This window comes from Bradyrhizobium sp. SZCCHNRI3043 (assembly GCF_032377735.1).
GTDB lineage: Bacteria > Pseudomonadota > Alphaproteobacteria > Rhizobiales > Xanthobacteraceae > Bradyrhizobium.
The window spans coordinates 922790-1145653 of record NZ_JAUHID010000001.1 but is presented as its reverse complement, the minus strand read 5'-3'; the positions used below and the strand labels follow the sequence as shown (position 1 = coordinate 1145653).

Annotated in this window: 248 protein-coding genes and 1 pseudogene (2 of these 249 only partly in view); 93 read left to right on the top strand and 156 right to left on the bottom strand. The window is 63.9% G+C overall.

What is annotated here, in order from left to right:
• The 3 genes from QX124_RS05515 to QX124_RS05505 form a co-directional block, all read right to left on the bottom strand.
• Positions 1-518: the 5' portion of an enoyl-CoA hydratase/isomerase family protein gene (locus QX124_RS05515; RefSeq protein ID WP_315739012.1), read on the bottom strand. Its footprint begins 280 nt before the window's first position; the window shows 518 of its 798 coding nt (coding positions 1-518); it begins with the start codon at positions 516-518; its stop codon lies off the left edge, out of view.
• Positions 518-1711, bottom strand: a complete 1194-nt coding sequence (locus tag QX124_RS05510; protein WP_315739013.1) for a pyridoxal-phosphate-dependent aminotransferase family protein — start codon at positions 1709-1711, stop codon at positions 518-520. The genes QX124_RS05515 and QX124_RS05510 overlap by 1 nt, the downstream gene beginning before the upstream one ends.
• Before the next feature lie 208 nt (positions 1712-1919).
• Positions 1920-3125 carry an alanine--glyoxylate aminotransferase family protein gene (locus QX124_RS05505; RefSeq protein ID WP_315796571.1) on the bottom strand — a complete coding sequence of 402 codons (1206 nt, stop codon included), beginning with the start codon at positions 3123-3125 and terminating at the stop codon, positions 1920-1922.
• A gap of 128 nt (positions 3126-3253) precedes the next feature.
• Between QX124_RS05505 and QX124_RS05500 the strand changes: the two genes are divergently transcribed.
• The 5 genes from QX124_RS05500 (at position 3254) to QX124_RS05480 (ending at position 9335) form a co-directional block, all read left to right on the top strand.
• On the top strand, positions 3254-4012 hold the full coding sequence (locus QX124_RS05500; RefSeq protein WP_315756112.1) for a GntR family transcriptional regulator: 759 nt from the start codon (positions 3254-3256) through the stop codon (positions 4010-4012).
• A 113-nt stretch (positions 4013-4125) separates the two neighbouring features.
• A complete protein-coding gene (locus QX124_RS05495; RefSeq protein WP_315796570.1) occupies positions 4126-7080 on the top strand; it encodes an FAD-binding and (Fe-S)-binding domain-containing protein in 2955 nt (984 codons plus the stop codon).
• Positions 7081-7245: 165 nt separating this feature from the next.
• Positions 7246-7674: a GlcG/HbpS family heme-binding protein gene (locus QX124_RS05490; RefSeq protein ID WP_315777060.1), complete on the top strand. Its 429-nt coding sequence runs from the start codon at positions 7246-7248 to the stop codon at positions 7672-7674.
• Positions 7675-7881: 207 nt separating this feature from the next.
• A complete protein-coding gene (locus QX124_RS05485) occupies positions 7882-8886 on the top strand; it encodes an SDR family oxidoreductase (protein ID WP_315739019.1) in 1005 nt (334 codons plus the stop codon).
• Positions 8887-8972: 86 nt separating this feature from the next.
• Entirely contained in the window at positions 8973-9335 is a 363-nt protein-coding gene (locus QX124_RS05480; protein WP_315756116.1) for a VOC family protein, read from the top strand.
• Between the two features lies 1 nt (position 9336).
• Here QX124_RS05480 and QX124_RS05475 read toward each other — a convergent pair whose 3' ends face one another.
• Both QX124_RS05475 and QX124_RS05470 read right to left on the bottom strand, forming a co-directional pair.
• Entirely contained in the window at positions 9337-10212 is an 876-nt protein-coding gene (locus QX124_RS05475) for a GNAT family N-acetyltransferase (RefSeq protein ID WP_315796569.1), read from the bottom strand.
• Between the two features lie 258 nt (positions 10213-10470).
• Positions 10471-13797 (bottom strand): autotransporter domain-containing protein, encoded by a 3327-nt coding sequence (locus tag QX124_RS05470; RefSeq protein WP_315796568.1) that lies wholly within the window; start codon positions 13795-13797, stop codon positions 10471-10473.
• A gap of 185 nt (positions 13798-13982) precedes the next feature.
• On the opposite strand from QX124_RS05470, the gene QX124_RS05465 reads away from it, so the two are divergent.
• Entirely contained in the window at positions 13983-15191 is a 1209-nt protein-coding gene (locus QX124_RS05465; RefSeq protein WP_315777057.1) for a TIGR03032 family protein, read from the top strand.
• A gap of 97 nt (positions 15192-15288) precedes the next feature.
• Here QX124_RS05465 and QX124_RS05460 read toward each other — a convergent pair whose 3' ends face one another.
• From QX124_RS05460 to QX124_RS05445, 4 genes are all read right to left on the bottom strand, one after another.
• Entirely contained in the window at positions 15289-16068 is a 780-nt protein-coding gene (locus tag QX124_RS05460) for an enoyl-CoA hydratase/isomerase family protein (RefSeq protein WP_315796567.1), read from the bottom strand.
• 72 nt (positions 16069-16140) lie between these two features.
• Positions 16141-16878, bottom strand: a complete 738-nt coding sequence (locus QX124_RS05455; protein WP_315796629.1) for an esterase/lipase family protein — start codon at positions 16876-16878, stop codon at positions 16141-16143.
• Positions 16878-20303 carry an acyl-[ACP]--phospholipid O-acyltransferase gene (locus QX124_RS05450; RefSeq protein ID WP_315796566.1) on the bottom strand — a complete coding sequence of 1142 codons (3426 nt, stop codon included), beginning with the start codon at positions 20301-20303 and terminating at the stop codon, positions 16878-16880. Before QX124_RS05450 ends, QX124_RS05455 begins: the two co-directional genes overlap by 1 nt.
• A gap of 728 nt (positions 20304-21031) precedes the next feature.
• Positions 21032-23119, bottom strand: a complete 2088-nt coding sequence (locus QX124_RS05445; protein WP_315739027.1) for a molybdopterin oxidoreductase family protein — start codon at positions 23117-23119, stop codon at positions 21032-21034.
• Between the two features lie 377 nt (positions 23120-23496).
• Between QX124_RS05445 and QX124_RS05440 the strand changes: the two genes are divergently transcribed.
• The 3 genes from QX124_RS05440 to QX124_RS05430 are packed head-to-tail and all read left to right on the top strand — an operon-like array spanning position 23497 to position 25414.
• Positions 23497-24183 (top strand): GntR family transcriptional regulator, encoded by a 687-nt coding sequence (locus tag QX124_RS05440; protein ID WP_315756124.1) that lies wholly within the window; start codon positions 23497-23499, stop codon positions 24181-24183.
• A gap of 55 nt (positions 24184-24238) precedes the next feature.
• Positions 24239-25237, top strand: a complete 999-nt coding sequence (locus QX124_RS05435) for a TRAP transporter substrate-binding protein (protein WP_315796565.1) — start codon at positions 24239-24241, stop codon at positions 25235-25237.
• A 36-nt stretch (positions 25238-25273) separates the two neighbouring features.
• On the top strand, positions 25274-25414 hold the full coding sequence (locus QX124_RS05430; RefSeq protein ID WP_315782842.1) for a hypothetical protein: 141 nt from the start codon (positions 25274-25276) through the stop codon (positions 25412-25414).
• A gap of 191 nt (positions 25415-25605) precedes the next feature.
• Here the strand turns inward: QX124_RS05430 and QX124_RS05425 are convergent, their stop codons facing one another.
• Together QX124_RS05425 and QX124_RS05420 are read right to left on the bottom strand one after the other, a co-directional pair.
• Positions 25606-26337, bottom strand: coding sequence for a Crp/Fnr family transcriptional regulator (locus QX124_RS05425; protein ID WP_315739031.1), 732 nt, complete (start codon positions 26335-26337; stop codon positions 25606-25608).
• Positions 26338-26908: 571 nt separating this feature from the next.
• The gene (locus tag QX124_RS05420) at positions 26909-27622 is read right to left on the bottom strand and encodes a helix-turn-helix domain-containing protein (RefSeq protein ID WP_315782844.1); all 714 of its coding nucleotides are present in this window, start codon (positions 27620-27622) and stop codon (positions 26909-26911) included.
• Between the two features lie 141 nt (positions 27623-27763).
• Here QX124_RS05420 and QX124_RS05415 point away from each other — a divergent pair, with 141 nt between their 5' ends.
• Positions 27764-28081 (top strand): cytochrome c, encoded by a 318-nt coding sequence (locus QX124_RS05415; RefSeq protein WP_315756127.1) that lies wholly within the window; start codon positions 27764-27766, stop codon positions 28079-28081.
• 10 nt (positions 28082-28091) lie between these two features.
• Here the strand turns inward: QX124_RS05415 and QX124_RS05410 are convergent, their stop codons facing one another.
• From QX124_RS05410 to QX124_RS05400, 3 genes are read right to left on the bottom strand one after another with little or no spacing between them, the layout of a single operon-like run.
• Positions 28092-29192: an ABC-type transport auxiliary lipoprotein family protein gene (locus QX124_RS05410; protein WP_315782846.1), complete on the bottom strand. Its 1101-nt coding sequence runs from the start codon at positions 29190-29192 to the stop codon at positions 28092-28094.
• Positions 29193-29195: 3 nt separating this feature from the next.
• On the bottom strand, positions 29196-29975 hold the full coding sequence (locus QX124_RS05405) for an ABC transporter ATP-binding protein (protein WP_315739035.1): 780 nt from the start codon (positions 29973-29975) through the stop codon (positions 29196-29198).
• A 2-nt stretch (positions 29976-29977) separates the two neighbouring features.
• Positions 29978-31114 carry an ABC transporter permease gene (locus QX124_RS05400; RefSeq protein WP_315782848.1) on the bottom strand — a complete coding sequence of 379 codons (1137 nt, stop codon included), beginning with the start codon at positions 31112-31114 and terminating at the stop codon, positions 29978-29980.
• Between the two features lie 98 nt (positions 31115-31212).
• Between QX124_RS05400 and QX124_RS05395 the strand changes: the two genes are divergently transcribed.
• Both QX124_RS05395 and QX124_RS05390 read left to right on the top strand, forming a co-directional pair.
• Positions 31213-31545 carry a hypothetical protein gene (locus QX124_RS05395; protein WP_315782850.1) on the top strand — a complete coding sequence of 111 codons (333 nt, stop codon included), beginning with the start codon at positions 31213-31215 and terminating at the stop codon, positions 31543-31545.
• Entirely contained in the window at positions 31546-32049 is a 504-nt protein-coding gene (locus QX124_RS05390; RefSeq protein WP_315796564.1) for a phage holin family protein, read from the top strand.
• Between the two features lie 43 nt (positions 32050-32092).
• Here QX124_RS05390 and QX124_RS05385 read toward each other — a convergent pair whose 3' ends face one another.
• Complete coding sequence (locus QX124_RS05385; RefSeq protein WP_315796563.1) at positions 32093-34786, bottom strand: bifunctional acetate--CoA ligase family protein/GNAT family N-acetyltransferase; 2694 nt, start codon at positions 34784-34786, stop codon at positions 32093-32095.
• A 250-nt stretch (positions 34787-35036) separates the two neighbouring features.
• On the opposite strand from QX124_RS05385, the gene QX124_RS05380 reads away from it, so the two are divergent.
• Positions 35037-36026 (top strand): zinc-dependent alcohol dehydrogenase family protein, encoded by a 990-nt coding sequence (locus QX124_RS05380; RefSeq protein WP_315796562.1) that lies wholly within the window; start codon positions 35037-35039, stop codon positions 36024-36026.
• A gap of 22 nt (positions 36027-36048) precedes the next feature.
• Positions 36049-37593, top strand: coding sequence for an AAA family ATPase (locus QX124_RS05375; protein WP_315796561.1), 1545 nt, complete (start codon positions 36049-36051; stop codon positions 37591-37593).
• A gap of 38 nt (positions 37594-37631) precedes the next feature.
• Here QX124_RS05375 and QX124_RS05370 read toward each other — a convergent pair whose 3' ends face one another.
• Together QX124_RS05370 and QX124_RS05365 are read right to left on the bottom strand one after the other, a co-directional pair.
• Complete coding sequence (locus tag QX124_RS05370) at positions 37632-39305, bottom strand: PHA/PHB synthase family protein (protein ID WP_409997665.1); 1674 nt, start codon at positions 39303-39305, stop codon at positions 37632-37634.
• Positions 39306-39514: 209 nt separating this feature from the next.
• A complete protein-coding gene (locus QX124_RS05365) occupies positions 39515-39877 on the bottom strand; it encodes a hypothetical protein (protein ID WP_315739043.1) in 363 nt (120 codons plus the stop codon).
• A 162-nt stretch (positions 39878-40039) separates the two neighbouring features.
• On the opposite strand from QX124_RS05365, the gene QX124_RS05360 reads away from it, so the two are divergent.
• Complete coding sequence (locus QX124_RS05360) at positions 40040-40768, top strand: CBS domain-containing protein (RefSeq protein ID WP_315777046.1); 729 nt, start codon at positions 40040-40042, stop codon at positions 40766-40768.
• A 58-nt stretch (positions 40769-40826) separates the two neighbouring features.
• Here QX124_RS05360 and QX124_RS05355 read toward each other — a convergent pair whose 3' ends face one another.
• The 6 genes from QX124_RS05355 to QX124_RS05330 all read right to left on the bottom strand — a co-directional run bounded on the left by QX124_RS05355 (position 40827) and on the right by QX124_RS05330 (position 44385).
• On the bottom strand, positions 40827-42089 hold the full coding sequence (locus QX124_RS05355; protein ID WP_315796560.1) for a CoA transferase: 1263 nt from the start codon (positions 42087-42089) through the stop codon (positions 40827-40829).
• 193 nt (positions 42090-42282) lie between these two features.
• Entirely contained in the window at positions 42283-42744 is a 462-nt protein-coding gene (locus QX124_RS05350; RefSeq protein WP_315756135.1) for a GNAT family N-acetyltransferase, read from the bottom strand.
• 4 nt (positions 42745-42748) lie between these two features.
• Positions 42749-43048: a hypothetical protein gene (locus QX124_RS05345; RefSeq protein WP_315739047.1), complete on the bottom strand. Its 300-nt coding sequence runs from the start codon at positions 43046-43048 to the stop codon at positions 42749-42751.
• On the bottom strand, positions 43045-43428 hold the full coding sequence (locus QX124_RS05340) for a hypothetical protein (RefSeq protein WP_315739049.1): 384 nt from the start codon (positions 43426-43428) through the stop codon (positions 43045-43047). Before QX124_RS05340 ends, QX124_RS05345 begins: the two co-directional genes overlap by 4 nt.
• 1 nt (position 43429) lies before the next feature.
• A complete protein-coding gene (locus QX124_RS05335; protein ID WP_315796559.1) occupies positions 43430-43672 on the bottom strand; it encodes a hypothetical protein in 243 nt (80 codons plus the stop codon).
• A 137-nt stretch (positions 43673-43809) separates the two neighbouring features.
• The gene (locus QX124_RS05330; RefSeq protein WP_315796558.1) at positions 43810-44385 is read right to left on the bottom strand and encodes a hypothetical protein; all 576 of its coding nucleotides are present in this window, start codon (positions 44383-44385) and stop codon (positions 43810-43812) included.
• 252 nt (positions 44386-44637) lie between these two features.
• On the opposite strand from QX124_RS05330, the gene QX124_RS05325 reads away from it, so the two are divergent.
• The gene (locus QX124_RS05325; protein WP_315796557.1) at positions 44638-45723 is read left to right on the top strand and encodes an acyltransferase; all 1086 of its coding nucleotides are present in this window, start codon (positions 44638-44640) and stop codon (positions 45721-45723) included.
• A gap of 34 nt (positions 45724-45757) precedes the next feature.
• Here the strand turns inward: QX124_RS05325 and QX124_RS05320 are convergent, their stop codons facing one another.
• From QX124_RS05320 to QX124_RS05210, 24 genes are all read right to left on the bottom strand, one after another.
• Positions 45758-46792 carry a phage tail protein gene (locus QX124_RS05320; RefSeq protein WP_315796556.1) on the bottom strand — a complete coding sequence of 345 codons (1035 nt, stop codon included), beginning with the start codon at positions 46790-46792 and terminating at the stop codon, positions 45758-45760.
• 255 nt (positions 46793-47047) lie between these two features.
• Positions 47048-47569, bottom strand: coding sequence for a hypothetical protein (locus QX124_RS05315; protein ID WP_315796555.1), 522 nt, complete (start codon positions 47567-47569; stop codon positions 47048-47050).
• Between the two features lie 9 nt (positions 47570-47578).
• Positions 47579-48664, bottom strand: a complete 1086-nt coding sequence (locus QX124_RS05310; RefSeq protein ID WP_315796554.1) for a hypothetical protein — start codon at positions 48662-48664, stop codon at positions 47579-47581.
• Positions 48665-48765: 101 nt separating this feature from the next.
• Positions 48766-49632, bottom strand: coding sequence for a tail fiber domain-containing protein (locus QX124_RS05305; protein ID WP_315796553.1), 867 nt, complete (start codon positions 49630-49632; stop codon positions 48766-48768).
• A 150-nt stretch (positions 49633-49782) separates the two neighbouring features.
• A complete protein-coding gene (locus QX124_RS05300; RefSeq protein WP_315796552.1) occupies positions 49783-50469 on the bottom strand; it encodes a hypothetical protein in 687 nt (228 codons plus the stop codon).
• The gene (locus tag QX124_RS05295) at positions 50444-51298 is read right to left on the bottom strand and encodes a hypothetical protein (RefSeq protein ID WP_315739058.1); all 855 of its coding nucleotides are present in this window, start codon (positions 51296-51298) and stop codon (positions 50444-50446) included. The genes QX124_RS05300 and QX124_RS05295 overlap by 26 nt, the downstream gene beginning before the upstream one ends.
• 195 nt (positions 51299-51493) lie before the next feature.
• Entirely contained in the window at positions 51494-51919 is a 426-nt protein-coding gene (locus QX124_RS05290; RefSeq protein WP_315796551.1) for a hypothetical protein, read from the bottom strand.
• Positions 51903-52214, bottom strand: a complete 312-nt coding sequence (locus tag QX124_RS05285) for a hypothetical protein (RefSeq protein WP_315796550.1) — start codon at positions 52212-52214, stop codon at positions 51903-51905. The genes QX124_RS05290 and QX124_RS05285 overlap by 17 nt, the downstream gene beginning before the upstream one ends.
• Positions 52211-53683: a hypothetical protein gene (locus tag QX124_RS05280; RefSeq protein WP_315796549.1), complete on the bottom strand. Its 1473-nt coding sequence runs from the start codon at positions 53681-53683 to the stop codon at positions 52211-52213. Before QX124_RS05280 ends, QX124_RS05285 begins: the two co-directional genes overlap by 4 nt.
• Before the next feature lie 143 nt (positions 53684-53826).
• A complete protein-coding gene (locus tag QX124_RS05275; protein ID WP_315796548.1) occupies positions 53827-54438 on the bottom strand; it encodes a hypothetical protein in 612 nt (203 codons plus the stop codon).
• Positions 54438-55454, bottom strand: coding sequence for a hypothetical protein (locus tag QX124_RS05270; RefSeq protein ID WP_315796547.1), 1017 nt, complete (start codon positions 55452-55454; stop codon positions 54438-54440). Before QX124_RS05270 ends, QX124_RS05275 begins: the two co-directional genes overlap by 1 nt.
• A 1-nt stretch (position 55455) precedes the next feature.
• Positions 55456-55887 carry a hypothetical protein gene (locus QX124_RS05265; RefSeq protein WP_315796546.1) on the bottom strand — a complete coding sequence of 144 codons (432 nt, stop codon included), beginning with the start codon at positions 55885-55887 and terminating at the stop codon, positions 55456-55458.
• A 25-nt stretch (positions 55888-55912) separates the two neighbouring features.
• Positions 55913-56566 carry a hypothetical protein gene (locus QX124_RS05260; RefSeq protein ID WP_315796545.1) on the bottom strand — a complete coding sequence of 218 codons (654 nt, stop codon included), beginning with the start codon at positions 56564-56566 and terminating at the stop codon, positions 55913-55915.
• Entirely contained in the window at positions 56563-56895 is a 333-nt protein-coding gene (locus QX124_RS05255) for a hypothetical protein (RefSeq protein WP_315796544.1), read from the bottom strand. The genes QX124_RS05260 and QX124_RS05255 overlap by 4 nt, the downstream gene beginning before the upstream one ends.
• Positions 56895-57206, bottom strand: coding sequence for a hypothetical protein (locus tag QX124_RS05250; protein WP_315796543.1), 312 nt, complete (start codon positions 57204-57206; stop codon positions 56895-56897). Before QX124_RS05250 ends, QX124_RS05255 begins: the two co-directional genes overlap by 1 nt.
• 1 nt (position 57207) lies before the next feature.
• Positions 57208-57570: a hypothetical protein gene (locus QX124_RS05245; RefSeq protein ID WP_315796542.1), complete on the bottom strand. Its 363-nt coding sequence runs from the start codon at positions 57568-57570 to the stop codon at positions 57208-57210.
• A 67-nt stretch (positions 57571-57637) separates the two neighbouring features.
• The gene (locus QX124_RS05240) at positions 57638-58600 is read right to left on the bottom strand and encodes a DUF5309 domain-containing protein (RefSeq protein ID WP_315796541.1); all 963 of its coding nucleotides are present in this window, start codon (positions 58598-58600) and stop codon (positions 57638-57640) included.
• Positions 58601-59266: 666 nt separating this feature from the next.
• Positions 59267-59689, bottom strand: a complete 423-nt coding sequence (locus QX124_RS05235; RefSeq protein WP_315796540.1) for a hypothetical protein — start codon at positions 59687-59689, stop codon at positions 59267-59269.
• Between the two features lie 98 nt (positions 59690-59787).
• Entirely contained in the window at positions 59788-60177 is a 390-nt protein-coding gene (locus QX124_RS05230) for a hypothetical protein (protein WP_315796539.1), read from the bottom strand.
• 195 nt (positions 60178-60372) lie between these two features.
• On the bottom strand, positions 60373-61395 hold the full coding sequence (locus QX124_RS31830; RefSeq protein ID WP_409997658.1) for a M23 family metallopeptidase: 1023 nt from the start codon (positions 61393-61395) through the stop codon (positions 60373-60375).
• 9 nt (positions 61396-61404) lie between these two features.
• Positions 61405-62511: a hypothetical protein gene (locus tag QX124_RS05225; protein WP_315796538.1), complete on the bottom strand. Its 1107-nt coding sequence runs from the start codon at positions 62509-62511 to the stop codon at positions 61405-61407.
• A gap of 242 nt (positions 62512-62753) precedes the next feature.
• Positions 62754-63053 carry a hypothetical protein gene (locus tag QX124_RS05220; RefSeq protein ID WP_315756141.1) on the bottom strand — a complete coding sequence of 100 codons (300 nt, stop codon included), beginning with the start codon at positions 63051-63053 and terminating at the stop codon, positions 62754-62756.
• Positions 63046-64710, bottom strand: coding sequence for a hypothetical protein (locus QX124_RS05215; RefSeq protein WP_315796537.1), 1665 nt, complete (start codon positions 64708-64710; stop codon positions 63046-63048). The genes QX124_RS05220 and QX124_RS05215 overlap by 8 nt, the downstream gene beginning before the upstream one ends.
• A 42-nt stretch (positions 64711-64752) precedes the next feature.
• Positions 64753-65628, bottom strand: coding sequence for a hypothetical protein (locus QX124_RS05210; protein ID WP_315796536.1), 876 nt, complete (start codon positions 65626-65628; stop codon positions 64753-64755).
• Between QX124_RS05210 and QX124_RS05205 the strand changes: the two genes are divergently transcribed.
• A complete protein-coding gene (locus QX124_RS05205) occupies positions 65627-65938 on the top strand; it encodes a hypothetical protein (protein ID WP_315796535.1) in 312 nt (103 codons plus the stop codon). The two genes, QX124_RS05210 and QX124_RS05205, sit on opposite strands and share 2 nt — an antisense overlap.
• A 209-nt stretch (positions 65939-66147) precedes the next feature.
• On the opposite strand, the gene QX124_RS05200 is transcribed toward QX124_RS05205, so the two are convergent.
• Both QX124_RS05200 and QX124_RS05195 read right to left on the bottom strand, forming a co-directional pair.
• Positions 66148-66711 carry a hypothetical protein gene (locus QX124_RS05200; RefSeq protein ID WP_315796534.1) on the bottom strand — a complete coding sequence of 188 codons (564 nt, stop codon included), beginning with the start codon at positions 66709-66711 and terminating at the stop codon, positions 66148-66150.
• A 64-nt stretch (positions 66712-66775) separates the two neighbouring features.
• The gene (locus tag QX124_RS05195) at positions 66776-67438 is read right to left on the bottom strand and encodes a hypothetical protein (protein ID WP_315796533.1); all 663 of its coding nucleotides are present in this window, start codon (positions 67436-67438) and stop codon (positions 66776-66778) included.
• 48 nt (positions 67439-67486) lie between these two features.
• Between QX124_RS05195 and QX124_RS05190 the strand changes: the two genes are divergently transcribed.
• Positions 67487-67741 carry a hypothetical protein gene (locus QX124_RS05190; RefSeq protein ID WP_315796532.1) on the top strand — a complete coding sequence of 85 codons (255 nt, stop codon included), beginning with the start codon at positions 67487-67489 and terminating at the stop codon, positions 67739-67741.
• Between the two features lie 182 nt (positions 67742-67923).
• On the opposite strand, the gene QX124_RS05185 is transcribed toward QX124_RS05190, so the two are convergent.
• From QX124_RS05185 to QX124_RS05155, 7 genes are all read right to left on the bottom strand, one after another.
• Entirely contained in the window at positions 67924-68367 is a 444-nt protein-coding gene (locus QX124_RS05185; RefSeq protein ID WP_315796531.1) for a hypothetical protein, read from the bottom strand.
• A 338-nt stretch (positions 68368-68705) separates the two neighbouring features.
• Complete coding sequence (locus tag QX124_RS05180) at positions 68706-69062, bottom strand: hypothetical protein (protein ID WP_315739083.1); 357 nt, start codon at positions 69060-69062, stop codon at positions 68706-68708.
• A gap of 212 nt (positions 69063-69274) precedes the next feature.
• Complete coding sequence (locus QX124_RS05175) at positions 69275-70561, bottom strand: PBSX family phage terminase large subunit (RefSeq protein WP_315739084.1); 1287 nt, start codon at positions 70559-70561, stop codon at positions 69275-69277.
• 59 nt (positions 70562-70620) lie between these two features.
• Positions 70621-71424 (bottom strand): hypothetical protein, encoded by an 804-nt coding sequence (locus QX124_RS05170; RefSeq protein WP_315796530.1) that lies wholly within the window; start codon positions 71422-71424, stop codon positions 70621-70623.
• 268 nt (positions 71425-71692) lie between these two features.
• Positions 71693-72034 carry a hypothetical protein gene (locus QX124_RS05165; RefSeq protein WP_315739087.1) on the bottom strand — a complete coding sequence of 114 codons (342 nt, stop codon included), beginning with the start codon at positions 72032-72034 and terminating at the stop codon, positions 71693-71695.
• Positions 72035-72777: 743 nt separating this feature from the next.
• On the bottom strand, positions 72778-73212 hold the full coding sequence (locus QX124_RS05160) for a hypothetical protein (RefSeq protein ID WP_315771500.1): 435 nt from the start codon (positions 73210-73212) through the stop codon (positions 72778-72780).
• A 316-nt stretch (positions 73213-73528) separates the two neighbouring features.
• Positions 73529-73792 carry a hypothetical protein gene (locus QX124_RS05155; protein WP_315796627.1) on the bottom strand — a complete coding sequence of 88 codons (264 nt, stop codon included), beginning with the start codon at positions 73790-73792 and terminating at the stop codon, positions 73529-73531.
• Positions 73793-74476: 684 nt separating this feature from the next.
• On the opposite strand from QX124_RS05155, the gene QX124_RS05150 reads away from it, so the two are divergent.
• Complete coding sequence (locus tag QX124_RS05150) at positions 74477-74662, top strand: hypothetical protein (protein ID WP_315756157.1); 186 nt, start codon at positions 74477-74479, stop codon at positions 74660-74662.
• A 31-nt stretch (positions 74663-74693) separates the two neighbouring features.
• Here the strand turns inward: QX124_RS05150 and QX124_RS05145 are convergent, their stop codons facing one another.
• Positions 74694-75632, bottom strand: coding sequence for a hypothetical protein (locus QX124_RS05145; RefSeq protein ID WP_315739093.1), 939 nt, complete (start codon positions 75630-75632; stop codon positions 74694-74696).
• A gap of 103 nt (positions 75633-75735) precedes the next feature.
• Positions 75736-79590 carry an ATP-binding protein gene (locus tag QX124_RS05140; RefSeq protein WP_315796529.1) on the bottom strand — a complete coding sequence of 1285 codons (3855 nt, stop codon included), beginning with the start codon at positions 79588-79590 and terminating at the stop codon, positions 75736-75738.
• Positions 79591-79755: 165 nt separating this feature from the next.
• Between QX124_RS05140 and QX124_RS05135 the strand changes: the two genes are divergently transcribed.
• Positions 79756-81060, top strand: a complete 1305-nt coding sequence (locus QX124_RS05135; RefSeq protein ID WP_315782860.1) for a divalent metal cation transporter — start codon at positions 79756-79758, stop codon at positions 81058-81060.
• Positions 81061-81255: 195 nt separating this feature from the next.
• Positions 81256-82887: an NAD-dependent malic enzyme gene (locus tag QX124_RS05130; RefSeq protein ID WP_315782899.1), complete on the top strand. Its 1632-nt coding sequence runs from the start codon at positions 81256-81258 to the stop codon at positions 82885-82887.
• 55 nt (positions 82888-82942) lie between these two features.
• Here the strand turns inward: QX124_RS05130 and rocF are convergent, their stop codons facing one another.
• Positions 82943-83917: an arginase gene (rocF, locus tag QX124_RS05125; RefSeq protein ID WP_315796528.1), complete on the bottom strand. Its 975-nt coding sequence runs from the start codon at positions 83915-83917 to the stop codon at positions 82943-82945.
• A 198-nt stretch (positions 83918-84115) separates the two neighbouring features.
• Between rocF and QX124_RS05120 the strand changes: the two genes are divergently transcribed.
• The gene (locus QX124_RS05120; RefSeq protein ID WP_315739141.1) at positions 84116-84376 is read left to right on the top strand and encodes a hypothetical protein; all 261 of its coding nucleotides are present in this window, start codon (positions 84116-84118) and stop codon (positions 84374-84376) included.
• Positions 84377-84386: 10 nt separating this feature from the next.
• Here QX124_RS05120 and QX124_RS05115 read toward each other — a convergent pair whose 3' ends face one another.
• A complete protein-coding gene (locus QX124_RS05115; protein WP_315796527.1) occupies positions 84387-85505 on the bottom strand; it encodes an OpgC domain-containing protein in 1119 nt (372 codons plus the stop codon).
• 427 nt (positions 85506-85932) lie between these two features.
• Between QX124_RS05115 and QX124_RS05110 the strand changes: the two genes are divergently transcribed.
• From QX124_RS05110 to QX124_RS05100, 3 genes are all read left to right on the top strand, one after another.
• Positions 85933-86181 (top strand): hypothetical protein, encoded by a 249-nt coding sequence (locus QX124_RS05110; protein ID WP_315739099.1) that lies wholly within the window; start codon positions 85933-85935, stop codon positions 86179-86181.
• A gap of 275 nt (positions 86182-86456) precedes the next feature.
• Positions 86457-86609 carry a hypothetical protein gene (locus tag QX124_RS05105; protein ID WP_315796526.1) on the top strand — a complete coding sequence of 51 codons (153 nt, stop codon included), beginning with the start codon at positions 86457-86459 and terminating at the stop codon, positions 86607-86609.
• A 151-nt stretch (positions 86610-86760) separates the two neighbouring features.
• Entirely contained in the window at positions 86761-87075 is a 315-nt protein-coding gene (locus QX124_RS05100) for a c-type cytochrome (protein WP_315739101.1), read from the top strand.
• A 108-nt stretch (positions 87076-87183) separates the two neighbouring features.
• Here the strand turns inward: QX124_RS05100 and QX124_RS05095 are convergent, their stop codons facing one another.
• The 3 genes from QX124_RS05095 to QX124_RS05085 form a co-directional block, all read right to left on the bottom strand.
• Positions 87184-87537, bottom strand: coding sequence for a phasin (locus QX124_RS05095; RefSeq protein WP_315739142.1), 354 nt, complete (start codon positions 87535-87537; stop codon positions 87184-87186).
• A gap of 146 nt (positions 87538-87683) precedes the next feature.
• Positions 87684-87923, bottom strand: coding sequence for a hypothetical protein (locus QX124_RS05090; protein WP_315796525.1), 240 nt, complete (start codon positions 87921-87923; stop codon positions 87684-87686).
• Between the two features lie 197 nt (positions 87924-88120).
• A complete protein-coding gene (locus QX124_RS05085) occupies positions 88121-89140 on the bottom strand; it encodes a GlxA family transcriptional regulator (protein ID WP_315771510.1) in 1020 nt (339 codons plus the stop codon).
• 65 nt (positions 89141-89205) lie between these two features.
• On the opposite strand from QX124_RS05085, the gene QX124_RS05080 reads away from it, so the two are divergent.
• The 4 genes from QX124_RS05080 (at position 89206) to QX124_RS05065 (ending at position 92310) form a co-directional block, all read left to right on the top strand.
• A complete protein-coding gene (locus tag QX124_RS05080; protein ID WP_315739103.1) occupies positions 89206-89916 on the top strand; it encodes a hypothetical protein in 711 nt (236 codons plus the stop codon).
• Complete coding sequence (locus QX124_RS05075) at positions 89916-91208, top strand: MFS transporter (RefSeq protein WP_315796524.1); 1293 nt, start codon at positions 89916-89918, stop codon at positions 91206-91208. The genes QX124_RS05080 and QX124_RS05075 overlap by 1 nt, the downstream gene beginning before the upstream one ends.
• Before the next feature lie 116 nt (positions 91209-91324).
• Complete coding sequence (locus QX124_RS05070) at positions 91325-91987, top strand: YqcI/YcgG family protein (RefSeq protein WP_315782868.1); 663 nt, start codon at positions 91325-91327, stop codon at positions 91985-91987.
• On the top strand, positions 91984-92310 hold the full coding sequence (locus QX124_RS05065; RefSeq protein WP_315796523.1) for a cupin domain-containing protein: 327 nt from the start codon (positions 91984-91986) through the stop codon (positions 92308-92310). The genes QX124_RS05070 and QX124_RS05065 overlap by 4 nt, the downstream gene beginning before the upstream one ends.
• Positions 92311-92312: 2 nt before the next feature.
• Here QX124_RS05065 and QX124_RS05060 read toward each other — a convergent pair whose 3' ends face one another.
• The gene (locus QX124_RS05060) at positions 92313-92501 is read right to left on the bottom strand and encodes a hypothetical protein (protein ID WP_315782872.1); all 189 of its coding nucleotides are present in this window, start codon (positions 92499-92501) and stop codon (positions 92313-92315) included.
• Between QX124_RS05060 and QX124_RS05055 the strand changes: the two genes are divergently transcribed.
• On the top strand, positions 92482-92712 hold the full coding sequence (locus tag QX124_RS05055) for a hypothetical protein (protein ID WP_315739109.1): 231 nt from the start codon (positions 92482-92484) through the stop codon (positions 92710-92712). The genes QX124_RS05060 and QX124_RS05055 overlap by 20 nt on opposite strands.
• 224 nt (positions 92713-92936) lie before the next feature.
• On the top strand, positions 92937-93170 hold the full coding sequence (locus QX124_RS05050) for a DUF6894 family protein (protein WP_315712992.1): 234 nt from the start codon (positions 92937-92939) through the stop codon (positions 93168-93170).
• 221 nt (positions 93171-93391) lie between these two features.
• On the opposite strand, the gene QX124_RS05045 is transcribed toward QX124_RS05050, so the two are convergent.
• Positions 93392-94447 carry a hypothetical protein gene (locus QX124_RS05045; protein WP_315796522.1) on the bottom strand — a complete coding sequence of 352 codons (1056 nt, stop codon included), beginning with the start codon at positions 94445-94447 and terminating at the stop codon, positions 93392-93394.
• 231 nt (positions 94448-94678) lie between these two features.
• Here QX124_RS05045 and bamA point away from each other — a divergent pair, with 231 nt between their 5' ends.
• Positions 94679-97003 (top strand): outer membrane protein assembly factor BamA, encoded by a 2325-nt coding sequence (bamA, locus tag QX124_RS05040; RefSeq protein WP_315796521.1) that lies wholly within the window; start codon positions 94679-94681, stop codon positions 97001-97003.
• A gap of 36 nt (positions 97004-97039) precedes the next feature.
• Here bamA and QX124_RS05035 read toward each other — a convergent pair whose 3' ends face one another.
• Positions 97040-97456 carry a hypothetical protein gene (locus tag QX124_RS05035; protein ID WP_315796520.1) on the bottom strand — a complete coding sequence of 139 codons (417 nt, stop codon included), beginning with the start codon at positions 97454-97456 and terminating at the stop codon, positions 97040-97042.
• A 249-nt stretch (positions 97457-97705) separates the two neighbouring features.
• Between QX124_RS05035 and QX124_RS05030 the strand changes: the two genes are divergently transcribed.
• Positions 97706-98062 carry a hypothetical protein gene (locus tag QX124_RS05030; protein ID WP_315796519.1) on the top strand — a complete coding sequence of 119 codons (357 nt, stop codon included), beginning with the start codon at positions 97706-97708 and terminating at the stop codon, positions 98060-98062.
• A 68-nt stretch (positions 98063-98130) separates the two neighbouring features.
• On the opposite strand, the gene QX124_RS05025 is transcribed toward QX124_RS05030, so the two are convergent.
• Both QX124_RS05025 and QX124_RS05020 read right to left on the bottom strand, forming a co-directional pair.
• The gene (locus QX124_RS05025; RefSeq protein ID WP_315796518.1) at positions 98131-98730 is read right to left on the bottom strand and encodes a DUF6456 domain-containing protein; all 600 of its coding nucleotides are present in this window, start codon (positions 98728-98730) and stop codon (positions 98131-98133) included.
• A gap of 52 nt (positions 98731-98782) precedes the next feature.
• Positions 98783-99313 (bottom strand): GcrA family cell cycle regulator, encoded by a 531-nt coding sequence (locus tag QX124_RS05020; RefSeq protein ID WP_315771519.1) that lies wholly within the window; start codon positions 99311-99313, stop codon positions 98783-98785.
• Between the two features lie 150 nt (positions 99314-99463).
• Here QX124_RS05020 and QX124_RS05015 point away from each other — a divergent pair, with 150 nt between their 5' ends.
• The 3 genes from QX124_RS05015 to QX124_RS05005 all read left to right on the top strand — a co-directional run bounded on the left by QX124_RS05015 (position 99464) and on the right by QX124_RS05005 (position 102505).
• Positions 99464-100081 carry a helix-turn-helix transcriptional regulator gene (locus tag QX124_RS05015; protein WP_315739119.1) on the top strand — a complete coding sequence of 206 codons (618 nt, stop codon included), beginning with the start codon at positions 99464-99466 and terminating at the stop codon, positions 100079-100081.
• A gap of 804 nt (positions 100082-100885) precedes the next feature.
• Positions 100886-102013: a hypothetical protein gene (locus QX124_RS05010; RefSeq protein ID WP_315796517.1), complete on the top strand. Its 1128-nt coding sequence runs from the start codon at positions 100886-100888 to the stop codon at positions 102011-102013.
• A 216-nt stretch (positions 102014-102229) separates the two neighbouring features.
• Positions 102230-102505 carry a hypothetical protein gene (locus QX124_RS05005; protein ID WP_315796626.1) on the top strand — a complete coding sequence of 92 codons (276 nt, stop codon included), beginning with the start codon at positions 102230-102232 and terminating at the stop codon, positions 102503-102505.
• A 95-nt stretch (positions 102506-102600) separates the two neighbouring features.
• Here the strand turns inward: QX124_RS05005 and QX124_RS05000 are convergent, their stop codons facing one another.
• Positions 102601-103575, bottom strand: coding sequence for a quinone oxidoreductase (locus QX124_RS05000; protein ID WP_315796516.1), 975 nt, complete (start codon positions 103573-103575; stop codon positions 102601-102603).
• A gap of 200 nt (positions 103576-103775) precedes the next feature.
• On the opposite strand from QX124_RS05000, the gene QX124_RS04995 reads away from it, so the two are divergent.
• From QX124_RS04995 to QX124_RS04985, 3 genes are all read left to right on the top strand, one after another.
• The gene (locus QX124_RS04995) at positions 103776-104036 is read left to right on the top strand and encodes a hypothetical protein (protein ID WP_315756174.1); all 261 of its coding nucleotides are present in this window, start codon (positions 103776-103778) and stop codon (positions 104034-104036) included.
• Positions 104037-104231: 195 nt separating this feature from the next.
• Positions 104232-104555: a multidrug efflux SMR transporter gene (locus QX124_RS04990; RefSeq protein ID WP_315796515.1), complete on the top strand. Its 324-nt coding sequence runs from the start codon at positions 104232-104234 to the stop codon at positions 104553-104555.
• A 1288-nt stretch (positions 104556-105843) separates the two neighbouring features.
• Positions 105844-106065 (top strand): hypothetical protein, encoded by a 222-nt coding sequence (locus tag QX124_RS04985; protein ID WP_315741029.1) that lies wholly within the window; start codon positions 105844-105846, stop codon positions 106063-106065.
• A 46-nt stretch (positions 106066-106111) separates the two neighbouring features.
• Here QX124_RS04985 and QX124_RS04980 read toward each other — a convergent pair whose 3' ends face one another.
• Genes QX124_RS04980 through phnG form a run of 9 tightly spaced genes read right to left on the bottom strand, consistent with a single transcriptional unit; the run spans position 106112 to position 113071 of the window.
• Positions 106112-106723: a pyridoxamine 5'-phosphate oxidase family protein gene (locus tag QX124_RS04980; protein WP_315796625.1), complete on the bottom strand. Its 612-nt coding sequence runs from the start codon at positions 106721-106723 to the stop codon at positions 106112-106114.
• Entirely contained in the window at positions 106701-107342 is a 642-nt protein-coding gene (gene phnN / locus QX124_RS04975; RefSeq protein ID WP_315796514.1) for a phosphonate metabolism protein/1,5-bisphosphokinase (PRPP-forming) PhnN, read from the bottom strand. The genes QX124_RS04980 and phnN overlap by 23 nt, the downstream gene beginning before the upstream one ends.
• Positions 107339-108496, bottom strand: a complete 1158-nt coding sequence (locus QX124_RS04970) for an alpha-D-ribose 1-methylphosphonate 5-triphosphate diphosphatase (protein WP_315756178.1) — start codon at positions 108494-108496, stop codon at positions 107339-107341. The genes phnN and QX124_RS04970 overlap by 4 nt, the downstream gene beginning before the upstream one ends.
• Before the next feature lie 15 nt (positions 108497-108511).
• On the bottom strand, positions 108512-109210 hold the full coding sequence (phnL, locus tag QX124_RS04965) for a phosphonate C-P lyase system protein PhnL (RefSeq protein WP_315796513.1): 699 nt from the start codon (positions 109208-109210) through the stop codon (positions 108512-108514).
• Positions 109211-109229: 19 nt separating this feature from the next.
• The gene (gene phnK / locus QX124_RS04960) at positions 109230-110024 is read right to left on the bottom strand and encodes a phosphonate C-P lyase system protein PhnK (RefSeq protein WP_315771529.1); all 795 of its coding nucleotides are present in this window, start codon (positions 110022-110024) and stop codon (positions 109230-109232) included.
• Positions 110017-110901, bottom strand: coding sequence for an alpha-D-ribose 1-methylphosphonate 5-phosphate C-P-lyase PhnJ (locus tag QX124_RS04955; protein WP_315796512.1), 885 nt, complete (start codon positions 110899-110901; stop codon positions 110017-110019). The genes phnK and QX124_RS04955 overlap by 8 nt, the downstream gene beginning before the upstream one ends.
• Positions 110898-112001: a carbon-phosphorus lyase complex subunit PhnI gene (locus tag QX124_RS04950; RefSeq protein WP_315796511.1), complete on the bottom strand. Its 1104-nt coding sequence runs from the start codon at positions 111999-112001 to the stop codon at positions 110898-110900. Before QX124_RS04950 ends, QX124_RS04955 begins: the two co-directional genes overlap by 4 nt.
• A gap of 3 nt (positions 112002-112004) precedes the next feature.
• Entirely contained in the window at positions 112005-112616 is a 612-nt protein-coding gene (gene phnH / locus QX124_RS04945; RefSeq protein WP_315796510.1) for a phosphonate C-P lyase system protein PhnH, read from the bottom strand.
• Positions 112616-113071: a phosphonate C-P lyase system protein PhnG gene (phnG, locus tag QX124_RS04940; RefSeq protein WP_315796624.1), complete on the bottom strand. Its 456-nt coding sequence runs from the start codon at positions 113069-113071 to the stop codon at positions 112616-112618. The genes phnH and phnG overlap by 1 nt, the downstream gene beginning before the upstream one ends.
• Positions 113072-113189: 118 nt before the next feature.
• Here phnG and phnF point away from each other — a divergent pair, with 118 nt between their 5' ends.
• Positions 113190-113915 carry a phosphonate metabolism transcriptional regulator PhnF gene (phnF, locus tag QX124_RS04935; protein WP_315796509.1) on the top strand — a complete coding sequence of 242 codons (726 nt, stop codon included), beginning with the start codon at positions 113190-113192 and terminating at the stop codon, positions 113913-113915.
• Between the two features lie 37 nt (positions 113916-113952).
• Here phnF and QX124_RS04930 read toward each other — a convergent pair whose 3' ends face one another.
• The 9 genes from QX124_RS04930 to phnC all read right to left on the bottom strand — a co-directional run bounded on the left by QX124_RS04930 (position 113953) and on the right by phnC (position 122330).
• Positions 113953-114795, bottom strand: coding sequence for a phosphodiesterase (locus QX124_RS04930; protein ID WP_315796508.1), 843 nt, complete (start codon positions 114793-114795; stop codon positions 113953-113955).
• Positions 114792-115853, bottom strand: a complete 1062-nt coding sequence (locus QX124_RS04925; protein WP_315796623.1) for an ABC transporter ATP-binding protein — start codon at positions 115851-115853, stop codon at positions 114792-114794. The genes QX124_RS04930 and QX124_RS04925 overlap by 4 nt, the downstream gene beginning before the upstream one ends.
• A 5-nt stretch (positions 115854-115858) precedes the next feature.
• On the bottom strand, positions 115859-116644 hold the full coding sequence (locus QX124_RS04920) for an ABC transporter permease (protein WP_315741007.1): 786 nt from the start codon (positions 116642-116644) through the stop codon (positions 115859-115861).
• 4 nt (positions 116645-116648) lie between these two features.
• Positions 116649-117464 carry an ABC transporter permease gene (locus QX124_RS04915; RefSeq protein WP_315796507.1) on the bottom strand — a complete coding sequence of 272 codons (816 nt, stop codon included), beginning with the start codon at positions 117462-117464 and terminating at the stop codon, positions 116649-116651.
• A 52-nt stretch (positions 117465-117516) separates the two neighbouring features.
• On the bottom strand, positions 117517-118524 hold the full coding sequence (locus QX124_RS04910; protein ID WP_315796505.1) for an ABC transporter substrate-binding protein: 1008 nt from the start codon (positions 118522-118524) through the stop codon (positions 117517-117519).
• A 159-nt stretch (positions 118525-118683) separates the two neighbouring features.
• A complete protein-coding gene (phnE, locus tag QX124_RS04905) occupies positions 118684-119532 on the bottom strand; it encodes a phosphonate ABC transporter, permease protein PhnE (RefSeq protein WP_315756190.1) in 849 nt (282 codons plus the stop codon).
• Positions 119529-120413: a phosphonate ABC transporter, permease protein PhnE gene (phnE, locus tag QX124_RS04900; RefSeq protein ID WP_315741003.1), complete on the bottom strand. Its 885-nt coding sequence runs from the start codon at positions 120411-120413 to the stop codon at positions 119529-119531. Before phnE (QX124_RS04900) ends, phnE (QX124_RS04905) begins: the two co-directional genes overlap by 4 nt.
• Positions 120414-120508: 95 nt before the next feature.
• Positions 120509-121441: a phosphonate ABC transporter substrate-binding protein gene (phnD, locus tag QX124_RS04895; RefSeq protein ID WP_315741002.1), complete on the bottom strand. Its 933-nt coding sequence runs from the start codon at positions 121439-121441 to the stop codon at positions 120509-120511.
• 79 nt (positions 121442-121520) lie between these two features.
• Positions 121521-122330, bottom strand: coding sequence for a phosphonate ABC transporter ATP-binding protein (phnC, locus tag QX124_RS04890; RefSeq protein WP_315741001.1), 810 nt, complete (start codon positions 122328-122330; stop codon positions 121521-121523).
• Positions 122331-122511: 181 nt separating this feature from the next.
• Between phnC and QX124_RS04885 the strand changes: the two genes are divergently transcribed.
• From QX124_RS04885 to QX124_RS04855, 7 genes are all read left to right on the top strand, one after another.
• The gene (locus tag QX124_RS04885) at positions 122512-123174 is read left to right on the top strand and encodes a chloramphenicol acetyltransferase (protein ID WP_315741000.1); all 663 of its coding nucleotides are present in this window, start codon (positions 122512-122514) and stop codon (positions 123172-123174) included.
• Positions 123171-124355, top strand: coding sequence for an alpha-D-ribose 1-methylphosphonate 5-triphosphate diphosphatase (locus QX124_RS04880; RefSeq protein WP_315796502.1), 1185 nt, complete (start codon positions 123171-123173; stop codon positions 124353-124355). The genes QX124_RS04885 and QX124_RS04880 overlap by 4 nt, the downstream gene beginning before the upstream one ends.
• A 6-nt stretch (positions 124356-124361) precedes the next feature.
• Positions 124362-125072 (top strand): DUF1045 domain-containing protein, encoded by a 711-nt coding sequence (locus tag QX124_RS04875; RefSeq protein ID WP_315796501.1) that lies wholly within the window; start codon positions 124362-124364, stop codon positions 125070-125072.
• 645 nt (positions 125073-125717) lie between these two features.
• Positions 125718-126272, top strand: a complete 555-nt coding sequence (locus QX124_RS04870; RefSeq protein ID WP_315713058.1) for a peroxiredoxin — start codon at positions 125718-125720, stop codon at positions 126270-126272.
• A 2-nt stretch (positions 126273-126274) separates the two neighbouring features.
• On the top strand, positions 126275-126820 hold the full coding sequence (locus QX124_RS04865; protein ID WP_315796499.1) for a carboxymuconolactone decarboxylase family protein: 546 nt from the start codon (positions 126275-126277) through the stop codon (positions 126818-126820).
• A gap of 503 nt (positions 126821-127323) precedes the next feature.
• Positions 127324-128241, top strand: a complete 918-nt coding sequence (locus QX124_RS04860; RefSeq protein WP_315740996.1) for a sel1 repeat family protein — start codon at positions 127324-127326, stop codon at positions 128239-128241.
• Positions 128242-128344: 103 nt separating this feature from the next.
• Positions 128345-130690: an ABC transporter substrate-binding protein gene (locus tag QX124_RS04855; protein WP_315796497.1), complete on the top strand. Its 2346-nt coding sequence runs from the start codon at positions 128345-128347 to the stop codon at positions 130688-130690.
• 13 nt (positions 130691-130703) lie between these two features.
• Here the strand turns inward: QX124_RS04855 and modD are convergent, their stop codons facing one another.
• Complete coding sequence (modD, locus tag QX124_RS04850) at positions 130704-131579, bottom strand: ModD protein (protein ID WP_315796495.1); 876 nt, start codon at positions 131577-131579, stop codon at positions 130704-130706.
• A 73-nt stretch (positions 131580-131652) separates the two neighbouring features.
• Here modD and QX124_RS04845 point away from each other — a divergent pair, with 73 nt between their 5' ends.
• Complete coding sequence (locus QX124_RS04845) at positions 131653-132216, top strand: DUF2478 domain-containing protein (protein ID WP_315756197.1); 564 nt, start codon at positions 131653-131655, stop codon at positions 132214-132216.
• A 27-nt stretch (positions 132217-132243) separates the two neighbouring features.
• Here QX124_RS04845 and QX124_RS04840 read toward each other — a convergent pair whose 3' ends face one another.
• From QX124_RS04840 to nifH (QX124_RS04790), 11 genes are all read right to left on the bottom strand, one after another.
• On the bottom strand, positions 132244-132450 hold the full coding sequence (locus QX124_RS04840; protein ID WP_315741026.1) for a molybdopterin-binding protein: 207 nt from the start codon (positions 132448-132450) through the stop codon (positions 132244-132246).
• Between the two features lie 170 nt (positions 132451-132620).
• Positions 132621-132917: a ferredoxin family protein gene (locus tag QX124_RS04835; protein ID WP_172112536.1), complete on the bottom strand. Its 297-nt coding sequence runs from the start codon at positions 132915-132917 to the stop codon at positions 132621-132623.
• A gap of 41 nt (positions 132918-132958) precedes the next feature.
• Positions 132959-134266, bottom strand: coding sequence for an FAD-dependent monooxygenase (locus tag QX124_RS04830; protein ID WP_315740993.1), 1308 nt, complete (start codon positions 134264-134266; stop codon positions 132959-132961).
• Positions 134267-134288: 22 nt separating this feature from the next.
• Positions 134289-135395 carry an electron transfer flavoprotein subunit alpha/FixB family protein gene (locus QX124_RS04825; RefSeq protein ID WP_315756198.1) on the bottom strand — a complete coding sequence of 369 codons (1107 nt, stop codon included), beginning with the start codon at positions 135393-135395 and terminating at the stop codon, positions 134289-134291.
• Positions 135396-135431: 36 nt separating this feature from the next.
• On the bottom strand, positions 135432-136277 hold the full coding sequence (locus tag QX124_RS04820) for an electron transfer flavoprotein subunit beta/FixA family protein (RefSeq protein ID WP_315740991.1): 846 nt from the start codon (positions 136275-136277) through the stop codon (positions 135432-135434).
• Positions 136278-136539: 262 nt separating this feature from the next.
• On the bottom strand, positions 136540-136878 hold the full coding sequence (gene nifW / locus QX124_RS04815; protein ID WP_315796493.1) for a nitrogenase stabilizing/protective protein NifW: 339 nt from the start codon (positions 136876-136878) through the stop codon (positions 136540-136542).
• Positions 136875-137666 carry a serine O-acetyltransferase gene (cysE, locus tag QX124_RS04810; RefSeq protein ID WP_315796492.1) on the bottom strand — a complete coding sequence of 264 codons (792 nt, stop codon included), beginning with the start codon at positions 137664-137666 and terminating at the stop codon, positions 136875-136877. Before cysE ends, nifW begins: the two co-directional genes overlap by 4 nt.
• A gap of 2 nt (positions 137667-137668) precedes the next feature.
• Complete coding sequence (gene nifV / locus QX124_RS04805) at positions 137669-138808, bottom strand: homocitrate synthase (RefSeq protein WP_315796490.1); 1140 nt, start codon at positions 138806-138808, stop codon at positions 137669-137671.
• 316 nt (positions 138809-139124) lie between these two features.
• Positions 139125-139619 carry a Fur family transcriptional regulator Irr gene (gene irr, locus QX124_RS04800; protein WP_315756201.1) on the bottom strand — a complete coding sequence of 165 codons (495 nt, stop codon included), beginning with the start codon at positions 139617-139619 and terminating at the stop codon, positions 139125-139127.
• Between the two features lie 17 nt (positions 139620-139636).
• On the bottom strand, positions 139637-140371 hold the full coding sequence (locus tag QX124_RS04795; RefSeq protein ID WP_315796488.1) for a nitrogen fixation protein NifQ: 735 nt from the start codon (positions 140369-140371) through the stop codon (positions 139637-139639).
• 83 nt (positions 140372-140454) lie between these two features.
• Positions 140455-141342: a nitrogenase iron protein gene (gene nifH / locus QX124_RS04790; protein WP_315756203.1), complete on the bottom strand. Its 888-nt coding sequence runs from the start codon at positions 141340-141342 to the stop codon at positions 140455-140457.
• Positions 141343-141760: 418 nt separating this feature from the next.
• Between nifH (QX124_RS04790) and QX124_RS04785 the strand changes: the two genes are divergently transcribed.
• Positions 141761-142192, top strand: a complete 432-nt coding sequence (locus QX124_RS04785) for a response regulator transcription factor (RefSeq protein ID WP_315741025.1) — start codon at positions 141761-141763, stop codon at positions 142190-142192.
• A complete protein-coding gene (locus QX124_RS04780) occupies positions 142086-142613 on the top strand; it encodes an ArsC/Spx/MgsR family protein (RefSeq protein WP_409997657.1) in 528 nt (175 codons plus the stop codon). The genes QX124_RS04785 and QX124_RS04780 overlap by 107 nt, the downstream gene beginning before the upstream one ends.
• 19 nt (positions 142614-142632) lie before the next feature.
• On the opposite strand, the gene QX124_RS04775 is transcribed toward QX124_RS04780, so the two are convergent.
• Genes QX124_RS04775 through QX124_RS04765 form a run of 3 tightly spaced genes read right to left on the bottom strand, consistent with a single transcriptional unit; the run spans position 142633 to position 143603 of the window.
• Positions 142633-142995, bottom strand: a complete 363-nt coding sequence (locus tag QX124_RS04775; protein WP_315785926.1) for a (2Fe-2S) ferredoxin domain-containing protein — start codon at positions 142993-142995, stop codon at positions 142633-142635.
• Entirely contained in the window at positions 142992-143321 is a 330-nt protein-coding gene (gene grxD, locus QX124_RS04770) for a Grx4 family monothiol glutaredoxin (RefSeq protein ID WP_315756206.1), read from the bottom strand. The genes QX124_RS04775 and grxD overlap by 4 nt, the downstream gene beginning before the upstream one ends.
• Before the next feature lie 48 nt (positions 143322-143369).
• On the bottom strand, positions 143370-143603 hold the full coding sequence (locus QX124_RS04765; RefSeq protein ID WP_315740981.1) for a BolA family transcriptional regulator: 234 nt from the start codon (positions 143601-143603) through the stop codon (positions 143370-143372).
• A 271-nt stretch (positions 143604-143874) separates the two neighbouring features.
• Between QX124_RS04765 and QX124_RS04760 the strand changes: the two genes are divergently transcribed.
• From QX124_RS04760 to QX124_RS04745, 4 genes are all read left to right on the top strand, one after another.
• Positions 143875-144366 (top strand): hypothetical protein, encoded by a 492-nt coding sequence (locus tag QX124_RS04760; RefSeq protein ID WP_315796486.1) that lies wholly within the window; start codon positions 143875-143877, stop codon positions 144364-144366.
• A 92-nt stretch (positions 144367-144458) separates the two neighbouring features.
• Positions 144459-144821 carry an iron-sulfur cluster assembly protein gene (locus tag QX124_RS04755; protein WP_315796622.1) on the top strand — a complete coding sequence of 121 codons (363 nt, stop codon included), beginning with the start codon at positions 144459-144461 and terminating at the stop codon, positions 144819-144821.
• Positions 144822-144858: 37 nt separating this feature from the next.
• Positions 144859-145617, top strand: a complete 759-nt coding sequence (locus QX124_RS04750) for a dienelactone hydrolase family protein (protein ID WP_315796485.1) — start codon at positions 144859-144861, stop codon at positions 145615-145617.
• Between the two features lie 26 nt (positions 145618-145643).
• Positions 145644-145886, top strand: coding sequence for a hypothetical protein (locus QX124_RS04745; protein ID WP_315752858.1), 243 nt, complete (start codon positions 145644-145646; stop codon positions 145884-145886).
• A gap of 253 nt (positions 145887-146139) precedes the next feature.
• Here the strand turns inward: QX124_RS04745 and QX124_RS04740 are convergent, their stop codons facing one another.
• The 20 genes from QX124_RS04740 to QX124_RS04645 all read right to left on the bottom strand — a co-directional run bounded on the left by QX124_RS04740 (position 146140) and on the right by QX124_RS04645 (position 156859).
• A complete protein-coding gene (locus tag QX124_RS04740) occupies positions 146140-146598 on the bottom strand; it encodes a group II truncated hemoglobin (RefSeq protein WP_315796484.1) in 459 nt (152 codons plus the stop codon).
• A gap of 16 nt (positions 146599-146614) precedes the next feature.
• Positions 146615-146782: a hypothetical protein gene (locus QX124_RS04735; RefSeq protein WP_315796482.1), complete on the bottom strand. Its 168-nt coding sequence runs from the start codon at positions 146780-146782 to the stop codon at positions 146615-146617.
• 12 nt (positions 146783-146794) lie between these two features.
• Complete coding sequence (locus tag QX124_RS04730) at positions 146795-147109, bottom strand: DUF6156 family protein (protein ID WP_315796480.1); 315 nt, start codon at positions 147107-147109, stop codon at positions 146795-146797.
• 38 nt (positions 147110-147147) lie between these two features.
• The gene (locus QX124_RS04725; protein WP_284423618.1) at positions 147148-147360 is read right to left on the bottom strand and encodes a hypothetical protein; all 213 of its coding nucleotides are present in this window, start codon (positions 147358-147360) and stop codon (positions 147148-147150) included.
• Between the two features lie 12 nt (positions 147361-147372).
• Positions 147373-147681, bottom strand: a complete 309-nt coding sequence (locus QX124_RS04720) for a 2Fe-2S iron-sulfur cluster-binding protein (protein ID WP_315740974.1) — start codon at positions 147679-147681, stop codon at positions 147373-147375.
• A gap of 36 nt (positions 147682-147717) precedes the next feature.
• A complete protein-coding gene (locus QX124_RS04715) occupies positions 147718-148932 on the bottom strand; it encodes a DegT/DnrJ/EryC1/StrS family aminotransferase (RefSeq protein WP_315785938.1) in 1215 nt (404 codons plus the stop codon).
• Positions 148933-148934: 2 nt separating this feature from the next.
• On the bottom strand, positions 148935-149195 hold the full coding sequence (locus QX124_RS04710) for a hypothetical protein (RefSeq protein ID WP_315740972.1): 261 nt from the start codon (positions 149193-149195) through the stop codon (positions 148935-148937).
• 19 nt (positions 149196-149214) lie between these two features.
• On the bottom strand, positions 149215-149571 hold the full coding sequence (locus QX124_RS04705; RefSeq protein ID WP_315740971.1) for a DUF3024 domain-containing protein: 357 nt from the start codon (positions 149569-149571) through the stop codon (positions 149215-149217).
• A gap of 15 nt (positions 149572-149586) precedes the next feature.
• Positions 149587-149826: a nitrogen fixation protein NifZ gene (locus tag QX124_RS04700; protein WP_315740970.1), complete on the bottom strand. Its 240-nt coding sequence runs from the start codon at positions 149824-149826 to the stop codon at positions 149587-149589.
• Positions 149823-150146, bottom strand: coding sequence for a nitrogen fixation protein NifZ (locus QX124_RS04695; protein ID WP_315740969.1), 324 nt, complete (start codon positions 150144-150146; stop codon positions 149823-149825). The genes QX124_RS04700 and QX124_RS04695 overlap by 4 nt, the downstream gene beginning before the upstream one ends.
• Positions 150143-150916, bottom strand: a complete 774-nt coding sequence (locus tag QX124_RS04690; RefSeq protein ID WP_315796476.1) for a 4Fe4S-binding leucine-rich repeat protein — start codon at positions 150914-150916, stop codon at positions 150143-150145. The genes QX124_RS04695 and QX124_RS04690 overlap by 4 nt, the downstream gene beginning before the upstream one ends.
• Positions 150909-151442 carry a hypothetical protein gene (locus tag QX124_RS04685; protein ID WP_315740967.1) on the bottom strand — a complete coding sequence of 178 codons (534 nt, stop codon included), beginning with the start codon at positions 151440-151442 and terminating at the stop codon, positions 150909-150911. Before QX124_RS04685 ends, QX124_RS04690 begins: the two co-directional genes overlap by 8 nt.
• A gap of 11 nt (positions 151443-151453) precedes the next feature.
• Positions 151454-151783 carry an iron-sulfur cluster assembly accessory protein gene (locus QX124_RS04680; RefSeq protein ID WP_315740966.1) on the bottom strand — a complete coding sequence of 110 codons (330 nt, stop codon included), beginning with the start codon at positions 151781-151783 and terminating at the stop codon, positions 151454-151456.
• Between the two features lie 11 nt (positions 151784-151794).
• On the bottom strand, positions 151795-152019 hold the full coding sequence (locus QX124_RS04675) for a YfhL family 4Fe-4S dicluster ferredoxin (RefSeq protein WP_006609676.1): 225 nt from the start codon (positions 152017-152019) through the stop codon (positions 151795-151797).
• A gap of 55 nt (positions 152020-152074) precedes the next feature.
• A complete protein-coding gene (gene nifB / locus QX124_RS04670) occupies positions 152075-153637 on the bottom strand; it encodes a nitrogenase cofactor biosynthesis protein NifB (protein ID WP_315756221.1) in 1563 nt (520 codons plus the stop codon).
• A 264-nt stretch (positions 153638-153901) separates the two neighbouring features.
• Entirely contained in the window at positions 153902-154768 is an 867-nt protein-coding gene (locus QX124_RS04665; RefSeq protein ID WP_315740964.1) for an SIR2 family protein, read from the bottom strand.
• Entirely contained in the window at positions 154768-154989 is a 222-nt protein-coding gene (gene nifT, locus QX124_RS04660) for a putative nitrogen fixation protein NifT (RefSeq protein ID WP_315713133.1), read from the bottom strand. Before nifT ends, QX124_RS04665 begins: the two co-directional genes overlap by 1 nt.
• Entirely contained in the window at positions 154989-156200 is a 1212-nt protein-coding gene (gene nifS, locus QX124_RS04655; protein ID WP_315796474.1) for a cysteine desulfurase NifS, read from the bottom strand. The genes nifT and nifS overlap by 1 nt, the downstream gene beginning before the upstream one ends.
• Before the next feature lie 9 nt (positions 156201-156209).
• Entirely contained in the window at positions 156210-156500 is a 291-nt protein-coding gene (locus tag QX124_RS04650; RefSeq protein ID WP_315713137.1) for a NifU family protein, read from the bottom strand.
• Positions 156501-156538: 38 nt separating this feature from the next.
• Entirely contained in the window at positions 156539-156859 is a 321-nt protein-coding gene (locus tag QX124_RS04645) for a HesB/IscA family protein (RefSeq protein ID WP_257170758.1), read from the bottom strand.
• A 324-nt stretch (positions 156860-157183) separates the two neighbouring features.
• On the opposite strand from QX124_RS04645, the gene QX124_RS04640 reads away from it, so the two are divergent.
• Positions 157184-157792 carry a hypothetical protein gene (locus QX124_RS04640; RefSeq protein WP_315740961.1) on the top strand — a complete coding sequence of 203 codons (609 nt, stop codon included), beginning with the start codon at positions 157184-157186 and terminating at the stop codon, positions 157790-157792.
• A gap of 71 nt (positions 157793-157863) precedes the next feature.
• Here QX124_RS04640 and QX124_RS04635 read toward each other — a convergent pair whose 3' ends face one another.
• Positions 157864-158283 (bottom strand): Rieske (2Fe-2S) protein, encoded by a 420-nt coding sequence (locus QX124_RS04635; RefSeq protein WP_315740960.1) that lies wholly within the window; start codon positions 158281-158283, stop codon positions 157864-157866.
• A gap of 197 nt (positions 158284-158480) precedes the next feature.
• On the opposite strand from QX124_RS04635, the gene QX124_RS04630 reads away from it, so the two are divergent.
• From QX124_RS04630 to QX124_RS04620, 3 genes are all read left to right on the top strand, one after another.
• Positions 158481-158939 (top strand): hypothetical protein, encoded by a 459-nt coding sequence (locus QX124_RS04630; RefSeq protein ID WP_315740959.1) that lies wholly within the window; start codon positions 158481-158483, stop codon positions 158937-158939.
• Between the two features lie 66 nt (positions 158940-159005).
• Complete coding sequence (locus QX124_RS04625; protein WP_315740958.1) at positions 159006-159848, top strand: sulfurtransferase; 843 nt, start codon at positions 159006-159008, stop codon at positions 159846-159848.
• A gap of 30 nt (positions 159849-159878) precedes the next feature.
• Positions 159879-160196, top strand: coding sequence for a hypothetical protein (locus QX124_RS04620; RefSeq protein WP_315740957.1), 318 nt, complete (start codon positions 159879-159881; stop codon positions 160194-160196).
• A gap of 273 nt (positions 160197-160469) precedes the next feature.
• On the opposite strand, the gene hspQ is transcribed toward QX124_RS04620, so the two are convergent.
• From hspQ to nifH (QX124_RS04570), 10 genes are all read right to left on the bottom strand, one after another.
• Positions 160470-160796: a heat shock protein HspQ gene (gene hspQ, locus QX124_RS04615; RefSeq protein ID WP_315740956.1), complete on the bottom strand. Its 327-nt coding sequence runs from the start codon at positions 160794-160796 to the stop codon at positions 160470-160472.
• Between the two features lie 19 nt (positions 160797-160815).
• Positions 160816-161103, bottom strand: a complete 288-nt coding sequence (gene fdxB, locus QX124_RS04610) for a ferredoxin III, nif-specific (protein WP_015665404.1) — start codon at positions 161101-161103, stop codon at positions 160816-160818.
• Between the two features lie 23 nt (positions 161104-161126).
• Complete coding sequence (locus QX124_RS04605; RefSeq protein WP_012045814.1) at positions 161127-161327, bottom strand: CCE_0567 family metalloprotein; 201 nt, start codon at positions 161325-161327, stop codon at positions 161127-161129.
• A gap of 17 nt (positions 161328-161344) precedes the next feature.
• The gene (locus tag QX124_RS04600) at positions 161345-161815 is read right to left on the bottom strand and encodes a NifX-associated nitrogen fixation protein (RefSeq protein WP_315740955.1); all 471 of its coding nucleotides are present in this window, start codon (positions 161813-161815) and stop codon (positions 161345-161347) included.
• A gap of 10 nt (positions 161816-161825) precedes the next feature.
• Positions 161826-162221, bottom strand: coding sequence for a nitrogen fixation protein NifX (gene nifX / locus QX124_RS04595; protein ID WP_315740954.1), 396 nt, complete (start codon positions 162219-162221; stop codon positions 161826-161828).
• A 25-nt stretch (positions 162222-162246) separates the two neighbouring features.
• Entirely contained in the window at positions 162247-163644 is a 1398-nt protein-coding gene (gene nifN, locus QX124_RS04590; protein ID WP_315796471.1) for a nitrogenase iron-molybdenum cofactor biosynthesis protein NifN, read from the bottom strand.
• A 9-nt stretch (positions 163645-163653) separates the two neighbouring features.
• On the bottom strand, positions 163654-165327 hold the full coding sequence (nifE, locus tag QX124_RS04585) for a nitrogenase iron-molybdenum cofactor biosynthesis protein NifE (RefSeq protein ID WP_315796469.1): 1674 nt from the start codon (positions 165325-165327) through the stop codon (positions 163654-163656).
• Positions 165328-165454: 127 nt separating this feature from the next.
• A complete protein-coding gene (gene nifK, locus QX124_RS04580) occupies positions 165455-167014 on the bottom strand; it encodes a nitrogenase molybdenum-iron protein subunit beta (RefSeq protein ID WP_315796467.1) in 1560 nt (519 codons plus the stop codon).
• 83 nt (positions 167015-167097) lie between these two features.
• Positions 167098-168600, bottom strand: coding sequence for a nitrogenase molybdenum-iron protein alpha chain (gene nifD, locus QX124_RS04575; RefSeq protein ID WP_315740950.1), 1503 nt, complete (start codon positions 168598-168600; stop codon positions 167098-167100).
• A gap of 74 nt (positions 168601-168674) precedes the next feature.
• Entirely contained in the window at positions 168675-169562 is an 888-nt protein-coding gene (gene nifH, locus QX124_RS04570; protein WP_315740949.1) for a nitrogenase iron protein, read from the bottom strand.
• A 450-nt stretch (positions 169563-170012) separates the two neighbouring features.
• Between nifH (QX124_RS04570) and QX124_RS04565 the strand changes: the two genes are divergently transcribed.
• A complete protein-coding gene (locus QX124_RS04565) occupies positions 170013-170405 on the top strand; it encodes a response regulator (RefSeq protein ID WP_315785978.1) in 393 nt (130 codons plus the stop codon).
• Between the two features lie 46 nt (positions 170406-170451).
• Positions 170452-170913, top strand: a complete 462-nt coding sequence (locus QX124_RS04560; RefSeq protein WP_315796465.1) for a SufE family protein — start codon at positions 170452-170454, stop codon at positions 170911-170913.
• Between the two features lie 264 nt (positions 170914-171177).
• Here QX124_RS04560 and QX124_RS04555 read toward each other — a convergent pair whose 3' ends face one another.
• From QX124_RS04555 to QX124_RS04525, 7 genes are all read right to left on the bottom strand, one after another.
• Positions 171178-172419, bottom strand: a complete 1242-nt coding sequence (locus QX124_RS04555; protein ID WP_315796464.1) for a cysteine desulfurase — start codon at positions 172417-172419, stop codon at positions 171178-171180.
• A gap of 3 nt (positions 172420-172422) precedes the next feature.
• Positions 172423-173748: a Fe-S cluster assembly protein SufD gene (sufD, locus tag QX124_RS04550; RefSeq protein ID WP_315796463.1), complete on the bottom strand. Its 1326-nt coding sequence runs from the start codon at positions 173746-173748 to the stop codon at positions 172423-172425.
• Positions 173749-173767: 19 nt separating this feature from the next.
• The gene (gene sufC, locus QX124_RS04545) at positions 173768-174529 is read right to left on the bottom strand and encodes a Fe-S cluster assembly ATPase SufC (RefSeq protein ID WP_315740944.1); all 762 of its coding nucleotides are present in this window, start codon (positions 174527-174529) and stop codon (positions 173768-173770) included.
• 37 nt (positions 174530-174566) lie between these two features.
• Positions 174567-176084 carry a Fe-S cluster assembly protein SufB gene (gene sufB, locus QX124_RS04540; protein WP_315740943.1) on the bottom strand — a complete coding sequence of 506 codons (1518 nt, stop codon included), beginning with the start codon at positions 176082-176084 and terminating at the stop codon, positions 174567-174569.
• Between the two features lie 38 nt (positions 176085-176122).
• Positions 176123-176317 carry a 4Fe-4S dicluster domain-containing protein gene (locus QX124_RS04535; RefSeq protein WP_006609648.1) on the bottom strand — a complete coding sequence of 65 codons (195 nt, stop codon included), beginning with the start codon at positions 176315-176317 and terminating at the stop codon, positions 176123-176125.
• Between the two features lie 360 nt (positions 176318-176677).
• Positions 176678-178417, bottom strand: a complete 1740-nt coding sequence (nifA, locus tag QX124_RS04530) for a nif-specific transcriptional activator NifA (RefSeq protein WP_315796461.1) — start codon at positions 178415-178417, stop codon at positions 176678-176680.
• A 425-nt stretch (positions 178418-178842) separates the two neighbouring features.
• Complete coding sequence (locus tag QX124_RS04525) at positions 178843-179691, bottom strand: SDR family oxidoreductase (RefSeq protein WP_315796460.1); 849 nt, start codon at positions 179689-179691, stop codon at positions 178843-178845.
• 373 nt (positions 179692-180064) lie between these two features.
• Between QX124_RS04525 and QX124_RS04520 the strand changes: the two genes are divergently transcribed.
• A complete protein-coding gene (locus QX124_RS04520) occupies positions 180065-180931 on the top strand; it encodes a xanthine dehydrogenase (RefSeq protein WP_315796459.1) in 867 nt (288 codons plus the stop codon).
• A 65-nt stretch (positions 180932-180996) separates the two neighbouring features.
• Positions 180997-181239, top strand: coding sequence for a bacterioferritin-associated ferredoxin (locus QX124_RS04515; protein WP_315796458.1), 243 nt, complete (start codon positions 180997-180999; stop codon positions 181237-181239).
• Positions 181240-181321: 82 nt separating this feature from the next.
• Here QX124_RS04515 and QX124_RS04510 read toward each other — a convergent pair whose 3' ends face one another.
• From QX124_RS04510 to QX124_RS04495, 4 genes are all read right to left on the bottom strand, one after another.
• Positions 181322-182182, bottom strand: coding sequence for an SDR family oxidoreductase (locus tag QX124_RS04510; RefSeq protein ID WP_315740938.1), 861 nt, complete (start codon positions 182180-182182; stop codon positions 181322-181324).
• 268 nt (positions 182183-182450) lie between these two features.
• Positions 182451-182606 (bottom strand): hypothetical protein, encoded by a 156-nt coding sequence (locus tag QX124_RS04505; protein WP_315740937.1) that lies wholly within the window; start codon positions 182604-182606, stop codon positions 182451-182453.
• A 59-nt stretch (positions 182607-182665) separates the two neighbouring features.
• A complete protein-coding gene (locus QX124_RS04500; protein WP_315741023.1) occupies positions 182666-182854 on the bottom strand; it encodes a DUF2934 domain-containing protein in 189 nt (62 codons plus the stop codon).
• A 205-nt stretch (positions 182855-183059) separates the two neighbouring features.
• Positions 183060-184406 carry an ATP-binding protein gene (locus QX124_RS04495; RefSeq protein WP_315796456.1) on the bottom strand — a complete coding sequence of 449 codons (1347 nt, stop codon included), beginning with the start codon at positions 184404-184406 and terminating at the stop codon, positions 183060-183062.
• A 154-nt stretch (positions 184407-184560) separates the two neighbouring features.
• Between QX124_RS04495 and QX124_RS04490 the strand changes: the two genes are divergently transcribed.
• Both QX124_RS04490 and fghA read left to right on the top strand, forming a co-directional pair.
• Complete coding sequence (locus QX124_RS04490) at positions 184561-185181, top strand: response regulator transcription factor (protein ID WP_315713180.1); 621 nt, start codon at positions 184561-184563, stop codon at positions 185179-185181.
• 85 nt (positions 185182-185266) lie between these two features.
• Positions 185267-186112 (top strand): S-formylglutathione hydrolase, encoded by an 846-nt coding sequence (gene fghA, locus QX124_RS04485; RefSeq protein WP_315796455.1) that lies wholly within the window; start codon positions 185267-185269, stop codon positions 186110-186112.
• A gap of 648 nt (positions 186113-186760) precedes the next feature.
• Here the strand turns inward: fghA and QX124_RS04480 are convergent.
• Positions 186761-187240 (bottom strand): DUF3280 domain-containing protein, encoded by a 480-nt coding sequence (locus QX124_RS04480; protein WP_315796621.1) that lies wholly within the window; start codon positions 187238-187240, stop codon positions 186761-186763.
• A gap of 142 nt (positions 187241-187382) precedes the next feature.
• Here QX124_RS04480 and QX124_RS04475 point away from each other — a divergent pair, with 142 nt between their 5' ends.
• From QX124_RS04475 to QX124_RS04455, 5 genes are all read left to right on the top strand, one after another.
• Positions 187383-188591: an ABC transporter substrate-binding protein gene (locus tag QX124_RS04475; RefSeq protein ID WP_315796454.1), complete on the top strand. Its 1209-nt coding sequence runs from the start codon at positions 187383-187385 to the stop codon at positions 188589-188591.
• A 221-nt stretch (positions 188592-188812) separates the two neighbouring features.
• The gene (locus tag QX124_RS04470) at positions 188813-189781 is read left to right on the top strand and encodes a YVTN family beta-propeller repeat protein (RefSeq protein ID WP_315796453.1); all 969 of its coding nucleotides are present in this window, start codon (positions 188813-188815) and stop codon (positions 189779-189781) included.
• Positions 189778-190593, top strand: coding sequence for an ABC transporter ATP-binding protein (locus tag QX124_RS04465; RefSeq protein ID WP_315756252.1), 816 nt, complete (start codon positions 189778-189780; stop codon positions 190591-190593). The genes QX124_RS04470 and QX124_RS04465 overlap by 4 nt, the downstream gene beginning before the upstream one ends.
• A complete protein-coding gene (locus QX124_RS04460) occupies positions 190590-191444 on the top strand; it encodes an ABC transporter permease (RefSeq protein ID WP_315741281.1) in 855 nt (284 codons plus the stop codon). Before QX124_RS04465 ends, QX124_RS04460 begins: the two co-directional genes overlap by 4 nt.
• Complete coding sequence (locus tag QX124_RS04455) at positions 191441-192052, top strand: hypothetical protein (RefSeq protein ID WP_315796451.1); 612 nt, start codon at positions 191441-191443, stop codon at positions 192050-192052. Before QX124_RS04460 ends, QX124_RS04455 begins: the two co-directional genes overlap by 4 nt.
• A 32-nt stretch (positions 192053-192084) precedes the next feature.
• On the opposite strand, the gene QX124_RS04450 is transcribed toward QX124_RS04455, so the two are convergent.
• Both QX124_RS04450 and QX124_RS04445 read right to left on the bottom strand, forming a co-directional pair.
• Positions 192085-192645, bottom strand: a complete 561-nt coding sequence (locus QX124_RS04450; protein ID WP_315771589.1) for a PQQ-dependent catabolism-associated CXXCW motif protein — start codon at positions 192643-192645, stop codon at positions 192085-192087.
• A complete protein-coding gene (locus tag QX124_RS04445; protein ID WP_315796450.1) occupies positions 192642-193523 on the bottom strand; it encodes a substrate-binding domain-containing protein in 882 nt (293 codons plus the stop codon). The genes QX124_RS04450 and QX124_RS04445 overlap by 4 nt, the downstream gene beginning before the upstream one ends.
• Before the next feature lie 161 nt (positions 193524-193684).
• Between QX124_RS04445 and QX124_RS04440 the strand changes: the two genes are divergently transcribed.
• On the top strand, positions 193685-194611 hold the full coding sequence (locus QX124_RS04440) for a quinoprotein relay system zinc metallohydrolase 2 (protein WP_315796449.1): 927 nt from the start codon (positions 193685-193687) through the stop codon (positions 194609-194611).
• A 56-nt stretch (positions 194612-194667) separates the two neighbouring features.
• Positions 194668-195489, top strand: coding sequence for a quinoprotein dehydrogenase-associated SoxYZ-like carrier (locus QX124_RS04435; RefSeq protein ID WP_315796447.1), 822 nt, complete (start codon positions 194668-194670; stop codon positions 195487-195489).
• A 20-nt stretch (positions 195490-195509) separates the two neighbouring features.
• Here QX124_RS04435 and QX124_RS04430 read toward each other — a convergent pair whose 3' ends face one another.
• Positions 195510-195869, bottom strand: coding sequence for a hypothetical protein (locus QX124_RS04430; protein WP_315741275.1), 360 nt, complete (start codon positions 195867-195869; stop codon positions 195510-195512).
• Between the two features lie 86 nt (positions 195870-195955).
• Between QX124_RS04430 and QX124_RS04425 the strand changes: the two genes are divergently transcribed.
• Genes QX124_RS04425 through QX124_RS04410 form a run of 4 tightly spaced genes read left to right on the top strand, consistent with a single transcriptional unit; the run spans position 195956 to position 198761 of the window.
• Positions 195956-196936 carry an ABC transporter substrate-binding protein gene (locus tag QX124_RS04425; RefSeq protein ID WP_315796446.1) on the top strand — a complete coding sequence of 327 codons (981 nt, stop codon included), beginning with the start codon at positions 195956-195958 and terminating at the stop codon, positions 196934-196936.
• The gene (locus tag QX124_RS04420; protein ID WP_315741273.1) at positions 196936-197673 is read left to right on the top strand and encodes an ABC transporter permease; all 738 of its coding nucleotides are present in this window, start codon (positions 196936-196938) and stop codon (positions 197671-197673) included. The genes QX124_RS04425 and QX124_RS04420 overlap by 1 nt, the downstream gene beginning before the upstream one ends.
• Positions 197663-198373, top strand: coding sequence for an ABC transporter ATP-binding protein (locus tag QX124_RS04415; RefSeq protein WP_315741272.1), 711 nt, complete (start codon positions 197663-197665; stop codon positions 198371-198373). The genes QX124_RS04420 and QX124_RS04415 overlap by 11 nt, the downstream gene beginning before the upstream one ends.
• 40 nt (positions 198374-198413) lie before the next feature.
• On the top strand, positions 198414-198761 hold the full coding sequence (locus QX124_RS04410; protein ID WP_315741271.1) for a hypothetical protein: 348 nt from the start codon (positions 198414-198416) through the stop codon (positions 198759-198761).
• A gap of 30 nt (positions 198762-198791) precedes the next feature.
• Here the strand turns inward: QX124_RS04410 and QX124_RS04405 are convergent, their stop codons facing one another.
• Positions 198792-199004, bottom strand: coding sequence for a hypothetical protein (locus QX124_RS04405; RefSeq protein WP_315741270.1), 213 nt, complete (start codon positions 199002-199004; stop codon positions 198792-198794).
• Positions 199005-199219: 215 nt separating this feature from the next.
• Here QX124_RS04405 and QX124_RS04400 point away from each other — a divergent pair, with 215 nt between their 5' ends.
• Positions 199220-199528 carry an EthD family reductase gene (locus QX124_RS04400; protein WP_315796444.1) on the top strand — a complete coding sequence of 103 codons (309 nt, stop codon included), beginning with the start codon at positions 199220-199222 and terminating at the stop codon, positions 199526-199528.
• A 168-nt stretch (positions 199529-199696) separates the two neighbouring features.
• Here the strand turns inward: QX124_RS04400 and pqqA are convergent, their stop codons facing one another.
• Entirely contained in the window at positions 199697-199777 is an 81-nt protein-coding gene (pqqA, locus tag QX124_RS04395) for a pyrroloquinoline quinone precursor peptide PqqA (protein WP_009031067.1), read from the bottom strand.
• Between the two features lie 217 nt (positions 199778-199994).
• Positions 199995-200387 carry a hypothetical protein gene (locus QX124_RS04390; RefSeq protein WP_315796442.1) on the bottom strand — a complete coding sequence of 131 codons (393 nt, stop codon included), beginning with the start codon at positions 200385-200387 and terminating at the stop codon, positions 199995-199997.
• 262 nt (positions 200388-200649) lie between these two features.
• On the opposite strand from QX124_RS04390, the gene QX124_RS04385 reads away from it, so the two are divergent.
• From QX124_RS04385 to QX124_RS04375, 3 genes are read left to right on the top strand one after another with little or no spacing between them, the layout of a single operon-like run.
• Complete coding sequence (locus QX124_RS04385; RefSeq protein WP_315796440.1) at positions 200650-202314, top strand: methanol/ethanol family PQQ-dependent dehydrogenase; 1665 nt, start codon at positions 200650-200652, stop codon at positions 202312-202314.
• 25 nt (positions 202315-202339) lie between these two features.
• Positions 202340-202681, top strand: coding sequence for a cytochrome c (locus QX124_RS04380; protein ID WP_315771598.1), 342 nt, complete (start codon positions 202340-202342; stop codon positions 202679-202681).
• 32 nt (positions 202682-202713) lie between these two features.
• Entirely contained in the window at positions 202714-203616 is a 903-nt protein-coding gene (locus tag QX124_RS04375; protein ID WP_315796620.1) for a transporter substrate-binding domain-containing protein, read from the top strand.
• Positions 203617-203636: 20 nt separating this feature from the next.
• Here QX124_RS04375 and QX124_RS04370 read toward each other — a convergent pair whose 3' ends face one another.
• Entirely contained in the window at positions 203637-204584 is a 948-nt protein-coding gene (locus QX124_RS04370; protein ID WP_315741265.1) for a helix-turn-helix domain-containing protein, read from the bottom strand.
• Between the two features lie 407 nt (positions 204585-204991).
• Here QX124_RS04370 and xoxF5 point away from each other — a divergent pair, with 407 nt between their 5' ends.
• The 7 genes and pseudogenes from xoxF5 to QX124_RS04335 all read left to right on the top strand — a co-directional run.
• Complete coding sequence (gene xoxF5 / locus QX124_RS04365; RefSeq protein ID WP_315796437.1) at positions 204992-206797, top strand: lanthanide-dependent methanol dehydrogenase XoxF5; 1806 nt, start codon at positions 204992-204994, stop codon at positions 206795-206797.
• Positions 206798-206929: 132 nt separating this feature from the next.
• Complete coding sequence (locus QX124_RS04360) at positions 206930-207409, top strand: c-type cytochrome, methanol metabolism-related (RefSeq protein WP_315713645.1); 480 nt, start codon at positions 206930-206932, stop codon at positions 207407-207409.
• Positions 207410-207486: 77 nt separating this feature from the next.
• Positions 207487-208596, top strand: coding sequence for an S-(hydroxymethyl)glutathione dehydrogenase/class III alcohol dehydrogenase (locus tag QX124_RS04355; protein ID WP_315756267.1), 1110 nt, complete (start codon positions 207487-207489; stop codon positions 208594-208596).
• 33 nt (positions 208597-208629) lie between these two features.
• Positions 208630-209193 (top strand): S-(hydroxymethyl)glutathione synthase, encoded by a 564-nt coding sequence (gene gfa, locus QX124_RS04350; RefSeq protein WP_315713222.1) that lies wholly within the window; start codon positions 208630-208632, stop codon positions 209191-209193.
• Positions 209194-209553: 360 nt separating this feature from the next.
• A complete protein-coding gene (locus QX124_RS04345; RefSeq protein WP_315741262.1) occupies positions 209554-210006 on the top strand; it encodes a (2Fe-2S)-binding protein in 453 nt (150 codons plus the stop codon).
• Between the two features lie 2 nt (positions 210007-210008).
• Positions 210009-212342: a xanthine dehydrogenase family protein molybdopterin-binding subunit gene (locus QX124_RS04340; RefSeq protein WP_315741261.1), complete on the top strand. Its 2334-nt coding sequence runs from the start codon at positions 210009-210011 to the stop codon at positions 212340-212342.
• Between the two features lie 114 nt (positions 212343-212456).
• Positions 212457-212766, top strand: a pseudogene (locus tag QX124_RS04335) (amidase); the annotation flags it as partial.
• An 8-nt stretch (positions 212767-212774) separates the two neighbouring features.
• Here QX124_RS04335 and ccoG read toward each other — a convergent pair.
• Together ccoG and QX124_RS04325 are read right to left on the bottom strand one after the other, a co-directional pair.
• Entirely contained in the window at positions 212775-214256 is a 1482-nt protein-coding gene (ccoG, locus tag QX124_RS04330; protein WP_315741260.1) for a cytochrome c oxidase accessory protein CcoG, read from the bottom strand.
• A gap of 354 nt (positions 214257-214610) precedes the next feature.
• A complete protein-coding gene (locus tag QX124_RS04325) occupies positions 214611-215405 on the bottom strand; it encodes a fumarylacetoacetate hydrolase family protein (RefSeq protein WP_315741259.1) in 795 nt (264 codons plus the stop codon).
• Positions 215406-216101: 696 nt separating this feature from the next.
• Here QX124_RS04325 and QX124_RS04320 point away from each other — a divergent pair.
• Both QX124_RS04320 and QX124_RS04315 read left to right on the top strand, forming a co-directional pair.
• Positions 216102-216602, top strand: coding sequence for an STM3941 family protein (locus QX124_RS04320; RefSeq protein WP_315796435.1), 501 nt, complete (start codon positions 216102-216104; stop codon positions 216600-216602).
• 121 nt (positions 216603-216723) lie between these two features.
• Positions 216724-217338, top strand: coding sequence for a heme-binding protein (locus QX124_RS04315; RefSeq protein ID WP_315796434.1), 615 nt, complete (start codon positions 216724-216726; stop codon positions 217336-217338).
• 270 nt (positions 217339-217608) lie between these two features.
• Here the strand turns inward: QX124_RS04315 and QX124_RS04310 are convergent, their stop codons facing one another.
• Together QX124_RS04310 and QX124_RS04305 are read right to left on the bottom strand one after the other, a co-directional pair.
• Positions 217609-218385 carry a cyclase family protein gene (locus QX124_RS04310; protein ID WP_315796433.1) on the bottom strand — a complete coding sequence of 259 codons (777 nt, stop codon included), beginning with the start codon at positions 218383-218385 and terminating at the stop codon, positions 217609-217611.
• Positions 218386-218435: 50 nt separating this feature from the next.
• Positions 218436-219425, bottom strand: coding sequence for a fumarylacetoacetate hydrolase family protein (locus QX124_RS04305; protein ID WP_315736995.1), 990 nt, complete (start codon positions 219423-219425; stop codon positions 218436-218438).
• Positions 219426-219525: 100 nt separating this feature from the next.
• Here QX124_RS04305 and QX124_RS04300 point away from each other — a divergent pair, with 100 nt between their 5' ends.
• The 5 genes in view from QX124_RS04300 to QX124_RS04280 are tightly spaced (at most 1 nt apart) and all read left to right on the top strand, a layout consistent with a single transcriptional unit that may run on beyond the window.
• Complete coding sequence (locus QX124_RS04300; RefSeq protein ID WP_315796432.1) at positions 219526-220461, top strand: ABC transporter substrate-binding protein; 936 nt, start codon at positions 219526-219528, stop codon at positions 220459-220461.
• On the top strand, positions 220461-221159 hold the full coding sequence (locus QX124_RS04295) for a GntR family transcriptional regulator (RefSeq protein ID WP_315796431.1): 699 nt from the start codon (positions 220461-220463) through the stop codon (positions 221157-221159). The genes QX124_RS04300 and QX124_RS04295 overlap by 1 nt, the downstream gene beginning before the upstream one ends.
• 1 nt (position 221160) lies before the next feature.
• Complete coding sequence (locus tag QX124_RS04290) at positions 221161-221964, top strand: ABC transporter ATP-binding protein (RefSeq protein ID WP_315796430.1); 804 nt, start codon at positions 221161-221163, stop codon at positions 221962-221964.
• Positions 221961-222728 (top strand): ABC transporter permease, encoded by a 768-nt coding sequence (locus QX124_RS04285; RefSeq protein ID WP_315768914.1) that lies wholly within the window; start codon positions 221961-221963, stop codon positions 222726-222728. The genes QX124_RS04290 and QX124_RS04285 overlap by 4 nt, the downstream gene beginning before the upstream one ends.
• Positions 222725-222864, top strand: partial view of an ABC transporter permease gene (locus tag QX124_RS04280; protein WP_315713245.1) — the 5' portion only. The gene runs 628 nt beyond the window's last position; 140 of the gene's 768 nt are visible here — the first part of the coding sequence; the start codon lies at positions 222725-222727; its stop codon lies beyond the right edge, outside the window. Before QX124_RS04285 ends, QX124_RS04280 begins: the two co-directional genes overlap by 4 nt.

Here is a 222864-nt window from a genome sequence, read left to right as displayed (position 1 = left end):
CGGGCCTTGAAGATCAGGTCCTTGGTGCGCGCCGGTCCGATCAGGGAGACCACGCGCGAGATGTTCGACATCGACAGGCAGTTGCCGAGCGTGCGCGCGATCGGAAAACCGATACGTGTCGTCTCGGTGCCGATGCGAATGTCGCAGCAGGCGGCAATGCCGGCACCGCCGCCGGTGCAGGCGCCCGCGATCGCCGCAATCACCGGCACACGGCACAGTTCGAGCGTGCCGAGCACGCGGTCGATCCGCGCCTCGTAGTCGAGCGCATCCTGCGCGGTCTTGAAGGCACGAAACTGGGAGATGTCGGTGCCGGAGGCGAAGGCCTTGTCGCCCGCGCCAGTCAGGATCAGCGCCTTGATCGACCGATCGGCGTTGATGGCCTCGCAGATCGAGGCCATCCGGTCGTACATTGCGAACGTCATCGCGTTGCGCGCCTGCGGCCGGTTGAAGGTGATCTTGGCGATGCCGTCGTCGACGGCATAGATCAGATCGTCGGAGCCGGTCACAGGTGCGTTCATCAGGCCACCTTCGGAATCGGCGCTGCCTCGCGCGCCTTCAGGACATCCATCGCCGCGAGCACGCCACCTGCACGATGCGGCACGCCAGCGAGCGCAAGGCCCATCTCGACGCCTGCAAGCGTGCCCATCAGCATCAAGTCGTTGAAGTGACCGATATGACCGATGCGGAAGACCTTGCCCTTGATCTTGTTGAGGCCGGTGCCGAGCGACATGTCGAAGTTTTCCAGCACCGTCTTGCGGAACTGATCGGCGTCATGGCCCTCGGGCATGACCACGCCGGTCAGCGCCGGCGAATGCGCCTGCGGATCCTGACACTGCGTATCCAGGCCCCAGGCCTTGACAGCAGCCCGCGTCGCAAGGCTGTGGCGGCGATGACGCGCAAACACGTTGTCGTGGCCTTCCTCCTCCAGCATCTTCAGCGCCTCGTTGAGGCCCATCAGCAGATTGCACGCCGGCGTATAGGGGAAGGTACCAAGCTTGTTGAAGGTGATGATCTCCTGCCAGTCCCAATAGGAGCGCATGCCGGGATTGGCCTTGGCGGCGGCGAGCGCCTTCTCCGAGACGGCGTTGAAGCCGAGGCCCGGCGGCAGCATCAGGCCCTTCTGCGAGCCAGCGACGGAGACGTCGACGCCCCACGCGTCGTGCTCATACTCCATCGAGCCGAGGCCAGAGATGGTGTCGACCATCAGGAGCGCCGGGTGGCCGGCCCGGTCGAGCGCCTTGCGCACCTCGAGCGGCGGCGTCAGGCAGCCGGTCGAGGTCTCGTTGTGCACGACGCAGACGGCCTTGATCTTGTGCGCCTTGTCATCGACCAGACGCTGCTCGATCGCCGCAATGTCGGCGCCATGGCGCCAGTCGCCGGGGATGAAGTCGACGTCGAGCTTGAACTTGTCGGCGATGCCACGCCACAGCACCGCGAACTGGCCGGTCTCGGCCATCAGCACCTTGTCGCCAGGCGCGAGCGTGTTGACGATCGCGGCTTCCCACGCGCCGGTGCCCGACGACGGATAGATGATCACCGGCTGCTTGGTGCGGAAGATTCGCTGCGATGCAGTCAGCACGGCGAAGCCGAGCTCGGCGAACTCGGGACCGCGATGGTCCAGCGTCGGCATATCCATCGCGCGCAGCACGCGGTCGGGCACGTTGGTCGGCCCCGGAATCTGAAGAAAATGCCGTCCTGTGTGCACAGTCATTGGCGTCCGTCCCCGGTCATTTGGTTGGTGCGCGGGCGTGGCATCCCACGCGCTGGCCGCGCTTTTCTCCCGCCAGACCGCTGGCGTCAACAAAGAAGACGCAAGCACCGATCGCTTCGGGCTGACATCCCTCAGATGCACACGAATCCCCTTCTCCTGTGCAGTGCGGCATAGCGGGACGTCCCAGCTTGCTGCACGCGATTTGGCCTCATTTCACCGCAGCCAGATGGCGCGGCGCATTGCCCTCCAATGGCTCTCCAAGCAGCGCCATCGCGGCATCGACGCCGCCGGCACGATGCGGCACGCCGGCCGCACGCAGCCCCATCTCGACACCGCTCAGCGCAGCCACCAGGGTCAGCGCGTTGCACTCGCCGAGATGGCCGATGCGGAACACCTTGCCCGCGACCTTGGACAGGCCCGAACCGAGCGACATGTTGTAGTTGTCGAGCACGACCTGACGGAACTGATCCGCGTCATGGCCCGGCGGCATCAGCACGGCGGTCAGCACCGGAGAGAAATCCTTCGGCTCCTGGCACAGCACCTCCAGGCCCCAATGCTCGACGGCGGCGCGGGTCGCGGCCGCAAGCCTGAGGTGGCGCGCGAACACCTGATCGAGACCCTCCTCGAGCAGCATCGCAATCGCTTCACGCAGACCGTAGAGCAGGTTCGTCGCCGGCGTGTAGGGGAAGAAGCCGTTCGCGTTCAGCTTCAGCATGTCTTCCCAGTCCCAGAACGAGCGCGGCATCTTGTTGGCCTTGGCAACAAGGCGCGCCTTGTCCGAGATGGCGTTGAAGCCGAGCCCCGGCGGCAGCATGAAGCCCTTCTGGGAGCACGACACGGCGACGTCGACCTTCCACTCGTCGAATCGGAAGTCGGCCGAGGCGAGACCAGAAATCGTGTCGACCATCAGCAGCGCCGGATGCTTGGCGCGGTCGATCGCGGCGCGCACCTCGCCGATCCGGCTGGTCGCGCCGGTCGAGGTTTCGTTGTGCACGACCATCACCGCCTTGAGCCGATGACCGGCGTCGGCAACCAGCTTCTCCTCGATGACGGCAGGATCGACGCCACGGCGCCAGTCGCCGGGAATGAAATCGACCTCGATTCCCCACCGCGCCGCCATCTGCCGCCACAGCGTGGCGAAGTGGCCGGTCTCGACCATCAGCACCTTGTCGCCCGGCGACAGCGTGTTGACGATGGCGGCCTCCCAGGCGCCGGTGCCCGAGGACGGATAGATGACTACCGGGCTCGTGGCCTTGAAGATCGCCTGCGAGCCACCGAGCACGGCCTTGCCGAGTTCGGCGAACTCGGCGCTGCGGTGATCGATCACCGGCATGTCCATCGCCCGCAGCACCCGCTCGGGCACCGGACTTGGGCCCGGAATATGCAAGAAATGACGGCCTTGGGGACGGGTCACGACAGAGCTCCGGGCGACGACGGCATTCTGGCACCAATGATTGCATTCAATTATTCAGCATGCAAGAGATTAAACGTATTCACACACAAGGTCGACCACATCTGTAACTATCGCTACAATGGGGTGAAATGAATTCCACGATTCCCGATATCGAGACGCCACCATTGGCAGATCCAAGTGGTCGACCTGCGCCTGCGCGGGACGAGACCTCGCTGCATGACGAGATCCTGGCACGGCTGCGCGACTACATCGTCGAGGGCCACGTCGCCGACGGCGGCCGCCTGTCCGAGCGCCAGCTTTGCGAAATGCTGGGGGTGTCCCGCACTCCCTTGCGCGAAGCGCTCAAGGTGCTCGCGGCCGAAGGCCTGGTCGAGCTGCTGCCCAATCGCGGCGCTCGGGTGCGCCCGCTCAGCGCCGCCGACATCCACGAATTATTCGACCTGATGGGAGGCCTGGAAGGGCTCGCCGGCCGCCTCGCCTGCGAGAAGATTTCGGATGAAGCGATCGAAAAAATCGAGCAGTTTCATCATGATATGTACGGGTTTTACATGCGGCAGGACATGCAGGGCTATTTCCGCATGAACCAGCTCATCCACCGCGCGATCGTGGATGCCGCCGCCAACGCCACCCTTCATGCGACCTATGAGAGCCTGGCGGGCCGCATCCGGCGGGTGCGCTTCTCGGCCAATTTCGCCCGCAAGCGCGAACGCTGGAGCGAGGCCATGCGCGAGCATGAGCTGATCCTCGACGCCCTGCGCCGGCGCGCCGGAAGCGAGCTGTCCGACATTCTGTTTCAACATCTGCGCAACAAGGGCGCGGCCGCGATCGCCTACTTCGGCGAGAGTCAGCCGCCAACGGCGGGAAGTAAGCCGGACAAGGTCGAATGACGCCCAGGATTGCGCAAATTTGCATGCAATCAGATTGACGCATTTGCAGAAATGAATGACACGGGGCTCAAGAGGGCCCGCCAGACGACAGCCGGGCCCGACCAGGGATCACCATGCCGAACGCCAAAGCCGGTCCGTCCAGGCTCGAACAGAAGCTCCGCGCCGAGATTGCAGGCGGCGTCTTCTTCGACCGCTTCAGCCGTGGCCGCTACGCCACCGACGCCTCGTTCTACCAGATCATCCCGGCCGGCGTGGTCGTGCCGCGCACGATGGACGAGGCACTGCGTACGCTCGCCCTCGCCCGCGACGACGGCCGCATCGTCACCCCGCGCGGCGGCGGCACCTCGCAATGCGGCCAGACCGTCAACGAGGGGATCGTCGTCGACTTCTCCAAGCACCTGAACCGCATCGTCTCTCTCGACGTCGAGGCTCGGACCTGCGTGGTCGAGCCGGGCATCGTGCTCGACGACCTCAATCGCCAACTCAAGCAGCACGGCCTGTGGTTTCCCGTCGACGTCTCGACGGCGTCGCGTGCCACGATCGGCGGCATGGCCGGCAACAATTCCTGCGGCGGCCGCTCGCTGCGCTACGGCACGATGCGCGACAACACCATCGCGATCGACGCGGCGCTCGCCGACGGCACGCTGGCGCATTTTGGCGAGGTGCCGCGAGACCTTCGTGACGTCAGCGCGCCGGACAGCGCTCACGTGCTGTTTCGCGACATGCTTGCGCTGGGCGAGCGCGAGGCCGCGGAGATCGCCGACAAGTTTCCCAAGGTGCAGCGCCGCGTCGGCGGCTACAATCTGGATGCGCTGACGCCGCGCAACGCCGCCAACAACCTGGCCCATCTGCTCGTCGGCTCCGAAGGCACCCTCGCCTTCTCCACCCGCATCGAGCTCAAGCTGTGGCCCCTGATCCGCACCAAGGTGCTCGGCGTCTGCCATTTCGGCAGCTTCTACGCGGCCATGGACGCGGCTCAGCACCTTGTGAAGCTGAAGCCGATCGCGGTCGAACTGGTGGACCGCACCATGATCGGGCTTGGACGCGACATCGCGATGTTCCAGCCAGTGATCGCCGCCGCCGTGCGCGGCGACCCCGACGCCATCCTGGTGGTAGAGTTCGCCGAAGAGACAACGGACGAGAACCTCGCCAAGCTGAAGCAGCTCTCCGAGTTGATGGGCGACCTCGGCTTCGCCTGGAGCAACGAGCCGCGCAAATGGGGCGGCGTGGTCGAGATATCAGACCCTGCCCTGCAGACCGCGGTCGCCGACTTCCGCGCCGCCGGCCTCAACGTGATGATGTCGATGAAGGAGGCCGGCAAGCCGGTGTCGTTCGTCGAGGACTGCGCCGTGCCGCTGCCGCATCTCGCCGACTACACCGCACGGCTCAACGATGTGTTCGCGAAGCACGGCACGCGCGGCACCATGTATGCGCACGCCTCCGAAGGCTGTCTGCACGTTCGCCCGGTGCTGAACCTGAAGCTGGAGAAGGACGTCAAGGCGATGCGGGCCATCGCCGAGGAAGCCTTCGCCATGGTGCGCGAGTACAAGGGATCGCATTCCGGCGAGCACGGCGACGGCATCGTGCGCTCGGAATTCCACGAACAGATGTTCGGCAGCCGCATCGTCGCCGACTTCAAGGAGGTCAAGCAGCGCTTCGACCCCGGCAATGTGCTCAATCCCGGCCGCATCGTCGATCCGCCCAAGATGGACGACCGCTCGCTGTTCCGCTATCCGCCGGACTATCGCATCGATGATCTCAAGACCGTGCTCGACTGGTCGGCCTATCCCGGCGCCGCCGGCGGTTTCCAGGGCGCGGTCGAGATGTGCAACAACAACGGCGCCTGCCGCAAGCTCGACGGCGGCGTGATGTGCCCGTCCTATCGCGCCACCCGCGACGAGAAGGATGTCACGCGCGGCCGCGCCAATACGCTGCGGCTCGCGATCTCCGGCCAGCTCGGTCCCGGCGCGCTGTCGTCTGACGAGATGATGGAAACGCTGAAGCTGTGCGTGTCCTGCAAGGCCTGTCGCCGCGAGTGTCCGACCGGCGTCGACATGGCCAAGATGAAGATCGAGGTGCTGGCAGCGCGGGCAACGACGCATGGTCTTACGCTGCGTGACCGGCTCGTCGCCTACCTGCCGCGCTACGCCGATCTCGTCGCCCGCGTCGCGCCGCTCGTGAACCTGCGCAATCATGTTGCGCCCCTGCGCGTGCTGATGGAGCGCGTCGCCGGCATCAGCGCCAAGCGCAAGCTGCCGGCCTTCCGCACCGACACCTTCCGCGTCGAGGCCGACGCGTTCGGTCCGGCTGATGGCCGTGAGGTCGTGCTGTTCGGCGACACCTTCAACCGCGTCTATGAGCGCGAAAATCTCGACGCCGCGCTGCGCGTGCTGATCGCGGGCGGCTACCGCGTCTACGTTCCCAAGCCCGCCGATGGCGGCCGGGCGCTGTGCTGCGGCCGGACGTTCCTGTCCGCCGGTCTGGTCGACGAAGCCAAGTCCGAGCTGCAGCGCCTGGTCGAGACCTACGCGCCGTTCGCAGCGCGCGGCGTGCCGATCATTGGCCTGGAGCCAAGCTGCCTGCTGACGCTGCGCGACGAGCTGCTGTCGCTACGCGACGATACCGCCGCGAAGACGATCAGCGCGCACGCGCTGCTGCTGGAAGAGTTTCTGGCGCGCGAGGCAGAGGCCGGACGGCTCGCGCTGCCGCTCGCCCCCCTGCCCGGCAAGGCGCTGCTGCACGGCCATTGCCATCAGAAATCCTTCGCCGCCTTCAAGCCTGTCGAGCAGGTGCTGCGACTCATTCCGGAGCTCACGGTCGAGACCATCGAATCCTCCTGCTGCGGTATGGCCGGCGCGTTCGGCTATGGCGCGGAGACCTACGAGGTCTCGCTGCAGATGGCGGAGGCGTCGCTGCTGCCTGCGGTACGCAAGGCAGAAGCTTCGACCTTCATCGTCGCCAACGGCACCTCCTGCCGCCACCAGATCCAAGACGGCGCCGGTCGCGGCGCCGTGCACGCTGCGCAGCTCCTGGCGATGAGCCTGGAGCGGACGCAGATGCGTTCTTGATTCACGAGGTCGGAACGCCGCGGAGCATGATCTCAATGTTCGTCATTGCGAGGAGCGAAGCGACGAAGCAATCCAGACCTTTTCTTTCACCCTGGATTGCTTCGCTTCGCTCGCAATGACGGATGACCTAGCCAACTTGGCATCACAAAGCACAAGGACACCGACATGGCCGATCTCTCGCTCGACACCGCCCGCAAGATCCTCGACGCCACGCTCGCGAAGGGCATCGAGAAGAAGTTCAAGCCGCTCGCTGTGATGGTGCTCGACGCGCGCGGCTGCCTGAAGGCCGCCGCCGCGCAGGACGGCACCAGCCTGATGCGGGCCGAGGTCGCGCACGGCAAGGCCTACGGCGCACTCGCGCTCGGCCTCGGCTCCCGCGCCCTGTTCCAGCGCGCCCAGGAGCAGGCCTATTTCATCGACGCCGTGAACACGCTGGCCCAGGGCCGCATGGTCCCGGTGCCCGGCGGCGTGCTGATCATGGACGGCACGACGCTCGTCGGCGCCGTCGGCGTCTCCGGCGACACTTCGGACAATGACGAGATCTGCGCCGTCGCCGGCATCGAAGCCGCCGGCCTCAAGGCCAATCCGGGCTGAGCTCCGGTCGCACCGGCAAGGCTCAGCGAGCTTTTCTGTCCCACAATCTCCGGGGGGCTGGCCTGCCCTCTCGGAGCCTGATGGATCGCGCGTCGAAGTCCACGGCTCCGATAACGGCTGACGGAGAATTCATTCGGCCGGCTTGACCGGCCCGAAACATTGCCGGCCGCAGCACGTTTGTACGACGGGGCGCGTGGAGAACCGGACATGCCTCGCAGACCAGCTCGCACCATCATCATCACGGGCGCCTCCGCCGGCGTCGGCCGCGCCATCGCAAAACGCTTCGGCGAGGCCGGCGACCGCGTCGGCCTGATCGCGCGTGACGAGGATGCGCTGCGCGACGTCCAGCGCGAGCTGCAGGCGCGGTTTGCCCATGCCGAATACGAGGCGGTCGATGTCGCCGACGCGCAGGCGCTGTTCGAGGCCGCCGAACGGCTCGAGCAGCGCCTGGGTCCGGTCGACATCTGGATCAATGACGCCATGGAGACGGTGTTCTCGACCGTGGCCGACATCACGCCGGAGGAGTTCCGCCGCGTCACCGAGGTCACCTATCTCGGCTTCGTGCACGGCACGATGGCGGCGCTGCGCTCGATGCGCCGGCACGGCGAAGGCCGCATCATTCAGATCGGCTCGGCGCTCGCCTATCGTGGCATTCCGCTGCAGGCGGCCTATTGCGGCGCCAAACATGCGATCCGGGGCTTCACCGACTCGCTGCGGGCCGAGCTGATGCACGAGCGCTCAGGCATCACGCTCAGCATCGTCGACCTGCCCGCGGTGAACACACCGCAATTCGACTGGGCTCGCGCGCACCTTGCGCATACGCCACGACCAATGGGCCGGCCGGTGGAGCCCGAGGTGATCGCGGACGCCGTCTATCGCGTCGCCGACGGCGGCTTCCGCGAATATTGGATCGGCTGGCCGACACTGCTCACGATCCTCGGTAACGCCGTCGCGCCCGCTTTGCTCGACCGCTACCTCGCTGCCAAGGCGATCGCCGGGCAACAGACCGACGTACCGCTGGTGCCCGATCGCACCGACAATCTCGACCGTCCCGTGACGCGCCTACACCGCACCCGCGGCTCCTTCAGCCAGGGCGCGGCGCAGCGGGCGATGCTCGTGCCGGGGGATGTCGCGCGCGCGGCGACCATTGCGCTCGGCGCGGCGGTGTTCTTCGCGCTGGGCGCTGTGATGAGCCGGCGGCGCTGGCGCTGAATTCGTCACGACCCGGCCGCCCTTGCGTGCCAACTGTGATCTGAGCTTCTCTATGGCGCGGCTTCCACACGGCGAGGAGCGCCTCCATGACCATCGAGAGCATCAGCGCGATTACGATTGCCACCCACGACATGACGCGCGCGGTCGCGTTCTATCGCGCGCTCGGCTTCGACGACATCGCCCATGGCGGCGCCCACACGTCGTTCACGAGCTTCCGTGTGGGCTCCGGCTTCCTCAACCTGATCGCCATGTCCAGGGAGAAGCAGTGGAGCTGGTGGGGCCGCATCATCTTCCACGTCGCCGATGTCGACGCCGTCTACGCCAAGGCGCTGGCCGCTGGCTTTGCCCCCTCGACCACGCCCTGCAATGCCGAATGGGGCGAGCGCTATTTCCACCTCACCGATCCCGACGGCCACGAACTGAGCTTCGCGCGGCCGCTCGGACGGTGAGTTAGCCGAGTTCGAAGGTGGTGACACCGAACACCCGGTCGATCCGGAGCGGCGGGATCGGCCCGGTGTACATGCGCGCGGTCTCGAACACCGGCTTCAGGCCGAGGCTCTCGGCGAGCGCCACCGCCTCCGGATTGATCGCGGGCACGTCGAGGAACACCTCGGAGTCGCCGGCTGCGCTCAGCAGCGCCGACACCACGGCCTCGGCATCGGCACGCTTTTCCGCAATCAGCGGACCGATTTTGTAGCCCGCACGGCACGGACGGATCACACCCCAGGCGGCTAGCGTACCGTCGCGGATCAGCGCCCGGCCGACATGACCGGGCGTGTCGATCCAGGCCCGCAGGAATGCCCGGCGCGGGGCGGGAAATACGGTCGCATCTGACGCTTCGATGTCGGAAAGCGGCACATCGGCAAGAGCGACGATACCTGATCGATCCGCCGATTGCAGCAAGGCGGCGGATCGTCCCCCGTAGCGGATATTGGCATACGCGTAGCTGAAGCCGGATTTCCGATAGTTGTCCTGCTGCGCGACCACGCCATCGAGTCCGACAATGCGCGATCCCGCATGCGCCATCGCCGCCTGCCAGAGCCGCAAGCCGTAGCCGCGCCCGCGCAGCTCGGGACGCACCATGTAGAATCCGAGAAAGGCGAACCGGTCGTCATAGTTCACGCAGGACACGGTCGCGACCGGCACGCCGTCGCGCTCGGCGACGAGGAAGCCGTCGGGGTCGACCTCTGCGAAGCACGTCGCATCGGACAACCCGGGATTCCACCCCTCGGCTGCCGCCCAGTCGATCGCGAGCCCGATCTCGTCCGGCCGCATCGGCCGGATGTGCAGGCCATCAGCGTCGGGATGTCCGGCGGGTCGTGTCATGTTCCCCTCGATCCGAATGCCGCACCATCCGTCAATCATGACGCCGCGCGAACCTCAGGGCAACCTACGCGGCCAATGCTGCTGTGAGGTTTCAGTCTCGAATGATGATCGTCCAAGCGCGCTGTTCATCTGCTGCAAGGACAAGCCAGGCGGCACTCAAATGTGCGCTGCGCATTCGCAGCCAAATGATAGGCAGGTCTCGATGAGACGCTGATCGCCTCGCGCATCCGCTGTCCGGATATCTTTCCCCAGATAGAGCTAGAATTGAACTTTGATGTGCCCCTCGATCGAGTGATCCTGGCTGCTCCTCGAAAGATTGCCGCGATAGGACACTCCCATGACAGTATTGGCGCTTGTGCGCAGATCCAGGGCGGTCTGCACCAGGGCGGCATCCCGAGCGAGCGGCAGCCCTGCAATGTCAAATGCAACGCCGGTGCTTCTGAAAAGCAGGTGGTCTTCCGGCTTGAGCTGGCCGAAACCGTGTTGCCAAGCGAGCGATGCTGACGGCTTGAGCGCCATTCCGTCCGATAATGCAATCAGCGCCGACGCGCGCGCTCCGATCGTCGTATAACCTACGTCCTCCTCGCGCGATGAGCCGGAAAGTGCGGCGACGTCACCGGCCTCATCGAAGCCATTGGTATGGAGATGGATCCAGGACCAACCTGCAAATGGCTCCACAAGAGCATCCGCGAGGTTCAGATCATAACCAATCTCACCAAATAGTTGTGAGCTGAACGCGCCATAACGCCCGGTCGCCCGTTCGAAAAAACCCGGATAGCTGATCGAGCGAGCGCTCCCAATCGTGCTGAAGCTCAGAAGTGCCCCCGAGCGGACGTTCCAGGCACCCACGTCAAAGCCAGTATAGACGGCTAGATATGCGCTATCGATATCGGCCGAGCTCGCACGGGCATCGATGCTCGTCCTCGAATTGGTGTAGCCGACCGCGACGCCTGCCCGCCAGTTGTCGCCCAGCCGCCCATCTACTCCGCTGAAGAAACCGCTCAGGCGTCGGCTCATACCAGCAGCATTGCCGTCACCATGAGCCATGCCCCAAGCCCCCACTCCCTGAGCCCACCAGCCAATATCCCGCGATGTGGACGCGTTGGCCGACGACGGAATGCTGCCGGTGTGGAGAATGCGCCTGTCCGTATCGGCGGCGTAGGCCAGATGCTTCGGCGAGGATAGATCGACATCGCCGTAGATCACGGCTGGACCACCGGAGCCGAAACTCGCAAACGGCCCAAAACGGTCCTCAAAGGAAGTTTGACGCAAGCGTCCGAGGACGGCGTCCCGGGCGAAATAACCGTCTTCGACGAGGGACGTCCGTGCGCTGGCATGAAGTTCGCCCGACAGCGCGTCGAACGCCTGTTGCGCGCCGGGCGCTGTCTGGAAGATCACGCTGCCGAAGAGCCGGCTATCCGGCGAGCTCTCCTGGAGAGCGGTGGCTACGGCCAGCTGGTTTGCCGTCCGCGCGACGCTCGGAAAGAACGTCGACTGAGTCAACGAGAGGAACACGTTGTTGGCATCATAACTCAGGCTGGGAAACAGGAACGCAGAGTTGCTGCTCACCCCAGAGAAGGCACCACTGATGCCATCGGCGGCATTGAGGATACTGTAGGTGGTACGGAAGGCATAGGCACCGTTCTGCGGCAGGACGACGACATTGCCATTGAGTCTTGCCGTGCCGGTCGCCACGATCCGGTCTGCCGCCCCGGACGCGTTGGTCTCGACTTCGTAGGTGGAGCCAGAGGCAAAGGATACGTCGCCAGAGACATTAAGCGTCCCGATCGCATTGCCTGGAGAAACGACTCCCCTGCTCGCGACAGCGAGGCCGCCGATCGTGCCATTGCCCATGAGCCGGGCCCCGGAGTTGACGAACACGGTCGATGCGAGCTCCCCTGTGACGTCCAGTATCCCGCTGTTGATGAACGTCGGGCCTGTGTAGCTACTATGCCCGCTCAGGACGAGCGTGCCACTGCCGCTTTGCTCGAGGGCACCAGAGCCTGAGATCGTTCCACCGAAGGTGTAACCGTCGGAATGATTGAAGGCCAAGATTCCGTTGTCGATCACGTCGCCGACGATCGAGCCGCTGGTACCGCCATTGCCGAGTTGCAGTGTGCCCGCGCTGACGATGGTGCCGCCGGTATAAGTGTTCGCACCGGAGAAGATGGTGGTGCCGGAGCCAAGCTGTTGGAATGTTCCGGTGCCCGAAATGATGCCACCGAACGTGTAGCTGTCGGAACGATTGATCGCGAAGATGCCGTTGTCAGTGACGTTGCCGCCGATCGAGCCGGCGCTGCCGCCATTCCCGAGTTGCAGTGCGCCGCTATTCACTGTGACTGAGGTGTTTGGCATGTTTCCGTCGACCTCGAGCAGGCCGCCATTCACGGTAAAGCTGGAGATGAGCGGAGTGGTGCCGGTAAGCGTCCAGTGGCTGCTGCCCTCCTTGAGAAACGTCCCGAAGCCCTGGTATTGCAGGCCGGCACCGATCGTTGCGACGTTGAAGCTCGCTGTACCAGTGCCGCCCAGTGCAAGGGTGTCGCTGCCGCCGCCGAAAACGTTGCCGTTGATCGCAGCGGTTGGATAGAGCTCAAGCCGGTTCGCCGAACCATGAAACCGAACGGCGCCGCCCGCACCGCCATCTAGCGTACCGGCCACAGTGAGAGTGGTAGGGCTGACGACGAAGCTCGATGTATCAATGGCGAAACCATCCGCTCCCGTACCATTCGAGGTCACGTGGCTTCCGGCGCCGATCGTAATCGCAATTGATCCGCTCGTTCCGCTTCTCGCATATATGCCCGTCGTATTGGTTCCTGTGACGTCGCCAGCGACGGCGATCTTTACCGCGCCATTGCCATCGCTCCGCGCGAAGATGCCGCTCTCCTGGCCGCTCACGGTAGTTCCGGCGGCTGTGGTCACCGTGACATCTGCGTTCCCTCTCGCGAGAAGAGCGAAATCGCTGCCGGTCGTGCCGGCGGCCGTGACGTCACCGTTGACCGTCACGGTCGTCGATCCAGTGCCGTAGTTGCGGCTCAGAATTCCGTAGCGCGCGCCGCGGACGTTGGAGCCTGCGCCGGTTGTCACGGTCAGATCAGTGCCGAAATTGATCGCCACGATTCCCCGCGATACCGAGGTTGTGCCCGTGCTTACGACATCGCCGTTGGTCGTGATGCTGAGCGCGCCGGTGCCCTGGTTGCGGCCCCGAATGCCGTAGTTGAGGGCGGTGATATCACCGTTGGTATTCACTGTGATGCTGCCCGGAACGCCGGCTGTCGTCGTCATATTGAGTCCGTTGCCGGCGGTCGCAGTAAACGGAGAGAAGTTCGTATCGGTGTATGAAAGGTTGCCGGCGCCGGTGATCGTCAGAGCATTCGAGGAGACGGTCGTAATGCGGAATCCCGATAGCGCAGTCACGTGAGCGTTGGCGCCCGAAATCGTCTGGGCGGTGCTGGCCGCCGAGCATTCCCAATTGGAACCGCCCACATTGGCGCAAGCAGCGTAGACCCGGCGGCTATAGCCGAAAACTGCGCCCACCAGCATCGAAGACGACAGCACCAACTGCCGGCATGGAAACCTGTCGGACAAGCGCCGCCCTCCTCCTTTGGGCTGGGAAACTCAACCTTTATATGTCAAGAATTACTGGACAACCAGAAGATGATGGCACATCGACCAAAAAGTCTTAAGCCGTTCCCGTCTTTCGAGGCACTCTCCTAGGCCGCGCTGAAGAGGCCTGCCTCTTGTCGGGTTCACCGCCGTTTGGAGAAGCATCCATGGGCCGTCGTGACGACGTACCGACATTCGAATCAAACGAGATTCTGCCAGCCGATCGAACTTGCGTACGCCTTCCCGCGGAACAGGTTGGCCAGGCCGGCAGTGAAGCGGTTCGGTATTCCATGTCACCCGGACTGCCCGGCTTTCTTGGTTCTCAGCGCATCGCCATCGCGGGTTCGTCCTATCAATCCGGCAAATTCTATTTCCTGGGTCAGAATGCCGACGGCGGGCTCTTGGTCCACGAGCGCCTCTTTCACAAGGCCATGGGAATCTGCGTCGTGGACAGCGATACGATCCTGCTCGCCACGATGTTCCAGATCTTGAGATTCAGGAACGTACTTGCGCCCGGGCAGCAGATCAACGATCTGCACGATGCCTGTTATGTCCCGCGCCAGATCTTCACCACTGGCGAGCTCGATGTTCATGACGTGGGGATGCTGAGCGACGGCCGCATCGTCTTCGTCAACACGCTTTACAATTGTCTTGCCTCTACATCGGAACGGCACAGCTTCACGCCGCTGTGGAAGCCTTCCTTCATTTCGAAGATCGTCAAGGAGGACCGATGTCATCTGAACGGACTTGCCATCGAAGACGGCGCCCCGCGCTACGTTACGGCGATCAGCAGATCGGACACCGTCGACGGCTGGCGCGACCGTCGTTCCGATGGCGGCATCGTCATCGACGTGCACTCCAATGAGATAGTGATCGATGGTCTCTCGATGCCTCATTCCCCTCGGCTCTATCGCGGGAGATTGTGGGTGCTCAACTCGGGCACGGGGGAGATCGGATGGATCGAGCGTTCAGCAGCCGGCGCGACGTTCCACGTTCTGGCATTCTGTCCCGGCTTCGTGCGCGGGCTCGCGTTTTTCGGCAACTATGCCTTCGTTGGCTTGTCGAAACCTCGCTATGAGCGTTTCGAGGGTCTCGCACTGGATCGCAGGTTGGCCGAAACCGATTCTGAACCGTGGTGCGGAATCCAATTGATCAATCTCGACACCGGTGCCTGCGAAAACTGGTTTCGGATTGATGGGGCGGTAGCCGAATTCTACGATCTGGGCGTTGTGCCAGACGTGATACGACCAATGGCGATCGGCTTCGCCAACAACGAGATCCTTGATCTCGTCACCCACGATCCGATGGATCCCGCTCAGAGCGCTTGGCCTGTGCATGAACGAGCGCCGGGAATTGGGTCCCCGAGGCGCGCGTAAAGCTGCGCGCTAGCCGAGGAACGAGCGATGCTCCGCCTTCGCGGAGCATGACAGCTGGAACAACAGAGCCGCCGTCAAGCGATCCACCTGCCGCGCGCTACTTCCCCGGCCACACCGGCTTGCGCTTCTCGGCGAACGCCTTCAGGCCTTCCTTGGCGTCCTCGGTCATCGCCAAGAGCGCGATCTGGCTTTCGAGATAGGCGATCGCCTCGTCGAACGACATCGACGCGATGGCGCGCATGGCGTATTTGCCGCGGCGGATGGCGGTCGGCGACTTGTCGACGATGCGGCCGATCAGCCACTCGATCTTGGCATCGAGCTCGGCGGCGGGAACAACATGGTTGAGCAACCCCGCAGCCTGTGCAGCCTTGGCATCGAACGGCTCGCCCGTCAGCGCCCATTCGTTGACGAGTCGCGGTGGCGCGATGCTCTGCAACAGGCTCAGCACCTGCATCGGGAACACGCCGACCTTGACCTCCGGCAGGCCGAAGATGACGTGATCGGCCGCGACCGCCATGTCGGTCATGCACAACAGCCCCATGCCACCGGCCATGCAGACGCCGCCGACGCGCGCGATCGCGGGCTTGGTGGCATTCTGCGACAGCCTGAGCAAATCGGCGTAGTCGACATTGGGGCGGGAGAAATCCATCGCAAAGGCCGCGCCCGAGTTCTGCAGGTCGGCGCCCGCACAGAATGCCTTGTCTCCCGCGCCGGTCAGCACGATCACGCGAACCTGCGGATCGTCATGCGCCTGGCGATAGCCGCGCGAGATCCGGGCGATGACGTCACCATTCAGCGCGTTGCGCTTCTCTGGACGATTGATGGTGATCCAGAGGGCCTGCCCGCGCTTGTCGAGAATCACGCTGTCGTCGGTCATCGCCTTGCCCGTTGCTTGATGTTGGATGCGAGATTGGCGCGGGATAGCCGCCGCGGGCAAGGAAAACTTGCGTCAGCTGGCCGCGCGGCGGCCGATCTCGGCGATGACACCGTGCAGCCGCGGACGCGCTGGATCGAACTGTCCGGTGTGCAGGAAAGCGATGGTCTGCCGGAACGACGTCGGATGCACCAGCAGGCCCATATGCGAGGCCTTGATCACGGTGTAGTCCGTCATCTCGGCGAGCTTGCAGCTCTCGACCGAGACACGGCCGTCGTTCGGCCATGGCAGCAGGAACAGGCCGGCGATCGGATCGAGGAAACGGTTGCCGGCGATCACGCCAATCTCGTAATCGGCGGGCGGCAGAGAGGCGAGCGTGACGTCTTTCGCCGTCACCAGCTGCAGGCCGGCCGGACCGAAATAGGTGCGATAGAGCCCGACATTCTGCAGCCGGTCGGCGAGCTCGCTGCCGCCATTGGGCGTTCCCAGCATGACGACACGGCCGAGCCGTGCCGGACGATGCTTCGCGATCGCGACCCGTGCCAGCAGCCCGCCCATCGAATGGGTGACGAAGTGGATCGGCCCGCCGATCCCCGCGGCAAAATCGGCGATGGCCGGGCGGATGTCTTCGGCAAGAAACTCGAGCGGCTTCTTGCGGCTTTCATAGTCGAGGTTCAACGTCGCAAAACCAGCTCGCTGCAGCCGCTTTTCCAGCGGACGCAGCATCAATGATCGGCCGGCGATACCATGCAGCAGAACGACCCCCGCGTCGCGGGGGCCAATGTGCTGAGAACGCCGGCGCAGCGATGCAATCACGCGACTTCCCGCTCTTCCGGCTCACGCTCGACCGTGGCTGTTGCCGCAATCGCCTCGGCGAGCGCCTTGGCGCCGACATAGTCGGTCTTGCCGGAACCGAGCAGCGGGATCTTGTCGACCACCATCACGACGGCCGGCACCGCCAGCTCCGGCGCGCCTTGCGCCTTGGCCTGGCGCTGCATCGCGGAGCGCTCGGCATCCTTCTGCGTCGTGATCAGCACGATGCGCTCGCCCTTGCGCTGGTCGGGAATCGAGACCGCGACCGATGCCGCTTGCGGCCATAGCGTCGCGGCAATCTGCTCAACCACCGTCAGCGACACCATCTCGCCGGCGATCTTGGCAAAGCGCTTGGCGCGGCCCTTGATCGTGATGAAGCCCTGCGCGTCGATGGTGACGATGTCGCCGGTGTCGTGCCAACCCTCCGGCAGTGCCTCCAGCACACCCGGATTTTCGGCTCTGACATAGCCGAGCATGACGTTGGGGCCGCGGACCGAGAGGCGTCCGCCCTCCTCGAGGCCCGGCACCTTGTCGAGCCGGTACTCCATCAGCGGCGACAGGCGGCCAACGGTGCCGACACGGTTGGCCATCGGCGTGTTCATCGCCAGCACCGGCGCGGTCTCCGTGACGCCATAGCCTTCGAGAACGCGGATGCCATAACGCTCCATGTAGATCTGCCGTGTCCGGTCCTTGACCGGCTCGGCGCCGGCGATGACCAGCCGCAGGGTGCGGAAATCATAGGCATGGGCGGAGCGCGCGTAACCAGTCAGGAAGGTGTCGGTGCCGAACAGGATGGTGGCACCGGTCTGGTAGATCAGTTCGGGCACGATCCGGTAGTGCAGCGGCGACGGGTACATATAGATGGGGATGCCCGCCAACATGGGCATCATCATGCCGCCGGTGAGGCCGAAGGAGTGGAACACCGGCAAAACATTGAACACAAGATCGTTAGCGTTGGCGTCAACCCTCGCCAATGCCTGCGCAGCATTCGCCAGAATGTTGCGATGGGACAGGACAACGCCCTTCGGCGTGCCTTCCGAGCCGGACGTGAACAGAATCACGGCCGGGTGGTCGGCATTGCGGGCGACGCGCGGCTTGGTGCCGTCGATCATCCCCTTGATCTTGTCGGCCAGGCTGACCGAGGCCTTGACGTCCTCGAGATAGACCAGACGGGCCTGCCCCTCGATCGCTGCGATCAGCTTGTCGAGCTTGCCCTTCTCGATGAAGGCCCGCGACGTCAGAACGGTCGTGACCTGCGCCGCCTTCATCGCCGCCAGCACGTTCACCGGGCCGGCGGAGAAGTTCAGCATTGCCGGCACGCGGCCGATCGACTGCAGCGCCATGAAGACGACGGCGACGCCGGCGGAGTTCGGCAGCAACAGGCCGATGTTCTCGCCCACCATCGTGCCCTGCTCGAGCTTGCGGCTGAGCACCTGCGAGCCAAGCAGCAGCTTGCGATAGGTCAGCTTGGTGCCGAGCGGATCCTCGATCATCACCTTGCCGGTATCGTGGTCGCGATGGGCATGGGCGAGCGCCTCGAACAGCGTCCGATCCAGCATGGCGTTCTTGACCATGGCTTCGATCATCACGTCCTGCAGCGCAGCGCCAGCTGCATTGCGGCGGGTCTTGCCCTTGAGAGCCGCATCGATGGTGAGCTTCACCGGCGGCAGGATCGTCACCGTCACCTTGGGAAACCACGAGCGCTTGATCTGGCCATCCTTGAGATAGCTGAGATGCGAGCGCTGCGCGCCCTCGATGCGGACCGGCACCACGACGGCGTCGGCCTTGTCGGCGATCATCGCGGTGCCGTCATAGACCTTCATCAGCGAGCCCGACACCGTGATGCGGCCCTCCGGGAAGATCACCACCGGCTCCTGGCTGGCGACCAGCTTGATCAGATCGCGAGCACCGAGCGGCTTGGTCGGGTCGATCGTGATGTGGCTCACAAGTTTCAGGAAGACCTTCGCCCACCAGGCCTTGGAGATCCCGGTGTCGACGGCGAAGGTCGCATCGATCGGCAGCACCGCGTGGAGCAGCGGGCCGTCGATCAGGCTGACATGGTTCGGCGCGATCAGCATGCGGGTGCCGGCCGGCGGCAGGTTCTCCAGCCCGCGCACCTCGGTGCGGAACAAGGCCCGAAACAGCATCGCGCCGAAGTCGCGCACGCCCTCTCTGCCCCATTTGGTGAGCACGAACCAGACGGCGCCGAAGCTCGCCAAGGCCAGACCGAAGAAGATCCAGGCGATCGAGACGCCTGCAGCCTGCAGGCCAGCCACGCCCAGCGAGCCGACCACCATGAAAGCGGCCTGCAGCACGTTGCCGGCGGCGATGACCCGGGCGCGCTCGGTGGGCTCCGACCACGCCTGCACAGCGGCGAACGCAGGAACCACGAAGAGGCCGCCGCCGAAGGCGAACAAGGCGAAATCGAACAGCATGCGCGAGCCTGACCAGGAGCCGATGAATCCCAGCGGCGTGATTCCCGTTGCGATCTCCGTCGTGCCGATCGCCCAGGACAAGTCGAGGCCGAGCACGCCCATGATGATGGCGCCAATCGGCACCAGCGCAAGATTCGGCCTGACGTGGCTAAGATGCGCGGCGAACAGCGAGCCGATCGCGATGCCGACCGCAAAGATGGCGAGACACAGGGTGACGACGCCCTCGGTACCGCCGACGACGTCCTTGACCAGGGCCGGCAGCAGCGACAGCACGACGGCACCCACCAGCCAGAACCAGGACACGATCACCATGCCGTCCCACAGCCGGGGCGCGGCATGTAACGACTTCAGAAGGTGCAAGGTCGAGGTCCAGGGGTTGGCTGTGATCCGCAGATCCGGCGCGGACGGCACCGTGTGCGGGATGCGCGAGGCGGAGGCCCAGGAGATGACGGCAAGGCCGATCACCGCGAGAGCGACCCAGCCCATGTGCGAGGAGCCGGAGACAAGCTGGCCGCCGGCGATGGTGCCAATCAGGATGGCCATGAAGGTCGCACCTTCCACTAGCGCATTGCCGGTGGCGAGCTCACCGACCGTCAGCTGGTCCGGCAGCATGGCGTATTTCACCGGGCCGAACAGCGCGGCGATGACACCGAACATGCCGAGGGCGACGAACAGCAGCGGGATCGAATGCATGAAGAAACCCAGCGCCGCGAAGCCGGCAGCGAATATCTCGGCGAACTTCAGCCTGCGCGCGACGATGCCCTTGACGTACCTGTCGGCCAACTCGCCGCCGAGTCCCGAAAGAATGAAGAATGGGAAGATGAACACCGCACCGGCCACGGTCACCAGCGCATCGCCATGCACGGCCATGGCGCCATAGAGCAGCATGATGACGAGCGCATTCTTCAGGACGTTGTCGTTCAGCGCCGAGGAGAATTGCGCCCAGAACAGCGGGGCAAAACGGCGCGACGACATCAACTGCTTGATCATGGTCGTTTCCTGGTGTGCTGCGGCGGCTCGGCCGCAAGGATGGCAAGAGTCTTGAAGGTTGGTGATGAAATGAGGTGGTGCCGGTGATGCACCCTGTTAGACGCGGTCATGCGGTCTGCCGTTCTGTTGTTGGCCGCCGACCAGCACGAAGAGTAGCCCGAAGGTCGTGTGCAAAAGGCTTATCCAGACCGAGGGCAGCTGGACGGAGGTTATGGGACGCGAGGACATGGTGACCGCTTCCTTGCGTATGAGCCGGGGATTTGAGCCGTGATCAACTCAGCTCACTCAGGTAGTGGAAGCAGCCGAACAGGCCACAGCGGCGAGGCCGGCGTCCCCCGCGAGCAGCTGCGCGAAAAAGCCGGTCTCCGGGCACCCGCCTTGCGCGCCGCGCGGCCAGCAGGCCGGCAACGTCACAGGCGTTGGCGATGCGCTCAACGCGTGCCGCCACAAGGTGAGACGCAGCCCGAGCCAAACCGTTCAGCAACGGCTGGAGATCGACGACGGGAAAAAGCTGCGGACCGCGAAAGCTGAGAGCCGGCATGGGATCACTCCTTCAATTTTGAGCAACGCTCAAAATAGATATCGCAAAAATGAGCGCCGCTCAAGAAGATTCGATAATGCGGAGCGATTGGGTAAACGAAGTCTTCCCGGCCGCGGCCAGTACACTAAGACATGACATCAAGCCATTGATTCTAAAAAATATTTTCGATGACCCGTCCAGGTCGGCGTCACCCGGCCGATTTGCGCAGCCAGACCTTGTTGTCGTGAAAGGCCGCGCCCCCGATCGGCGCGACGGTGTCGGCAGCGGTGAGCACGTTGATGCCCCGCCCCCCGACATGGGCGCGATTGGGATGGATGGATTCGGCGATCAGCACCCCGCGCCGGACTCCGTCGAACAGCCGGGCCGCAAGCGAGGTCTGGCCACGCTCATTGCCGAGCGTGACGATATCGCCGTCGACAATGCCAAGCGGGGCTGCATCGAGCGGATGGATCATGACGGAGGGTCCCCCTTCCCGCGCCTGCGACGATGGCGTCTCGTTGAAGGAGGTGTTGAGGAACGAGCGCGCGGGGCTGGTCGCAAGCCGAAACGGATGCTGCTGATCGACCTCTTCGGTCACCGCCCAATGGTCGGGCAACGACGGCATGCGTTCAGGATTGCCCATGACGCGGCCGAATAGTGGATGCGCCCAGTCGGCCTTGAAGTGAAATTTCCCGTCGCTGTGCGCGAAGCCGTCGAGATAGTGCGAGGTGCGGAAGTCCGGCTGAAGGTCGCGCCAGACATCGGCCTCGAGCCCGGCGATATCGCCATGGCCGCTCTTCTTCAACGTCGCATCGATCAGCTCGCGCGGCGACATCTCGAAGCCCGGATGCACCGCCCGCAGCCGGCGCGCCAGGCCCTGCAGCACCTCATGATTGGACCGGCACTCGCCGGGCGGGTCGATCAGCTTCGGTCCGATCGAAATGTGCTGATGGCCGCCGCCGTAATAGAGATCGTCATGCTCCATGAACATCGTGGCGGGCAGCACGATATCCGCCATCTGCGCCGTCTCGGTCATGAACTGCTCGTGGACCGCGACGAAAAGATCCTCGCGCGCAAATCCGTTGCGAACCAGCTCCTGCTCGGGCGCCACCGTCATCGGATTGGTGTTCTGGATCAGCATCGCCTTGACCGGCGGACCGCCGCACAACGCTGCTCGATCCCCGGTGAGGATACGCCCAATCTGCGACTGATCGAGAAAGCGGGTGGAATGATCGACGGCATCATGGCCCTCGATGATCGATTCATCGAAATGCCACAGCGCCGCGTTGTTGAAGAAGGCTCCGCCTCCCTCATACTGCCAGGCGCCGGTCACCGCGGGAATGCACGATGCCGCATGCATCTGCGTCGCGCCGTTCCTGCTGCGAGTGAAACCATAACCCAGTCGGAAGAAAGTCCGCTTCGTCTCTCCGACCAGACGGGCGAACGCCTCGATTTCGGCCACGGGAACGCCAGAGATTTGCGATGCCCATTGCGGCGTCCGGGTCTCCAGATGCGCTTCGAGTTCGGCAGGACAATCCGTGTACTTCTCCATATAGGCGCGGTCGGCATAGCCATCGCGAAACAGCACGTGCATCACGCCGCAGGCAAATGCGCCGTCGGTCCCAGGTCGCAGGATGACCTTGATGTCGGCCTGCTTCATGGTCTCATTGTCGTAGACATCGATCGCCGCGATCTTGGCGCCTCGTTCCTTCCGGGCGCGCGCCGCATGAGTCATGACATTGACCTGCGTGTTCACCGGGTTCGTGCCCCAGATCACGACCAGATCCGAGAGCGCCATCTCCCGCGGATCGACGCCGGCAATCTTCCCGGTGCCGATGGCAAAGCCGATGCGCGCGACATTGGCGCAGATCGTCGAGTAGAACCGCGAGTACTTCTTCACATGGGTGAGACGGTTGAGGCCATCGCGCATCACGAGACCCATCGTGCCCGCGTAATAATATGGCCAGACCGACTGAGCGCCAAAGTCGCGCTCCACCTGGAGAAACCGCTCGGCGATCACGTCCAACGCCTCGTCCCAGGAGATGCGTGCAAATTGCCCTGAGCCTTTCGGGCCGACGCGACGCATCGGATGCATCAGCCTCTCAGGATGATGAATCCGCTCGGCATATCTCGCGACCTTGGCGCAAACCACGCCAGCCGTATAGGTCTGCCGTTTCGAGCCGCGAACGCGGCCGATCGTCTTTCGATCGAGCACCTCGACGTCGAGCGCGCAGGCCGACGGACAATCGTGCGGGCAGGTGGAATGGCGGATGTCGACCCGAGTCTGCTGGTTCATGCCCGATTCGTAGCACCAAAGAATGCGTCCGCCGAGAGCATTCGCGAGGCATTCGCATGAACAAGATTCGTGCGTGTCTGCTCCACCGCAAACGTTGGGCCTGTTTCTGGACGCGGCAAGTCACCATCGACAACAACCGATCCGCCGCCAGGGGCAAGGTGAAGACTGCATCAAAAGACGATAGGCTTCTGTTGCGCGCTCGGGGGCGCTCTCCTGCGAACGATCTACGTCGCAGCGCACCATGCCCAGCCCTCAGCTGACCGGCAATTTCGATTGCAAAGCCAGCTTCATATATTAATATATCAGTTGAGGAAACGCACATGTCCAGTCGAGCCCCGAGGAAAATGGCCCCAGCGCCACGGCCTGTGGTTGCCCGCATGCGCCGCAATGGTCGGCCCCGCGGCGCGACAGCAGCGTCACGCATCTACACCGATCTCAGGTCCGAACTCGTGTCGCTCGTGCGCCTGCCGGGGGAGCCGATCTCGGAAGCGCAGATTGCGACGACCTATGGTGTCAGCAGGACACCGGTCCGCGAGGCCATTCTGAAACTCTCGGATGAAGGGTTGGTCGAGATCTTTCCGCAGTCCGGCATCTTCGTCTCGCGCATTCCGGTCGCAGCACTCCCCGAGACCATCATCATCCGAAAGTCTCTCGAAGAGACCACCGCTCGGATGGCCGCCGAGCATGCGACATCGAGCCAGTTGCTCAACCTTCATGCGACCCTCGAACGTCAGCGCGAGGCCTGTGCCGCAAAGGATCGCGAAGCCTTCCACCAGGCGGACGAGATGTTTCACGCTGGCATCGCCGAGGTCGCGGGCTATCCCGGGATCTGGAAACTGATCGTTCAGGTCAAGGTTCACGTCGACCGCTATCGTCGACTGACCCTGCCGCAGATCGGACGGATGGCCGAAGTGATCGCAGAGCACGAACCAATCCTTCAGGCCATCGAGCGGCGCGATCCGGATCGTGCCCGGGCTGCCATGGCGAGTCATCTGGAACGCCTGCTCGACGACATCTCTGAAATTCAGACCAAGAATCCAGAGTATTTCGATCAACCAAGCTAACGAGATGATCGCATCGAACCTTGCGGCGACACGATCATTCCGTCGGAGAGACGCCATGAAAAGACGCGATTTCATCAGATTGAGCGTGGGCTTTGCGGGCGTTGCAACGCTGCCGCCGATCTCGGCCGCCCTTGGGCAATCGAAGGCGGTGTTCAAGGCATCCGACGTTCAGCCGCCGGGTTATCCGACGGTTGCAGCAACAGAAAACCTCGGCAAAAAGCTTACAGCGGCAACCAACGGCAGGCTGTCGATCCAGATGTATCCCTCCGCTCAGCTCGGCGGCGAGAAAGAGACCATCGAGCAGACCCAGATCGGGGCGATCCAGATGCTGCGGGTCAGCGCCGGCGCGCTCGGCCCGATCGTCGACGACGTCAACGTCGTCAACATGCCCTTCCTGTTCAAGAGCATCGAACATTCTGAAAAGATGATGGACGGTCCGATCGGTCAGGACCTTCTGGACCGCGTCAGCGCCAATGCCAGCGCAAATCTCGTCGCACTCTGCTGGATGAATTCGGGCGCGCGCAGCATCTACAACACCAGGAAGCCCATCAGGACGGTCGAGGACGTCAAGGGGCTGAAGATCCGTGTGATCGGCAATCCCATCTTCATCGACATGATGAACGCGCTTGGCGGCAACGGCGTCGCGATGGGCTACGATCAGGTCTTCAGCGCGCTGCAGACCGGCGTGATCGACGGGGCCGAAAACAATCCGCCGAGCTACGTCTTCAGCAATCATTACACGGCAGCGAAGTACTATTCGCTCACCCAGCATCTCGTCATTCCGGAAATCCTCGTGTTCTCGAAGCGGTCCTGGGCAAACCTGTCGACCGACGACCAGACCTTGATCAAGAAGTTCGCGCGCGAAGCGCAGATGGAGGAGCGCGAACTCTGGAAGGCCTACGAGCGGGAAGCGATTGAGAAGGCCAAGGCCGGTGGCTCCGAGATCGTCGAAATCGCCAACAAGGCGCCGTTCCAGAAGGCCGTGAAGCCGGTCTGGGACAAATACGGTCCGAAGTACCAAGAAATGATCAAGCGCATTCAGGACATCGCATAGACCGCACGCTCGGTTCGGACGATCAAGAGGCTTACGATGGCCGGACTCTATCGCCGGGCGATGGATGCGCTGTATCCCGCTTGCGTCATCGTGGGCGTAACGGCGCTCGTGCTGATCTCAGCCGTCATCACTTGGGCGGTCTTCACCCGCTACGTCCTGAACAGCGCGGCTTCCTGACCCGAAGCGATGGCCGTCCTGTTGTGCTGGTGCCACCAAACCATAAACGCCGTCCTTCACGCGCTCGCGGCCGGCGAGACGATCTCGATCAGCGCGCTGTTCATGTCCGCCCCCAGGGGAAATCCAGCTCGCCGTCGGCGGGATACGGCCATCACCGGCTAGGTAGGACGTCGGAAAATGCCTCGCCGCCTCTACTCGTCTTCGTCTTGACCGGCCTCCGCCAATCCGCGTAACGGCTCGGGATTCAGAAGCACGATCGCCCCGTGCTCGAGGCGGACCCAGTCCCGCGCGGCCCATGCACGCAACTGCTTGTTGATGCTCTCCCGCGTCATGCCGACCATTTCGCTGATCTCCTGCTGAGTGATGGCGATGGTGCGGCTTGCGGTATCCAGCTTGCGCTTGTCGGTCAGGCCGAGCAGCGCACTGGCAAGGCGGCGGGGGAGATCCTGAAGGATGACCTGCTCGACCTGGTCGCTGGTCCAGCGCAGCCGATCGCAAAGCAGCTCGATGAATTTCATTGCCAGCACCGGCTGGCTCTTCACGAACGGCAGGAATTCGCGCCGATCGATGACCAGAATCTCGCAGTTCGTATTGGCCGTTGCGTCGGCTGTGCGTTCTCGGCCGTCGAGCACGGCGACTTCGCCGAATATCTCACCCGCGCTGATCAGGTTCAGGATGGCATTGCGGCCGTCGGGCGACGAGACACTGATTTTGACGGTGCCACTGATCACGGCATACAAGCTTGAGCCAGGATCGCCTTTTGAGAAGATGGTTGAACCGCGCTTGAGCGATGTCGGCTTGGCGTAGCGGCAGAGCTGATCGACCGCATCGGCCTCGAGTTCACGAAAAATCGGATGCTGACGCAGCACCGACAGTTTGCCGTTGTTGGTAGGTCGGACGCTCGCCCGCTTTTCCTCAGTCACACCGCATCTCCCAGGCGTCCGAATACCGCCGCCCAAGGGAGCTGTCCAAAGCCGGTGGCCAAGGCCCCCGCGGATGTCAGGGGACTATGGACACGCCTACAGCCACCAGCAAAGACGATCCCTCGGACTTGCGACCACCGATCCTCGATTTCATTGCACTTCGGAATACGGCAGATCGGCGGATTGTCCAGGAAAATGCGGCGAACGCTCAAGGCGAAGCCATCTGCCAATCGACGCCGGAGGCGTTTCCGCCCCCGAGAGGCGGCCCGGCATACATTGTGCAGCGCGTGAGAGTCGTCCAGCCGCCCGTCGGACCAGCAGCGCTACTCTTCTGAGCGCAAGATGCCGCAGCCCAAGGGCAGCCTGTACCTCACACCCGATGTCTTGTCTGTGAATCAGCCCAAAGCAGGACCGCAGCGAACCCGACAAAAACCCCCACAACTGCAAAGCTGACCATCATAGCGTCGAGCGGCATGTCTCTCTCCCCTGTTCGAGTTTGAGACACAGTTCCCTATCGGCTGCGCGGCAGTCCTTGATCCAGATCAATGCAATGCGGGTTTCGCCAGCGACGTCAGGCAGCAGCCATAGCTTCAGCTCGCGCCGAATCTCGAAGCGAGACGCCCCCGGGCAGGATCGCGATGATGCCCTCCCGTTCGAGCTTCGTGAACGTTCGACTGACGGTCTCGATGGTGAGCCCGAGATAGTCGGCGATATCCTGCCGACTCATCGGCAACGGTACCATGTTAGAGGGTCCCCGAAGCTCCACCAGCCGGTCCCTCCAGCCAACGAGGAATGTCGCGACCTTCTCCTCGGCTGATCGGCGTCCGAGAAGTACCATGTGATCACGCGCCTGATTCAGCTCCTGCACGGCCAGTTCGTTCATCCGCCGCAGCAGGTTCGGCTTGTCCTCGGCAAAGCGTCCGAACGGTCCCTTTGCGAACTGGCAGACGGTGACGGGACCGATTGCGTCGGCCGAAAATCCATGCCGTTCCTCCGTCGTCATGCCGACGAAGTCGCCAGGCAGCGCAAATCCGACGATCTGCCTGCGTCCGTCGGGGAGAAGCTTGTAGAGCCTCATGACCCCATCCAATAAATTGTAGAAGCAGGACGACGTATCTTCTTGCGCGAAAACCGTCTCGCAGGTCGTAAAATGGGCCCGGCGGCTGAGCTGCTCGAATTCACGCATTTCGAACTGGTCGAGCGACGCACAGACACTGAATCCCCGCACGGCACAATCGGCACAGGCCTGCCCATGGAAATCGACTGCAACAAGAGACGTCTTCATACGGGGCTCCGCTGGGCCAAGCGCAAGGATATAATGATTGCATTCTAACGGACGCTCGAAGTTCCGATTGATTCAAATCAAACGAACCAACAATCCGGGCCCTATCGTGGCCGCCATTGCCAGCGCCAACGGACATTGTGAATGCAGCGGCTTGTTCTGTGCCACCTTCTCGCCGCGATAGCGTTGGTGACACCCTCCTACGCGGCGTCGACGTCGCAGCAACGTGGGCAGGCCTTCGCGAAGGCCCACTGCGCACGATGTCATGCCATCGGTCGAACGGGAGAGAGTCCCTTCGAACCGGCACCCCCGTTCCGAAACCTGCATCTCCGCTACCCGATCGAATCATTGGGCGAAGCGCTCGCGGAGGGGATCGTGACTGGTCACCCGGCCATGCCCCAATTCCAGCTTGCGCCGCCGCAGATCCACGATCTGCTCTCGTATTTGAAGAGCTTGGAATAGCCCCGTCGATTCAAAGCGCCTGTATCGTCCAGGTCAGAATCGACTTGGCAACCCGGCCGAAGGCCTCGTTGAAGGCGGACACGGCACCAGCAGGATCAAGCCGCGCAACGGGCTGGTTTTCGTCAAACAGCCGTGACGCGATGACCTTGCCGTTCTTGTCGACGAGGCGAGCCGACAGACCAATCTCCGCCGCGGCGGTGTCGCCATTGATACGGAAACGGCGGACATCGATCAGCAGCTGAAAATCCGGCTGGCCGAGATCGGATGTCCGCAGCGGAGCGTGGGCCACATCGTAATTCTCGAAGGCATCGATCAGACGTGACTGCAATAACTTGGGGATGCTGTCAGCCCAGAGGAAATCACCGAACCCCGGGTAGTCCTTTGTCGGCGTGAACAACATGCGCTGAGTCTGCAGCATCGCCACGGCCGTGGGCTCAGGAATCGCGAGCTGACCCTTGATGGTCTTGTTGACCGGCCCCAGTTCTCGCGGCGCGCTCAGATCATAGGTGACCTTCTGTGCTGGAGCGCCGCCTCCCGTCATTTTTTCCAGACCCGAGACGATTCCATCGAGCTTGCCGGTATTCCGCGCAAGGCCGTCCGAGAATGTCTTGAGGTTGGCGATCGTGTCTTTGAGCGGCCCGGCATTCTCCGCAAGCACTGCGTCGACGCGCCGCAGGGCGTCCCGGGCGGCCTGCGTCATGCTTTGTCCGGCGCCCGGTTCTGCAATCAGTGTCGATATGGCACTCGCCGCTCCTGCCGACGAGCCGCCCTCCAGCGCGATCACCGGCACTCCTGTCAGCCCCTGGAATTCCAGACCCACCTTGGTGTCGGCGCGCACGGGAGTCGTCGACGCCACGGAAATCGTTGCGTTGACCCGACGCGGATCGTTCGGCGCCAGGCCCAGCTCAGTCACCTCGCCGACCCGAATTCCGTTGAACAGAACGGCAGCCCCGACCAGCAGGCCGGGCACTGAGCCCTCGAACTGCACGTGATAGGTCGTGCGAGGCCCGAGTCCTCCAGTGTTGTTGAGCCAGTAAACGAAGCCAAAGATCGCGACGATGGCCGCCAGCACGAAGCCGCCGATGACAGCGAAAGGCGCACGGGTTTCCATCTTTCAACTCGCTTTTGGTTGCAGCATCTGGGATCGCTTGCCGTGAAAATAGGCTCTGACCCAAGGGTGTTCTGATCGAAGGAGATCGCTCATAGGGCCAATTGCCACGATCTTGCCGTCGGCCAAAGCAGCGACCCGGTCGCAGACCGTGTTCAGACTGGCGAGATCGTGCGTCACCATGAACACCGTCAATCCCAACGTCAGTTGGAGCGTCTTGATCAGGGCGTCGAAATCGCCGGCGGAAATCGGATCGAGGCCGGAGGTCGGCTCGTCAAGAAATACGATCGCCGGATCGAGAGCGAGGGCGCGCGCCAGCGCGGCGCGCTTCGTCATGCCGCCGGATAGTTCGGCTGGGAATTTATCACCGTCCTCTGCGCGAAGGCCGACCATTTCGAGCTTGGCTATCGCGATCTCATCCATCAAGCCCTGCGACATCTGCAGGCTCTCGCGCAGCGGAAATTGAACGTTCTGTTTGACCGTCAGAGACGAGAACAGAGCTCCCTGCTGGAACAGAATTCCCCAACGCCTCGCCGCAGCCTGTGTCGTCCGCTCTTCGGCGCCACCAAGGGGTGTCCCCATGACCTCGATGGTCCCGCTGCGCCGAGGAATGAGGCCGATGATCGTCCGCATCAGGACGGATTTCCCGCCGCCTGACGCGCCAACCAAACCGAGAATCTCACCGCGACGAACGTCGAGCGAAAGATCGTTCAGAACGAGCTGCCGGCCGAACCCGACGACGAGATCGGTCACGCGGATCGCGCTGGACACTCCAAGATCATCCATTGCTACATTCCAATGGACGCAAAAAACACGGCGAATAGACCATCGAGCACGATAACCAGGAAAATGGATTTCACCACGGATGTCGTGGTTTGTTGCCCCAGCGATTCGGCACTACCTTTCACACGAAGTCCTTCACTGCAGGCGACAATGCCGATCACCAAGGCCATGAACGGGGCCTTCAATATTCCCACTTCGAAATGGGTGACCGAGATGGCATCGTGTAGCCGGGCGATGAAGATTGCCGGTCCCATGCCACCATAGAGCTGGGCCACCAGCCCTCCCCCATACAGGCCAGCCATCGAGCCGATGAAGGCGAGAATTGGCAAGGTCAAGATCAACGCAACGATGCGGGGCAGGATCAGCACCTCGACGGGATCCAGCCCCATCGTCACCAGCGCATCGATCTCCTCGCGCATCTTCATCGATCCAAGTTCCGCCGTGTAGGCGCTTCCCGATCGCCCTGCCACCATGATCGCGACGATCAGAACGCCAAGCTCGCGCAGGACCAGAATTCCCACCATATCGACCACGTAGGATTCGGCACCAAAACGTCGAAAATGGAAGATCCCCTGCTGGGCGATGATGGCGCCGATCAGGAAAGTGATCAACGCCACGATTGGAATAGCCTGCCATCCGATGCGGTACATCTGATAGACGAGAGAGGTCACGCGCAAAGATCGCGGCCGACGTAGCGTCCGCAGCAGAGCAAAGGACAGCGCGGCCAACATGTCCAGGAACACTTTGACGTCCTGGGCTGCCCCCAGACTCGAACGACCGAGGTCCGTGAGTTTGGCGAGGACCGGATTCAGTCTCGGTGCCGGCTCGACCGCTCGTCGATTGACCTGCCGGACCTCCTCGACCAGGCCGATGTAGTTTTCTGCCACCCCGGTCATCTCGACCCGACGACCGCCAGCGGCGGCACGGCGGCTGAGCTTCTCGAGCAACCAGGCACCGACGGTATCGATCTCGCTCACGGCACCGAGATCAAGCTTCACGGCTTTCGCGCTGTTGACCCTGGTGCCGGCAGAGCTGGTCAAACTCTCGAGCTCCGCCACGTTGAGGGACACCCATGATCCGCTCGGACGAAGCTCAAGCACATCCTCCGTCGCAGCGGCCGTCAGTCCCGGATGAGCACGCAATTGGATGTCTCCCTCAGTCGGCGTGCCGAGGCACACCCGTTCCTAGATCCGGCCGATCTGCCTCGCTTGATCTGCGTCAATGCCGTCAGCGCAACGGGTTGAGCGAAATCAAGCATCGCGCCGGACTGCGTTCTACAGTGATTTTGGCGCGAGGACAAAACATGGCTATCGACCCGACGACGCTCAGGACCGAGTTGGACAGCCTGACGCGTGAGCTAAGCCAGCTGCTGCGGGGCGCGGGGGCGACGCGTGACAACCCGGACGCGCAACCAGCCGCCGGAATGCTCGCTGCAGCGATCGAGGCGCTGGACATGCGTCTAAGTGAGACAGACGTTCAGGTGGAGCGGATGATCAGGGACCGTCCGATCGTGGCGACAGCTTCGGCCTTCGCCCTCGGTCTTGCCGTTGGCCTCCTACTGCGGAGAACTTAAGTGGATACTGAGAATGTCGTTAAACATTTGCGCCTTCTCTGGCGGACGGACCGGGTCATTGCCGACATCAGGCTCCGGCACCTGCTCGTCGGGCTCGGCCTCCGGGCCTTTGCGGCGCTGATTGCCGTCTTTGGCCTCCTGATGTTCGAGCTGGCGGCCTATCTTGCATTGGTCCAGATCACCTCCGCGGTCGTGGCAGCCGCAGCACTCGGAGCCTGCAATGTCGCGATTGCGGCGATCCTGCTGATCATCGCATCCCGTGCACCGTCCGGCAGGGAACTCGAACTAGCCAACGAGATTCACTCCTCGTCCATGGACTCGCTGCAATTGGAAGCACGAGCTCTGCAGGCCCATATCTCGAGCGTGGTCAACCATCCGCTCAACAGCCTCATTCCGCTGCTCATCGTTCCCATTGCGACGATGATCATCAGAACTCTCCGCTCGCATGGCGGCTCCGAAGGCGAGGCGGCGAGCCCGCCGCCCAACGACCGCCGTGCGACTTGAACCCATCCTGCTGAAGCAGGTGAGAGGCAATCGAAGCCTGAGCTCAAAGCCTGAGCTTGACGTTGCAGAGGTCGCGTTCGGTCGGATCGGTTTTGACCTCGAAACCGAGGTTCCTGCACATCTCCAGCATGACGACATTCTCCTGCAGCACGTCGCCGGAAATCATCTTCAGGCCTTCGGCCTTGGCGTATTCGATGATCAGCTGCATCAACGCCCAGCCGAGTCCGCGTCCCTTGAGATCCGACCGCAACAGGATCGCGTACTCTCCGCTCTCGTAAACCGAGTCGGAGTGAATCCTCACGACGCCGACCAGTTCGTTGGTCGCTTCATCGAGAGCCACAAAAGCCATCGCGCGCGCATAGTCGAGCTGCGTCAGGCGCGCGATGAACTCGTGCGTGAACTCCTTCATGGGGGCAAAGAATCGAAGACGCAGGTCTTCCGCGGTGACATGCTTGAGGAACTCATGAATGGTTGGCTCATCCTCGGGTCGGATCGGTCGCGCAAGGATTCGCCAGCCGTCCTTGACCTGGAGATGCCGTTCCCATTGGCTCGGATACGGCCGAACGGCGAAATTCGACGGACCAGAGCCTTTGAATTTCGGCGGAACCCTGCCGACGGCGACGCGCGCATCGACGGCCATGACGCCGCTCTCGTCCGCGAGCAGCGGATTGATATCGAGCTCGCGAATGTCGGGAACATCTGCTGCAAGCTGCGCAAGCTTGACCAGCACCAGTGCGACTGCATCGGGCTTGACCGCCGGGACATCACGATAGGCGTGCAGCAATCGTGAGACGCGCGTCCGCTCGATGAGGTTGCGCGCCAGATGGAGATCGAGCGGAGGCAGACCGAGCGCTTTGTCGTTGATGATCTCGACGGCGGTACCGCCCCTGCCGAACACAATCACGGTTCCGAAGGTTGGATCGTCGGCAATGCCCATGATCAGCTCCCGCGCCTTGGCGCGGACGATCATGGCTTGCACGATCACGCCGGAAATCCGTGCGTCGGGCCGAACGGCCCTCGCGCGGGCCATGATCTCGTTCGCCGCGTTACGCACGGCCTCGGCCGTGGTCAGATTGAGCACGACACCGCCGACGTCGGACTTGTGAATGATGTCTCTCGACAAAATCTTGAGCACGACAGTTGTGCCCTGAGCGAACAACTGCACCGCATACCCGACCGCCTCGTCGACCGAAGACGCCGCGAACGTCGGCACCATCGCAATATCGTAGGCCTCCAGCAGGCGACTGATCTCGACCGGATCGAGCCAAGTCCTCCCGTCGGCGAGGGCCGTCGCTACAATTTTGCGGGCTGCCTCGACGTCGGGCGCAAAAGAGCTCGGCATCGCCGGCGGGACAGCGGCAAGCGATTCGACCACCTCCCGATGACGAACGAGATGCATGAAGCCACGAACGGCATCATCCTCGGTTGGGTAGTTCGGAATTCCTGCCCCGCTCAAGGTTTCGATGACCGGCTGCTCCGCACCGACCCATGCCGCCAGAACCGGCTTTGCCCAGCGCTGGTGCTGCTTTCGATAGGTACTGACGAACTCGGTGACAGCCGTGGCAATGGCGCTCGCGGATGCAATCGCGGTCTGAACGTTCATGACGAGAATTGCATCGTTGGCTTGATCGGCGAGCAGCGCCTCGAGCGCGAGCGTGTAGCGTGCGGCATCGGCATCGCCGACGATGTCGACCGGGTTGGATCCGGACCAGGTCGGCGGCAGGATGGCATCGAGTTTGTCGTGGACGACCGGCGAAAGTGCGGCAGGTACGCCTCCGAGCTCGACCAGTCGATCCACGGCGAGCACGCCGATCCCGCCGCCATTCGTGAGAATGGCGAGCCTCTTGCCCATGGGCGACTCCACCCGCCCCAGCGTTTCGGCGCAGTCGAACAGCTCGCGCAGATCGGAGACCCGCAGAACGCCGGCCCGGCGAAAAGCCGCATCGTAGACGGCATCCGCTCCCGCCAGCGCGCCCGTATGTGTCGCCGCAGCTCGCGCACCGACGGCACCGCGGCCCGATTTCACGACCACAACCGGCTTGACCCTTGCCGCCGCTCGCGCCGCGGACATGAACTTTCGAGCGTCCTTGACAGCTTCGATGTAGAGCAGGATCGCGCGGGTCCCACCGTCCAACGCGAAATGGTCCAGAAGATCTGCGAGATCGACGTCCAACTGGTCGCCGATCGAGACGATTCCGGAAAACCCAACACCGCGCTGAGCAGCCCAATCTACCATCCCCGCCGCGATAGCGCCGGACTGTGAAATGAGCGCCAGGCTGCCTACAACCGGCATGTGCGCCGAAAAGCTCGCATTGAGCTTGATGGTCGGCATCATGATGCCGAGACAGTTCGGTCCAATGAGGCGCATGCCGTATTTCTGCGCTGCCTTCTCGGTCTGGTCGGCAAGCGACCCCTCTCCGTGTCCCAGACCCGAGGTAATGATCAGAGCTCCTGCCGTCCCCAACGCGCCTGCGCGATCGATGAGATCCGGGATCGAAGGGGGTGGCGTCGTGATCACCACCAGTTCCGGCACGAACGCCAGTTCGGCGAGACTGCCAACGGCTGCGATATTGGATATCTCCCGATAGCGAGAATTGACCAGGCCAAGCTTGCCCTCGAACCGCGCCTTGACGATATTGTCGAGAATGGCCTTCCCTACCGAGTTCGGTCGCGGACTCCCTCCGATCAGAGCGATGGAGCGTGGCAAAAGCAGGTTCCGCAATCGGTAGGTCGACATTTGCACGTCCAACATCCGTTGGTGAAAGGCGGGTGAATCCCGAGGATTGATCTTAGTTTCAATCCGCAGCGGGTCTAGCGCGACTTATCATCCCAGCATAGTCACGGAGGCGATACCGCTCCGTTCCCTGACTGCACCTGCCGGCTCTGCTCGGTAGGCCGCAGTATTCGTACCAAGTCCTTGATGAGCATCAAACGATTGCCGGGCTGATTATCTTATTACCCTGCAACTTCGTCCGGGAGGCTCTCCGATGCGAGCGATGGTTCTGCGAAAGCCTGGAGCGCCTCTGCAGCCCGAGACGCTCGCGGACCCCGATCCTGGTCCCGGTGAGATCCGCGTCAAGGTCAGGGCATGCGGCGTGTGTCGCACTGACCTGCATGTGTACGACGGTGAGCTTCCCGACATTCGGTATCCGATCGTCCCCGGACACGAGATCGTCGGTCATGTCGACCAGATTGGTCCTGGCGTGACGACGCACAAGCTCGGCGCGCGCGTCGGAATTCCATGGCTGGGGCATACGTGCGGCCATTGCATGTTCTGCGCACGAGGTATGGAAAATCTCTGCGACCAGCCCACGTTTACCGGCTACACACGCAACGGCGGCTATGCAACCCACGCCGTCGTGGACGCAAATTTCGCATTCCCGCTCGACGGTTTGGAGGATGACATTGCCATCGCGCCGTTGCTGTGCGCCGGCCTGATCGGCTGGCGGTCTCTGGTCATGGCAGGGAAAGCCGAGAGGCTTGGCATCTACGGATTCGGCGCGGCCGGTCACATCGTTGCCCAGGTGGCCCGCTGGCAGGGGCGCCATATCTATGCGTTCACCCGCGAGCACGACCAAGCTGCGCAGGATTTCGCGCGCCAACTTGGCGCCACATGGGCCGGAGCGGCGGGCCAGCGTCCCGATGTTGCTCTGGACGCGGCCATCATCTACGCGCCGGCTGGCGAGCTTGTTCCGGCCGCTCTGCGGGCTGTTCGGAAGGGTGGCCGGGTGGTCTGCGCAGGTATTCATATGAGCGACATTCCGACGTTCCCGTATTCCCTCCTCTGGGGAGAACGCCAGGTCGTGTCTGTCGCCAACCTGACGCGACAAGACGGTCTCGATTTCCTGCGGGTCGCGCAGCAGGCTCAAATACGGACCCATACGACGCCCTATCCGCTGTCCGACGCAAATGACGTTCTGGCCCGCCTGAGGCGGGGTGACGTCGTCGGCGCGGCGGTGCTTATCCCGGACTTTTGAAGTGAACGTGGCAACACCGCCCATGGCATCACCATCCGATCAGGAACTGGTCTTCTCCTTCTTGGGCAATACCACCCGACATCCAGGTGTCCGCCGGATCGACACGCACGCGGCTTCCGTGTTTCTGATCGGTGACCGCGCCCTGAAGATTAAGCGCGCCGTTCGGCTGCCATTTTTGGACTATTCGACGCTCGATCAGCGCAAGGCCGCGTGCGCAAAGGAAATCGAGATCAATCACCCGTTTGCTCCGGACATCTATCTGCGTGTGGTCGCCATCACCAAGGCGCCTGACGGATCATTCGATGTCGATGGATCGGGCACTCCGGTCGAATATGCCGTCGAGATGCGTCGCTTCGATGACAGCCAGACGCTTGATCATCTTTCTCGCCGCCAGCAGCTGGACGCCGGATTGGGCGAGCGTCTGGCAGAGACGATCGCAGCGTCGCATGCAGTCGCCGTTCGGAGCTCCTCCAATGGGTGGACGGAGTCCATTCCGATTTGGATCGACGCATTCGTCGCCAGCTTTCGGACAGTCTCGCGATTTGGCGAAACGGAGGTCGAAGAACTCCGCGTCCTTTGCCACTCGGCCTTCGCACGTCTCCGACCCCTGCTCGAGCAACGTGCAAATGAGGGGCACGTGAAACGCTGCCATGGCGACCTCCATCTGGCCAACATCGTCCTCATTGACGACAAGCCGGTGCTGTTCGACGCCATCGAGTTCGACGACCGGATCGCCACGATCGACGTCCTCTACGATCTCGCCTTTCCACTGATGGACCTCTTGCACTTCGAGCAGCCGGTCGCCGCCAACCGTCTCTTGAACCGCTACCTCTCGACCGCAGCGCCTGACCAGACCGGAGGATTGGCTGCACTGCCTCTGTTCACGACGATCCGGGCCGCCATCCGTGCGCAAGTCTTTGTCGCAAGGCGCGACCGCGGTGATGCCGAACACTCGGACGCTGATCGCTCCGCAACGATCGAGACCGCAGAGAGCTACTTTCAACTTGCACGCAGCCTGATCCGGCCGGCAGAGCCGAGGATGATCGCGGTCGGAGGCCTGTCGGGAACGGGAAAATCTGCGCTCGCCCGGGCTCTCGCTCCTCTCTTGGTGCCTCCACCGGGAGCAATCGTGTTGCGCAGCGACGTGCTACGCAAGCAACTGTCTGGCGTGAAGGAAACCGAACGCCTCCCGGCTGCGGCCTATACGCCGGAATCGAGTGCTCGGGTCTATCGAGAGTTGACGACGCTGGCCGGCCGCGTGCTCTCACAAGGCTTCACGGTGATCGTCGACGCCGTGTTTGCACGTCCGGATGAACGACAGGAGATCCATGATCTCGCGAAGCGGCTGAAGGCGCCCTTTGCCGGCCTCTTCCTCGTCGCAGATTTACGCAGCCGGCAGGAGCGGATTCACCATCGAGTCGCCGATGCGTCCGATGCAACGATCGGAGTTACCGAGGATCAGGAACATTACGACATCGGCGCTCTCGATTGGCTCCAGGTCGATGCGTCAGGCACGGCTGAGACGACATTGGAGCGAAGCCTTTCATTGCTCCGGATCAGCGCCTGAGTCCGGTGGGATGGCCCCCTGGCCGCAACGCGCGGCGATCACGTGTGCACGTAGTCGCCCGGCGCGTCTCCGAGATCATTCGAACGATCTGTCCCGAGTTGCGGCGGTGCGCCCGGCGCTCCCGATTGCTGTCCGAGCCACGCTGTCCAGGCCGGCCACCACGATCCCTCCAGCTTTGGCGATGTGCCCTGCCACTCGTCGGGTCCGAGATATGGAGCGTCGGCAGCCTTGGTTCGCAACTGATGGGAGTGCCCCTGCTCGCCCGGCGGCGCCACGATGCCGGCATTATGGCCGCCGCTGGCGAGCACGAAAGTGACGTCAGCATCAACCTCGTAGTGGACCTTGTACGTCGACTTCCAAGGCGCAACGTGATCACGCAGCGTCCCGACGACGAACATCGGCGTGTGGATATCCGAGAGCGAAACAGGCTTCCCTTCGACCCGATACCGCCCCTCGGCGAGATCGTTGTTCAGGAACAGCTTGCGCAGATATTCGGAGTGCATCCGATACGGTAGCCGCGTCGCATCTGCGTTCCATGCCATCAAGTCGCTCGGGTTTGCGCGCTCGCCGAGAAGATAGTCGCGCGAGACACGAGACCAGATCAGATCGTTGGAGCGCAGCAATTGAAATGCGCCCGCCATCTGGGTGGTGTCGAGATATCCACGCTCCCACATCATGTCTTCGAGAAAGGCGACCTGGCTTTCGTTGATGAAGAGCGTCAGCTCTCCCGCTTCCGTGAAATCGGTCTGGGCCGCAAACAGCGTGATTGTCTTCAGGCGCTGGTCGCCATCGCGTGCCATGGCTGCCGCCGTGATCGAAAGAAGCGTTCCCCCGAGACAATAGCCTGCGGCATGGACCAGCGTATTCGGAATGATCCTTCCGATCATATCCAGGGCAGCCATGACGCCCAGCGAGCGGTAGTCGTCAAACGCAAGATCCCGGTCTTCCGCTCCGGGGTTTCGCCAGGAGATCATGAAAACCGTAAAGCCCTGGTCGGTCAGGTATCGGACCAGCGAATTGTGCGGCGACAGATCCAGGATGTAATATTTCATGATCCAAGCCGGTACGATCAGGACCGGCTCTGGTCGCACCTTCTCGGTCGTCGGCGCGTATTGAATCAGCTCAATCAACTGATTGCGAAGCACAACCTTGCCCGGTGCGGTCGCGACAGTCTTGCCGACGACGAACTCACCATTGCTCGATATCTTCCCCGGCTGCATCACCTGCATGAGATCGGCGAGCCAGTTCTGCCAGCCGAAGATCAGGTTCTCGCCACCGCTTTGAAACGTCTTCTCCAACACTTCCGGGTTGGTCGCTGCAAAGTTCGATGGCGCGAAGATGTCGAGCAGTTGACGAATTGAAAAGTCGACGACGGCTTCGTTGGCAGGGTCGACACCACGAATGCCGGTCGTCGCCTTGTGCCACCAATCTTCCCCGAGCAGGAACGCCTGGGCGAACAAGTTGAACGGGTGCGTCGCCCATTGCGGCTTGGAAAAGCGATGATCGTTGGCCTGCGGCTTGATCAGGTCCCAAGGACTGCGATTCGGGTCTGCAAACCGCAATGACCGTTCAGCGACCTGCTTAGCGCCGTGCCAGGCATCTCGGACGATTTCGATCTGACGCTGAGGTGCAGCGGCCAGATGACAAGCCCAATCCAGATACGCCATTGATAGAGCGGCCGGGGAAATTCCACCGGTGAGCCGAGCCAGCATCGCGCTGAAGGCCCTGTCCAGCTCGTGATCCTCGCGTCGAAGCTCCCCGGAGGCCGCGTCGGCTTCTCGGGAGAGCAACTTTGCGTCGGGTGCGGCGAGCGCACCCTCCGGCTTCAAAGAGGTCTCTGCAAAGACAACGGCACTGCTCCGGTCGTTAACGGTCGTTCCCTCGCGTTCCAGTCGATCGGGACGCGACGCCCCCGCACTCTTCAGTTTCGCCACCGTTGCCCCATGAGATTCACGCTAGCATCAATCAGGCGCTGCCCGTGCTTGAAGAGTCGATCGCAATCCCGCCTGACGAAATCAATCTGATGCCGTCCACATTCCTGGACCATCGCCTGGATTCCCTTCACGGAATGCACGCCAGCCAGCTTCGACACAAACTCGGCCAGCAGATGCGTCTCCGTACGCGCGCGATCCAGCACTTCGTTGCTGGCAAACAGAACCTCCTCCATGACGATCTGCTGGGAACCAACGAGCAGCTCGAGTGCGTGCTTGTTGGAGAGAGCGACACGTTCGGACAGTTCGGCCGTTTCGTCGGCCAGGACCTTGGTCCCGGAGAACTCGGACATGGGCACCTTCTCCTCTCGCCAGATCAAAATGCCTTATAGCTGCAATTCAATGCCAGGACCTTGAGCTGCGTCAATGACGCGGCCGCACCTCCTTTGACCTGCGTCAATTCAAGACCGTGGCGGCGGATTACGTTTTCTTAGCCTTTGACATTGGAGTTCGCCATGCGCGCCCACCAGATCATGACCCGTCCCGTCATCACCGTCACCCCTGACACTTCCATCGTGGATGCGGCAAATATCATGCTTCAACGGCACGTCAGCGGCCTTCCCGTGGTCGATTCCGGCGGAAAACTCGTGGGCGTCGTCTCGGAAGGCGATTTCATCCGCCGATCCGAGATCGGCACAGGGCGTAAGCGCGGCCGTTGGCTGCGCTTCATTCTCGGGCCCGGGAAGTCGGCCGCCGACTTCGTCCACGAGCATGGTCGCAAAGTGTCAGAGGTAATGACCAAGTCTCCCCTGACGATCACCGAAGACGCCGCGCTGGCGGAGATCGTGGAACTGATGGAAAAGAACCACGTGAAGCGGTTGCCCGTGGTCAAGGGAGACCGGGTCATCGGCATCGTGTCACGGGCGAACCTGCTGCAAGCGGTCGCCGCGCTCGGGCGGCAGGTCCCGGATCCGACGGCGGATGACGATCACATCCGCAACCGTGTGATCGACGCTCTCGAGAAGAACGACTGGTGCCCGTTCGGATTGTCCGTCATCGTCAAGGACGGCATCGTTCATCTGAGCGGCGTCATTACCGAAGAGCGCTCGCGGCAGGCGGCAATCGTTGCCACCGAGAACATCTCTGGTGTCAAGAAGGTGCATGATCATCTGTGCTGGGTTGACACCATGTCGGGCATGTACCTGAACTCACCGGAAGACGACGAGATGGCCAAAGCCGGCTGATGGCTGCTGAGGACGCTGCCGCTCTTCCTGCCTCGTGTCCGGCGCCAGTGACGATGCCTTAAGCTCCCGGATTGTTGCGTCCGAACGCCCCCGCCCGACGCAGGGCTTCGATCTCCTGCTCAGTGTGCCCAAGCCTGTGGCGCAGGATCGCGGCCGTGTGCTCACCGAGCCGCGGCGCCGCCGTCGGCTCGACGGTCGGCGTGAGCTTCATGGCGATTGCCGGCTCGATGTTGGGTATCGAGCCTGCGGTGGGGTGCGGAATACGACAGGTGCGGCCGCGCATCCGGACCTCGGCCGCGTTGAACGCCTGCTCGACCGTACGAACGTGTCCAACCGGAACTCCAGCCTGGTTCATCCGAGAGGTCCAGACATCCATCCGTTCCGTGGCGAGGATGTCGGCGATGAGGCCGCGCAGTTGCGTACGGTTGACCCATCTCGCCCTTCGCGTGGCGAAGCGGGGATCGCTCAGGAGATCCGGACGACCAAGCACCTCCGTAGCCAGCCGGCGGTAGAGCCGATCGTTGGCACATGCGATGTAGAGCGGACCATCTGACGCTTCAAAGACGCCGACCGTCGGAGAGTCGTTCGGCGAATTGCCCGTCCGCGTGGGGTTCACGCCGTTCATCAAATACGCCATTCCGGAGAAGCCGGTCATCGCCAAGGCGATGTCAAACAGCGCCACCTCGACGTGCTGCCCGCGACCGAGCCGCTGCCGGGCGGCGAGTGCCAATAGGATGGCATTGCAGGCGGACATGCCGGTGGCCAGATCAACGATCGGAGGACCGGTCCGCACCGGCGGACCATCAGCGAAACCGTTGAGGGACATGAACCCGCTTTCCGCCTGGGTGATTGGATCGAACCCTGATCGCCACGCGAATGGACCGGAGCGTCCGTAGGCCGAGATCGAGCAATAGATCAGCCCGGGATTGGTGCTGGACAGTGTCTGATAGTCCAGCCCGAACCTCTCCATGACGGACGACGAGAAATTCTCCACGACGATGTCGGCCTTGGCGATCAGCGCACGCGCGACGTCTCTGGCCTGCGGTATCGTGAGATCCAACACCATGCCGCGCTTGTTCCGATTGAGACTGAGGAACGCTGCGCTCTCTCCGCCGAGCTCGGCGTGCTCGTATGCGCGGGTATCGTCTCCCGTGAGCGGCTGCTCGATCTTGATCACCTCGGCGCCGAAATCGGCCAGCGTCTGTGTGCACGCCGGCCCTGCGACGACCCGCGTGAAATCGATCACCAGCAGACCAGCCAGCGCGGTTGGCGCGTCAGGCGGCCGTGGCGCACGCTCTGGCAGGGTGACCTCGGCCGGCATCCCAGAGTCCTTCCCGCTGCTCTGATCGTCTGAAGCGATCTTCCATTGACTGCCCGGCGTGGCATTGTCTCCAACGTCCGACAATGCATGGTTAACTCAACGGCAGCCGCAAAAAAAGCCCGGGTCGGAGCTGTCGAGCCGGCCCAATTCTGCTGCAGCGCAATGCAATCTGCATGAGGCATCGATCGACAGCTCACCGCCCGATCATCTTGCGCCAATAGAGCGAGTTCACCCAGGCCCAGGGCCGGACCGGTTGGAACAACACATATCCACACCGAATGAAATTGTTCGCGGATACGATGTTGCAAGTCGTATCCGAAACGATGCAATCCAGGCCCGAGCGACGCGCGCGCTGCTCGATCACACGCATCAGCCGTCGCTGCAGGCCGTAACCACACCGCTCTTGGAGAACGCCAACCCTCGAAAGATAGGCTATGCCCTTGCCGAGGGATGACGGCATCATTCCGGCAAAGGCGACGGGCCGTCCGAGCTCGGTCGATATCCACCATTGTCCGCTCTCGAAATCGGGCAGAGGTGCGCAATCGAGGAATGTGCGCGCATGGAGCTCCTTCAAGGTGTCGAGGACGTCAGGCTCGCAAGCGTCGACCTCTCTGATGCGGAAGCGGCGGCCTCGCCGCGAGATCCAGGCTGGCACGGCATCACCTTCCGAGCACGACTTTGATGCCGAGCCAGATCGCACCGATCAGACCGGTCGCGATGACCGTGATGACGGCCTTGAACGTATAGCTCTGGGCCTGCTCCACGCTCTTGCGCCAGCGCCGCAGGTGCTGGAAATCGGCTCTCAGCTCCTTCCGATCCTCCTCCTCGATGCCGAACGAGGTGAGAATGGTCGCGATCGCTCTCATCACGACGGCATCGATCTCGTCGCGCTGAAGCTGGCTCTGCTTGGCCAGGGTCTCGGCGACGACGGCCGTGATTTCGTCATGGCTGATGTTCATCGCCTGATGATCCTCGCTACATTTTCGAAGCCGCGTTTGGCAAAATAGAAGGAGATGACGAGATTCGCGGTCGTCGACGCGAAGCCCGCGAGCGGATCCGTCGAGCCGAGCCCGAGCACTTTGTCCCACACCAGCAGCTTGGCAAAGTAGATCGAGACGCAGTAGCCGATGAGCTTGTCCGGCTCGTACCAGCAGCCGATTTCCGCCGCACGCAGCCGAAGCTGCGCGTCGCTTTCCGAGACCTGCGCGGCGATCTCCGTCGCCGCGAGGTCTGCCGCGATCTTTGCATCCGCGTTGCCCGCCCTCAGCTTCGCCTGGTAGGCGTCGATCAGCCCCTTGATCACGGGCCCGCCCAGAAAGCCCAGAATGCTCATCCACATGTCACGATGCCCTCTTGAGCGAGCGCAGCCGTGCGAGAATCGTGATCAGCGAGATCGCGAGAAAGATCCGGCCGACGGCACGGGTATCGCCGACGGCGGCGCTGATCTGATCCTTCAGGCTCGGGTCCCCGAGAGCGTCGCTGACGTTGTCGACGATCGACAGCAGAAGCCCGACGACCGCCAGCACGTAACTCCAGGCGATCGTCAGCGAATGACGACACGCAGCCTTGACTTTCGTCCACATGATGAATCCTTTCCAAAAAATTGCGCAGACGCGCCGCCGGCTCTCGCGAGCCGCGCTCGGTGCCCCGCAGATCGTTGTGTCTTGGCCGAGATCGACCGTCCGTCGGTACGCCGGCCAGGAGCACGAGGCTGCGCCGGTCAGCGATTGCCCAGAAGGCGTTTCACCAGGGCAGCAAAAAGGGCCCCAATGGAGCCCTTTGCCGGATGCCTGATCGATGCGGGAGTCGGCGCCGGAGGCCAGGTGTCGGGCGGCCGCTCCGTCTCCACAAGGCCGGTCGGGAAGCTGATGGTCGCATCGATCTGCATCATGGTCTTGAGCAGCCCGGCGCAACCCGGCTGCCGGTCGACCGCCTGGGGATCGTAGACTCCGTCACGGACATACTTGCCGGCACGATATTGATCGGTCCCGGCCCAGACATAGGGAGACGGCACGCCCCGGCGCGCGTAGCCCAGCCCATTATACTGCTCGAGAAGCGTCAACGCGCCGCCAATCGACCAGTCCCGCCACCGCGCCGCATGCGGCGCGCAATTGACGAGCGCGTCGACTGCGGTGTCCTCCCACGAGGCGAACGGTCCTCGTCCCGCAGGCACGTGGACCGACACTCGGTCCCAGGGATCCCCCTGCGCCAGCGACCGGGCCCAGCTCTGCGACGATTCGCGCTCGTGGATGACGGCGATGATCGGCCAGGGGACGCCGGTCGCGGCCTCGACCACTTGGTAGCGTCTCCGGGCGGCAACAAGGCGGCGGGCTGTGGCGTCCAATGAGCGGGTTAGGTTGGCTCTCTCCCACCGGCGGGCGTTGGCATCGACTATAGAATTCAGGTCCATCGGGGGGCGTTCCTTCATAAAAAAGCCGCTAAGGCTAGCGGCTTCCGTCTTGCTACACACCGGGTTGCGTGATTGTGTCGTCGCTCGCATGCCTCGGCGGCGGGCCAGTCGCCACCTTAGAAACGCGTGAGAGCCACCTTGGTCATTCCAGATCGCAAACCGTACCTGGACGGTCTACGCGGGGTCGCGGCCGTGGTCGTCTTCATTGGCCACCTGCTTCTCTCTCTTTTCGGCGCCTTCTGGATCTTCAACGGTCGCGCGGCCGTATGCGTTTTTTTCGTCCTGAGTGGATACGTGTTGGCCGATATGATTGCTCGCTCAAGAATGAGCCTGCCAGCGCAGGTTTTGCGACGCTATCTTCGCTTGGCTGGCCCCATGCTCCTCACATCAGCGTTCGCCTGGGGACTTCTCGCAGTTGGCGCCTATCGAAATGCTGAAGCCGCTGCGGTCACGGGATCGCAATGGCTCGCACTCTGGTACCAATTCGAGCCGTCGTTCACGACGATGGTATGGGAGGCTGTTTACGGTGCCTTCATTACCGGCACGTCCGCTTACAACTCGAACCTTTGGACGATGCGTCCGGAGTTGATTGGCAGCGTCTTCGTATTCGTTATCGGCTCCTTCTCGATGACGAGAATATGGAGGGCCATCTTTTACATCGCCCTGGCCATCTGGTTCTGGTCTGATTACTTGATGCTGTTCTCGGTGGGCGCGCTGTTTTTCGATTTCAACCCCGAGCTTTGCCGACTGATGAGATCGACTGTACTACGCGTGGTATCACTTGTAGCTGGGCTGTTCTTCTTCATTGCAACCGAACGAATACTGAATCGTCTGAATTTTCCTCACGTAGATATGATGAAGTGGCAGATGCTTTCAGCAGTCTTGATCGTAGCCGTGGTCCTGACTTGGCCGCTTGTGCAGCGCTTGATCGGCGGCGCGCTAGGTCGGACGTTGGGCCGCATCTCATTCACGCTCTACCTAATCCATCTTCCGATCATCTGCAGCATGACGAGCTGGCTCGTCATCACGCTCCCGCCCTCCGTTGCTACCCCGGCTTCCGTTGCCCTTACCATCGTCTGCGTTTTCGGCGCATCCCTCCTGCTGAGCCGACTGGTTGATCAATGGCCAACCATGATTTCCCGAGCTGCGGGAACCACTATCGACGCCATTGTCAAGTCGACACGAGCTAGATTTAGACAGCGCTACACCGCCATCATAGACTAGCATAGTCACCGCGCGTGGCCGCGCCCACCATATATCAGATGACCCGCATGATGCGATTGCAGAGAATAGTAGGTTGAACGAGATTGTGAGACAATCCGCCTGTATTGTTCGAGGTTACGTTGATTTGGTTGGCGCCTGAGAGCGAGTTGACGCCTGCCCAGCTTGCGCTGCTAGAATTTGCAGAATAGGGCCCGCCAGAGCCGAACGCCGCGACGCCGCCCTGGACATTTACCGCGGCTGTCGTAACGGGAATTCCGGTAAGCCCGTTTTGTGATTGAACCGTGATGTTATTCGATGCGCCGGACGCAATGCCCGTCGGCAACTCCGAAAGCGTCAGAGTATGCGCATCTTCTCCTCCAGCTCCACCTAGGCTATGGCGAACACCGGCTAGTGCTCCTGATGCCAACCGGTTAGCCGAAGATCCGCCCATGTTGTCTGGGCAGGCCGTCGCACGGCCGCGGAGGTCTGGCAGGTTGAAGGTGGTTGACCCATCACCCGAACCATAGTTGATGCCAATCAGTGTAAACAGGGTGGCGTAGGTCGTGCGGCTGATCGCCTGGCCGTAGGGGAACGCAAACGAGCTGTTCGGGCTGCTCCCCGCCCAGTATTCGAGTGTTGCCCCGAGCGGAATGTTATGCGGATTACCGTAAAATCCATGCAGGTAGAAGCTGCTATCCGTGTGATTGTACACGGCGACGTAGGGCGTCCCCTGGATGATCGTTCCGGCCAGAAGATCGGCATTGGGCGCGCTGCGCAGCGGCTTGGCACCAAGCGAATCGACGTTGAGCGTCACCGGTGCGCCATTGGTGACGTGCGGCGTGAACGCGATGATCTGGCCGTTGAGATGCGGCAACGAATCGAATTGCTGATTGCTCGTTACGGCATAGGCTGTGCTCGTACCGCTCGTCGCGATCGCCCCCGCAATGTCGTCGCGATATTTTGCGGTCGCAGCCATCATGGCCCGAGCGGAATCGTTGATGCTCGACGGGACCTGTCCTTCGGACCAGTTGATCGTCGGATCGGCCGTGGCATCAGCCGATGCGGTCTGCGACCATCGATAAAGTGTCATTCTGCTCCTCACATGAAAAAGGCAGCCACGCGGGCTGCCGGGGACTTGTTTCTCGCTCCTCGATGCGGGCACATCGCGGCTCCTGCCGATGATCGATCACGCGTGCATGGCTAAGTTTCTCGCCGAAGCGTCAAATATTGCTCGCAGGCACAGGACGGCGTCCTGGCGATCAGCAGATTGCGGATCACCCCCTTGGGCACTCCGGGGCTCTCTCTTGCGATCGCGTCGACACGAGTCTGCACGACGCGCTCGATCTCACCCCGAAGCTCCTGAATCCTGTCTTCGATGGTCGGATTGCTGCGATTCTGCTTCATCGGTCTGATCCTCCTTCATCGTACGCTCCGCGGATCGGAGCCGTGCGAGTATCTTGTTTGCATGCGCGAGGGCGTGCTGCGTGCGTCTCAAGCTCTTCTCGCGCCTCGTCTCGTGGTCCGCGATGAAGCGCTTCAGATCGTGCGGCAAAAGCCTGAAGCGCTCCTTCCAGGGACCCGGCCAGGATTGCGGGGGCGATAGGTTCGCGATGTCGTCGAGGACGATCGCGACCGGCTCTGCCGCTGTGGGATCAGCCAGCCCCAACGAGGCGTGAGTTCTGGAGATGTCGAGAATCGCCTCCCAAACCTGCTCGGCACCTATGCCGGCGTGCTCGCGGGCGAAGCGGGCGACCGCCGCCGGCGAGGCCGGGCAGAACGTCTCGTGCTCCCGCTCACACCAGCGTGCGAACAGCGGAGCGCGCTGCCTGCGCGCCTCGGCAAGCGCAGCCAGAACGGGGTTTGTCATCGACCGGCCTCACGGCCGCCTGGACATGCGGGCCTGATAGAGGGCGACCGCGTCCTTCAGATCACCCGACGATGTCAGGCGGGCGTTGAGCGCCCGCAGATCCGTCCGTCCCCGCTCCCCCGACGAGACTGAGACCCCCGGCCGCACCACGGGCGGGACAGCCTTCGTCACCGCAGCGTCCTTTGCCCGCATCATCAGGCGATATCGCGCGGCGTCGTACATCATCCGCTGGAACGTGGCATGGCGCATCAGCGGCTCGGTCTGGAACAGCCGGTTGAGCTCGGACGCCGGGATCCCGCTCTCCTTTGCCGACGCCACGATCTCTGCGGCAACGGCCTGGCGCACGGCGCGCGGCTCGCTCTTCAGCATGCCCTCGAGCCGGTCGTCCTGCTCCTGCGCGAAGGACTGGAAGCTCCGCTGAGCCACTTCGGCGTGCTGGCGCTGCGCCTCCGCCTGCTGTGCCAGCAACTGATCCGACATCGCGACGGCCGCCTGAATGCGCCCGAACCTTCCGGAATCCTCGCGCGACATCCGTTCGAGCGCGGCGGGGACCTGCTCCGCGGGCATGCCGGCAAATTCAGGAAACTGGCTGAGGAAGCTCGCCTGGGCAATCTGGACGGCCGATGCCAGGCCTTCTCGGTAGGATTGGCGGGCCTGCTCTGCTTCGCCGATCTTCTCCTCGATCGCCTGCAGCACCTGCGGATGCTGCAGGGCTTTCGCCAACTCCGGCGCAAGCCGCGACGAAGCATCGTGCTGCGTCGAGCCGGTCTCGGCAGTGGACTCGGCTTCGCCCGAAGCCGGCCCGAAACCGTCGGGCTCACCATTTGCCGGCGAACCCAAGTGGTCGCTCGAATCGGAATCCGGCGTCCCGCGAGATGCCTCACCCACCTCAGCGGCCCGGACGCGCGCGTGATCACGCGCCGCGCGTTCGAGCGTGACCGACTCGCCGCGATCGACCAGGTTGCCGGCTTCGTCGACATACTCCCGGACTATCACCGGCGGACGGGGATCGGTGCGCTGCTCGGCAGCGTCGCGCAGCGACGCAACGTCGCCGCCGAGCGCCTCGCGCTCCGGCCGCTCCTCCGGATCCGGCATCGGCCGATAGCCGGCATTCTCCAGCTCGAATGCTGCACCCGTTACGAGATGCTCTGATTCATCTGACATTCACGACCGCTCCCTCGAGACGCTGCACCGAACTACTTCTTGCCGAACGCGCCGCTGAACGGCTGGAGAAGACTGCCGATGCCGCCGGCGATCTTCGCAAACTGGTCGGCACCGGACATCTCCTGTGTTCCCGTCATGGTGCCGTTGGTCTGCTGACCGAGCTGTGCGATCGGCGTCCCGATCTGCGCCAGCAGTCCAAGCGCCTGCACCGGAATGCCGCGGCGCTGCGCCTCTTCCGCCAATGTGGCGTTGGCTCCATAATTCTGCGCATCGAGCGCGGCCTGTGACGCCGTCAGCCCCTGCCCCTGGTTGGTGAGGTACTGCTGCTGCATGCCGCCCAGCATGTTGGCTGTCGTGTTGCCGGCGCCGTACAGCGCATTGGCCGCGCTCAGCTGGTTCTGGACGTCCTGGTTGTACTGGGCCGCGATCACAGGCGCTTCCGCCGCAGCGACGCCGCGGCCATACGCCATCTGGTTGGCGCCGCTGAAGTCGCGACCCGCGGCTGCGAACTGACCGTTGATGGACGTCCCGACGTCGTTCTGGATCTGCGCCAGTTGCGCCGCCAGCGCAGGATTGTTGCCGATCATGCTGCCGTTGGCATAGGGCGACAGCTGCCCCTGCAGCGTCTGCAGGTTGGACTGCACGTTGGGCGCCTGCGCCAGCGCATTGCCGCCGTTGAGCAGCGACTGCGCGTAGGAGCCGATGCCGCCGGCGTAGGGATTGCCCTGCGCCGCATTCTGCCTGAGCGTATCGAGCGCGCCGCCCTCGGCGCTGGTCAGCCCGGTATTGTTCAGCCCATTGCCGACCTGAGACAGAATACCCTGCAGCATCGGCTGTGCCGGCTGCCACGGCTGCGTCTGGGATTGTTGAGTCTGGGTGCTGGATGATTGTCCGCCCATTGGGCACGTTCCTTGATCTGACAATGTTAAGAGTTGGCGCAACTGCAAGATCGCAGTCCTCGAACAAGGCGTCGCCGTGAGCAAGTCTGCGATCCGTCCGGAGGAGGCAGCGGCACACGGAGAGTTCAGTCGTCCTCGTGCAGATCAACGTTACTCAACGCGCGATCTCAAGAAGCGCTTCTGCGGCTTCGATGGTTCTTCGCTTGAACCCGTTTGCGATGCCCGGGTCGGATGACCCTGATCGGCCTGCTGTGCGGCAGCAAGTCTCATGTCCGGATCAAGTCCGGTGCGACTGGCATCTTTTCTCAATGCCGACTGTGAGGTCTGCTGAAATGGCCGTTGGTCCAGAAGATTGTTTCCGAGCAGATAATCAAACAGCCAGTCGCGGATCGGCCTTCCAGGGATGGGTGACGGTGCGGGAACTGGTGCCGGAATAGGAGGAAAACCCGGGCTAGGATTGCCGGGTGCCGGATATTTCAACGATGGCGGCAGGCCCGGCTGTGATGGATCTTCGAACCAGGAGGGCAATCTTGGTGGCGAGCTTGGCGTCCTCGACCCTGGCAGCGGAATACCCTGGAAAGGACGGGTATAATCTCTGCCATCAAGATAACGTCTCCAATCAGGCACACGCAATACTTCTGGCTCGATCCCCTCACGCACTATATTTGGCCAATCACTTGATTTCTCTCTTGGATTTCCCACCATATCTTCATTCCCCGAGGAAAAAAAAGCGCGCCACGTCAGCGCGCCGTCAACTATCAAGGCTTTTTCGGGTGTCAGAACAGCTCGGCTGACATTTCGGAAAGAGCCCTCATGGATCGTAAACAACTCGAGCACGGAGCCGCAATCGCTCGGCAAGAGCCGCAACTTCCTCCTGGCTATCGGGATAGCGTTCGTAAACGATCTTGGTCTTGACTGAACTTTGTTGATAGCGAGGATGCCATGTCCACATCAGACCAGTTGTCTCGGTCGCCCTTTTCCAATCGATATTCCTTAGAGCTCTCCTGATAAATGTACTCTCCGGCGGTTCCTCGAAATTATCATTGACGCGCCGTACGCTCATGAATCCCAGCCTCAGTTCATAGATTGGACCTGGCGTCCGCAGAAGCGGTTTCCCACAGGGGCCGATGTCAAGGCGTGGCAAACCTTCGTCGAGTGCATTCCGAAGACCTAAGCAGAATCCGTCCACCACTAAAGGTCCCCATGCAACCAACGCATCTTTCAGTATAATCGTCATCCCGGAGGCAACCACGATATAACTGGCGCACCCAAGCAAGCAGTAGCTACGAACTACGACGGTCGCATTCCGACCACGTAGGCGCTCCGCAAGCTCCATCATTGCAACGTCGTCACCACCAAAACTGCGGATAACGACTAGTCCGCCGACTTGCAATTCGTCGACGAGCGACAGATCCTGATGGGCATAGAGATGGCCGTCAAAGCAAAGAATCCGCTGATCCGGCGAAAGTGCCAGCGGACCCGCGACTTCGCGAGCGCAGTATTCTGCAGCAGCGCGATAAGGGCTGAAGTCAATCTGCTCGGCACGAGTCGAGTCCATTCTCATCGTGAGTGCCAGCGCCACGAGAGCGGCTTTTGCTCCCGACTGCACAAAGCCTGCTAAGACTCTTGCTGTTTTGGTGCGATCTGCACTTGTCTGATAAAACATGCGTTTTGTCCGGCAACTGCGCAATTTGGGGACGCAACATGCCCTCTGAATTAAAAAGGAACATATCAAGAACATCCTGTCAAGTGCAAAGGTCGCCTTTGCGCGTGCCGGGGGCAGAGCTGATTTTATCCGTGATAGGATCATCTTGTCTGATCAGCGTATGAAAAGCGCTATCGAGACCATCAACGCTGATTGTCACCTCAACTCCTTCTGGATAATCATATGCGTGTGCCGATAGTCGGCGAGCGCGCGCAGCCAGCCTTTACGGCCGTAGATGCGCATGCCGCGACAGCTTTCTGTCTTCGCGTAAGTTTCGATGCCGCCGATCAGCGGGAGCCAACGGTATCGCCCCCTGCCCTCACAGGCGACGATGACGCACACTTTGCCGGCGTCCGTCAGTTCGAGCCGTGTCGTGGCCACCGCATCGATCGCGATTATGTCGCCCTCCTGGCTCAGCGCCAGCCACAACAGCGCGCGGCCGTCGAGAACGTCGCGCTCCACATCGGCGAAGGCAGACAGACCGGTCCGCAGGATCGCCCGCCGCAGCCGCGGCGCGACCTTGGGCCAGATAAGTCCAACCTGACCGGGATCGACGCAGGCGAGTTCAGCCGAGCAATGCATAGAGAAACGTCCGCGCCGCCGCGCTGTTGGCGTGCGTGAGCGTGAACGATCCGTTGGTCACGGCGCTGACATGGATGGTGCCGTTGCCGAGCTCCACCGCGGCGCCGGGGCTCGCCGCCGTCAGAATCGGGGTCGACGCGGCAGAGCAGTTCATGTCGGCAACCACGGTGGTCGCGACCCCCGGCAATAGGGTGACGCTGCCGACAGCGTTGGATCGCCCGGCGGCGAGCTGCTGCAGCGCCAGGATGACCTTCTTGAGATCGGTTTCGGTGATGCCGGGGACATAGGCCGTCATAGCGTGCCGCTCACGGTGAGGTCAGGCACGACGCCTGCACAGAAGCTCCATGACGCGTCGGCCGGAATCCGGACCTTGAAGCGGGCATAGCGCGTGTCCTTGCGCAGGTCGCAGCGGCCCGTGCGCGTGTTGACCGACACCTCTGTCCCCGCGACAGCGGCAGCCGATGGCTTGTCACGCGAGGAGACCGATCCGAACAGCGTCGTCGCATCGGTCACCGGCCGAAAGCCGCGGATCATGATGCGGTTCTCGTCAGTACCCTGCTCGGCGCTCTCCATCGTCGCCTCGAGATTGTTGCCACGGAAGAAGCCCAGCACATGATTTGCGGAGAACTGCGCGATCTCCGGCTGGACGGCCGTCGCGTAGGCGTCGAGGCTCAAGGTCATCGCGTCGATCGACGACGAGATGCTGTCGAGATTCTCGAGCGTGAGGCCCGTCTGCGACATGCCGAGCAGGTATTCGCCGGTTGCCGCGATCGAAAAGAAGCGGTCGAGCAGGAAATCATAGCCCAGCAACTTGTCGTAGGTGCCGATCGCGCCGGAGATCGACCTGTAGGACCAGTACACCCGCGTCGAGCGGGGATCGGCCGCCCCGATCAGCAATTGCAGATTGCCCTTGTCGAGATCGGCAAGGAAAGTGCGGTCGACCTTCTCGCGGCCGATCGGCTGCGGCAGGCCGCCCGGCTCGATCTTGTGAAAGCCCTGGCCGGCATAGAAGAAGATCCGTTCGCCGGCACGGATGATCGAGTATGGCGCGTAGAGACCCTTGTCCTGGGTGATGCGATCGATCTGGAAGATGATCGGCGATCCCGGGACGTAGGACATGCGCCGGATCGCCTGGTCCTGGAAGATGATCCCGGCTTCCCCGCCGGCAACGCCGCGGACGATGCCGCCGTCCGGAAAGTCCTGATGATCGGACCCCGCCGTCAGGCCGTCCCAGGACGTCGCCGAATTGAAGTTGTTGAGACCCGACCATTGGATGCGATAGGGCGTCGACAACAGGCCCGAGAGCACCAGGAAGCGTCCGACCACGCTGATATAGGCTGCCTGCGGCGGCGAGCCCAAGGCATTGTCGAACGCGGTCGACGACGTCAGATCGAACACCTGCAGCAGCGCATTCGCCTGCGTGGCGAACACGAGATTGCCGGTCTGCGCGAACTGCCACTGCGCCGCCGCGGAGAGCTGCGAATAGCTGGCGCCGCCCTTCGAGACATCCAGCCAAGTGAAGTCCGTGTTGTTGAGGCGGTAGAGCTTGGTCGCGGTCGCGGCGAAGGTCACGACGGTGCCGTCCGATTTCAGGGCGTAGAACGCACCGCGACACGGCTCCGGCAGAGCCGATGTGTAGGCCGAGAAGGCTGGAAAGGGGCCATAGCCGTCGCCACGCGGAACGACGTTCTGGATGTTCCTGGTGGCCTGGCCTTCGTAGTCGCTCACGTCGGGCCGATATTCGCCAAAGGCAAGAAGAGGCATGTCACCTCCAATCATCGATTGCCGCCGGCGGACCTCCGCCGCGGTCAAGAGGAAACAGAAAAGATCGACAACGTCGATGGGGCCCGAGCCTTCAAACGGCCGCGCGCATCAGGCTCGAACAGATGATGGCCACGACGAGGACATCAATCGCTCGTCCAGCGCGGCGTCGGAGGAGACAACGCATTCCACGAAAATGACAATGCCGGGACACCCAGCCAATGGTCGGCCATACTTGGCTTCGGCGACCAGGACTGCTCAGGAGCGTTGCTGCCGCTCCAACCGATTGTCCCCGTGCCGAGAGGATACCAGGCCTCGAAGCCGCGCCCGTAGCCGACGTCGTATCCGACGAGCTGATATGAGGTCTTCTTGCCGGTCATTGCGCCAACGAAGGCCGATGATTGGCCGCTGACGATATGAGTCCGCCCCGCGGCCTGCATCTTGCCGACCGTCGTGATGGAGTTCCCCGCCGCGACGAAATCGCCGGGGGCGGCGAAAGCACCGAGCGAATACAGGACCGTGGTGCCCGCCGTCAGCCAGCCGTTCTGCGCACTGAGAAGACCGATGCGCGCAGCCGCCGAGCCACCGGCATAGACGAGCGACGCGGTGATCTGAGTGAGCGCAGACTGGAAGCTGGTTGCTCGACCTGCAAGCGTGACGGCGGCCGGACTCGCAAGGAATATCGTATTCGTTGCGGAGCTTTGCGGGAGCTGCGCGATCGCCAGCCTACCGACGGCGTCGAATCCGAGCAGTGACATCAGTAGTACTCGTCGATGATGATGATCCCGGAGCCACCAGAGCCGCCAGCAGTGCCGTTCGAACCCGCGGAACCGCCGCTGCCCGCTGCGCCGACCGAATACGCGTATGTCGCGGCCGGAGCAGAAATGTACTTCTCCACGTATCCTCCGGCGCCGCCGCCGGCAGCACCGCGCCCGCCCGAACCGCCGTCAGTGCCTCCGCCTCCTCCGCCGCCGCTGCCGCTATTTGGCGCCGCGGCACTTCCTGCAGAGCCAATCCATCCGCCTGCTCCACAGCCGCCGAATGCAGAGTTAGCGCCATTCCTTCCTTGAAGCACCGCGCCTGTCGAACCGCCCGCACCATCGGTTGGCGTGCTGTGACCACCTCTAATATTGAGGTCACCGCCCGTCGCACCTCCACCACTCGCGTAAGCGTTGCCGTACGGGCCGCCGTTTGCTCCTCCCGAGGCGGTCAGGAACGACGAGCCGAACGTCGTGTCACCGCCGACACCACCAAATGTCGCTCCCGTCGTGCCGCCGCCACCCCCACCGCCTCCGCCGCCGACCATGCGGACCAGCAGCGCCTTGCATCCGGCTTTGAGGGTGTAGGTGCCAGATCCTGAAGTCAGGACGGAGCGCGTCCAATTGCCGGGGCCTGCAGCCGCGGCGATGTTGCTCCGCGCCTGCGCCTGCTGCGTGCTGGTGAAGGCGTTGGCCTCCTCGATCGAAATGAGATCCTCCTTCAACGCGACGATCGCGACTTGTGGCGCAGCGGAAAAGTTGACCTTCGCTGTCGTTCCGACCGAGGTGAACAGGATCGTCGTCCGAGCCAATGTGCCGGTCGACGAGGCGTAGGCGCCCTCGCCGACCTCCCATTGCGTCAGGTCGGCACTCTCGGCCCTGTATTTGTAGAGCCGGCCATTGACCGCGCCGGCCGCGGCCGGGCCCTGATATCCCTGGACGGCCGCGGCATAGGTCCAGTCCGTCGTACCGCCGGCGGTGGGCAGGAACCTGCAGATGTCGAGAAAAGCTGCCATGTCAGGCGATCGTCAGGATGCCGTTCACCTGGTCGAGGTCGACCGTGAACGTGTTGCCGTTGGTAAGCGTGACAGAGGTGCCGTAATCCCACCAGCCGATCAGTGGCTTGGTCGCCGATGTCGCGTTGTAGAGCACGGCGTACTGAAAAGGCCCGATCGAGCCGCCGGCCGCGGTCCACGACGGGTCGCTGCCGCCGATGAATCGGAAGGTGCCGGAGGTCTGCCCGCCGGTGATCGCGCCGATCGAGACGCCGCCAGCCGTGTAGCCATTCCCCGTCGTCAGGTCGGCCGGCGTGTTGTAGACCGTATTGGTTGCGACCGGCGCCGTGCTGGTGAGATAGATCTTGTAGACATGCGATGTCCCGGTGAGCATGTCGTGCAGGGCATGTGCGACATCCTGAACGAAACAATTGAATTTGTTGAATGCAGCCATGTGATCCTCTGTGTTGGACAGCGTCTCAGACGACCTGGCCGGAGAGCCGCATCGTCATCGGACCGGCGTTGAAGGTCGACGTCAGGCCAAGAGCATTGAGATCGGCGAGAGCGCTGGTGAAGCCGAGACCCCAGGTCTGAATCCGCCCGTCCTCTTTGAGATACGGAGCCGACTCGAGCAGAGCGCCGTAGAGATAGAGATCGGGTGCCAGCGTGAGCAGCCAGTTTGAATCGTTCGATGCCAGCGGCGGAACGGTCCGTCGGTAGACCATCTCGATCGTGTAGGCGGCGTCCGGCCGCGGCGCGAGCTCGATCTGGTCGCCGAAGACCGAGAAGTAGCGCGGCTGGCCCGCGATGTCGGAAACACGGAAGCGATACTCATCAAGTTGTACGCCGGACCTGAACTCCAGCGCAGGCTGGCCGCGCACGCTCGTCAGTCGGATCCGCCGCATCGACTGAAAGTCGGACGGCAGCGCGATGAACTCCGGCTCGCTGGCGCCGAGGTCGACGACGGCGATCGCCCGCTGCTCCATCTGCCGCACGAACAGCTGCCGGTTGAACTTGGCTTCCGCGAGCTGGATGAAGCTCGGTATCCGAGCCACCAGCGTGGTGTCCTGGTCGCGCGCTAGATACTCGGACACGGCAGCTTGCAGCGATGAATAGTTCGAGATCAGGGTCATGATGGTCCCGCCTTCCATCCGCTCTGCAGAGCCGGCTTGTCGGTGCGCAGATAGGCCCAATCCGGATCATTGAGCTTCTCTTGCACGATCGCGTCGAACTCGGGCGTGAACAGGCGAAGCCGGGTGTTGCCCCTGGCATATTCCTCGTTCAGCCATTTGACGTAGATGACGTTCGGAATGCGCGCGACGTGGCGGCCCCAGTCGCTGTGCTGCTCGTCGCGGCGCGCTTCGCTGTTCCAGTCCAGGATGGGCGCGACATCCTGGAGATGCTCGATCACGAGACCGGATCCATCGCGGTCGAGATGCGGGCGAATGGTCAGCCCATCCATCACGACAGCTCCGTGATCCACAGCGTGCCGGCCGTCGCCGTGACCAGGCCGTTGCTGGCGGCCTTGATGGCCGCGATGTTCTGTCCGGGTGTCACGGTGACGTATTCGACCGTGTTGGCGGGGAGAAAGACGTCGGCCGTGGTCGCGGCCTGAGCGCCGTCGCCGATCCGGTAGCAGCAGGCCGAACTCGCGGCGAGCCGAAGCTGGAACGTGCCCGGACCGAACTTGTTGGTGGCCCCGACGCTGCCGTCAAAGGCGATGGTCTGCGTGCCGCCGATCCGGGATGATGGCTGTTTGGGAAAGAACGACATCTCAGGCTCCCCTGACTGCAAGCGAAAAATACATCGGCACTGATGTTCCCGACGCACCGGAGGGTGTCAGTGCAACGACGTCGTCTTCGTTGAGGTAGACCGGCGAGGCCGGAACGACTGAGAACAGCTGCCCCGCCGCGGAGCCGGATTGCGGCACAGTGAAGCTTGCGACCGGCGCGGCGTTTACCGTGACGGTGACGGTGCCGTCGGCCGTGGTGATGGCGCCGCCGAGGATACCGGCCACCTTGAGCAGCCGACCGCGGAACGGCGCGCGGACATAGGCGGCGACAGGATTCGCGCCGCAGGAAGGCGTGTAGGCCGTCAGATCGGCCGTGTTCAGTGGGCGATTGTCGGGAAGCGGCATGAATGAACCTCCAAAAGAAACAGGCGGCCCGAGAGCCGCCTGCAGATCAGGGTGATGAAAGATCGGGCTATGCGGTGGTGTTGTCGAAGATGCCGCCGCTGGCCTTCTCGTTGCGCGCGACCAACGCGTATTCGGCGAGGATCTGGCGTCGATCGGAATCGCCGGTCTTGGCGAGCGGGATCGAGATCATGTTGCGACCGTTGAGATAGGCCACGGCCCACTTGTCCATCTCGAGCACGAGCACGTCACGCGCACGCTGGAAGCGGCTGGCGACCACCTTGAGCTTGCCGAAATCGGACTCATAGGCATCGACGGAGGCCACGATCTTCTTCGACTTCGCCTCCTCGATCGCCGTCGAGCGGCCGGTGAAGGTCGAGAACACCTGCTTGTTGAACGCGCCGGTCAGGATCGTGCCCGGCTTGCCGCCGTTGATCCAGATTGACGACAGCACCGTCTTCAGCCGCGCCTCGGTGAAGGCGATCTGGGTGCCGTCCGTCCGCGTGCCAGAGCCATCGGCCGCGGCGGGATCTGCGGCGCCGCCGGCGCTGCCCTTCGACGTGTTGGAAACGATCCAGGACAGGATGGAGGCGGTCTTGCGCGGCGTCGTGGCGTTGCCGACGATCTTGGCCTGGTTGGTGCCGCACAGGATGGTTTCGAGATCGCGCTTCAGCTCGAGGCCCTTCAGCATTTCCTGATAGGCGAGCTCATTGTCGCGGCCGGCATGGTCGACCGCCTGCTGGGTGCCGGAGACGCGGGCGACCTTGTAGGAGATCTGGCACTGGTTGCCGAGACGAACGGTCGGCGTGGTCACATTGGTGTTGGGGTCGTCGCCTTCGAGCTGGGCGTTGGTGCCGTCGGCGGGCGCCAGCGCCTGGGTCTGCCATTCGTGATTGACGGCGGTCGCCTTCTCCTTGTCGACGCCGCTCATGAACGGCGTGTCGACCGGATCGATGCGATAGATCATGTCGCTGAGATCTTCGCGGTTGCCGACCGCCTGGTAGGTGACGAAAGTGGACGTGGGTGTGGTCATCGATGATCCTTGATGTTGGCTTGCACGGCACGCGGCGTTCGCCGCGATCGTGCCGCCGCTTGGAGGTCACGACCGCGCATTGCGCCGATCGCCGCTGCGCAGATCTGGAGATGGTCTGACACTTTCAGGTCCCGCTGGCGCGATGGCGCGAGAGATCACTCCCGGTTCGGCTTCTGCGAGACGTCGATGCCGTGGCGCCCGTGATGAACGGGGTCGGCAGAACCGCCTGTCATAACCGCACCTTGTTTGGCGCGGTGACGTCCAACAGCACGGCACATTGGCCGTGAGCCGGACCAAGTCACGGCTCACGAAAAAGCCCGCGACGGTGTGTCCGTCGCGGGCTCGTGCAAGTCTTGCGATGTTGCCTTTATGGAGTTGATTTGCCCGACGTGTCAATGACGATTGTTGCGAGCTCAATCGAAATCGGACTCCGGCGCTGCCCGCGTCGATACGTTCACGATGTCCCTGGGCGTCACGTTTCTTGCCCGCAAGCAGCGCTACTTTGCCAGACGACTGACAAGTCGCCTCGTAGGGACGGCTTGTCGACGTGCCGCGAGTTCTGATGAGAGCGCCTCGACGGCCTTCGAGCGTGGATCAGGATAATTGAACACATCACCATGTCTTGCCGCATGACGCAAAGCTGACTGTGTCAGCGCTTCGGCAAGCTCAGGTGGACCGAACATCCATTCGGGAGGACGAGACGGAGGATCTACATCGATCGGCCGCCGCTCGATGCGTGGTCTGTCGGGGACCGGCCCGAAGGGTTTGGGTCCGGCTGGAAGCGGCCATCGGGCCGGACGGCATCCATTGCGGAAGCCCCGGCTGATCGGGAACCATCAGCGGCTCAATGTTAGTCGGCTGCCCCTGGTTGTTTGGCGCATGCGATATCGGTCCAAACGGATCGCGCCCGGCTGGCAGCGGGCCAAGGGGAGCGAACGGAAACCACGATGGAAGCCCTGACTTGTCACCGTCCGTAAATTGATTGATCGCTGGAATCTCTCCGAGCCCATTGATGGCCGGGCCATTTTCGATGGAAGTCAAACCACGAACCGACGGCATCATCTTTGGAATCTCAAACAGGTCCTTCATTTCGTGACTCCACAAGTAAGCAACGATAGGCTTGACGCCGCGCTTCCGTATTCTTGTTGATCAGTTGATGGCCGCCTGATCCGATCACGGATCATGGATCACCCGCCCGAGACGACCCGCGCGACGAGCGCGTCGACCTCGTCTTGGCTTTCGGGATAGGATTCATAGATGATCTTCGTCTTGAAGAAGACGTGGTATCTTGGATTGACCGTGGACACGTCGACATCGAGGTCGGTCTGCTCGCTGAAGCAGACGATCGTCCGGTCAGGGCTTATCGCCGTCGGCTGCGGCACGTCGCCACGACAATAGTCGACGGCGCGATGATAAGCTTCTGGATCCGGCATTACGTTCTGGGCCGCGAGATCGTGAGGGTACAAAAGGAGAAGGACGGGGACGACCAATCGAGACAGATTCAGCATTCCGCATGCCAAAATGACCGGCGACGAGCCTCCTATTGAACGTAGCATTGTTGTCAACAAGTCCTGCATCATCAGTGATCCATCCCGGCTGCCGACACGGATCGACGTTTCAACCGGCGCCCCCGACTATGCCGTCCTTCCGACCGGTTCTCCTGGATTGAACCGATCAACCGGCCTCTGGTACATGCGTTGGCCACCAGCGTTGCCGACTTTCATGTTGAGCTTGTTCGGAAGTGGCCGATACATCCAAGAAATGAAATTCACTCACTGTCGGGCAATACGGCTTATCAGCCGCCTTACCGGGTAGGTTTGCTCCGGTTGGGCTCCAGACAACATCTCTCCGGAACTACCTACCGGCGAGAGGGTCGCGCGCCCGTCTATGGGCTGCCCGCCGTCTTCTGCTCCGGCGGGCGAAAACGGAGCGGTGAAGTAACGTGCGGCTTGCTGTTGCACAGGCGAAAGGTCCGCCGGCGGCGTCCCCCAAGGCAGAGGAAGGCTGGCTGCCGCCAGCGGCTCTAGACCGAGATCGAGTGGCCCTAGGACGCCACCATTTCTCCGCGATCCCCGCGAATGCGTCGATGGCAACGACGAACGTGGCGGGACAACCGGCTGCGGTCCACCCGGACCACCGATGGAAGTTGGCCCCTCTGCGCCGGGGATCGGCATGCCTGGCATGAGCAGAGAGTCCGACGGGGCGATAGGAGGCGAGATAACAATTCTGTCACTTCCAGGCGCTCGCTTCGATACATCGTTCCCCGACTTTGGCTGAGGCGACGATCGTTGACCTTGCTGCTCATAGAGAAAAAATGGGTGGTTGATGTCGAATGCATCAGGATCAGCTCTATGTTCTACGTCGCTCGAGTATATCCCAAACGGACCGTCGGCATTGAGACGTACGTTTCCAGAGATGATCTCCCGATGCAGATGAGGGCCAGTGGACAAACCGCCCATCGACTGCACATAGTCCTTGGTTCCGATCACAGCGCCCGGGATTGGCTGTCCTGCTGCAATCGGGGTGCCAGGCTCCGGCAAGTCTCCCGGCCCCAAATGGCCATAGAGAGCGCGAAACTTCGTTCCGTCCGGCGCGACCGACTCGACCACAACCGCTCGGCCATAGCCGGCGATCACGCCACTTCTGAAGATCTTGCCGCTGTATTCGGCATACACGGGAGTATTTGGTTTGGCCGGATTGTCCGTACCCCCGTGATATCCCCCCTTGGTGCCGGGGCGCTTGGTCAACCAGCCGTCGCCAGATGGGCCATAACCTGGGTACTCATATCTTGGCATTGTTGCTTCTCATCGTTTGCATTCTGGACTCTGGACGGCCAGAAGATGTGTGTTTCCCGAAACCACCCCTCCCGACCATGTTCCCTGAAGCAGCAGGTAACAGCCGTCCTTGCTGAAGGAGAGGTTGTCGTTGGCAATCCGGAATTCTGGATACGGTAGCGAGAATGTTCGCACGCCGGCACGCTCGATGCGCGCAATTCCGAGTGTCGTGTGCCAGTGCTTACGATCGAGGAGAGGAAACGCGCAGGTTCCGTAGTCACCACTGATCAGGAACGGCTCGTTGTATCTTCGAAACAGCCTTCGAACACCGATATCGGCCAGCCAGTCCTGTGGGCTGGAGCGGTCACCGAGCACCATGTAGCGGGATGTCTCGACCCCGACTAGGGACGCAACTTCATGATCGCCGCACCGGACGATCTCCGTCGAGCTGAAGTCCTTGGGCAGCTTGATCTCATGACCCGCTTTGGTCCAACCGCCATCCGCCGGAACGTATTTCTGGATGCCGATCGCATCGTCGACATAGACGTGCCCTTCCATGAAGAACACGCTATGTTGCTCGTCGGGAAACACGGAAATGTCGGCCATGAGATCCGGACCACTGACCAGGACCGGCTTTTCCGGAAGCTTGATGCTTTGTCCGTCCGGCGACAAGAAAGAGTACAGGCCCGCCCTCGCGAATGGTCGATAGCCCGACAGCCGGTACGTCGCCAGTTGCGAGTCTCGCAATAGGAAGAGCATCGGTGGGTCGGAGTCGTAGGCGACAATCGTCCGGCCATCCTGCGAGCAGGACAACGATCTCACGTCGGCATTGCCGGGAACCTCGGCGAGAAGCTTCTCCTCGCCTCTCAAGGTGCTCTTGAAGATCGAGGTCGTCTTTCGCGCAGGATCATACTCCATATAAACAACGGCCGGCTCCGCCCCGGAACAGAACTGGGGGATGCCGGGGAGAGACGAACTCCATACGAGGCTCAACTTGGTGGAAGCAACCTGCTGTGCAACAGCGTCACTCGATAGGGAGTCCAAGACAGAAAGGATGCCAACCACCGCTCCCGTCGCCATGGACAACCCAACAACGAGCGCACCTATCGAAAATGGATGTAATAAGTCACGCGACATAATGCATCTCGCAGCTCGGATCCACATTCCCTCTTTTTCCCCGCTGTTAGTCGCTGGTGTCGACAAGAGCGTCGTCCTCAAGCCAATCAGCTTCGAGACGTGCGAAATCTGCCCTCCGCTTCAACGAGCGCAAGCCGACGATTCCTGCGAAACTGGGCCGAAAATCTCCTCTGTCGATCTTAGAACAAACAATGAACAAGTCAATACGCCTTTTGATTGTTCTCGCAGGATGTCGAGACGGCTCAAAGCACGCCGAACCGCTTCCTGCGCTCCGCCGTTTGCGCCAGCTCCTTCAGCTCCGCTTGCGCCAGCTTGCCATGGGCGACCATCGCGCCGAGATGGTCGCGCACCTTGCCGACGATGTTGATGGCGAGAAACAGCTTCTCGCGGCCGGCAACGTCGTCGATCAGCGTCTGCCGCCAGGCCGAGCTGTAGCTCGCCTCGAGCGCATCGAACGCGCCGGCAAGCAGTTGGTCGTCGAGCAGCGCTTTGGCGCGGGTGCCGCGCGCGGCGGTCTGTTGCAGGAGGCTCTCATCAATCATCGCGCCGCTCCATCTTGCCATGCGTCTCCCTTTCGGCCCGGCCCGACGCTGCGGCCATGCCGATCGCCATTTCGGCGATCTTCATCTCGTGAGCAACCTGCGCCTGCTCGCGCTTCTGCACCTCTTCCACCGTCTTGAGGTGCGCGTCGAGCAACGCAATCTTCGCGTCCAGCCCGGCCCTGATCTTGGCCAGCTCGATTTCGGCCTGCACCTTGACCTGCTGATGGATGAGGTCGTTGTGAGCCTGCTGCTGCGCCAATTGCGCCTTGTGCGCGGCGATCGCCTGCTCGGTCTGCACCCGCGCCTGCGCCGCAAGCAGCTTCGGGTCCGGCGGCGGCTGCTGCGGCGCCGGCGGCGGGTGCAGCAGCCGTCCGGTCTGCGGATCCACCGCGGCCGGATCGTTGAAGAAGCGTCCGGGATTCTTGTGCCCCATGATCCGTGTCAGCTCGGCCGCCGTGTTGTAGAGTTCGCGATCGCCGACCAGGTTGATCTTGCCGGCCATCGCCAGCTCCTTCTGCACGTTGGCGATCGCCATGGTCTGTGCGAACTGCTGCGCCTTGCCGCCGGAGCCGAGCCCAACCTCGATCGTCATGTCGTCGCGCGTCTTCCAGCTGCGCGGATCGATTTGGACCCAGGCATTACGCAGCCGCACGGTCTGGCGCTGCTGACCGTGCTTACGGATGGTGGCATGCAGCAGGCCGAACATGTCGCGGACCCCTTCAGCCATGATCCGCGCGATCAGCTTGATGCGCATCTGCGAGGCGGAGAAAACCTGCGCCACCGCCGTCGCCGATTGATTTTGCAGCGCATTGGCATCGATGCCCTGCGCCTGCTTCGATAGCCCCGAACGGCTCTCGAGCTCGGCATCGATGTATTGCAGCATCGGGTAGATCGAACTGGTAATGTCGGGCACCACCTGCCAGTTCAGGCCGCCTGCGGTCTTTGTTCGAACGACGCCGCCGGGACGCGAGACCAGAAGATCGTCCAGCGTGTTCGGCCCCGCGTTCTGCTCGGCCACCTCGACGCGCGGATTGTTGTGCAGATAGAGATTGTCCAGCGCACCGCGCTTCAGCGCGGTCTTCTCGCGCTGCAGCGGCATCACCAGGTCTGCGATCGAACGGCCAAAGAAGCGGTGCGTCATCGGCACCGGCGTGGTCGCGGCGAACGGGATCGCATCGAACGGCGAGATGCAGTCCTGGCCGTCCTTGCGCAGGATCTCACTCTGGTCCCCGCCGGTGATGATCTGGTACAGGCACGGTCGGCCGTCGCCTTCATAGTCGATCCGAACGTAGTGCTCGGTGATGCGCACGAGCCTGGTGCCTGAATTGGCCGTGCTCGACGATGCCCGCGAATGCTCGTCGACCGTATCGCGCGCAAGCGTTTCGACCTGCGTCGTCCCGGTGTAGTCGCCGAGCGACTTGATCTGCGCAGGGTCGAACCCTTCGGCAATCAGCTGAGCCTCGGTCTTGGTGACGATCTCGTGGAAACAGTAGTTGCAGTCACGGATCGAGCGCGCGCCGCGCTCGATCCCGAACTCCTCCGGCGGCACGCCCATCACCCGCGCATGGGCGAGTTTTCGCGTGGTGACGATGGTGACGTCGTGCGTGATCGGTTGCGGCACCGGTTGCAGCGGCGCGCACTGAAGAGGTATGTTCATGGCGATGGGCTCGTTCGGTTATGGAGAGACAAATCGGAGCGTCTAACGGCTGCCGCTTCGAGCCGCGTCGGTCAGGAGATAATCCTGGATCATGCCGAGAAGGCCGCCGGAAGACCCCACCTGTCCGCCGGCTCCCGAGCCACCACCCATAACGGAAGCAGTCATGTCCGAAGGACCTCCGGGAGTTGCCCACCCGTCTCCGATGTAAGGAACGGGCGTGGCACCGTCGGAAAGTGCACGATCGGCGTGGCTGCCCGAAAAGATGCGAGCTGACGGCTCGTGACGCCCGCCGATGTAGTCGGACCACCACGGAGAGATCCCTGAACCAAATGGCTCCCTGCCGGACCACGGTCCAGCATAAGGTATCGGTCGTTCCGCACCGGGCTCCAATCGGACCGGCGCGCTCTGGGCAACGTGTCCAGCCGCCGAGGACTGATCTTCCAAACCCATGACGGGGTTCAGAACGTATTTCCTGACGAAAGCGGCGATCTGCGCCGGCGTGGCCGTATAGTTCATGCCAACGCCGGGAATGGCGGCTCCTACTCCGATCGAAGACACTTTTGCTTTCCAAGGCAGAGGAATGCCGGCTTCGTCCGGAATGCTCGCGTTGACACTGAACGACGGCACGTTAACTGACGCACCGAACCTAAGAGTATCTTCGGATGACATACCTTTTCTGAGGTGGATGAGGTGCAACCCGCCCCCTCCCTTACCCAAACCTCCTGTCAAAGTGAAACTCGGCGCGGTCGGCGCCCCCGGATTCCAATAGTACGTCCCTCCGAGCCCGAACCACGGCAGCTCGAGAGAGATCCCGTCCGGGCGCAGATTGCCTTTCTCATTCACCGACATTAGATTACCTTCATCAACTGGAATGAATCGATCGGCCGTGATCGATACCCTTGCCGGCGCTGCAAACATGTCCTACCCGACAATCGGCATTCTTCTCGTTTGGACGGTCGCGGGCCTGCCGCTGTGGGCACTATGGCTGAATGATCTTCGCGTCATTCACAATCACATCGCGCCAAGCGCCTCAGACATGCGCTACATGAAGCCGGGCTATTATAAAACATGGCTGTTTTTCGGGTTTCGCTTCTCGGCAATGGATCCTGCGAAACTAACAGAGCCAGGTCGAGAACGCCTGAAGCTCGCGATCCGGCACGAGCGAGTAATATGGATATGGCTGACCGTGGGCTTTCTCATCGTGATGATCTTGGGCGCGCTGAGCTGAGCATCCAAACGAAGAAGTCGACGCTCCTTTGAACGAACACGGAAGGTGTGATTGGCTTCTCGGTGTTCCGTATCGCGGACACCACTTCGACCGATTTGCGTGTCGTCGGACCGAACGCGCTGCTAACCTTGAGCGTTCGTATTTTTGTCGCGCGCGCGACGCCTTGCCCCTCTCTTCCGGACGAAGTCAGAAGCCGCTCCAGGTCGGAGTCACGGAAGAGGCTTCGGACTGAGTCCTGATCGCCTCGAATGCGCGACGATCCGCATCGCGCCGTCCGAGTCCATCACCGACTGCGCCAGCAGCGCGAATTGATCCTCGGTGAGGTCGTAATAGGTTTCGCGGCTCTCCTCCTCGCGCTCTTCCCACCACACCTTGACGATGCCGACCTTCGAGAGAAGAGCATCCTTGATGAAGGAATACAGGATCATGAAGCCGGGGTTCTGCTGCATGAAGACGTGATTGACGTAATCCGTCTCCTGCGCTGCGGCGGCCTCGTCCTCCGGCCCGACGGGCTCGAACCGCACGACCTCGTCGGAGCCGGCGAAGATGTCCATCAGGTGCGGCAGCAGGCCTTCGACCGTATCGGCGACATCAGTCGAGACGGCCCGCGAGCGTCCCTCCTGCGCCGGCATGTCCTTCTTCATGTTGCCGAGATAGTAGTCCATCGCATCGGCCCGCTCCTCCGCCAGCCGTGCCGCGGAGATGGCGGCCAGCGCATCGGCCTTTTCGGCAGCGAGCATCGTCTTGAGATCGGAGTTCGACATTTTTGGCATGGTCAGATCCACGTCGTTGAGAACGCAATTGTCAGGTTTCGGGACCCTTGTGCGAGACCGAGGCTCATCGGGGAGGCCACGCGGAAACCGCAGCACCATCGTCGACCGGATGCGTGCGCATGTAGTCCTGGATCATCCCAAGCAGGCCGCCTGCCGGCGATTGCAGGCTTGCCGGATCCATCGCGCTGGTGTTGCTGGTGTCTGCGATCAGACCGGGAAAGCTGCCGGGACGACCGGCGGCCGCACCGCTGGCGGACCGAGTCTCCAAATCCGGCTGCGCCCACCAGCGCAGTGAACTTGAATTGTCGACCATCCGTGATGGCCGGGCCGCGCCTTGCCGAGGTGCGGCATCGCGATCCGCGGGCGGCATCACCGGCACGATTGCGCCTGCCGCATCGACGGTCCAGTCTTGGGGGTTCGACAGGATCTCTCGGATGAGTTGCCCCTCGCGGTAAGCGCCATGCGCCGCCCACCCGCCGGCCAGCGATCCACCCGTTCCGAGCGCCACTGATCCCGCGACGGCTCCGGGCAGACCACCGACCATCTCTCCCCCTATTCCTCCCAATGTTGCGCCCAGGATTCCGCCCCAGGTTTCTCCCGATCCGACCATCCCATCGTGGAGAACATCATCTCGACGCGGCGCGGCATATCGCGATAGCGTCTCCTTCTTCGCTTGACTCTGCGCAATCATGTTGATGAGCTTGGCAATGAGTTTTTCGGCAGCCATCATATACTCCCTTGAATTCGTCGTTCACGCGAGCACCTGACGAGTCCCATGACGCCGACAGACAATCAGCTGGCAGACACTCAAAAGAGCGCCGTGCGAGGCTGTTTGACATCCATGATGGTCAATGTCCTCATTCTCGCATTCATGTGCGGCGCCTGGTATTTCCTGTTTGGAGACAAGGGAATCCTGGCCGGCATCGCATCATTCCTGGCCATCCACTTCGCCAGATTTTTTTCGGCAGTGTTCGGCAACCCGCCTCAGGTGCCGTCGCTCCGTGAGACAGACGGAGACAAGTCGGCCTGACCGTCCATTGGGCTGCTACGCCGTTCAAAGTCGCAGCGGTCAGCGCGCCGAATTCCACGGCTGGCGCCGAAGACGGCATCTGATCTGCGGGGCGAGAGCGTAGAATCTGGATCGGAGATCTGACGGCAATCGCCGCATGGCCGGGAAACCCGGGACCGACGACCAACGTGATAGAATAGCCCTTAGCCGTTTCTGAGTACGCCGACAATCCGCTGTACGGCGGTGAAAACGAGGTTCGTCAGCAAATGTGCTGACCAGAAGAAAATGACAGCAAGAGAAAGGCCACCGATCACGGTGGCTGCGAGATCGGCCTCGGTCATCTTTCGCAAAACTGAAGGGCCATACATCGCCACCTGCAGGTATTCGTAAAGTCGGGACGCCAGTATCGCGGACAATGACAGCGCGTACAGGATGGTCGCGGAGGGCGAGCGACGGAGAATCCACAAGGCCGGGATCGGGGCGAGCCAGATGACGTGCACCACGAACTCCGGATAATCCAAGGGGAGTCCGTGAGGGCTGGCAATGTAGACAAGAATATCGGTCAGCGTCACCCAGATGATCTGGGATACACAGCCAACGATGAGCGAGAAGGAGGCGACGCGGGGCTGGTCCCAGCTCGTCGGCATCAGTCGCTCCCTTCCGCGAATGACGGCGCCCGGAGTCTACCCCGGACGTCGAGCGGCGGCTCCAATCCAGCGGCAGCGCCGGGAACAAACAACGAACTACAACACCTCGTGGTTGCCAATGTCGATCGCGCCAAACGTGTGATGCTCTCGGCCTCGATCATTTGTTTCAGACAGCGTGGCGACGTCACCGCTGTCCTCCACGGACAGCTCATTTGGTCTCGGCACCTCGCGTCTCGTTTGACGATGTTGGATGCGACGCGGACTCTGCGTCAGATGTTGCTCGTACGGGCTTCTGATGTTCGCTCTGACGAACGCTGTCCGAACATCAACGCGCAGCGCTAGTCGCGATGGAAGCGCCTGACCAGGCGCTCGTCCAGCCGGTCCAGCCGAGGAGCGACGTATCTGGCAAGAAGCCGCCAGAAGGCATGCAGCGCCCAGCCCACCATGTAGGAGATGAACAGGCTCACGGGAAAATAGAACACATAGCTGTTCATCCATGAGTCCGCGTCGAATGGCGGATCATGAAGACCGAGCAGCGGCCAAATCGAGCCCAGGATTAATCCCGCCGGAAGCACCGCGAATTCGGCGAGCAAGACGCTGGCTTTCAAGCCGGCGAAGTAGGAAAAGCAGCTGAACACCAGGAAGTGGACGACGTAGATGGCCGAGACGATCAGCCCTCCCTTGTTCAGTCTCACTGACACGCTCCCTTGCGCCGTCCGTTCAGACCTGTCGCACGACGGCGAGCCGGCCGATCGCCGACACCCAAGGCCGATCTCGCGATCGCCAACTTTCTGATGTCGCGGGCGACAACACCTGTAACGGACAGAGCCACTTGCGCTGCAGCTTCCATTGTAAACACGTCGGAACAAAAAAAGAACATCAGAATGCCCTGTCGTTGTCAAGAGCGCTAGCTCCACCCGGCATCTTGATATCGGATCGGACGATGGAAGCTCGCCACCCGCCCCGGCGCCTCGTGGCAGATCGCCATCAGGCCCAGCGCGTCAGCCGCGTGCGACGACCAGTCATGCTCGGGGCCGAGCCCGACGTTGCGGGTCTCGTCCTTGCGCTCGTGATAGAAGCCGAGCGCCTCGCGCCCGGCTTCGGTTGTCGTCTCGTTGAACCAGAGCTCCGGACCGAGCCGGCGCAGCGCCTCGATCCGCATCATCGCCGCGCCCCGGCCCTGGTTCGTGATCGGCGGCTCGACCGCAAAGCCGGCCTCGCGCAGATGATCGGCGTAGCGCTTGCCGGTCACTGCATTGGTCGCGAGCCCATCGTGCGGAAGGTACAGGATCGCGTTCTGATAGCCCCGCGCGCGCAGCCAGTTGACGTGAAACGCCAGCACCTGGCCGACCGACTCGTAATAGTCGAGCACGCGAATCTCGTTGCCGACCCATTGCACGATCCAGATCGTGAAGGCGTCCGCCGTGGCGCCGGCGCCGCCGATGTCGACGAACGCCCGCAACGGCAACAGCGGGTCCGCGGACACCTTGCCGATCCGTCCCTCGCGTTTCGCCTGCGCCAGCAGATCGGCAAAATAAGCACCTTCGAACGCGCGCACGTAGTCCCCCTCCCAGATATGCTCGTAGCGGTCCGGATAGAGCGCGAGGTCGAGCTGCCGCTCTTCCTCCAGCACCGCCGGAAACCACGGATTGTCGCGCCAGCTCGCCTTGACCACGGCGGCGCCTTCCGGTTTGCGACTGCGCAGAAAATCGTCCACGGCATCCGACTTGCGGCGCGGATTCCAACTCGCCCACAGCTCCGAGCGAGGCGCTCGGATGGTGGGCCGCAGCAGCGACAGCGAACGCGCGCTCAAGGTCTGTGCCTCGTCGATCCAGGCGATGCGAAATCCCTCCAGTGACTTGATCGACTCTGCGGTGTGATCCTGCATGCCCCGAAAGATGATGAGCCCGTCGCCGGGAGCCGCGATGCGGTCGCTGAACGACCGGAAGCCCTGGCCGAGGCCGAGCGCCGCGATCTTGTCCTCGATCAGCCGCTTGGATGATTGCGCCAGCGTGCGCTGTGCCTCGCGAATGCAGACGGCGAGCGTGCCGCGCTCGGCTTGGCAGGTCTCGACCAGAAGCTCGCCAAAGAAGTGCGACTTGCCCGAGCCGCGCCCGCCGAACGCGCCCTTGTAGCGGGCCGGCGCGAGCAGCGGCTCAAACACTTTCGCGGTGGGGATCTTGAGGGTGGACAATGATCACCTGCTCTTACCGGCCGTTCACCTCGCGTCCGCGGCCCCGTCTCGGTTGCCTGCTATGGCTCCCAGAGCGGCTTGACCCAGCGCGTGTACCAATCGTTGAAATCACTCGGCGTGGTGTCCCCGTCGTCGGGCTGCGGCCACAGCTGCCGATATGAAGAGCCCAGCTCGGCCGGCCCGGATTCGTCCGGCGATCCAGAGATACGTCCTGACCGCGTCGCCTGTGGTCCCAGCAGGACTCGCGGGATGTACGGTATGGGATTCGTGCCGCTGTCGAACATCGTTGCAGTCGCCGAGTCCGCCCGACGACTCCGCAGATATCGGCCGGACCCGCGGTCCATTCCCACCGCATCGTCGGGTGGCGGCGCTGTCTCGTACAGGTTCGACGCTTGCCTAGGGAGGCGGCCGGTTCGCTCCGACGGTGTATCGTAGCCACCACCGACAAATGCATAATCGCTCTGGATGTCACGAAGAGCGTCGGGAATCCGATTGGCGAAACCGCCGCCATCGAAGGTCACATTCGCTTTCCTGTTGGAGGACAGCTCTCTCTCGATATTCGCGAGGTACTCGCCGCTTTGCGACGGCAGCACGCGTGGGAGACTGTTCCCGCCCAGACCGGCAGCCCCCATAATCCGATTCACGATCGTTGTGCAAACGTTCGGGCTGTAACTTTTGAGACCGTTGTAAGTTTCGCCCGCGTTTCGGATCCGACCGATTTCGTTCAGCGCGCTTGCCGCCTGTTCTGGCGTGATGGGAACGGTAAACGAGCGGTACTGACCATCGTCGACGACGCTGGAGAAATCAGGCGGAGGAGTTTCGCCCGGACGGAGCGTATGAACGTCAAATTTCCCGTGGCTCAACGGAACCCCATGGGTGCTGGGTCCGAACCCGGCAAACGTCTGTCGCCCAGGCTCGTTGACGACGACTGCAGCATGTCCCGGAAAACCAGGATTGATTTGAACGGTCAGCGAGTATCGAGATGCCATATGCGTCGACCTTGTATGAGCTTCTCCTTCGCGCGGGCTTACCCCCGCGCAACGAGTGTCGCCCGTGCCCAGATGGTGCGAATGAACTACAGCTTTCCGCTTGGAGGCAGATCAATGGCTGCGGCCGTCCAGACGAAATCGATCAATCGACGTCAGGACGATCGGGCAACCGGACTTCCTTGTTGCGGAGGCGCGCTCCTGCCGCTGTCCGCGCACTCGCAGCCCAACCGATCAGGTAGATGAGCAAGAGCGACTCGAGGTAATAGGCGAGTAAACTATTCAACCAGGAATCGACGGAAAAAGGAAAACGCCCCGAACCGGACACCGCGGCCCAGACGGACCAGAAAATCCCGGCAGGAAACACCGCAAGAGAGGACAGCATCACGCTCGTCTTAACATCGGTGACGGATGCCGAGCCGACGAGGCCGGCAGCGCACAGCGTGTAGACGGCGCACGCGATAAGACCACCTCTATTCAGCCGCATGTCTACCTCCGGATGAGCTTTCGAACTATTACTGCAGGCGCAATCCTTGGCCATGCTCCGGCCATCTAAGGCGTTCCCAGAGACTTGACCCATCTTGTGTACCAGTCGACGGCTCGGCCAGCTGAGAATAGCGTGATGCCATCGGATTTCTCCAGCAAACCGGGGCAAGGTGAGTGATCGGACCAAAGGTGTTCCGTCGACTTGATCGGCGGCGAAGGAGGACGGCCCCAACACGCCGCGAATGCAGCCGGAGCCTTGCATTCGGTTGGAGCCGCTTCAGCAGCGTAAGCGCACGATTATCCAATTAGGCACACACAGAAGCGACGGACCTACTCCCGGTCGGCCCGCTCAGCGTCGCGCGTGGCCTGCGACCAGACTTTCCCAAATGCGCTCATTCCCCAGCCAAACAAATACACCACGGCGAAACTCAGGGGCACAGTCAACAGAGGTCCGCTGATTTGGGACTCCGAGGCAACGTGAGCTTCCAAGACCTGACCGACCCCGGAGGTCCACAAAAAACCTGCGCCGGCAGGATTGACAATTGACGGATCTTCTTGTGCCCCTCAGGATAATAGGACCCGGGTCCGTTCACGATGTCGTCGATCTGTTTTCCAATTGCTCCGAACACACGAGATCGGTCACCCTCCTCGATTTTCGGAGCCCCTGGCGGAGGCAGTGGCGCCCGCTCTACGAAATCTCGTCCGCTGGCCATGTCCAATCCTTCCTAATCATGACGCGCCCGATTACTTCGCGGAGCGCTTTTGTGAGAACGCGAGATAGATGGTTCCAATCCGTCGATTCCAGGAGAACGGGGTCCTGACGAAATCATCGTGCGGTGACCACATGCGCTGGTAGATCTCCAACCGCGTCAGGCCGGGTTTAATGGTCGCTCGAAATTGCTCTTTGGCCTCGAAGGTATAACAGCAGCCAGGCGGTCCTTTGACAATCATCTCCAGCATGGCAACGCCTGCTTCTGTATAGAGGACGACTTCAACGTCTAGACCGGCAGCGTGGAAGCGGCATACGCCGACCTCGTCGCAATCGTTGAGATTGCCGCTATCCGTCTCTCCCTTGGCTTCAACCGCATAGCTGATGAGGACATCGCTTGCGACAGCCGCGCGGCACGATAATCCGAAGAGCAACAGCCAGAGAGCAAGCAGCCGCTTCAAGACACTCACGACTCGCGCCGGCCGTGACCGTGCTGATGCAATCATGTTGATGACCCGAAGATATCCAGATTGCGATTGCCCAAGGAACGACGTTCAGACCGAGAACAAAGATCGAACAAACGAGCGTCGACGTCAAGTCCGCCGGCTCTGATTTTTGCGGCTGTTTGGGCGCTGAGTCCGTCTCGGCTCATTGTCTCCGGCCGGCATGTCTCGATCTGATTTCGCCACCGTCCCAGGAGCCGGGGAGAGAACACCAAGCTGCCACGCCAATTGAAGGCCGATCTCCCGATCCTGCGAGGCGCTCACGCCTCACCCACCACCGGGATCACTCATCCACCTGCTCCCCATCGTGCTCATCCGGATGCACGATGACACGTTCGATGCGGTGGATCAGCTCGAGGGCGCCGTCCTCGCTGTTCTGCAGCGCCTGAGGCGCCTTCCCCCAACCGCGGTCGAGGATGGCGTTGGCGGCGGACACGCGCGCGGCATGTGTCGCCTTCGGTGAGCGCATCACGCCAACCAGCGTGTTGATCGCCGTCTTGGTGTGGCTGCGGGCCATCGAGCGAATTTCGGTGATCGTCTTCGACATGGTCACGTCCCTGGTATCATGGGTGATGAATGCGAGGGTGGTGATCGTCACGAGATCGCATCGGCGGCTGCGACCATCACCAGGCCGATCAGGGCGAGCGCAATGAGGTAGGCGGTCATCTTCCTCTCTCCTGGGCGAAGGAAAAGCGCGGCAGATCGCAGCCGAAAGCGCGATCGTTTCAGGCGCGAACCCTATCCCTCGGCTCAAGCAAGGGACCGCTGCGGGCGAAGCGACGGTCGCCACGCCCACGCACCGGCCCGTTCGCGCGGGCCGGCGAGTATCCGGATGTTCGAAGTTGTCTGCGCGCTGCGCGACGCGCGATGAATAGCCGACGATCGTGGTCGACAGCCGATGCCGGCCTGCGCTGCTCAAGTCAAATGCCCGCGGACAACGCGGCATCATCTTGTTCGGAAAATTCGATAATGATACTATGCCGGTGATTTGCCCGACATGTCAAATTTGATCGAAATGCGGCGGTCAGGCTTTGCGATTTCGATAACCGCCGCTCCAAATCCGGGCCGAGCCAATAAAAAGCCCGCTGCCGAGTTCGCGGCGCGGGCTTTATGGTTTCTTCGACGATGTCAAAATGCGCCTGATTTGCCCGACGTGTCAAGCTCAGATAGTTGCGCCGATCGGCAATGCTACTTCAGCCCGTCGGGCGCGGCCGGTGGAGGAGGTCTTCCGATGTATGTCGTTGCGGTCGTACTGGCCGGCTTGTCCGCCCTGTTCTACGCGGCGAGTCAGCACCAGCTGGGATCGGTCGGCGCCGATGTCTGTCAATATGGCAGCCTGTTCTGCGACAAGCCGCACTACATGATGACCGGCGCGTTGCTCGCCGGCCTCTGGGCCAAGTTCGTGAGCATGCGCTGAGACGAGCCGGCGCGCAGCTTCGATCACCCCGTCAGTTCTTGATCGCGTAGAGTGGCGTTCTCACCGTCAGCTGATAGACCGGCTTCGGCGCCCAGGCGATTTGCGCGGTGATGCCGAACAGCCGGTTGTCATCGTCATCCATGCGATCGAGATCGAGCCTGACCAGCGGCTGCGTGTAGGACGCGATCGGCGTGATGGCGAGCAGCTGCGCGCCACCGAACGACTGGATGCCGACGCGCGCGGAGACCTTCCAGTTGTTCTCCCACTGGTAGAAGCCGCCGATATAGCCGGCGGTCGTGCTCCCGACATGCGCGAGCGCGGAATCGACCTCGACATGGGTGTATTGAACGCCCGCGAGCCAGCCGCGCGTCTCATCCGGATCGAGCGCGTATTTGGCTTCGATGACGGTGTTGAACGAGGTGGTCGCCAATGGCGAGTCCGGCACCGACCGTGTCAGCGTCGACTGCAAGGTCAGCGTCGGAAGCGTGCCGCCGTTCTGCTGATAGACGTCGGCCTGGAAGCCGAGGAACCAGCTGGTGATGGCCACGTCGGCCCAGCCGGACAGGCCGTTGTAGGAGGTGCTTCCGGTGAACCCGGCCCAAAGCGACAAGGCGTCGCCGAGATCGACGGTGAGCGGAACGTCGACGCCAAGGCCCTGGTTGGTCGGAGCCGAAAGTTGCGGCCGTCCGGGCAAAGCCGGCCGGTCAAGCAGCTTGCGCAAGGTCGCGAGCTGCGAGAGGGTTCCGAACAGGGACGTGTCGCCCAGGCCGGTCGACAACGTGCCCCCTGGCACGTAGGCATAGTTCGTCCGGAAGTCGATGTAGACATTGGCGAGACCCGATGCGGGCTCGTCCGCATCATCGTCCTTGGCAAACGCGCTGCTGCAGACGACCAGCGCCGCACACGCGGCCAGAGCAAATGAGCGCCGCGGCACGCAACGCCCGCGCGGCAACGATTCCACGTCTGCCATGAGACCTCCCCCAGCGCCCAAAAATACGCCGCCCGGGCACCATCCTTCAAGTGCGGATCACGAGCGCGATGCCGACGTCAGGGGAAAGCCGCGGCGCGCGTCGTCAGGACGACGCCGACTTGGCGCCTTCCTCGCGTGCGGCCATGACCTGACGCAGCACGCGCGAGAGCTCATCGACCGAGTAGGGCTTCTGGATGAGACTGAAACCGTGGCGGTCGCCGTCGGCGAGGGCGTGGCTGTAGCCGCTGTTGAGCACGATCGGAATCATCGGGAGCCGGCGACGGATTTCCCGGCCGAGCGTGACTCCGTCCATTCCGGGCATCACGACGTCGCTGAGCACGAGATCGAAGCCACCGGGATTCGCGTCGATCAAGCGCAGCGCATCGTTTGCGCTGCGCGCCAGCACGGTTCGATAGCCGAGATCCTCGAGCAGCTGGGTCGAGAATTCGCCGATCTCCGGGTTGTCCTCGACGACCAGCACGTTCCAGCGCGCGACGACCATGTCCGGAGTGTGCTCGGTCCGCTCGCGCAGCTCCAACGGCTTGTGCGTGCGCGGCAGCAGCAGGGTCAGCGTCGTCCCCTTGCCGACCTCGCTCTCCGCCAACACCCGTCCGCCGGACTGGTGCACGAAGCCGTAGACCTGGGACAGGCCGAGACCCGTGCCGCGCCCGACTCCCTTGGTCGTGAAGAACGGCTCGAAGATGCGGTCGATCTGATCGGGCGCAATGCCGCATCCAGTGTCGCTGACGGCGATCGAGACGAATTGCGGCCGCCCGGGCTGGCCGTCCTGCGGCAGCAGCTGACCGCGAATGGTCAGGACGCCCCGGCCTTCCATCGCGTCCCGCGCATTGGCAACGAGATTGACGAGGGCCGTGTCGAACTGGTTGATGTCGACATCGACCGGAAGCGGCCGCGCTTGCAGGTCGAGCTCGATCGCGGCCGGCGCACCGAGCACGGTCTGCAGCATCTCTTCGATCTGCTCGATATGCCCCGCGGCATCGAAGACGCGGCGCTCCATCGGCGTCCGCCGCGCGAAGGCGAGCAACTGTCCGGTGAGCTTGGCGGCGCGATCCGCCGTGTCCGAGATCGCATCCACGTAGCGCCGCATGCGCTCCGGGGACAGCTGGCGCCGGCGCAACAGGTCGGCCGAGGACCGGATCACGGTCAGGAGATTGTTGAAGTCGTGCGCGACGCCGCCGGTGAGCTGGCCGATCGCCTCCATCTTCTGGGCCTGGCGGAACGCCTCCTCCGCCTTGCGCCGTTCGGTCAACTCGACCGCCTCGGGCACGATGGCGACCACCTGTCCGGTCTCGTCCCGCACCGGCCGCATCTGGAAGTCGAACCACCGTGAGCCGCCGACCGGCAGCTCGAGCTGCAACTCCTGGCGGGCCCCGTCGCCGCGAGCGACGGCGTCGACCAGGGATCTGATCAGCTCGGGCGTGCCGGGCGTCCCCGCAAACCACGGCGTCTCCCAGAATGGCAGCCCTGCGACCTCGTGCAGGGGCGCAGCGATCGCTTCGAGCGAGGTCGCATTGGCATCCAGAAGCGTCCCATCGGACGAGAGCAGCGCTTGGAACGTGTAGCTCGCCTCGAAGATCGTCCGCAACCGCGCCTCCTTGGTCTGCAGCTCCGCGGTACGCTCGGAGACCTGCGTCTCCAGGCGCTCGTTCAGCTCACGCAGCGTGGTCTCGGCCTCGTGCCGCACCCGCGACAGATCGATATTGGCGCGCACCCGCGCCAGCAGCTCGCGCGCGCTGAACGGCTTGGTGAGATAGTCGCTCGCCCCGGCATCAAGCCCCTCGACCTTGGCCTCCTCGCCGGCGCGCGCCGACAGCATGACCACAGGAATGTCGCGAAGCTGCGCATCGCTACGCAGCGCTTTCAGCAGGCCGAAGCCGTCGAGCCCCGGCATCATGACGTCGGTCAGCACCAGATCGGGGCGGCGCCGTCGGACCGCCTCGAGGGCCGCCATGCCGTCGCTGACCGCCTCCACGTCATAATCCTCGCCGAGCAGACGGCGGACGTAGTCGCGCATGTCGGGATTGTCGTCCGCGAGCACCACACGATCACGGGCCGATGCCGTCGCGGAGCGGACTCCGAGGTCGTCGGATGATGACGGGTGAGGAAGCTCGAACGGCACACCGCCGTTCAGCCACCCGAGCGCCTCCTCGATGTAGGCCTCGGCCCGCACGTTGGTAACGGTCAGGACATGGGAAGGTCCGATCTGGCCCGCTGGCAGATGCGCCGAGCCAAGCGGAATTCGCACGGTGAAGACCGAGCCGCGGCCGAGCGCGCTGTCTACAGCGATCTCCCCGCCGTGAAGCCTCACCAGTTCCTGAACGAGAGCGAGACCGATGCCGCTGCCCTCGAAGGATCGGCCGCGCGCGCCTTCGATGCGACGAAACCGTTCGAACAGGTGCGGCAGCTCACTGGGCGGGATGCCGGTGCCGGTGTCGCGAACCTTGAGCTCGGCATGATTGCGGTCGGTGGACAAGCCGATCGACACCGCGATTTCACCTTCGAAGGTGAACTTGAACGCGTTCGACACCAGATTGAGAACGATCTTCTCCCACATGTCGCGGTCGACATACACCGGCTCGGACAGGGGCTTGGGGTCGATGATGAGACGCAGGCCGGCAGGATCCGTCGCCGAGCGGAAGTTGGACACGAGCTCGGCAGTGAAGACCGCAAGATCGATCGGCTCGAAGTGCGCGGTCATGCGGCCGGCCTCGATACGCGAAAAGTCGAGCAGCGTGTTCACGAGCTTCAGCAGGCGAATGCCGTTGCGGTGGATCAGGCTGAGGACGGATCGCGCTTCGGAGGTGAGTTGGGCCTCGTCGCGGCCGAGCAGGTCTTCCAGCGGGCTCAACATCAGCGTCAGCGGCGTACGAAACTCGTGGCTGATGTTGGAAAAGAACGTCGTCTTGGCGCGGTCGATTTCGGCCAGCGCTTCCGCGCGGCGCCGCTCTGCCTGATAGGCCCCGCCATTGCTGACGGCCGCTGCAATCTGCCCCGCGACGAGGTTCAGGAAGCGGGCATAGCTCTCGTCGTAGAGGCGGAACGGATTGAGACCTGCGATGACGAAGCCGCCCCATCCGGCCTCCCCCGACGCGGGCAGCGGAAGCACAACGGCGTGCTGTGGCGGCTGACGCCATCCGCCGGTCGGAAAGCTGAGGCCGAACCGCCGCGGAAGATCGCGAACCAGCACCGCATCCTGCAGCCTCAGCGCTTCAGCCAGAGGCCACGTTCCTTCCGGCTGAATTCTCAGCCTCGGCTGAACGGCGGGATGATCGCGGTCGATGCCGGTCAAGGCCTCCAGCCGCGCCGCCTCGCCGTCCGGGTCGGTCATGTAGATCATCGCGAAAGGAAGGTCGCGCGACTCCCGCGCCAAGGCGTCCGCGCAGCTTGCGCAGGCCTGGTCGATGCTGCGGGCCCCGGCCCCGGCATTTGCGAGCTCGCGCAGCAGCGAGAGCTGGCGCTCGCTGATCACGCGCTGGGTGTCATCGGTGTTGGCGCAGAAGATTCCTCCGGGCGATCCATCGTCGTCCGGTATGGGACTGTAGGAGAACGTGTAGTAGGTCTCCTCGGGAAAGCCGTTGCGCTCCATGATCAGGAGCTGCGCCTCGACATAGGTGCCCTGGTCACCGCCGCCGGCCTTTGCCAGCAGCGGACCGATGTCCTCCCAGATCTCGTGCCAGACCGCGGACGTCGGGCGACCGAGAGCCCAGGGATGCTTACCGCCGATGATGGTCTTGTAAGCATCATTGTAGAGATAGATCAGCTCCCTTCCCCAACCGATCCAGATCGGCTGTTGGGATGTCAGCATGAGCCTGACGGCCGTCTTCAGGCTCTGCGGCCAATGCTCCGGCGTTCCGATCGAGGTGCTCTCCCAATCGAACCGCAACATCAGTCCGGCCAGCTCACTGCCTCCGGCGAAAAGCCTCTCGCGCTCGGCCATGCCGAGCTCCTGATCATGCCCTGTTTGCCGCTGGTCCGGCACGCGTCCCCCTTGGTCGAAATCCGACGTGATCTGGAACGCTGGTACTCCCCTCCGGTTCCGGAGCCGGGAACGAAAAGAGGGCGTGCGACTTCGAGAGACATACACCGCCGGGGGAGCACTGCCATGGCCATGACCGTTGCATCCGAACCGAACAAACCGAAACGGTCGCCCTGGAGCGTATTCCGGGTTTTGGGTCCAGGTCTCGTGACCGGTGCCGCCGACGACGATCCGTCGGGAATAGCGACGTACTCCCAGGCCGGCGCGCAGTTCGGTTACGGGCTGTTGTGGACGGTCTTTCTGACCGCGCCTTTCATGATCGCGATCCAGCTGGTGAGCGCGCGCATCGGCCGTGTCACCGGCAAAGGGCTGGCGGCCAACATCACTGCGCTTGCGCCACGCGGGATCGTCTTCGGCCTCGTCGCCCTCCTGGTCGGCGCCAACACCTTCAACATCGCAGCCGACATCGCGGCGATGGCGGAGGCGCTGTCGCTGGTGATCGGCGGTCTCAACCATGAGCACGCGCTGATCTTCGCCGCCGGGTCGACGCTGCTCCAGGTATTCCTGCCCTATCGCCGCTACGCACCTTTCATCAAGGTGCTGACCCTCAGCCTGTTCGCCTACGTCGCGACCGCCTTGATGGTCGAAGTGCCCTGGAGCACGGCGCTGCTCGCGGCGGTATGGCCCAGCCCCTCGACGGAGGCCGACTATCTGCTGACGGTTGTGGCCGTCCTCGGCACCACCATCAGCCCTTACCTGTTTTTCTGGCAGGCCTCGCAGGAGGTCGAGGAGATGAACCAGGGCAAGGTCGACCGTCCCTTGCGCGAGCTGTCGAAGAAGGACCACCCCGACCTCCGACGGATCAGGATCGACACCACGATCGGCATGATCTTCTCGAACGCAATCGCGTTCTTCATCATCGTGACGACCGCCACGGTGCTGCACGCGCATGGCATCACCAGGATCGACTCGGCGACGCAGGCGGCCGAAGCCCTGCGCCCGCTCGCGGGCGACCTCACCTTCCTGTTGTTCGCGCTCGGCATCATCGGGACCGGCATGCTGGCGATCCCGGTGCTGGCGGGCTCGGCGGCATACGCCGTCGCCGAGACCTTCGGCTGGCACGCGACCCTGGAGGCCAAGCCGGACGAGGCGGTCGGCTTCTACAGCATCATTGCTGCCGCCACGATCATCGGCTTCGGGCTCGGCTTCACCGGCATCGACCCGATCCACATGCTGGTGTGGAGCGCCGTGCTCAACGGCATCGCCGCCGTGCCGATCATGGCGATGATGATGATGATCGTGTCCAATGCCGGGCTGATGGGCCGCTTCCGCGGACGGTCCTGGCTGATCGCCCTGGGATGGATCGGGACAGGTATCATGGCCATCGCCGTGCTGGCCCTGCTGTGGTCATTCGTCACGGGCCGCGCCTAGCGACCATCGCGTTTCCCTCTGCGTCGGCTGCAACGCAGTTGCACAATGTCATTGGTGCAACGCGGGACGTAAACTGTGTTAACAGTCCGTTCCCGCCATCCCGCCGCGATTGATGCCGATCAACGCTGGGCGCGCTCCGGTATGGCGGTGCTCGAACAAAGGACCTCGGAGACTGCCTTGACCCAACCGCAACGCATGAGCGCACCGACGCTATCCCCCTATTCTCCGCGCGGACTCGCGCTGCTGCGCGATCCGCTGCTCAACAAGGGCACCGGCTTCACCGAGCAGGAGCGCGATGCGCTCGGCCTGCGCGGCTTCCTGCCCGCCGGCGTGATGCCGATGCAGGCCCAGGCCGAGCGGATCCTGGTCAATCTTCGCAGCCTGTCCAGCGACCTCGAGAAGTACGTGGCACTGAATGCACTGCACGACCGCAACGAAGCGCTGTTCTTCCGGGTGGTCTGCGACAACATCGACGAGATCCAGCCGCTGATCTACACGCCGACCGTCGGCCTCGCCTGCCAGAAATTCGGCCTGATCTTCCAGCGTCCGCGCGGCCTGTTCATCTCGGCCAATGACCGCGGCCGGATCGCGGAGATCCTCGCCAACTGGCCATATCGCGCCAAGCTGATCGTCGTCACCGACGGTGAGCGCATTCTCGGGCTCGGCGATCTCGGCGCCAACGGCATGGGCATTCCGGTCGGCAAGCTGTCGCTGTACTCGGCGTGCGCCGGCATTCATCCGGAGGAGTGCCTGCCGGTCATGCTCGATGTCGGCACCAACAACGAAGAGCTTCTGGCCGACCCCTACTACATTGGGCTGCGCCAGAAGCGCCTTACGGGCGAAGCTTATGACACGTTCGTCGACGAGTTCATGACGGCCGCGCGCGCCGCCTTCCCGGGCGTGCTGATCCAGTTCGAGGATTTCGCCAACCACGCCGCGTTCAAGCTGCTGCACAAATATCGCGACGACACCTGCGTCTTCAACGACGACATCCAGGGCACCGCAGCCGTGGCGCTCGCCGGCCTGTTCTCGGCGCAGCGTATCACTGGCGGCAAACTGCGCGATCAGACCGTGCTGTTCCTCGGCGCCGGCGAGGCGGCCACCGGCATCGCCGATCTCGTCGTCTCCGCCATGATGGCCGAGGGCCTGTCCGAAGCCGAGGCGCTGCGGCGCAACTGGCTGATGGACTCGCGCGGCCTCGTCATCAAGGGGCGAGAGAACCTGCACGGCCATAAGCTACGCTATGCGCACGACCAGGCCCCGATCGCAGACTTCCTCACCGCGATCAGGACGCTCAAGCCGACGGCGATCATCGGCGTGGCAGCGGTCGGCGGCGCCTTCACGCCGGAAGTGCTGCAGGCCATGGCCGAGCTGAACGAGCGCCCCATCATCTTTGCGCTCTCAAATCCGACCTCGAAGGCGGAATGCTCGGCAGAGTCGGCCTATCGCTACACCCAGGGCCGCGCGCTGTTCGCCTGCGGCAGCCCCTACGATCCGGTCAAGCTCGACGGCAAGACCTTCGTGCCGCGCCAGGGCAACAACTCCTACATCTTCCCCGGTGTCGGCCTTGGCGTCATCGCCAGCGGCGCGCGGCTGGTGACGAACGAGATGTTCATGGCTGCCGCGCACACCCTGGCGAACTGCGTCACCGGCGCCGATCTCGAGCAGGGCAGCCTGTACCCGGCGCTGCCGCGCATCCGCGAGGTGTCTGCCCAGATCGGCGCCGCGGTGGCCGGCGTTGCCTATCAGAACGGGCTCGCCACGGGGCCGGCGCCGAACGATCTGCTCGGCTTGGTCGAGTCGAAGATGTACGACGCCCGCTACTGAGCTCGACGCCCTCGGATGCCTCGAGCTCACCAGCGGCGAGCGAAGAGGCATCCGCCTATTGGTCCGGCACGATCGCGTTCGTGGGCGTTGGCCGATCGGTAATCTGCTGGCCGAACAGGCTGGCGATCAGTTCGACTGCGACCCGCGCGGTCTTGCCGCGCTCGTCCAGGAATGGGTTGAGCTCGACGATATCGACCGAACGCACCAGCCCGGAATCGTGCAGCATCTCCATGATGAGATGAGCCTCGCGATAGGTCGCGCCGCCAGGTACGGTCGTGCCGACGCCGGGGGCCACCTCGGGATCGAGGAAGTCGACATCGAAGCTCACATGCAGGACGCCGTTCCGCGCACGAACCTTGTCGAGGATCCGGCGCGTCAGTACGCCGACGCCGAACTCGTCGATGGCGCGCATGTCGGCGATGCTGATACGACGGAGACGCAGCAGCTCCTTTTCCGCCCTGTCGATCGAGCGGATGCCGAACAGCTCCAACTGATCTGGGGTGATGGGCGTGCGCGCCTCGTCGCCGAGCAGGCCGTCGAGACCCGGCTCGCCACACAGGAACGCGGCGGACATGCCGTGCATGTTCGCTGTGATGGTGGTTTCGGGCGTGTTGTAGTCGGCATGTGCGTCGAGCCAGAGCACGAACAGCTCCCGCCCGATCTCGCGGCAATGGCGCGCGATCCCGTTCACCGACCCCATCGACAGCGAATGGTCGCCGCCGAGAAACATCGGGATGGCGCCGGTCTGCGCCAGCTCGTGACTGCGACGCGCCAGCACCCGCGACCAGCGCTGGATCTGGCGATAGTGCTTGGCCTTCACCGGCGGCTCGTCACCGGGCTCCGTCATGTCGGCGATGCCGACATCGCCGTAGTCGGTGACATCGAGCCCGAGGCTTTCCAGCACGGTGATAAGACCTGCGGTGCGCAGCGCAGCAGGCCCCATCAGCGTGCCGCGGACCGACGCGCCGAGATCGATCGGAGCACCAAGGACGGCGATACGATGTGGCGCTTTAAGGTCTGGAGAAGCCAAGACGGAATCCTTTCATCGACGGCCGGGCGCCCAGCGTAGCGCGATTTTGCACCGCGCGCTTCGCCGGCGATGCGTCTCGGTCCCAGGGAACCAATCGCATCAGCCGGCATTTCCCACGAGCGTTACATGCGCCCCTCGGCCGAATCGCGTCGGCACGAGGGTGCCAATCCGACGAGCCGCGGCAAGAAGGCAACGACAGTGAGCAGCGAAACGTTCGAAACACCTCCGCAGCCGGGCGTCGCCGAACGCGCGCTCGACACCGCGACGGACATGTCGCATGCACTCGGCGAAGTGGTGGGTACCCTGAGTGCGGCCGTGGACCGGCTGAGCGAAGCGGCAAGGGACGCGCGGCGGCCCGGGACCGCCCTGTCGACCATCAGCGCGATCACCCGCGAGGCCCCGCTCGCGAGCCTGTTCGTCGCCTTCCTGCTCGGGGTCACCGTCGCACGCCGGCGTTGAGGAACGGCGGTCAGAACAGCCGCGGCCCGCGCCGGTCGAGCTGCGATTCCCATGTCAGCAGCGTGGCCGCGATGGTCATGATCGCAATCCCGGCGACACTGATCAGCAGCTGCATCGCCAACCCGCTCGCCACGTCGGTCAGCACGACCTGGCCGAGGAAGGCCAGCAGCACACCCTGGCAATAGATCGGGAGCGAGTTCTCGCCGCACCTGATCATGGCCGTCATCAGCGGACGGATTGGCCCCTTCCAGTCCCGCGGAGCCAGCCGCGACACCACGAAGGCAAGCGCCAGGAAGTGCAACAACCGCACCGGCGCCAGGTGGCTCTTGTAGATCGGATAGATCAGGCCGCTGATGACCGACGGGATCAGATTCTCGAGACTCTTGAACTCCCAGCTGAGCGCCATCAACAGGCTGAACGCGAGATAGCCGATCGCCACGATCAACAGCGCTCGCGAGTCGAGGAGCGGACGCAGGCGTGTGGCGCCGGCACAGCCATACCAGGCACCGATCACGAACAGGAATTGCCAGGCGAACGGATTGAAATACAGCTCGCCGCTCGGCCACGCCGGCGCCTGCCAGCTGAACAGCTGAACCATCATGTAGAGCAGGAATGAAAGCACCAGCGTCAACGTCGCGCTGGTGATCATCAGCCACAGGATGACGGGAAAGCAGATGTGCAGGATTGCAAACGTCAGCAGGATGTCGGTGTTGACGGGCGCGAATTGCAGCAGCGCCACATGCACCAGCGTGGGCCCGGGCTCGCGAAAGAAGAAGCCGGTGTTGGTCTCGTCGACGAAGCGCGTGCCGCCGCCGATCACCCAGACCAGCGCCGCATAGGCGAGCAGCAGCACCAGGAACGCCGCATAGATCTCCCAGGCGCGCCGCAGCGCCCGCACCACCGTGGTCGCCCAGCCCTGCTTCGGCAGCGCTCCGCCATAGGCGAGCATGCAGGTGTAGCCGGAGACGAAGACGAACACCTCGGAGGTGTCGCTGAAGCCGTAGTTGCGCAGCGTCAGCCACGCCAGCGAATTGTCCGGAACATGATCGATGAAGATGAACCAGAGGGCGAGCCCCCGGAACGCGTCGACCCGGAGGTCACGACCTCCGTTGCCGTTGCCGGCTGCCACGCTATCCGTCCTCGCCAGCTCTTGATCATCGGCAAACAAGATGGACCTCGTCTCGGGATGGCCGACCAACATCGACTCCGGCATGCATGTTGTGCCTTAATATCTCCTGCCGGTCATCGATCGGAACTCGAATCCGCCGCACGCGTCGTCCACCCTTCCGGCAGATTTCGAGGTTGGCCATTGAGCGCAGCCCCCCGTTTGCGTCTTCAGGCTGCCCCCCGTCATTTCAGCCGATTGTGCACGGCCAATATCCGTACTCGAAAAGTGTGCACGGAAGCCGGGTGCCTGTGGAACATTGTCGGCATGGTGGTGTTAAGCATCTCACCACCGCCGGACTGGCAATTGTTCCAGTCCCGTATTTGCCCGGATTGATTGTAGATTGCTTAGACGTTGACTTGTAGTGGAAATGTTGACAGGGGGGGGTTCCGTGATCCACCGAGGTGTCCAATATACGGTCGTGGCGACTGCTGAACCGGACATGTGGGAATGGCGGTACGAGTTCGGCGATCAGATCAAGACCGGACGCACCCAGACCAGACTCGCCGCGCTCGCGGCCCGGCGCGTGAAGTCGAAGATCGATGCGGCGCTCCGTGCGGCCCAAACGGGTTCCGTGTCCACGGTGAATGTCGCCGAACGGATCGAGATGGCGAAGGCCGCATCGCATGGCCTGACCTGACTTTCTCTCTCTCCGGCGGTCCGGCGCGCGCCGGACCGCTCATCGCCTGTTGAGACAGATCAAGGCATCGATGCCGGCATTTGTCATGTTCAGGCGATGGAAACTCTCATTTTTCGCTGCTCCCAGACGGGATCGAACGTTCAGATCGGCTTGGCCGCACCGGCTCTTGCCGACCAGTTCGATGCCTATGAGGCCGCCGCATGCCCAGCATGCGGCGGTACGCACCTCGTCAACAGGCTGAGCGGAAAGATGCTGAGCGACAGGGAGGGCTCGACATGTCCTACGTTGCGGAAGAGCTGACGATCACCGCCTCGACCGATGTGTCTCGCTCGGCCGAAATGTCCTGGCTGCGCCGCGCCGGCGCGCTCCTGAAGGCAATCGTCAGCCGGATCGACCTGTCCCATTTTCCCAAATCATGCTGTAATTGACGTCGAGATTCATCGACGCGCCGCGCGTGCCTGCGAGGCGGAGCCGCCAAGATCGCTCCTCTCCAGGGGCGAAACATTCCTTCGTGAGCCACCCGCCGTCACTCCGGCGAGGTATGCCACCACTCAACAGACAATGATCAGGAGCTCCTTGATGCACGCCTCGGTGATGAGAGTTATGGCGATCGCGATCGCGGCTGCGGCGTCGACACCGGCATGGGCCGCCGATCCGGATCACGGCGGGGATCTGGCCCGTCGCTGGTGCGCCTCATGCCACCTCATCGAAGGGACGCAGAAGCAGGCCAGCGCGGACGTTCCCACCTTCGCTCAGATTGCTCAGAAAACGGATTTCACGCCAGAGAAGGTCGCGTTTTTCCTGCTCGACCCGCATCCGAAGATGCCAAGCTTTCCGCTCAACCGGCTGGAGGCGGCCGACATCGCCGCCTATATCGGCAGCCTGCGAAAATAGGGCTGGGCTCTTTCGCCCGTCTCGTCCGCCCGTGTCCATTCGGCGGCAGCGCTGCCGCCGAGCTCTGTCCATGCAGACCGTCGCTCCTGCGACGGCGAGGCTCGCGCTTCAGCTCTTGGGTTCGGTCGCCTTGCTCGCGGCGGACATGATGCTCGACGTGATCGTCTTCATGTGCTCACCGGCGTTGGTGAACTGGCTGCGCAGGAACTCGGACTGGATCCGCATCGCCTCCTCGAGCTCGGTGGCGTGAACGAGCTTTCGAGCGTGTTCGAAAGCCGTCTTGATGTTCTGCTCGGTGAGAGTGAGCGCCTGCTTGGACATGTCGGCGGCAGGCCCCGGAACCGTGCCGATCGATTTGCCGGCTGCGTCGAAGAACATCTCGAACGCCTTTTCCGCCTGCGAGATGGTCTTTTCGGCCAGGTCCCGCAGTTCAGCGGGCACTTCCAGTTTGGTTTGAGTCATCGTTGCGTCCTCCACGACAGATCCAACTACCACATCCGACTCCCTGCGTCGCCGTACAAATAGACGGGGCTGCCAGCGCCTGTCAGAGTGCGGCCATACGTTGGCGCGTAATCTGCAGCGCGTATTCGATCGAAGCGAGGTGACGATCATAGGTCCGCCGCGCGCGCTCGGTCCGTAACGAGGCCTGAGAGCTCTCGCGCATGCTGCAGGGCAAGATCGAGGAGGAGGACAGTTTTTCTCGCATCCTCCCTGACACCGAATGCACCGGCTCGCACGGTGTCCATGTGGCCGGCACCGGCCACCACAACCGCGGCCTTCTCTTCAGCCGTCGCAAAGGCGGCCTGAGGAGAGAGTGTCCTCGTGCGAAAGGGAACGATGTTGGTCATTGGCCTTTCCCGTCCGCAGAGGCGGATCTGCATCAAATTTTCAGCGTTATACACATGGCCTCTTACGGAAGCCTTCGAGCGATCGCATAAGGCATGGCCGCTCTGGCCTCAACGCGAACGGCGAGACTAACCCGAAAGCAAAGGAAAAGACGTCGACTCCGGCGAATCTTGTCAGCCCCGGTTGCGGCAAGCGCCGCTCAGCCCGAGAAGCGGCGCCGATACTCCGATGGCGACACGCCGAGATGCCGCAGGAACGCCCGCCGCATGCGCTCGTCGTCGCCAAAGCCCGCCCGTTTGGCGACTTCGACCACGTTTTCGACCTGGCGGCTTTCGAGTAGGAGGCGCGCCGTCTCGACCCTGAGCGCCTCGACTCCCTGTGCCGGGGTCATCCCGGTGCGGCTGACATAGGTGCGGGCAAAGGTGCGCGGCGTCATGCCGGCTCTCGCGGCCAGCGCCTCGACGCGCAGGTCGCTCGCGATGTTCTCGATGATCCAGGCATGCAGCGCACTGAACCGACCCTCGACGTCGGACGCCTGCGCCGCCAGGACGGTCGAAAACTGACTCTGGCCGCCAGGACGCTTCAGGAAGACGACGAGCCGGCGCGCCACGTCGAGCGCGATCGTATGACCGAAATCCTCCTCGATCATCGCCAGCGCCAGATCGATGCCGGCGCTCACGCCTGCGGATGACCAGACCCGGCCGTCCTGCACGAAGATCGCGTCGGGCTCGACCTTCACGTTCGGAAAACTGTCCTGCAGGCGGGGGCAGTAGCGCCAATGCGTCGCGGCCCGCCTACCCTCCAGCGCGCCGACCCAGGCCAGCGCAAAGGCGCCGAGGCAGACGGATGCGATCCGCCGGGCGCCCGGGAGCACCTCCCCGATCCACTGCATCACCCTCTCGTCCTGCCGCAGCTTCCAGATGCCCGGCCCCCCAGGGATCAGCAGCGTGTCGACCTCCTCCGGCTTCACGGACGAGAGCGGCGCGGTGTCGATCATCAGGCCTACATCGGTCGGCACCAGTCCGCCCTCTTTTGACACGTAGCTGAGCGCATAGCCCGGCCCCGGCAGCTCGATCTCGCTGAGCTCGGCGAACACCTGCGCCGGGCCGGAAACGTCGAGCAGCGTCACTCCGGGAAAGGCAAAGATGGCGAGCCGCCTTTCGGCACCATCTCGACGCACCGCAGCACGCCGGGGAGAGTTGGCAGGATTCGAGGGCATATTGTCCTTTAAGCCATCGGAGGACCGCCTGTATAGCTCGACCTTGCAGTGCTGGAGTTCACGTGATGTCGCGCAACCTGGACGGCCGATACAAGACGATCGCCTCGCCATGGGACGACTACACCGTCTACAGCTTTTCCGACGCGTCGGAGATCGAGCTGCCTGATCGGCAGCCGATCATGGATGCGATGAATTCGATCATTGCCATTAACTGGAAAGCAATCGAACCCCATTGGACCGCGGCCTCATCGCCGTTCAACAGCAAATACGGCCTCGTTCTAGTCTACGATCACATCGGACTGGTCGCGTTTTCGGTCTATCGCGTGATGACCATCGCGCAGCGGCTGGCCATCTATCGCAGTGGAACCGAAGTACTACCCGCACATCAGGGTCGTGGCCTGTATGGGTTCTTTACGTCGCAGATCCTCAAGCATCCTGGGTCGGCCACGCCCGGCGAAGAAATTCTTTACGGATGGCGTACGCGCAACCCGATCGTGTGGGCTGCCAACGCCAAGATCTGCGAGAGGGTCGCGCCGTCGCTGCTCGATGAGGCGGCGGATGCGGAGTTGCAGGCCGCCTGCGTCGAGATGTGCGCGACGATCTATCCGGGCAAGCCGCTCGAGGTGCCCCGCATGATCATGCGCGGCGCCTACGGACACATCCAGCATATCAGGCAAGACTATCACGGCAGGGCCTCGCTGGTCGAGACCGCGATGTCGCGGATCATCCCGGATTCCGCCGACGCCCTGTTCTCCGTCGGCTATGCGAGGGTGTGATGGCGGCGCTCGGACAACAAGCGGTCGCGTCCTCTTCGCTCCGGTTCTTCGATCGCGCCTATGTTGCGTGGGGAACGGTCGCGTTTGCCTACGCCGTCGCCTTCCTGCAGCGGATGTCGCCGCAGACCGTGGGCCTCGACTTCATGCCCGACTTCGGCACCGACGCCTCCGGCGTCGCGATGCTCGCCTCCAGCTACTTCTGGGGCTACACCTTGATGCAGATCCCCGCGGGCGTTCTGGTCGACCGCTACGGTGTGAAGCGTGTCGTCCTGTGCAGCATGACGGCGTCGGTGCTCGGCAGCGCCGCCTTCGCGCTGTCGCCTACCCTGTTCGACGTCTTCGTCGCACGCGTGGTCGTGGCGTGCGGCGACGCGCTGGTGTTCACGGCGCTGCTGAAGCTCGTCGCGCAGAACTTTTCCGACCAGCGTTTCGGCCTGATGTCCGGCATCTCCCAGGTGTCGGGCTATGTCGGCGGCGTCCTCGCCACGACCCCGCTCGCCGCTGCGGTCAGCGGCTTCGGCTGGCGCGCCTGTTTTCTCTTCATCGCCTGCGTCGGCGTCGCGAACTTTGCCTGCGCGTCCGCGACCTTGAAATCCGCACCTGCGAACTACACCAGCCGGACGCTGAAGAGCGTCCTGGTCACAAGCTGGCATGCGCTCGGATCGGCCGCGACGTGGGGCTGCGCCATGAGCTTCGCTGCGCATTTCGCGGTCGTGACCACGCTTGCCGGGGTGTGGGGCATCCCGATGGTCGCGCATTATTTCGGCATCTCGCCGTCAGCGGCCGGAGGCCCTCTGCTCGCCTTCATGGTCGGCAACGCCATCGGATCGATCTTTCTCGGCCATGCCGCCGACCGGATGCAGTCGCTCAATGCAGCCCTGATTTCCATCACCCTGCTGCGCATGCTGCTCGTCGTGATGCTGTTGCCGGCACTGGCGCACAGCTTCGGCTTCTTCTATGTCGGCGCGGTGTTCGCCGTGCTCGGTCTGGTGGCCGGGGGCACCGTGCCGCTGATCCTGAAAAGCACGAAGCATCTCTACACGGCGGAGCGCATCGGCGTCGGCGCATCGATCAATACGACAGCCGCCGGCATTTTTGCCGGGCTGGCTCAGCCGGCGATCGCCTTTGCCATGGTGACTGCAAGCGGCCTCGACCCCGACATCGGATCAAGCCTGCGCAGTGCCGCCAGCGATTCCGGCTACGCAGCCCTGATCGAGATTCTTCTCCTGATGTCGCTTCCTGGACTCCTTGGGCCGCTGATGATGAGGCGCGAATTGATACTTCGTACTTAAGCATAAGAACAGAGAGGGTCAGTATGTCGCGTTTGTATTTGAGAAGGGACGAAGTCCGATCCGGCCATCAGGCCGGCACCTGGCAGAGCGTCCTGTTTTCGGAATTCGAGGCTCAGATGAGCAGCGAAGCAAGACCCTTTCCGTGCGTATTCGGCGTCGCGGGCTATCGTCACGATCAGCTTCGTTATCTGTTTCTCGACCCCATCGACATCGACGTGCTCGGCCAGCAGCTCGCCTTGTTCGTCTCGGAGAGCCGCTCGCACGGGCCCAACACCTCGCTGGTGCTGTTCACGCGCCCGCGCCCGGTCCAGACCATCGACTCCTACTACAAGAAATTCTGGCACATCCTCGATCAGCTGGCGCGCGTCGACAGCCAGCCGTGGCCCGCCGAAATTCCCGAGACCGTCGATCATCCGATGTGGGAGTTCTCGTTCGCCGGGGAGCCGATCTTCGTCGTCTGCAGCACGCCCGCACATGTGATGCGGCAAAGCCGCCGATCGAGCGCATTCATGCTGACCTTCCAACCGCGCTGGGTGTTCGAACGGATGCTCGGCACGGACGAGGCGGCGGCCAAGGCCTTCGGCGAGGTGCGCAAACGGCTGGTCCCGTTCGACACGACGGCGCCTTCGCCCCAGCTCGGACGCTACGGCAATCCGGAGGGTCGGGAGTTCAAACAGTACTTCCTCTACGACGACAACCAGCCGCCGCCGGCCTGTCCCTTCCACAAGCTGGCGCAGACCAAGCCATCGTCCATTACAGACAAGGAGCAGGCTGCATGACCCAGATCATCGCTGGAACCAAGACCAGCTTCGCGATCGATCCCGACATCCTGGCGCTGTTGCCGACGCAGGGCTGCATCGAGCTGCAGCACGATGCAGCCGGCAAGGTTCACGCCTTCCATACCCACCCCGTCGACGAAATCCTCGTCGTGATCAAGGGACGGCTCACGTTTCGTTGGGAAGGCGGCGAGCGCATCTGTACCGCCGGCGACAAGATCCTGTTGCCGGCCGGGACGCTGCACGAATCGGAAGCGCTGGATGATGCAATCTACGCGATCGCTACGCGGCCACCCGCAACCATTGCATGCAATCGGGAGGGATGAGGTCAGGACAGAGGGCGGTCGGTCTCCGAAAGGGCGTCTGCGGTCAACCGCTCGACTATCTCGATCACCTCGATGCGCTGGCCCGGAGCCAGCTTCAGGAACGCCTTCAGCAGACGAAGGCTTTCCACGGCTTCGCTCGATGGGGCTCCGAGCTTCGTGTGCAGCTCCGCGATGAATGTTGAATTCTTCATCTCGCACCTTTGGCAGGAAACGGTAATGCCAGTCCTTAGCAAACGTGAAGGCCTTGCACGCAAGGTAGATACTGCAGCAATCGAGGCTGAAAGTCTCGGTCTGACGACTGCGACCCTGATCCTCAGGATGGCCCGCCTGGAAATCGACCGTGCGGAACCCGATGAGGTTGAAAGTATGCCAGGGAACAACTCTCGCAGCAAGCCGAACTGACCGGTGGGTTGATTTCGGCGTCACAATTTGGGTCTTCTGGCAGTTTCTGGCTGACGATACCAGTGGAAACGGTCGTTTACCGAACAATGCGCGGGGATTACGGCAGCGGTAAGCTTGTCCTCCACATTAGAGGTCTTCTATAGTTTGCTTTGGGGGAAGAATGGGTTGCGGATCCCGCTCGGGCTCCGTGCCCACTCCCGCCACACAGCGGCTGCAGGAAGACCATGCGCACTTATTATTTCGATATGAAGGATGGCATTCCGACCAGAGACCGGACCGGCTTGGAATTTGCGACGAGTGCGGGGGCGATCGAGCACAGCCGGGATTTAGCCCGGCGACTCCGGCACGACCCGCGCATCACCGACCGCAGGCTGTCCATCGTCGTCGTCGACGAATCTGGCGCGGAGGTTCACCGTGAGCCGGTTTATCCGGCTGCAGTGAAGGCCAGCCTGTCCTGATTTTTTCATAGGCGTGCCAGCAGAGACTGCGCGTTGACTACTTTTTCTACTTTTCGTAGAGGAAACGAAAAGCCGAACAACCCTTGAGTGTGTATGTTGGGCGCGCGATCAGGCCGCTTCGGCATCAAGAGCGCCCTGAGTGTCAGCCCCCGCCGCTCCGCTCGACCGGCTCTCCCCTTCCCCCGGCCGCCAACGAACGCCACCGCTGCGTCACCGACGGCCTATTGCTGCTTCTCCCAGAACGAGAGCAGGCCCTGCGAGGCCGAGCCGCCGATCACGCAGGGGATGCCGACGGCGACCTGCCCCAGCGCCGCAGCCGAGACGCAGCCGAGCGCAAGGGCACCGACGCCGAGCTGTCCCCAGAAATCCATGTTGCGCCGGGCGTCAGAGCCCTTGGTCTTCAGCTCCTCGACCGCGGCGACGGCATCCTTGCGGACGGCGCCGAGCTGCACCGTATCGGCGGCCTCAACCACCTCCCTGAGCGGCTCCTTGACCGGTCCCGACTGCCGCGCCAGCTCCTCCCGGAGATAGTCGCGCAGGCTGGCATCGCGCACCGAGTAGCTGGCAAGCGTATAGCGCGCCATGCTACCGATGGTCAGCTTGTCGACCGTGTCGCGGCTCTTCGACCATGGCAGCATCTGCACGATGCGCTGGATCGGCACGCGCGAGCCGGTCGCGAAGTAATAACCCCAGAGGATGTCGAGCAGATCCTGGTGGGTCGCGTAGCTGAGCCGCGTGTCGAGCTTGCGCTCCTCCTTCTTGAACGGATTCTGCGTCAATGCGGCACGCAGCTTGTCCATCACGCCAGGCTTCGTTTCCTCCAATGGGACGTCCATCAAGGTCGGCTGTGCGCCGCTGAGATAGCCGTCGATCATCACGCGGCGGCCCGGCATCTTCGGCGCGACCCTGCGCATGAGATTGCGCCAATCCGGCAGACCTGAATAAGCGATGGCACGCACGACCACCCACTCCTCCTCGGGAGGCACGGGAAAGAAGCTGTTGACGAGTTGTTCGGCCTTGGCGGGATTGGAGCCGATCGCCCCCGCGATGAAGCCGAGATAGATGCCCGCGTTCTCCGGCTCCTTGAACGTCTGCGAGTGGAACAGCACCCGCACCGCCGCCGGCACATGGGCGTAGTCAGGTTTGGTGCGATAGTTGTATATCCAGTTCTGGACGACACCGAGCGACGCGCGCGGGTCGATCTCTGGGACGACCGCAGCAGCAAGGGCTGATTGAACGAAGGTGCAAGCGATGAGGGCCAAGGCGATCGCGCGCATGGTCAGCTCCCGACAAACGTTCGCCGCATCAGCATCTGCTGGCGCGTACGGATGAGGACGATGCTGCACGCCGTTTGAATCGACTCTGCGTCAATTCTGCGGCCGCGCTCGATTCCCTGCCGGTCACCCTTCGCAGGCGTGATCGCAGGCCGCCAAGTCTCCACGGCTTCGACATGATTTGGCCGCCCACCGGCTCTTGCATCCCGGCATGACGAGCAGGCAGATGCGCGCATGTTGACCGCCAAAGACAGCCGTCACCGTGGAGACAGCAGATCGCGACATGTCGCATTGATCGTTGCGACGCTGTTGGTGGTGACGTCCGCGCCGCCGGCCGTGGCGGCCGAAGCCCTTGTAGTACACGGCAATCGGCGCGTCGATGCCGACACCGTGCGATCCTATTTCCACACTGACGCCAACGGGCGCTACGACGCCGCCGCGCTCGACGCCGGCCTGAAGGCGCTGGTTGCGACCGGGCTGTTCGACGACGTGAAGATCAGCCGCGCCGACGGACGGACCGTGGTCCGCGTCTCGGAAGCAAAAGTGCTCGATCGCGTCGCCTTCGAAGGTAACAAGAAGGTGAAGGATGCGGAGCTCACGGGCGCGGTGCTATCAAAGCCGCGAGCCGGCCTGCAGCGCGCAGCCGTCCAGGGCGACGTCGCCCGCATCATCCAGACGTACCATCGCGCTGGACGCGACGACATCCGCGTCGTCCCGGAGATCATCGATCGCGGCAACGACCGCGTCGATCTCGTCTTCACCATCACCGAAGGCAAGAAGACGCCGGTCAGGGCGATCAACTTCACAGGCAATCGCGCCTATGGCGCCCGACAATTGCACGCGGTGATCAAGACCTCGGCCACCAACGTGCTGAGCTTCGTGACCGGCGGCAACGTCTACGACGCAGATCGCGTCAACGAGGACCGCGAGCTGCTGCGACAATATTATCGTAACCACGGCTACGCCGATGCCGAGGTTTCCAATGTGAGCGTCGACTATGACGCGGCAAATAGCGGCTACAACCTCACCTTTGCGATCGAGGAAGGCGGACTCTATAAATTCGCCGCAGTCGACGTCTCCTGCAACGTGCAGGGGCTGGCGTGCGACCGCCTGCGCACATCCTTGCTGGTGCAGCAGGGCGACACGTTCGACCAGAGCAAGATCGACAAGACCTCCGAAGTCCTGGCGGCTGAACTTGGCAAGCTCGGCTTTCCGTTTGCGCAGGTCGAGCCCAGGATCAATCGGCATGCGCAGGATCGGCTGGCCGACGTCATCTTCCAGATCGAGCAGGGACGACGGAGCTATGTCGAGCGCATCGATATCCACGGCAACACGCGCACGCACGACGACGTGATCCGGCGCGAGTTCGACGTCAGCGAAGGCGATGCCTACAACAGGACGCTGATCGACCGCGCCGAACGTCGCCTGCGCAACCTCAACTACTTCAAGACCGTCAAGATCTCGACGCGGCCGGGCTCGGCCAGGGATCGCGTGGTGGTGGATGTCGAGGCAGTCGATCAGGCGACCGGCGACTTCAACGTCTCGGGCGGCTATTCGTCCACGGACGGATTGCTCGCCGAGGTGAAGATCGGTGACCGCAACGTGCTCGGCACCGGCAACACTGCGCAGGCCACCTTCACCTACGGCCAGTTCGCGCGCGGCGCCAGCCTGTCCTTCACCTCGCCCTACGCCCTCGGTCGAACGACACCTGGCATGGAGCTGTTCGCGCGACAGAGCATGGTCAGCACGTTCCAATCCTTCGGCAGCAATACCTATGGCGGAGCCCTCACCCTGGGCATGCCGGTCAGCGAGCAGACTGCCATGCTGTGGCGCTATTCGCTCTACGACCAAAGGGTGGTGCTCGCGCCGGGGATTTCGCCGGCGGCGGTGTCCCTGCCGGTCCGCCAAGCGGTCGCGGCCGGACGGCAGACGGTGTCCTCGCTCGGCAATACCGTCACCTACAGCACCCTCGACAACAACAAGACGCCGACCAGCGGCATTCGCTCACAGTTGACGCAGGATCTCGCCGGCCTCGGCGGCGACGTTCGCTTTTTGCGGACCACGGGCGACGTCCGCTACTATCGGTCCATCAACAGCGACCTGACCGGCATGGTGCGCGCGCAAGGCGGCTATATCACCGGATGGGGTGGCCAGCAGGCGCCGCTGCTCAACAGCTTCTTCGGCGGTCCCACCATGGTGCGCGGCTTCGCGCCGGGCGGCTTTGGGCCGCGCGATCTGACGCCAGGATCGACGATGGACAATGTCGGCGGCAGCCTGTTTTGGGCGACCACGGCGGAGCTGCAGGGCAACATTCCTGGATTGCCGCAGGAATACGGCCTGCGTGCATCGGCCTTCGTCGACGCAGGAACCGTGTTCGGCTATCGCGGCCCGACCCAGAATGTCCAGGTGGCAAACAGGAACGTGCTGCGCTCCTCGGTCGGCGTCGGCATGACCTGGGCATCGCCATTCGGACCGCTCACGGTCGACTATGCGGTCCCGATCAGCAAGGCGGCGTACGACGTCGTGCAGCCGCTCCGTTTCAGCGCCGGCGGCTTCTGAGCCGACACCGCAACATCGACGGAGCGCCGCGTCACGTCAGTACGGACTGTAGTAGTAACCGGGCGGGCCGTAATACGGGCGAACATAATATGGCCGCGGTGCGTAGTACACCCGCGGCGGCCCGTAATAGCCGGGTCCGGGATAATAGCCGGGCCCATAGTAATAGTAGTCGTCGTGCTGATGCGCGGCGATTGCGCCGATGGTGCCGATCATTGCCCCCATGATGGCCAAGCCGGCGGCTGGATTGCCCCTGTAGACGCGGCGATAGCGCCGGCGAGCGCTGAGATCGGTCAAATCGCCGGCTGTCGCCGTCGCGACCGCCGACTTGTTGGCCGGACCCGCCGGCCGCGCATGGGCTGGCGCCGGCGCGCTCGCCACCACGGCGATGGCCGCGACGGCCGCAATCGCGATTTTTCCACCGGCCGAAGGAGATCGATATTTCCCGCTGAACATGGCATCACCCTTCACTTCACTCGTTCCCAGATACAACATGTCCGGGCGTGCAGCTTGACCTGTGTCAACTCAGGACCAACCCGGCCATCCGGCGGCACGTACGCATCCCGCAATCGCGCTTAGACGCGACGTCACGCCCCCTGGTTCAACCCACCGCCGCATCGATTTCTGCGAACCGATGGCCGCCCGTCGGGAACCAATGGCTGCACACCGACGCCGTCCATCATGCCATCGGCAACAGGAGTCCTCATGCCTTCCAGACTGACACGCCCGATCTTCATCACCCTCGCCACACTGTCGCTCGCTGCCTCGATGGCGAAGGCCGGCGACAGCGCGACCTCGCTGTTCAAGGTGGTGACCGTCAAGGACGAGATCGTCATCGGTCTCAATAGCGACGAGTTGGCGACGATCGGCGGCAGCGATGCCAGCGCCGTTGCGCGCGCACTGGCGCAGAAAGGCGACCTCGCGGCCTGGCAGTACAACGTTCATCGCGGCCCGAACGGCGAGCTGCAGATGACGCCTTCGGCCAAGATCGGTTTGCTGTCGCATGCCTCGCTGCGCGTCGAGCCCTACAGCACCACTTATGTCGTGACGCCGCATCCCTGAGGGAAAACGATTGTCCGACCGGCGCTCGTACCCGTCGACGACGGTACGAGCGCCGGTCGTGCCGGCCGTTAGCTCTCGCCCCGACGGCCCGATCGCACGGCCCCATCGCATTTCCTGGCGATCCTGTCGGTGGAAAACCCGTAGACCACGGCCAGCCGGTCCAGGCACTCCTTGAAGCGCCGGGCGAAATAATCATTCCAGCGCTGGCTGGCGAGCCCCCGCTTGTGTCCGATCTGCTCCATGGTCAGGCCGTGCACCAGGACGTCATGGGTGATCGCCGCCCCGTCGGCGCCGAGCTCGCGCTCGGCGCGGTTGAGCCGCAGCACCGCCTGCCTCTGGCTTTCGGTGACCGGCTCGCGCCCACGGGCGCCGTCGACGTGCTCGCGCGAGGGATCGATCGCCTGCGGGCCCCGCTCGGCCCGCTCCCAATCATTCTGGAACGCCCGTCCGGCCCGGTATTGGGCGTCATCCAGCTGCTTGTGCGCGTGCAGCCGGCCGAGCGGGTCGCTGCGGACCGATCGCAATGCGACGATCTTATCGCCGGGCTCAAGCGCCAGCGGATCGTCGATCTCTACGGGAATCACGTCTGCATTTCGCGGCAGGTCGTGACCTCTCCGGTCGTGGGTCTTGGACATGCGATGGGGCTTGCTGCGTCTGGGGCGCGCCATGTCTCGTCTCCGGAAAATGGATGGGGTCAGTTCGGGTCGGGTTTGCCGCGCTCTACGCGGCGGCGACCAGCCGCAGGATCAAAGGGCCGGCGGAGCGCACGGCAGTCTCCTCGGGCGGAAGCCGCGTGAGATGGTAATGCGGCGTGCAGTAGCAGGAGCCGGGCTGGCGCGGATGACCGCAGAAGGTGATGGGATCGTCGTCCCGGTCGCCTCCATAGGGGTAGCGGCAATCGTTGCGTTCGAGCTGGTCGAGGGACAGCAGGCGCGGGCTGAGGCCGACGCAGCGCAGCCTGACCGGCGCGGCAGGCTTCGGCGGGGACGGCATCGGCCACGCCGCCGCGTCCGGGCTACGCCGCCGGGTTCGGGTCGCCGCGGACATCGGCCGGGGCTCGGATCGAGCGGCTTTCGGCCCGCCCGGCGCCACCAGCCCGATCCGCTTGCCGCGGCCAAGCGTCGCGTTCCGCGTATAGGCGGTTCCGAACTGCGCATTGAGGGCGCGCGCGATCTCGGCATAGGACCGCCCCTGGGCATGAAGCTCGCACAGCATTTTGGAATGTTGGTCTGGCCAATCGGTGGATTGCATTCTCGCTCTTCCTTCTGGGTCGGGGCCGCCGGACCCGCCGGCTCCACCCGACGGCCAAATCTTCCGATATTCCGAACAAAAAGTCAAGCTTGAGTTCTGATTATTCGAAACATATAATCCCTTCCGAGATTCGCAAAAGAGGTCAAAGCCATGTTGGACGTCGCCATGATCGAGCGTGCACTCGAGAAGCCAGGAAAGACGAAAGGAGGGTTGGCCCGCGCCATGGGCGTGCGGCCGGGGGCGGTCTCCGAGATCCTCGGCGGCCAGCGCCTGATCAAGGCGGCCGAGATTCCGCTCATTACGGAGTATCTCGAGCTCAATTCGGTCCCCGTCATGGGACGGGTCGGCGCCGGCTCGGTGATCGAGCCGGATTACGAGCAGGTGCCGGTCGAGGGCCTCGGCGAGGTCGCCCTGCCCTTCCCGATCTCCGAGGAGACCATCGCCTTCGAGGTCTCCGGTGATTCGATGCTGCCGAAATATGAGAATGGCGACGTGATCGTCGTCTACCGCGAGCAGCGCCACCCGCTGTCGAGCTTCTACGGCGAGGAGGCGGTGGTGCGCCTCAAGTCCGGCGAGCGCTACCTGAAGACGATCGAGCGCGGCAAATCGCCGTCCGTGGTCAATTTGAAGAGCTTCAACGCCAAGCCGATCGTCGGCGTCAAGCTGGATTGGATCGGCGAGATCTTCGTCACCCTGCCGCGCGGCCAGATCTCGCGGATCCGCGCCAAGGCGGCCGCCAAGTCGCGCGCCCGCGCGGCGAACAAGTAAGACTCGAGACCGGATGCGGGGGACGCCGAGGCGCTCCCCCTCCATCCCCCCTCCAGGCCCCCTCCAGGGAAGGGTGGGCACCGCGCCTGTTGCGCCGTCGTGATCAACAATTCTGAGCGACATATGGGGATGTGCGTCCATAGCCTCGCGGCGCCCCAGGCGTCCGAGTGATACAGTGGTCTCACCCTCTTCAAACGAGAGGGGGCAGGGAAGGCCGGACCTCGACTGAGGCCCGTGGCCCGCCTGCTCAAAAAATGCAGGCGGCAGGTACCACAGGTCCAGCCGGAACGATCCGGCCCTCCCTGCGCGATGGTTTTCACGGCTGCTTCGCGTTCTCCCCGGTGCGCCGGGCTTGTTGGTCACCGTCACCCACGCGGCGCTGTCAGCGCCGGCGCAGGCTTGATACCGGCATCGGAGTATCAGGACCACGCGACTTGACCGTACGAGCCGGTGTTGTTCGTCTGCGCGAATGACCACGCTGCAAACCGGCTCGCCCATCACTCCCCGCCTCCACGTGTCGTGACGACCGCGATACGCCCCTCTTCATGAGGCGGGATGCGCGTAGACAATCATGAATTCTGAAAAAGAGAAAGAAGAATTTTTCGGCCCGGCGGGCCAGACCGGGGCAATGCGTTGAAGCCTCGCCCAAAACAAGCGTTTCCGCACACGTCGTCTGCAGGCGATCGAATGCCATGAACGGACCATCGTGCGGGCGCATCGACCCTGATTTGCCCGACGGGCATGACGCCTTGCCACCAGCCGCGCCCGGCGCCCGGATCAGTCCTCGACCCGCAGCTCATCGCCATGGACGTAGCAGTCGGCATTCGGAGGCGGCGGTGGGACAGGCTGGTCTTCCGCTATCTCGGCTCCAAGCGGGGGACCCGCCCCGACGATCCAGGGGCTGCCAGCGAGCCGGACCTGCTGCGCCGTCGCCTCATCGCCGATATCCGGCCGACGTTGCCGACGTCGCGCAAGCGGATTGATCCCGATCAACGACCAGGCGCCGCGCCGGAGCAAACTTATCTTCAACCTGTGGCTGCACAGGCAGGATATGGGGGAAACGCCATGCGGAGATATCTTCTTGCCTTTACCTTGGTGATCGCCGCACTCGGCTTCACGTCGTCGGCGCGTGCGGGATGCTGGCCGAACGAAAACTTCCACCTCGTGTGCTGGCTGGATACCTATGGGACGGCGTGCGAAGCGCACCACGCGCTGACCAGCGTCAGAGCCGTGCTGTATCCAGAGCCGCGCTACTCGTACTATGAATTCGAGGTTTCGCACTGGTGGACGGCCCACAAGACCGTGGCCTGTCCGCCGAATCAAAAGACGACGTTCAGCGGTGTCTGGGACCGGGAAACCGGAAAGGCGGAGGAAACGGCGACCACCGGCATTTCGTCGGTGACCAGGCGAGTCTATTGCAGCAACAATCCCTGGACGGGCCAGGGGCCGCCGACGGTGCCGATCTGCTCATATCCGGCCGATGATCCGAACGTGGGACTGCCCGTCACCTCGGCGATGCTCACGCAAAGCCAGCGAGACGATCTGCTTCGCGTTCAGGAGCCGTTGCATACCCGTTGCCAGCAGATCAAGCCACTCGAGGACGAGGTGTCGTGGCTGAACGGCCGCCCCATCGTCGAGGTGGTCGCGTCCCATCATGAATATCAGAAGCTCGAATGGCATCTGTGGTTCATGGACTTCGGCGAGTTCGGACCGTGGCATGAGGTCGCGGCACCGAAGCCGAAGGGCCCCTTGATCTGGAAGGGCACGACCTATACCGAGCGCCGCATTGCGACATCGAGGCACAGATATTGGCTGAACAAGCCCGGCCGCTGGAAGGTGGTTGCGAAGCCGAAGCCGACAGCGGCGGCGGCGCAGGGGATCCCGATCAGCGTGACCACCGAATGTCCCGGCGCGACGTTCAACGTGCAGTGATGGGCGACGACGCGGTCCTCATGGCGTACAGGAACATGCTTCCGCACGCCACGTCACATCGCCTGGACTATTTCTGTGCTGATGCCGGTGTGGTCACGGCCGCGCAGGCTGGGGATGGAGTCGGTGAGGCGAGGGTGGACCGAATCAGCCTTGACAAAATTCTGATTTAAAGAAATAATGGAGCATCACAGTCAGCCGAAGGCGAACTGGCGCTCCATGCAGTATTTCGTCGTGATGATCGACTACGGCCGGCGCGGACGCGAGGCCGTGGTCGATCCTGAAATGACCCGGCGCGACGTCGTTGCGCGTATCGCGTCGGGGGAATACTCGAACGTCAGCTTCATCCACGAGATCGTCGACCGGTCGGTTGCCGACATCACGGCCGATATCATGTCCGAAGCCGCCCTGCCCGAGATCGATGGGCGGGACGCCGACCTGCAGGCGGTCCAGTTCGATCACCTTCGCGATCTGCGCAAGCACGAGCAGGTTTGACCGGACTGCGCCGGCCCGTGTCGCACGCCGCGCCAACGAAACGGGTGAGCCTGCGTCTGCAACAGGCTCACCTCGGACGGATGCCTCAAACCAAGTCAAACCAGAAAGACGGTCGAGCCGGTCGTCTTGCGCGCCGCGAGATCGGCGTGTGCCCGGGCCGCGTCCTTGAGCGGATAGGTCTGATTGACCTCGATCTTCACCGCGCCCGACTTGACCACGTCGAACAATTCGTTGGCCATCGCGACCAGGCTTTCACGCTTGGCCGCGTAGGTGAACAGCGTCGGCCGGGTCACGAACAGCGAGCCCTTTTGGGCGAGCAGCCCGAGATTGAGCGGATCGACGGCGCCCGAGGACTGGCCAAACAGCACGGCGTAGCCGAGCGGCGCGAGGCAATCGAGCGACTTCAGGAACGTGTCCTTGCCGACGGAGTCATAGACGACAGGCACCTTCTTGCCGCCGGTGATCTCGCCGACGCGCGCGACGAAGTCCTCGCGCGTATAGACGATGGTATGCTCGCAGCCATGCGCCCTGGCCAGTTGCGCCTTGTCGTCGCTGGATACCGTGCCGATGACGGTGGCACCGAGGTGCTTGGCCCACTGGCTGAGGATGAGGCCGACGCCGCCGGCGGCGGCATGCAGCAGGATGGTCTCGCCCGCCTTGACGCGGTAGGTCTGCCGGATCAGGTACTGGGCGGTCAGGCCCTTGAGCATCATCGCCGCGGCGGTCTTGTCATCGATGTCATCGGGCAGCTTCAGCAGCAGCGCGGCCGGCATCAGCCGCGCCTCTGAATAGGCGCCGAGCGGCGACGAGCCGTAGGCGACGCGGTCGCCCACCTTCAGGTCCGTCACCCCTTCGCCCAGTTCCTCGATCACACCGGCGCCCTCGCTGCCCAGTCCGCTCGGAAGCTGGACCGGATAGAGCCCGGAGCGATTGTAGATGTCGATGAAGTTGAGCCCGACCGCCGTATGGCGGATGCGCGCCTCGCCGGGGCCGGGCTTGCCGACCTCGATCTGCTCCCAAGTGAGGACCTCGGGACCGCCGGTCTTGTGGAAACGAATGGCGTTCGTCATGGGTTGTCATCCTCCCTGTCGGATTGCGCGACGCCGCGCCGGCGCCCTTGCGGGCCGTTCGAGCCCTTGTTCTTCCGCGGCCGAACCTCGGTCATCCGTAGCCGCTGTCGGCTCGGTTTGGCAATCGGCTTTGCCAGCCGGCACAGGAACAACGTTCGCCGTTCCAGCGTTCATGGGCCATAGCGTGGAGTCCGAGCCCCATGCCGCCCAAACGACGCAGCGCAGCGATCTATCTGGCCATCCTGATCGAGTTGGCCTGCCACACCTTCATGGGCATCGCCATGGGGCTCGGCTTCGCCTTCGCGCTGACCCAACTGGATGCGTTCGGCATCTCGACCCTGATCGCCCATAGTCTCGATCCGCACGTGACGTTCGTGATCTTCGTCGGTGTGTTGACGCTGTCCTTTGCTGTCGGCGCGACGCTGACGGGATTCGTATTCACGATGATGGAGGAGAGATAGACCCGACGCACGCCGATGACTGCGTGGCGCTCGCAGCTGTCATATGCGCGTCGCGCAAACCATGCAGATGGACGGCAGGTTCGACCGGCGCGGAGATGACGAAATGGCCGGACTGCTGGGTGCAGGCGATCCGCGGCTTCGCGAGGCCGGCCTCGGATCCGTGGGCGATGTCACGCCGTTGGGTGCACGGCCCTCATGAACGGCTGGCTTGCTCTGTTCGCGGCTGGAGCTCTCGAGATCATCTGGGCGCTCGGCCTGAAGCATTCCGACGGATTGACGCGCTTCTGGCCCAGCGTCGCCACCATGATCGCCATTCTGCTCAGCTTCGCGATGATGTCGCTCGCGCTGCGCTCACTGCCGTTTGGCACCGCCTATGCGGTATGGACCGGGATCGGCGCGGCCGGGAGCATCCTCGCCGGCATGATCCTCTACAGCGAGCCGGCGGATCCGACGCGGCTGTTCTGCCTCACGCTGATCATCACCGGCATGATCGGGCTGAAGCTGAACTCGCCGGTCTGACACGGGCGACGATCTCCGGCAGGATCGCGAGAGTTCGACGCTGCCGAACACGGCGAGGGCGAGCACGAACGGCAGCAGGTGATAGAGCGCGCGGAAGATCAGCAGCGCCGCGAGCAGCCGCTCCTGATCGCCGCCCAGGCCCAGCAGGATCGTTGCATCGAACAGGCCGATGCCGGCCGGGGCATGGCTGGCAAATCCAAGCAAGGTCGCGGCAATGAAGACCGCCATCAACCGCGCGAGATCGATGCCGAGTTCCGCCGGCATGAGGACGTACATTGCCAGCGCCGCGGTGCTGAGCTCGACCAGTCCGACCAGGATCTGCAGCAGCACAGCGGGCCCGGACGGCAATCGAACGGGCCAGCGGGCGCTTCGCCGCCCCGGCCAGCTCCACACGACGAAGGCGGCAACGGCGCAAAGCAGTGCCGCGGCAACGAGACGGTTGAGCGCCGGCGGCCAATACTCCACCCATCCGAAGGCGTCCGGATCAATCATCAAGCTCAGGCCGAGCGCGGTGAGATTTCCGAGCCAGAAGGTCAGTCCGGTGAGGAAGCTGATATTGGCGATGTCGATCGCACCGAGCCGGTACGGCGCGTAGATCCGATATCGAACCAGCGGTGAGATCAACGCGACCGCGCCGATGCCGTGCGCAATCGGGTAGCTCGTGAAGCTGCCGAGCGCGGCCGCGCGATAGGGAATGTCCCGCCGGCCAATCGTCCGCAACGCGAACACGTCGTAGAGCGTGAGGCTGGCGTAGGAGAGGACGATGAACGCCAGCGCCATCGCGATCAGATGAAGGTCCGTGGCCTCGACGATCGACAGAACATGAGCGAAGTCGAGCTTCTTGACGGCGCGTGCCAGGACATACACGGCCACAGCCGCAATCGAGAGGCTCAGGGCCAGTCCGCCCAGGCTGCGCAACCAGATTCTGCGGTTCGACTGCAGCGGCGAAACGTCGGTCAGGTCAGCCATTCAACGTGTTTCGTTTCAAACATGCGCCGGCCGATTCGAGCAGGACGATGGCGCCGTTTGACACACCGATGTGACAGAGGCGTTACCGTTGTGCGCCGCCCACACACCTTAATTATCTGTTAACGCCGGACGATCGTTCACCGCTACCAACACGGCGAGCTGCAATGCAGCACCACATTCGCGATCATTCAAATTTGAATTAATCGCCGGCGGGTTCGAGCGTAATGACGTGAACCGTATCAGTACGGATGCATGAAGGTCGCATCTTCGTCACGCGGACTTTCTAAGACGGGTGCGGGACGTCAACATTCGAGGCAGCATGAACGCGGAAATCGAACACGAGCTCACGCCGGACCAATGGGAGACGCTGAAGGCGCTTCGCATTCCCGCGCGTGAACGCCGCAGGCTGAACGGCGTGATTGTCGACGAGCTCACTGCATTTGGACTCGTCGCAATCGACAATGGCGCCGCGACGCTCACCGTCGCCGGGCGCAAGGTTCTCATCAGAGGATCCTCACGCCTGCTCGACGTCGCAGCCTGATCTTTCGGAGCCCGGCCTTCCCTTTTCGAAGAGCCGCGCGCCGAATTCACCACAAGGATTTCCGCGCGCGCTCGGGCCACTCGCGATCGTACGCCGCGCCGTCGATATCGTTGGCCGTCATCGCCGCAAGAATCTGTCCCGGCGTCGGCAGTTGCTGCGGGTCGACCCGCTTGCCCGGGTTCCAGAGATCGGCACGAACGATCGCGCGGGCACATTGGAAGTAGATCTCTTCCACCGTCATGACCAGGACGGAGCGCGGCAGCTTGCCTTCCATCCGGAACGACTCCAACAGATCGGGAGCCGTCGACAGATGACCGTGTCCGTTCACACGCAGCGTATTGCCCGATCCCGGAATCAGGAACAGCAGACCGATCCGCGGATCACGCACAATATTGCGCAGGGAATCCACGCGATTGTTGCCGCGGCGATCCGGCATCATCAGGGTCTTGTCATCGTGGATACGGATGAAGCCGGGAAGATCGCCGCGGGGCGAACAGTCGAGACCTTCAGGACCGCAGGTCGCGAGCGCCACGAACGGCGACTTCTCGATCATGATCCGGTAGTGCGGCGTCACGCGATCTGCCACCTTCGCCGTCGATGCGAGCCCCGTCTCGCCATAGATCGCCTCGAGCTGCTCAATCGTGGTGATGACCGACATGGCCGCGTCCTCCCTTGGAGCCGATCGGTTCTGCGTCAATCGGCCGCTTGATGATTTCCGCAAGCCTGTGACCGTGCGGCTCGGGATCGCCGACATTGACGATCGTTATGTCCGCCACGGCGTCTTCGCTCACCGCGCGGTGAAGGCGCTCGCCGATGTCGCCGTCGCTCGGACGGTGCCGCTTGCCGAGCCGTTCGGCGAGAACATCCGCCGGCGCAGTGATGGCGACGACGATGACGTCGGCATAGTCCCGGCGCGCGGCGGGAATAATCGTTCGCGAGACGTTCACGACCACGGTGCGGCCGGCCAGGATGTCATCCTTGATCGCGCGCGGCACGCCGTAGTCATGTCCGTGGGCCTCCCAATGCAGCGCGAACTCACCGGCGCCGAGCGCCTCACGAAAAGCGGACGCGCTCATCTCGAGATTGTCCTCGAAAGCCGAGGCCTCGCGCGTGACGATCCGCCGCGGAAAAACGATCCGGTCATCGCTGGCGCATTCGCGGCGCGCCACGTTGAGCAAGGTGTCCTTGCCCGCGCCGCTCGGCCCGACCACCAGGATCAGGCGGCCGGGACCGAGCTTCTCGGATGTCTTCGCCGATGCAACCTCGGTTCCGCTCATGCCACCCGCTGCCCTTCCCGCCAGACGCTGCGCACGACCGACAACTGGCCCGCGACATGAACGCGGATCAAGTCCGCACGCTTGCCTGCGGCGATCTCGCCGCGATCATGCAGGCCGACGGCATCGGCGGGCGCCTTGGTGACGGTGCGGACGGCTGCGGCAAGATCGATGGAAGGCACCCGCTGCGGCAATTGCAGCGCGCCCATCAGCAGGCTCGACGGTACGTAGTCCGACGACAGAATGTCGAGCAGGCCCTCGCGCGCGAGGTCCACGGCGGCGATGTTGCCGGAGTGAGACCCGCCGCGCACGACGTTGGGAGCGCCCATCAGGATGCTGATGCCCGCCTGGTGAAGGCCCCGCGCGGCTTCCATCGTGGTTGGAAACTCCGCGACTGCGATGCCGTCCTTGATCGCGTCCGCGACGTTCTCCTCGGTGGTGTCGTCATGACTGGCCAGGGGCACGTCATGGGTCTTCGCCAGCGCAACGATGTCGCGCATGTTCGGCGCCGCATAGGCCTGCTGATAGGCGAATCGCCGCGCGAACATCACGTCGAGCTCTGCATCGGTCTTGCCGCCGCTCTTGCCGCGATAGTAGTCGCGCAGCTTGCCTTCGTCGCGAAACTGGCGCTGCCCGGGCGTATGATCCATCAGCGACATCAGCCGCACATCCGGGCGCCCGGCCAGCTGCCGCGCCTCCTCGACTACGGTCGGCATTGGCACCTCGCAGCGCAGATGCAGGAAGTGATCGGACCGCAGCAACCCGCCGTCGCGCGCCGTCGCGATCGCATCCGCGAGCACATTGGCCTGGCCGTCGACGCCCTCGGCGCCCTCTTCGCTCCACACCCGCAGCGAATCCAGCACCGTCGTGATGCCCGCGGTCGCGAGCTGCCCGTCATAGGAAATGACGGCAGCAACGGGATCCCAGTAGACTTTCGGGCGCGGCACGAAATGCGCTTCGAGGTGATCAGTGTGCAGTTCGACCAGGCCGGGCATCAACAGGTCGCCGCCGGCATCCAGGCTGCCAACCGGCGCTGCCCCCTCGCCCAGTTCGGCGATCCGGCCTCCCGCGATCGCCACCCAGCCCTGCTCGACGACGCGGTCGGCGAGGACCAGCCTGGCATTTCCTATCACGAGATCGGACATGTTCGCGCTCATCTGCAATTTGTCCCTTTACGCCGCCGCGGCGAATGTCATGACGTCGACCATGCGATCCGCAATCTGGGCGCGGATCTCGTCATCATGCACGATCGCGAGCATCGCCACTCCGTCCTTCTTCTTCGCTGCGATCAGGTCGACCACGACCGCGCGGTTCGCCGCATCGAGCGACGCGGTCGGCTCGTCGAGCAACAGCACCGGAACTTCGGAGATGAAGCCGCGTGCGATGTTGACCCGCTGCTGCTCGCCGCCCGAGAAGGTCGATGGCGGCAGCGACCACAGCCGTTCGGGAATGTTCAGCCGTCGCAGCAGCCCACCCGCCCGCACCCGCGCATCGTCGCGCGGCAAGCCGGCCGCGAGCAGCGGTTCGGCAACGACATCGAGTGCAGGGACGCGCGGCACCGCGCGCAGGAACTGGCTGACATAGCCGATGGTCTGCCGCCTCGCATTCAGGACCAGGCGCGGCTCGGCGCCGGCGAGATTGGTCATCTCGCCCTGGTGCCGGACGCCGATGCGGCCGCCATCGCAACGGTAGTTGCCGAAGATCATCTTCAGGATCGACGACTTGCCCGCGCCCGACGGTCCCGACAACACGACGCATTCGCCCGCCTTGACCTGGAACGACACGCCGCGCACCACGGGCAGCGGTATGCCGCCCTGCAGATGCATGGTGAAGGTCTTCTCTGCATTCTCGACATCGATCATCACGGTCATCGCATTGGGCCCAATTGCATCATGGCGGCAGGATCGAGGACACGAGGAGCTGCGTGTAAGGCTCGCGCGGATCATCGAGCACCTGGTCGGTGAGACCGGTCTCGATCACCCGCCCCTCCTTCATGACCATCACACGATGAGACAGCAACCGCGCCACGGCCAGATCGTGGGTCACGACGATGGCGGCGAGGCCGAGCTCGTTGACGAGGCTGCGCATCAGATCGAGCAGGCGCGCCTGCACGGATACGTCGAGCCCCCCAGTCGGCTCATCCATGAACACGAGCCTGGGCTCGGTCACGAGATTGCGCGCGATCTGCAGCCGCTGCCGCATGCCGCCGGAATAGGTCCGCGGCGCATCGTCGATGCGGGCGACGTCGATCTCCACGCGCGCGAGCCATGACGAGGCGGTCTGCCTGATCCGGCCATAGTTATTCCAGCCGACCGCCATCAGCCGCTCGCCGACATTGGCGCCCGCCGAAACCGCCATGCGCAGGCCTTGCGCCGGGTCCTGATGGACATAGCCCCAATCGGTGCGGAACAGAAAACGGCGTTCGGCCTCCCCGAGCCCGGCAAGATCGCGCAGCACCCCGTCACGCATCCGATAGGACACGCGGCCAGCCGTCGGCGCCAGTTGCGCCGACAACATCTGCAAGAGTGTCGATTTGCCCGAGCCGGACTCGCCGACAATGGCGAGCACCTCGCCTGGATAGAGCACGAAGGAGACGTCGCGGCATGCCGCCAACCGGCCGTAGCTCTTTGCAAGCCCCTCGGCGACGAGCAGCGGCTGATCGGAGGCGCTGATCATCTCAGCCATGGGCGCTCTCCCTGTGCGGGGCGGCGCTCTGCGCGCCACGATGTCCGGACGCCTGGCGGCCCTCGCAGTAATCGGTATCGGAGCACACGAACATGCGGCTGCCCTTGTCGTCGGTCACGATCTCGTCCAGATAGGAATCCTCCGCGCCGCACAGCGCGCAGGGCGCGTCGAACTTGTAACGCGTGAACGGATGGTCCTCGAAATCCAGCGAGACGACCGGCGTATAGGGCGGAATGGCATAGATTCGCTTCTCGCGTCCCGCACCGAACAATTGCAGCGCCGGGCAATTGTCCATCTTGGGATTGTCGAACTTGGGCGTCGGTGACGGATCCATCACGTAGCGCGCATTGACCTTGACCGGATAGGCGTAGGAGGTCGCGATATGACCGAAACGTGCGATGTCCTCATAGAGCTTGACGTGCATCAGGCCATACTCGGCCAGCGCATGCATGCGGCGGGTCTCGGTCTCGCGCGGCTCGAGAAAGCGCAGCGGCTCCGGGATCGGCACCTGATAGACCAGCACCTGCCCCTCGTGAAGCGGCGCCTCGGGAATTCGGTGACGGGTCTGAATCACGCTCGCCTCTTCCGTCGACGTCGTGGTCGCGACGCCCGCGGTCTTGGCGAAGAACTTGCGAATCGAGATCGCATTTGTCGTATCGTCCGAGCCCTGGTCAATGACCTTGAGCACATCGTCGGGACCGAGAATGGCGGCGGTGACCTGCACGCCGCCGGTGCCCCAGCCATAGGGCATCGGCATCTCGCGGCTCGCGAACGGCACCTGATAGCCGGGAATCGCGATCGCCTTCAGGATCGCGCGGCGGATCATCCGCTTGGTCTGCTCGTCGAGATAAGCGAAGTTGTACGTCGGCGCGTTCATTCCGCAGCTTCCTTCAATTCAGGAGCGGCATTGGCCTCGGCGAATTCCTGGCGCAGCTTGCGCAGCAGGCCGAGCTCGGACTGGAAGTCGACATAATGCGGCAGCTTCAGATGCTCGACGAACCCGGTCGCCTGCACATTGTCGGAGTGCGACATCACGAACTCCTCATCCTGCGCCGGTGCAACCATATCCTCGCCGAGCTCGCGCGCGCGCAAGGCTCGGTCGACGAGGGCCATCGACATCGTCTTGCGCTCGCTCTGCCCGAAGGCGAGGCCATAACCGCGCGTGAAGCACGGCGGTTCGGTCGCCGACCCCTTGAACTGGTTCACCATCTGGCATTCGGTCAGCTCGACCGATCCGAGCGGCACCGCAAAGCCGATCTCCTCGGCCAAGAACTCGACCTCGACTTCGCCGAAGCGGATTTCGCCGGCAAAGGGATGGTTGCGGCCATAGCCGCGCTGGGTCGAGTAGCCGAGCGCGAGCAGAAATCCCTCATCACCGCGTGCGAGATTCTGCAACCGCAGATCACGATCGGCGGGAAAGCTCAGAGGATCGCGGGTGAGATCGCCGACCGGCGCGCCAACCTCGGCTTGCGGCGACGGCTCGATCAAGCCGTCCTGGCCGAGAATGTCGGTGACACGTGGCGTCGGCGCATTCGGCGCCTCGGCACGGGCCGGCGGCTCCGGCTCGGCGCCTGCCGCCAACTGCGGATCGAGCAGCCGATGCGTATAGTCGAAGGTCGGCCCGAGCACCTGGCCGCCGGGAATGTCCTTGAAGGTCGACGAGACGCGCCGCTGCACCCGCATCGCACCGGTGTCGACCGGCTCGGTCGCACCGAAGCGCGGCAGGGTCGCGCGGAAGGCGCGCACCAGGAAGATCGCCTCGATCAGATCACCCCGTGCCTGCTTGATTGCGAGCGCCGCGAGCTCGCGGTCGTACAGCGAGCCTTCGCTCATCACGCGATCGACGGCAAGCCCCAACTGCTCGGAGATCTGCACCAGCGACAGCTCCGGCACGTCGCGATCACCCCGGCGCTCATGCGCCAGCAGCCGGTGCGCGTTCTCGATGGCGCGCTCGCCACCTTTCACGGCGACATACATGCCTTACTCTCCTGCGGAAACGAGTCGCGTCGTCCGCGGGATGGCGACGATGGACGAGCCATCGACCAGCACCACATCGACACCACGCGGAAACAGCTTCTCATTGATCGACAGCCGCTCGAACAGGTCGGCGGGCGCGACCGTTGCACGGAACAATGTCGTCCCGTCGATGCCCGGACCGCGCAGCTTGAACGCCGGCCCTCCGGACAAGCTCGGCACCTGCAGGATCAGCGTCGTCGAGCGATCGGGGTACTCAGCACTGCCGAGCGCGAATGAATTCAGATCAGGCAGCGCTTCGGGGTCTGCCGCCACTGCAAAGCAGGCGAGCGCGGCATTGGCGACGATCGGCGCCCCGGTGTGAAACTTGAGCCAGGCGCCGACCTCGGGCGTGCCGGCGAGCGGCGCATCGAGCCAGATCGGCGTATCGTGATCGAACAGAGTCAACGCGATCGCGGCGGCACCAGGCATCAAGGACGAGGGCCGGCCGACATTGACCTCGACCTGCCGCACATTTCCCGGACGCGCCATGGCCTCCATGACGGTACGGAAGGTCGATTGCGCGGACAGGACATTGTCGGCGAAACCAGGCTGCAGATCGGAAGCGGCGGCAGCCATCAGCCTTCTCCTCGCACCATCGTATAGAAATCGACACGCGTGGCCGCAGCCTCCTCTGCGCGGTGCTCGCGCGAAGTGCGCATCTGCGCCTGCAGCGGCGCAACCACCTGCGTCTCGATCGATCGCGTGTGGCTTGATGACTGGATCATCGCGTCACACAGCGCCATCAGACGCGCCTTGGCGGCGTCGCGTCCCAGCACATAGCCGAACCCGACCTCGCCGCTCTCCAGCCGCACCGCGGCGCGCGACACCGTCGCCTCGCCGACATTGAACGGCGCTCCATCACCGCCGATCCGGCCCCGCAGCATCACGAGGCCATTCTCCGCCGGGCGCAGGTCGCGATGCTCAGGCAGCGCGAGGCTATCGAGCCTGGCGCGGATGTCCACACGCGAGGCATGCGCCAATACCCGCATCGCCGCCCTGCGCCGGTCCTGCATCGCCGTCTCGCCGTCCATCTTCATCCCGATCTTGCCGTCGCGAAGTTGTCTATGTTAATAGACAACTTCGTAACGAAGCGCCATGACTGTTTGATGACATGGACGTGATTTCGAGGCCGGAGAGCGGAGAGCCGCGATGAGCATGCAGGGCGCCGATTCGGGCGTGGCGCTGTGGCGGCGGGTGGCCGACGGCATCGAGCGCGACATCGCCGACGGCCGCTTCGCCGCCGGCACGCGCCTGCCCGGCGAGACCGAGATCGCCGAAACCTACCGCGTCAACCGTCATACGGTGCGTCGCGCGCTCGCGACCTTGGCGGAACGCGGCCTCGTGCGCGCCGAGCGCGGCAGCGGCACCTATGTCGAAGCGCCTCGTCTGTCATATCCCCTGAGATCGCGAACCAGGTTCTCCGAGATCGTGGGCGCCGGCGGGCGTGAGCCTCGTGGGCAGTTGATCGCAGCGTCCGAAGAGCCCGCGACGCGCGAACTCGCGCGCGAGCTGCGATTGAAGACAGGTGCACCGCTGGTCCGAATCGAGGCACTGCGTCTTGCCGACAAGACCCCGATCTGCGTCAGCACGTCCTGGCTGTCGTCCGAGCGATTTCCCGGGGCCGGTCACATCTTCGCGTCAGTCCGCTCGATGACGGCGCTGCTCGCGCATTACGGCATTCGCGACTATCGCCGCGGCACGACCAGGATCACGGCAGCCATCGCCGACGCAAGCGACGCCGCTCGGCTCGACCTCGCGATTGGGCGCCCGGTGCTGGTCGTCGACAGCACCGACATCGATGCCGATGCGAAGCCGCTCGTCAGCAAACGCTCGCGCTTCGCCGCGGAGCGCGTGACCTTCGAGGTCGAGAGCTAGACCAGACGTCCCATCGCTTTGTCGCGTCCTTGCGCGCTCAGTCGATGAGCGTGCCGTCTTGATTGAAGAACGGATGCGGCCCGTCGAAATCCCCGATCGGCACCTGATGAGTGACGATCGTTCCGAATCCCGGTCCTTGAAACCAGGCATGAAGGTGAAAGGCCGGCGGCTCGATCCGGAAGGATGGCGGTCGAAGCTCGGCCAGGTCGAGCGCGACGGCATGGTTCGGCGCCGGACAAATCGCACAGGGAATGCCGGCAAACCGGGTCAGTGCCGCGCGGTGGACGTGACCGCATCCGATCAGTTGCACCCGCGGATGGCGCGTGAGGATGGCCGCGAGATCGTCGGCGTTGCGCAGGTTCTGCCGGTCCATGTGCCAGATGCCAGTGGCGAACGGCGGATGATGCAGAAACAGCAAGGCCGGCTTTTCGCTGGAGGCGGACAGCGTGGCGTCGAGCCATTGGAGACTCGCCTCATCGAGCTCGCCATGCGGATGGCCGGGCACGCTGGAATCGAGCAGAAGCAGATCGAGATCGGCCAACGCCACATGCCGGTTCAGCGGACCGGTAGGTCCACCATGGAGAGTGCCCGGAAACGCCGCGCGCATCAGCTCGCGTGAATCGTGATTGCCGGGCACGGCGGCGAATGGAATCTCGAGTTCGCCGAGAAGATCCTTGAGATGATCGTATTCGGCAGACGACGGCGTATCGACGAGATCGCCCGAGATCACCACCAGATCGAGCTTCGGCTCGAACCGGTTGAGCTCCGTGATGCAACGGGCCAGCGCACGCGCCGTATCGACGCGGCGGTAGGCGAGCCGGCCGGGCGTCTTGATGTGCAGGTCGGATATCTGGGCGATGGTGACAGGACGCGTGCTCATGCTGATCCACCTTGCTCCGGCAGCAGACGAATGGCGCTCGGCTCAATCGACAGGCCGATCCGCTCACCCGCGCTGACCCTGATCGTATTCGGTGCGTCCACCGTCAGTGGAACGGCGGCGGCGTCGCGGACGACGATCCGCTGGCGATCACCGGCGAAGCGGACGCTGTCGACGAGGCCGGTCAGGCACGATGCCGCCGCGCCGACGATCCCGATCGTTTCCGGTCGAACCATCGCCATCGCCTTGCTGCGCGAGCCAGCCTCGGCGATCCGCTGTCTCCCTCCGGGCAGAACGAGGTGGTCGCCGTCGATCGGAGCCTCGATGATGTTGGCCGCGCCGACGAACTCCGCGACGAAGCGGTCGGCTGGCGTGAAATAGATCTCGCGCGGCGTCCCGACCTGGGCGATGGCGCCCTTGCGCATGACCACGATGCGGTCCCCGAGCTCCATGGCTTCGGCCTGGTCATGCGTGACGTAGATTGCCGTGATTCCGAGCGTACGCAACAGGCCGTTGAGCTCGCCGCGCAGGCGCTCTCGCAAGGCCGCATCGAGCGTGGTGAGCGGCTCGTCGAGCAGCAGCACGCTCGGCCGTATCGCGACCGCGCGCGCCAGCGCGACGCGCTGGCGCTGGCCGCCCGAGAGCTGATCGATTCGCCGATCTTCGAGGCCGGCGAGGTTGGTCAGCGTGACCAGCTCCGCGACCCGCGCGGCGCGCTCCGGCTTAGGCACGCCGCGGATCTTGAGCCCGTAGCCGATATTGTCCGCGACGGTCATGTTGGGGAACAGCGCGTAGGATTGAAACACCATGCCGACGTTGCGCTTCTCGATCGGCTGCCTCGTCAGATCCTTGCCGTCGAAAAGCACGCGCCCGCCCGCATCGGGTGTTTCGAGCCCGGCCACGATCCGCAGCAACGTGGTCTTGCCGCAGCCGGACGGCCCAAGCAGCACCAGCGTCTCACTCTGCGCGATGTCGAGCGTGGCGCGCGCGAGCGCGCAGGTCCCGTCGGCAAAGGTCTTGCCGCAATTCTCGACCTTCAGCGCGGCTCCATGCCGGGTCATCGTGCTCACCGCAGGCTCCCTCTCTCGCCGATCCATTGCATGGCCACCAGCAGCGGGATGATCATGACGAAGAAGATCAGCGTGTAGGCGGATGCGACCTCCAGCCGCATCGATGCGTAGCTGTCGGCGAGGCCGACCGGCAGCGTCTTGGTCAGCGGCGTATGCAACATCCAGGTCAAGTTGAATTCTCCGAGGGATAGCGTCACCACCATGAGGCTGCCGGCCAGGATCCCCGGCGCGGCATTGGGAACGATGACATCGATGAAGCGGCGCCATGGCGCCGCCCCGACCGACGCGGCGCCCTCATCGAGCGACTTGACGTCGATGGTCGCGAACACAGCCATCACGGAGCGCACCATGAAAGGCATCGTGAAGATCACATGGCCGGCGAGGATGAACAGCCATGAGCGACGGAAGCTGCCGAAGCCACCATAGGTGAGCAGCAGCGCCAGCGCGATGGCGAGCCCGGGAATCGCGAGCGGCAAGGTGATGATCTCCTCGACCAGCCGCGCCAGCCGTCCGCCGCGAACGTAGAGCGCGTAGGCAGCGGGAACACCGACCACGAGCGTGACCGCCAGCGTGCCCAGCGCGATCAGGATCGATGCCATGATCGTGCCCGCGTAGAGCTCCCAGACCTGGGCTACCCACTGCAGCGTCACGCCGGACTGAATGCCGCGGAAGTAGTTGACGGTCACGCCCGCGGCGATCGAAAGGCCGGCCGGCACGGCCAGGAAGGCGGCGACCAGAAGTGTGAACAGTAGTTGAAGGATGAAGATGACTCTGTCGCGCACGTGCCTACCCTGCCGCTGCCACCGAGCTGCCGGCGAAGGAGCGCGCCAATGCGAGCATCAGCCAGGTCATCAGGCCAAGGCCGACCGAGAGCGCCGCCGAGGTGGCCAGGTTTCCGGCCAGCGTGAACTCCGTGTAGATCAGCATCGGCAACACGTCGATGTTCGTGGCCAAGGTGAATGCCGTTCCGAACGCGCCCATCGCCGTCGCGAACGCGATCGCGCCGGACGCGATCAGCGCCGGGGTCAGCGCCGGCAGGATCACGTCGCGCAGCACGGCCCAGGGGCTCGCGCCGAGCGATCGGGCCGCCTCCTCCAAACCGGGGTCCAGCTTCTGCGCGGCAGCCATAATCGTGAGGATCACCCGCGGAATCGAGAAATAGAGATAACCGAGGAACAGCCCGTAGATCGAATAAGCGAATACGAGCTTGTCGCCGGTGAGCCGAGACGAGACCTCCCCGATCATCCCCTGGCGGCCAGCCAGAAGGATGATCATGAAGCCGACCACGACGCCCGGGAACGCGAGCGGAAACGTCAGGATCGCGACCAGGACCGCGCGGCCCGGAAACCGGTGACGCTGCAGGAACAGGCCGGCGATCGTCGCAATGACCAGGGTTGCAATCGTGGTGGCCGCCGCCAGCGTCAGCGTGTTGAGAAGTGTCGTGCGGTAGCGCGGCTCGAGGATGATCGCGAGATATTCGGCCAGACCGTGCGGTCCCTCGGCGCCGGTGACGAGCAGCCTCGCCATCGGCAACAGAAAGAATGCCGAGGTGACGGCTCCCAGGGGCAGCAAACAGAGCCGGACGAAGGATTTGTGCGACATATGATCAAGTGCACCTCCACCGGATCGTCTCCGGCGGAGGCGCGGTGCTCCTTCAACGGACTTCGGACAGATAGCGATCGACGAAGCCCTTTTGCGCGGCTTCCATATCGCCCCAGTTCACGCTCTTGGCGCGAGCGTAGTCGCTGTCCGGCAGGAACTTGTTCTTCACCGAGCCCGGCAGCTCGATCGGACGCGCTGGACGCAGATAGGCATTGGTCCAGATCGCCTGGCCCTTGTCGGAGAGCAGATAGTCGATGACCTTCTTCGCTTTGTCCTTGTCGGGCGCGTTCTTCACCAGGCCGACCACATAGGGGAAGACCACCGAGCCCTCGCAGGGAATGACGAACTCGAAATTGCCCTTCTCGGTATACTTCGCGCGGTAGGCGTTGAAGTCGTAGTCGAACAGGATCGGGATCTCGCCCGAGACGACGCGCGCATAGGACGTCTGCTTCGGCACGATCGGATCATTCTTGCGCAGATCCTTGAAGAACGTAAGGGCCGGCTCGAAATCGGCCTGCGAACCGCCGAGCGCGAGGTTGACGGCAACGGCGCCGACATAGCCGACGGCCGCCGAGCTCGGATCGAGATAGCCCACCATGCCCTTGTAGTCGGGCTTGAGCAGATCCTTCCAGCAGGCCGGAACAGGCTTGCCACCGAGCGCGTCCTTGTTCACGAACAGGCCGAGCGTGCCGGAGTGGATCGTAGTCCAGTAGCCATCCGCATCCTTCAAGCCGGCGGGGACCTGATCCCAGTTCGCGGGCTTGTAAGCCTCAAGCGCGTCCTGCGCCTTCGCCTTCATGCCGAAGGTGACGCCGAAATAGCCGATGTCGCCGACGGGGTTGCTCTTTTCGGCGAGGATCTGCGCCAGCGCCTGGCCGGAGTTCTTATTGTCGTGTGGAATGTCGTAGCCGAGATCGGTCTTGATCGCCTTGAGCATCGAGGCCCAGTCGGCCCATTCCGGCGGGCAGTTGTAGCAGATGACGTCCGCGGCCTTGGCCGGCTGCCACAACGCGGCAACACACAGCGCGAGAAGAGCGAGAACGAGGCGGGTGACCTTCATGAAGACAGACTCCGTATTCCCTGGCACGGCGGCCAGTTCCGGAGCTTCCCCTAACGGCCGCACATGAAGGATTTGCGACAGAAAGTGCAGTGCACACAGCCAAAGCCGCACCTTGATCGTTCGTCAACGAACGATCGCAACCTTCAGATGCCGCGACGTTCAAGCGACGGCGCGGCGACCGATGATCGCAAAGCGCAGCTTGCCCGAGATCCAGTCGATCGCGGCCACCGCCACCAGGATCATCAGGATCAGGAACGACACCTTCTGCCATTCCAGCACGCGGATCTGCTCGGCCAGTTGTAGCCCGATGCCGCCCGCGCCGACGATGCCGATGATCGTCGCCGAGCGCGTGTTGGATTCGATGAAGTAGAGCACCTGGCCGGCAATCACCGGAAGAACCTGCGGCAGCAGGCCGAAGCGGATCTCGTGCAACGCGCTGCCGCCGGCCGCACGCACGCCCTCAACCTGCTTCCGGTCGGCGCTCTCCATCGCCTCCGAGAACAGCTTGCCGAGCGCACCGAAATCCGAAACCGCAATCGCCAGCACGCCGGCGAAGGGCCCGAGGCCGACGACGTTGATCCAGACCAGCGCCCAGATCAGCGTGTCGACGCCGCGAATGGTGTCGAACAGGCGACGCACCGGAAAGCGGAAGACGGCCGACGGGACGATATTCCTGGCCGCAAGCAGGCTGACCGGAAGCGCGAAGACGGCCGCCAAGGTGGTGCCGAGCACCGCGATCGAGAGCGTCTCGCCGAGCGCCTTGAGATAGATCGGAAGCGACGAGCCAGGATCTGGCGGCAGCATCATTCGCGCGATCCAGCCGAGCTGGCCGAGGCCGGACAGCATCCGCGACGGCGAGAAGTCGAGATCGACGAGACCAAAGACGAAGATGGCCAGAGCCAGCAGCAGCACGACCGGCGTTGCGAAACGTGCGGACAGGGACCGATTGAAAATATGCGGGTAGCGCTCGGCAAGCTGCTTCGCGTCCGGTGAGCCGGAGATGCTCATGTGCGGGCCTCCGAGCCGAACAGGCGGCCGCGTAGCCAGCCGGTGCCGATATCGATCAGGAACACCGTGACCACGATCATGACGAGGATGGCGCTGACGTCGGAATAGTAGAACTTGCGGATCGCGACCACGAGCTCCTGGCCGATGCCGCCGGCGCCGACGAAGCCCATCACGGAAGCCTCGCGCACGTTGATCTCGAAGCGCAGCAAGGTGTAGCTGGAGAAACCCGCAATAACCTGAGGGAGCACGGCAAATCGCATGCAAGACAGCCAGCTCGCGCCGGTGGCGCGCACGCCCTCGACCGGCTTCATGTCGGCATTCTCAACGACCTCGGAGAACAGCTTGCCGAGCGCACCGCTCGAATGAAGGGCGATGGCGAGCACGCCCGGGATCGGCCCAAGCCCGAAAGCAATGACGAAGATCAGGGCGAACACGACGCTCGGAACGGTGCGGGCGAATTCCAGGAGCCGGCGCACCGTGAAGCGGATCCACGGCGCGGGCGAGGTGTTCTCGGCGGCGAGGAAGTTGAGACCGAATGCGACGAGCATTCCGGCCATCGTGCCGACGTAGCTGATCAGCAGCGTCTCTGCCAGCAGCTTGATCCACTTCTTGAAGCCCCAGAACCATTCGGGCAGATTGGTCCAGACCCGCTGCCCGTCGTCGAGCGTGAAGATGCGATCGAAGTAGCTGATGAAGTTGCCGAAGTAGGTATAGAACGTCCGCAGATTGACCTCGGCACCGATGGCCGCGGCGAAGAGCACCGCCAGGAATACCATGGCGGACAGGGCAAGACGCAATCGACGGCGCGAAACGGCCCGCCGATAGGTCTCGTTCAGAGCCGCAAGCTGCTGGCTCGGAAGGATCGAAACGGCAACAGCCATCGGCTTCGTGCTGCTCTTGGTTCGGACGTGTGAGGGATTCTTCAACGGACGAGCCGGGCCCCACGGGACCCGGCTCACCATCGATGGATCGTCGATCAGGACGCCTTCTTGCGCAGGCTGTCGACGAATTTGATCAGGTCGATCGTGCCGTCCCAGTCCTTCGTCGTGGCAGGGTGGAAGCCCTTCTTCTGGCCGTCGGAGAGACGGTCGAAGGCGGCCTTGTCCTTGATCGGCGCATCGAAGAAGGCCTTGGCGATCGCCGATTTCAGATCGTCCGGCAGGTCCGTGTTGTAGGCGTAGGGGCCGTTGATGATCGGCGCCGACTTGTGAATGATGCGGAAGTCGTCCTTCTTCATCGGCGAACCGTCAGCGTTCTTCAGCATGCCCTTGGTCAGCATCTGGGCCAACGTCGAATCGTTGTCGCTCGTCCATTGGTTGGCCGCGATGTCGACAGTCCCCTGAGACAGGGCCAGCACCGCGTTCTCGTGGCTGCCGGTGAAGACAACCTTGCCAAAATACGTCTCGGCGTCGGTCACGCCCATCTTGTTGAGCTCGAAGCGGGGCACGTTGTTGCCCGACGTTGAGTTCGGATCGACGAGGCCGAGATTCTTGCCCTTGAGGTCTTCGACCTTCCGGTACGGGCTGCTCGCCTTGACGAAGAACACCGAATAGTAGCCGGTGCTGCCGTCGGAGTTGATGTCGTTGGCGAAGGCATCGGTCTTGACGCCGGTGAGCCGGGCGCGGGCAAACGACGCCGAGCCATAGCTCGCGATGTGGATGTTGCCGGCGCGCTGGCCTTCGATCACGGCCGCGTAATCGTTGGCGATACGCAGCGTCACCTTCACGCCCAGCTCTTTCGAGAGATAGTTCACGAAAGGCGTCCAGCGCTCGGTGACACCCGAGGCGTTCTCTGCCGGGACCACGGCGAAGGTCAGCTCAGGATACTTCGCCTTCCAGTCCTCGGCTGACGCCGAGGCCGTGAAAGCCAGCGCAGCGACGCCCGCCAGAACGATGCGACGATTGATCATAACATGCCCTCTTGTTGCAGTAAGTAACAGGTCTCGCCCCCGCGCCATGCGGAAGCTCGAGCTTGCAGAAATCCGCGTCTCAGGCTACGGCGGCTTCGCCGAGTGCCGGCACCGTTGCCGCCGGTGCCGGATGGATCGAACCCATCACCTCGTCCGCCTCGAGATCATAGAGTTCACGTGCGATCTGCGCCGTCAGCGCCGACGGCACGTCGTCGAACACGATCCGTCCGGTCGCCATGCCGATCAGGCGATCGCAATAGCTGCGCGCCAGATCGAGCGAATGCAGATTGCAGACGACGGTGATGCCGAAATGCTTGTTGATGCGCAGCAGCGCGTCCATCACGATCTTGGTGTTACGGGGATCGAGCGAGGCGATCGGCTCGTCTGCGAGAATGATCTCGGGGTTCTGCACCATCGCGCGCGCAATCGCGACGCGCTGCTGCTGCCCGCCCGAGAGCTGATCGGCGCGCTGCGCTGCGAGGGAGGCCATGTCGAACTGCTCGAGCGCGGACAGCGCCATGGCGACATCCTCCGCCGGCCAGAGCTGCGCCAGCGAGCGCCACGACGGGATTTCGGCGAGTCGCCCCATCAGCACGTTCGTCAGCACGTCCAATCGGCCGACCAGATTGAACTGCTGGAAGATCATCGCCGAGCGCGCACGCCACTGCCGCAGATCGCGGCCGCGCAGCGCCGTCACATCGAGATCCTTGAAGAGGATGCGGCCGCCGCTCACCGGGCTCAGACGATTGATGGACCGCAGCAGGGTCGACTTGCCGGCTCCGGAACGCCCGATCACGCCGACGAAGCTGCCGGGTGCAACTGAGAAGGATGCATTGTCGACTGCGGCTTTCATGCCAAAACGGCACGTCAGGCCATCCACCACCAGCATTGAATTCTCCAGACGCCTCGCTCTGGCCTATCGCTAGCGTCTGGATTCTACAGTTATGTGACAGCGACACCGCAGCGCCGCGCTCGTCCACACGCCGGTCGCAGTCATGCAGATGTCACGCGCCTGTCATAGGGGAGATCCGACACCTTCACAGATGTAGAGAGTAGAGTCAGGACGTGAGATGGCCGGCAAGTCGCTTTCAATTGAACCAACCGTTGACCCTTCGGCCAAGCTCCAGGACGTGACGCTTGGCGCCTATTGTGAGGTCGGCGCCCGCACCATCCTGCAGGAGGTGACGATGGGCGACTACTCCTATGTGGTCAACGATTCCCAGATCACCTACACGACGATCGGGAAGTTCTGTTCGATCGCGGCGATGACCCGGATCAATCCGGGCAACCACCCGATGCAGCGGGCGACGCAGGCCCATTTCACCTATCGCGCCAGCGCCTATTTTCCAGGAGAGCCCGACGATGTGGAGTTCTTCGCCTGGCGGAGAGAGCATCATGTCCAGATCGGACACGATGTCTGGATCGGCCATGGCGCGATCGTGCTGCCGGGCCGCAACATCGGCACCGGCGCGGTCGTGGCGGCCGGAGCCATCGTGACCAAGGACGTTCCGGCCTATACCATCGTCGCCGGCAATCCGGCGCGGCCGATCAAGCGCCGGTTTCCGCGCGAGGTCGAGCAGCGGCTGCTGGATCTGGCGTGGTGGGATTGGAATCACGAGGCGCTGCGCGCGGCGCTGCCGGATTTCCGCAAGCTCGCGATCACTGCGTTTCTCGACAAATACGAGGCTGCCCTCGACGCGCGCGTCGCGGTGCGGCAGAGTGCCGCCCCATGACCGATATCTCCATCTCGCGGGGCCGCTGCCTCGTCGATACCGACCTCGTAGACACTTCCTTGATCATATCCGGCGGCGTGATCGCCGGCATCGGGACACCGGGACACCGGTCGGGTCTCGAACTCGATGCGGAGGGGCTCACCGTGCTCCCCGGCATCGTCGACATCCACGGCGATGCGTTCGAGCGCCAGATGATGCCGCGCGCCGGGGTCGATTTCCCGACAGACGTCGCGCTGATCGACAGCGACCGCCAGGCCATCAGCAATGGCATCACCACGGTCTTTCACGCGACGACCTGGTCATGGGAGCCGGGCCTGCGCAGCGCCGACAATGCGCGGCGCCTGCTCGAATCGATCGAAGCGCTGCGCCCGCAGCTCGCGGCCGACACGCGCTTTCATCTGCGCCACGAGACCTTCAATCTCGACGATGAGCAGGAGATCTGGCAATGGCTCGCCGACCGGCGCGTCGACCTGTTCGCGTTCAACGATCACATGGACTCGACGGTGGCGAGTCTGGACAAGCCGCACAAGCGCCAGCGCATGGTCGACCGCACCGGCCTGCCCGACGCGGAGTTCGACCGGTTGGTTGCGCGCATCGCCTCTCGCGCCGATGCCGTTCCGGCCTCGATCGCGCGGCTGGCCGAGATCGCACGCAAGGCTGGTGTCCGCATGCTGTCGCATGACGACGACAGCCCGGCCATGCGCAAGGCGTTTCGCAGCCAGGGAGTGACCATTGCAGAATTTCCGGTCAACGAGGAGACTGCACGCGAGGCCGCTCAAGGGGGCGACGCGATCGTATTCGGCGCGCCCAACGTCGTCCGTGGCGGCAGCCATACCGGGTGGACGAAGGCCAGCGACATGATCGCCAAGGGCCTCTGCTCGGTGCTGGCCTCCGACTACTACTATCCCGCGCCGCTGCTGGCAGCGTACCGGCTTGCTGCCGACGGCGTTCTTCCGCTGGTGCGCGCCTGGGATCTGATCTCGGGCGGCCCTGCACGCGCAGCCGGGCTGGCGGACCGCGGCATGCTCGCCGAGGGCCGCCGCGCCGATATCATTCTGGTCGACGACCGCATGCCTTTGCGCCCCCGCGTCGTCGCTGTGATCGCGTCCGGCCGGCTGGTCTATCTCACCGAGACGGACCGGCTGAACGCCCGGCCGGCGCGTGCCATGGCGGCGGAGTAGCGAACCATGGCCAAATTTCCGCGCTATGCGATCTACTATGCTCCACCAGCAACAGCCGACCTGGCGGAATTCGGCGCGCGCCTGCTCGGTTACGACGCGTGGAGCGGCGATGACCGCAGCTTTCCGAGCGAGATCGTCCGCGCGGTTCCAGACTGGACTGAGCTGACCGCAGACCCGCGCAAATACGGCTTTCACGCGACCTTGAAGGCTCCGTTCGAGCTGGCGGATGCGGAGAGCGAAGCCGCGCTCTGCGCCGCTTGTGCTGAGTTCGCGGCCACGCCGCGAGCCGTCCCGGCCATCCGTCCGATCGTGGACGCGATCAGCGGATTCATTGCGATGATCCCTGGCGAGCTGTCCCCCATCCTGCAGCAGTTCGCGGCCGATTGTGTCCAGGCCTTCGAGCCGTTTCGCGCACCGATGACCGCCGACGACCGTGCTCGGCGCAAGCCGGATCTGCTGACACCACGGCAGCGCGATCATCTCGATCGTTGGGGTTATCCCTATGTCATGGAGGATTTCCGCTTCCACATGACGCTGACCTGCCGGCTGTCCGACGAACGGCGCCGGCCGATCCTGACGATGCTGCAGGAGAGATTCGCTGCACTGTCACTGACAGAGCTCCGGATCGACAGGATTGTGTTGTTCCGCCAGCCCAATGCCCACCAGCGTTTCCGCATCATCGGAGACTGGCCGCTCACGACCGTCCAAGGCAGCTAGCGAGCGCGGCTGAGGTCGCGAGAAATCATTGTCGATCGATCGACAGGCTCGCGCTTGATTTTGATGCCGAGACAGTTTCGCTCATGGTGATGAAAATCTGCGAGGAGACTATGGTCAGATCATCGCGCAGCAAGGCGAAATAACAGACGCGATCTGCTGAAAAGCTGACAACACTGTGCGCTGTGCGACACCTTGCGCCGTGCCGCGCCGCGATCTGCCGACGGCTTGTCGCCTTGCTGCCGCTTCAGGAGTCGCCGTGGTCAAACGTGCATCGCTACTAAGGCGATAATGTCAATTTTGCCACTTCGGCCGCACAAAGAAATTGCACGTCGGTCGCCGTCGAGACCGTCAACACGAGATCGCATGGCACTCCGACCCAGCGGGACATCAACCTCCTTTTGTCGTGGCGACGACGCGCGCGCTCCGGCTGTCGTCGCTCGATGTCCGATCGCAATGTCACGAAGCCGACGCTCTAAGCCAGCTCCATCCACAAGCTCCCCATCGCCACGACCTCGCACTTGCTGCATGTTGCCGCCAAGTGTCGGGTTTTCGACAATCCACTGATATTAAAAACGAATGGCATATCGCTTGCAATGCACAATGAGCCTCGCTATTGCAGCGCAATAATTTTCTTGGAGTGCCCCAATGCTCGGAATCGGAAGCAAGCTGCCATCGTTTGAAATCGTCGGCGTGAAACCCGGCTTTCATCTTCAGGAAGAGAAGGGCGAGAGCGCCTTCGAGACCCTGACCGAGACCAGCTTCCCCGGAAAATGGAAGATCATCTTCTTCTATCCGAAGGACTTCACCTTCGTCTGCCCGACCGAGATCGCCGAGTTCGCGCGCCTTGCGAAGGATTTCGCGGATCGTGACGCCGTCGTGCTCGGCGGCTCGACCGACAACGAGTTCTGCAAGCTGGCTTGGCGGCGCGACCACAAGGATCTGCACAAGCTGCCGATCTGGCAATTCGCCGACACCAAGGGCGCATTGGTCGACGGCCTCGGCGTCCGCTCGCCCGACGGCGTCGCCTACCGCTACACCTTCATCGTCGATCCCGACAACACGATCCAGCACGTCTATGCGACCAACCTGAATGTCGGCCGCGCTCCGAAGGACACGCTGCGCGTGCTCGACGCGCTGCAGACCGACGAGCTCTGCCCGTGCAACCGCGAAGTCGGCGGCGAGACCCTGAAGGTCGCCTGATCATGTCGATCGAGCAGCTGAAGGACCAGATCCCGGACTTCGCCAAGGACGTCAGGCTCAACCTGTCGTCCATGGCCTCCGACGAGACGCTGTCGCCGCAGGCCAAATATGGCCTGTTCGTCGCGTGCGCGATTGCGACTCGCAATCCGAGCGTCGTGGCGGCGTTGGAATCGGTTGCGGCCGCGCAGCTGTCGCCCGCCGCTTTGGCGGCGGCGAAATCGGCCGCCGCGATCATGGCCATGAACAACGTCTACTACCGCTTCGTGCACCTTGCCTCGAACAAGGAGTACGCGACGATGCCGGCCCGACTGCGGATGAACGTCATCGCCAACCCCGGCATCGACAAGGCCGATTTCGAGCTGTGGTCGCTCGCGGTGTCCGCCATCAACGGCTGCGGCACCTGCATCGATTCGCACGAGAAGGTCCTGCAGGACGCGGGCGTGCCCGCGGCCACGATCCAGACCGCCGTACGCTTTGCCGCCATCATCCAGTCGGTTGCCGTTGCGATCGAAGCCGCTTGTGTGTCCGTCGCGTTGGCGGCGGAATAAAAATCGATCGGATATGTGAATGCGGCCGGCATCGTCCGGCCGCATTTGTTTTTCGCCCTTTCTCGCCTGAGTTGCAGAGTTTCGCGGCGCGCCTGCAACTCCTCGGTCAGCTAAGCCCCTGACCTCGCGGCAAAGTCGAGATGACTGCGGCATCCTGATACTCCAGCCGATCTTTCCGCAAAGCGCAGAACTCGGCCTCGGTCTCGCGCATCGCGAGCAATCACCGATGCGGCGCGCCGGGAAATTTCCATCAAATAGCCTTACCTACTCACCCTTCCCGACAAGAACATTGATCAGCTTAGGGACCAAGCAACATCGATTGTGACCAGGGCGCGCGAAAACGATGGCGTGCATGTCGGAAGGAAACCGGACCTGTCGGTCTCGACGGAAGCGTTGATGCAATGTCCCCGATGTCGCATCATGCGCGCTTCGGTTGGACCGCGCGCGCCCGACGTCCTGAAGCTATCTCCCACGACACGTTCGTCGGAGACAGGAGGCTAGTGATGAGTGCTCCAGATCAGAACGATCCGGCGAAACCAGCGCCGCCCTGGGCGAACGAAGAGCTCCGCAGATATGCGCCGCGCCGCCGCCAGACGGAGGCCGGCCCGACGGCATTCGATCCGCCCGCCGACGGCGTCCCCCTGCCGCATCATCTGGTGTCCCGGCCAAGCTTCCTGCCGGCGCGGCCAGCGGCCCTTGACCTCGACGATGAGGAGGTGCACCGCGCCTGGAGCGCGAAGCTCGATCCCGTGGTGATGCCCCTGCCGCCGGAGGATCCGGACAAATCGTTGCGGCTGGGCAGCATCATCAAGATCGGCGCCGCCGTCGGCATCGCGGCCTCCATCGCCCTGATGGTGGTCAACATGGTCTCCTTCGAGAACGGCGGGCCGACGCCGGGCGGCAAGAGCCCGATCATGCCGACCGCCGTGCTGGAAAGCCTGGCCCAGATCGATCCCGCGGAAGCCAAGGTCGCCCAGGAAGACCCGCCGCAGACGGTCGCCGCGCTCGCGGCTCCCAGCAGTACAGAACTGACGATGCGGCCATGGCCCTCGGCGCCCACGTCGCCTGCGCCGGCCGCGGCAGCACCGACGGTCTCGCCCCCCTCCCCTGCGCTCCCGATGGCCTCGCCTCGCCCGACCGTTCCGTTGCCGCGAGACGAGGTCGATGCCCTGATGAAGCGCGGACGCGACCTGCTCGCCGCGGGCGACGTCGCCAGCGCGCGCCTGATCCTGACGCGGCTTTCCGACGCCGGGATTGCGGACGCCTCCCTCCTGCTCGCACGCACCTATGACCCGGCCGAACTGACGAAATCGCGGTTGCTCGGTGCCGTTCCCGACGCAGCCAAGGCGCGCGCCTGGTATCTCAGGGCTGCGGAGCAAGGATCGCCGGAAGCCAGCCGACGCATCTCGGCTGCGCGCTAACGCATAAATCTCGAAGCGCTCGAGACGCGACCCGGACCGCTCCCTGCGAGACGGTCGGCCGCGATCTGCTGCGCCCGAGAACCAAATATCGATGGGAGGACTGATGATGCACGGCATCCATGCTGCAGTTCGCGCCTGCTTGGCCGCCAGATGGAGCCGACGTCGCAGACCACGGGATGCAAAGAACAGCCCCCCTCGAGCAGCCGCATGCCTCGCGCTGGCTCTGTCCGCTCCGCTGGCGCTGACCGGACATCAAGCGGTCGCCGCGGACAACGAGATCCGCATCGGCAACACCATGCCCTACAGCGGCCCGGCTCTCGCCTATGGCGTCATCGGCAAGACGATCGCGGCCTACTTCAACAAGATCAATGCCGAAGGCGGCATCAACGGCCGGCGCGTCAACTTCATTTCCTACGACGACGGCTATGCGCCGCAGAAGACGGTCGAGATGACCCGCAAGCTCGTCGAGGAGGACAATGTCCTCCTGATGTTCGCCAGCCTGGGCACGGCTCCCAACCTGGCGGTCCGCCCTTATCTCAACGCCAACAAAGTTCCGCAATTGTTCGTGGCATCCGGCTCCTCGCAATGGGACCAGCCCCACGACTTTCCGTGGACCATGGGCTTTCAGCCGAGCTACCAGGCCGAGGCGCACGTCTATGCCCAGTACCTGCTGGAGACCCACAGCCGCGGCAAGATCGCGCTTCTCTATCAGGACGATGATTTCGGCAAGGATTACGTCAAGGGATTGAAGGACGGCCTGGGTGGCAAGCTTCCGATCGTCGCGGAAGCCACCTACAAGGTGACGGACGCCAACGTCAATCAGCAGATCGCCACGTTGAAGGCATCCGGCGCCGACATCTTCTTCGACGTGACCACGCCCAAGTTCGCCGTGATGGCGATCCGCCGCGCGGCCGAGCTCGGCTGGCGTCCGGACCACATCATCTCGACGGTCTCGGAATCGGTCTCCGCCGTGATGCAGCCGGCCGGCCTGCAGAATGCCGAAGGCATCTTATCCGCTGGCTATTACTACGAGGGCGAGGAGGCCGCGGCTGCAGGCGATCCATCCTACCGCGAATGGTCCGCCTTCATGGACCGCTATTTGCCCGACGTACCGAGAAGCAATGGTCTTGCGACCTTCGGCTACCTCGCGGCAAACGCGATGGTCGCAGTGTTGCGGAGTTGCGGCGACGACCTGTCGCGCGACAATATCATGAAGCAGGCGGCATCCCTGAAGAGCCTCAAATTGCCGATGCTGACGCCCGGCATCACCGTCAACACCAGCACCCATGATCACGCGCCGCTAGAGCAGATGCAGATGATGCAGTTCACCGGCGGCAAGTGGCAGCGCTTCGGTCCGGTCCGGAGCGGTATCGATCCCGGCAGCGTCAGCGATTCCTTCAAGACCATCTTCCGTTACGGCACGGCGAAGCGCGATCTGGCCAACCAGCTGAATGCCAATACCGTCACGCTGATGACCGGCTCGTTCGGCAGCACCTACGCCAACATGGGCGCGGACCTCGCATCCGCGCTCGACAAGGGGACGGAGCTGCGCATCCTTCCCGTGATCGGCCGCGGCTCGGTGCAATCGGTCGCCGATATCCTGCTGCTGCGCGGCGTCGACGCCGGCATCATCCGCAAGGACACCCTGGCCTTTCTCGAGCGCAAGGACTTCGCCAACAACATCCGCGAACAGTTGGTCTATGTCGCCAAGCTGTTCAACGAGGAGATGCACGTGCTGGCGCCGAGATCGATCACCAGCCTGAACGAGCTCGACGGCAAGACCATCGCCGTCGACCTGCCCGACGGCGGCACCTTCGTCACCTCGATCAACGTGTTCGAGCGCCTCGGGATCAGGCCGCATCTGCTCTATATCGAGCCGCGGCTGGCGCTGGACATGCTGCGCAAGGGCGACATCGACGCGATCATCACGGTCGAGGGCAAGCCGGTGCAATGGCTGAGCCAGGTCAGCGATCCCAATCTGCATCTCGTGCCTGTCGACTACGACAAGGCTCTGCACGACGACTATCTGCCGGCGCAATTGTCCGCCGAGGACTATCCGAACCTCGTCGGCGCCTCGGCGCCGGTGAACACGATCGCGGCCGAGGCCGTGCTGGCGTCGTTCAACTGGCCGGCAGGCAGCGACCGTCACCGCCGGCTGTCTCTGCTCGTCGAGGCCTTCTTCAGCAACATGCAGGCGCTGCAACGACCGCCATACCACCCGAAATGGCAGGAGGTGGCGCCGCTGGCGCCGATCGCGGGCTGGACAAGATTCAAGACGGCACAGGACTGGCTCGATCGCAATACACCGCCCGCCCAGATGCTGGGGGCGAATGCACAGGCCAACGATCTGCAGGCGAGCGGCGTTTCGGCCGATCCCCGGCTGTTCCGTGAATTCATGGAATGGCGAGCCAACCGCCAGAAGCGCGCCGCTCCGCGGCACCCACAGTAGCCGGGTCGCGCGGTCAAGCCGTGGCCGAGGCAGGGCTGATCCGCACCTGCACGTCGCAGGGACGCGCGAGGTAGGGCGCCGAGGTGACCAGCACGTCTGCCCCCGCCGCAGCATAGGCAGCGGCGTTCTGCGCATTCACGCCACCCGCGGCCGCAATGATCGGCCGCCGCGGCAGCGCCGCGCTGATGGCGATACGCTCCGTCAGCGCAGCGATGTCGGCAGGCGAAAATTTCTCGGCCTGGATGACGTCGAAGCCGGCCACGGCGGCGGCGACGGCCTGCTCGACCGTGGTGATCTCGATCACGAGCCGCTTCTCCGGCGCACTCCTCCGCAACCGCTCAGCGACATCGGCAAGCGGCGCATCGCCGAGAAACGCCCGGTGTTCCGGAAACACCAGCACCGTCTCCGACAGGCCGAGCCGATGCATCACCGCGCCACCCGCCTTCACCGCGGCAACGGCGAACGGCTTGGTTCCGGGGACGCTCTTGCGCGTGCAGGCGACCGCAATGCCAGGCTTGATCGCGCGCGCCGCGCCGACGATCGCAGCCGCCCCGGTGGCGACGCCGGACCAGATCTCGATGAGCGTCTGCGCCACCTTCCAGCTCCGCAACAGGCCTGCCGCCGCGCCCTCTGCACGGAGGATCGGGGCCCCCTCCTCCAGCACCGTTCCGCTGCCGGCGAACAGTTCGACATGGCAGCCCGTGAGCTCGATCAAGGCCGCCGCATCCTCGGCCAGGGCCAATACCATGCGGTCGCGCGCAGCGAAGTGCATCAGGCCCGGCTCGACGCCGATCCCGAGCGTCTCCGTCGTCAGGTCGCCATAGGGGACATCGTCGCGGAGCAGCGCTTCCAGATCATGGTGCGTAGCGGTGGTCGGCGCGCGCGACATCTGCTCTTTCTCCACAGGCTGCATTCTCTATATAAACCCTGGTCGCCGCCCGCCCCCGATCGCCAGGCCCCGTATGATCCCGCACGATCTTCCTGCTTCCGCTGAGCCCAATCAGCCCCGTCTCGCCGCCATTCTCTACGGACCGGGCGACGATGCCGATGCCTTGCTGGACGCCTTTGCCCAGGAGCTGCTGCAACGGGGCGTCCGCGTCGGCGGCATCGTTCAGCGCAATACGAGAGACGAAGTCGGCAAGAAAAGCGGAATGGACGTGATCGATCTCGCCAATGGCGACACGATCTCGATCTGTCAGGACCTCGGCACCGGATCGACCGCCTGCAAGCTCGACACTGCGGGCCTTGCCGAAGCCGGCATGGCCGTTCACCGCGCCATCGCGGCCCACGCCGACCTCATCGTGATCAACAAGTTCTCCAAGCAGGAGGCCTCGGGAAGCGGGTTGCGTGGCGAGCTGGCCGACGCAATCACGTCGGGGATTCCGGTGCTAACGGCCGTGCCGCAGAAATGCATCGACGACTGGCGGACCTTTGCGGGCGACTTCGGCACGCTGCTGCAGCCGTCACGTTCCGCGATGGAAACCTGGTGGCTCGACCTGCGCGCGCGCCACGCGTCGACCGGCTGATCGGCACAGCGATTCGGCACCACGTTCCTATTTACCGATCATCACATCCGACGACTTGATGACGGCGGAGACGCTGTCGCCGACGGCAAGCGCGAGCTCCTCCACCGCCTCGTTGGTGATCGCCGAGAAGACCGTGAGTCCCGGGGCGAGCTCCACCTTGACGTGGGCCGTGGTCGCGCCCTTCTCAACAGAGATGATTTTTCCCGGCAAGACGTTTCGTGCACTCAGCTTCACGTGCTGTTCCTCATCCATTGCAGCGTCGTTGCTGCAACGAGATGTAAACAGAAAGCTCGACCGAACTCAATGACCTATATCAGTCTCGATATAGCATTGACGACCGGCGGCACGTTTGTCGCATTTGCGACAGCACGCCGCCCCGGGGGGCGATCTCAGGCGGCCGGACGTCAGCCGAACTTGAACAGCACCCCGTAGCCACCGCGCGGATAGCTCCACTCGATATCGCCGCTGGCCTCGCCGATGACCCGGCAGGTGCCGCATTCGATGCAGCCGTCCACCGTGATCTCGACCTGGCCCTTGTCGTTGAGCTCATAGCAGCGTGCCGGGCAGGCCTTGAGAAGCGCCTTTAGCTGCGGCGTCGGCGTCGTATGCGGACGGACCTTGATATGGGCCCGGCCGGGATCGACCTGATAGCGATTGTAGAACAGCTTGTCTTCGACCCTGACTGCGACGTCCGTGCTCATGTCTGATCTCCCTCGCCTAAGCTGTTTCGTTCATTCACCAATCATCGCCACGCCCGAGCAAATCTGAAGGCGTCGCCGAACAGGCCAGTCCATGACCTTGCATTCACGAAGGAGCGCACGGTGCTGCTCTCCTTCTCCTTCTTCGGTGTCCCGTCGACGCGCACGAAGTTCTGCATCGCCTTGGAGACGAGCTGCGGATAGGTCAGGAAGAAGTTCTGCGACTGGTTGTGCAGCAGCGCCGGCATGTCCTTGTATTTCTTCAGATCCTTGATGACGAAGGAGTCCTCCAGCATCTTCTTGTAAAGTGAGAGGTTCTCCTTGGTCATCGGATCGCGGCGCGACTTGACCTGGAAGATCGCCTCAGCCGCGATGCGTCCGGAAGTCATCGCGAGATTAGAGCCCTCGCGGTGAACAGCATTGTTGAGCTGGGCGGCATCGCCGACCACGACCCAGCCATCGCCGCAGAGCTGCGGGATCGCATTATAGCCGCCCTCGGGAATCAGGTGCGCCGAGTACTCCTTGACTTCCGACCCCTCGATCAGCGGCGCCACCGACGGATGCTGCTTGAACCGCTCGAGCAGGCCGTATGGCGTCTCGCCGGTCTTCTGGAAGTCGGAGACGAGGCAGCCGATGCCGAGCGAAATGCACTCCTTGTTGGAATAGATGAAGCCCATGCCGGTCATGCCGCGGGAAATCGTGCCGACGGCCTCGATGACGGCGCCTTCGTCGCCCTTCAGGTTGAAGCGCGCCTCGATCGTCTCGCGCGGCAGGAAGTGCATCTCCTTCACAGCCAGCGCGACGTTCTCCGGCTTCGGCCGCTCACGCAGGCCGGCGCGAGTCCCGAGCAGGCCGTTGACCCCTTCCGCGAGCACGACCACGTCGGCATGGATCTCGCCATCGCGCCGGTCGGTCTTGACGCCGATCACCTTGCCATAGGCATCCTGCGCCAGCTCGGTTACGGTCGTCTCGCACAGCACGGTGGCACCGGCTTCCTTGACCTTGGACGAGAACCATTTGTCGAACTGGGCACGGATGATCGTGTAACGGTTCGGCTTCTCCTCATTGAAGTCGTCCGACTTGTAGTGCAGGCCGACATGCGACTTGTCGTCGAGCATCCAGAAGCGCTGCTCGACCAGATGCCGCTCCAGCGGTGCTTCCTCGCGGAAGTCCGGAATCAGCTTCTCCAGCATGTCGGCGTAGAGGATCGCGCCCTGCACGTTCTTCGAGCCGGAATACTCGCCGCGCTCGAGTTGCAGCACCTTCATGCCGCGCTTGGCCATGGTCAGCGCAGCAGCATTGCCGGCCATGCCGGCCCCCACGACGATCGCGTCGAACCGTTCCTCGATCATTGCCCTGCTCCCTCTCTGGTGCCTAGCTCGCGATGCGGTCGCGCGAATGCGGCGACAGACGTGCGCGGAATGCCTCGGTGAGCGCCGGCAGCAGCCGGATCGCATCGGTGACGATGCCGACATGCGCGAAGTCGAAGATCGGCGCGTTCTTGTCGGTGTTGATGGCAACGATCAGGTCGGCGCCCTCGACACCGACCCGATGCTGGATCGCGCCGGAGATGCCTGCGGCGATGTAGAGCTTGGGCCGGATGGTCTTGCCGGTCTGGCCTATCTGCCGATCGGAGGTCACCCAACCCTTCTGCACCAGCGGCCGCGAGCAGCCGAATTCGGCGCCGAGCACCGAAGCGAGCCCCTTGACGAGCTGGAAGTTCTCCGGCGAGCCAAGCCCGAGCCCGCCGGCCACGACGATGTCGGCATAGGCAAGATTGGACTTGGCCGAATCGCGATCCGGAATGAAGGACAGCACCTTGGTGACGATATCCTCTTCCACGAGACCGAGCTTGTGCTCGATGATACGGCTCGCGGGCTTCTCGACGCGGTCCGGCATCGGCATCACGCGCGGGCGGACGGTCGCCATCTGTGGCCGATAGTTCAGCGTGTAGATCGTGCAGAGCAGCGAGCCGCCGAAGGTCGGCCGCGTTGCGGCCAGGGAGCCGTCGGCATCGACGTCGAGCTCGGTGCAGTCGGCGGTCAGACCGGTGAGCAGCGTCGTCGCAACGGAGCCTGCGAGGTCGCGGCCGAGCGTGGTGGCGCCGAGCAGCAGGATCTCAGGCTTGAAGGTGTTGACGACGTCGGTCAGCGCCTTGGTGTAGGCTTCGTTGCGATAGTCGGTGAGAACGCTGTCCGCGACGATGTAGGCGAGATCGGCGCCATAGCAGAACGACTCCGCGGCAGCGTGCTGCACGGCTTCTCCGGGTGGCCCGATCACGACGGCCGCGAGATCGACCTTCAGCTTGTCGGCAAGCTTGCGTCCGGCGCCCATCAGCTCCCAGGACACCGGGTGAACCTGCCCGCGCTCCTGCTCGATGAATACCCAGACGTGCTTGTAGGCCTTGAAATGCTCCGGCAGCTCCTTCTTGGTCGCGGCGCGACCGGCTGCGGCGGGCGGTGCTTTGGTGGGTTCGCTCATGATCGTCGTCCCTTGGTCCGTCAAAAGCCGTATGGATCAGAAGCCGTGCGCTGACGTCGTCAGTTCGGCTTCGAGCTTCGGCTGCCGCTTGAACAATTCCTCGATCAGGGCGTCGGCCGGCGCGCGACTCGAGAAGTCAACCATGGTTGCCTTCTCCGCCCGGGCCGACGGCGCGAAGACCCGCTTCACGATGGTCGGCGAGCCCTTCAGGCCGCACTTCGAGATGTCCTCGACGCCGGCGTCCTTGGCGCTCCAGGTGACGATCTGCGCGCGCGCTGCACGGAGCGCATCGGCCATGGCGCCGCGGCGGATCTCGTTGGTCGCCTCCAGCATCGTCACCAGGCACGGCAGCTTGGTCTTCAGCACCTGAACACCACCCTCGGAGCGACGCTCGGCTTCGATCGTGCGCGCCACCGGATCGACCTCGCTGATCTTCGCCACATAGGTGAGTTGCAGCAGGCCCAGCCGCTTGGCGATGCCCGGGCCGACCTGCGCGGTGTCGCCGTCGATCGTCTGCTTGCCGGTGAACACGATGTCGGGCGCGCCAAAGGTCTCGCTGACCTTGCGAATGGCTGTCGCCAGCGCATAGGTGGTCGCCAGCGTATCGGCGCCGGCGAAGAAGCGATCGGTCAGCAGCACGGCGCGGTCGGCCCCGTAGGTCAGCGCCCTGCGCAGGGAGTCCTCGGCAGACGGCGGTCCCATGGTCAGCACGGTCACTTCACCGCCGAACTTGTCGCGCAGTTGCAGCGCCGCCTCGAGCGCGAACAGGTCGTAGGGGTTGATGATGGTCGGCACACCCTGGCGCATGATGGTGTTGGTCACCGGATGAACGCGGATCTGCGCTGAGTCCGGAACCTGCTTGATGCAGACGACGATATGCATGCGATCACTCCGGTGTGTAGGTCTGCGATCAGGACAGCAATTGTCGTACCAGTTTCGGCCGCAATGATTATCGGCACGGATTCAACACCTTGGCGCATGAACCTGATCTCTGTTGCTGAGAACTCGCCGCCAAGGCCCGACACGTCGCAAGCAACACGCGTCGGGAATGCGACAGGAGCTTGAAAGCGCACGGCTCGCCTGAAAGCAGAAGCGCCGCCAGTCGTGCTGGCGGCGCTCGTAGGAGTGATCGTCAGTTCGTCCGTTACTTGAGCGTCGTCAGTGACACGAACGGCTTTGGAGCCGGTTTCGGCGGCGCCACCGCCTCCTTGAGCACCTTGAACACCCGCTGATCGAGCGGCGTGGAGACGAGGAAGTCCTGATAGGCCTGCTCCAGGAACGACTTGCAGCGGGCTGCGACATCCTCGTTGGAAACGTCGGAGAAGTCCTCGCTGACGAGATACTGCCCCATTCGCCGGAGGACATGCAGCCGGCAGACGTTGAGCACCTTGGGATCGTAGTCGACACCGAGCAGCTTGAAGAACTCCTCGGCGGCGGAGGTCTTCTTCAGTTCGTCCAGAACGTTCGGCGATGCCGCAGTCATTGCTTTGCTCCTTGGCTCAAAATCGGATCAACCTCGCAGAAAGAGGTCGGCGCCGGAGGCGGCGGTCCCTGGCGCATCTTTTGCCTGATGTGAGCGAGCTGCGCTTCGAGGAATTCGATCCGGTCCAGCATCACGGAAAGTGCCTCACCGACCGGATCAGGCATCAAATGATGATCCAGGTCGATGCGTCCGACGGTTCGACGATGGGTAAACTCCGGCCGCACCACCTTGGCGGGGATGCCGACCACGGTGACATCGGGCGGCGTGCTCTGAATGACGACGGAGTTGGCACCGACGCGGGTGCGCGGTCCGATCGTGATCGGTCCGAGGATCTTGGCGCCGGCGCCGACGACGACGCCGCTTTCCAGCGTCGGATGCCGCTTGCCCGGCGACCACGACGTGCCGCCCAGGGTGACGCCGTGATAGAGCGTGACGTCGTCGCCGACCTCTGCCGTCTCGCCGATCACGACGCAGGCGCCGTGGTCGATGAAGAAGCGGCGCCCGATCTCCGCGCCCGGGTGGATATCGACATTCGACAGGAAACGTCCGAGCCACGACAACAAGCGTGCCGGAAAACGCCAGCCGCGAATCCACAGCCGATGCGCCAGGCGGTGCCAGATCAGCGCGTGAATGCCGGGATAGGTCAGCAGCGTCTCGATTTCGCTGCGCGCCGCCGGATCGCGCGAGCGGACACACGCAATGTCCTCGCGGATCAGGCGGAGCAGCGAGGGCCGGCTCAGCTCGGCGACGATCGGCTTTGCAATGGGTGTGTCGACGATGTCGCTCATGATCAGGCAAAGCTCGCCAGCGGGTGATCGCAGACTTCGCGCCAGATGGCCGCAACGGCCTCTTTCGGCACTGGCCCCTTGTGAGTGACGGCATGCCTGCGCACGCGCGCCAGGATGCGCTGGGCCTGGTCGACGCTCGCCGGCAGGCGTAGATCCGACAGCAGCGAGGTGATCGCCGACAGCCCGGAATGCTTCCCGATCACGATCCGGTTGGAGCGGCCGAACAGTCCCGGATCGAGGGCCTGATAGGTGCGCTGATCCTTCAGCAGCCCGTCGACGTGAATGCCGGATTCATGGGTGAAGACGTGCTCGCCGACAATGGCCTTGTTGAGTGGAATGGCGCGCGCCGCGGCGGCCGCCACGACATTGGCGACGTGATCGAGTTCGGCCAGCACGATGCCGGTCTCGCGCCGGTAGAGCTGCCGCAGCGCGACCGCGACCTCCTCCAGCGGAGCATTTCCGGCGCGCTCGCCGAGGCCGATCACGGTGACCGACGCATGGGTCGCGCCCGCCTTGACCGCCGCCAGCGTGTTGGCGGTGGCAAGACCGAGATCATCATGGCCGTGAAACTCGATCTCCAGGTCCGTGGTCGCTCGCAAGGCGCCGACCAGCGCCGACGTCGCCTCGGGATCGAGCACGCTCAGGGTATCGGCAACGCGGAAGCGCCGGGCGCCGAGCGACTTCGCGGTCGCGATCACCTCGGCGAGAAAGCCGACATCGGCGCGCGACGAATCCTCACCGCCGACGGCAACGGCCAGTCCGCGGCTCCGCGCATGGCCGACCACGCGCTTGAGCAGCTCCAACGCGGCGCTGCGGCTGCCACCGAGCTTGGCGGCGATCTGCACATCGGATGTCGGGATGGAGACATTCACCATCGAGACGCCGGCCGCGATCGCCGCATCGACATCCGCCTCGCGCATCCGGCACCAGCCGATGATGGTCGCGGGCAGACCGGCCTCGACGATCGCCCTGATCGCAGCAATCTCGTCGGCCCCCATCGCCGGGGTGCCGGCCTCGATCTCGGGAACGCCGGCACGGGCAAGCGCACGGGCGATCGCGACCTTCTCTCCGAGGGCGAAGGCGACGCCCGGCGCCTGCTCGCCGTCGCGGAGCGTGGTATCGTTCAGGATGACCCGGGGCATCGGGCTCCCCGAGACCGTGCCCCCGTGGGCAGAGCCGGCCTCTCGGGCATTCCTGGGCCCGCGCTGTCCGGAGACGTCTGGCATTCACTCGCTCCGTCGCAACCTGTGTGCGGCCGCCAGAAGCACGACGCTCCATCACGGCCAGCAATTCACTCAGCAACGGCCATGCCACCGTCGGACCAGAATCTAATCAATTGAATTTACTTCACTTTTTGCGCGAAAACGGATTGTCGGATTCGTAACAGGGTCGGGAATCAGACGTCGAGGTGAAGTGACTCGGTCGCCCAGCGCCAAGCCGCGGCGACCTGCGCTGCCGTCAGGCGTGGCGCCTGCGGCGCAGATGGATGACGATGTCAATCCGCTCCATGCGATAGCCCGGCAGCGGCTCCGGCAGCTGCTCAAACGCGACATGCTCGGGCACATCGACGAGTTCGCCTTCGTCCTCATAGAAGAAGTGCGGATGGACGGTCGTATTGGTGTCGAAGAACGATTTCGAGCCGTCCACGCCGATCTGCCGCAGTAGCCCGAGCTCCACGAACTGATTGAGCGTGTTGTAGATGGTGGCCTGCGAGATCTTCATGCCGGTGGCGACGGCGGCGCCATAGAGCGCATCGGCGGTGATGTGGCGGTCACCGCTGCCGAACAGAATCCGGCTCAGTTGCTGACGCTGCTGGGTGGGACGCAACCCGGCCCGACGCAGCGCGTCCTCGCATCGACGCATCAGGATCTCGCCAGCTTCGCAGGTCTCTGCCTGGGGACAAGGTCCGCCGTCGGAGTTGCACGGGGATCGAAGCTGGCTGTCCATCAACATCGTCACGGTCCTCGAACTCACATCGCGGCGCCCGCCGCCTCCTGCAGCGCCACCTCGCGTCGCCGCTCGGCCATCCGGCTCTCGCCGCTCTCCTCGCCGAAACAGAGCGCGAAATCGTTGCACTGGGTGCAGACTGGCGTCGTGCACATCACGAAGCCATCGTCCTCGCACAGCATGCGGTAGAAGAAGCGCTTCCAGCGCATGTTCTTGGTGTTGCGGCTTGCGAGCGGCGCGAAATGGCGCGTCAGGAGCCGCGACAGCTCGGAGCGCTCGCGCAGGCCCAGGTCTTCCCAGAGATGGTTGGGCTCCATCGCGCGACGCGCCACCATGGCTGCGAGCCAACGGCCGACCTCGCCGTCCGTGGAGCGCTGCGCAGCGAGCAGATCGCGCACCATCCCGATCTCGTCGTCGTCCGGCGCGGCCACGGCCCCGGCGATCGGCAGCCATGAGGAGTCGATCGAGGCTGCAGGAAACAGCTGCGCCAGCAGTGCGATCAGCTCGACGGTCGAAAGCCCCGCTCGCTCCGCCAGCGCGCCATGCTCCATCGCTGAAACGGCGAGGATCGATGCGATGACGTGACGATCGAAACCGATGTCGCTGTCGATCAGCGCATCGTCGGGATCGACGCCGGTCAGCAGGCGGTAAATCTGGCGGCCGTGGTGCCGCCTGTCCTCTTCGAAGGAGCCGTTGCGCGGCGACGGTTGCAGGCCAGCGGCAACGGACTCCGAGACGCCCACGATTGCGATCGTCATAGCGTGATCCCCTGCCGCCTGCCGGCGGGACATGCGATGAGGTACCGGCCTTCCGACGGGAGGAAGGCCGGTACCAAGACTGCTTAAGCCGTTGCGGCGAGATCGGCGGCAGTCTTTCCGATTTGGCTCTCGTCGACGGCCTTCATGATGCCGTGCTCCATCAGCATGTCTTCGAGCTCGTCCATCGTGATCGGGGTCGGGATGATGCCCTTGCCGGCGTTGACGTGGATCTTCTGGGCCAGCGAGCGGTAGTGGCCGGCCTGAACCGAGTCCGGCGCATATTCCAGCACGGTCATGCGGCGCAGCTCGGCGTGCTGCACGATGTTGTCGCGCGGCACGAAGTAGATCAGCTGGGTGCCGAGCTTCTTCGCCAGAGCCTCCGCCAGCTCCAGCTCCTTGTCGGTCTGGCGCTCGTTGCAGACCAGGCCGCCCAGGCGCACGCCGCCGGAGTTGGCATACTTCAGAATGCCCTTGGAGATGTTGTTGGCGGCATACATCGCCATCATCTCGCCGGACATCACGATGTAGATCTCCTGCGCCTTGTTCTCGCGGATCGGCATCGCGAAGCCGCCGCAGACCACGTCGCCGAGCACGTCGTAGGACACGTAGTCGATGTCCTCATAGGCGCCGTTCTCTTCCAGGAAGTTGATCGAGGTGATGACGCCGCGGCCGGCGCAGCCGACGCCCGGCTCCGGACCACCGGACTCGACGCAACGGATGTCGCGATAGCCGACCTTCATGACCTCTTCGATCTCGAGGTCCTCGACGCTGCCGGCGGCAGCGGCCAGGCTCAGGATGGTGTCCTGCGCCTTGGCGTGCAGGATCAGGCGGGTCGAATCCGCTTTCGGATCGCAGCCGACGATCAGGATCCGGTGACCCATCTCGGCCAGCGCGGCCAGGGTATTTTGCGACGTCGTCGACTTGCCGATGCCGCCTTTGCCGTAGAATGCGATTTGTCGCAGTGATGACATTCTGCTCTCCATCAACCGATTGCCTATGTCGCGCCCGCTTGCAGCAGAGCGTGACCGCGTCCTCTTTGTGTCCGAACCGGCAGACGGGTTGTTGGGAAGGAGAGCATCGCTCGTCCGAAGCGTCGGCGTGCACTCAGCCCTCAACCATTGCCTGAGCGCAGTTTTGCAACCGCTGTGCCAGCACGCGCACAGCGCCAAAACGATCATGTTTCAAAGGAGATGCCGAGCAATCCGGACGCGATTGCGGGTTGTTGCAAACCCGACATCGGAATGCTTCGCAAGATGCGACGACACGCAGCCCTGTCTGAAACGACACAACGGCTGCGCCGTTTCAGCCGTGCAGGACCCGGAACGAGATTTGCTAGATCCCCCTCCGCAGCCCTGCGGCACAGACGCTGACAACGTTGAGGAGGATGCAATGCAGATCGGAGTGGAAACGGCCAAGGCGGTGGACCAGCGGCGCGTGTTCGTGATCGATGACGACGAGATCACGCGCGCGGCCCTGCAGTTCATGTTGCACGATGAAATCGAGACACATGAATTGGCGACGCCAGAGGAGGCGTATGAGAAGGGCGTCGATTGGCTGGCACCGAACGTGGTGCTGCTCGGGGTTTCCTTCTTGAAGCAACGCGGCCCCGAGCTCGTCCGCGAGATCCTGGCGAAGTTCAAAGGCGTGCGGATTCTGATCGTGACCGCCAAGGCCGACGAGGCGATCGCGATCGAAGGTCTCAAGGCCGGCGCGCATGGCGCCGTGGTCAAGCCGCTCACGATCGAGTCGGTGCGCAAGAAGGTCGACACCATTCTCGGCCGCGCCGGCGGCGCGCAGCTGGTCCAGCTCGGCGGCGCCTGACGTGACGACCGTCGTCTTCTATGAGAAGCCGGGCTGCGGCACCAACGCCCGGCAGAAGCTGATGCTGGCGCGCGCCGGCCACGATGTCGTCGCCAGGAATCTCTTGACCGAGCCCTGGACCGGCGAGCGGCTGCGGGCGTATTTCGCCGGGACGCCCGTCTGGAGCTGGTTCAATCCAGCCTCGCCGCGCGTGAAATCGGGAGAGATCGAGCCAGAGACAATCGAAGCCGTCGCAGCGATCGACCTGATGCTCGAGGATCCGCTGCTAATCCGTCGGCCATTGATCGAAGCCGGCGGCCGGTGCTGCGCCGGCTTCGATCGTGAACCCGTGATCTCGCTGCTCCGGCAGGGCGACGATCTGGACGATGTCCAGGGCTGCACGCGTCCGGAGGGGTCGACACCTTGTCCGGAGCCGCGTTGAGCGGCTCCGTTCTGCAAGCTCAGCGCTTCAACACCATGACCAGGCGATCGACGCGCTTGCCCTGCTTGAAGTGGGATTCGACGATCTCGTCGATATCCTCGGGCCTGGTCGGCCGATACCAGACGCCGTCTGGATAGACCACCATCATCGGTCCCGCGCTGCAGAAGCCGAAGCAGCCGGCCGCGGTGACGCCGATGTCCGTCAGCCGCTGCGCCTCGATGGTCTTGGTCAGCCGATCCCACAGCGGCTGTACGCCGAGCGCGCCGCAGCTGCCGCGCGGATGTCCGGGCGGACGCTGCGTCAGGCAGACGAAGGCGTGGTATTTGTAGAGCTGCGGAATCTCGAATGAATCATCCGCCTCGGCAACATCAGAATCGCTCATGACGCAGGCGCCTTGATACCCTTGTCGGCGAGCAGCGTCGCGAGCTCACCGGCCTGGAACATCTCGCGCACGATGTCGCAGCCGCCGACGAATTCGCCCTTCACATAAAGCTGCGGAATGGTCGGCCAGTTGGAGAACTCCTTGATGCCCTCGCGAATGAAGGGATCGGCGAGCACGTTGACGCTCTCGTAAGCCACGTCCAGCTTGGCCAGGATCTGCGCCACCGCGGCGGAGAAGCCGCATTGCGGCGCGGCCGGCACGCCCTTCATGAACAGCACGACATCATTGCTGTCGATCAGCTTCTGAATGCGTTCGGATGTCGACATAGACTGGATCCTTTCCCTGAATGCGACCGATCAGCCGGATCGCAACGATCACTTCGGCAATGACGTCTCGAGCGCCAGCGCATGCAGTACGCCGCCCATCTGGCCCTTGAGAGCCGAATAGACCATCTGATGCTGTTGCACCCGGCTCTTTCCAACGAAAGCCTGTGAGGTGACGCGCGCCGAATAATGGTCGCCATCGCCTGCCAGATCCTCGATCAGGACGACGGCATCCGGGAACGCCTCCTTGATCAGACGCTCGATATCCGTTGCTGCCATCGCCATCGCTGCCACTCCCGCTGGATTGATGAAGGCCTCATGCAAGCTCCGAACCAGTCATTTGCGGGCGGCAATCGCCGGCTCGTCGGCATCTGACGACTTGCCCAGGCCAAACCGCCCGCGTTGCGTCGTCTTTGCTACATCAGCCACGGGGCAGCGAAGAGGCCGCGTTCAAAATCCAACATCGGCCCGTTCTTCCACCCGCCTTGTACCGACTCTGGCGCCGCTGCACCCGCTCGAAAACGGTCCGCGTCTTGCAGTGATTTGATCGAGGTCAATGCAGATGCTCGAACTCGTCAGCGAACCCGACACGATCAACTTCGGCGATCTGCCGCAGGAGATCGATGCGCTGCTGCAACAGGGCGTGGCGGCGTACCGCCGCGACCACGCGCAGGCGGACCGGCTGTTTCGCCAGGCGCTGGCGACCGCTCCGCAGCAGCTGCCGACCTACTTCTGTCTGTACAAGATTCACACCTATCAAGGCCATCTCGACGAGGCAGAGGCGGTCGCCGAGCTGGGCCTTGCGGAAGCGGCGCGCCAAGCCGGCTGGCCACGTGATTGGCGGCACTGGACGCCGCATGATCCGCTGCCGGATGGCGCCGGCCGCTTCGCGCTCTACACACTGAAGGCACTCGCCTTCATTCATCTGCGCAAGACTGATTCCGAGGGTGCTGCCGAAATGCTCACGGCGCTGCGGCGACTGGATCCCGCCGGAGCCGTCGGATGGCCGGTCGTCGCCGCGCTGGCCGAGGGGCTCGGTTCGGATTGAGGCAACGCCAAGCATGAGCAAAGCGAACATGACACGAATTCCAACGACCATCCCCCGGTGCGAACCAGGATCATGAGAGGAACCAACGCATGATGACGATGCACGCCCCGCTCTCTCCTTCCCCGGCACAGAACGCCGTAGCGAGCGGCTCCCGGAATGCCGCCGAGAGCGTGATTGCCGCGTTGCGGACGGTCTACGACCCGGAAATTCCGGTGAACGTCTACGATCTCGGTCTGGTCTATCGAATCGCGCACGAGGGCGGCGGCGTCGTCGAGATCGACATGACCCTGACGGCGCCTGGCTGCCCGGTCGCGAGCGAGATCGTCCGCATGGTGGAGGACGCCGTACAGGCCGTCGACGGCGTCGCGTCGGTGAAAGTCGCGCTCGTGTTCGAGCCGCCATGGGACAAGTCGCGCATGTCCGAAGAGACCGCGCTGGAGTTGGGTTTGTTGTAACGCGCGCGAGCCGCGCCAACAGGAGCAGGAGCATCACATGCCTACGGAGAGCACGATCAAGCTGACCGCCAGCGACGGCCATACCTTCCAGGCGTTTCGTGCCGATCCAGCCGATGCGCCGAAGGGGGCGATCGTCGTCCTGCCGGATGGCACCGGCGCTGCCGGCAAGCTGCGCAAGGTCGCCGATGCCTTTGCAGCCAGCGGATATGTCGTGATTGCGCCGGAGCTGTCGCCTCCTGCGGCGATCGACGCGGCAACGGAGGGCGAGCCGGCCAAGACCGTGCCGGACCCGGCAGCGCCGCTGCTCGCCGAGATCCAGTCAACGGTCGACAGCGTCAAGGAATGCGGCAAGGTGGCGGTGGTCGGCTTCGGCGCCGGGGGCGGTCTCGCCTATGACGCGGCCAACCGCGTCTCCGGCGTGGCCTGCGCAGTGAGCTACTACGCGACCGGTGTCGTCAACGCGGCCGGCGCCAAGCGCAAGATTCCGACGCTGCTCCATTTCGGCGAGGCCGACATCGTCGTGCCGTTCGCGGAGGTGACCATGTTCCGCGCCTATCATCCCGAGGTCAGCGCGTTCTCCTATCCGAATGCCGCGCATGCGTTCGACGGTGACGGCGAGACCTATGATGAATCTGCAGCTGCGCTGGCACATGACCGGACCCTGGCGTGGATCTCGCAATATGTCGTCGGGCAGCCGCCGATCACGCTGAAGAACGCCGGCGCCTATGCGCTCGCCAAGACCGACAAGAAAAAGAAGAAGAAAGCCGACGACGACATGGGACCGCTGGCCGATTGACAATCCGATGGAGTGAGAGCACCGCGATGCTGCCGACCACCATCCTGATCGACGAGCGGCCACGTTGCGTCGTGCGCCCCAACGACACCAAGGATCTCAACCGCTTCATCCGCAACGGCAAGCCTTTTCTGCTTGCCGAGGTGCCGGACGGCAGAATCACGCATCGCAATGCCAGCGAGGTCGAGATGATGCAATGGCAGAACGCCCTGGCGCTGCACCGCGCCTGGGGCGGCGACGACGAGACCTTCTTCGGCGTGCCATTGTATTAGCTCGGCCCTTCCAGAGCCGTAGGGTGGGCAAAGGCGCCACCGGCGGCAATTGCTAGGCTTGCCCGAAGCTCGCCGTGCCCACCATTCCATCGGCTATCATCGGCTGATGGAGTCGCGGTGGGCACGCTTCGCTTTGCCTACCCTACGCGCCGCGCAGTCTCCGTCATTGCGAGCGCAGCGAAGCAATCTAGCGCAACACGACGATTCTGGATTGCTTCGTCGCCTTGCTCCTCGCAATGACGCAACCGCAGGCCTATGGCCGCGCGGCGCGAGCATCGTGCGGGTTGCCGGCCTGGTTGCGCATCCAGTCGGCGAGCTTCGTCATGGCGGCGTCGACGTCGTGCCGCGCCTGGACGTCGGTCACCGTCTCCTCGAGCGCGCCGCGCATGCACAGCAGCCAGGCGTCGCGCTCGGCATTGCCGATGGCGAAGCCCATGTGACGCTGGCGCAGCCGCGGATGGCCTTTCTCGGGCGAGTACAGCTTGGGGCCGCCAAGCCATTCGGAGAGATAGCGCTTCAGGATGTGCTTGATAGGCCCGAGATTGCTGCCGTGCATGGCGCGGATGCCCTTGGCATCGGGCAAAGTATCCATTCGATGGTAGAAGGATTCGACGAGACGGTCGACCACGACGGCACCGCCGATCCGCTCATAGGGGGTCGCGACCGGCCCTGCGCCCGGAGTTCCAGTCTCTGAAGTCCCAGCGTCCGCCATCCGGCCGTTCCTGTCTCTACTCGTCCAAGCTCGGCTGCAGGATGACCTCAGCCGGGGCGCCGGGTCCCTGCTCGTCCACAAGCTCCAACGTATCGACACGCGACAATCCGCCGCCGTTGTCCATCAACACGATAGCGTCCTTCGGCATGCTGGCAAGAGCCTCGATCAGCTTGGCGACGGTCACGATCCCTCCTCCTCACGCAGCGGCCTGTCCAGCGACAGGGACGCCGTTCTCGTCGAAATTGAGCGTCACCGGATCCTCGTCGAGCATCACGATCTCGGCCCGGCTCAGCGCCCCATTGGCATGGTAGCTGTAGCGATGCGTGAGCTCGATCTCACCATAGACGATCTTTTCGAATCCGGTGAGCGCACCCGCGGCATCGAAATAGCCGCGGATGAAGGTGTTGCGGTTCGACAGCTGCTCCGGCGCGATCGCCGTGACCAGCCGCAGCGGCAGCTTGATGCCCGTATACGAGACGAAGAACCGGCAATCCCGCCCTGTATCCGTCATTACGCAGCCGCTTCAAGCATGAGTCCGCAGTGCAGCCGTCACGACACGGCTGCGGTCTTCAAGGCCTCGATCTGGTCGCGCGCCACCTTAAACACGCCGCGACCGCCGGCGAAGGTCTGATAGGCCTTCATTCCGATCGCCTCACTCAACTTGTCGAACCATTGCTGCGGCGTCAGGCCGACCGGCCGCTCGCTGATTTCAGCCACCGTGCCGTCATTGGCAAAGCGGACATGGAGCGTCACATTGTCCATCTGATCCTCCTGTTACAGACCCGAGCCAAAGCCGAGCAACTCGATCTTGACGTTCTCGGTGCCCAGGATGGTCGCCTGGCACGCGAGCCGGGATTTCGAGCCGACGCCGACGATGGTGTCGAGCTTCTCGTTCTCCAGCTTGGAGACCTTCGACACGCCCTTGCGTCCCTCCTGCAGAAAGATGTGACAGGAGCCGCACTTCGCCTGGCCCTCGCATTTGTGCTGGATGTCGACCTCGGCGCCGAGCAGCGCCGCGAGAATGGTGGTGCCCTCGCCCACCTCGATCGTCTTGCCTGATGGCATTACCGTCAATGTCGCCACTTGGATTCTCCTCTTCCAGTTTGAGATCAGAACTCGTCAGTAGATCGCCGCGCCCGCTCCGACATTGACCGATGCGTCCTTCATGGTCGCCACGATGAAGGCGATCTGGTCCGTGGTCAGGTGGACGTGGAACGGCAGGGCTACGACGCGATCGGCGACCTTCTCGGTCACGAGATAGTCGCCCCGCCGATAGCCCATGTTGAAATAGTGTCGTTGCAGATGCAGCGGATTGGAATAAGCGATCGCCTCGACCTGTTCGACCCTGAGATCCTCGACGATCGAATCGCGGCTCGACTTCGAGAACCGCGTGCCCAGATGCACCTGATACAGGAACCAGTTCACGTCGGTGACATCAGGCCCGACATAGGGATCCTTGATTCCCTCGAACGATTGCACTTGGCTATAATAGATCTGCTCGATCAGCTTGCGGCGTTCGAGGATCTCGTCGACTCGCCTCAGCTGTGCGAGGCCCAGCGCCGCCGTCACGTCGCTCATGACAGCCTGGTGGGACGGGCTGCTGCTGACCACGACCGAACCGCGCTCGTCCAGCCGGTGCAAGCGGTGGCGACGTACGGCGACCGCAATGTCGACGTCATCCGTGACGACCATGCCGCCCTCACCGCAGGTCAATGCAAAAGGCTGCGAGAAGTCGAACACCGACGCGACGCCGAAGGTGCCGACCAGCGCGCCCTGATATTTCGAGCCGATCGCCTCGGTCGAATCCTCGATCAGGGGCAGATTGTGCGCCTTGGCGATCGCCTGCAGCTCCGACCATTTGGCCGGATGCCCGTTGGTGTTGCCGGCCAGGATTGCCTTGGTCTTCTCAGTGAGGCGCGCCCCGATCTTGCTTGGCGCCAGCGTGCCCGAATAGTAGTCGATATCGACGAAGACCGGCTTAGCGCCGACGATACTGATCGCGTGCGCGACCTCGCGGAACGAATAGGACGACGCGATCACCTCGTCGCCGGGGCCGATCCCCATAGCCTTGAGGACGAGCACCAGGCCCAGCGTCCCGCTCGGCACCGCGATGGCATATTTGCGGCCGAGATAGGCCGCGAATGCCGCTTCGAATTCCTCGACGAGCGGACCGCAGGACAGCCGCGGCGACCGCAAAGTCGCCTCCACGGCGGCGATCTCCGCCGTCGTGATGTCAGGATCGGACAACGGGATGAAGTCGAAACCGACCGGCGTCAACTCAGCCTCGTCCTGCTCCTGTCGATCGGCGTCATGCACCAGATAGGGCTTGGTCATGATCAGCTCCGCCTGGCCAGGATCAGGCCGGTGGCCTTCGCGGGATCGTCGGTCACGCCGGCGCAATGGTCGCTGGCATCGAGCAGATGCAGGTCGAACGCCGCGTAGCTGCGGAACGGCTGTTCGGTTACGTCGGAGGCATCGCAACGCGTCAGGACCAGCTTGGGGAAGCGACGGCGCAATTCGCCGAACGCCGCGCTGCCGGCATCGGGTCCAGTGAGGACCTGCTCGATCTCATTCAGTTCCTGCTCGGCAAGTGCCATGTCACCCGTCCTCTTCGTCCTACTGCCAGAATATCCGCTCAGGGTCGGCGTTCAGCTCGTCGACCGCCGCGGTCAACCGCTTGTGCACGCTGTGCAGCTCCCATGTTCCCTGGCCGTGATCTCTCCAGAACAGCTTCCACATCGCATTCGCCGGATCGTGACGCAGCAAAGCGACGTCGATCACCCCGCCGTCCTTGTCGATGTTGCGTGAGCAGCACGGGCTCCTGACGTGATACCCCTCGTTGACCGGCAAGACCGTCGGCTCGACATAGCGATAGCGCTTGCGCGACTTCAGCGCGCGCTCGATCCGCCTGCGATCCAGCTCGTTGGGATGTGCGGGCAGAATGACCCTGGGCTTGAGCGCGGTTGCGGCCATGGCTGATCATCTCCCTTAGACCGGGACGATCTCCTCTTCGAGACAGCCCACCACCAGCTGCTCGCCGAACTCGACGAGATAGATCGGCATATTCGCTTCCGTATGGGTGCCGACCTGGACGATCTCGCCCAAGTCGCCAACGCCGACGAGCTTGGCCTCGGCCGGCGCATTCGGGAACGAACCGTCGTTGACGAGATCGATCAGCGCCTTCACGCGCTGACCCCATTGATATTTCGGCAGGCGCGGCTCGATCATGACTTGTATGCTCCCGGCAGCGGCAGCTCGTCCTCGGCCTCCCCGCGGGGAACGGTGGACTCGAGCTCCTTGCGTTTCATGCCGACGCGGTTCCCGCTTTCGAGAAACTCGACGCCGTAGATGTAGAACTGCTGCAGGAAGGTCCCGATCGACACGACGTAACCGATCTCGCCCTTCTTCGCGAGGACCTCGCCGATCTCCTTGCCTGCATAGGTGCCGTCGTTGCGGATCGTGCGCTTCGCCTTGACCTTCTCGCCAAACGTGAAATACGGCGGCGCTGACAACTCCACGACCTCGCTGTCACGAACGATGTTGCTCATGCCGGTTTCTCCATCGCAGCTCCGAAGCGGCTCGCGAGCCGGCCGCGCGCCATCTCCTGCACCAGCGGGTCCTCGTCGCGCACCAGCTCCGCGAGCTCACTGAGCGCGATCCGGCTCGCCACCTGGTGACGCACCCGCCAATCGGCGTCCTTGCGCATCGCGGTGAGGAGATCCGGCGCGAGGCGCTCGGCGATCTCGAGCCGCACCCGCGGATCTGGGTCGCTGATCATGCCAAGCAGCCAGTCGCTCGGGATGCGCCGCGCGACGACGCGGCGGACCTCGGCCTCCGGGTCCCCCATCATGCGGCCGAGCACGGACGGTACGATGCGGCGCGCCACGACCAGGCGGACGTAGTAATCGTCGTCCATCATCATCGGCATCAGATCTTCCGGATCGAGCACCGTCGCGATTCGAATGCGGACCTCGCGATGCGGATCATGGCGCAGCCGCAGCACCAGCCGCTTCGGCAGCCGCCGCGCGGCATTCCAGCGCACCGTCTCCTCGGGATCATCGAGCAGCGGCGGCAGAAAGAACGGGCTGGCATGCTTGGCCGCGATCGCGCGCACTTCGAAATGTGGATGCTTGACGTAGCCGTTGGCGAGCGCCGGATTCCAGTTGAAGAAGCGGTCGATGCGGCGGGCGTAGCGGTCGTGTACGCAGGCGTGCCGAAGGCGACAGCCGCCCGATGCGTTGAGCTGCGCGTGTTCGCAGCCCGCACAACTGATCTCGTTGCCCTGCCAGTCGATGGCCTCGTCGATGTCGTCATTCATCGTCGAGCTCCACCCGGTCGACCACCTCGAGCAGGACGCGTGCGCCGATCTTGTCGCTGGGATCGAGCTCGAGCAGCTTTTGCACCGCGAGCCGTCCCTCGACGAGATTGCCGAGGCGCATCTGCAAATAGGCGTATCCCTTCAAGGTGAACATGAAGAAACGCGGCAGCATGTTGTCATAACTGCCGAACTCGGCATGACCGGCGCGAACGTCGCGCCAATGCGGCGGCAAGCGGTTCTCGACGGCCGCCTTGGCGAGGCACCGCTTGGCGATGCGCAACGCGTCAGCGAGCCGTCCCTTGTAGAAATAGAACCGGTAGAAGCCGATCAGGACCGCAGCATGCCCAGGCGCCAGCGCTTCCGCCTTTTTCAGATGCGTCTCCGCGACATCGTCGAGATGATAGCTCTGGCCCGCCTGCCACAGATGATACTCGGCCTCCTCCGGCAGGCCGCCGCCGAGCAGCGCGTCGGCGAGCAGCGCGTCCTCGATGGCGGTCTGAGAGCTGGGCCGGGCGTCGGTGGGCATGGCGAGCTGTCCTAGTGCTCCAGCGCCTTCAAGGCATGGGTCGAGCACGAGACCTGCTTCGGATCGTGAAACACGAGGCCGGTCTGCGTCGCGGTATCCGCGAAGTCGATGGTGACGCCGTCGAGCAGCAAACGGCTCTCCGCCGGCAGGAACAGCCTGACGCCATCGCGTTCAACCACCGCATCGCCGGGCTGCGGCGTCGCGAGGACGGTGATATCGGCGGCAAGTCCCGAGCAACCGCCGGGCGACACCGCGAGACGGAAACCAGAGCCCGCAGTGCCGTCAGCCCGCAGCATCATGCGCATGAACTTCTGCGCGGCTGGCGTGAGCGTGAAGTTCATCTCGGTCTCCCTCAAGCCGGCGGCTGATAGCGCGGGAACGAATTGTCGATCACGCAGGTGTTGTCGACCGGGCAGACCGCCGCGCATTGCGGCTCGTCGAAATGGCCGATGCATTCTGTGCACTTCTTCGGATCGATCACGAAGGTGCCGTTCTTCTCCGAGATCGCCACGTTCGGACATTCGGGTTCACAGGCCGAGCAGCTCGTGCACTGCGAGGCAATGATCTTCAAGGTCATCAAAGGCTCCTGTCGAAGGGGCCCGGCGACGCGACGGCGCCGCCGGGGTCTGATGTCACGCTGCCGAGATCAGGGCGCCCTGGCGAATTTCGGCGTCACCGCGCACGACGTGCTGGATCTCGCCGCTGTTCACCTTGTCGAGGTAGCTCTTGAACCAGGCGATCGCGGACTTCTCGATGAACTCATGGGCGAACTGATCCACCGGCTCGATGCCCGCGGCCTGCAGGTCGCTCTTCGGGCAGCCGCCGATCTTGGCCACGAACACCGCATGGCAGTCGTTGATGGCGCGGATGACGGTCTCCAGGCTGTCCTCGTCGCCATAGCCGCCCTGGCAGTACAGGTCGACGCGGCGGTGACCGACGAACTTGGCTCCGGCCGTGGAAAGCTCGTAGACTTGGAACTCCTTGGCGTGTCCGAAATGCTCGTTGATCAGGCCCGAGCCCTTGGTCGCAACCGCGATCAGCAGCTTGATGTCGCTGGACTGGCCGGCGAGCGAGGCGAGCTCCTCCTGCTTCGCCACGACCTTGGCGACACGCTCCTGCTCGACCGCCTCCTGATACGCCTTGCGGCTGTCGATGTCGTAGTTCACCTCCATCGCCATGATCTTGTCGGTGGTGAATTCGGCGGAGCGATCCTCGCCGAGCAGGCCCACGGCATCGGCGCGGCACTGGCGGCAATGCCGCATCATGTTCATCTCGCCTTCGCACTCGTCCTGCAGCGCCTTCAGCTCCTGCGCGGTCGGTCCGCGCTGGCCGGTCAGGCCGAACACGGTGCCGTGCTCCGGCGAGGAGATCAGCGGCATGATGTTGTGCAGGAACGCGCCGCGCGACTTCACCGCCTTGTTGACCTCGACGAGGTGCTTGTCGTTGACGCCCGGGATCATCACCGAGTTGACCTTGCAGAGGATGCCGCGCTCCGTCAGCATTTCCAGGCCCTGCAACTGGCGATCGGTCAGCAGTTTGGCAGCCTCGACGCCGGTATAGCGCTTGTGCTTCCAGAACACCCAGGGATAGATCTTGGCGCCGATCTCGGGATCAACCATGTTGATGGTGATCGTGACGTGATCGACGTTGAAGCCGGCGATGGTGTCGACGTGATCGGGCAGCGCGAGGCCGTTGGTCGACAGGCAGAGCTTGATGTCGGGGGCGGTGCGAGCGATCAGTTCGAAGGTCTTGAACGTCTTCTCCGGATTGGCGAGCGGATCGCCCGGACCGGCAATGCCCAGCACGGTCATCTGCGGAATGGTCGAGGCGACGGCGAGCACTTTCTTGGCGGCCTGTTCCGGCGACAGCTTCTCGCTGACCACGCCCGGACGCGACTCGTTGGCGCAGTCATATTTTCGGTTGCAGTAGTTGCACTGGATGTTGCAGGCGGGCGCGACGGCGACATGCATGCGCGCGTAGTGATGATGCGCCTCCTCGCTGTAGCAGGGATGGTTCTTCACCTTCTCCCAGATCTCCGGCGGCAGGTCGTTCTCGCCGGCGCCCGAGCCGCAGCTCGCCTTGCCGCTGCCGCCCGAGGTACCGCAGCCCTTGTGTTCCGCGATGGTCTGCATCACCGAGCTCAGCTTGTCGCCGTCCGGTATCGTCGCCTGTTCGTGCTGCACTGACGCGTCCATGTCCGCTCCTTACGTTGCTGGCGAGCCGCAAACCGCCTTGGGCTAGGGTTCAGCAACTCGCGTGCCACGCCGGGGACAAGATCATTTCGTCAGACTATCAACGCCTTAGCCAGATCCTCGCGCCTGTCGCCTTGCCAACATGCGAAAGGCTCTCGTTTCGGGCGTTGTTAGAAACGTTACAGACTCGAATTGGGACACAGGAACGAACGGCAAAACAGCGCAGCTTGCGGCCGCGCTGTTCGATTTCCGGTGTCGTGGTTTCGCTCAGCCGCCGATGATGATCTCGGTCGCGCGGGCCAGCGGAATCGCGATCGGCGTCAGCCGCTCGGCGATGAAGAACTTCAACTCGTTCTTCGACAATGAGTCAGGCTCGACCAGGACGTAATGCTCGGCGCCGGAGCGCTTGATCACCTGACGGCCATAGGTGCGCAGCAACTGGTCGTTGAAGCGGCAGCCGATGAACAGGAAGCTTCGGTCGGTGCGCCGGTCCTTGACCGTGTCGGGTATCGGCGTCTGGATGTCGATGTCGGTCAGGACCTCGACATAGTCGGCGTCGGTGATCAGGAAGTTCTTGGCTGGCGTGGTCCCGCCATGCGGCTTGTAGAGCAGCGTGGTCCAGCTTCCGGCCTTCTCGCGATCGCTCTCGGCGCCCGCAGCGTCGTAGAAGCGATACCAGCGGTCCTCGCCGATTCCGGCCCGCGTGATGCCCTGCACCTCGCCCCAATCGCCGCGCCCGGCGAGCGCCGTCCGCATCGCGCCGTCATACCAGCTGTCGACGACCATCGGCAGCGGCAGCGACGCCAGATACTGCTGCAGCGGTGTCGGCGCGACGGGCGCGGCAAAGGCTTCAGCCATCAGCGCCGTCACCGTCGAGCGGTGGCGCGTGCTCTCGATGTGCTGCGCGGAAGCCCACGCATTGCCCTTGGCGCGGCGCGGCAGCGCCACCTTGGTGCCGAAGAACGCGGCCAGCGCTTCGGGATTCATCGGCACCGCCGCGCCGGATTGCTCCGAGACGCCGGGACCGAGATACGGAACGACCTTGCCGGCCTTCAGCCGGGCCACGACGTCCTTGAGCAGGGCTTCGGCATCAGCCTGTCTGACGATGTCGATATGAGGAAGCGGCGCATTCATCACTCGTCCCCTTCGCCACCGCGCTTGCGCGCATTGATCGTGATCGGCAGCCGCGTGTCGGCGGCCATCTGCGGCAGTTCGAGCACCCAGCCATTGGCGATGCGAATCCAGCCACCCCACAAGGACTCGTGCTCGGACTCGACGATGGGCTCCTCGAGGTCCTTCTTGGGGACGTAGATCGACAGGCCCGTTTCCGGCGAGCGGCGGATCATGACTTTCATTACGTGAGCTCCGTGGATCGAAGGGGGTCCGCCGATTGTGAAGGATGATGCTGCAGCCAGGCCGGCGAGGTCTCACGCAGCCTGGCGACGATGTCGGGCAGGACCTGCAGCACGCGCGTGATGTCGTCGTCGGTGGTGTCGCGCGATAGCGAGAAGCGGACGGCGCCGCGGAGCAGATCCGACGGCACGTTCATCGCGCGCAGCACATGCGACGGCTCCATCGAGCCGGACGCGCAGGCCGAGCCGAGCGAAGCCGCGATGCCCGCCTGATTCAGGCGCATCACGATCGGCTCACCTTCGAGATGCTGGAAGGCGATGTTCAACGTGTTGGGCAGCCGGTGCTCGATATCGCCCAGCACGGCGCAATGGCCGACGCCCTCGATGATGCCCTGCTCCAGCCGGTCGCGCAGCGCGCGCACCCGGCCCTGCTCGTCAGCGAGATGTTGTCCGGCGAGGTCGGCCGCCTTGCCGAGACCGATGATGGCGGGAACGTTTTCGGTGCCGCCGCGGCGGCGGCGCTCCTGCGGGCCGCCGCGCAGCAGCGGCGCGAACGGCGTGCCCTTTCTGACATACAGCGCACCGATACCCTTGGGGCCGTGCAGCTTGTGGCCCGACAACGACAGCATGTCGACGCCGGCAGCTTTCAAATCGATCGCGACCTTGCCGACAGCCTGAACGGCATCGGTATGAAACAGCGCACCGGCGTCATGTGCGAGCTTCGCCAGCTCCGGAATCGGGAACAGCGTGCCGGTCTCGTTGTTGGCCCACATCACCGAGGCGATCGCAGTGCGGGGCCCGAGCGCGCGCTTGTAGGCCTCGAGATCGAGGCAACCGGCCGCATCGACGCCGATCAGGTGCACCGTGAGGCCGCGCTTGTCCCTGAGATACTCGACCAGCGACAGGATTGCGGGATGCTCCACCGCCGTCGTGACGATCTCGTCGCGCGCGTCTTGCGTCTCCAGCGCCGATAGGATCGCGCTGTTGTCGGACTCCGTGCCACCCGACGTGAAGACGATCTCGTGCTCGAAGGCGGCCCCTAACAGCGCCTGCAGGCTCTTGCGCGCCTGTCTCACGGCGCTGGCCACCTCGCTGCCGAACGCGTGCGAGGACGACGCATTGCCGAACTGCTCCGAGAAGAACGGCAACATCGCGGCGACGACCTCAGGATCCGCACGGGTCGTCGCGTTGTTGTCGAGATAGACCGGACGCAAGGCCGCTCCTTAATGCCGCGCCTTGGCTGCGCCGGCCACCGGAACGAGGCGAACGAACTCGCCGAGCTTTTCGATCATGCGCGCCTGGATGCCCTCGAGCGTCGCGCTGGCGAGCTTGCAGAAGATGCAGGCGCCGGCGAGCTTGACCATGATCTTGTTGCCATCAATCTCGACGAGCTCGCAATCGCCGCCGTCGCGCTTGAGGTTCGGACGGACCTCCTCGATCACGGCCCGGATGATCCGCTCGCGCTCGCTCATCTGCGACGGCGCTTCGACGATGCCCTGGGATTCGACCAGCATGGTTTCACTTCTCGCGTGTTGAATGATCGAGCGAAGAATCAAGCGAACGACTTGCCGCAGCCACAGCTTGACTTGGCATTCGGATTCTCGAAGGTGAAGCCGGAGCCTTCCAGCGCGATGACGAAATCGATCGTCGTGCCTTCGAGATATTCGAGGCTCTTGTGATCGACGAGCACGCGCACGCCCTCGCGCTCGATCACGGTGTCCTCCGGCTCGCTGCCGCTGACGAGGCCCATATTGTATTTAAGCCCGGCGCAGCCACCGGCTTCGACCATGATCCTGAGGCCGTCGACCGGCTTGTCGGAGGTCGTGATCGCGTTGCGAACCGCGTTGATGGCGCTGTCGGTCAGGTTGATCATCATCATCTTGCCTTTCCCATTCGGCTGTTGCGAACAGGAATGGCAAGTCTCATGCCATGCAGCAATTAACTGAAACGACACGGCTTTTCGCAAAGTCGCTGTGGCGTTTCCGACGCATGTCGGGTTTCCGACACGGATGATTTGCGCCGGCCTCGGACGTGCCGAAAGGATGTCGCGGCGGAAACCCGACAATGCTCTGAGGTCGCGGGCGAAAGACCAAGTAAATCAAGACGCAGCACACATCGGCAGACAATTTGCATTCCAGCCCTTTTCGACCGCGCCGTGCGGCGAGACGGCTCACCAGGACATGCGAGGGGATTGCTGATGACGACATTGGAGAAGACGGTTGCGATCGAGACCACCGCGCTCGCGCAGCTCGACAAGGAAGGACGGCTGCTCAACGCCGTCCTCAAGGCGCCGACCACCAAGCCGGGACGGTTCGGCTTCCGCGGCGACATCGCGCTGAAATTCCAGACCCAGGTCGCCGACGAGAAGCGGCCGCCGGACTTCTCGATCGAGCAGGTGCTGACGATCGTCAACGACGGCGAGGCGACCATTCCGGTGCTGGTCGGCTACATCCACTCGCTGGCCTATCTCGAGACGGCGGTCGAGGTGCTCAAGAACCTGCTGCAGCCGAACGGCAAGTACTTCATGTTCTGCAACAACATCGACCTCCTGGCGAAGTATCGCATCAAGATGGGCGACGTGACGTTCTATGTCCTGCCTTGCGACGAATCCACGGTGTGGAAGGAGATGCTGGACCTGCTGTCGATCGACAAGAACGACATCAAGAAGCTCGATACCGCAGGCAAGCTCGACTACGTGCTCGACACCGCCAAGGACTTCAGTGAGAATTACGATCTCGTGCCTTACGCGGATGCACTGGCCAGGATGGAGCCGGTCAAGAACCGCAACGAGAACCGGCCTGTCTGACATCGTCCTTTTCTTCATATGCAAGATGAAGTCCCGGCAGTTGCCGTCGGGACTTCGCCGGGATCGCAGCCTCAGCCTTCCTCGCATTGCAGGCCGGTCTCGTCCTCATTCTCTTCATCCTCGACCAAGGTTACGCCGGTCACGCAGATGTCGCCATCGAGGACGCTCAACGCCACCGGCGTCAGGCTCTCGCCCTTGCACGGGCCGTCGACGCAGAGCCCGGTGCCGATCTCGAACAGCGAGCCGTGCTTGCCGCACAGGATGCGCAGGCCGTTGCCGTCCAGAAACTGATTTCGCTCCCAGTCGAGATTGACCTTATCGTGCGGGCACATGTTCAGATATCCGAACACCTGCTTGCCCCAGCGGATCACGAAGATCGGCCACGGACGTTGCGTTCCGTCCTCGGCTACGATCATAAGCTGAAAGCCCATGGCGCGGCGGCTCGGGATGTCGTTGAAGCTGCAGATGGCGTAGGCGACGTCGGTCGTCATGTCGGGCCTCATCGATGTCTGGCGCATCTCCGACACGGCCGCTTCAGCGCAGCGGGAGCGGCGGTCGGCTCGCCTGCGGAACGCGTTGCAAGATTCGCGCAACTCCGCCCGTCCGCCTGGCTTTCTTCGCTGCTGCGAGAGACTGGCACAGAACTTGAAAATTTCTCCTGCGAGTACGGCTTTGTAAGGAGATCGACATGAACGTGGCACTGGAATTCGTCGAGAGCTCGCTCGACGACATCAAGGCGGCATTGGAGGGCGGCACGCTGACGGTCTACTCGGTGGCGCGTCCGATCACCGCGGACAAGCCGGTCGACCGCAGCGGCGTGCTCGCGACCTTCACGTTCGGCTCGCCCGCCTTCGGCCCCGCGGTGGATGGCCTCGAGCAGCCGAACTTCGTCGCGACGTCCGTGCCGGCGGCCACCGTCGGCACGCCCGGCTTTGCGCGCGCCCGCAAGGCGGACGGCACCACCGTCGCCGATTTCTCCGCCGGCCCAGGCGAGCGCGAGATCAAGTTCACCGAAGTGTCGTGCTCGCCCGGCGCGCCGGTTACGGTCGCGACCTTCAAGATCATCGCCGAAGGCGGCTGGCCGGAGCGTCCGGAATACTACGACACGCATCCACGCCCGGGCTATCCGATGCCGAAGACGCTGTGACGGCGGACGCCGTCACGCCTTGGACCTGGTCCCTCCTGTTGGTTTAACGACATCGCGAGCGAATGCATGAGCACAGACTTCTCTGACGCCCTGGTCAGCTCCGAATGGCTGGCGCAACATCTCACCGATCCCGCCACCAAGATCCTCGACTGCACCTGGCATCATCCGAGCACCAATCTCGATGGCCGTACGCAATATCGCGGCCGGCATCTGCCGGGCTCGGTGCATTTCGACATCGACCAGGTCGCCGATAAGTCGAGCCTGCTGCCGCACATGCTGCCGTCAGCGGAGGATTTCGCCCACAAGGTCGGGCTGCTCGGCATCAGCAATTCTGACCGCGTCATCGTCTATGACCGCCACTATGGCGGCTCCGCCGCGGGCCGCGTGTGGTGGATGTTCCGCGTGTTCGGGCACGACAACGTCGCCCTGCTCGACGGCGGCTTCGGCAAATGGACCAAGGAGAAGCAGCCGGCCGAGATGACGCCGGTGCGCCCGGTGCCGGCGAGTTTCAGCGCAAGCTTCAGGCCGGAGCTTGTGACCACCTCGGCCGCCGTGCAGAGTGGCGGCGCGCAGCTGGTCGACGCCCGTGGGCCCGGCAAGTTCGATGGCACCCAAGCGGACGTGTTCACGTTCAAGCGCCAGGGCCACATCCCCGGCGCGATCAATCTGCCCTGGGCCGATCTGGTCGACCCGGACACGGGCGTGCTCATGGCGCCCGACGCGCTCGCAGCCCGATTCGCGAGTGCCGGCGTCGATCTGGAGAAGCCGATCGTCACCACCTGCGCCTCGGGCATCACGTCATGCATGCTGGCGCTGGCGCTCTATCGGCTGGGACGTCCGGATGTTGCCGTCTACGACGGGTCCTGGGCGGAATGGAGCCAGCTCGACGACACGGCGGTGGCGGCGTGATGTGCACAGACGAATGACGGGAGCACGAGCATGGCAAGAACCCTGGTCAAGACCACGCAGGACGGCCGCAAGGTCGAGGTGATTGGGCTGGCAATCTGTCTCGAAGGCGAGCTCGAGGCGTTCGAGCTGGTCGAAGTCAAGCTGCATCCGAACCGACGCAAGATCTGGGAGGCCGCGCCCGACGCGACCCACATGGCCGGCCGCATCACTTTGACCAAGGACGAGGCCGCGACCGTCGAGGGTGCGTTCGCTGCGGCCCAGGCCGAAATCCTCGCCAACCCCGCCGCGATCAATGAGCGCTTCCGGATCGCCGCGATGTGGAAGGCGCGGGAACAGGGGATCGAGTAGGCATCGATTCGTAGGGTGGGCAAAGCCAGCGGGCGACGCGCAGCGGCGTCCGCTGGCGTGCCCACCATCTTCGTCCCGCACGCCGAAAAATGGTGGGCACGGCGCATTGGCTGAATCGGCGTGGAAAAATCGCCCAGGCGCCTTTGCCCACCCTACCAATCCATCGCCGTCATCGCGAGCGCAGCGACGCGATCCAGGTCCACGCGAGGACTCTGGATTGCTTCGTCGCCTGCGGCTCCTCGCAATGACGGCCGCTCTCGGCTTTCCAAGATGTTATTGAAAAACCCGCCCGCGGTAGCGGTAGCTGCCGGCGTCGTCGACATCGAACAGCTCGCCGATATCGGGATGCTTGACCGGCTCACCCGTGACGTCCGCCACCAAGTTCTGCTCCGGCACATAGGCGATGTAGCTGCTGTCGCCGGATTCGGCGAGCAGGTAGTAGAACGGCTGCTCCTTGTCGAGCCTGGTGTCCATGGTGATGGCGCGCCAGCCCTCTTCTTCCGAGAATGACAGGTCGACGTCGAACACGACACCGCGCAGGTCGTAGACGCGGTGCCGGGTCACCTGGCCGATCGTGAACTTTGCCTCCATCCGCACCATGACAGCACGCTCGATGATCTCACGCCGCCGGCGAATGGGTCTGGCAGTTGGTCGGGCAGACGCGGGCGCAGGCGCCGCAGCCGATGCAGGCGCCGGTGTCGTGCATGACCATGATCTTCTTCTCGACCTCGTCATCCTCGTCGTCGTCGAGCTCGACGAACTCGCCCTCGTCGTTGATGCCCTTCAAGGTCATCACCTCGCGACCGCAGACCTTGTAGCAGCGGCCGCAGCCGATACACTTTCCGGCGTCGATGGCGACCAGATAGTCCGGCCGCCAATCGCGGCCGTCACGGGTTGAATTGGACATGATGACGGGTCCTCAAATCGGGCTTAGGCGGTCTCGAGCTTCTTCAGCTCGGCTCGCTTCTTCTCCAACTCGGCAAAGGCTTCATGCGCCTTCTGCGCCGTCGGCAGGATCTGGTCCCAGTTGATGGGCAGCTCCTCCGACAAGTCGTGCAGGTTCATCTTGGCATCCATGGCACGTGCCGACAGCTTCTTGATCTCGGCCTTCAGGGTATCCAGGTCGCTCATTGTCTCATCCTCGCCGTTTAGTAATTCGCGACGTCCTTGAACTTCTCGATCATCTCGACGCCGGCGTTGACGAACTTGTCGCCCTCGTCGGCCAGCTTGCCGAGATTGTCGAAGCCGAAGCGGTGCACGTCGCGCAGCTGCTTGTTGACCACGATCAGCCGGCCGCCGATCAGCACCATGCGGCCAAAGCCCTCGTGGCTCATCTTCAGCATCGGCGAGATCATCACGCCGGTGGCCTTCTCGATCGACAGCGCGACCGCGTTGAAGAACAGTTCGAGCCGCCAGATCGTCTCCGGATCGGGATCGCCGATGATCGGCAGCGCCCGCCGCTTCTCCTTGTCCAGGATGTAGGGCTCGAGCAGGTCGATGTCCTTCTTGCCCTCCCAGGCGCCGTGGGTGTCCTGGGCGCGCCAGACCTTGATGAGTTCCTTGACGAAGGGTCGCTGCTCGGCGGGTACCGTTTCGACTGCTACCGCGGTATCGGACATGTTGGTTTCCTCATTCCTCGAAATCGAGAACGCGTTCCTGGCCCTTGGCGAGCGCCTTGCGCAGCCAGGGCGGCGGCGTGCCAGCCAGAACGGCCTGCAGCTTGCCCAGGAGATCGCTGATCTCCTCGGGCTGATTGACCTTCATCGGATGGATGTTGTTGGCGACGACACGCGCGGCGCCGGAGCCGCCGATCGCGGCGACATAGAGGATCGCGCAATCCTTGATCGCCTCGATCTTCGGCGCCAGCTTGTCCTCGTTGCCGTCCTCCTTGAGATCGCCGTCGAACTCGATGCTCTCGACGAAGCGGTAGCCCTCGGGATCGAGGTCGTAAATCGCGATGTTCTTGGCCCAGCCGAAATGGGCGTCGACGCGTTTCAGATCCTGGGTAGCGAATGCGACTTTCATGTCGTCGGTCCTTTCTCCTGACACGTCAATGCAGTGGCGCCACGACGGCGGAGTCCAGCGGCGCCTGTTGGGAATCGGCCCAGGGATCGAGCCAGGTGTCCGGCGTCGGCTGATGGTTGTCCTCGCGATCGGCGATGATGAGATTGGCCAGCGCGAAGACGAGGTCGCGGGTACCGCGATAGCCGACCGTCAGCAAATGCCCTGCCCCGAGCCGGTCGAACATCGGGAAGCCGATCCGATAGAACGGGATTTTGAGACGCGCCGCAGCCTGACGGCCATGCGAATGCGTCATCATGAGACCGCAGTCGCGCGCCTTGGCGAGCGTCTCCAGGTCCTCGAGATCGCCGATCAGCACCTCCTCGCACGGCATGCGTTCGAGCACCGGCGACTGGGTCGTGGTGACGGCCACGGCAATTTGCGCACCCATGTCATGCAGCATGCTGGCGACATCGAACAGCAGATCCGGCTCGGCGCCGATCGCAAGCTTGCGGCCGCCGATGTGGAAATGGGCATCCAGCATGGCATCCGCGAGCTGGCCGCGCTGCCGGCGATATTTTGCCGGCACCGGACGCCCCGAGATATCGCTCAGGAACGTCATGAACTCGTCGTTCGGCAACAGCCCGCAGAGCCGCTCGAACAGCCGGTACGGCACGCCGGTCCTGGCCTGCATCGCCTCCGCCGCGCGCTTCATCTGCGCGCCGATCGCAATCGTCCAGGCCGCGCTGCCCATGGTCGCGATCTCTTCCAGCCCGATGCCGCCGATCGTGGTCGGCGTGAACTCGTCGGGAATGTGACCGTCGAGCGAGCCACCGATATCCGGCAGGAACGACGGCTCCAGGCCGAAATCCTCGAAGATCGTCCTGAGCTCCTCGATGTCGCCCGGCGTCAAATGGCAGCCCGGCAGCACGTTGACGCGGGCCGGATCGCGCCGCGTCGAGGTCGGCTTGTCGACCAGCACCTCGACCATCTTGGCGACTGTCTTGTCCCAGCCATCCTGGAACGCATCCTTGAAATCGGGCGTCGAGACATAGACCAGCGGGTAGGTCGCGAGCTCCGGATGCTTCTCGCGGATCAGCCTGATGTAGCCGTCGACGTCGTCCCCCTTGGTCTCGGTCACCCCGGTCGAGCAGATGCCGATGATCTCCGGCTTCTGCCTCTTATGGATGTTGAGGATCGCCTGCTCCACGTTCTCATAGCCGCCGAGCACGGTGGCGACCTCGCTCATCGCCGTCGTCTGCATCGGCACCGCTTCCTTGAAGTGGCGCACGAACAGCGTCAGCCCGAACGAGGTGCAGCCCTGCGAGCCGTGCAGCAGCGGCATCGCCCCGCGCAGGCCGAGGAAGGCGAACGCGCCACCGATCGGCTGGCTCATCTTGAGCGGGTTGACCGCGCACGCCTTCTTCCCAATGGTGACCTTGGCCATGAGCGTCGCCTACTCCGCCGCCTGCAGCAGCTCGGCCGGCGCCTTCTGTGCCGCCAGGATGTCCTCGACCCGGCCGGCGCATGCCCCGCAACCGCCGGAGGCGTTGGTGTGAGTGCGGACGCCGGCGACGTCGCTCAGACCATGAGTCTTGATGGCGTCCTCGATGGTGCCGAGATCGACCGACTTGCAGTGGCAGATCTTCTTGGCGCGGCGCGCGGCTTCCGCGGCAACCGGATCGGCGGCGAGCGCCGCGGCTTCCGCATTGGCCTGCGCGATCGCCCTCGCCTGCCAATTATTGTTGGCGGTCTCCCACGGCGCGCGCTTGCGCAGCTGCTCCCACATCGGGTTGTAGATCGCCTTGTCGATCTCCGCGACCAGCTTCACCATGCCGATATAGCCCATAAAGGCGTGCGAGCGCTCCTGGTTGATGTCGAGCCAGGGCATCGCGGCCTTGAGTGCCACGAACTGCGACTTGCCGCCGGACAGCATGATGTCGGCCTTGGCGTCCTTGAGCATCTTGTACATTTCGCGCGGCGCCATATCGTCGATCATGTGCGCGTCCTGGCCCATCAGCTCCTTGATGCGCTCCTTGTCCTCCTTGGTGGACTTCTTCACCGAGGTGCCGACCAGCTCCATGCCGGCCTCCTGCAGCGCCGCGACGACCGACCACGACTTCACGCCGCCGGTGATCAAGAGCACCTTCTTGCCGGTCAGCCGCTGCTTGAACGGCTCGATCGCGGCCCACGCCTTGGCCTCCTCACGGGCGATGACGGCCTCGGTGCGATCCAGCAGATCGGCCGGCGCGCCGCGCTCGACCAGCAGGCGCGCGATCTCGCGCAGCGAGTCCGAGGAGTCCTGGATGCCGTAGAACGAGCCCTCGAAGAACGGAATGCCGTAACGCTCCTCCATCTTGCGGGCGACGTTGATCATCGCCTTGGAGCACACCATCATCGCCGCACGGGCGCGGTGCGACGACGCCACATCCTTGTAGCGACCGTCGCCGGAGATGCAGGCGGAGATGCGAATGCCGAGCTCGTCGAACAGCGGCTTCACCTGCCAGAGCTCGCCGGACAGATTGTATTCGCCGATGATGTTGAGGTCGTAGGGCGTCGTGACCTCAGGCTCGACAGTGCCGATGACGTGATCGAGCAGCGCCTCGCCGGCGAGCTTGTTGCCGAGATTTTTCGGGCCGACGAAGCCGGGCGAATTGACGGGAATGCAGGGCTTGCCGAACTTCGCGGAGGCCGCCTTGCAGACCGCGTTGATGTCATCGCCGGTCATGGCGGGCACGCAGGTCTGGTAGACGAAGACCGCCGGCGGATCGTACTTCTCGATGATTTCCTTGATCGCCTTGTACAGGCGCTTCTCGCCGCCGAACACGACGTCGGTCTCGTTGATGTCGGTGGTGAAGCCGGTGCGCCAGATCTGGGATCCAGAGGAGGCCGCACCGCGGTTGTCCCAGGAATTTCCTTCGCAGGCGATCGGTCCGTGCACGAGATGCGCGACGTCGGTCAGCGGCTGCAATGCGACCTTGGCGCCGTCGAAGGCGCAGCCACCGGCCGCGCCGCCCGGCTGCAGCTGCTTGGTGCAACCCTTCTTGCGCTCGGCCTCGGACTTGTTGGCGTTCTTGCCGCAACCCGGCTCGTTGAAGACGTTCTGGATCGTGGCCGAAAGCGAGCTCATTGGCTTCTCCTGTTGACGACCGATTGCGCGTCTTTCGAAAGACAAGGCTCAGGCACGACATGCCTCCCCTTGAGCCCTGCTCCCAACATCGAAACGCGGCGGCCCCGGAAGGCCGCCGCGCCGTCACTCAGCGGATGATATCGAAGCTGTAGTCCGACTTGGCCGGCACGTTGGTGTTGCGGTCGATCTCGTCGAAGATCTTGTCGAGGATCGTGACCAGCACGTTCAGGCCGCCCTGATAGCCCCACACCGGATAGCGGTGCTTGTGGTGGCGATCGAAGATCGGGAAGCCGATGCGGATCAGCGGGGTGCCAGTGTCGCGCTCCAGATACTTGCCGTAGGTGTTGCCGATCAGGAAGTCGACCGGCTCGGTGAACAGCAGCGAGCGCATGTGCCACAGATCCTTGCCGGGATACACGTGGCAGTTCTTGCCGAACGGCGAGCTATCGAACACGGCCTGCACCTTCTCGGCCCACTCCTTGTTGCCGTTGGTGGCGAGCACATGGGTCGGCTCGGCGCCGAGCTCGAGCAGGAACGCGGCGAGGCCGAGGCAGAGATCCGGGTCGCCGTAGATCGCGAACTTCTTGCCATGGATGTGCGCGCTGGAGTCGGCGATCGCGTCGACCAGGCGGCCGCGCTCGAGGGCGATCGATTCCGGGATCTCCTTGCCGGTGATGCGCGACAGCGCCATCACGAAGGCGTCGGTGCCGGTGACGCCGACCGGATGGTGGAACGAGACCACTTCCTGGCCGTGGCTCTTGATCAGCGGCAGGGTCTTCTCGGTGCAATAGTGCTGCATCGAGATGGTCGCCTTGGCGTGGACGGCGTTGGCCGCGTCCTCCAAGGTCGTGCCGCCATCATACATGCGGAACTCGCCGTCGGTCGGGGTGTCGAACACGTTCGAGTTGTCGCCGAGGATCGTGTATTCGATCCCCATTTCCTCGAAGATGTGCTTGACCTCGCGGATATTGCCGACAGTGTAGCCGTCGAAGCCGCCGATGAAGTTGATCTTCTCGTTCGGAACGCGCTCAAGCTTCGGCGCGGTGCCGGCCTTGCCGTCCCAAAAGTGCTCCAGGATTCCTTTCATCGCGTTGTCGTAGCCGGTGACGTGGCTGCCGACGAAGGCGGGGGTGTGGGCGAAGGGCACGTCGAACTCGGCCGGAACCGAGCCCTTTTCCTTCGAGGTCTTGATGAAGGCGTTGAGGTCGTCACCAATGACTTCCGCCATGCAGGTGGTGGAGACCGCGATCATCGACGGCTTGTACATGTTGTAGGCGTTGGCGAGGCCGTCGATCATGTTGTTGAGGCCGCCGAACACCGCTGCGTCCTCGGTCATCGACGACGACACGCAGGAGCTTGGCTCCTTGAAGTGGCGCGACAGATGGCTGCGGTAGTAGGCCACGCAACCCTGCGAGCCGTGCACGAACGGCAGCGTCTTCTCGAAGCCGACGGCGACGAACACGGCGCCGAGCGGCTGGCAGGCCTTGGCCGGATTGACCGTCAGCGCCTCACGGGCAAAATTCTTCTCGCGATATTCGGGCGTCTTGGCCCATTCGCGGATGCGCTCGACCTCGGCGGGATCGCGCGGATTCTCGAACATCTTCTTCTTGTTCGCCAGCATCTGCTGGTATTCGGGACCACGGAAAAGCTCGAAGTGATCGAGCACATGTTCGGCACTCTGCGTCATGGGATAACCCTCTCTATTTTCCTGTGTCGATCAGGGAGCGCTGGCTCTCCGCCGAAGGAGAGCCAGGCCGTGGGTGGTGGTGCTTACTCGGCCGCCTGGAGCAACGGCTTGGGCACCTGCTTCCAGGGCGCCTTTGCCATCTTCCAGACCGGCGAGTTGATGGCCATGTCCATGTCGCGGGCGAAGATCGCAAACCCGTCGTAGCCATGGTAGGGACCCGAGTAGTCCCAGGAGTGCATCTGGCGGAACGGCACGCCCATCTTCTGGAACACGTACTTTTCCTTGATGCCCGAGCCGACCAGGTCCGGCTGGACCTTCTCGACGAACTTCTCGAACTCGTAGCCGGTCACGTCGTCATAGATCAGCGTGCCGTCCTTGACGTAGTGCTGGGCGGTGCGCTGATAGTCGTCGTTGTGGCCGAACTCGTAGCCGGTGCCGACGACCTCCATGCCGAGGTCTTCATAGGCGCCGATCACGTGGCGCGGGCGCAGGCCGCCGACGAACAGCATCACGGTCTTGCCTTCGAGGCGCGGCCGGTACTTGGCGATCACGGCATCCATCAGGGGCTGGTACTTGGCGATGACGCGCTCGGCACCCTCCTTGATCTTGTCGTCGAAATAGCTGGCGATCTTGCGCAGCGATTCGGCGATCTTGCTCGGCCCGAAGAAATTGTATTCGCACCACGGAATATTGTACTTCTCTTCCATGTGACGCGAGATGTAGTTCATCGAGCGGTAGCAGTGCAGCACGTTCAGCTTCGCCTTCGGCGTCGCCTCGAGCTCGGCCAGCGAGCCGTCGCCCGACCACTGGGCAATCACGCGCAGACCCATCTCCTCGAGCAGGATGCGCGACGACCAGGCGTCGCCGCCGATGTTGTAGTCGCCGATGATCGCGACGTCATAGTCCGATGGCTCGAAGCGCGGCGCGGCGTCGGCCGGGATCTTGTCGAACACCCAGTCCCGGATCGCGTCGTTGGCGATGTGGTGGCCGAGCGACTGCGACACGCCGCGGAAGCCTTCGCAGCGGACGGGAACGATGGTCTTGCCGTCATACTCCTTCGACTTGACCTTGGAGACCGCCTCGATGTCGTCGCCGATCAGGCCGATCGGGCATTCCGACTGCACGGTGATGCCGTTGTTCAGCGGAAACAGCTCCTGGATCTCGTCCATGATCTTGGCGAGCTTCTTGTCGCCGCCGAACACGATGTCCTTCTCCTGGAAGTCGGAGGTGAACTGCATCGTCACGAAGGTGTCGATGCCGGTCGTGCCGATGTAGTAGTTGCGGCGCGCCGCCCAGGAGTACTGGCCGCAGCCGACCGGGCCGTGGCTGATGTGAATCATGTCCTTGATCGGGCCCCACACCACGCCCTTGGAGCCGGCGTAGGCGCAGCCGCGAATGGTCATGACGCCGGGGATCGACTTGATGTTCGACTTGACGCCGCAGTCGGACTTGCCGTTCTCGTGCACGTTGAGGTGCTTGGCGCGACGCTTGGCAGTCTTCTCCGGATAGACCTTCAAGACCTCGGCGATCAGTTCCTTGTTGCGTGCCTTGATCTCGGCCACGCTTTGTTTCTCGATGACGCTCATCTGGCTTTTCCTCGATGATCGGTTGCGGGGGTCATCCGGCCCTTAGAGATCATGGGCCGGATGACCGGTGGCGGTTACGCCGTGGCGGCGAGCTCGGAGGCGGTCTTGCCGATCTGGCTCTCGTCGACCGCCTTCATGATGCCGTGCTCCATCAGCATGTCCTCGAGCTCGTCCATCGTGATCGGGGTCGGGATGATGCCCTTGCCGCCGTTGGCGTGGATCTTCTGCGCCAGCGAGCGATAGTGGCCGGCCTGAACCGAGTCCGGCGCATATTCCAGAACGGTCATGCGGCGCAGCTCGGCGTGCTGCACGATGTTGTCGCGCGGCACGAAGTAGATCAGCTGGGTGCCGAGCTTCTTCGCCAGAGCCTCCGCCAGCTCCAGCTCCTTGTCGGTCTGGCGCTCGTTGCAGACCAGGCCGCCCAGGCGCACGCCGCCGGAGTTGGCATACTTCAGAATGCCCTTGGAGATGTTGTTGGCGGCATACATCGCCATCATCTCGCCGGACATCACGATGTAGATCTCCTGCGCCTTGTTCTCGCGGATCGGCATCGCGAAGCCGCCGCAGACCACGTCGCCGAGCACGTCGTAGGACACGTAGTCGATGTCCTCATAGGCGCCGTTCTCTTCCAGGAAGTTGATCGAGGTGATGACGCCGCGGCCGGCGCAACCGACGCCCGGCTCCGGACCACCGGACTCGACGCAACGGATGTCGCGATAGCCGACCTTCATGACCTCCTCGATCTCGAGGTCCTCGACGCTGCCCGCAGCAGCGGCCAGGCTGAGGATGGTGTCCTGCGCCTTGGCGTGCAGGATCAGGCGGGTCGAATCCGCCTTCGGATCGCAGCCGACGATCAGGATCCGGTGGCCCATCTCGGCGAGTGCCGCGAGGGTGTTTTGTGACGTCGTCGACTTGCCGATGCCGCCTTTGCCGTAGAATGCGATTTGTCGCAGCGCTGCCATGATGCTCTCCATCAACCGATTGCCAATGTCTCGCATGCACCTTGCATCGCGAGACCGCGTCCTCTCTCCAGAACCGGCAGACGGGTTATTGGGAAGGAGAGCATCGCTCGTCCGAAGCGTCGGCGTGCACTCAGCCCTCAACCTTTGCCTGAGCCCAGTTTTGCAACGGCTGTGCCAGAGCTTTGGAATCGTTAAAAAGGCCATGTTTTGAAAGAGATGCGGCCAAGCTCGGCGCTAGGATGTACTTGTTGCAAATCCGACATCGGGGGTTTTCACCCGACGCTCCCGCGCCGTGCTGTCCGAAACGACACATGCCGCCGCGGCTCCGAGCGGCGCTTCCGTAGCGAACACCGGGGGAGCGCTCGCGTGAGGCCGGCCAGGAGCGGCGGTACGGAGTTTGCTTGATGTAGATCAAACCCGCTTTCGAACGGGCCAGCAGGAGTACTATTGATGGCGAGCAAGACGCGCGTCTTTGTCATTGAAGCCGATCAGGTGATCCGCTCGGCGCTCGGCTACATTCTCAGTGAGCGTCACGAGACCTTCACCTTCGCGGAGACCGCCGACGCATTGACCAAGGCCGCACGGACCACGCCCGACGCCGTCCTCATCGGGATGAGCATCCTGGAGGACGACGGCGCCGAGACGGTCGGCATGCTCGCCAGGACGATGCATCAGGCCGGCATCATCGTGGTCGCAGGATCGACCAAGTCGCCGCTCGCGCTGGCCGGCCTGCGGCAGGGCGCGGAAGCCATCATCGCCAAGCCGATCACCTTCGACGGCGTCACGCACGCGGTCGATTCCGTGCTGGCGCGGCGCGGTAGCGAGCCGGGCCTGACGGCATAGCTGGCCCTGGTATCCACGGAGATCAGCCGATGACGAGGAGGGGATGATGTTGAAGATGACCCAGACCGCGACGCCGGGGGCACCGGACATCGAGGACATCGTCGAGAATTTCGCGCTGCTCGACGACTGGGACGACCGCTACCGTTACGTGATCGAGTTGGGCCGCGGCCTGCCGCCGCTGCCCGATGCCGACCGCAATGATGGCAACAAGGTGCAGGGCTGCACCAGCCAGGTCTGGCTTGCCACCACAGTGCGGCACGACGCCGCAGTGCCGGCGCTCGACTTCATCGGCGACAGTGACGCCCACATCGTCCGCGGCCTGGTCGCGATCCTGCTCGCGATGGTGTCCGGCCGCACCGCATCCGAGATCCTCGCCGCCGATCCGATCGCGCTGTTCGAGAAACTCGGCCTGCGCGAGCATTTAACCCCGCAGCGCTCCAACGGTTTCCGCTCGATGGTGAGCCGCATCAGAGCCGACGCCCAGGCGGCGCTCGCGGCGGCGGCGTAGGTTTGGTTGTTTGATTGCTGCTTTGACTGATCGCGCGTATCGCGGCGAACTCGGTGCACCCTCTCCCCTTGTGGGAGAGGGGGGAGGCCGAAGGCAGCCGGGTGAGGGGTCTCTCGGCGCACTCAGAAGATCATGGCTCGCGGAGACGACCCCTCACCCGAGCGATTCCAGGGCTGGTAGCGGTGCTGCCCTCTCCCACAAGGGGAGAGGGCGCATCAACGAGCAGCGCTTCTTCGCGATCACTGCGTGTAGTAAAAGGCGCCTCTACGAAAAGAATTCCTGCGCCTTCTTCAGCGCCCGCACCAGCACGTCGACCTCTTCCCGCGTGTTGTACATCGCGAACGACGCCCGGCACGTCGCGGTGACGCCGAAGCGCTCCAGCAGCGGCATGGCGCAATGGGTGCCGGCGCGGACGGCGACGCCGGAGCGGTCGATGACGGTGGCGAAGTCGTGCGCATGCGCGCCCTGCATCTCGAACGAGACGATGGCGCCCTTGTCGGCGGCGTTGCCGATGATGCGCAGCGAGTTGATCTCGCGCAACTGCTCGGTGGCATAGGCGACGAGGTCATGCTCATGCGCGGCGATGCGCTGCTTGCCGATGGAGGCGACGTAGTCGATCGCAGCCCCCAGCCCGGCGGCTTCCACGATCGGTGGCGTGCCGGCCTCGAAGCGGTGCGGCGGATCGCCATAGGTCACCCAGTCGCGCGAAACCTCGCGGATCATCTCGCCGCCGCCGTTGAACGGCGGCATCGACGCCAGGAGCTCGCGCTTGCCATAGAGCGCGCCGATGCCGGTCGGGCCGTAGATCTTGTGCCCGGTGATGCAATAGAAATCCGCATCGAGATCGCGGACGTCGACCTCCATGTGCACGGCGGCCTGCGAGCCGTCGATCAGCACCGGGATGCCGCGCGCATGCGCGATGCGGATGACCTCCTTGACCGGCACGACCGTGCCGAGCACGTTCGACATCTGCGTCATCGCCACCATCTTGGTGCGCGGCGTCAGCAGCTTTTCGAATTCGTCGAGCAGGAAATTGCCGTCGTCGTCGACAGGAGCCCATTTGAGCACGGCGCCCTGGCGCTCCCGGAGGAAATGCCAGGGGATGATGTTGGCGTGGTGCTCCATGATCGAGAGCACGATCTCATCGCCCGGCCCGATCCGCTCGCGGCCGAAGGTCTGCGCGACCAGGTTCACGGCTTCCGTGGCGCCGCGCGTGAAGATGATCTGCTCAGGGCTTTCGGCATTCAGGAACGACGCCACCTTGCCGCGGGCGCCCTCATAGGCCTCGGTGGCGGCGTTGGCGAGATAATGCAGCCCGCGATGCACGTTGGCGTATTCGGACGTATAGACCTGGTTCATCCGGTCCAGTACGGCCTGCGGCTTCTGCGCCGACGCCGCGTTGTCGAGATAGACCAGCGGCTTGCCGTGCACCTGCATGCCGAGGATCGGAAAGTCCGCACGGATGCGGCCAACGTCGTAGCCGCTTCCGTTCACCGCTGCATGCATCACCTACTCCCGTTGTCCGAGCCAGCCCAGCATCGCTTCGGTCAACGCCGCCCGCACGCTCTCATCGGCGGCGCCTTCGATGATCTCGCCAACGAAGGCCTGGATCAGCAGCGCCTTGGCTTCCTTGGGCGGAATGCCGCGCGCCATCAGATAGAACAGCAGCTCGTCGTCGATCGCGCCGGTCGTGGTGCCGTGGCCGCACTGCACGTCGTCGGCGAAGATCTCGAGCTCCGGCTTGCTGTCGGCCTCGGCCTCGTCGGACAATAGCAGCGCCCGCGACATCATCTTGGCGTCGGTCTTCTGCGCGCCGGGACTAACCGTGATCTTGCCCTGGAAAACCGCGCGCGCGGTGTCGCCGACGACCGCCTTGAAGGTCTCGCGGCTCTGGCAGTTCTCGGCTGCGTGCTCGATCGCCAAGGTCGTGTCCGCATGCTGGGTGCCCGACAGCAGCGATCCGCCGCGGATGTCGGCAACAGTGCCCTCACCCGCGATATGCACGAACAGCTGGTTGCGCACCAGGCTGCCGCCGGCGACGAAGCCAAGCTGATTGAAGGTCGCACGCGCGCCGATATTGGCGAGCAGCGAGGAGATGTGCAGCGCGCTGTTGCCCTCCCGGGTCACCTTGACATGGTCGATCCGCGCCTCGTCGCCGACGACGAGCTGCATCGCGGTGTTGACTTGATATTCGCTTCCGTCGGGCCCCTGATGCGACTCGACGATGGTGGCGCTGGCCCCAGTTCCGATATTGACCAGCGACCGCGTGTACATCGAGGTTGCGACCCAATTGGTCGTGACGAATGCGACGTGGACTGGCCGGCTCAGCGCCGTGCCCGGCGCCACCAGGATCACGACGCCATTGGCAGCCAGCGCGGTGTTGAGCGCCAACGCCGGATCGTCGTCAGGCACGACGGGGCCGAGACGCTGCGACAGCAGCGGCTTGTCGGCGGCGAGCGCGTCGGCCATCGGCTGGATGGTGAGGCCCGGCTCAAGATCGGCGAGGTCGGACAGCTCGGGCACGAAGGCACCGTCAACGATCATCAGCTTGCGGAAGCCAGCGCCCGCGAACAAGTCGCTCGCCTCGCGCGCCTTGGTTTTTGCCGCGTCGTCGGGCAGCGAGGCGAGCCGCTTGGCCTCCTTCATCTGCGTGCGCAAATCGGTGTAGCGCCACGCCTCGACGCGCCGGTGCGGCAGGCCGACCGCATTGAAACGGTCGAACGCAGCAGCGCGCACCGCGGTGATCTCCTCGCCGCCCGGCAGATAGCGGCGGGCGCCCTGATACAGATCGGCCAGTCCGAGTTCGGCCTTGGTCTTGCGGATCACGACGCCCATGTTCGTCCTCCCCGGCGCCTTACGCCGCTTCGCTCTGGTACTGGGCGTAGCCGGTCGCCTCGAGCTCGCGCGCGAGGTCTTTGCCGCCGGTGCGGACGATGCGGCCCGCCGCGAACACATGGACGATGTCGGGCACGATGTAGTCGAGGAGCCGCTGATAGTGGGTGATCACGATCATGCCTCGCTCGGCGGAGCGCAGCGCGTTGACGCCGTTGGCGACGACCTTCAGCGCGTCGATGTCGAGGCCGGAATCGGTCTCGTCGAGCACGCAGAGCGACGGCTGCAGCAGCGCCATCTGCAGGGTCTCGTTGCGCTTCTTCTCGCCGCCGGAGAAGCCGACATTGAGCGGCCGCTTCAGCATGTCGGCATCGATGTTCAGCGTCTTGGCGATCTCGCGCACCCGCTTGATCAGGTCCGGCGAGGACAGCTCCTCCTCGCCGCGCGCCTTGCGCTGGGCGTTGAAGGCGGCCCGCAGGAAGGTGAGCGTCGCGACGCCGGGGATCTCCAACGGATATTGGAACGCGAGGAACACGCCCTTGGCGGCGCGCTCGTCGGCGGACATCGCCAAGAGGTCCTCGCCATTGAGATAGACCTCGCCGGCCGTGACCTCGTAGCCGGGCTTGCCGGCGAGCACATAGGACAGCGTCGACTTGCCGGCGCCGTTCGGGCCCATGATGGCGTGGATCTCGCCCTTGTTCACGGTCAGGTCCAGGCCCTGGATGATCTTCCGTCCGCCTGCGATCTCGGCATGGAGCCCCTTGATTTCGAGCAAGGCCGTCATCGAACACTCCTTCTGATGCTGTCGCGACGCGACGCCGTCATCCAACCGATCCTTCGAGGCTGATCGAGATCAGCTTCTGCGCCTCGACCGCGAACTCCATCGGCAATTGCTGCAGCACGTCCTTGACGAAGCCGTTGACGACGAGCCCCACCGCCTCCTCTTGGGAAAGGCCGCGCTGGATGCAGTAGAACAGCACGTCCTCGGAGATCTTCGACGTCGTGGCCTCGTGCTCGAACACCGCGGAGGAGTTCTTGGCCTCGATGTAGGGCACGGTGTGCGCGCCGCATTTGTCGCCGATCAAGAGCGAGTCGCAGGCGGTGAAGTTGCGCGCGCCGGAGGCCTTGCGATGGGCGCTGACCAGGCCGCGATAGGTGTTCTGCGACTTGCCGGCGGCGATGCCCTTGGAGATGATCCGGCTCGACGTGTTCTTGCCGAGATGGATCATCTTGGTACCCGAGTCGACCTGCTGGAAGCCGTTGGAGATCGCGATCGAATAGAACTCGCCGCTGGAATTGTCGCCGCGCAGGATGCAGCTCGGATATTTCCAGGTGATCGCCGATCCCGTCTCGACCTGGGTCCAGGAGATCTTCGAATTTGTGCCGCGGCAGTCACCACGCTTGGTGACGAAATTATAGATGCCGCCGACGCCTTCGGAATTGCCGGGATACCAGTTCTGCACCGTCGAATATTTGATCTCGGCATCATCCAGCGCGACCAGCTCGACCACGGCGGCATGCAGCTGGTTCTCGTCGCGCTGCGGGGCCGTGCAGCCTTCGAGATAGGAGACGTAGGCGCCCTTGTCGGCGATGATCAGGGTGCGCTCGAACTGGCCGGTGTTGCGCTCGTTGATGCGGAAGTAGGTCGACAGCTCCATCGGGCAGCGCACGCCCGGCGGGATGTAGACGAACGAGCCGTCGGAAAACACCGCCGAATTCAGCGTCGCGAAATAGTTGTCGGTGGTGGGCACCACCGTGCCAAGATATTTTTGGACGAGGTCGGGATGCTCGCGTAGCGCTTCGGAGATCGGCATGAAGATCACGCCGGCCTTCTTCAGTTCCTCCTTGAACGTCGTCGCCACCGACACCGAGTCGAACACGGCATCGACGGCGATCTTGCTGCGCGGCGCCGCGGCCTCGCCGTCGACATCCGCTTCCGCCGCCGCAGGCCGCTCGACGCCTTCGAGGATCTCGACCTCGCGCAGGGGAATGCCGAGCTTCTCGTAAGTCTTCAGGATCTCCGGATCGATCTCGTCGAGCGAGGCGACCTTCTTCTTCGGCTTCGGTGCCGCGTAGTAATAGAGATCTTGATAGTCGATCTTCGGGTATCCGACGCGCGCCCAGGTCGGCTCGGTCATCGTCAGCCAGCGGCGGTACGCCTCCAGCCGCCATTCGAGCATCCAGGCCGGCTCGTTCTTCTTGGCCGAGATGAAGCGGATCGTGTCTTCCGACAGCCCCTTCGGAGCCTTCTCGGACTCGATGACGGTCTCGAATCCGTAGCGATATTGATCGACGTCGATGCCCTTGACCCGATCAATAGTCTCCTGAACCGCTGCCATCTCTCACTCCGCTTGCAATGTTTCCGTCGCGGCCCGCGTCAGGCGGGCACGCAGGTGTCCGGCACCGGACAGACGGCAGCGCATTGCGGCGCGTCGAAGTGGCCCTCGCACTCCGTGCACTTCTTCGGATCGATGATGTACATGTCGTTCTTCAGCCGGATGGCCGCATTCGGACATTCGAACTCGCAAGCCCCGCAGACCGTGCATTGTGAGGCGATGATCTTGTAGGTCATGTGCAGCTCCCCGCGATCCCTGCGACATCGGACGACGTCATTCACGGGGTATCTTTCAAGCCGCGTGCCAGAGAGCATTTGGTTGATTTCTAAGGAGGATTCTAAAGATCGCTACGCCGGTCAGCTGTCGCTCTCCCGACAGCATGTCGCAAGTGCGACAGGCCGCATGAAGTCGCGTGCGCGTTTGGGTCGAGCCCCCGCCACGAAGGCAGTGAGCTCCCCTCCCCCCTGCGGGGAGGGGAGCCGACCGTCGCCGGGGCGCGATCTCGAGTTTCACGACTATCGTTACGCGGGCGACAGCATGCACGTGAAAAAAAAAGGGGCGCGCCATCTGCGCGCCCCTCATGAGACCCAACCCGCTCAGAACCGCTTGACCTCGATATTGTGCTTCTTCAGCGCGTAGCCGATCTGACGCGGCGTGAGGCCGAGCAGGCGCGCGGCCTTGGCCTGGACCCAGCCGGACCGCTCCATCGCCTGCACGATGCGGTCGCGCTCCGGCACCGCGCCGCCCTCCGTGCTCTCGGAATACTCGCCGTCATCGGCATCGATGACCGGCAACTCGACGGGAGCCTCGATCGGCGCCGACGTCCGCGGCAGGATCGGCAGCGGCACCATGGGCTGGCCGCGCGGCGGCGGCGGGGTTACCGTGTTGCCCTTCCACAGGATCGCCGACATGCACTCGTTGCGGCTGCAGGCGAAGTCGTCCATGCTGATCGCCGAGCCCGTTGCCATGGTCGCGGTCCGTTGCACGCAGTTCTCCAGCTCGCGCACATTGCCGGGGAAGCCGCAATGCATCAGCACCTCGATCGCGCTGACGTCGAACGTCAGGTCGCGCTCGTTCTCGCAATTGAAGCGGCGCAGGAACTCGCGCGCCAGCTGCGGAATGTCGCTGCGACGCTCGCGCAACGGCGGCAATTTGATCGGCACCACGCTGATCCGGTAGTAGAGGTCGGCGCGGAACTCGTTGCGCGACACCGCCTCCTCGAGGTTGCGGTTGGTGGCGGTGACGATGCGGACATCGACCTTGATGGTCTGATTGCCGCCGACGCGCTCGAACTCCTGCTCCTGCAACACGCGCAGGAGCTTGGCCTGGAACGCCGGCGAGATCTCGCCGATCTCGTCGAGGAACAAGGTGCCCTTGTCGGCCAGTTCGAAGCGGCCCTTGCGCGCGTTGATCGCGCCGGTGAAGGCGCCCTTCTCATGGCCGAACAGCTCCGACTCCAGCACCGTCTCTGGCAATGCGGCGCAGTTGATCTTGATGAACGGCCGCTTCGCGCGATTGGACAGTTCATGGATCGCCTTCGCCACCAGCTCCTTGCCAGTGCCCGATTCTCCGCGCAGCAGCACCGGCGCATTCGACTTGGCGACGACGTTGATCTTCTCCAACAATGCGCGCAGCGCCGGGCTGTCGCCGACGATGCCGTCGACCAGCACCTTCTTGCGATCCTTCGGCGCCGGCTTCAGCTCCGACAGCTCCTTCTGCAGCCGGTGGCTTTCCGCCATCAGCCGCTCGCGGTCACGCGCGACGACCCGATGAAGCTTGATGGTCTGGCCGATCAGGTTGGCGACCATGGTCAGGAAGCGAACGTCGGAATCGAGCCGGAACACGGCGCGGCCGTCCCAGACACGGTCGATCGTCAGCGTGCCGACGACGCGCTGGTCGATGCGGATGGGAACGCCAAGGAAGGACACGCGGGTGTCGGCACCGACGCCGAGCGTCACCGCGTCGGCGGCGCTGAAGGCGGGATGATCGGCGACGTTCTCCGCGATCAGCGGCACGGCGGTGGCGACGATCTGGTCGATCGCCTTCTGCGGCAGACGTTCGCGATAGCGCTGATCGCTGCCTTCGCTCCACCCGGCCCCGACTGCGAGATCGGGAATGCCGTCATCGGCGAGCAGCGACACCACGCCGTGGCGCATCTGCATGAAGGACTGCAGCAGGTTGACGACATTGGCGAGGGTGATCTCCAACCGCGTCGGCGCCGCCAGGATCTTCGAGATTTCGAAAATGCCCGTCAGGGCGATCTCGCTGAGCGGGATCGGAGCGGCGTTGGACCTGACGTCCTGAGCTTCGACCTGACGTGTTTCCGTTTGGACCATGGCCGCTTCTCTGATCGTCACGAACGCCTCGGTGAAGCCGCCCGTGATTGTAGATGTTCTAACATCCTCCCCCAACTGCAGATGATTGTCGTGCCTAACTTTGCTGCATTGCCGCAGAAGTAGTGTGCAACGGACAGAACAGAAAAGCTGCAGGCTTTCATGATGTTAACAAATGAGTTTGCACCCGTCACGATGCGTGCATTGCACGTCACCGCGGGCGGCAAAGACGGTGCGCCTAACGATTTCGCGTTGTCTTCTCGACACCTAATATCCGCGCATTCGTCGGCCTGTTTGCGACCGGATCGCAACGGACAACACTGAACACCAACTTTCCACCGTCGGCCCGCCGCTCGTCGCCTTCGGCTGCAAGCCATGGGTATGACGTGTTCACATCCGCGTGTCGGCAGCGCGCGGCTGTGATCAACCTAGAGGTGCTGCCCCCCGTTGATCTGGATCTCCTCGCCGGTCACGTAGCTCGCCGCATCCGAGCACAGGAAGAACAGCACCTTGGCGACCTCCTCCGGAGCGCCGATCCGGCGCATCGGGATCAGCGGCGAGAACCGCGCCTCGGTCTCCGGGGACACCATCTCGGTCTTGATCTCGCCCGGCGCGATGGCGTTGACGCGGATGCCATGCGGCGCGAAGTCGTGCGCCATCTCGCGGGTCAGGCAGGCGAGCGCCGCCTTCGAGGTCGCATAGGCGGTGCCCGCAAACGGATGGACGCGGGTGCCGACGATCGACGTCACGTTGACGACCGCGCCCTGCCCGCGCTTCAGCTCCTCGAACAGCCCGCGCGCGAGCAAGATCGGTCCGAGAAAGTTAACGTGAAAGACGGTCATCCAGGTCTCGACCGAAGTCGACAGAGAATCCAGCCGGCCGCCGTCGCCGGCCTTCGGAGAGATCGCGGCATTGTTGATCAAGGCATGCAGCGGCGCGCCGTCGAGCCGCTGCTTGATGTCGGCAATCGCGCGCGGGATCGCCTTGCGATCGCTGAGATCGACCTGGACGTGGTTGTCGGGACCGGCGTCCCACGGACAGCGAGCACCGTCGAACGGCTGGCGCGAGCAGGTGATGATGCGCCAGCCGGCGTCGGAGAACAGCTTTGCGGTCGCATGACCGATGCCGCGCGAGCCGCCGGTCAGCACGAGCGTTTTCTGCTCAGCGCGCGCGGGCCGCTCGGCGGCCGCCATGTCTCGATGGAACGGGCACGCCGCGATGGTCTCGGCCGCCGCCATGGCGGGCTCGCGGACGTCCTGGTCGAGAACGAGACTCACGTCATCCGTCCTGATCCTGCGCCGCAACGCCACCAGGACGCCGGCTGCCAAGCTTCGGCTGCTGCCTTTGCCTCAGACGTGGTCTGGGCGCAGGCTCCGCGACGATCGGAAATATCAGCGGTATTGCCATGCGCCGGTTGTGCAGATTCCGGGCCAGCGAAAACGGCGGGCAAAGCAGCCCTTTTCTGTCGGGTTCGCGACAGATTGGCGCGTTCTGGACACATCCAGCGTCGGCTTTGTGCTGCGTCCTTTGCAAGACCTTCAAAGAGCGATCGTTTTCAAAACGATGGCTGATGGTCCAACTCTTGCTCGACGCATTTGAACGGGACGGCTTGCCAGCCGCACGACGACAGCCACGAGACGCCAACGCCGTATGAACCGGGACATCGGGACGAATGCAGTGCGCTTCGCCGTGGTCCTCGGGACCAACGACGTCGCGTCCGCGATCGGCGTGCATCTGCATCGTGCGGGCTTCTGCGTGGTGCTGTCGCATGATCCCAATCCGCCGGTCATGCGCCGCAAGATGGCGTTTCACGACGCCCTGTTCGGCGACACCGTCCGCATCGAGAACGTGACCGGCGAGCGCATCGAGAGCACGATGGAGGTGTTCAAGGCGCTCGGCGATCCCCGGCACGTCCTGGTCACCCCGCTCGGGTTGCTCGATCTCCTGCCGGTCCGTACCATCGACGTCCTGATCGACGCGCGGATGCAGCGGCGCGAGGTGACCCCGAATTTGCGCGGCATGACGCGGCTCTCGATCGGCATCGGTCCGGGCTTCTCGCCATCAGCCAATTGCGATATCGCGATCGAGACCCGGCCGGACCGGCTCGGCCAGATCGTGCGCGAGGGCTGGACGCTGGCAACGGATGATGTGGGCGCGCTCGTCGGCGTCGAGCGCCTGGTGCGTTCGCCGCATGAGGGCCGATGGCATACCCCGATCGAGATCGGCACGCGCATCTACAAGGGCTTCGTGATCGGCCATCTCTCCGGCGCACCGGTCACGGCCCCTTATGACGGCATCCTGCGCGGCATCGTCCGCGACGGCAGCGACGTGCCGGCCGGCATCGCGCTCGCCGAGATCGATCCACGTGGCCGCCATGCGCAGTGGACCGGGATCGATGCGCAGGGACAGGCGCTCGCCCAGGCGACGCTGGCCGCAATACGGCTGCACGCCGCAAACTGCATCAGGACGAGCGCGAGCGTGCCCGCCGATCAGATCGTTTCGAACGATTCTGATTAGCCCGTATCCGACGCGCCGGCCTTGGCATCCCGGTTGCTTATCGTTTGCAGGAGCGAGCAACAGCCATGATCATCTGTTCCTGCAACGTCATCAGCGACACGGCCATTCGCAACATCGTCACGGCGGCCGACATCACCTTCGGCTCGCCGGCGCAAGTGTATGATTGTCTCGGCTGCACGGTCCAATGCGGCCTCTGCTCACGCTCGGTGAAGCGGATCCTCGACGAGCGGCAGGGTGATACGGCCGCTGCGGCGGTGTGGCCGGTGCAGGCCGAGCCCGCGCCGTGCGCGATGATGTCCGCCGCGTAGCACCGGCACGGCTTATGACGTGCCGACGTCACGCACTTGTCGGATGTCGGACAAATGCGACAGCAGACGATGTGCACCGGTCTCAGATGAACGGCTTGCCGCCGGTGACGGCAACCGTCGTCCCCGACGTGTAGCTCGACAGGGGATCAGCGAGCATCACATAGGCGGTCGCCAACTCGGCCGGCTGACCGGCACGCTTCATCGGCACCTGCTGGCCAAAGCTCTTCACCTTCTCCTCCGGCATGGTCGAAGGGATCAGCGGCGTCCAGATCGGACCGGGGGCCCCGGCGTTGATCCGGATGCCCTTCTCGGCCAGCAACTGCGCAAGTCCGCCGGTGAAGTTCTGAATGGCGCCCTTGGTGACAGCATAGGCCAGCAGACCGGGGTTGGGCATGTCGGCATTGATCGACGCGGTGTTGACGATCGCGCTGCCCGGCTTCATGTGCGGCACCGCCGCCTTGGTCAGGTAGAACATCGCATGGATGTTGGTGCGGAAGGTCAGCTCCCACTCCTCGTCGGAAATGTCGCCGATGTCGCTGAAGGATGCCTGATGCGCGGCGTTGTTGACGAGAATGTCGAGGCCGCCCAGTTCGTCGACGGCGCGCTGGATGATGGCGCGGCAATGCCTGGCGTCCTGGATGTCGCCGGGCATCAGAATGACCTTCCGTCCCTCCTTTTCGATCAGCGTCTTCACCTCGCCGGCGTCATCATGCTCGCTGAGATAGGCGATGACCAGATCGGCGCCTTCGCGCGCATACGCGATCGCCACCGCGCGGCCGATGCCGCTGTCGCCGCCGGTAATGACGGCCTTCATGCCCGCGACCTTGCCTGATCCCTTGTAGCTGGTCTCGCCATGGTCGGGCCGCGGCTCCATCCGGGCTGTGGTGCCCGGCATCGGTTGCGACTGCGGCGGAAACGGCGGCTTCGGATAGTGATCGGACATCGCGGCTCTCCTGACGAATGCTGCAACGTCAATCGCAGCACGGCATCAGCGTTCCTGCTGCCGAGCTCGGAGGCCTCAGCTCGGTCCGCGCGTGCCGGGCAAACCGGATTCGGCGAGGATGACGCCGCAGCAACGGAAGCAGATCCCTCACGACCCGACCCAGGTCACACTGCCTGACCTGGAAAATCGGATTCGTCTGGCGAACTATCGACGGGAGAACCATCGGCACGCGCGACGCAGCGCGTGCCAACGGGTCTTGCTTTAGTCGTTAGTGGGTCTTGGTCTCAGCCCACTTCTCCAGATCCTTCTTGGAATCGGAGCGCTGCTCCTTCTCCGGGTTTCCTGTCCATGGCTTGTCGGTCTGCTTGATCGATCCTTCATCGGTCCGCTGACGCGGATCGTCCTTCGGTGTTTCCTTGCTCATCGGTTCGTCCTTTGATCGTTTGAGGATCGCTAGCCGGACCCCCGCGCTACGCACGGCGTTCAACCCGGCAGCATCGTCGGCGGCGGCGTCGTCGCTTCGTCGTGCAACTGCTCGATCTCGCGGATTTCGTGCTCGGCCTGGTGCCAGAACTCATCCTCCCGGCCCTGCGGCTGCCCGGCCTGCTCCCACAGCGCGTGAGCGCGCTTGCGGATGCGGTCCTCGAGGCCCAATTCGTCGATTTGTCCCATGGCTCGTCCCTGATTGCAGCAAGCTCTGTTCTCCTCGGACACGAGGAAGGCGAAGACGTGCATCCGGCGCACGTCCTGCTTGGGCAATGGAGAACGTGGGGCGATGTTCCACGGCAAGGCCGTGTTGACGATGATGCGCCGCAGGCGACGACAGTTCCGGTGTGGCACTGTCAACGGTGAGGACGGGCCGTCGTCTCGTTCCGGCCTAAGCCGCGTCGGCCGGCACCATGGCCTCGATCGTGACGCCCGTGCCGGTGGAGGCCACCGTCAGCGTGCCGCCGAGCGCCAGCAGCCGCTCGCGCATGCCGGTGAGGCCGAATCCGAGCTTGTGCTCCGGGCTGAATCCGCGGCCGTCGTCGCGGACGCGCACCCGCGTGTAGCTGCGGCGGTGGCCGGCCGTCGTCTGCTGCAGCGGCTCGATGGTGACGTTGACCGCGGTGGCCTCGGCGTGGCGGAACACGTTGGTCAGCGCTTCCTGCACCACCCGGTAGATCGTCAGCTCCGCCGTCTCATTGCTGCGCACGACCATGTCGGTGAACCTGGTCTCGATCACGACCTCCGGCCTTGACTCCTGCCACAGCCGCACCAATGCGCCGAGCGCCTCGCGCAAGCCCAGCTCGGCGAGACCCACGGGCCGCAGCCGCTCGAGGATGCGGCGGTTGAACTGCTGCACGGCGTTGACCTGGTCGAGGATCGCCTGGCCGTGCCGGCGCATCGCCGCGACGTCGAGCGTCGCAGCCTCCGGCAGCCGCATCAGCGCACTGGCATGGGCGCGCAGCGCGAATAGATGCGGCCCGAACTCGTCATGCAGCTCGCGCGCGATCTCCTTGCGCTCGTGGTCCTGCAACGACACCGTGCGCTCGGCCAGACGGCGCTTCTCCTCCACCGCCTCGCCGAGCGCGCCGGCGAGATGGTTGAGCTTGGCGCAGAGCGCCGCGAGCTCGGGCGCGCCGCCCGGCTTGACGCGGGTATCATAGGCGCCGGCCTCGATCCGGCTCATCGCCTCCGATAGATCCGCCAGCGGCGCCAGCGCGCGGCCGACCACGAGCATGGTGATCGCGAACAACGCCAGCCCGACCAGCGAGCCGACGACGAGCTGGGTGACGATGCCGTCCCAGATCTCCGCGATCTCGTCGTCGGGATGCGACGTGATCACCAGCGTGTCGCTCCGGCCGGCGACGATGACCGGCATGCTGACCGAGGTCTTGTCGGGATGCACCAGTGCGATGAACCATGCCGGCGCCGCGCGGCCGACGCCCGGAGAGGGCGGGGTCTGCGCCGGCATGCCCTGCCGTCTCACGCTGACGTGACGAAGCTGTCGGAGATCACCGACGATCCGATCGAGGCGCGCGCTCGGATCCGGCGCGTCGTTGACCTCGTCCATGATGGTCTCGACGAAGGCCCGCGTCAGGCGGATGACGCTCTGGTCCTCGGCCAGCACGCGCGGCGCCGCCTCCAGCACGAGACGGCCGATGTTGATGGCGAGGCCCAGCGTCAGCAGCAGCGCCAGCAGCACGTTGATGCGGGTCCGCAACGACCAATTCTGCCACATTCTCTCCGCCTCAAAGCCACCGGGTTTCACGCGTCCTCACATTGACAGACAAATCCGCCGGCGATCTAATTGCAACATGATGCCAGACCGCGCAGCATGCATCCATGATGCATCGCAACAATGACGCGAGTTGGAAGTCCGGGACCCCAAGGCCATGCGCGTACTGATCGTCGATGACCATCCCATTGTGGCATCGGGCTGCCGGGCCCTGCTCTCGACCGATCCGGACCTCGAGCTGCTCGAGGCCGCTGATGCCGAGAGCGGCGAAGCCAGCTTCATCGCGCGCCGGCCGGACGTCTGCGTCGTCGACATCAACCTGCCGACCGTCTCCGGCTTCGAGCTGGCGCGGCGCATCCTCGCCCACGATGCCAACGCCCGGCTGATCATGTTCAGCATGAACGACGATCCGGTGTTCGCGGCGCGCGCCATCGACATCGGCGCCAAGGGCTACGTCTCCAAGAGCGGCGACCCGAACGATCTCGCCGAGGCGATCCGCGAGGTCGCGCGCGGCGGCAGCTATCTGCCGCCGGCGATCGCCCGCAGCATCGCCTTCGCGGGCGCCGCGGTCGCGCAGAGCCCGCTGGCGAAGCTGACCTCGCGCGAGCTCGAGATCCTCCGCCTGCTCAGCGCCGGCAAGAGCCTGTCCGAGATTGCCTGGCTGATCCACTCGTCCTACAAGACCGTCGCCAACACCTCCTCGATCATCCGCCAGAAGCTCGGCGTGCGAACATCCGGCGAGTTGGTGCGTTTGGCGATCGAGAACGGCGTCGCTTGACTCGCCCCGATTGAACGACGCAGCTTGACACGCGTTGGCGGCACGCGCGCCAGCGGCCCGACATCATTGCCGAACAGGTGATCCCATGACCCTCACGACCGTCTCCCAGAACAAGTCCCATGGCGGCGTCCAGGGCGTCTACCGCCACGCCAGCCAGGAGACCAAGACCGAGATGACGTTCTCGGTGTTCGTGCCGCCGCATGCCGACGGCGCGAAGCTGCCGGTCGTCTGGTATCTCTCCGGCCTGACCTGCACCCACGCCAACGTCACCGAAAAGGGCGAGTTTCGCGCCGCCTGCGCCGAGCTCGGCCTGATCTTCGTGGCGCCCGACACTTCGCCGCGCGGCGACGGCGTGCCGGGCGATCCCAACAATGCCTATGATTTCGGCCTCGGCGCCGGCTTCTATGTCGACGCGACCGAGGCACCGTTCGCGAAGAACTACCGCATGTGGAGCTACGTCACCGAGGAGCTGCCGAGCGTGGTCGCGGCGAACTTCCCGGTCGACCCGCGCCGGCAGTCGGTGATGGGCCACTCGATGGGCGGCCATGGCGCGCTCACCGTGGCGCTGCGCAACCCGGACCGCTACCGCGCGGCCAGCGCGTTCTCGCCGATCGTCGCGCCCTCGCAGGTGCCGTGGGGCGAGAAGGCCCTGGGCGGCTATCTCGGCGCCGACAAGGCGGCGTGGCGCAAGCACGATGCGGTGACGCTGATCGAGGACGGCGCGCGCGTCTCCGACCTGCTGGTCGATGTCGGCACCGCCGATCAGTTCCTGACGCAGCAGCTGCGCCCCGAGCTGCTGAAGGCGGCGTGCGAGAAAGCGAACATCCCGCTCTTGCTGCGCAAGCAGGAAGGCTACGACCACAGCTACTACTTCATCTCGACCTACATGGCCGATCACCTGCGCTGGCACGCGGCGCGGCTCGGCCGCTGATATCAGCCGCGGACGTGATTTGCCCGACGGGTGCGATGACGCGCCCGTCGAGGCGATTTTGTCTCCCCGGCGCCTGGATTCCACGTGCGCGACGAGGCGGATTTCGCTCGGCGCCACAAGGCGATCCCAGTGTCCAGCCCGGCGGCGACAAAAATTTCACTTTCGTTTTTACGGAAATCGTGATTGTTTAGCCCCATCCCGCCTCGTCGAGAGGGCGTATCGCGGTCGTCACGAACGTGGAGGTGGGATGCGGTGGACGCCGGCGGCGCGCAGCATGCTCAGGGCATCACATGCCCCGTGAGAGCGTGCGGACGAACGCGTCACGGCGTACGGCCAAGTCGCGTGGTCCTGGCATCCCGATGCCGATGCCTCCGCGGCGGCGTGCTCACAGCGCGTCGTCGCGCACGGTGACCAGAAAGCCCGGCGCACCGGGGAGAACGCGAAGCAACCGTTAAGACCATCCGCGCAGGGAGGACCGGGATGTCCCAGCCGAACCTGTGGTACCTGCCGCCTGCATTTCTTTCTGCAGGCGGGCCATGGGGGCGGCAGGCTCCCGGCCTTCCCTGCGCCTCTTGTTTTCCAAGGGGCGACCGACACGCAAAGCTCGGGCGTCATCCGCCGCGAGAATGCACCGTCATATCTCGTCGGCTACTGCGCCTGCGGCGCGCCGTAGTTCGGCGCCAGCAGGCGGTTGCGGACGAGCCAAGCCATGGTGCGCGTCCAGGATTCGTCGGTGTTGCCGCGCATATCCGCAGTCATCGCCGCGACCGGCTTGCCGGTGTGAACGTCGCGCAGATAGATGTTCATGTTGAGGATGAGATTGGAGACCTTCTGCACCGTCCCGGTGATGGCGAGATCGGCGCCGATGTCGCCCGCGAGCTTGACGTCGCAGCCGCCGCAAGCCTGCAGATTGCTGTGGTGCGCCGCATCGTTAACGGGAGCGATGTCGAGCACGCGAAAACGTCCGGAGTCATGTAGCGCCGCGCGCAGTTGCTCGGCCGCATGCGCCAGCCTGTTCTGCTCGTCCTGGCGCGGGCCCTGCACCTCGCCCTGCAGGCTGGTGTCGATCAGCTCGAAGTCGAACACCGCCACCTTGGTCGGCTCGGCATGCACTGATGTCGCAGACATCAGGATCAGGAACGCGGGGAGAACGGCAGGTTTCAAGGTCGTGATCCGAAATGACGCGACAGCGGCCAAAAGTGGGGTTGAAAGCTAGGCCAATTCGTTCATCTTGCAAAACGAAACCTCGCCGGACAAGGACGAGGGAACAATGGGAGGACATGTGGTCCTGGGAGTTCTGGCCCGATCTCTGATGGGCGCGATCGGCCTCATCGCCGCCGCAACTGCCGCCAGCGCGGCGGATCCGGTCGACATCGCGATCGGCTATCTCGGCCGCGCCAGCGTGCCGCAGACCTTGTCGCCGCTCGACCAGCCTGCGGCCGATGATGGCGTGGCCGGCGCGAAGCTCGCGATCGAGGACAACAACACCACCGGCAAGTTCCTCAACCAGCGCTTCACTTTGATCGACCGCCGCGTCAAGGATGACGAGGACGCCGCGCAGGCCGCCAATGAGCTCGCCGGCAAGACGGGATTCGTCCTCGTGGACCTGCCGGCAGATGCGCTGCTGAAGGTCGCAGATGCGTTGCGGGGCCGCGGCGTCACCCTGCTCAATGTCGGCGCCACCGACGACCGGCTGCGCGAGCAGGACTGCCGCGCCAACGTCATCCATGTCGCGCCGACGCGCTCGATGTTGGCCGATGGCCTCGCGCAATATCTGGTCTGGAAGCAGTGGAAGCGCTGGCTGCTCGTCACCGGCTCGCACGACAATGACAGACTGTTTGCCGATGCGCTGCGCCGCGCCGCCACGCGCTTCGGCGCCAAGATCGTCGAGGAGCGCACCTTCGCGGACACCGGCGGCGCGCGCCGCACCGACAGCGGTGTGACCTTGATCCAGCGCCAGATGCCGGTGTTCACGCAGAAGGCGCCGGCCTATGACGTGCTGGTCACCGCCGACGAGAGCGAGGTGTTCGCCTCCTATTTGCCCTATCGCACCTGGGATGCGAGGCCCGTCGCCGGCTCCGCTGGCCTGCGTCCGACCAGTTGGGATCCTTCACAGGACCAATGGGGCGCCACCCAGCTGCAGAACCGCTTCATGAAGCTCGCGTCGCGCCGCATGGACGCCTTGGACATGCAGGCCTGGATGGCCGTGCGCATGGTCGGCGAGGCCGCCTCGCGCACCAACTCCGGCGACGCCAAGACGATGACCGACTACCTCAAGGGCCCGAACTTCACCATCGCCGCCTTCAAGGGTACCCGCCTCTCGCTGCGCGACTGGAACCTGCAATTGCGCCAGCCGATCCTGCTTGCCGACGGCCGCATGATCGTCTCGGTCTCGCCGCAGGAGGGCTTTCTGCACCAGGTCTCCGAACTCGACACGCTCGGCGTCGACCGCCCCGAAACCAAGTGCAAGCTGCAATGATGTCGGATTGGATGATGTTGATGAAACTGTTTGGTCCGACACAGACGGCGCCGGGTGAGGGGGACTCTCCAAGCACCGTGCTCGTGGAGAGAGCCCCTCACCCCAACCCTCTCCCCGTGAAGAACGGGGAGAGGGAGCGCACCGTCTGCGCCGCGATATCTCGAGTTCAGCGGACGACTAGTCGAATTAGGAAATTGCGCGATCAACCTGGGAAGCGCACTGTGTTTGCAGCCTGCCTGCTCACCGCCGCGCTGTGCCTGGCCTTCATCGCCCCCGCCTCCGCCTACGTCGCCTTCGTGTCCAACGAGAAGGGCAACACCGTCTCCGTCATCGACACCGACACCTGGACCGTGACCAAGACCATCAAGGTCGGCCAGCGGCCGCGCGGCATCGCGTTCACGCGTGACGGCAAGTTCGTGATGGTCGCGGTCGGTGACGACGACACGATCCAGGTGATCGATGCCAAGAAGATGGAGGTGGTGGACACCCTGCCCTCCGGCCCCGATCCCGAGCTGTTCGCGCAGGACGCCGCCGGCAAGACGCTCTATGTCGCCAACGAGAACGACAACACGGTCACGGTGCTCGACCTCGAGAAGCGCGTCCGCATCGGCGACGTCCAGGTCGGCGTCGAGCCCGAGGGCATGATGCTCAGCCCGGACGGCAAGATCCTGATCTGCACCTCCGAAACCACCAACATGGCGCATTTCATCGACACGGCGACCCGCAAGATCGTCGCCAACGTGCTGGTCGATGCGCGGCCGCGCTATGCCGAGTTCAAGAGCGACGGCTCGGAGCTGTGGGTGTCCGCCGAAATCGGCGGCACCGTCTCGATCATCGATCCGGCCAAGCGTGAGGTCACCGGCAAGATCAAGTTCGCCGTGCCCGGCCTACGCAGCGAGGCGATCCAGCCGGTCGGCATCGGGCTCACCAAGGACGGCAAGACCGGCTTCGTTGCGCTCGGCCCGGCCAACCGTGTCGCCGTGGTCGACGGCGCCACCCACGAGGTGAAGAAATATCTCCTGGTCGGCCAGCGCGTCTGGCACCTGGAGTTCACGCCGGATGAGAAATATCTTCTGGTCACCAACGGCGTCTCCAACGACGTCTCGGTGATCGACGTCGCCGCGCAGAAGGTGATCAAGACCATCCAGGTCGGCGAGCTGCCCTGGGGCATCACGATTGCACAGCCATGACGACGCAGAACGCACCCGCTCTCGACTCGACAGGCTCTGCATCGCAGACGGCGCCCGAGCAGGTCCCCGCGCTGTCGGTCGCCGGCGTCAGCCATTCCTACGGTGCACGCAAGGCGCTGAACGACGTCAGCTTCGCCGTCCAGCCTGCGAGCTTCACCGCCCTGCTCGGCCTCAACGGCGCCGGCAAGAGCACGCTGTTCTCGCTCATCACGCGGCTGTTCGCGGTGCAGACCGGCCAGATCGGCATTTTCGGCCATGACATCGGACGGACGCCGGGCGAGGCGCTGCGACTGCTCGGCGTCGTGTTCCAGCCGCGCACGCTCGATCTCGATCTGTCGCTGACCCAGAACCTGCTCTACCACGCAGCGCTGCACGGCATCGCCCGCCGCGAGGCCCGCGCGCGCAGCGAGGAGCTGCTGGCGCGGATCGGCCTCGCCGACCGCGCCGGCAACAAGGTGCGCGACCTCTCCGGCGGCCAGATGCGCCGGCTGGAGATTGCTCGCGCCCTGCTGCACCGGCCGCGCCTCTTGCTGCTCGACGAGGCCACCGTCGGCCTCGACGTCAAGGCGCGCGCCGACATCGTCGGCCATGTCCGCCAACTCGTCGCCGAGCAGGGCATCGGCGTGCTCTGGGCGACGCATCTGTTCGACGAGATCGCGGCGACCGACGATCTCGTGGTGCTGCATCAAGGCCGCGTGCTGGCGCGCGGGCCCGTCCCGCAGGTCATCGCCGAGGCCGGTGCGACCGACGTCAACGCGGCGTTCGCGCGGCTGACGACCCAGGCCAGTCCGGCGCGGAGCTCCGAGCCATGACCGTCACCACCGTGCACGCCCCCCCACCCACACGCAGCGGCTTCTCGGCCGGCGAATACATCACTTGCCTCACCGGCATCGTCTGGCGCGAGGGCCTGCGCTTCCTGCATCAGCGCGAGCGCTTTGTCTCGGCGCTGGTGCGGCCGCTGGTCTGGCTGTTCATCTTCGCCGCCGGCTTCCGCCAGGTGCTGGGTATCTCAATCATTCCGCCGTACGAGACCTACATCCTTTATGAGGTCTATATCGCACCCGGCCTGATGGCGATGATCCAGTTGTTCAACGGCATGCAGTCGTCGCTGTCGATGGTCTATGATCGCGAGATGGGCAACATGCGCACCTTGCTGGTGAGCCCGCTGCCGCGCGGCTATCTCCTGTTCTGCAAGCTGCTCGCCGGCACCGCCGTCTCGGTGCTGCAGGTCTATGCGTTTCTCGCCATCGCCTGGTTCTGGGACATCACCCCGCCGCCGATGGGCTATCTGACGGTGCTGCCGGCGCTGATCCTGTCCGGCCTGATGCTCGGCGCGCTGGGCATGCTGATTTCCTCCGGCATCAAGCAGCTCGAGAATTTCGCCGGCGTCATGAACTTCGTGATCTTCCCGATGTTCTTCGCCTCGTCGGCGCTCTACCCGCTCTGGCGGGTCGAGGAAGGCAGTCCCTGGCTGGCTTATCTCTGCGAAGCCAACCCCTTCACCCACGCGGTCGAGCTCATCCGCTTTGCGCTGTACGGCAAGCTGAACTGGGTTTCGCTCGCGGTGGTCGGCGGCTGCACCGCCGTATTCATGATCGGCGCGATCCTGGCCTATGATCCGTCGCGGGGTTTTGTCAGGCGTGGTCCCGGAGGCGAGGCATGAGGTTGAGAACGATACTGGCGGCCGTCGCCATCGCTGCGTCAGCCAGTGCTGCGCAAGGCGCCGATCCGCGCTATCCGGACTGGCCCTGCCCGCAGGCCAAGGTGCCGGAAATCTCCATCGCGGCGGTGTGGTCCGGCCCGCCGATCGACGATGTCGGCGCGAGCTGGAAGGACGATGCGAAGGTGGCCGAGCTCGTCGCCAAGCTTGCCGCGCGCCGTATCCCGCTGGAGCAGGCCCAGAAGGACGCCGCCGATTTCCTCACCGGTACGGCCGAGGAGAAGACACGCAAGGGCAAGCTGCTGTTCGTCGGGCTGTTCGACACGCTGAACGCGCAGCGGACATCGGTCATGAACGGCCTCGAGCGCGTCATGCGCAAGCAGCGCGAGGCCGTCGACAAAGTGCGCGGCGACACGATCAAGCTGCAGGAGATGCAGAGCAGCGCCGCGCCGGATCAGGCCAAGGTCGAGGAAATGACCAACCAGTTGAACTGGGAGACGCGCATCTTCGAGGATCGGCGTCGCGTGATGAAGTTCGTCTGCGAGGTGCCGACCGCAATCGACCAGCGCCTGTTCGCGCTGGCCCGGGAGATCCAGCAGGACATGGAGTAGCTGTTTTGATGCGCTCTCGCCACCCTCCCCGCTCACTCCTCAGGCCGCGGCTCAGGCTGCGTCTGCTGCAGCGGCAGGTCGGCGCGGCTCCAGCCGTCGGTCCCGTCGGGATACCAGGCGACGTTGCGATAGCCATAGGTCAGCGCGCGCCTGGCGGCATTCCACGACATCCAGCAGTCTTCGAGGCAGTAGAACACGAGCAGACGACCGAGGTCGCCGCCCGACGCGTGCGCCAGCCCGCGCTTCAGATAGTCCTCGGTCTGGGGCGCCAGCACACCATAACCGGTGTCGGGCAGCCACATGCTGCCGGGAATGTCCAGGCGCGGCTGCTCGCGCCACACCGTCCCTGCCGGCAGATTCTTCGGCTTGGGCGGGCGCGGCAGCACGTCGACGAAGGCGGCCGATTTTGCGCGCCAGATCGCCTCGGTCTCCCGCGTCGACAGCACGCGCGCACCGGCCAGGGTCGTCGGCACCGGCGCGCGGTAGTTCTCGGTCCGGTAGCTGTCCGGCTCCGGCACGAGATCATCGGCTCGCACCGCAGCGGCGATCAGCAGCACGCCTGCCAACGCCGCCGCGGCGAGCCGAACGATCATGGCGATGTCTTCGCCGCAGCCTCGGCGGTGATCAGATGATTGCTCTCGTCCAGCAGCGGCACCCCGAAGTCCAGCAGGATCTTGTTGATCTCACCCTGGTTCTCCTGGATCAGCCTGTTGAGCTGACGGCGCCAGTTCTGGTCCGCGCCGCGGACGCCCATGGCGATGCGATAGATCAGCTTCGGCCCGCTGGTCTCTTTCACCAGCGGCGTCACGTGCAGCTGCGGGCTCGCCTGCTTGGCGTAGTACCCGGCCATCGGGCCCCACAGCACGCCGGCATCGATATCGCCGGACTTCAGATCGTTGATCATCGCCTCTGCCGAGGAATCGACGCGGGTGTCGATCATCAGCGGATAGGGCTTTGCGGTCGGCATCAGCCCGGCCAGCGCCATGTTGGTCGCCGGCGGCGTGCCCGCCACGATGCCGATGTGCTTGCCCTTGAGCTTGGCATCCTCCAGCGTCGTCACATCGGCGAGATCGGAGCCCGGCTTGGTCACGATCGCGTAGGCCGTCCGGTAATAGGGACTGGTGCTCTGCACCAGGTCGTCCCCTTGGGGAAAGCCCATGATCACGTCGCAACGGTGCGAGCCGAGCGTCATGCGCACGAATCCGGTGGCCTGCGGGAAGAACGTGTAGTCCACCTTCTTCTGCAGCTTGGCGGCAAAGAACTCGGCCAGCTTGTTCTCGAAGCCGTCGCCCTTCTCGTTCGAGAACGGCAGGTTGCGCGGATCGGCGCAGACCCTGAGCACCTTGGGATCGACCAGCTCGATCGACAGGTCCAGGCCGTCATTGCTCTGGGCGTAGGAGGCGGCCGGCCCGAGCAGAGTGAGCCCCGCGGCAACGGCCAGCGAGCAGGCAAGTTTGTGACGCTTCGTCATCCGTATTTCCATCCCTATCGAACGCATCGCGGTATTTTTGAAAATGCTAGGCCGCCGGCCGCTCCGGTGCAACAGCCGCCGTCATCGCGAAGAGTTGACCAATTGCTGCACCGCAACGTCCATCGTCTGACGCACACCTCTCACGCGAGCAAGGCAAGCCGATGGTGAGACAATTGATCATCGCGATCACCGCCTGGGGGGCGCTGGCGCTCGGCAGCGCCGCTCTTGCCATGCCGCCGGAACTCGAGGTCAGCGAGATCGCGCCCGGCGTGTTCGTTCACATCGGCCAGACCGCGCTGATGAACGCGGCGAACGAGGGCGCCATCGCCAATGTCGGTTTCATCGTCGGCAACGACGCGGTCGCCGTGATCGACACCGGCGGCAGCGTCCGCGAAGGCCGCGCGCTGCTGGCTGCGATCCGCGCCCGTACCGCCAAGCCCGTGCGCTACGTCATCAACACCCACGCCCATCCGGATCACGCATTCGGCAACGCGGCATTCGAGGGCGACGGCACGCGCTTCGTCGGCGCCAAGAACCTGCCGCGCGCGCTTGCATTGCGCGGACCGCACTACATCGAGGCGTTCCGGCGCCTGATGGGCGCCGAGCTGATCGACGAGGTCCGTCTCGTCGCCCCGTCGATCCTCGTGGACGACGAGATGATGCTCGACCTCGGCGGCCGTACCCTCACGCTCAAGGCCTGGAGCACCGCGCATAGCGACTGCGACCTGTCCGTCTATGATGACCGGAGCAGGATCTTGTTCGCCGGCGATCTCGTATTCCTGCGTCACATCCCGGTGATGGATGGCAGCCTGCGTGGCTGGATTTCCGACATGGCCGCGCTCGCGACCATCCCGGCCGAGCGCGTCGTCCCGGGCCATGGCCCTGTCAGCCCGTGGCCACTGGCGCTCAGCGACGAGCGTCGCTACCTCGACATATTGGCCCACGACGTTCGCGGGCTGATCAAGGCGGGCAAGCCGATCGCGGACGCCGCTGGGGCCGCCGGATCGGAGCGCGGCAAATGGGAGCTGTTCGACGACTACAATGCCCGCAACGCGACTGCGGCATTCTCGGAAATGGAATGGGAATGAGGGCGGCGACGCGCTATGATCGTTAATTCACCCGACTGCCCGAGGAGGATTGCGCCATGATCCGGCTCCACCTGCCGTCCACCCTGCTTCTCGGGGCATGCCTCGCGTTTACCTTCGCACCTGCGAAGGCCGCTGATGGTTACGATCCCTGGCCGGGACTAGTCCAGGACATCTTCAACAACAAGGCGATGCAGGACGGCAGCAATGTGCTGTCGATCGAGATGCCGACGCGCGCCGAGGATGCCTCGGTGGTTCCGGTCACCCTGCGCAGCAAACTGTCGCCCGCCGACGAGCGCCGCATCAAGACCATCACGCTGGTGATCGACCAGAATCCCGCGCCCATGGCGGCCAAGTTCACGCTCGGCGCGGACGCCAACGTGACCGCGATCTCGACGCGGGTCCGCGTCAACAACTACACGGATGTGCATGCGGTGGCCGAGCTCACCGACGGCCAGCTCTATGTGGTCAAGACCTTCGTCAAGGCTTCCGGAGGCTGCTCGGCCCCGGCGGCGAAGAATCCGGACGAGGCCAAGGCGCGCATCGGCCAGATGCGCTACCGGCAGTTCACGCAGAGCAGCGACGGCGCCACGAGCGGCATCCGCGAAGCGCAGGTCATGGTCGGGCATCCCAACAATTCCGGGCTCCAGATGGACCAGGTGACGCAGCTCTACATTCCGGCCTTCTTCATCGACCGGCTGACGCTGTCGCAGGACGGCAGCCTGGTGCTGTCGGTCGAAGGCGGCATCTCGATCTCGGAGGATCCCAATATCCGCTTCACCTACGTGTCGAACGGCGCCAAGCAATTCCGTGCGGAAGCGAAGGATACGCAGGGCCACGTGTTCGAGCACGACTGGCCGGCCGACGGCTCAGGAACTTGATGCGGCAGAGCGGCAGCGCTTCAGAAGCATCTCACTTCGGCTTCGGCCTGCGCCCGACGGAGATCGTTCAGCGCGTTGGCGGCCTGCTCGGACGTGCGGAACTGGGTGCCGAGAGTGCTGTGCACCTGGGACATGCTGAGGACGGTCTCGGCCGTGACGTAGCGCTCATAGGGAAGGATCGAGGCGATCACGTCGATCGAGCAGGAGCACTGCGCGATCGCCTCCCGGGTCTCGCCATTGGACTTCATGCAGCCGAACACATATTCGGCCCGCGCAGAGGTCGGATAGTCGTTGAGATCCTCGGCGTGAGCCGACCCGCGCAGCGCGATCATGGCAATGAGGGTGGCGACAATCGGTCCTACCGGAACAGCACTACGCATCACAGTCCTCCGCGGCATCGCAGCCGAAGCTATGCTAAGGGAATGAGGCTGAAAAGAACACATCTCGAGGAAATGCAGACGGGCTCATGACGCAGATCGGTCGTTTGTTGATGGCGATTGTCGCCTGCGCCCTGCTGCCGGTCACGGCATGCTGCGCCGCCGAGACCGTCAAGGTTGCAGTGCAGAAGACCGGCACCTTCGCCTGGGAGCTGGCCGTGATCCGCGCCCGCCAGCTGGACAAGCAGGCGGATATCGCGATCGATGCGGTCGAGCTTGCGAGCCCGGAGGCCGGCAAGATCGCGCTGCGTGCCGGCAATGCCGATATCATGGTATCGGACTGGCTGTGGGTGTCGCGCGAGCGTGCGCTCGGCGCCAAGCTGACCTTCTATCCCTATTCGAGCGCGCTCGGCGCCGTGATGGTGCCGGCGACCTCACCGATCAAGACGCTTGCCGATCTGAAGGGACGCAAGCTCGCGGTGGCCGGCGGCCCGCTCGACAAGAGCTGGCTGCTGCTGCAGGCCACGCTCAAGCGCGACGGCGTCGATCTGAAATCGCAGGCAACCATCACCTACGGCGCGCCGCCGCTGCTGGCCGCCAAGCTGGCCGACGGCGAGATGGATGCGGGCTTGAACTTCTGGAATTTCTGCGCGGCCCTGGAGACCAAGGGCTTCCGCCGGCTTGCCGGCGTCGAGGACCTGCTGCCGCCATTCGGCGCCAAGGGCCGCACCGCGATGATCGGCTATGTCTTCGACGAGGACTGGGCCGCCAAGCATCGCGATCTCGTCGCACGCTTCCTAACCGTCACGGCCAAGGCCAAGGAGATCCTGGCGACTTCCGACGCCGACTGGCAAACGATCGCCCCGCTGACCGGCGCACAGGACGACGCCACCTTGCGCGCCTATCGCGACCGCTATCGCGAAGGTATTCCGCGCCGGCCGGTGGCAGAGGAAGAGGCCGACGCCCGCGTTCTCTACGGCGTTCTCGCCTCGATCGGCGGTCGCGATCTGGTCGGCCCCGCGACTGAGCTCAGTCCCGGCACCTACTACAGGGCGGATGCGAGGGATTAGTGCTGCGGCTGTTGTCCTTTGCGCTTCTGCTCGCCACCTGGTGGATTGCCGCGGCTGTCGCCGGCAGCGCCAAGCTGCCATTGCCATCGGCCGTGCTTGCGGTTGCGGTGGCGGAGGCGCGGTCCGGCGCGCTGTTTCTGCATCTCGGCGCAACGCTCGCCCGCGTCGCCCTCGCCTTCACTCTGTCGATGGCACTCGGCTCGGCAATCGGCTTTTTGATGGGGCGCAGCCAGCTCGCCAACCGCCTCGGCGATCCCTGGCTGATCCTGCTGCTCAATCTGCCGGCGCTGGTGGTGATCGTGCTCGCCTATATCTGGGCCGGTCTCACCGAGGTCGCTGCGATCGCGGCGATCGCGATCAACAAGCTGCCGACCGCCGTCGTCACCTTGCGCGAAGGCGCCCGCGCGCTCGATCCATCGCTCGACGAGATGGCCAAGGTGTTTGCCTTTTCGCGCGGACGCATCCTCCGCCACGTCCTGCTGCCGCAGCTCGCACCTTATATTGCGGCTGCCGCGCGCTCCGGCCTTTCATTGGTCTGGAAGATCGTGCTGGTGGCCGAACTGCTCGGACGGCCCAACGGCATCGGCTTCGAGATCGGCGTCGCCTTCCAGCTGTTCGACATTCCGCTGCTGCTCGCCTACTCGCTCAGCTTTGCTGCCGTGGTGCTGGTGATCGAGGCCGTCATCGTCCAGCCGTTCGAGCAGCGCGCATCGAGGTGGCGGCTCCGTGCGGCTTGAGGTCGATATCAGGTCCAAGAGCTACACCAGCGCCAATGGCAAGCGCCAGGAGGTGATTGCGGGCATTGCTTTTGCGCTGCAGCGGGGCGAGGTCGGCGTCGTCGTCGGCCCCTCCGGGTGCGGCAAGAGCACGATGCTGCGGATTCTCGCCGGTCTGGACAACGACTATCAGGGCCAGGTATCGCGGCCTGAGGGAGCCCGGCTGGCGATGGTGTTCCAGGAGCCGCGGCTGCTGCCGTGGCGATCGGTGGAGGACAACGTCCGGCTGGCAGCGCCCGGTGTCGCCGAGGACAGGCTGGCCGCGATCTTCGGCGTGCTCGAGCTCGAGGGACATCGCAGCCATTTTCCAGGCGAGTTGTCGCTCGGCCTCGCCCGCCGCGTCGCGCTGGCGCGCGCCTTTGCGGTCGAGCCGGATTTCCTCATCCTGGATGAGCCGCTGGCTTCGCTCGACGACGCGCTCGCCGCGCGGCTGCGCGAGGAGATTGCGACGCTGGTGGCCAACAGGCCGATGATCACGCTCCTGGTCACGCACAGCATGGACGACGCGGCGCGGCTCGGCGACCGGATCTTCCTGCTATCCTCGCGCCCCGCCCGTCTGCTTCATTCAGTCCCGATCGACCTGCCGCGCGCGCAGCGCAACAACGACACCGTTGCGGCGACCAAGGCCGATCTGGCGCGACTGGATTTTTCCGTGTCATAGTCATGGCAATCAAAGGACGTCGGAAACCCAGGGAAATGCCATGAAACGCGAACTCGCCGTGACGGCAACCATTCTGTTCGCCATGCCGCTCGCAGCCGTCGCACAAAGCAAGGGCATCCGGCTCTGGAATCTGACCACCGCAACGATGACCGGTTTTCAGCTCTCTCCGGCCGGCCAGAACAACTGGGGTCCGAACCAGACGCTGAGCGACAAGGACAAAGAGCTCGATCACGACGAACGGCTGAAGCTCACCGGCATCGAGCCTGGGCGCTACGACGCCAAGGTGAGCTATGCCGGCGAGCGGCAGTGCGTCGTACGCGGCCTCGACATCAAGGCCGACGCCGTGATCTCGGTCGCGGACAAGGACCTCAAGGAGTGCACGAAGTAGGCAGCCAGCGCGCCGACGGCCAAACCGGCCTCAGGCCTTGTCGTTAGTGTGCGGATATTCGCAGCGCCACCGCACTGCCGTCCATTTCGGGTGCTCGCCGATCCACTGGGCGATGTAGGGCGGCGCCTTCATCGCGCATTGCTGCAGGGAGGCGCCGCCATCTGCGAAAACGAGATGCTGCTCCTCGCAGGTGGCCGGAGACAGGACTGCGCAGACGGTGATGACGAGATCGATGGGGCTCATGGCTCGTTGTCCTTCAATAAGCCTGAAGCAACGTACCTGAAACTACGACATCCGGCTGCATCAGTTTCTCTTTGCACAACAAATTATCCAGCGGAACCAAGGCTGGAACGACCATCCCCGGGCCAAGCCGGCCCTGACGCTTGATCCGAACCGGCAGATCGGCTGCAATGGACTCGGTCGATCGACCTCAAAAAGAGCGAATGCGGAGGAAGCAGATGCCCAAGGTTCTCGTACTCTACAAGACCCCCAAGAGCGCCGAGGCGTTCGACAAACACTACATGAACGTCCACGTGCCGCTGGCGAAGAAGATTCCCGGCCTGAAGAGCTACGATATCAGCCGCGGCCCGGTGAATGGGCCGGCGGGCGCCACCAACATCCACCTCGTTGCCACCCTGGTATTCGATTCGATGCAGGCGCTGCAGGCGGGAATGGGCTCTGCCGAAGGCAAGGCGGCGGCGGGCGATCTGCCCAACTTCGCCGATGGCGGCGTCGATCTGTATATCTTCGACACGCAGGACGTTTGATCCTTGGACGGTCCTCAGGCCGTCACCAACGTTCGGCGGTGTGCCCGTCATACCCGATCGGCCGAGAGGCCGGTCGCCGGGACGATCTCGCGGGTCGTCTGCAGAATGGATCCGCCAAGCCAGTCCGAAGCAAATTTTGCTCTTCGTGGCTTGGCAGACCGCTACGCGCTACTTGCGCGCCGCACAGGCGTACATGTTGATTTCCATGCCAACCGGCACTTCGACGATCTTCGGTGTCTTCCAGGCCATTTCAAGCTCCCAAGTTCGACTATCATTGACTGACGCATTGCTCGCGCCGACGTCGAAGCTAGGACCGCATCAGGTGGAACGCAAGGCTCCGCAACCGTGGAGCATTTCCCAGCGGTTGGCGATCGATTGAACGAAACAAAAATCCAGCCGCCTGGCTGGACGCCGTTCCGCCTCAATCCTCGTAGGACGTGCCCCCTGAGCGGGACGGCAGCTTCGCTCACGCACCGCCCGGCTGCACATAGCAGAACACATATCGATTGCGGCTCAGGAAGATGATGCCGTGCCCCGTCGGATTTCCCTTGTCCCACTTCAGCTTGTGATCGGGGACCTCGATTTCGGTACCGACATCGATGTGCGGACGGCCACGCGGCTCATCGGGACGGTCATCGGTGATGATGACATAGGTCTTGCCGTTGCGGACATGGATCTCATCGGCAAAGTAGGCGTCAGCCTCACCGCAGCATGATGCCGTCGGGACATCGGGCTGCATCAACGCCTCGTACCATTGACGCAATGCAGGATCGACCGCTCCCCACTGACCGAGATCACGCGCACTCGCACTCACCCAAAGGCAACAAAGCATGCCGAGCCAAAGGATGGTTCGTCTCATCCGCCTACTCCTCTGTTGTCCCGGCATGATGCAGTGAAGCAATCTTCATGCCGCAACGCAGCATAGGAGCGGTGCCATCATGCCGAACTCGATCAGCGAGCAGCGACAACGGCTTGGCTGTCCCGTCCGAATCGGACGAGGAAGGCTTCCCGATGAGACGAGGATCGTTGCCACCTTTTCGTATTGACGGTTCCTGATTTCGAGGGGAGTGTTGTTCCCGCAGCGTCAGGATAGGCGCGCATAAAAATCTCGGAGGAAATGAATGAAGCGGATCGCGCTGGCCGCAGGCCTCGCCATTTTTGCATCACATGGTGCAAGCGCGCAGAGCGCCGATCAGTTGGTCAAGGGTGCAACTGATACGGCAAACGTCCTCAACTACGGCATGGGCTACAATCTGCAGCGGTTCAGCCCGCTCACCCAGATCAACAAGGACAACGCCAAGAACCTGGTCCCGGTCTGGAACTACAGTTTCGCCGATGATCGCAGTGAAGAATCGCAGCCGCTGGTCTATCAGGGCGTGCTCTACGTCACGACCCACAATGCGACGATGGCCGTCGACGCCAAGACCGGCAAGCAGATCTGGAAGAGCAAGATCGACTATCCCGCCGAGACGCCGCGCGTGGTCTGCTGCGGCATCATCAATCGCGGCGCCGCACTGTACGACGGCAAGGTGTTCCGGACGACGCTCGATGCCAACGTGATTGCGCTCGATGCCAAAACCGGCAAGGAGCTGTGGCGCCAGAAAGCCGCCGATATCAAGGAAGGCTACTCGATGACCGTCGCGCCGCTGGTGGCCGACGGCGTCGTATTGACCGGCATCTCGGGCGCGGAGTTCGGCACCCGCGGCTTCATCGATGGCTGGGATCCTGCGACAGGCAAGCACCTGTGGCGCACGCATACGATCCCGAGCCCGGATGAACCCGGCGGCGACACCTGGAAGGGCGACACCTGGAAGCTGGGCGGCGGCTCGACCTGGATCACCGGCTCCTACGATCCCGAGCAGAACACCGTGTTCTGGGGCGTCGGTAATCCCGGACCGTTCAACGCGGCGGTGCGCCCGGGCGACAACCTCTACACCTGCTCGGTGCTCGCGCTCGATCCGAAGACCGGCAAGATGAAGTGGCACTTCCAGTTCTCGCCGAACAATCCGTTCGACTACGACGCGGTCGCGGAGATGGTGCTCGCCGACATGAACGTCGAGGGCAAGCCGACCAAGGTGCTGATGAACGCCAACCGCAATGGCTTCTTCTACGTGCTCGATCGCACCAATGGGAAGCTGCTCGCGGCCAACCCCTATGTGAAGGTGAACTGGGCCTCCAGCATCGACCTGAAGACCGGGAAGCCGGTCGAGACCGACGTGACGCGTGATGCGCGCGAGGGCAAGAAGGTCACGGTCTATCCGTCGATTCTCGGCGGCAAGAACTGGGAGCCGATGTCGTTCAATCCGCAAACGGGATTGGCCTATGCCAATACGCTCGTGTTCGGCGGTCACTACAAGACCGAGCCTGCGACCTACAAGGCCGGCGAGTGGTACCTCGGCATGGACCTGACGGATCTGTGGGATTGGCCGGAAGGGCCGCGCGGTCAGCTCAAGGCCATCGATCCGATGACCGGCAAGACCAAGTGGGAGCAGCCGAGCGACATCCCGCGCTTCTCCGGCGTGCTGTCCACGGCAGGCGGCGTGGTGTTCTCGGGCAAGCTGACCGGCGAGTTCGAAGCTTTCGACGCCGACAGCGGCAAGAAGCTGTGGCAGTTCCAGACCGGCTCCGGCATCGAGGGCCAGCCCGTCACCTGGCAGCAGGACGGCGTGCAGTATGTCGCTGTCACCTCCGGCTACGGCGGCGTCTACTCGCTGTTCTCCGGTGACGAGCGCCTCGCCAACGTTCCGGCAGGCGGCTCGTTGTGGGTCTTCGCGGTCAAGAATTGAGTGCGGATCGCCCGTGAGACAGACCATGTTCATGAGAACGGCGGCGGCCTTCGCCGCCGTCATGGCGACTTTGGCCGTGCCATCGACGACCGCCCTCGCCCAACAACAAGATGGCAGCGCTGCACACAGCCAGGTCGACCTCGGCAAGACGACGTTCGCTCAGAAGTGCTCGCACTGCCACGGGCCCAACATGGTGAACTCCGGCACTGTGACGCCCGACCTGCGCCGGTTTCCCGATGACCAGCCTCGTTTCGTCACCACGGTGAAGCAGGGCAAGAACGGCCGCATGCCGCCCTGGGGCGACATTCTCAGCGATGACGAGATCACCGCGCTGTGGGCCTACGTTTCGAGCCGGAGAGCGCAGTGATACGCCATCTCTGCTGTTGGTTGGCCGCCTTGATGATTTCGACGGTGTCGTCAGCGGCTTCAGCCGCTGACGACGTGCTGCGCATCTGCCTCGACGAAAATCTTCCGCCGCTCTCGGTCCATCATCGTGGCAAGCCCGGCGGCGGCTTCGATGTCCTGCTCGGTCAGGCGATCGCCGATCGCCTCGGCAGGAAGCTCGAGATCCAGTGGTACGAGAGCAAATTGGACGAAGATTCCAGTCCAGCGCTGGAGGCGAATGCACTGCTATCGGACGGACGCTGTTCGTTGCTCGGCAGCTATGCGTTCACGCAGGACGGTTTGGTTGCGCCGGGCGTCAAGACGGCCAAGCTGCCGGACTTCGATGGCGCCACGCGCGACGATCGCCGTCGCCGTGTTCCGCTCGGCACGCTGATGCCGAGCAAGCCGTATATGTTCTCAACACTGACCGTCGTTCTCGGACCTTCCGCGAAACCGCGCCCGATCACCGACATCGGCGATCTGGCCGGGCTGCGGCTGGCAATCGAGAGCGGCACGTTGGCGGATGCCATCCTGATGACGTTCGACAAGGGACGGCTGATCGACGACATCACTCATTTGATTCCGGCGCGGGACGATCTGCTCGGCGCGCTCGAACAGGGTAAGTTCGACGCGACCCTGCTCGATAGCAGACGTTTCGATGCGTATCGGGCGGCTCATCCCGACACCAAGCTCGGCGGGTCGGGCTACAGCTATCCGATCGGCGTGAACCGAGGTTATGTCGGGCTGGCCAGTTCGGCCGAGCTCATCACATCGGTCGACAAGGCATTGACGGAGCTCGACGGCTCCGGGGCCCTGGCGAATCTCGGTCGGTCCGCCGGACTGACCTATCTTCCGCCGCGCGAGCCGGTGATTCTCGGCGATGCATTCCAGAGGATCATCCGGAGCGACGCACGCTAGCGCGGTCGCTCCACGACCGCTCAGCGCGCCGCAGTCTTGTGAACCGACGATGGAACGACGCCGAAATATTTGCGGAAGACGCGACTGAAGTGCGACGAGCTCGAAAAACCCCATGAGAACGCGACATCGGTGATGGTCTTGCCGCTCTGCGTCTCCAGCTCCTGCCGGCAATGCTGAAGCCGGGCCCGCCAGATGTAGTCGCTGACCGTCATCCCACGATCGCTGAAGACCATGTGAAGGTAGCGCTTGGTGCAACCCAGGGCCGCCGAAATCTGATCGATGCACAGATCGGGATCGCGCAGATGCTCGCGGATGAAGGCTTGAGCGCGGATATAGACCGCCTCGGGTCCCGCACGGTCCAGCATTCGATCGGCTTCGCGCAGCGGCAGCAGCAGCAGATCGATCAGCGACTCGGCGACGCTGGCCGCCGAGTTGGGCGACAGCCGGGTCGCCTCGTCGAACGCGGCATGGGTGACGTCATGAGCAATCCGACCGGTCCCGCTCCGCGCCGACAGCTTGTATGCCGGCATCTTCTCCGACCGGAAGCCCCGCTCCTGCAACAGCTCCTTGGGCACGATGACAACGTCATGGCGCGTCAACGCGGGGCTGATGATCGTGTGCGGCGACGACACATCGTAGGCGAGGCAATCGCCGGGGCCGATCTCGATCTGGCGGCCATCCTGCTCGAAATAGGACGTTCCATAAGTCTGGAACAAGATCTTGATGTAGGGATGTGCCGCCTTTTGCGCACGCGCATAGGAATGCGCAATGCGGTGCTGGCTGGCCTCGATCTGGCAGAGCTTCAGGCGCGACACCGTCGTGAAATTGATGCGCCCCTCGAATGAGGCCCCCTCCAGCGGATCGACATCGAAACGTCCGCACAGGTCGGTCAGTGCATCTGACCAACGCTGGATCTGGCTCTTCGGCGAGAAGCCCGAAGTATTAAGCGAGCGGATCGTATCGGACATGTTTCATCCACCGATTCATGATCGAAACGCAACGGGTCCGCCGCAGGACGGCGAACGAGACTGCAGCAAGATTGCTCCCATTTTAAGGCTGCGGCTCTTTCGCGGCGCACTCGTTCCATAACGCGCCCTGCGTGATCCTCCGCCTTCATCTCTGTAAGGTCAAGGGAAACGTCAACCCTCGGTGGAACCGCGATGCTGCAAATTGATGCTGCGCAGCAAGAGTGGCCCTCATGTTGCGGACCAGCAAAGCAAAATCTCCTTCAAAAACTTCTATTCGCTTCACTCTTGAGCAAGCTCTTTTCTCTTTTGGGCAAGTTTCCCGGTTGGGAAGTGGATAATCAATGATGCCGAAAACGAATACTGGGCCGCGTGATGCGGAACCTCAGTTGAACCCGGGAGGAAAGACGATGCGAAGAGTGCTACTCGCAACATGTCTGACGTCAGTCGCGGCGCTTGCCGCGGGTGGCGCGTGGGCCAGTGAAGAGCTGGTCAAGATGTCGGCCAACCCGAAGGACTGGGTGATGCCGGCGGGAGACTACGCCAATACGCGTTACTCCAAGCTCAACCAGATCACCGCCCAGAACGTCGGCAAGCTGCAGGTCGCGTGGACCTTCTCCACCGGCGTGCTGCGCGGCCATGAAGGCGGACCGCTCATCATCGGCAACCTGATGTATGTGCATACGCCGTTCCCGAACAAGGTGTATGCGCTCGATCTCGCGCAGGACAACAAGATCGTCTGGAAGTACGAGCCCAAGCAGGACCCGAACGTCATTCCGGTGATGTGCTGCGACACGGTCAACCGCGGCGTCGCCTATGGTGACGGCAAGATCTTCCTGCATCAGGCCGACGACAAGCTGGTGGCGATCGACGCCAAGACCGGCCAGCATGTCTGGACCGCCGTCAACGGCGATCCGACCAAGGGCCAGACCGGCACCTCGGCGCCGCTGGTGGTGAAGGACAAGGTCCTGGTCGGCACGTCCGGCGGCGAGTTCGGCGTCCAGTGCAGCATGACCGCTTACGACATCAAGAGCGGCAAGCAGGTCTGGAAGGCCTATTCCGAAGGTCCGGATGACCAGATCCTGTTCGATGCCAACACCACCGCGCTCGGCAAGCCGGTCGGCAAGGACTCGAGCCTGAAGACCTGGCAAGGCGATCAGTGGAAGACCGGTGGCGGCTGCACCTGGGGCTGGATCTCCTACGATCCGCAGCTCGACATGGTCTATTACGGGTCGGGCAATCCCTCGACCTGGAACCCGAAGCAGCGTCCCGGCGACAACAAGTGGTCGATGACGATCTTCGCCCGCCACGCAGACACCGGCGTCGCGAAATGGGTCTATCAGATGACGCCCCACGACGAGTGGGACTATGACGGCGTCAACGAGATGATCCTGTCGGACCAGGCGATCAACGGTCAGCCGCGCAAGCTGCTCACGCACTTCGATCGTAACGGCCTCGGCTATACGCTCGACCGTGCCAGCGGCGAGCTCCTCGTCGCCGAAAAGTTCGACCCGAAGGTGAACTGGACCACCGGCGTCGACATGGACAAGAACTCGCCGACCTACGGCCGTCCGAAGGTTGTCGATCAATACTCGACCGACAAGCAGGGTGAAGACGTCAACACCAAGGGCATCTGCCCGGCGGCGCTCGGCACCAAGGACGAACAACCGGCCGCCTACTCGCCGGACACGCAGCTGTTCTACGTTCCGACCAACCATGTCTGCATGGACTACGAGCCCTTCAAGGTGAGCTACACCGCAGGTCAGCCCTATGTCGGCGCGACGCTGTCGATGTATCCGCCGGCGGGTGAGACCCATATGGGCAACTTCATCGCTTGGGACGGCAAGACCGGCAAGATCGCCTGGTCGAACAAGGAGCCGTTCTCGGTGTGGTCGGGTGCGCTCGCAACGGCCGGCGGCGTGGTGTTCTACGGAACGCTCGAAGGCTACCTCAAGGCGGTCGATGCCAAGACGGGCAAGGAGCTCTACAAGTTCAAGACTCCGTCCGGCATCATCGGCAACGTCACGACCTACGAGGCAGGCGGCAAGCAGTATGTCGCCGTGCTCTCGGGTGTCGGTGGCTGGGCCGGCATCGGTCTCGCGGCGGGCCTGACGGATCCGACCGCCGGTCTCGGTGCGGTCGGCGGCTACGCAGCGCTGAGCAACTACACCGCCCTGGGCGGCGCGCTCACCGTGTTCTCGCTCCCGCAGCAGTGAGCTAGGCACCTGCTTCCGGCGCATGGATTTCGTCCATGCGCCGGTTCGCCTGCCCCAGAAAATTAAGGGAAGACGCCCTTGCGTAGAATCTGTTTTGCGGTCGCCACGGCTCTGATCCTGGCAACCGGCGGGATGACTGTCGCCGAAAATGCCTGGGCGGAAAGTCCGGGAGATCCTGCGGCCGTCAAGTCCGAAGACGGGAAGTACTTCGATAAGGATGGCAATCCGACCTACAAGGTGGGCGCCGACGGATCGGTCGACTGGTACACCTACTCCGGATACCGCCGCTATCATTCCGAATGCCACGTCTGCCACGGGCCCGACGGCATGGGATCGACTTATGCGCCTGCGCTGAAGGACTCGGTCAAGACCATGAGCTACGGCGATTTCATCGGTGTCATCGCCAGCGGCCGCAAGAATGTCAGCACGTCCCAGGAGAACGTCATGCCGGCTTTCGGCGACAATCCGAACGTGGCCTGCTACATGGACGACCTCTACATCTACCTGCGCGCCCGCGGCAATGACGCGGTGGGACGCGTTCGCCCGGCCAAGCACGAGGACAAACCGCCAGCCTATACGGAAGCGGAGAACTCCTGCATGGGCAAGAAATGACTGACGACGGGACCGCGCCTGAACAGTTTCCCTGGGCAGCGTCGCGGGCTCAAGAGAATGAAAGAGGAGTTTGAGACATGAAGACGCGCGCCGCGGTCGCTTTCGAAGCCAAGAAGCCGCTGGAGATCGTCGAGGTCGACCTCGAAGGGCCGAAGGCCGGCGAGGTACTGGTCGAGATCAAGGCCACCGGCATCTGCCACACCGATGCCTACACGCTCGACGGTTTCGACAGCGAGGGCATCTTCCCCTCGATCCTCGGCCATGAGGGCGCCGGCATCGTGCGCGAGGTCGGCCCTGGCGTGACCTCGGTCAAGCCCGGCGACCACGTCATTCCACTCTACACACCGGAATGCCGCCAGTGCAAGAGCTGCCTCAGCCGCAAGACCAATCTCTGCACCGCGATCCGCGCCACGCAGGGCAAGGGCCTGATGCCAGACGGCACGTCGCGCTTCAGCTACAAGGGCCAGGCCATCTACCACTACATGGGCTGCTCGACCTTCTCCAACTTCACCGTGCTGCCGGAGATCGCGGTCGCGAAGATTCGCGAGGACGCGCCCTTCGACAAGAGCTGCTATATCGGCTGCGGCGTCACCACGGGCGTCGGCGCAGTCGTCAATACGGCCAAGGTCACGCCCGGCTCGAACGTCATCGTCTTCGGCCTCGGCGGCATCGGCCTCAACGTGCTCCAGGGCGCGCGGATGGCGGGCGCCGACAAGATCGTCGGCGTCGACGTCAATGACAGCAAGGAGGAATGGGGGCGCCGCTTCGGCATGACCCACTTCGTCAACCCGAAGAAGGTGACCGGCGACATCGTCCAGCATCTGGTTGCGCTGACGGATGGCGGTGCCGACTACACCTTTGACTGCACCGGCAATACCACGGTGATGCGCCAGGCGCTGGAAGCCTGCCATCGCGGCTGGGGCGAATCGATCATCATCGGTGTCGCCGAGGCCGGCAAGGAGATCGCGACCCGCCCGTTCCAGCTCGTCACCGGACGCGTCTGGAAGGGCACGGCGTTCGGCGGCGCGCGCGGGCGCACCGACGTTCCCAAGATCGTCGACTGGTACATGAACGGGAAGATCGAAATCGACCCGATGATCACCCACACGCTCAAGCTCGAAGACATCAACAAGGGCTTCGACCTGATGCATGAGGGCAAATCGATCCGTTCCGTCGTCGTGTTCTGACCCCAAGCACGCAAAACTGAGGAGGATTGCGCCATGACTGTCCACATCCATCCGTCCGTCGATAACGGCGTCAAACAAGGAAGCGGCCATTTCGCCGGCGGCACGCTGGTCTGCAAATGCCACGACCGGCCGGTCAAGGTCGGCATCAAGGGCGATGTCGCGCATAACCACGCGTGCGGCTGCACCAAATGCTGGAAGCCCTCCGGCGCGACCTTCTCGGTCGTTGCAGTGGTGCCGCGGCAGAACGTCACGGTGCTGGAGAACGGCGACAAGCTCAAGATCGTCGATCCCTCCGCCGTCATCCAGCGTTACGCCTGCACCGGCTGCGGCACGCATATGTATGGCCGCATCGAGAACACAGGCCACCCGTTCTACGGCCTCGACTTCATTCACCCCGAGCTGTTCCAGGAGCAGGGTTCGGCCGCGCCGGGCTTTGCGGCCTTCGTCTCCTCGGTGATCGAGTCGGGCGTGAAGCCGGAACAGATGGGCGAGATTCGGGCGCGATTGAAGGAGCTGGGGCTCGAGCCCTATGACTGCCTGTCGCCGGCCCTGATGGATGCGATTGCCACCCACGTGGCGAAAGCAAAGGCGGCCTGACGGCCGCCACGTACCAAGCGTACCAACTGAAGCGTTCCTTCCTGAAGACTTGGTGCCTCGCCTGCCCCACGCTGGCGAGGCATTCTTTTTTTGTCGTCGTTTTGGTCTGGCGGCCGCCATTGTTGTCGGCGCATCGCCCATTGTTCCGCATTTGCATTGCAGCGGGCTGCACGCGCAGCGCTCGTCTGCTCTGACAACACACGCGCCTGTGTAGACCGATGCCTGTCCCGGCCTGCTATCATTAGTCGTTTTCCGACAACTCTCGATTGATCCGGCGCGTGCACGTAAGGACATGTGGTCCCGCGCGCGTCCACCAACGATCAGAACAGCGACCATTGGTCCGACAGAGCGAGGGCGAACATGATCAAGGTGAAAATCAACGGACAGGAGCAGAGCTGGGACGGCGATCCAAGCCTGCCGCTGCTGTGGTATCTGCGCGACGAGCTGGGTTTGACCGGAACGAAATATGGGTGCGGCGCAGCGCTGTGCGGCGCCTGCACCGTGATAGTCGACAAGGAAGCGGCGCGCGCCTGCATCACCGCAGTGTCGGATGTCGCGGGACGGGAGGTCACCACCATCGAAGGTCTGCATCCGACTGGAGATCATCCGGTGCAGAAGGCGTGGCGGCAGGTCAACGTGCCGCAATGCGGCTTCTGCCAGGCCGGGCAGATCATGCAGGCGGCCGCACTCTTGAACGAGAATCCCAAGCCGTCGCATGACCAGATCAGGGATGCGATGGCCGGCAACATCTGCCGCTGCGGCTGCTATCAGCGCATCGAGAATGCGGTCCATCTGGCCTCGACGGGGGTGTGATCATGAGCATCATCGCAAATCCCGACATCGCAAAGTCCGCGTCTCGCCGCGGCTTCGAGCGGCATCTCAAGGTCGAGAACGTCTCGCGCCGTACCATCCTGCAGACGCTGGGCCTCGCCGGCGGGTTCGTGCTCGCGGCTCCCTTGCTGTCGCGCCCGGCGTTTGCCGCCTATGAAACCGGCGCCGGCAAGATGCCGCACGGCACCGTGGTCGATCCCAAGGTTTTCGTTTCGATCGCGCCCGACGGCATCGTGTCGATCCTCGCCCACCGCTCCGAGATGGGCACGGGCGTTCGCACCAGCCTGCCACTGATCGTGGCGGAGGAAATGGAAGCCGACTGGTCGCGCGTGCGCGTCGTGCAGGCTCCCGGCGACGAGGTGAAGTTCGGCAACCAGGATACCGACGGTTCGCGCAGCACGCGGCACTATCTGCTGCCGATGCGACAGATCGGCGCCATGGCGCGGGCGATGCTCGAAGCCGCGGCGGCCAAGCGCCTCGGCGTGCCGCCGAGCGAAGTGAAAGCCGTCAATCATGAGGTCGTGCACAGCGCCAGCGGCCGTCGCCTCGGCTTCGGCGAGCTCGCGGCCGATGCAGCCAATCTGCCGGTCCCTGCGGTCGACACCGTGCAGCTGAAGTCGCCGAAGGACTTCCGTTATCTCGGCAAGGGCCAGGTCAGTATCGTCGATCTGCACGACATCACCGTCGGCAAGGCGCGCTATGGAGCCGACGTCCGCCTGCCCGGCATGAAATACGCGGTTATCGCCCGGCCGCCGGTCACCGGCGGCAAGGTCAAGTCGTTCGATCCGGCCGAGGCGCTGAAGGTGCCCGGCGTCGAGCAGGTGATCGAGGTCAAGGGCTGGCCCTGGCCGTCGAAGTTCCAGCCGCTTGGCGGCGTCGCCGTGATCGCGCGCAACACCGGCGCTGCAATCAAGGGTCGCGACGTGCTCAAGGTCGAATGGGACGACGGCGCCAATGCTGCTTACGACTCCGTCGCCTATCGCGCCGAGCTCGAAGCCGCCGCACGCCAGCCGGGTCTCGTCGTGCGCCAGGAGGGCGACGTCGAGGCCGCGCTGAAGTCGGCCGACAAGGTGATCACCGGCGAGTACTACCTGCCGCATTTCGCCCATGCCAGCATGGAGCCGCCGGTCGCGGTCGCCGACGTCAAGGGCGACAAGGCCGAGATCTGGGCGCCTGTGCAGAGCCCCGGCGGCACGCACGAGGATGTTGCCAAGACGCTGCAGATCCCGCCGGAGAACGTGACCGTCAACGTCACCCTGCTCGGCGGCGGGTTCGGGCGGAAGTCCAAATGCGACTTCGCGCTCGAGGCTGCCCTGCTGTCGAAGACGCTGGGTGCGCCGGTCAAGGTGCAGTGGACGCGCGATGACGACCTCCATCACGATTTCCTGCACACCGTGTCGGTGGAGCGCATCGAAGCCGGGCTCGACAAGAGCGGCAAGGTGGTGGCCTGGCGCCACCGCAGCGTCGCGCCGACCATCCTGTCGACCTTCGCGGCGGGCGCCGATCATGCCGCGCCGTTCGAGCTCGGCATGGGCCTCGTCGACATGCCGTTCGAGATCGCCAACATCCAATGTGAGAATCCCGCCGCCAAGGCGATGACCCGCATCGGCTGGTTCCGCTCGGTCTCGAACATCCCGCGCGCCTTCGCCGTGCAATCGATGGTCGGCGAGATCGCCCATGCCACCGGCCGCGACCAGAAGGACACGCTGCTCGATCTGATCGGCACTCCGCGCGTCCTGAAGCTCGCCTCGGTGAAGGATCTCTGGAACTACGGCGAGCCCTACGAGAGCTACCCGATCGACACCGGCCGGCTGCGCCGTGTCGTCGAGTACGTGGCCGAGAAGGGCAATTGGGGCCGCTCGGTGCCCAAGGGCCACGGCCTCGGCATCGCCGCGCATCGCAGCTTCGTCAGCTACATCGCCACCATCGTGGAGGTGTCGGTCGACGACAAGGGCAAGCTTGTGGTGCATCAGGTCGACACCGCGATCGACTGCGGCACCTTCGTCAACCCCGAACGCATCGCCTCGCAGCTCGAAGGCGCCGCGATCATGGGGCTGAGTCTCGCCAAATATGGCGAGATCAGCTTCAAGAACGGCCGGGTGCAGCAGCGCAACTTCGACGACCATCCGGTGGTCCGAATCGACGAGGCACCGCTGGTGACCAACGTGCACATCGTGCCCGTTGATGCCGACACTCCGCCAAGCGGCGTCGGCGAGCCGGGCGTGCCGCCATTCGCGCCGGCGCTCGCCAACGCGATCTTTGCCGCCACCGGCAAGCGCCTGCGGGCGCTGCCGATCGGCAATCAGCTCGCGACCTGAGCTTGCAGCAATCAGCAGATCATCGGCCGGAGCGATCCGGCCGGTGATCCCAGCGGAAGAAGCAGGATCGGTCAGCGCCCGTAGCGCACCGAGGCATAGCGGCCGATGACGGCGGACGGCGAGGTCTGCATCACCGCGCTGGAGACCGGCGTCACCGGCAGCTTCCGCCTCACCGTGCGCAAGGACATGGACATCACCTGGCCGTTCGCCGAGAACGCCACCCACCTGATGTCGATCAGCCTCGACGAGGATCTCGATGACGCCGCCAAGCAGGCGGTGCGTGGTTAAGCACGTCTGCGCCCGCACCAACCTGTCGCGCAACCAGGCCTACATGCTGTGCTCGCTGGCCGGCAATCTGCGCGTCACCCAGCTGGTCGACGGCAACAAGGGCATCCACATGCTGCTGCCGAAATCCTATCTGTAGGCCCTCCGCTACCGGTTCACGAAGCGGTCGTGCGCGGTCAGCACGACCTGCCCGCTCGCATCGACCGCCTGGAAGGTCACATCGGCATCCACAGACTCGGGCATGGTCAGCGTCACCCGCAGCGCCTCCGAGCCGTCCGGCTCGACCTCGATCGCATCCGCCGCCGCATGGCCGACGATGGCGAGCGCCGCATCGATGCCGCTGATGCCGAGCTTGAAGCTCCGCACGGCGGACGACTTGTTGAGCAGCTTCACCGTATAGCCGTTGCGCACCGAGCCATCCGACAGCCGCACCGACATCGGATCGCGATCGTGCTGCACCGACAGCACGGCGGTGGTCTTCGTGACGAACGAAACAGCAATCACGCCGGCGACAGCGACGCAGGCCAGCGCAAGCCCGATCGTCTTCGGCCGCACCAGCCGTGAGACACGCGGCTCGCCGACACGGCCACGCTCGATGTTGCGCCAGCTCTCGTAGTCGATCAGGCCGCGCGGACGATCGAGCTTGGCCATCACGCCGTCGCAGGCATCGACGCAGAGGCCGCAATTGATGCAGGCGAAGCTCGGCCCCTGGCGGATGTCGATGCCGATCGGGCAGACCGCGACGCAGGCGCCACAATCGACGCAATCGCCGGCCGGCAACCCCTGCGATCGCGCCTCGGCGGCCTTTTTCGCCGACATCCGGGTCTCGCCGCGATAATCGCGATAGTTCACCGTGAAGGCTTCCGGATCCCAGATCGCGCCCTGCAGACGCGGCCACGGGCACATGAAGGTGCAGACCTGCTCGCGCGCGAAACCGGCGAGGCCATAGGTCGTGCCGGCGAAGACCAAGGTCCAGGTCAGCGCGGTCGCCGACATCTCGCCATGGATGAGATCGCGCAGCAACTCCGGCGCGTCGGTGAAGTAGAAGATCAGGGTGCCGCCGGTGCCGAGCGCGATCGCCATCCACAGCGCGTGCTTGGTGGCGATCTGTGCGATGCGCCGCGCCGTCAGCGGCGCGCCGACGTTCTTCAGCCGCTGCCGGCGGTCGCCCTCGACCAGGCGCTCGACCAGCAGGAACAGGTCGGTCCACACCGTCTGCGGACAGGCGAAGCCGCACCACAGGCGGCCGGCCAGCGCGTTGACCAGGACGAGGATGAACGTCGCCAGCAGCATCGCCGCGGTGATGAGATAGAGATCCTGCGGCCAGATCTCGGCGGGGCCAAGATAGAGCTTTCCGTGGGCGAAATCGAGCAGCACGGCTTGGCCCGGCGCATTCGGCCCGCGGTTCCAGCGCACGAACGGCGTGATGTAGTAGACGGCGAGCGTCAGAACGAGAATCAGCCATTTCAGCCGCCGGATTGGCCCCTTGACGCCCTGCGGAACCACCGGGCCGCCAGCGCTGCGCAACGACCGTGCCGGGCCGCGGGCCTGACCCTGGCCCTCGCTTTGGCCTTGGCCCTGCGCCATGCGCCGCGTCTTGGCGTGATCGATCTCGATGGTGATGGCCACGGCTGCCCTCGTTCGCTCGGCTGATGCAGGGCAACGATAGGCGGCGGTGCCCGGCGGCTCTTTGTCGGGCCACAAACTTGCGAACGGGTGGCAGCGCCTGTTTGCGCGGGAACAACGATAGTTCCCGTCCGGCAGGCGATGAGAGGCGCGGCGCCGCGAGCGCCACGGCGGCAGTCGCAGCATCCGGAGGGATGGCTGCGGCTGCCGCGCTTGTTGGATAGCGCGCGTAGCGACGCTCGCTGCTCGCCTCTCCCCGCGTGCGGGGAGAAGGAGCGTACCGGCATTGCGGCGGCGACTTCCGTTCCGATCGGCAGCGTTAACATGCTGCGCACGACGTGTGATCCAGCCCGTCTCTCAAACGATCTTGATCGACATGTCCGGCAGGCCCTCGAGCTTGCACAAGAGCACGTCGCCCTTGACGACCGGGCCGACATTCTCCGGCGTGCCGGAATAGATGATGTCGCCGGCCTTCAGCTCGAACGCCTCGGACAGTTTCGCGATCTGCTCGGCGACGTTCCAGATCATCTTGGTCAGGTCGGAGTTCTGCCGGACCGTGCCGTTGACCGCGAGCGAGATCGCGCCCTTGGTGAAGTGGCCGACCTTCGCCACCGGATGGATCGGGCCGAGCACGGCGGCATGATCAAAACTCTTGCCGATCTCCCATGGCTTCTTCTCGGCGGCCATGCCGTTCTGCAGGTCACGGCGGGTCATGTCGAGGCCGAGCGCGTAGCCATAGACATGATCGAGCGCGGACTCGGCGGGAATGTTGGTGCCGCCGGATTTCAGCGCCGCGACCAGTTCGACCTCGTGATGATAGTTCTTGGTCAGGGACGGATAGGGATGATCGGCGACCTCGCCGATCGCGACGTTCTGGATCGCGTCGGTCGGCTTCTGGAAGAAGAACGGCGGCTCGCGGTTCGGATCGGAGCCGCGCTCGATGGCATGCGCCGCGTAGTTGCGGCCGATGCAGTAGATGCGGCGGACGGGGAAGACGCCCTGCTCGCCGGCGATCGGAATCGTGGTCGCCGGCACGGCGAAGATCGGCTTCGGCCCGGCCTGTGCCGCGGCAGGGTGGGTGTCCGTCATGATCGCAGCCGCTGCGGCGGCGCTGCCGGCGACGAGAAGATCGCGGCGTGAGGTGTCTGCCATGGGTTTCCTCCTGGGATCAGCCGTTGCGGCCGGCTGATTTGTTGGTGGTGGCGCACCAGCATCGGCGCCCCGCTCAACTGATAAGCATATCCAGTATGCCAGCGCCACTATGCGCGCACGCGCCGTTGCTCTCGCGACGCAACACACGCCCGAAGCGATGCTCGAGACCCTCGCCGGAAACGCGAGGGCGCAGGGAAGGCCGGACCTCGACTGAGGCCCGTGGCCCGCCTGCGGAAAAAATGCAGGCGGCAGGAACCACAGGTTCAGCCGGACAGACCCGGCCTTCCCTGCGCGATGGGTGAACGTCTGCTCCGAGCTCTCCCCGGGGACCGGCTTGTTTGCCCCCGTCACCCGCGCGTCACGTCATGACGCAGCGGGCTTGGCGCCAGCTTCGGGGCGCCAGGACCACACGGCTTGAACGTCCGCAGGCTTGCCAATCGTCCAGCGCATCAGCACCTGACAGGCCCGCGGCCACCGCTCCCCGCCTCTACGTATCGTGACGACGCGTACGCCCCTCTGCATGAGGCGGGATAAGCGATATAAGCACATTTTCCGATAAAACGAAAGAGAAATTTCGGCTTAGGCTGCCAAGGACCGTCCACCGAAAGTTCCGGTCCTACTTAAGATTTTTTCAACATGCGCCAGGCATACGACATCTAAGCACGGTGCAGCCCACCGGATGCGGAGGGATTCACAATGCAAGGGAGCCTTGACCGGCCACCGGTCGTGATCCATTCATCACGGTCGAAATCCCTGCTCGGGTTACTTGCCTGTATCGCCCTGCTCGCGGCGGCCCTCTTCATGGTCCAAGATCCTGAGGCCAATCACCTCATCGGATACGCCGGAATCGGCTTCTTCAGCCTCGGCATCCCCTTCGTCGGGTGGAGCATCTTTCGTCCGGACCGCTTGGTCCTCACTCCCGATGGCGTCACCCAGCATGCGCTGTTCCGAAGCGGCCTCTTGAAATGGAAGGACGTGCACGCCTTTCGTCCGTACTCCCCCACGCCGGGATCGAGAGAACAGCTCATCGGCTACGACGTTGTGGGCAATTCCAACAAGGAAGGGCGGTTCGTTAAAGTCGCCCGATCGCTTGCGGGCGCCGACGGCACGCTTGGCGGCGGATGGGAGATGCAACCTGCAGCTCTCGCGGATCTGCTCAATAGAGCCCGCGCGCATTGGTTGCAGCAGGGCGATTAAGACCTGTTAGCATCGTAGAGGCCGGTCTGCTGATCCGGGGGCGCGTGCGCTTCGTTTCTGTGTTTCCACCACCCAAACGGCAACCGCCATGACCGAGCCGACACCACCCGGGAGACGCCGCATGCTGCTCTGGCTCACCGGCATCGTCGTGCTCGCGCTGGCCGGCGCCGCCATCGCCGCGGGGCCGATCATGAGCCGGGTCGAACATCCCAGATACGACGTCGTTTCACGCGATGGCGACTTCGAAATCCGCGCCTATGCACCGATGATCATCGCGCAGGCCGAGGTGCAGGGCGCGCGCAAGCCGGCGATCGAGGAAGGCTTTCGCATCATCGCCGACTACATTTTCGGCGCCAACCGTGCGAAGACGAAGATCGCCATGACCGCGCCGGTGCAGCAGCAGGCCAGTGCCGCCACCGCGCCCGACGATGGCGTCGCCAGCGATCGCCGGAGCATCAGCTTCGTGATGCCCTCGAACTGGTCGCTCGACACTCTGCCGCCGCCGGCCGATGCCCGGATCAAGCTGACGGCCCAGTCTGCGCAGCGCATGGTCGCGCTCACCTTTTCGGGCTCCACCTCCGACGGCATCATCGCTGACAAAACTCGCCAACTGCGTGACTACGCGCAGCGCAAGGGGCTGACCGTCACCGGATCGCCGCTGCTCGCGTTCTACAATCCGCCCTGGACCCTGCCGATGCTGCGGCGGAACGAGGTCATGCTGGCGTGTAGTCGCTAAAGCGAGATGAGAGAGAGCGGCCTGATTTTGCAGTCAAGGTCGGCTCGCAACTGTCACCACGACGCGCGACCAGCTCCCTCTTTGACTTTGCCGAGTCCTCTCCTCGGTCATTCCGGGGCGCGCGCAGCGCGAACCCGGAATCCATCCTTCAGCACGTCGCGCGGCTCGATGGATTCCGGGCTCGTCGCGCTGGCGCGCGCCGCCCCGGAATGACGCGAAGATCAAACGCGCCAGAACCCATGTCGTGACTTCAATCGGAGATTAGGCGCCTCACCCCTCGATGATCGCCACCGCCCGCGTCCAGCCGGCCGAGGCGCGCTCGATCTTCACCGGGAAGCACGACACGATGAAGCCGGTCGACGGCAGTTGCTCCAGATTGTGCAGCTTCTCCAGATGGCAATAGCCGATGTGGCGGCCGGCCTTGTGGCCTTCCCAGATCAGCGCGGCATCGTGGGTCTCGGCGTATTTCTGCGCGGTGAACACGAACGGCGCGTCCCAGCTCCAGCCGTCGGTGCCGGTCAGGCGCACGCCGCGCTCGAGCAGATACATCGTCGCCTCATAGCCCATGCCGCAGCCGGAATTGACGTAGTTGGCCTGGCCGAAGCGCGCGCCGGCCGAGGTATTGACGACGACGATCTCGAGCGGTGACAGCGTGTGGCCGATGCGCTTGAGCTCATCCTCGACATCCCTCGCGGTCACCACATAGCCGTCCGGGAAACGACGGAAGTCGAGCTTCACGCCCGGCTGCAGACACCACTCCAGCGGCACCTCGTCGATGGTCCAGGCGCGCTCGCCGCGGTTCATCGTCGGATGAAAGTGCCAGGGCGCATCGAGATGCGTGCCGTTGTGGGTCGACAGATTGACCTGCTCGACCGCCCAGCCCTGCCCGTCCGGCAGATCCTCGGCCTTCAGCCCGTCGAAAAACTGCAGCATCCGCGGCAGGCCCTGCTGATGGTCGATATAGGTGATGGTCGGATGATTGCCGGGCGGATCGGCGGGCACGTCGTTCTGCAAGGGCACGGAGATGTCGATCAGTCTGCGGGCCATGGGCGGTCCTCTCTCTTTGTCGTTATTGGTTGTTGTCGTCGGCAGCAGGATCAGACGTCCTGCCGCTCGACCTTGTTCTTCAGGATGCCGATCTTCTCGACCTCGAGCTCGATCACGTCGCCATGTTCGAGATACCAGCCGAGCTCCAGGCCACAGCCATTGCCGACGGTGCCCGAGCCGATGAACTCGCCCGGCATCAGGGTTTCGTCCTTGCTGATATAGGCAATCAGCTCCTCGAACGAAAACAGCATGCCCTCGCTGACGCCACGCGAGCGGACCTCGCCGTTGACCCGCGCCTCCATCTTCAGGCGATAGGGATCGCCGATCTCGTCCGGGGTCACGATCCACGGCCCCATCACGTTGCCGCCGTCAAAGCTCTTGCCTTTGGAGGGGCCGAGCCGGCCGTCCATCTCGATGCGCTGCGTGTCGCGCGCGGAGAAGTCGTTGAAGATCGTGAAGCCGAAGATGTGATCGCGCGCCTTCGCGGCCGGAATATCCTTACCCTTGCCCCTGGTGATGATGCCGAACTCCAGCTCATAGTCCATCACCTTGCTGTAGCGCGGCCATTTCACCGTCGTGTTGGGGCCACGCACGCTGAAGCGGTTGGTGATGTAGAAGATCGGGACCTTGCGATAGACCTCGGGCAATTCGCCGAGCGGCTCGGCATCGATGCGCGCGAGCTCCTCCGCGTCGCCGCGCTGCCGCGCCGCGAGCTTTCGCTGGCCGCGCGGCGCCTGCAGGATGTGCAGCGGAAATGACATGCCGTCGCGCATCTGCCGCGGCTCCGGCACCGGGGCCAGCAGCTCGGTGCCGCCGACGTCGCGCGAGAGGCTTTCGTCGCTGCCATAGCGCTCGACCAGCGCGCGTGCTGCGTCGAGCGCAGCTTCGCCGGCATCGATCAACGACAGCATCGAGCCGAACGCCGGATTGCTCTTGCCAGCGCGATCGGCGGCCGCGGTGAGATCGAAAAGCTTGGAATCGCCGCCATGGACGACGCCGATGCGCTCCCCGCCTTCCGCTCGGAATGTCGCAAGTTTCACGCTGGCCTCCCCTTGTGTTCTATCTAAAAATATACAAACATAGAAAATATCGATAAACAAGAGGCGTCCGAGAGACGGGCGCCCGGGGGAGGAGGCAAGGATGCGTCATCGGATCATCAGCGCTGCGCTCGGATCGGTGCTGGCCACGCTTGCGCTCACATCTGCGACACGCGCCGAGAAGATCCAGATCGGCTGCACCGCCACCTCGGACTGCGCCTCGGCGATGCTCGCGGTCGATGAGGGTCTCTTCAAGAAGCACGGGCTCGACGCCGAGATGGTGCTGATCGGGATCAACTCGAACATCCCCGCCGCCATCCTCTCCAACTCCATCCAGATCGGCGGGCCGACCTCGACAGTATTCCTCCAGGCGGCTGATGGCGGGCTCGACCTCGTCGCGGTCTCCGGCGCCTCGATCATGAACAAGACCTCGAACGATGCGGTCGCCGCCTTCGTGCGCAACGGCATCACCATCACTGGGCCGCAGGACTTCAAGGGCAAGAAGGTCGGCGCCCCCGGCATCGGCGCCTTCCTGCACGTGCTGTTCGTGAAATGGCTGGTCGAGAAGGGCGTCGATCCACGAAGCGTCAACTTCGTCGAGGTGACGTTTCCGACCATGGCCGACACCATCAAGTCGGGCGGCGTCGATGCGGTGCTGACGGCCGAACCGTTCGTGACGCGCATGACCAATGCCAGCCTCGGCACGGTCGGCGCGCGCTACGCCGCCGAACTCGCCCGCACCGAGCCGATCATCTTCTATGCGGCCTCGCGCGAATGGGCCGAGAAGAACCCGGAGACGGTGAAGAAATTCCGCGCCGCCATCGCGGAGGCCGCCCCAATCGTGAACAATGATCGTGAGAAGGCCTCGGCCGCGATCGCCAAATTCACCAAGCAACCGCTGGAGCTGGTCAAGCTGACGGCGCCGAACTACGCCGAGCCGGTGCTGAAGCCCGAGCAGCTGGCGTGGTGGATCGACGTGATGTCGGCGCAGACGATGTTGCAGAGCAAGCTCGATCTCAAGAAGTTGATCCTCAACTGATGACGGCAACGAACCCGATCCTGCAGACCGAGCCGACGAGCGGCGACACGCTCAGCGAGCGCGCCGCCGCGCTGATCGAGCGCGACATCGTCGCCGGCGTCCTGGCCCCCGGCTCGCGTCTGGGGATCGTCGAGCTCGCCAAGCGCTACGAGATCGGGCCGACGCCGCTGCGCGAGGGGCTGTCGCGGCTGGTGTCGCGCGGCCTGATCGTCGGCATCGGCCAGCGCGGTTTTCGCGTCGCCGAGGTCAGCCGCGACGATCTCGTTGACATCACGCGCATGCGCGCTGTCGTGGAGAAAGAGGCGCTGCGGCTGGCGATGCAGAGCGGCGACGACCAATGGGAGGCCGGCATCATCGCCGCGCTCCATCAGATGCGCCGCTACATCCAGCGCATGCAGAGCGAGTTCCGCGAAGGCGCGCCGGAGTTCGATCGCTTGCACAAGGCGTTTCACACCGCGCTGCTGGCGGCCTGCGGATCACGGCGCCTGCTCGCCGCTCATTCGGATCTCTACGACCAGGCCTATCGCTACCGCCGCGTCATGATGCGCAGCTTCGAGGATGGCAGCGGCTTCATCAAGGAGCACGAGACGCTCGCCGACCTCGTGCTCGCGCGCAATGCCGCCGCGGCCCAAGCGCGGCTTGAGGCACATCTGCGCTCGACCGTCGATATCGTCTATCCGCATCCGAAGGGAGCCTGAGATGGCAGAGCCTGCCCTCGCATTGGTGCAATCATCTCCCTCGCCTGCGCGCGCGCAGATCGCCTTCGACGATGTCGCGCTGGTGCTCGGCGGCAAGACGATCATCGACACGATCAGCCTGGAGGTCGCAGCTGGCGAGATCCTGTGCGTGGTCGGCGCCTCCGGCTGCGGCAAGACCACGGCGCTGCGGCTCGCCGCCGGCCTCTATCAGCCGAGCGGCGGCACGGTGCGTTTCGAGGGCGAGGCGATGCGCGCGCCGCGGCGTGAGATCGCGGTCGTGTTCCAGGACTATGGCAAGGCGCTGCTGCCGTGGCGCACCGCCGCCGGCAACATCTCGCTGGCCTTGGAGACGATCGGAATGCCCTCCGCACAGCGCGAGGCGCGCATCGCCGAGTTGCTCGCCAAGGTCGAGCTCGCCGGCCATGCGGCCAAATATCCGACGGAGATGTCGGGCGGCATGCAGCAGCGGCTGCAGATCGCGCGCTGTCTCGCGCAGGATCCGAAGGCGCTGCTGATGGATGAGCCGTTCGGCGCGCTGGACGCGATGACGCGCCAGGGACTGCAGGACGAGATGCTGGCGCTGGTGGCGGCGACCGGCGCCACCGTCGTGTTCGTCACGCATGATCTCGAGGAGGCCATCTATCTCGGCGACCGCGTGGTCGGCCTGCTGCCGCATCCCGGCCGCGTCGGCTTGGAATTGAAGATCGACCTGCCGCGGCCGCGCGACCAGTTGGCGACGCGCGAGCATCCGGAGTTCCTGCGGCTGCGGCGCGAGTTGTTCGACTTCATCAAGGCGAGCGAATGACGATGCCGGATCGCATCAAGCCCGTCCTGCTGCCGTTCGCGGCGCTGCTCGTGTTCGAAGCCTGGATGCGGCTCGCCGGCGTGCAGAGCGACTCGCTGGCGCCGCCGAGCGCGATCGCGCTCGCCTTGCTGGGCGCGCTGACCGACGGCTCGCTGCTGGCGGCGACGCGCGACACGCTCGCCTCGGTGTTCGCCGGCCTCGCGCTCGGCGGCACCATCGGCCTCGTGCTGGGCATCGCGCTCGGCCTGTCGCCTATCTTCAACCGGCTGATGGAGGTCACGATCGAGGCGATCAGGCCCATTCCTTCAGTGGCGCTGCTGCCGATCGCCCTGATCGCGCTCGGCTTCGGCTACCGCATGGAGATCGCGATCGTCGCCTTTGCCTGCGTCTGGCCGGTGCTGATCGTGACGCGTGCCGCGGTGGGCGGCATCGAGCCGCGGCTGATCGAGGTGGCGCGCGTGCTGCGGCTGACGCAGCGCGATCGCATCAGGAAGATCGTCATCCCCGCCACCCTGCCCCGCATCTTCCTGGCGTTCCGGCTCGCCGCCGGCATCGCGCTGATCGTCGCGGTCACGGTGGAGATCGCGATCAACCCGCTCGGCCTCGGCGCCGGCATCATGACCGCGCAGCAGGCGTTGCGGCCCGATCTGATGCTGGCCTATCTGGTATGGATCGGCGTGACCGGGTTTGCGCTCAATACCGCGCTGATCGCTGCACAACAGAGCTTGTTCGGGCGCGCGGCCGCGATGGGAGACCCCGCATGAAGTGGTCGGTCGCCGCCTGGCGCCTCGCCAGCTTCGCCGTCGCCGCCGGCATCATCGTGCTGTGGCAGTTCGCCGCCGATCAGCGGCTGATATCACCGGTGTTTCTTCCCAGCCCCGACCGCGCCTGGGCGGCGCT

Coding starts and splice junctions, on each gene's coding strand:
- QX124_RS05165 (WP_315739087.1), bottom strand. CDS start 72,034: ATGCGGCTGAATAGAGGTGGTCTTATCGCGTGCGCCGTCTACACGCTG.
- nifE (WP_315796469.1), bottom strand. CDS start 165,327: ATGAGCTCGCTTTCGGCCACGATCCAGAACGTCTTCAACGAGCCGGGT.
- nifV (WP_315796490.1), bottom strand. CDS start 138,808: ATGCCCCGGGTCATCCTGAACGATACCACGCTCCGCGACGGCGAGCAG.
- QX124_RS04480 (WP_315796621.1), bottom strand. CDS start 187,240: ATGTCTGCGACATCAGTGCATGCCGAGCCGACCAAGGTGGCGGTGTTC.
- QX124_RS04820 (WP_315740991.1), bottom strand. CDS start 136,277: ATGCATATCGTCGTCTGCATCAAGCAGGTTCCGGACTCAGCGCAGATC.
- QX124_RS04990 (WP_315796515.1), top strand. CDS start 104,232: ATGAACGGCTGGCTTGCTCTGTTCGCGGCTGGAGCTCTCGAGATCATC.
- nifB (WP_315756221.1), bottom strand. CDS start 153,637: ATGGACGCGTCAGTGCAGCACGAACAGGCGACGATACCGGACGGCGAC.
- QX124_RS05130 (WP_315782899.1), top strand. CDS start 81,256: ATGAGCGCACCGACGCTATCCCCCTATTCTCCGCGCGGACTCGCGCTG.
- QX124_RS05480 (WP_315756116.1), top strand. CDS start 8,973: ATGACCATCGAGAGCATCAGCGCGATTACGATTGCCACCCACGACATG.
- QX124_RS05465 (WP_315777057.1), top strand. CDS start 13,983: ATGGGCCGTCGTGACGACGTACCGACATTCGAATCAAACGAGATTCTG.
- QX124_RS05235 (WP_315796540.1), bottom strand. CDS start 59,689: ATGAAGGACCTGTTTGAGATTCCAAAGATGATGCCGTCGGTTCGTGGT.
- QX124_RS04715 (WP_315785938.1), bottom strand. CDS start 148,932: ATGACCAAGCCCTATCTGGTGCATGACGCCGATCGACAGGAGCAGGAC.
- nifH (WP_315740949.1), bottom strand. CDS start 169,562: ATGGCAGCGCTGCGACAAATCGCATTCTACGGCAAAGGCGGCATCGGC.
- QX124_RS05340 (WP_315739049.1), bottom strand. CDS start 43,428: ATGTGGATGAGCATTCTGGGCTTTCTGGGCGGGCCCGTGATCAAGGGG.
- QX124_RS05355 (WP_315796560.1), bottom strand. CDS start 42,089: ATGCCGGCCGAGGTCACCCTGCCAGAGCGTGCGCCACGGCCGCCTGAC.
- nifX (WP_315740954.1), bottom strand. CDS start 162,221: ATGAAAGTCGCATTCGCTACCCAGGATCTGAAACGCGTCGACGCCCAT.
- QX124_RS05365 (WP_315739043.1), bottom strand. CDS start 39,877: ATGTCCGAGTTCTCCGGGACCAAGGTCCTGGCCGACGAAACGGCCGAA.
- QX124_RS04600 (WP_315740955.1), bottom strand. CDS start 161,815: ATGTCCGATACCGCGGTAGCAGTCGAAACGGTACCCGCCGAGCAGCGA.
- cysE (WP_315796492.1), bottom strand. CDS start 137,666: ATGAGCGACATCGTCGACACACCCATTGCAAAGCCGATCGTCGCCGAG.
- QX124_RS05310 (WP_315796554.1), bottom strand. CDS start 48,664: ATGCCGGATCCGGAGGAGCGGCCGGAGCGCGAGGCGCTCGGCGGCGAC.
- QX124_RS04845 (WP_315756197.1), top strand. CDS start 131,653: ATGATCCCGCACGATCTTCCTGCTTCCGCTGAGCCCAATCAGCCCCGT.
- sufC (WP_315740944.1), bottom strand. CDS start 174,529: ATGACGGCCTTGCTCGAAATCAAGGGGCTCCATGCCGAGATCGCAGGC.
- QX124_RS04565 (WP_315785978.1), top strand. CDS start 170,013: ATGGCGAGCAAGACGCGCGTCTTTGTCATTGAAGCCGATCAGGTGATC.
- QX124_RS04410 (WP_315741271.1), top strand. CDS start 198,414: ATGAAACGCGAACTCGCCGTGACGGCAACCATTCTGTTCGCCATGCCG.
- QX124_RS05320 (WP_315796556.1), bottom strand. CDS start 46,792: ATGACACTTTATCGATGGTCGCAGACCGCATCGGCTGATGCCACGGCC.
- QX124_RS04985 (WP_315741029.1), top strand. CDS start 105,844: ATGAACGCGGAAATCGAACACGAGCTCACGCCGGACCAATGGGAGACG.
- phnC (WP_315741001.1), bottom strand. CDS start 122,330: ATGCTGGTGGTGGATGGCCTGACGTGCCGTTTTGGCATGAAAGCCGCA.
- QX124_RS04520 (WP_315796459.1), top strand. CDS start 180,065: ATGAACCGGGACATCGGGACGAATGCAGTGCGCTTCGCCGTGGTCCTC.
- QX124_RS05010 (WP_315796517.1), top strand. CDS start 100,886: ATGGACGTAGCAGTCGGCATTCGGAGGCGGCGGTGGGACAGGCTGGTC.
- QX124_RS04855 (WP_315796497.1), top strand. CDS start 128,345: ATGATGCACGGCATCCATGCTGCAGTTCGCGCCTGCTTGGCCGCCAGA.
- QX124_RS04710 (WP_315740972.1), bottom strand. CDS start 149,195: ATGGCACTTGCCGAGCAGGAACTGAATGAGATCGAGCAGGTCCTCACT.
- QX124_RS04705 (WP_315740971.1), bottom strand. CDS start 149,571: ATGGCCGCAACCGCGCTCAAGCCCAGGGTCATTCTGCCCGCACATCCC.
- QX124_RS04440 (WP_315796449.1), top strand. CDS start 193,685: ATGGTGAGACAATTGATCATCGCGATCACCGCCTGGGGGGCGCTGGCG.
- QX124_RS04700 (WP_315740970.1), bottom strand. CDS start 149,826: ATGATCGAGCCGCGCCTGCCGAAATATCAATGGGGTCAGCGCGTGAAG.
- QX124_RS05060 (WP_315782872.1), bottom strand. CDS start 92,501: ATGAAGAATTCAACATTCATCGCGGAGCTGCACACGAAGCTCGGAGCC.
- QX124_RS04315 (WP_315796434.1), top strand. CDS start 216,724: ATGCTGCTCTGGCTCACCGGCATCGTCGTGCTCGCGCTGGCCGGCGCC.
- QX124_RS04555 (WP_315796464.1), bottom strand. CDS start 172,419: ATGCATGCAGCGGTGAACGGAAGCGGCTACGACGTTGGCCGCATCCGT.
- QX124_RS05280 (WP_315796549.1), bottom strand. CDS start 53,683: ATGCCTCTTCTTGCCTTTGGCGAATATCGGCCCGACGTGAGCGACTAC.
- QX124_RS05055 (WP_315739109.1), top strand. CDS start 92,482: ATGAATGTTGAATTCTTCATCTCGCACCTTTGGCAGGAAACGGTAATG.
- QX124_RS05195 (WP_315796533.1), bottom strand. CDS start 67,438: ATGGCTGCCGAAAAACTCATTGCCAAGCTCATCAACATGATTGCGCAG.
- QX124_RS05045 (WP_315796522.1), bottom strand. CDS start 94,447: ATGCGCGCGATCGCCTTGGCCCTCATCGCTTGCACCTTCGTTCAATCA.
- QX124_RS05420 (WP_315782844.1), bottom strand. CDS start 27,622: ATGAAGACGTCTCTTGTTGCAGTCGATTTCCATGGGCAGGCCTGTGCC.
- QX124_RS05030 (WP_315796519.1), top strand. CDS start 97,706: ATGCCTTCCAGACTGACACGCCCGATCTTCATCACCCTCGCCACACTG.
- QX124_RS04475 (WP_315796454.1), top strand. CDS start 187,383: ATGGGAGGACATGTGGTCCTGGGAGTTCTGGCCCGATCTCTGATGGGC.
- nifD (WP_315740950.1), bottom strand. CDS start 168,600: ATGAGCGTCATCGAGAAACAAAGCGTGGCCGAGATCAAGGCACGCAAC.
- QX124_RS04345 (WP_315741262.1), top strand. CDS start 209,554: ATGATCAAGGTGAAAATCAACGGACAGGAGCAGAGCTGGGACGGCGAT.
- xoxF5 (WP_315796437.1), top strand. CDS start 204,992: ATGCGAAGAGTGCTACTCGCAACATGTCTGACGTCAGTCGCGGCGCTT.
- QX124_RS05265 (WP_315796546.1), bottom strand. CDS start 55,887: ATGGCTGCATTCAACAAATTCAATTGTTTCGTTCAGGATGTCGCACAT.
- QX124_RS05075 (WP_315796524.1), top strand. CDS start 89,916: ATGGCGGCGCTCGGACAACAAGCGGTCGCGTCCTCTTCGCTCCGGTTC.
- QX124_RS04970 (WP_315756178.1), bottom strand. CDS start 108,496: ATGAGCGCGAACATGTCCGATCTCGTGATAGGAAATGCCAGGCTGGTC.
- QX124_RS04885 (WP_315741000.1), top strand. CDS start 122,512: ATGGCCGGCAAGTCGCTTTCAATTGAACCAACCGTTGACCCTTCGGCC.
- QX124_RS04925 (WP_315796623.1), bottom strand. CDS start 115,853: ATGACCCGGCATGGAGCCGCGCTGAAGGTCGAGAATTGCGGCAAGACC.
- QX124_RS05025 (WP_315796518.1), bottom strand. CDS start 98,730: ATGGCGCGCCCCAGACGCAGCAAGCCCCATCGCATGTCCAAGACCCAC.
- QX124_RS04635 (WP_315740960.1), bottom strand. CDS start 158,283: ATGACGACCGACGTCGCCTACGCCATCTGCAGCTTCAACGACATCCCG.
- QX124_RS05440 (WP_315756124.1), top strand. CDS start 23,497: ATGCGCCGCAATGGTCGGCCCCGCGGCGCGACAGCAGCGTCACGCATC.
- phnH (WP_315796510.1), bottom strand. CDS start 112,616: ATGGCTGCCGCCGCTTCCGATCTGCAGCCTGGTTTCGCCGACAATGTC.
- QX124_RS05510 (WP_315739013.1), bottom strand. CDS start 1,711: ATGACTGTGCACACAGGACGGCATTTTCTTCAGATTCCGGGGCCGACC.
- QX124_RS05200 (WP_315796534.1), bottom strand. CDS start 66,711: ATGCCAAAAATGTCGAACTCCGATCTCAAGACGATGCTCGCTGCCGAA.
- nifA (WP_315796461.1), bottom strand. CDS start 178,417: ATGGTCCAAACGGAAACACGTCAGGTCGAAGCTCAGGACGTCAGGTCC.
- QX124_RS05460 (WP_315796567.1), bottom strand. CDS start 16,068: ATGACCGACGACAGCGTGATTCTCGACAAGCGCGGGCAGGCCCTCTGG.
- QX124_RS05145 (WP_315739093.1), bottom strand. CDS start 75,632: ATGGCAGACGTGGAATCGTTGCCGCGCGGGCGTTGCGTGCCGCGGCGC.
- QX124_RS04405 (WP_315741270.1), bottom strand. CDS start 199,004: ATGAGCCCCATCGATCTCGTCATCACCGTCTGCGCAGTCCTGTCTCCG.
- QX124_RS04695 (WP_315740969.1), bottom strand. CDS start 150,146: ATGAGCAACATCGTTCGTGACAGCGAGGTCGTGGAGTTGTCAGCGCCG.
- QX124_RS05250 (WP_315796543.1), bottom strand. CDS start 57,206: ATGTCGTTCTTTCCCAAACAGCCATCATCCCGGATCGGCGGCACGCAG.
- QX124_RS05000 (WP_315796516.1), bottom strand. CDS start 103,575: ATGACGAACGCCATTCGTTTCCACAAGACCGGCGGTCCCGAGGTCCTC.
- nifT (WP_315713133.1), bottom strand. CDS start 154,989: ATGAAAGTCATGATCCGCCGCTCGCCGGAAACGGGCCTGTCGATCTAC.
- QX124_RS05335 (WP_315796559.1), bottom strand. CDS start 43,672: ATGTGGACGAAAGTCAAGGCTGCGTGTCGTCATTCGCTGACGATCGCC.
- QX124_RS05385 (WP_315796563.1), bottom strand. CDS start 34,786: ATGTCGACCTACCGATTGCGGAACCTGCTTTTGCCACGCTCCATCGCT.
- modD (WP_315796495.1), bottom strand. CDS start 131,579: ATGTCGCGCGCGCCGACCACCGCTACGCACCATGATCTGGAAGCGCTG.
- QX124_RS04435 (WP_315796447.1), top strand. CDS start 194,668: ATGATCCGGCTCCACCTGCCGTCCACCCTGCTTCTCGGGGCATGCCTC.
- phnN (WP_315796514.1), bottom strand. CDS start 107,342: ATGAGCGGAACCGAGGTTGCATCGGCGAAGACATCCGAGAAGCTCGGT.
- QX124_RS05230 (WP_315796539.1), bottom strand. CDS start 60,177: ATGCAGGACTTGTTGACAACAATGCTACGTTCAATAGGAGGCTCGTCG.
- gfa (WP_315713222.1), top strand. CDS start 208,630: ATGACTGTCCACATCCATCCGTCCGTCGATAACGGCGTCAAACAAGGA.
- QX124_RS04740 (WP_315796484.1), bottom strand. CDS start 146,598: ATGGCGGACGCTGGGACTTCAGAGACTGGAACTCCGGGCGCAGGGCCG.
- QX124_RS31830 (WP_409997658.1), bottom strand. CDS start 61,395: ATGCCAAGATATGAGTACCCAGGTTATGGCCCATCTGGCGACGGCTGG.
- QX124_RS04755 (WP_315796622.1), top strand. CDS start 144,459: ATGACGATGCACGCCCCGCTCTCTCCTTCCCCGGCACAGAACGCCGTA.
- QX124_RS05070 (WP_315782868.1), top strand. CDS start 91,325: ATGAGCAGCGAAGCAAGACCCTTTCCGTGCGTATTCGGCGTCGCGGGC.
- QX124_RS05095 (WP_315739142.1), bottom strand. CDS start 87,537: ATGACTCAAACCAAACTGGAAGTGCCCGCTGAACTGCGGGACCTGGCC.
- QX124_RS04455 (WP_315796451.1), top strand. CDS start 191,441: ATGAGGTTGAGAACGATACTGGCGGCCGTCGCCATCGCTGCGTCAGCC.
- QX124_RS05100 (WP_315739101.1), top strand. CDS start 86,761: ATGCACGCCTCGGTGATGAGAGTTATGGCGATCGCGATCGCGGCTGCG.
- QX124_RS04775 (WP_315785926.1), bottom strand. CDS start 142,995: ATGAGCGATTCTGATGTTGCCGAGGCGGATGATTCATTCGAGATTCCG.
- irr (WP_315756201.1), bottom strand. CDS start 139,619: ATGTTGATGGACAGCCAGCTTCGATCCCCGTGCAACTCCGACGGCGGA.
- fghA (WP_315796455.1), top strand. CDS start 185,267: ATGACCCTCACGACCGTCTCCCAGAACAAGTCCCATGGCGGCGTCCAG.
- QX124_RS04300 (WP_315796432.1), top strand. CDS start 219,526: ATGCGTCATCGGATCATCAGCGCTGCGCTCGGATCGGTGCTGGCCACG.
- QX124_RS05015 (WP_315739119.1), top strand. CDS start 99,464: ATGTTGGACGTCGCCATGATCGAGCGTGCACTCGAGAAGCCAGGAAAG.
- QX124_RS04650 (WP_315713137.1), bottom strand. CDS start 156,500: ATGCTGGTCGAATCCCAGGGCATCGTCGAAGCGCCGTCGCAGATGAGC.
- QX124_RS04560 (WP_315796465.1), top strand. CDS start 170,452: ATGTTGAAGATGACCCAGACCGCGACGCCGGGGGCACCGGACATCGAG.
- QX124_RS04295 (WP_315796431.1), top strand. CDS start 220,461: ATGACGGCAACGAACCCGATCCTGCAGACCGAGCCGACGAGCGGCGAC.
- QX124_RS04495 (WP_315796456.1), bottom strand. CDS start 184,406: ATGTGGCAGAATTGGTCGTTGCGGACCCGCATCAACGTGCTGCTGGCG.
- QX124_RS04445 (WP_315796450.1), bottom strand. CDS start 193,523: ATGACGAAGCGTCACAAACTTGCCTGCTCGCTGGCCGTTGCCGCGGGG.
- QX124_RS05205 (WP_315796535.1), top strand. CDS start 65,627: ATGTCCTACCCGACAATCGGCATTCTTCTCGTTTGGACGGTCGCGGGC.
- nifH (WP_315756203.1), bottom strand. CDS start 141,342: ATGTCATCACTGCGACAAATCGCATTCTACGGCAAAGGCGGCATCGGC.
- QX124_RS04950 (WP_315796511.1), bottom strand. CDS start 112,001: ATGTATGTCGCCGTGAAAGGTGGCGAGCGCGCCATCGAGAACGCGCAC.
- QX124_RS04795 (WP_315796488.1), bottom strand. CDS start 140,371: ATGACGATCGCAATCGTGGGCGTCTCGGAGTCCGTTGCCGCTGGCCTG.
- QX124_RS04630 (WP_315740959.1), top strand. CDS start 158,481: ATGAACGTGGCACTGGAATTCGTCGAGAGCTCGCTCGACGACATCAAG.
- QX124_RS05155 (WP_315796627.1), bottom strand. CDS start 73,792: ATGTCGAAGACGATCACCGAAATTCGCTCGATGGCCCGCAGCCACACC.
- QX124_RS04875 (WP_315796501.1), top strand. CDS start 124,362: ATGGCCAAATTTCCGCGCTATGCGATCTACTATGCTCCACCAGCAACA.
- sufB (WP_315740943.1), bottom strand. CDS start 176,084: ATGGCAGCGGTTCAGGAGACTATTGATCGGGTCAAGGGCATCGACGTC.
- QX124_RS04640 (WP_315740961.1), top strand. CDS start 157,184: ATGACGACATTGGAGAAGACGGTTGCGATCGAGACCACCGCGCTCGCG.
- QX124_RS04645 (WP_257170758.1), bottom strand. CDS start 156,859: ATGATCAACCTGACCGACAGCGCCATCAACGCGGTTCGCAACGCGATC.
- QX124_RS05140 (WP_315796529.1), bottom strand. CDS start 79,590: ATGGCCGAGCGCGAGAGGCTTTTCGCCGGAGGCAGTGAGCTGGCCGGA.
- QX124_RS04930 (WP_315796508.1), bottom strand. CDS start 114,795: ATGAGCACGCGTCCTGTCACCATCGCCCAGATATCCGACCTGCACATC.
- QX124_RS05240 (WP_315796541.1), bottom strand. CDS start 58,600: ATGACCACACCCACGTCCACTTTCGTCACCTACCAGGCGGTCGGCAAC.
- QX124_RS05305 (WP_315796553.1), bottom strand. CDS start 49,632: ATGGGCGGACAATCATCCAGCACCCAGACTCAACAATCCCAGACGCAG.
- QX124_RS05475 (WP_315796569.1), bottom strand. CDS start 10,212: ATGACACGACCCGCCGGACATCCCGACGCTGATGGCCTGCACATCCGG.
- QX124_RS04860 (WP_315740996.1), top strand. CDS start 127,324: ATGAGTGCTCCAGATCAGAACGATCCGGCGAAACCAGCGCCGCCCTGG.
- QX124_RS04750 (WP_315796485.1), top strand. CDS start 144,859: ATGCCTACGGAGAGCACGATCAAGCTGACCGCCAGCGACGGCCATACC.
- QX124_RS04460 (WP_315741281.1), top strand. CDS start 190,590: ATGACCGTCACCACCGTGCACGCCCCCCCACCCACACGCAGCGGCTTC.
- fdxB (WP_015665404.1), bottom strand. CDS start 161,103: ATGTCCAATTCAACCCGTGACGGCCGCGATTGGCGGCCGGACTATCTG.
- QX124_RS04375 (WP_315796620.1), top strand. CDS start 202,714: ATGATTTCGACGGTGTCGTCAGCGGCTTCAGCCGCTGACGACGTGCTG.
- QX124_RS04340 (WP_315741261.1), top strand. CDS start 210,009: ATGAGCATCATCGCAAATCCCGACATCGCAAAGTCCGCGTCTCGCCGC.
- phnF (WP_315796509.1), top strand. CDS start 113,190: ATGAGCATGCAGGGCGCCGATTCGGGCGTGGCGCTGTGGCGGCGGGTG.
- phnD (WP_315741002.1), bottom strand. CDS start 121,441: ATGATCAATCGTCGCATCGTTCTGGCGGGCGTCGCTGCGCTGGCTTTC.
- QX124_RS05375 (WP_315796561.1), top strand. CDS start 36,049: ATGGCATCACCATCCGATCAGGAACTGGTCTTCTCCTTCTTGGGCAAT.
- QX124_RS05260 (WP_315796545.1), bottom strand. CDS start 56,566: ATGACCCTGATCTCGAACTATTCATCGCTGCAAGCTGCCGTGTCCGAG.
- grxD (WP_315756206.1), bottom strand. CDS start 143,321: ATGTCGACATCCGAACGCATTCAGAAGCTGATCGACAGCAATGATGTC.
- QX124_RS04870 (WP_315713058.1), top strand. CDS start 125,718: ATGCTCGGAATCGGAAGCAAGCTGCCATCGTTTGAAATCGTCGGCGTG.
- QX124_RS04360 (WP_315713645.1), top strand. CDS start 206,930: ATGACTGTCGCCGAAAATGCCTGGGCGGAAAGTCCGGGAGATCCTGCG.
- QX124_RS05085 (WP_315771510.1), bottom strand. CDS start 89,140: ATGCCCTCGAATCCTGCCAACTCTCCCCGGCGTGCTGCGGTGCGTCGA.
- QX124_RS04625 (WP_315740958.1), top strand. CDS start 159,006: ATGAGCACAGACTTCTCTGACGCCCTGGTCAGCTCCGAATGGCTGGCG.
- QX124_RS04515 (WP_315796458.1), top strand. CDS start 180,997: ATGATCATCTGTTCCTGCAACGTCATCAGCGACACGGCCATTCGCAAC.
- QX124_RS04320 (WP_315796435.1), top strand. CDS start 216,102: ATGCAAGGGAGCCTTGACCGGCCACCGGTCGTGATCCATTCATCACGG.
- QX124_RS05500 (WP_315756112.1), top strand. CDS start 3,254: ATGAATTCCACGATTCCCGATATCGAGACGCCACCATTGGCAGATCCA.
- QX124_RS04535 (WP_006609648.1), bottom strand. CDS start 176,317: ATGACCTACAAGATCATCGCCTCACAATGCACGGTCTGCGGGGCTTGC.
- QX124_RS05225 (WP_315796538.1), bottom strand. CDS start 62,511: ATGTCGCGTGACTTATTACATCCATTTTCGATAGGTGCGCTCGTTGTT.
- QX124_RS05220 (WP_315756141.1), bottom strand. CDS start 63,053: ATGATTGATGAGAGCCTCCTGCAACAGACCGCCGCGCGCGGCACCCGC.
- QX124_RS05450 (WP_315796566.1), bottom strand. CDS start 20,303: ATGATCAAGCAGTTGATGTCGTCGCGCCGTTTTGCCCCGCTGTTCTGG.
- QX124_RS05275 (WP_315796548.1), bottom strand. CDS start 54,438: ATGTCACTGCTCGGATTCGACGCCGTCGGTAGGCTGGCGATCGCGCAG.
- QX124_RS04380 (WP_315771598.1), top strand. CDS start 202,340: ATGTTCATGAGAACGGCGGCGGCCTTCGCCGCCGTCATGGCGACTTTG.
- bamA (WP_315796521.1), top strand. CDS start 94,679: ATGTTGACCGCCAAAGACAGCCGTCACCGTGGAGACAGCAGATCGCGA.
- QX124_RS05050 (WP_315712992.1), top strand. CDS start 92,937: ATGCGCACTTATTATTTCGATATGAAGGATGGCATTCCGACCAGAGAC.
- QX124_RS04325 (WP_315741259.1), bottom strand. CDS start 215,405: ATGGCAGACACCTCACGCCGCGATCTTCTCGTCGCCGGCAGCGCCGCC.
- phnG (WP_315796624.1), bottom strand. CDS start 113,071: ATGGACGGCGAGACGGCGATGCAGGACCGGCGCAGGGCGGCGATGCGG.
- QX124_RS05360 (WP_315777046.1), top strand. CDS start 40,040: ATGCGCGCCCACCAGATCATGACCCGTCCCGTCATCACCGTCACCCCT.
- phnE (WP_315741003.1), bottom strand. CDS start 120,413: ATGGCTGTTGCCGTTTCGATCCTTCCGAGCCAGCAGCTTGCGGCTCTG.
- QX124_RS04490 (WP_315713180.1), top strand. CDS start 184,561: ATGCGCGTACTGATCGTCGATGACCATCCCATTGTGGCATCGGGCTGC.
- QX124_RS05255 (WP_315796544.1), bottom strand. CDS start 56,895: ATGGATGGGCTGACCATTCGCCCGCATCTCGACCGCGATGGATCCGGT.
- pqqA (WP_009031067.1), bottom strand. CDS start 199,777: ATGGCCTGGAAGACACCGAAGATCGTCGAAGTGCCGGTTGGCATGGAA.
- QX124_RS04620 (WP_315740957.1), top strand. CDS start 159,879: ATGGCAAGAACCCTGGTCAAGACCACGCAGGACGGCCGCAAGGTCGAG.
- QX124_RS05080 (WP_315739103.1), top strand. CDS start 89,206: ATGTCGCGCAACCTGGACGGCCGATACAAGACGATCGCCTCGCCATGG.
- QX124_RS05005 (WP_315796626.1), top strand. CDS start 102,230: ATGCAGTATTTCGTCGTGATGATCGACTACGGCCGGCGCGGACGCGAG.
- QX124_RS05285 (WP_315796550.1), bottom strand. CDS start 52,214: ATGACGGCCTATGTCCCCGGCATCACCGAAACCGATCTCAAGAAGGTC.
- QX124_RS04290 (WP_315796430.1), top strand. CDS start 221,161: ATGGCAGAGCCTGCCCTCGCATTGGTGCAATCATCTCCCTCGCCTGCG.
- QX124_RS05405 (WP_315739035.1), bottom strand. CDS start 29,975: ATGGATGATCTTGGAGTGTCCAGCGCGATCCGCGTGACCGATCTCGTC.
- QX124_RS04685 (WP_315740967.1), bottom strand. CDS start 151,442: ATGCCCACCGACGCCCGGCCCAGCTCTCAGACCGCCATCGAGGACGCG.
- QX124_RS05270 (WP_315796547.1), bottom strand. CDS start 55,454: ATGGCAGCTTTTCTCGACATCTGCAGGTTCCTGCCCACCGCCGGCGGT.
- QX124_RS04310 (WP_315796433.1), bottom strand. CDS start 218,385: ATGGCCCGCAGACTGATCGACATCTCCGTGCCCTTGCAGAACGACGTG.
- QX124_RS05485 (WP_315739019.1), top strand. CDS start 7,882: ATGCCTCGCAGACCAGCTCGCACCATCATCATCACGGGCGCCTCCGCC.
- hspQ (WP_315740956.1), bottom strand. CDS start 160,796: ATGGTGCGGATGGAGGCAAAGTTCACGATCGGCCAGGTGACCCGGCAC.
- sufD (WP_315796463.1), bottom strand. CDS start 173,748: ATGGGCGTCGTGATCCGCAAGACCAAGGCCGAACTCGGACTGGCCGAT.
- QX124_RS04865 (WP_315796499.1), top strand. CDS start 126,275: ATGTCGATCGAGCAGCTGAAGGACCAGATCCCGGACTTCGCCAAGGAC.
- QX124_RS04830 (WP_315740993.1), bottom strand. CDS start 134,266: ATGATCGAGGAACGGTTCGACGCGATCGTCGTGGGGGCCGGCATGGCC.
- QX124_RS05345 (WP_315739047.1), bottom strand. CDS start 43,048: ATGAACATCAGCCATGACGAAATCACGGCCGTCGTCGCCGAGACCCTG.
- QX124_RS04665 (WP_315740964.1), bottom strand. CDS start 154,768: ATGAATGCGCCGCTTCCTCATATCGACATCGTCAGACAGGCTGATGCC.
- QX124_RS04500 (WP_315741023.1), bottom strand. CDS start 182,854: ATGGGACAAATCGACGAATTGGGCCTCGAGGACCGCATCCGCAAGCGC.
- QX124_RS04910 (WP_315796505.1), bottom strand. CDS start 118,524: ATGAAGGTCACCCGCCTCGTTCTCGCTCTTCTCGCGCTGTGTGTTGCC.
- QX124_RS04725 (WP_284423618.1), bottom strand. CDS start 147,360: ATGGACAATGTGACGCTCCATGTCCGCTTTGCCAATGACGGCACGGTG.
- QX124_RS04730 (WP_315796480.1), bottom strand. CDS start 147,109: ATGACGGATACAGGGCGGGATTGCCGGTTCTTCGTCTCGTATACGGGC.
- QX124_RS05065 (WP_315796523.1), top strand. CDS start 91,984: ATGACCCAGATCATCGCTGGAACCAAGACCAGCTTCGCGATCGATCCC.
- phnE (WP_315756190.1), bottom strand. CDS start 119,532: ATGAGCATCTCCGGCTCACCGGACGCGAAGCAGCTTGCCGAGCGCTAC.
- QX124_RS04390 (WP_315796442.1), bottom strand. CDS start 200,387: ATGAGACGAACCATCCTTTGGCTCGGCATGCTTTGTTGCCTTTGGGTG.
- QX124_RS05020 (WP_315771519.1), bottom strand. CDS start 99,313: ATGCAATCCACCGATTGGCCAGACCAACATTCCAAAATGCTGTGCGAG.
- QX124_RS04505 (WP_315740937.1), bottom strand. CDS start 182,606: ATGAGCAAGGAAACACCGAAGGACGATCCGCGTCAGCGGACCGATGAA.
- QX124_RS05150 (WP_315756157.1), top strand. CDS start 74,477: ATGTATGTCGTTGCGGTCGTACTGGCCGGCTTGTCCGCCCTGTTCTAC.
- QX124_RS05135 (WP_315782860.1), top strand. CDS start 79,756: ATGGCCATGACCGTTGCATCCGAACCGAACAAACCGAAACGGTCGCCC.
- QX124_RS05190 (WP_315796532.1), top strand. CDS start 67,487: ATGACGCCGACAGACAATCAGCTGGCAGACACTCAAAAGAGCGCCGTG.
- QX124_RS05445 (WP_315739027.1), bottom strand. CDS start 23,119: ATGAACCAGCAGACTCGGGTCGACATCCGCCATTCCACCTGCCCGCAC.
- QX124_RS05415 (WP_315756127.1), top strand. CDS start 27,764: ATGCAGCGGCTTGTTCTGTGCCACCTTCTCGCCGCGATAGCGTTGGTG.
- QX124_RS04995 (WP_315756174.1), top strand. CDS start 103,776: ATGCCGCCCAAACGACGCAGCGCAGCGATCTATCTGGCCATCCTGATC.
- phnL (WP_315796513.1), bottom strand. CDS start 109,210: ATGACCGTGATGATCGATGTCGAGAATGCAGAGAAGACCTTCACCATG.
- QX124_RS05210 (WP_315796536.1), bottom strand. CDS start 65,628: ATGTTTGCAGCGCCGGCAAGGGTATCGATCACGGCCGATCGATTCATT.
- QX124_RS05380 (WP_315796562.1), top strand. CDS start 35,037: ATGCGAGCGATGGTTCTGCGAAAGCCTGGAGCGCCTCTGCAGCCCGAG.
- QX124_RS05215 (WP_315796537.1), bottom strand. CDS start 64,710: ATGAACATACCTCTTCAGTGCGCGCCGCTGCAACCGGTGCCGCAACCG.
- QX124_RS04780 (WP_409997657.1), top strand. CDS start 142,086: ATGGCGCCGTGGTCAAGCCGCTCACGATCGAGTCGGTGCGCAAGAAGG.
- QX124_RS05105 (WP_315796526.1), top strand. CDS start 86,457: ATGTCCTACGTTGCGGAAGAGCTGACGATCACCGCCTCGACCGATGTG.
- QX124_RS04430 (WP_315741275.1), bottom strand. CDS start 195,869: ATGCGTAGTGCTGTTCCGGTAGGACCGATTGTCGCCACCCTCATTGCC.
- QX124_RS04915 (WP_315796507.1), bottom strand. CDS start 117,464: ATGTCGCACAAATCCTTCGTCCGGCTCTGTTTGCTGCCCCTGGGAGCC.
- QX124_RS04605 (WP_012045814.1), bottom strand. CDS start 161,327: ATGAGCGACCTGGATACCCTGAAGGCCGAGATCAAGAAGCTGTCGGCA.
- QX124_RS04675 (WP_006609676.1), bottom strand. CDS start 152,019: ATGACCTTGAAGATCATTGCCTCGCAGTGCACGAGCTGCTCGGCCTGT.
- QX124_RS05315 (WP_315796555.1), bottom strand. CDS start 47,569: ATGACAAACCCCGTTCTGGCTGCGCTTGCCGAGGCGCGCAGGCAGCGC.
- QX124_RS04880 (WP_315796502.1), top strand. CDS start 123,171: ATGACCGATATCTCCATCTCGCGGGGCCGCTGCCTCGTCGATACCGAC.
- nifN (WP_315796471.1), bottom strand. CDS start 163,644: ATGGCCAAGGTCACCATTGGGAAGAAGGCGTGCGCGGTCAACCCGCTC.
- QX124_RS04450 (WP_315771589.1), bottom strand. CDS start 192,645: ATGATCGTTCGGCTCGCCGCGGCGGCGTTGGCAGGCGTGCTGCTGATC.
- QX124_RS05290 (WP_315796551.1), bottom strand. CDS start 51,919: ATGCATTGCTCGGCTGAACTCGCCTGCGTCGATCCCGGTCAGGTTGGA.
- QX124_RS04765 (WP_315740981.1), bottom strand. CDS start 143,603: ATGGCGATGGCAGCAACGGATATCGAGCGTCTGATCAAGGAGGCGTTC.
- QX124_RS04680 (WP_315740966.1), bottom strand. CDS start 151,783: ATGAACTTCACGCTCACGCCAGCCGCGCAGAAGTTCATGCGCATGATG.
- QX124_RS05435 (WP_315796565.1), top strand. CDS start 24,239: ATGAAAAGACGCGATTTCATCAGATTGAGCGTGGGCTTTGCGGGCGTT.
- QX124_RS04465 (WP_315756252.1), top strand. CDS start 189,778: ATGACGACGCAGAACGCACCCGCTCTCGACTCGACAGGCTCTGCATCG.
- nifK (WP_315796467.1), bottom strand. CDS start 167,014: ATGACGCAGAGTGCCGAACATGTGCTCGATCACTTCGAGCTTTTCCGT.
- QX124_RS05295 (WP_315739058.1), bottom strand. CDS start 51,298: ATGTTTTATCAGACAAGTGCAGATCGCACCAAAACAGCAAGAGTCTTA.
- QX124_RS04400 (WP_315796444.1), top strand. CDS start 199,220: ATGCCCAAGGTTCTCGTACTCTACAAGACCCCCAAGAGCGCCGAGGCG.
- QX124_RS05370 (WP_409997665.1), bottom strand. CDS start 39,305: ATGCTGGCTCGGCTCACCGGTGGAATTTCCCCGGCCGCTCTATCAATG.
- QX124_RS05495 (WP_315796570.1), top strand. CDS start 4,126: ATGCCGAACGCCAAAGCCGGTCCGTCCAGGCTCGAACAGAAGCTCCGC.
- nifW (WP_315796493.1), bottom strand. CDS start 136,878: ATGACTGCGGCATCGCCGAACGTTCTGGACGAACTGAAGAAGACCTCC.
- QX124_RS04285 (WP_315768914.1), top strand. CDS start 221,961: ATGACGATGCCGGATCGCATCAAGCCCGTCCTGCTGCCGTTCGCGGCG.
- phnK (WP_315771529.1), bottom strand. CDS start 110,024: ATGGCTGAGATGATCAGCGCCTCCGATCAGCCGCTGCTCGTCGCCGAG.
- QX124_RS04745 (WP_315752858.1), top strand. CDS start 145,644: ATGCTGCCGACCACCATCCTGATCGACGAGCGGCCACGTTGCGTCGTG.
- QX124_RS05245 (WP_315796542.1), bottom strand. CDS start 57,570: ATGCCGCTTCCCGACAATCGCCCACTGAACACGGCCGATCTGACGGCC.
- QX124_RS04785 (WP_315741025.1), top strand. CDS start 141,761: ATGCAGATCGGAGTGGAAACGGCCAAGGCGGTGGACCAGCGGCGCGTG.
- QX124_RS04955 (WP_315796512.1), bottom strand. CDS start 110,901: ATGAACGCGCCGACGTACAACTTCGCTTATCTCGACGAGCAGACCAAG.
- QX124_RS04825 (WP_315756198.1), bottom strand. CDS start 135,395: ATGAGCGAACCCACCAAAGCACCGCCCGCCGCAGCCGGTCGCGCCGCG.
- QX124_RS04980 (WP_315796625.1), bottom strand. CDS start 106,723: ATGTCGGTCATCACCACGATTGAGCAGCTCGAGGCGATCTATGGCGAG.
- QX124_RS04370 (WP_315741265.1), bottom strand. CDS start 204,584: ATGTCCGATACGATCCGCTCGCTTAATACTTCGGGCTTCTCGCCGAAG.
- QX124_RS04760 (WP_315796486.1), top strand. CDS start 143,875: ATGCAGATGCTCGAACTCGTCAGCGAACCCGACACGATCAACTTCGGC.
- QX124_RS04835 (WP_172112536.1), bottom strand. CDS start 132,917: ATGAGCACGGACGTCGCAGTCAGGGTCGAAGACAAGCTGTTCTACAAT.
- QX124_RS05035 (WP_315796520.1), bottom strand. CDS start 97,456: ATGTTCAGCGGGAAATATCGATCTCCTTCGGCCGGTGGAAAAATCGCG.
- QX124_RS05490 (WP_315777060.1), top strand. CDS start 7,246: ATGGCCGATCTCTCGCTCGACACCGCCCGCAAGATCCTCGACGCCACG.
- QX124_RS04510 (WP_315740938.1), bottom strand. CDS start 182,182: ATGTCCGATCACTATCCGAAGCCGCCGTTTCCGCCGCAGTCGCAACCG.
- QX124_RS04385 (WP_315796440.1), top strand. CDS start 200,650: ATGAAGCGGATCGCGCTGGCCGCAGGCCTCGCCATTTTTGCATCACAT.
- QX124_RS04690 (WP_315796476.1), bottom strand. CDS start 150,916: ATGAATGACGACATCGACGAGGCCATCGACTGGCAGGGCAACGAGATC.
- QX124_RS04425 (WP_315796446.1), top strand. CDS start 195,956: ATGACGCAGATCGGTCGTTTGTTGATGGCGATTGTCGCCTGCGCCCTG.
- QX124_RS05185 (WP_315796531.1), bottom strand. CDS start 68,367: ATGCCGACGAGCTGGGACCAGCCCCGCGTCGCCTCCTTCTCGCTCATC.
- QX124_RS05090 (WP_315796525.1), bottom strand. CDS start 87,923: ATGACCAACATCGTTCCCTTTCGCACGAGGACACTCTCTCCTCAGGCC.
- QX124_RS05430 (WP_315782842.1), top strand. CDS start 25,274: ATGGCCGGACTCTATCGCCGGGCGATGGATGCGCTGTATCCCGCTTGC.
- QX124_RS05410 (WP_315782846.1), bottom strand. CDS start 29,192: ATGGAAACCCGTGCGCCTTTCGCTGTCATCGGCGGCTTCGTGCTGGCG.
- QX124_RS04355 (WP_315756267.1), top strand. CDS start 207,487: ATGAAGACGCGCGCCGCGGTCGCTTTCGAAGCCAAGAAGCCGCTGGAG.